Here is a 230686-nt window from a genome sequence, read left to right on the forward strand (position 1 = left end):
CAGTAATGATAGGTGTACATAGTCAGCTTATTTCAATGTTTGATTGGATTTGGCAAGTAATATTGCAAACATTAGGACAAGAGGATGAGACTGTCAGACAAAAGATTATTCAGCTTAATGAAAAAGTAGTTAGAAAGTTTAATGTTGCTTTTTGGAAAGCTACTAAGTATAAGGCTATTGTTGGCTGTGAACTAAATAAAAGCAATCAAGTAGGGAGCATACAAGGAGCTATTCAAGCCATAGAACAAATAGAGAAAGAAATTTTAAAAGGTACTGTCAAAAGAGAACAAACTACTTATTTGGAATGGCCTTTTAATAAGTCGCAAGGTGTCAGCTATAAAATGCAGCTTCAAGTGCTTCAAATGAATCAATAATTAAAATAAGTAGAAAAAAGGAGATACCTCATTCTAAATAGGGAATGAGGTATCTTCTTTTTTAGTGACTTAGTTACAGAAAAGAATGAGAAAGTAGAGTTACAATGATAAGTAATAAAACTAACAACTATTAACAGATTTATAAAATAAAAGGAGCATGTATATGAGTAAAAAAATAGTAATTGTAGGTGGTGTGGCAGGTGGTGCTTCTACTGCTGCGAGACTGAGACGTTTAGACGAAGAAGCAAGCATTATCATGTTTGAAAAAGGAGAGTATATTTCTTTTGCAAACTGTGGTTTACCATATTATATAGGCGGTGTTATTTCAGAAAGAGAACAGCTTCTGTTACAAACAGTTGAGGAGATGTCCCATAAATTTAAGATAGATATTCGTATTTTGTCAGAAGTTATAGCTATTGATCGTGAGCAGAAACAATTAACCATTAAAAATCTAAAAACTGATGAAATTTATTGTGAAAAATATGACAAACTTGTCCTATCTCCAGGGGCAAAGCCAACAGTGCCACCTATCAAAGGACTTTCAGAATGTAAGCAGCTCTTTACCTTACGCAATATTCCAGATACAGATCGTATCAAAGCTTATATAGATAAGGAAAAACCTCAAAAGGCAGTTGTAATTGGGGGTGGCTTCATTGGACTGGAGATGGTAGAAAATTTAAAGCATCAGCACTTAGAGGTAACACTTATTGAAGCAACTCATCAAGTGATGGCTCCTTTAGATATAGAAATGGCCAGTATTATTCATGAACACCTTATAGATCAAGGCATAAACCTTATCTTAAATCAAAGTGTCGAAGCTTTTAGACAAGAAGGTCATCAAGTTGTGTTAAGTAGTGGAGAGGTTATTTCGACAGATATGATTATTATGGCTATAGGGGTAACACCAGAAACGACTATAGCAAAAGCAGCAGGCTTAGAGGTAACAGAAAAAGGTTCTATTATAGTTGATGAACACATGCGCACTTCTGATAAGTCAATTTATGCACTTGGGGATGCTGTCAGCATTAAAGATTTTGTAAGTGGGGAGAAAATGATGATTCCTTTAGCATGGCCAGCTAATAGGCAAGGCAGAGTCGTAGCAGACCATATTTGCGGAAGAGCGTCCAATTATAGAGGAACATTAGGATCAGCGGTTGCTAAGGTCTTTGATTATACAGTAGCTACTACAGGAAACAATGAAAAGATGCTTAAGCATCTAGGGCGTTCTTATGAAGTGGTGCATATTCATCCTAATGCTCATGCAAGCTACTATCCAGGCGCCTTTCCTATTGCTTTTAAAATGTTATTTGATCCTCGAACAGGTGAAATCCTAGGCGCGCAAGGTGTAGGTATGGAAGGGGTAGAAAAGAGAATAGATCTTTTGGCAGTAGCCATTAAAGGCGGTCTCAAGGTCATAGATTTACAAGACATAGAACCTTGTTATGCACCACCTTATAATTCAGCTAAAGATCCTGTTAATATGCTAGGGTATTATGCAGCTAATCTCATGGAGGGATTAGTAGAAAATAGTCAGTGGTATGAGGTAGATGACCTTGTAAGTCAAGGGGCATTTATTTTGGATGTAAGAGAGCCATTTGAATTAGTGACAGGTGTTATTCCGAAGTCTATCAACATACCACTTAGTAATCTTAGACAGCGTATAACAGAACTTCCTAAAGAAAAAGAAATTTATGTAACTTGCCAAGTAGGGCAACGTGGCTATGTAGCCTGCCGTTTATTAATGGCTTTAGGCTATAAATGTAAGAACATTGATGGGGGTATGAAAACCTATCTTGCCGTTCAAAAAGCCAATGAGGCCTTAAGTCGAAAGAAAATAACAAAGATAGAAGCTGAGAAAGGAAGTGAAATAGTAGTGACAGTTAATCAAAAGCAATTAGGTCCCAATGTAACCCTAAATGCCTGTGGTCTTCAGTGCCCAGGACCTATTAGAAAAGTATACGAGCAAGTAAAGCAAATGGAAGAAGGAGAAATCCTAGAAGTAAAAGCAAGTGACCCCGGTTTTACTAAAGATATTGGAGCATGGTGTGATAAAACCCAAAACACATTAATTGAAACCAGTTTCGATGATAAACAAAAAGCCTTTATAGCCTATATTCAAAAAGGGATCAAAGATACAAAAAGGCAACTAATCAATCCAATGCAAACAAGTGAAGGAAAAGAAGGAGCTACCATGGTGGTATTTAGTGGTGACTTAGATAAGGCAATTGCTTCATTTATTATTGCAACAGGAGCAGCTTCCATGGGTAAACCTGTCACCTTATTTTTCACTTTCTGGGGGCTTAATATCTTAAAAAGAAAAAATAAACCTAAGATAAAGAAAGACAAAATAGAAAAACTATTTGATATCATGTTACCTAAGCATACGAATCAGTTAGGTTTGTCTCATATGAATATGGGTGGCATGGGTGCATGGATGATTAAAAAAATCATGAAGAAACATCAAGTAGATGATATAGACACATTGATTAAAAATGCCATAGATATGGGTGTAAAAATAGTAGCTTGTTCTATGAGTATGGAACTCATGGGAATCAAAAAAGAAGAGTTTATAGAAGGTGTAGAGATTGGTGGAGTGGCTTCTTATTTAGGAGCAGCAGAAGATTCAGGACTTAACTTATTTATTTAACAAAAAATAACTTATAAGTGATATAGTCACAGAAGTAGAAGAAAGAAAGTATTATAATAGAGTTAGTTAAAGTAAATGATTTTGACAAAGCTTAAGAATAGTCATATCAATAAATGAAGGAGTGGACTGTATGAGCGTTATTAATATCACAAAAGGAAATTTTGATTTAGAAGTTAAAAAAGCAGATACACCAGTTTTGATTGATTTTTGGGCACCTTGGTGCGGACCTTGTCGTATGCTTTCGCCTATTGTAGATGAGATTGCTAATGAAATGACAGGTATTAAAGTATGCAAGGTAAATATTGATGAACAACCAGAATTAGCAGCAGATTTTAAAGTAGCAAGTATACCAACATTAGCTTTAATCAAGAATGGTCAGCTAGTAGACACAAGTGTTGGTGTAAAGCCAAAACAAATGATATTAAATATGTTAAATAGATAAAATAAGGCCCTTGAGTTGATCTTTGATAAAAGAACAGCTTAAGGGCTTTTATATGGAGGAAACAAAAAATCAAAAATGAAGTAGTATAAATAAGTTGAGAAAAGGAAAGATAAATAAGAATATCTAATAAAATAAGGAGTGACTGATTAATGGCAAATCAAGATACAATTAAATTGCTTAAAGAATGTAATGCTGGTGCTAAGATGGCAGTAACGTCTATTGATGAAGTACTAGAAAGTATTAAAAGTGATTCACTTAAAAAAATATTAGTGGATTCTAAAAAAGCTCATGAAGATTGGGGAGATAAAACGCATGTTTTATTAAGTGAGTATCATGATGAGGAGAAAGAACCTAATCCTATTGCTAAAGTGATGTCTTGGCTTAAAGTTAATGTGAAGCTTATGCAAAATGAATGCGATGCAGAAGTTGCTGATTTAATTACAGATGGCTGTAATATGGGCATAAAGTCCTTATGTAAATATATGAATAAGTATAAAGAAGCAGATCAAGAATCTATTTCTATAGCTAAGCAGTTGGTTACATTAGAAGAAAGTCTTGCAGTGGAGTTGAGACATTTCTTGTAATTTAAATATACCAATTAGATGAAATATTGAAAATAATTATAACAAAAGTGAGAATAATGTGTTAAAATAAGACATAAAATAACTTCTTTAAAATAGGGGGGAGTAGGTGTAATGAAAAGAATAATCCTAATAGGATTATGCATAAGCCTATTATTTGTAGTAGGATGTCAAAAAAAAGCAGTTGAGCCTTATGCGTTGACAAAAGAAGCAAAGGAAGCTCTAAGTGAAGAAGAGCAAACTTTTTATGTAGATTTTGTCAAATCATGCATAGCTGATATTGAAATTATGCGTAATAGTGAATCAACCTATGAAGAAGGTTTAGAAGCGTTACAAACCACTTACAAGATGGTGCCTAGTGGTTGGTCATGGGATAGAATAGATAGTATTACAGATGAAAGTATATCGTTTTTTTTACAAATGATGGATTGTTATATGGGCTGTAGAAATTACACTAATTATGCAGATTGTAAAGATGCTGTAGAAGCTATAGCAGAAAAAATGGCTGATCAGTTTATTAATAAAGAGGATATAAGAGAAGCACTTACGCTTTCAGAAACTAGATTTAAGGAAATTTATGATAGAGGTAAGAAAAATCAGTAAATAAGAAAAGTCCATGAAAATCTCATGGACTTTTTTATGCAATCCATTTTGATTATAAATAAAACAGTGAAAAACGTAATGATACTGTTATTGTAGTAAATAGGGCTTAAAGAAATTTAAGGTTGTCAAATAATCGAAACTCCTATAATATATGAATGAAGCATACAAAATTTGACAGGCTTATTAATTAAAAAATGGAAAAAATAACGAAAATAAAGCTTGAGTTATAGAAGGAGTTTATATATGTTACACGCATTTTCAAGAAGCGAAATGCTTATAGGAGAAGAAGGATTAAAAAAGCTGAAAGAAAGTAAAGTGGCTGTTTTTGGTATAGGTGGTGTAGGTTCATATACAGTAGAAGCCTTAGCTAGAAGTGGTGTGGGTAAATTAGTTTTAATTGATCATGATGAGGTCTGTATAAGTAATATTAACCGACAAGTTCATGCTACTAGTAAGACTGTGGGACAATCAAAAGCGGAGCTTATGAAAGCGAGAGTGTTAGAGATTAATCCAGAAATCGAAGTTGTGGCTCTTAAAGAAATGTATACAGCTGAAACAGCTGAGACACTTTTAGATAAAAGTTATGATTATGTAGTAGATGCCATTGATATGGTGACCTCTAAATTAGATTTAATAGAACGCACGAAAGCAATGGGAATTCCAGTTATAAGTGCTATGGGTGCAGCTAATAAATTAGATCCAACGAAATTGGTAGTAACTGATATTTATAAAACAAGTATGTGTCCACTTGCAAAAGTCATGAGAAGCGAATTAAGAAAAAGAGGCATTAAAAAATTAAAAGTAGTTTATTCTACAGAAGCACCTATTAAACCAGATCAAAGTTTAGTTCATGGTGGTGCAGGTGCAGCAAGAAGACAAACACCAGGTTCTATGGTTTTTGTAACAGCTACATCAGGGCTTATTATAGCAGCTGAGGTAATTAAAGATTTAATTGGTAACAAAATAAATGAATAACATTAAAAAAAGGCACCTTATAAGGTGCCTTTTAACATCTGCGTGAATAAATAGTACTTAGCGATTTAAACGTTTGTTAATATCCGCTTGACGGTCATTAGAAAACTTCATGAAGTCTTTCATAAGATTTTCAAAGCTTTCTGTAGGAGTTTCTTTCTTAGGTGCTTTTGCAGCAGATGGTCTAGAAGAAGACGGTCTAGAAGAAGGTGCTTTAGGTTTCTCTTGTGTTTCTTTAATAGAAAGAGAAATTTTGTTTTTTTCAGTATCAATAGATAAGATTTTAACCTTGACTTGATCTCCTACTTTAACAGCATCATTAATGTTTTCTAAATAACCATGTGTGATGTGAGAGATATGCACAAGTCCTTGGGTTGTTTCATCTAATGAAACAAAAGCTCCAAAAGGTTTGATTCCTGTTACAGTTCCTTCAATAATTTGGCCTACTTGAAATTTTTCCGACATGATAACACTCCTATTAAAATATATAACTTCTACATTATAGCATAGTTTGCCAACGGATGTATACTTATTTAAAAAATATTTCATCAAATTCTTTACTAAAAAGTTAATCCTATACGTTAATAAAGGTAAAAAAATATCGCAAAAGCTATTATCAGAAATGAAATACTATGTTATAATGAAATTTGTCATAAAAATAGTTTAAAAGCAACCTATATGAGAAGAAAAAAGGTGCGAGGGCAATCGCTCTAAAAATAAAGGCTAACAAGAATAATATTTTAGGAGGCAATATATGAACTTATATGCTCTTGTTCGTGATGTAAAAGATTTTCCAAAAGAGGGTATACTTTTTAAAGATATTACCACACTCTTACAAGATGGGGAAGGATTAAGTGAGTCTATTGATCAAATTGCTGCACACTTGGAAAATGTAGAATTTGATAGTGTAGTAGGTCCAGAAGCAAGAGGCTTTATCTTTGGGGTACCTACTGCGTATAAATTAAAAAAAGGCTTTATTCCTGTTAGAAAGCCAGGTAAATTACCTTATCAATGTGTTTCACAAACTTATGATTTAGAATATGGTTCATCTACAATTGAAATGCATATTGATGCTATTCAAAAAGGTCAAAAGGTTGTTATTGTAGATGATTTACTAGCAACTGGTGGTACAACAAAAGCCATGATTGATTTAATTGAAAGAATGGGCGGAGAAGTTGTTAAGATAGTATTCCTTATTGAACTTGAATTCCTTAAAGGTAGAGAGTTGTTAAAAGGATATGAGATTGAATCTATTTTAAAATATTAGGCAATAATAAATAAGCAAAGCCGTGAGCTTTGCTTATTTATTATTTTTTTATATCAAAACTTTCGGGAAAACTGTAAAAATACCGTAACATAAGTAAGTTTATAGATAATGGCATTGAATTTTTAGTTTAATATGTCTATAATATTAAATAATTATAATGACACTACATAAAGGGGGGTTAAAGATGCCGGATGAAATTTATGAAAGACTAATAAAAAAAATACGTTCGTATCACCCTTCTGACAATCTAGAAATGGTGGAAAGAGCTTATCAGCTAGCTAAATCAGCTCATGAATCGCAGCTTAGAAAATCAGGAGAACCCTACATTATTCACCCTTTAGAGGTAGCGTGTAACTTAGCAGACTTAGAATTAGACATCGAATCTATTGTGGCTGGACTTTTACACGATGTAGTTGAGGATACGGACTATACCTTAGAAGATATTGAACGTTTATTTAATAAGGAAGTAGCCCTTTTAGTAGATGGTGTAACTAAATTAGGAAAGATTCAATATTCTGCTCAAAATAAGCAGCTTCAAAAAGAAGAAATCCAAGCTGAGAACTATCGAAAAATGTTTTTGGCTATGGCTCAAGATATTCGTGTCGTACTCATTAAACTTGCTGACCGTTTGCATAATATGCAGACTTTAAAGTTTATGACACCGGCTAAACAAAAAGAAATTGCAGAAGAAACACTTAATATTTATGCGCCTATTGCACATCGTTTGGGAATTTGTAAAATCAAAGCAGATCTTGAAGATTTGTCTTTAAGATATATGGAACCAGAGGTTTACTATGAATTAGCACATCAAATTTCAAGTAAACGCATGGAACGTATTCAATATATCGAGCACATTGTACAGCAGATTAAGGAAAAGGTAAGTGCAGCAGGAATTGAAGCTGTTATTGAAGGCAGACCTAAACATTTCTTCAGTATCTATAAGAAAATTGTTAACAAGAATAAGACCTTAGACCAAATTTATGACCTGTTTGCTGTACGTGCAATTGTCAAAAGTGTTAAGGATTGTTATGGTGTCCTAGGAATTATTCATGAAATGTACACACCTATTCCAGGACGTTTTAAAGATTATATTGCCATGCCTAAACCTAATATGTATCGTTCACTTCACACTACTTTAATGGGAGAAGAAGGAACACCTTTTGAGATGCAAATTCGTACAGAAGAGATGCATCGTACAGCAGAATACGGTATTGCAGCGCACTGGAAATATAAAGAAGGTAAAACGGATCAAGGTACTCAAGATAAGTCAGAAGAAAAGTTAACTTGGCTACGTGAAATTTTAGAGTGGCAAAGAGATATGAGTGATAACCAAGAATTTATGAGTGCTTTAAAAGGTGACTTAGATGTTTATGGTGATCAAGTCTATGTGTTTACACCTTCTGGAGAATTATTAACCTTACCAAAGGGATCTACGCCGATTGATTTTGCTTACCACATTCATAGTGGGGTAGGTAATAAAATGATAGGTGCCAAGGTGAATGGCAAAATCGTCACTATTGACTATGTGCTAAAAAATGGAGACCGCGTAGAAATTTTAACAGCTAGTAATGCTAAAGGCCCTAGCAGGGATTGGCTTAATATTGTTAAAAGTACCCAGGCACGTACTAAAATTAATCAATGGTTCCGTAAACAGTATAAGGATGAAGATATTATCAAAGGCAAGGAACTTCTTGAGATTGCGGCTAAGCAAAGAGGTTATAATTTATCTTATCTAACAGACAATGCTGTGGTAGAGGTCATCTACAGGCGTTATGGGATGAAATCATGGAATGCAATTTGTGCGGCTATTGGTTATGGTAGTATGAAAGAACGCCAAATTATTCAAAAGCTCATTGATGAAACCCTTAAGGTGAAAAAAGAGTTAGTGACACCTGAGCAAGTGATGCAGACCCATAATGAAGTGGTTGAAACAGGACCATCCAGACAAAAGAAGCATTCTAGTGGTATTGTTGTAAAAGGAGTAGGAGACATTGCAGTACGATTTTCTAAATGCTGTGGTCCATTACCAGGAGATGACATTATTGGTTATATCACTAGAGGGCGAGGCGTTTCTATTCATCGCGCCGATTGTGTGAATGTGCTGAATATGCCACCAGAAGAAAAAGAGCGTTTAATTGAAGCCACTTGGTTAGAAGAAAAACAAGCAGCTGAAAAGCGTACTTACGTGACAGAGATTCAAATTACTTGTTTAGATCGCCTAGGTATTATCGTTGATATTTCTAAGATATTAACAGATATGAAATTACCTGTTAAATCTCTAAATGCTAAAACAACTAAAGGCAATGCTGTTTTTAATGTGAAGATAGAAATTCATGATATTTATCAACTTGAGGAGCTAACAAGAAAAATTAATGGCGTAAGAGATGTATTAGAGATTATACGTGTTTCATCTTAAAATAAAATTGAAAAAGGGAAGGTTATTAGGCTATTAAATGGTTTGATAACAGTCCCTTTTTGTACTCTTATTAAAAGCAGTGTAGTGCAGAAAGGAGAACATGAATGAGAGCTGTGGTACAACGTGTGAGTGAAGCATCTGTTCAAGTAGATGGGAAGATAATTGGTGCTATTGATGAAGGGCTTATGGTATTAGTAGCTGTTAGGGCTGAAGACACAGAGTCTGATCTTCAATATGTGATAAAAAAATTAGTAGGACTTAGAATTTTCTCAGATCAAGAAGGAAAAATGAATCTTTCAGTACAAGATATCGGTGGAGAATTACTAATTGTACCTCAATTCACTTTGTATGGTAGTGTTGTTAAAGGGATGAGGCCAAGTTTTATTGCATCTGGAAGTGTAGAAGAGGCAGAAAAGAAATACAATCAATTTATTGAGAAATTAAAACAAGAAAATGTGCCTTTTGAAACAGGCCAGTTTCAAGCAGATATGAAGGTGAGTTTAGTCAATGATGGACCAGTAACGATTTTAATTGATAGTAGTAAGCAGTTTTAAAGAAAAGTTGTAAAAAAGACAAAGATAATAGTATAATGAAGGCGTTTAATAGCGATAGGAGGATTATTTATGATACACAATTTAACTGTAGGCATGCTTCAAGAACATACTTACTTTTATATAGATGAACAAACAAAGCATGGTTTTATTATTGATCCAGGAGCAGAAGCACCTCGTCTTTTGGCTTATATTAAAGAGCGCGGGTATGTGATTGAAAAAATATTACTAACTCATGGGCATGTGGATCATATAGGAGCAGCAGAAGCTATTCGAGAGGCACTTGGGTGTAGTATCATCATTCATCAAGAAGGGAAAAAATATTTAGAAGATGCCAACTGGAATTACTCTAGTCAATTGGGTGAAGCATTTACCTTATCAGCAGATTACTATGTAGAGCATGGGGATGAAATTGCTTTAGACGCAAATAGTGATTTTAAAGTGCGTGTCATTTATGCACCAGGGCATACTGCAGATGGAGTAGCGTATTATTCTGAGAAGGATAGATTAGCTTTTGTTGGAGATATTATTTTTGCAGGATCAGTAGGGCGCTCAGACTTACCAGGAGGTAATAGCAACCGTCTATTGAGCGCTATTCGTGCACAAATCTTTACTTTGCCAGATGAAACCATACTTTACCCTGGACATGGCAATGCCACTACAGTGAAGAAGGAAAAAGAAACAAACCCTGTTTTTAATTTTTTCGATTAATATAAAGGATGAAAAAAGATGATTAATTTACGATGTGAAGGTCATGATGCTGAATATGAAATCAGTAATATCATTAATTTGTTTACACCCTACATTCAGGATGAGTTACAGCTTGAGACGCATTATCAAAAACCAAAAGTCTATGCAAAACTAAAGGATGGGGACCTCTTATTAAATGAAGCGATTTATCCTGTTAAGGAAATAGGAGATCCTTTAGCGGATAAAAAAGCACTGAAACAAGCTTTAAAGAAAGCAGTTTATATGACTTTAACAGATTATACCAATCGTAAGATGCCATGGGGAATTTTAACAGGAATTAGACCAACTAAATTAGTCCATGAATTATTAGAAGAAGGGTTAAATGATGAAGTAATCGATGCACATTTGAAAGCTGAATATTTAGTAAGTGCTAATAAAAGAATACTGATGCGAGAGGTAGCCAAAGAAGAACTGGCTATTTTACGTCAAAATAAACCAGAAGAAATCAGTTTATATATAGGTATTCCTTTTTGTCCAACAAGATGTGTTTATTGTTCCTTTACCGCGTATAGCTTAGAAAAATGTGAAGCTCAAGTAGAGCCTTATTTAGAAGCGCTTTTTAAAGAAATAACTTTTGTGGCTGAAGCAAAAAAAGGAGTGCCTATTCGTAGTTTATATATAGGAGGAGGAACACCCACAAGTTTAAATGAAGACCAGCTTTTACGTTTATTAGAGCATGTTAATAGTAGCTTTGATTTATCAGAGGTAGAAGAATATACGATTGAAGCAGGTAGACCCGATACCATTACGAAGGATAAACTACGTATTATGAAAGAGCAAGGTGTTGGGCGTATTTCTATTAATCCACAAAGTATGAATCAAAAAACATTAGATACGATTGGCAGACGTCATGGAGTAGAAGATATTAAACGTGTTTTTGCTGAGGCTAGAGCCCTAGGACATGATTGTATCAATATGGATATGATTTTAGGTTTACCTGGAGAAACAGTTGCAGATGTAGCTTATACTTTAGATGAACTAGAAAAGCTAGGTCCAGAAAATATAACGGTTCATACCATGGCCATTAAAAGAGCTTCTCGTTTAAAAGAAGAGCTGGTGGCAGGTGAAGAAGCATATGCCTTAACAGAAGGCGAAAAGATTCAGCAAATGCTAGAACTCTGTGAAGAACGTATGGCTCGCATGGGATTGAAACCTTATTATATGTATCGCCAAAAAAATATGTTAGGTAATTTTGAAAATGTGGGTTATGCTGCACCAGGAACTCAATGTGTTTATAACATTGAAATTATGGAAGAAAAAGAAAGTATTATTGCTCTGGGAGCAGGGGCTATTACAAAGATGGTCTATCAAAATGGGGAGCGTATTGACCGTATACCGAATGTGAAAAGTTTAAAGGATTATATTGAACGTATTGATGAAATGATAGAAAGAAAACGAGAAGGTTTTTTGAAATATCGTTAAAAGTAAATAATAGATATAGCAAAAAGAGCATGTCCAAAAAGCGAAAGCCAAAGGACATGCTCTTTTTAGTTGGAAAAGGTAATGAGGGGAGTTACCTTAAAAGAGAGTATTTATTTTGAAAGAAAATAAAGCTTTACAAGTTTAGGGAATAATAAATCTATAAAAGGAAAAACTAAAAAAGAATAAGAATCAAAAATGAAAAGAATAAAATGAGGTGTAGTATGAAAAAACGAGTTATTATTTTAACCTTACTCACTTTAATACTTATTGGAGGGAGTATTACAGCTTATAAATATATAGAGGACCATAAGCAATCAGAAACTACCAATGGTATGTTCGTAGATAGGGGCGATTATCTTGGATATGCAAAAGTGTACCATTTATGTAAGAGCCTATAAACGTAAGACTTTACAAGGTTTAAGTAGTGTGACTATTAAAGATCTAGCCGATGTGGCTGCACCTCCAGAGGTGAAAGCCAAAGTAGATGCTATGCGCATTTTCTTTGTACCAGATACACAGAAAAATGGACGTTATATTGTAACCATTATTGATATCATTAATGCGATTTGGAAAGAATATCCCAAAGCAGATGTGCAAAGTGTAGGAGACCCTGATGTGGTGATTGAATATAGGAAAAAGCCACCTAAGACACATGATGTATGGGAATGGGTAAAAGTAGTAGGGCTATGTCTTATTGTGTTTGCAGGTGCAACAGTAGCTATTATGACGTACAATACAGACACTTCTTTAGGAAAGACCTTTATTATTTTAAATCGTATTTTTACAGGAAGACAAGAAGAACAGCCACTCCTACTGACAATTCCGTATTCTATAGGCATAGCAGCAGGCCTTCTTATTTTCTTTAATCACTTTGGTTTTAAGAAAATTACAGATGATCCTACGCCTATGCAAGTAGAAATTAAGCAGTATGAAAAGAATGTAGAGGATTGTGAAATAGAGAGCATTAGTGATAAGCGAAGAGGAGAACCATAATGAGGGAGATATTAACAATTATCCCTAGGATTTTAGTAGGTATGGGCGCAGGTATTATTATTTCTGGTGGTGTTGTAGCTTTTATTACCATTATAGGGGTTATTCCAATGATGGCACATCGTACCCAAACAGGTCATCATGTCATATGGTATGAAAATGCTATTATACTGGGGGCTATTAGCGGTAGTATTCTTTCAATGTGGGAAACGAGACTATTTTTATGGTCTTGGGTAGTGGTTTTACTTTTATTTGGCTTTGGGATGTTCGTAGGAGGCCTTATTATTGCTTTGGCAGAGGTGCTAGATGTCTTTCCTATTGTGAACAGAAGAGTGAAGGTTAAAAAAGGCATTTCATTATTCGTATTATCTTTAGCTGCAGGTAAACTGATAGGGTCACTACTTTATTGGTTGTACCCTATGTTTTTAGAAATCATACAGTAAAGGAGTAAGTAACGATGGCTAATACAAATCAACTTAAAAGTCAGTATCAAAAAATTATAGATGAACATTCACCTAAAAATAAAGTAGTTGGTAACAGTATAAAAGCTTTTTTGGTAGGAGGTATCATCTGCAGTATCGGACAGCTTTTAATTAATGGTTATATGTTTTTTGGTTTTTCTTTTCAAGAATCTTCTACGTTAACAACAGATTCTCTTATACTAATTAGCGCTATAATGACAGCATTTAATATTTATGATAATGTAGGCAAGTTTGGAGGAGCAGGTGCGCTGATACCTATTACTGGATTTGCTAATTCTATGGTTAGTGCAGCTATGGAATATAAAAAAGAAGGATATGTTTATGGTTTAGGAGCTAAACTTTTTACTATAGCAGGTCCTGTCATTGTATTTGGAACCATTGCTAGTGTTGTAATTGGTATTATTTATTATTTTATCTAGGAGGAGATTATGGGACATATTGGTAAACAGACCATTACATTTAAAGAGCCTCCTGTTATCACTTATGCTTATGCAACAGCGGGGCCAAAAGAAGTACAAGGACCTATGGGAAAATACTTTGACCATCCTTTAGAAGATGAATTACTGGGAGAAGATACTTGGGAAAAAGCAGAAGCTCGTATGGTTCAATTAACGATCCAAGGCTTATTAGATCGGGCAGGTAAAACGCCTGCTGATATTCACTACATCTATGCAGGAGACTTACAAAATCAAGTGATTGCCAGTACCTTTGGTGTTAAAGATTTTAATATTCCTTTCTTTGGATTATATGGAGCTTGCTCAACCATGGGGGAATCTATGACTTTAGCAAGCATGTGTATTGCAGGAGGTATGGCGGACTTAGTTATAGCAGGTACGAGTAGTCATAACTGCGCTGCTGAAAAGCAATTTAGGTTTCCTTTAGAATATGGTGGACAGCGTACAGAAACACAAACATGGACTACGACAGCTAGTGGTTTTGTATTACTTTCTAGGTGCGGAGAAGGTCCTAAGGTAACGAGTGTGACACCTGGGAAAATTGTAGATTTAGGTGTGACAGATACCTTTAATATGGGGGCAGCTATGGCACCAGCTGCCGTTGATACGATTTTAGCTCATTTAGAAGATACCAATCAAACGCCAAATGATTTTGATGCTATTATTACTGGAGACTTAGGTAATTGCGGTTATGATATTGCTATTGACATCGCTGGTAAATTAGGAACAGATTTAAGTGGTGTTCTTCAAGATTGTGGTAAGCTCATGTATGATGATGAAAAGCAAGGAACCAATTGCGGTGGCAGTGGTTGTGGTTGTATTGCTTCTATTTTTACAGGATACTTTTATAAACAGTTAGTAGAGAAAAAACTAAAGAAGATTTTAATTGTACCTACAGGAGCGCTAATGAGTCCAGGTAGTACACAACAAGGAAATACTATACCAGGTATTGCCCATGCTGTATGTATTGAAATGAAATAGGAGGCAAACAAATGGACATTTTTATGGAATACCTCAAGTGCTTTGTAGTAGGTGGTCTTATTTGTTTAATAGGACAGATTTTATTAGACCGTACTCAATTAACAAATGGTAAAATTATGGTGCTTTTCTTGGTAGCAGGAGCCGTTTTACAAGCTATAGGTGTTTATGGACCCATCGTAGAGTTTGCAGGGGCAGGAGCAACAGTACCTATTTCTGGTTTTGGTTATGCCTTGGCCAAAGGAGCAATAGAAGAAGTTAAAAGTAGTGGTATTATGGGTGCCTTTTCAGGAGGCCTAGCAGCAACAGCTTCAGGTATTACAGCAGCTATTGTATTCGGCTATTTGGCAGCGCTACTGGCTAATCCTAAAAGCAAGTCATAAATAATAAGCTCTTAATGAAAGGCTACGTACAACGATAATAGTACGTAGCTTTTTCGCATGCTGTGTTTTATAACATACCAAGAGCTTAATACTATATTTGTATGAGTAGCATTATTCATCATAAGGGAACCACTTATTAGAGGGTTTCAAAGAAGTGTGGCTCTGTGCAACACAAGGAAAGTTGATTACAATAAGACTATCACATAAAAGACATAACGTTATATAATGTTTTGAAAATTTATGTGGCAACCTTATTTTCATATGATGTATAATAAGCTTTAAAGGGTAAAAAGGAGATGAAAACCATGAAAAATGAAATTTTAGAGCTTTTAGAGAATAATAGCAGATTAACTGCTGAGGATATTGCCATTATGATTGGCAAAGAGGTAGATGAAGTGGCCAAGGCGATTAAAGAAATGGAAGATAGTCAAATTATTTGCGGTTATAACACACTTATTAATTGGGATCATACAGATAAAAAAGATATTGTCACAGCACTTATTGAAGTGCGTGTAACCCCTCAAAGAGGTGAAGGGTTCGATAAAGTAGCTGAACGTATTTATAATTATAATGAAGTAAAAGCTGTCTATTTAATGTCAGGTGGTTTTGACTTTACGGTTATTATCGAAGGAAAAACAATGAAAGAAGTTGCCCTTTTTGTTGGTCAAAAGTTAGCACCGTTAGATTCTGTTTTAAGTACAGCCACTCACTTTGTACTTAAAAAATATAAAGATTATGGAGTGATTTTTGAGGAAGGTAAAAAGGACGGAAGGATGATTGTATCGCCATGATAAATTATGATGAATTAATGGTAAAGCGTATTATGGATGTACCCCCATCAGGAATACGTAAATTTTTTGATATTGCAAATGAAATGGGAGATGCTATTTCATTAGGTGTTGGAGAACCTGATTTTGATACACCATGGCATATTCGTGAAGAGGGCATTTATTCTCTAGAAAAAGGGAAGACCTTTTATTCTGCTAATGCAGGTCTTTTAGAATTGCGTGAAGAAATCTGCAACTATATGAAAAGAAGATTTGACTTAAGTTATTGCCCTAAAGATCAGACTTTAGTAACAGTAGGTGGAAGCGAAGCCATTGATTTGGCGCTTCGTATATTAATTAATCCTGGTGACGAGGTGCTTATACCCGAACCATGCTATGTTTCTTATACGCCATGTACAATTTTTGCTGGTGGAACACCTGTGACGATACCTACAAGGGAAGAAAATAACTTTAAATTAACACCAGATGAGTTAAGACAGTATATTACACCACGTACAAAAATACTTATTTTACCATATCCTAATAATCCGACAGGAGCTATTATGGAAAAGGAAGAATTAGAAGCAATTGCTGAAGTATTAAGAGAAACCAATATTATTGTGTTATCAGATGAAATTTATGGAGAACTAACGTATGGTAAAAAGCATGTCTCTATTGCTAGCATTGAAGGTATGTATGAGCGCACCATTTTAATTAGTGGTTTTTCTAAATCTTATGCCATGACAGGCTGGCGTTTAGGATATGCTTTAGGGCCAGTGCCATTGATGAAATTGATGACGAAAATGCACCAATTTGCTATTATGTGTGCGCCAACGACAAGCCAATATGCAGCTATTGAAGCGATGAGAAATGGTGATGATGATGTGGCTATGATGTGTGAGAGCTATAATAAAAGAAGACGTTTAATGGTAGAGCATTTTAGGCAAATGGGATTATCTTGTTTTGAACCAGAAGGTGCTTTTTATGTATTTCCAAGTATTAAGAGAACTGGAATGACTAGTGATGAATTTTGTGAAACACTGTTAAAAGAAGAGAAGGTAGCAGTTGTACCGGGTACTGCATTTGGTACATATGGAGAAGGTTTTATTAGATGTTCATATGCTTATTCAGTTGAAGAGCTAAAAGAAGCCCTTGTGCGTATTGAACGTTTTGTAAGTAAAAGAATCAAATAAGGTACTAAAAAAGACACTCTTACATCTATGTGAAAGTGTCTTTTTTAGTACCTTATTGTGCTGTTTTTTGGCATTCAGGACAAATACCATAAAAATAAAATTGCTCACTAAGAAGCTGATAACCTGTTAATTCTTGAACTTCTTGCTTAATAGGTGCTACTTGCTGAAGTTGCTCAATATCTTCTACTGATTTACAAACTGTACATTGCATGTGGCTATGAGGTGATGTATCAGCATCATAACGGTAACTATCTTCCCCTAAGTTCAACTGTTGCACAAGACCATTTTGTACAAAGGCATCTAATGTCTTATAAACGGTAGCTAAACTCATGGTTGGATGGTCTTCTTGTAAGCTATTATAAATGGTTTCAGCACTAGGATGCACGTTAGTATGACGTAACATTTTAAAGATAGCAAGACGTTGAGGTGTTACTTTAAGGTGATGTGCTTTTAAAATAGCAGTTGATTCTAGCATAAAACTCCTCCTCTTTAATAATTACTATTATCTAAACTAGATTCTATTATAAAGTAAGCTAAAATTCAAGTCTTTCTTTCAAAATTATTTATGAAATAATGCTTATTGCATATCTTTAATCATTTGAATATAATCTAAAGTACTAAATCCATATTTTTCATAGAGCTTTTTAGCTCCCACATTACTGGAACATATTTCTAAACGGAAACGAGCTGTTTGATCTCTATAAGAATCTATTAACCAATTTAAAAATTGGCTACCTAGTTGTTTTCCTCTATATTCTGGTAAAACATAGAACTCTTCTAACTGAGTCACCATGCCACCTGCTTCATTACTCCAATAAAAAGCTAATAAACCATAACCTACGGTTGTTTGTTCTTCTTCAATAATAACAAGCCTTAAAAAAGGTGAGTTTTGAAGGGCTTTCTGAAGGGTAGCTTGTAGCTGCTCATCAGTCATAGCAAAAAGAGTGGCATCGCTATGATAAAAGTCTTTAGACATTTGCATGTAAATGGCTTGATCTTGAGCTTGAATATCGCGAATAAACATAGTTAAGCCTCCTTGTATGATATATATTACTTTAGTATAATCTATTTTAGTAGTGTGTCAAGTAAATAGGGAATAATAGGAAATATAGAGAAGAAACAGATAATAAATCAATAGGCATACTATGAATAAAGAGAGAGATTGGAGTTAATATATGAAAATGATTTTTATTTACTATCCATCTTGTAGCACTTGTAAAAAGGCATTAAAGACATTAAAAGAACATGATGCTATAGTGGAAATAAGGCATATTGTAGAAGACACACCGACAGCAGAGGAGTTAAAGGCGTGGATTATGCAAAGTGGGGAACCATTTACTAAGTTTTTTAATACACATGGTGTACTTTATAAAGAAATGGGATTAAAAGAACGTGTGAAGAATATGAATATAGAAGAAGCAGTAGCATTATTAGCAGGAAATGGCATGCTTATTAAAAGACCATTATTAATCACAGAGGAAAAAGTACTTGTGGGTTTTAAAGAAGACGATTATAAGCAACTATTAAAATAGTTACTAATTTATTAGGGGGATGATCAGATGAAATGGAAATCTAGTTATGCGATAGGTGTTGAAGCAATTGATAAGCAACATGAAAGGTTGTTTGATATTTCGGAGCGTATTGAGGAATTATTTTTATTACCAGGTCACATGGATAAGTTTGATGAGATAGTGGAGATAATAGAAGAGTTAAAAGCATATGTGATCTATCATTTTAATGAAGAACAACAATTAATGGAGAAGATTCAATACCCTAAGTATTTTTCACATTTAGTGGAGCATCAAGATTTTATAGAAAAAATAAATGATTTTGATTTACATGAATTAGATCATGCCCAACAACAACAATTAAGAGAACTTGTGGATTTTATTATGACATGGCTTGTAGAACATGTCCTAGAAAAAGATAATGCTTTTGCAACCTACTGCCGAGAAAAAAATATGTAGAAGAGGTAAATTGTGAAGATTATAGCTGCTATTTTCATGCTAATGGATCATATAGGAATGTTATTTTATCCTACTCAGCCATTATGGCGTGCGTTAGGAAGATTAGCAATGCCTTTATTTGCTTATGGGGTTGCTAGTGGTTTTTGGCATACTTCCTCATTAAAAAATTATATAAAGCGAATGACGGTATTTGCAATTATTTCTCAGTTGCCATTTTTATGGATGTTTCAAGTAGCTTATGGAAGGGCTTTCGGCTTAAATATTGGTTTTACATTTTTAATTGCATTAGGTTGTCTTTGGCTTTTGAAGAGTGCAGAGCAGCAAAGTGAGATTGTGAAAATTGGCAATTATATAATGGTTGGTTTATTACTGATTTTAGCAGAAGGATTAGCGTGTGACTATGGTATGTATGGTGTTGCTGTAGTGATTCTTTTTTATGAGTATAGTTTTAAAAAAGAAAATCAACTAGTGGCATATATTTTATTTGGTTTACTTACCTTAATAGATAGCTTACTCTATAATAGTCCGTTGCAAATTTATGCAGTGTTGTCCATTGTCTTTATTATACTACTAAAGAATAAGCGGTTGAGTAGTTTACGTTATTTCTTTTATTTATTTTATCCGTTGCATATGTTTGTATTAGTGCTTATTAAATTACTATTTTTTTAAAAAAAGCTTTACATTTAGTAAAGCTTTTTTTGCGTCTAAAAACAGTCGATTATTTGTGATTATGTCAGTAATTTAGTTAAATAAGGTATGATATTAAAAAAAAAGCTCATAATAAATCTGTGTACAAAAGACCATAAAGTTAGGTGAGCAGCATGAAGAAGAGAATTAAATCCATCATTCTATTGTTCCTTGTTTTGATTCAAATAACGGCTTTAGGTAGTCCGGTAGATCAAGATAGATCAAAAGGGCAAATAGAATACAAAGTCTTGTATTTAACATTTGATGATGGACCGAGTGAGTATACGGGAAAATTGTTAGATGTTTTGGCTAAGTATCATATGAAAGCTACTTTTTTTATGTTAGATACAGAGATGAAACGTAATCCGGATATGGTAAAACGTATAGTAGCAGAAGGACATGCCGTTGGTGTTCATGGTGTGACTCATGAAAAATCTACTTTTTATTGTGGTACATTAGGACCTTTAAAAGAAATGGATAAAGCAAATGCAACACTAGAACAAATTACAGGAAGCAAGACCAATTTAGCCAGAACGCCTTATGGAAGTAGCCCTTATTTAACTAAGAAGCAAGCAGAAGCATTAGCAGCTCGTGAATATGTGATATGGGACTGGAATATTGATTCTAAAGATTGGTGTTATCGTAATCCTTATAAAACATTTCGGGCCACGACTCAAATGATTCAAAAATCTCAAAAAGAGCCCAAAGTTATTTTGTTCCATGATATTAAGCATGTAGTTGAAACAATGACTCTTTTTTTAGAGTGGATGCAAGAGCATCAATATACATCTAAGCCAATTACTACAGATATTGCTCCAGTTAAACTAAAACAAAAAACAAATTAATAAAGGAGTAGCAAGATGCACGATCAAAAAAGCAAAGCTTTATCAGGAAAGAATAATAAAAGAATAAATAATACCGATACAAGAAACAGTGAAATCACCTTTCCACTAGTGGATGCACAGGAGGTCAATCCTGCGGCAGGTACAAGTACACCTTCTATAGAAGATGTCATTCACGCAAAAGATTGGGTGGACAATGGTAGTCGCTTATAAGGAATAGGAAAATAAAACAAAGTTTTTAAGACAAAAGAGGTCTTAAAAACTTTGTTTTATTTATGAAAAGAGGTTGTGATACTTAGGGGAATACGTTAAAATAAAAGAGTTAACAATGTCAAAAATAAACGAAATGACACCTAAATTGGTGAACAATTTAACCAATAATGGAAAGGAGTATCGGCTCATTTAGTAGTCGATTTTAAAATGGGAATTCATAAACTCAACCAAAAAAAACACCGTTTACTTTCTGATAGATTATTTATTGTGTCCATTGTGGTGGTGGGCATGTTTGTTGTTTTAGTTTATCAGTTTTATACATTACAAATTATAGAACATGCTGCTTATGAAGAGGATTTAAGAGCAAGTGTACAAAGAGAAGTAGAGATACCTGCTATAAGAGGTCTTATTTATGACCGCTATGGCAAACCCTTAGTAAGTAATAAACCGATTTATGTACTTAAAACAGACCCACAAGTTAGTTTGAAAAAAGATGATTATAACCAAATTCTTTTAAATGTGGCTAATTTGCTTGAAGAAAATGAAGATACATATATTGATAATATGCCAATCTCAAAAACGGTACCTTTTACTTTTACAGAAGATGACCAAAGTATTAGGAGTTTTATTACCAATTATGTACCTTATGATAATCAAGAACACAAGGAATTGTTATATACCTATTCTGCACCAGAATTAATGGCTTATTTAAGAGGAGAAAAAGGATATAATCTGGATTCAGAAATTAGTGATGAAGATGCAAGAAAAATTTTAGCAATGCGTTTACAAATCTCACAAACCACTTATCAAAAATATAAAAAGGTAACGCTAGCTAAAAATATTTCAATGGAAACCTTAGCTGCTATTGAGGAGCATCAAGATGATTTCCCAAGTATTATGGCAGAAGTAGAATCTGAGCGTTATTATACAGAGACTTATAGTAAAGCGTTTGGTAATATTTTAGGGTATACCCGTATGATTACTGAAAGTCAGTACAATGACTTAAAAGATAGTGGCTATGAAAAAGATGACTTAGTAGGGCAAGTAGGTATTGAAGGCAGTATGGAGTCCGAGCTTAAAGGAGAAAAAGGAAGTAAACTCATAGAAGTAGACAATGCAGGACGAACTGTATTCACCCTAGAGACGAAAGAAGCTAAAGCTGGAAATGATGTTTATTTAACCTTGGATGCTGATTTGCAATTAGCTACTTATCAGGCTATGGAAAAACGTTTAGCTGAAGGTATTGTAGGTAGATTACAAGGAAAAGAAAAAACCGTTCCTTTAACAGGGAGAGAAATTCTCATTTCCATGGCTAAGAATAACCAACTAGATTTTAATATAATGAAAACCGCTCCACAAAGCCAAATGCAAAGACAACTTTATGATAAAGTAGCAGCAGATTATGAAAAAGCATTAAAGGTCTTAGAAGAAAAAGAAAAAAATCTATCAAAAGAAGAAAAAACGACCTTAACCATTAAGCAGCATTTTGCTAATATGTTAGATAGCGAAGAAATTTTAATTACTGATAGAGAGCTTCTTCTTGCTTTAGGAGAGCAAGAAAGCTTAAAATTAGATGAAGATCAAATGAAACGTATTTGGGATGGTAATATCGGTTCTATAGAAGCTCTTTTAATTGCTGAGCTAGAAAGTGGAGAATTAAAGCCTGATCAAACAGCGATTATGCCATTTAGTGGTTCAGCTGTAGTCGTAGATGTTAATACTGGAGAAGTATTAGCTTTAGTAGGATATCCTTCTTATGATAGTAATGAATTTACACAGAACTTTAATTCTATTTATAGAAAATTACATGACGGTGTAGATGAACGTAATATTGAAATTAATCGTGCTTTAAAAACAGCTAAAGCGCCAGGTTCTACTTTTAAAATGATTGTAGCTGTAGCTGGTTTAGAAGAAGAAGTAGTAACACCTGATACAATGATCTATGATACAGGTGAATATCCAAATGTAGGATTGCCAGCACCTAAATGTTGGATTTATACGAATACTGGTCATGGACATGGTAGTTTAAATATACAAGGGGCTTTAGAGGTGTCTTGTAACTATTATTTCTATGATATTGCTTATCGTTTAGGACTTAAATATGGCGCACCTTATGGAGGAATTGATGCGCTTTCAAAATATGTAGAAATGTTTGGATTAAGCCATACCTCTGGTGTTGAATTAGAAGAAACAGCACCTAATATTTCAAATCCTAAAAATGCAGTTAGCACACAAGCAGCTAGAGCACTTAACTATATTAAAAATATGAAGGATAAGAAAAGTGAAAATAGAGAGAAACTCTTGTCAGAGGTACAAGAGTACTTGGATATTTTCTATACATTAGGTGATAGTAGAGCAACAGACTTAGATGGCAGAATCGATTATTTAACACAAAGTTATATTAAGAAAAGTTTAGATTCTGAATTAGCCATTGTTTTGAGCGAAGATTTATCTACGATTTATGATAAAGTGATTGAAGATATAGGAGATGCCCTGCAAGAAGGTGTAAATGCCATTTCTAAAGAAATTGCTGATGAGGTACTAGCAAGGGATAGTAAAACAAGCTTAAAGTTACGTACTAAAAGTGTGGTACAAGAAACTTTAGAAAGTTATATAGAGGCAGGGACACGTAAGACAATCACTAAAACTTTAGATAAGATGCCACAAGGTGTCTTAGAGCAAGCCTATTATGATGGTTATGCGGCAGCGTATAAGCGTTATGAAGATCAAGAAGATATGAAAGATGTTTGCGCGGAACTAGAAAGACGTATGGCTGCTATTAAAGAAGGGAGCTTTAATGCACAGGAACGTACAGTAAGTAAAGTAATTGATCGTATTTTAAGCGTTTATGTAGATGATTTCTTTAAAGATATTCATATGGAATGGAATGTTTCAGATAATGTACGTACAGCTATTGGTCAGGGAGGGAATACCTTTACACCGGTACAAATGGCACGTTATGTAGCAGGCCTAGCTAATGGACATACGGTTTATGACTTAAAAGTAGTAAGTGGCATTGATGATCACAAGATTACTGGAGATTATACGCAAACACCAGAAAAAGTATTTAATACCCTTAATTTTAAAGAATCTACTTTGACTAATATTTATGAAGGAATGCATAAAGTAGCTACAGGCTCAGCTGGTACAGCGAGAAGTTATTTTACAGACTTTCCTATTCAAGTAGCAGCTAAAACAGGAACAGCTCAAGAAGGAAAATATGAAAATAGCTGGTTTGTTGGTTTTGCACCTTACGATAAGCCGGAGATTGCAGTTGTTACCAGTATGTATGGCGCAGATGGCTTGGGTGGTAGTAATACCCAGCTTGCAAAAGATATTTTTGAAGCTTACTTTAAAATTGGTCAAGAAAAAGAAAAGGTGACATTAGGAAACAAATTTGTACAGTAGAGAAAATGCCTCATAAAGATACATGAAAACGGTCTTTATGAGGCATTCTATTATTTAAGAAAAAATTGTAAAAGGAGTTGAATAATGAGGAACTTAAGACAAATTCTTTTAGAAGAAATCCCTGAGTTTAAAGCAAAAGGTGAAGCTTTTTTAAAGGGCGAGCTTGGCAAAATGGATTTTAAAAAAGTCTCAGGTGGCTTTGGTGTTTATGCTCACCGGGATGGTAAGCATTTTATGATTCGTTTACGCATTTTATCAGGTGTTTTAGGAAAAGAACAATTAGTGGCCATATGCAATTTAGCAGAACGCTATGCAGTTCCTATGATTCATTTGACTACAAGACAAGCTATTCAGTTTCATGAGCTAAGTTTAGATAATGTTTGTAAGGTGATGGAGGAAGGTCTTGAATATAACCTTTACACAAGAGGAGCAGGTGGTAATTATCCTAGAAATGTAGCAATGAGCCCGTTAGCGGGATTAATGAAGGAAGAAGCGTTTGATGTGGTACCTTATGCTATGGCAGCTAATGGGTATTTCCTGAAGCGTATTAATACCTATCATTTACCTAGGAAATTAAAGGTTTCTTTTACCAGTGATAAGGCAGATGGTTCTCAAGCTACAGTACAAGATATGGGATTTGTAGCAACATTAAAAGATAACAAGCCTTATTTCAAGCTTTATCTAGGAGGTGGATTAGGGCGTAATCCAAGAAAAGGTATTCCAGTGGATAGATTACTACCAGCAGAAGAAGCGTTATATGCGCTAGAAGCCATGGTACAGCTCTTTACTCATGAAGGAGATTATGAGCATCATCATAAGGCACGGGTCAGATATATTGCAGATCGTATGGGAGATGAAGCTTTTGTCAACTGCTTTTGGAAATATTTTGAGGCTGCTAAAGTAAAAGGGGGATTAGATTTTTCTCCGGAGATGCCTAAGTACACAAAAGTAGGTAAAAGAGTAGAAATAAATCATATAGCTATTACATCACAAAAGCAAGAAGGTCTTTACAGTTACTATTTTCATCCCTTAGGGGGACAATTAGATTACAGGCTTCTTAGAAAGATTTCTAATCTGATTGAACCAATGACAGATGTTCATGTCAGATTATCCATGGGTGAAGGTTTTTATTTAGTTCATTTAAATGGTGAAGAAGTGCAGCAAGTAGCGGAGGCTTTGGATGCAGATAACTACTTGTTAGGGGTAGAACAAACCAGATCTTGTATAGGTGTTCCTATCTGTCAAATGGGTATATTAGAAAGTCAAAAGGCATTAAGAGCTATAGTAGATTATTTTAAAGCAAAAGGTAATATCAAAGAAAGCTTGCCGCCTATTTATATTTCCGGTTGTCCTAACTCTTGTGGTGTACACCAGATTGCAGGTATTGGTTTAGTGGGTAACAAGAAGAAAATAGATGGTGTATTAACAGGTATTTATGATGTGTATATGAAAGGAAAGTGTACAGTAGGGGAGACTCATTTAGGGGAGTTAATAGGAGAAGTTCAGGAGGACCAATTACCTGCTTTTTTATATGATTTGGCTTCTAAAATAGAAGCTGCTCATCAATCTTTTGACCAATATATGGAGGCAAATAAAGAGGAAGTAGAGCAGTTGTTAAGTAAATAATCATTTAATGGTATGTCAGTAGTTATAGTAATAAAGGATGTTTATTATAAGTAAGTAATAGAAAAGCAAAGAAGTAGTTAGGAACTTCTTTGCTTTTTTGTTACTTAACCTCCTCTTTTAACCCTAAACCAAATAGTATATAATAAAAAAGATAAAGAGCGCGTTAGTAAAGAAGGTATAGGTGAGTAGAATGGAAACAGAAGTAAGAGCTTTTTTTGAAGTATTAACAGAACTAAAAGTAGATGATAAGCTCCAGCAGCTTTTTGAACCCGTAGGGATTAAAAAAGTTGTATTTGAACAAGCTACTGAGCATTTAGAAATTTATTTAAGCAGTAAAGAACTTCTTAATCGTCCTATGCTTTTAAAAATGCAGAGGGCCATTAAAGACCAACTTTTTAAAACCGCGCCCCTCTCTATTACTTTAGTAGAATCTTACGAGTTATCAGAAGCGTATACACCAGCGTATATTGTAGAAGCTTATAAGCAGAATTTACTTTTAGAAATAGAAGAAAAAAGCGAAATGGTTTATGCAATTGTCAAAAATGCCGTTTGGCGTGTAGCCGCCAAGCAGCTTTTTATAGAAATAGATAATAGTTTTGTGGCACGTAAAAAAACAGAGCCCTTAAAGCCTTTTCTAGAAAAGATTTTTATGGAACGCTTTCAGTTGCAATTGGGTGTGCAGTTTGAATATAAAGCTAGTAGTAATCCACTAGCTTATGTAGAGGAAAATCAAAATCAATTAAAACGAGAAGTAACCTCTGTAATGAGCCAAATTCAGCCACTAGAAGAAGAAACAGTAAGAGAAAGCGCTAAGGAAACAGCGGAAGTGAAAGAACAAAAAGAAGTACGTATGACACGTAAAAAGGTACCCCTTGATCCAGATGTTTTTTATGGACGTGAATGTGAAGGTGATTTAACTCCAATTGAAGAATTAGTAGATGAAATTGGAGAAGTCGTTATCCGTGGTAAAGTCTTAAGTATTGATACAAGAGAGATTCGTATGGAAAAAACCATTATTATGTTTGATATAACAGACTTTACAGATACCATAACCGCTAAACTCTTTGTTAAAAATGATGAATTAGGCGATGTATTAGGTAAGCTTAAAAAAGGTGGATTTTATCGTCTTAAAGGAATGGCGCTTTTTGATAAATTTGATAGAGAAATAGGCATTGCTTCTATTAAAGGCATTAAAGCTATTCCTGATTTTACAACCAAACGTATGGATACCAGTGAGGAAAAACGTGTAGAATTACACCTCCATACCATGATGAGTGATATGGATAGTGTAGTCGATATTCATCAGATGATTGACCGTGCCAAAGCATGGGGAATGCCAGCAATTGCCATTACTGATCATGGCTGTCTTCAAGCTTTTCCTATTGCGAATCATTGTGTGTCAAAGGATGAGCCTTTTAAAGTGATTTATGGTGTAGAAGCATACTTTGTAGATGACTTAAAGGAAGTCGTGACGAATTCTAAAAACCAAAGCCTAATGGAGAGTTATGTGGTTTTTGACTTAGAAACCACAGGATTTAGCCCTAAAATGAACCGTATCATAGAAATAGGGGCGGTTAAAGTCGTAGGTGGTCAAATTGTAGATACCTTTAGTGAATTCGTCAATCCTAAAGTGCCTATTCCTTATCAAATTGAGAAATTAACAGGAATCAATGATAGGATGGTTATGGAGGCAGAAACCATAGAAGTGCTATTACCACAATTTTTAGCTTTTTGTGAGGGATGTGTCATGGTAGCCCACAATGCTGACTTTGATATGAGTTTTATAGAAGCAAATGCCAAAGAGCAGGGCCTAGCAGCAGACTTTACAGTAATGGATACGGTAGCACTAGCACGTATTTTAATGCCACACTTAGGTAATTTTAAGTTAAACAACGTGGCCAAGCATTTAGATATTAGCTTAGAAAATCACCATAGAGCGGTAGATGATGCGACAGCTACAGGTGAAATCTTTGTACGCTTTATAGAGATGCTACAGGAAAAAGGTGTTACAACCCTAGATGCTATTAATGATATGGTAGAGATTTCACCAGATTATATTAAGAAGTTACCTACTTATCATGGGGTTATTTTAGTGAAGAATGAAATAGGACGTATTAATCTGAATCGTTTAGTATCAGCATCTCACTTAGATTATTTTAATCGTAGACCACGTATGCCAAAAAGTCTCATTCAAAAGCATAGAGAAGGACTTATTATTGGTTCAGCTTGTGAAGCGGGTGAAATCTTTCAAGCTATTTTAAGAGAAAAAGAAGAAACTGAACTGGCCAGATTAGTAAGCTTTTATGATTATCTTGAAATTCAGCCGATTGGAAATAATAGTTTTATGCTCAGAAGTGATAAATATGCAGCTGAGACAGAAGAAGACTTAAGACAGTATAATAAGCGTGTTGTAGAACTAGGGGAGCACTATAATAAGCCTGTAGTGGCTACTTGTGATGTTCACTTTTTAGACCCAGAAGATGAAATCTATAGGCGTATTATTATGGCAGGCAAAGGCTTTAAAGATGCTGATGATCAGCCACCTGTTTATTTACGTACCACAGAAGAAATGCTAGAAGAATTCAAATATTTAGGAAGTGAGAAAGCGAAAGAAGTGGTTATTACCAATACGCAGCTGATTAATGAACAAATTGAAAAGATTTCTCCAGTGTTGCCTTATAAATGTCCACCAGAAATTCCAGATTCAGATGCTACCCTGACGCAGATTTGTTACGATAAGGCCCATGAGATTTATGGACCAGAATTACATCCAGTTGTAGTAGAGCGATTAGAAAGAGAGCTTAATTCCATTATTTCTAATGGTTTTGCTGTAATGTATATCATTGCTCAAAAATTAGTATGGGATTCTAATGACCATGGTTACCTTGTAGGTTCAAGGGGATCTGTAGGGTCTTCTTTTGCAGCAACGATGTCAGGTATTACAGAGGTTAATCCACTAGCACCACATTATATTTGTCCACAGTGCTACTATGTGGATTTTGAATCCGAAGAAGTACGTGCTTATGCAGGACGTTCAGGATGCGATATGCCAGATGCTACTTGTCCTAAGTGTGGTCATGAACTTTTAAAAGAAGGCCATGATATTCCTTTTGAAACCTTTCTTGGTTTCAAAGGTGATAAAGAGCCAGATATTGACCTTAACTTCTCTGGAGATTACCAAGCGAAAGCCCATAAGTATGTAGAAGTTATCTTTGGAGAGGGGAAAGCCTTTAGAGCAGGAACAATAGGTACGCTAGCAGAAAAAACAGCTTTTGCTTATGTTTATAAGTACTATGAAGAGCGCGATATTCACAAGAGAAGAGCAGAAATGAAGCGTATTGCAGAAGGGTGTACAGGGGTTAAACGTACCACAGGGCAACATCCAGGAGGGATTATTGTAGTACCACATGACCGTGATATTTATGAATTTACAGCTGTGCAGCATCCTGCAAATGATGTAACGACACCGATTATTACCACTCACTTTGAGTATCACTCCATCGACCATAATCTATTAAAACTAGATATTCTAGGCCATGATGATCCTACCATGATTCGTCGCCTTGAGGATTTGACAGGTATAGATGCAAAGACGATTAAGTTAGATGATAAGGACGTTATGTCACTTTTTCATAGTACGACGGCTTTAGGCATTAAGCCAGAAGATATTGGGGGAATTAAGCTAGGTTCTTTAGGAATTCCAGAGTTTGGAACAGACTTTGTTATTCAGATGTTATTAGATGCAAAGCCTCAAAGCTTTTCAGACCTAGTGCGTATTTCTGGGTTATCTCACGGTACAGACGTGTGGCTAGGTAATGCTCAAACCTTGATTGAAGAAGGCAGAGGAACCATTTCGACTGTTATTTGTACCCGTGACGATATTATGACTTATTTAATTAATCAAGGAATGGATAAGGGACTATCCTTTACTATTATGGAAAGTGTACGTAAAGGGAAGGGCTTAAAACCAGAATGGGAAGAAGCTATGCTAGAAAATGGCGTACCTGATTGGTATATTTGGTCTTGTAAAAAAATTAAATATATGTTCCCTAAGGCCCATGCGGCAGCGTATGTTATGATGGCTTGGCGTATTGCTTGGTATAAGATTTTTTATCCACTTGCTTATTACACCGCTTTCTTTAGTATTCGTGCGTCAGCTTTTTCTTATGAGACCATGTGTTTAGGGAAAGAACGTTTAGAATATCATATGAAGGAGCTCATGCTTAAGGGAAAAGAAAATCAATCAGCGAAAGAGCAAGATACTTTAAAGGATATGCGTATTGTTCAAGAGATGTATGCAAGGGGGATTGAGTTTATGCCAATAGATATAACTAGAGCAGATGACAAGAGATTCCAAATTATTGATGGGAAGATTATGCCTTCGTTAAGTTCAATAGATGGTCTAGGAGAAAAAGCAGCAGAAGCTGTAGTAGAAGCAGTTAAAGATGGTCCATTTTTATCCAAAGAAGACTTTAGAAATCGTGCTAAAGTAAGTAAGACAGTGACAGATAAAATGTCAGAACTAGGTATATTAGGTGATTTAACAGAATCTAATCAATTAGATTTATTAAGTGCCATGTCATTTTAAAGGCTTGATCGTTCATGGTGATAGAGATAAAACAGGGAGAATAGAAAAGTGAAAAACAAACAAATTGCGAAGCAGATGATGGTTTGGTTTGTAGGATTAATCGTTATTCAAGTGGGGGTAGCTTTATTTTTAAGTTTAAATTTAGGTTCAGATCCATTTACTTCATTTACACAAGGAGTAGCTAGGGCGCTAACTGTTTCTCCTGGAACAGCTAATAGGTTATTGACGCTTATCTTTTTAGGCGCCCTTTTTCTCTTGGATCGAAAACAAATTAAAATAGGAACTTTTTTATGTATCATAGGTGCAGGTATTGTACTAGATGGTGTTTTAAAGCTATTAAACCCTTTGGCACTTAGTAGCTATTCTCTAAGTATCAAAATAATCATTTTTATGATGGCCTGTGTCATTGTATCTATAGGTTTTCCTATTTTAAAAAGTTCAGAGATAGGTGTGGCGCCTAATGATTTAATTTACTTAGCTTTAGTAAAGCGCTTAAAGAAATCCTATACCATTATTCGCATGAGTGTTGATATCATTTATATGGTATTAGGAATGAGCTTAGGTGGTGTTATCGGTATAGGGACTGTACTATGTATTGCTTTTTTAGGCCCTTTAATGGATTTTTTCTTTCCTAAGATAGACCGCCTTGTAAGTGGCTTTTTAAAGGAGCAAGGTGGAGCAGGTGGGCAAAGCCAAAGTGGACAAATGTGATCATTAAATAAGATAAAATGAAAAGTATCAGTTAAATGATGATAGAAGTAAAAGAAAGTGAGAGACAAGCAATGAAGAAAGAACAGATGCAAGGTGAAATAGAAGCCTTGAACTTTAAAGAAGACACTTATGATTTTGATGGTATGATAAGATTGGCAGATTGTGAAGAAGCAGCTTTGATTTTTACTTTTGAAGATGAGGATGATGGTAAACATTATATGAACCGCTATGAGCTATTAGCAGCTCATATGTCTATAGAGCAAAAGTTAAATAGGATTCATCATTATCTAGAAGAGGATGAAACTCATGGATTATTTGTTTCATTTGCAGTCGTATATGAAGGGCAATTACAGCTATTTAATGGTAGGTCTAAAAAAGGTAAGGAAGTGGATATGGGAGAATTAGAACTAGGTAACCATATGATTTATGGGATGCTTATTAGATATATCGAGGGAGAATATCTATTTGATGAAGTCCTTTATTTTGACGGAGAAAATAAAAGTCATTCTTGGGCAGAACGTGTATTAGATGCAGGAGAACTAACTTTCATGATGAAAGAAATGATTACGGAATTTGAGGATTAACCTATAGAGAAGGAAGAAGAGCATGTCATTTAAAAACTACGGATTAGAAAAAAGCTTATTAAAAGCCGCTACGTTATTAGGCTTTAATAAGCCTACACCAGTGCAAGAACGGGTTATTCCTGAAGTCTTAAGAAAGCAGGATTTAATTGTTCAGTCACAAACAGGAAGTGGAAAAACAGCAGCCTTTGCTATTCCTATTTGTCAGGAAGTCATATGGGAAGAAAATAAACCCCAGGCTTTGGTTTTAACGCCAACAAGAGAACTAGCTATTCAAGTAAAAGAGGATTTTTTTCAGATAGGTCGATTTAAGAGAATTAAAGCAGTAGGCTTGTATGGCAAAGCACCTTTTGAGGTGCAACAAAAAGAATTGAGCCAAAAAACACATGTAGTAGTAGGGACACCTGGACGTGTTTTAGATCATCTAGAAAGAGGTACGTTAGAAGCATCGCATATAAGTTATTTGGTGATTGATGAAGCTGATGAAATGCTACGCATGGGGTTTATTGATCAAGTAGAAAGCATTATAGCGGCGCTTCCTTTGAATCGTGTTACCTTATTATTTTCTGCTACTATGGCACCTCATATCCAGCAGTTGTGTGAAAAGTATCTTAGGACACCTAAAACCATTCATATAACTACTGACTTATCAAAGCCTAATAATATTGAGGAAATTGGAATAGAAACACATGAGCAAACAAAACTAGCGGTACTAGAGGCAGTAACCATTGTGGAAAATCCAGAAAGCTGTATTATTTTTTGTAATCGTAAAGAGCGAGTTGAAATGGTATGGAAGAGACTTAATGATTTGAACTATGGTGTTGGTAAAATACATGGGGATATGGAACAAAAACAACGTTTTGCAGTTATGGAGGATTTTAGGAAAGGGCGATTTCGCTATTTAGTAGCCACAGATGTAGCGGCTAGAGGGATTGATATTGACCATATTACTCATGTCATTAACTTTGATGTACCAGAGCAAGCGGAAAATTATGTGCACCGTATGGGACGTACAGGAAGGGCAGGAAGAAGTGGCAAGGCATTTATATTCATCCAGCCAGAGGATAAAAGAAATCTAGCAGCTATTGAAAGTTATACCATGAGGAAAATTCCTATGCGAACAGCGTATAGAGAAGAGGAAATAGCAAGTGCTAAAAAAGCCTTCGAAGAAAAAATGAAACAACCCTTGCAGTTTAAGGAAACTAAGGGAGAAGTTTTAAATCAAGAAATCATGAAGCTGCATATTAATGCAGGCAAAAAAACTAAAATGCGTCCTGTAGATATCGTGGGAACCTTATGTCATTTACCAGGAATAACAGCAGAGGATATCGGTATTATTAACCTTCAAGATATCTCTACTTATGTAGAAATTTTAAATGGTAAAGGAGAGAAGGTATTTAAACTATTACAAACAACACCTATAAAAGGGAGAATGCGACGCGTAAGTAAAGTAGACTAATAGGTGAAATGAGCCAATCTTTAAGGTTGGCTTTTTTTGTTAAAGTAAATCATAAACTTTAGTGTTTTTTAGCACTATAAAAGGTAGCTACAGTATGATAAAATATAATGAATAATATATAATTTTAAAAATATTATATTTTTAAAAATGACTTTAAAGCACTTATAATAAAAGGAGAAATATAAATGATAGAAGAAAATAATGAGTCAATCTATGTGTCCCCTTATGCCAAAAATACTGGTCGAAAGGTTGAACCAGAAACGGTAGACCCTGTTTATATGGCAGTAAAGACTAACTATACTAGCGAAGACTTTTTATCAGAAGCTTATATTTCAAAAGAAAAGTATGTACAGATGATTAGAAGGTTAGATCGCAAAAAGAATATTATTTTACAAGGGGCACCTGGAGTTGGAAAAACCTTTTTAGCTAAGAGGCTGGCCTACTCCCTCATTGGTAAAAAGGACGATGATCGCGTTGCAATGATTCAATTTCATCAAAATTATGCGTATGAAGACTTTGTTATGGGTTTTAGACCTAATGAAACAGGAGGCTTTAATCTAGAGAAAGGTTTATTTTATACTTTTTGCCAAAAGGCAAAAGATGACATGGAAAATCCTTATTTCTTTATTATTGATGAGATTAATAGAGGAAACTTAAGTAAAATTTTTGGAGAATTACTCCTTTTAATTGAAGCAGATAAAAGAGATAAGAAATTTGCTATAGAAACAACGTATTCAAAAGAACGTTTTTATATCCCAAGTAATTTATTTATTATTGGTTTAATGAATACTGCTGATAGAAGTTTAGCGGTAATGGACTATGCTTTACGTAGACGATTTAGTTTTATTGAAATTGATCCAGCTTTTGGTGGTAATTTTGAAAGGTACATGAAACAGTTTGAACATACAAAGCTTTCGCGTGTGATTCAGGTGATTATGCAAATTAATGAAGCTATTACACAAGATGAATCTTTAGGAAGAGGTTTTCGTATAGGACACAGTTACTTTTCGGATCTTAATAATGGTAGTGATGAAGAACTTTATGAAATTATTGAATGTGAAATTGTTCCGCTTTTAGAAGAATATTGGGGAGAAAATTATGAGAAGTTCTCTACTTATGTAAAGGTATTAAGAGGGGCATTGCAGTATGCATAAAGGAGAAATGCTACAACAAATACCTAATATTAATTTATACCATATGTTGTGTTATAGCTTTCGTGATTTAAATAAAATCACCCCCGAGGCTTTAGGTGAGGAGTCGTTTGATCAAATTGAGGCACTTTTATCAGCTATTTTATTAGAAGGAATCACAAGACAATTTAGAAGGGGACTGTACAAAGAATATGTAGAAGGTGAAGGACTCTTGCAAGTACTGAGAGGTAAAATTGATATTCACGAAACTATACGTCTTAAAACACAGGTGAGTAGACAAGTTTATTGTCACTATGATGAGTTTAGTGTAGATAACGTCTATAATCAAGTGTTAAAAGCTTTATGTCTTTTAATTTTAAAAAGAGGACGTATAGCTTCTCAGCAACGTAAAAACTTTAAAAGACTTCTCATTTCATTTCATGAAGTACAAGATATTTCTTTAGACTGTGTGGCATGGGGAAAATTAAGCTACGAGAAGAACAAATTTCCTTATAAAATGCTAATTCAGATTGGATATATGATTTTTAAAGGAATCCACTTAGATACAAATACCGGTAAAGGTTATTTAGATGAAGTTATTTTTAATCATTTATACAAGCAGTGTATTTATCGTTTCTTTGAAACAGAATGTCATGGTGTAGATGTGAGTTATGAAAAAATAGCGGATGAAGAGGAAGTAGATAGCGATTTGATTTTACTTCGAGAAGGTAAGATTATGCTTGTACATACCTGTTTTTATCCAGAGCTCTTTATTAATCAAAAAGCAACGGAGCATAAGAGTTTCTTATTACAAGAAATGAAGAAAACTTTTTACTCAGTTCGTGAAAATAGTATGAAATCTAAAGAAACAATAAGTGGTTTATTACTATATCCTTCTATAGAATCTACATATATTGAAGAATATATGCTAGATCAACATCAAATTTTTGTAGCGGCTATTGACTTACGAGAACCGATGAGTGCTATTAAAGTACATTTAAAACAAATGAGTCAATTGGCATAAAATCATATAAGCAATCATGGTTTTGGATAGATGTGATATAATCATAGCAAAACTATTAATTGGAGATGATTTCATGAATGAAAAAATCAAGCAGCTCACTCAAATTCTAAGAGATAGTAATAATATAGTATTTTTCGGAGGAGCTGGGGTGTCGACTGCTTCTCAGATCCCTGATTTTAGAAGTGCCAATGGTTTATTTAATGAGCGATTAAATCGTACCTTTACACCAGAACAACTAGTATCTCATACTTTTTTTGTGAAATATCCAGAAGACTTTTATCAATTTTATAAAGACAAGCTGATTTACCCAGAAGCTCAGCCCAATGCATGTCATAAGGCTTTAGTAAAATTAGAGCAAATGGGTAAACTAAAGGCTATTGTTACACAAAATATAGATGGCTTACATCAAATGGCAGGAAGTCAGGTGGTATATGAACTTCATGGCTCTGTTCATAGGAATTACTGCTTAAAATGTGGTGCTTTTTATGATGCGGCTTATCTATTAGAAGCTCCAGGTATTCCAAAGTGCCAAAGGTGCGGAGGAGTGGTAAAGCCTGATGTTGTTTTGTATGAAGAGGGATTAGATGATGAGGTTATCTCAGCAGCAGTAAGTGCTATTGCTATGGCAGAGACTTTGATTATTGGAGGAACCTCTTTAGTGGTTTATCCAGCGGCAGGACTTATTCATTATTTTAAGGGGAAACATCTTATCCTTATTAATAAAAGTACTACCTCTGCAGATGATATAGCAGATCTAGTGATTCATGATGCTATTGATAAAGTATTAGCAGAAGCTGTTTCAAGCTTATAGCTTGCATTGAAAGGAGATAAAGAAAACAAATGATACCAAGAGAAGCTATCAAGGAATTTTGTTTAACACTTCCAGGCGCGTATTTAGATTATCCTTTTGATGAAGAATGGCAAGCTCTAAGAATTCGAGAAAACCATAAAAGCTTTGCTTTTATTTTTAAGCATCAGGGGAAACTGTATGTGAATGTGAAATGTGAGCCGTTAAAAGCACAATTTTTAAGAGAAATGTACTTGCAGATTATACCTGGTTATCATATGAACAAAAAACATTGGAATTCTATTGTGGTAGATGAAGACTTGTCAGAAGGTTTATTGTGGCAACTCATTAAAGAGAGCCATGAGTTAGTTTATCCTAAAAAGAAAGTAAAGAAAAATGAGTAGTTGATAAACCTAAGCTGTTACGAGGTCAATAAATGACCTGTGTAACAGCTTATTTATATTTTGTGAGACTTAAGCTATAAGTAAAAGCGTCGATTGTTCATAAAAGGGGACAAAGGTATGATGAATGTGGTAAAATTTAAATATAATAATAATTTAGTTAATTTAGGGGGCAGAAGATGCAAGACGTATTTATTTCTTACTCTTCAAAAAATAAGATAGAAGCTAATAAAGTATGTGAGCAACTAGAAAAAAGAGGTATTTCTTGTTGGATGGCACCACGAAATATTCAACCAGGCAAAGAATGGGGAGAACAAATTATTAGAGGGATTGAAACTAGCCGCGTTTTAGTATTAATTTTTTCCGCGGCTTCTAACGAATCTCCGCAAGTATTAAGAGAAGTAGAAAGGGCGGTTAGTAAACGTTTAAAGATTATTAATTTTAGAATTGAAAATGTTAGTCCATCTGACTCAATGGAATACTTTTTATCAGCTAATCATTGGCTTAATGCTTTTGATGGAAATAGAGAGACCCATATTGAAAGTTTAAGTATCACAATTAAAGGTTTGTTAGAAGAACAGCTGTTGCCACAACAAGCTCATCCTATTGTATCTAAAGGATTAGGAAAGCATACCGTTTATAAAAAGGGATTGAAATTTTTAGCAGTTGGATTAATAGGTATGATACTTATCATTATTGCGTATAATTTGAATGCTATTCGAGTGGCCATGGTAAAGGAGCCTCAAGTAGAGGCCTTGGTAGAAAAGCAACAGGACAAAGCATTAAAAACACCTACAGCTCATGTGCAGGCTTCTAATCAGCCATTAGAAACGCCTCTAGGAGAAGCTCAAGTTACCCCGGCACCAGTGGAGACTTTGGTCCCCACTGAGAAGAATAATGAGCAGGGAAATACGCAAAATCAAATAGCTATGGTTACTCAGGAACCAGATAATCAAGAAAAGGTAACACCTACAACACAAGCGGAGCCAGTTCAATCGTTAGATATAGAGGTAGGTAGTAAAGTTACTTTTGGGGTCTATCATAATGAGCCAATCGAGTGGCTTGTGATTCATAAGGACAGTAAGGGGAACCCGTTATTATTATCTGAGAAAATATTGACATTAAAGGCTTTTGATGGTGCAGAAAGTGGGAATTATAACAAGGCTAGTAATGGAACCATTTTCGATGGTAAAAAAGAAAAAGAAGCACCTGGTCAAAATTATACAAAGGAAGAATTAAGACAAATGAAAGGGAGCAATGACTGGGCAAATTCTAACTTACGTACATGGTTAAATAGTGGTGGAAAAACAGTAAGTTATAAAGGACAAGGGCCAGCTGCTAATGCATTTTTAGATGGTGCTAATGCTTATGATAAGACTTATGGCTTTCTTTATGAGTTTACAAAAGAAGAACAGGCCTTAATTCAAACAACCTCTTACAAAAATATATTAGGAACCTTGGAGCAAGGCAGGAAAACTGGGGGAAAAGAACTTTTTCACTTTGAACGCGTCAGTATAGAAGATTGCTTGTTAAATAGTAGTAAAGCTTACTATGAAACATTAAGTGATAAAGTGTTTTTATTATCTTTAGAAGAAGTAGAAGGCTATCTATATACTCAGGGTATTCCCATTAAAACGAATCCTACAGAAGAAGCCATTGAAAAGGATCAATCAGGTTGGTATAAGGATATAAAAAGTCAAACAGGTGGTTATCATATGTGGTGGCTTAGGACACCAGCAGGAGAGAGTAGTAGTTTAGTATGTACAGTAGGACCTTCAGGTGAAGTGATTTATACAGAGTATGCAGCACAAGCAGGAGTGGGGATTAGACCAGCACTTTACTTAGAAGCCAGTCATTGTACTTTAGAAGATGGAAAGATTATAAAAGCTAAATAAAAATTTGAAATGAAAGAAAAGAGGTAATTTCGAGCTAAAATAGTACATACTATAGATAAGAAACAAAGGAGGGGTTACTATGAAGCACAAAACCAAGCTCTATCTCAAAAGGAGTATTTTGATACTCGTATTAATGATAGTTACCCTAGCTTTTTATCATGGCTTAGTGATTCGCCACTATGTGTTTGAAACCTCTAAACTTGATTCTGAAACAAAATTACGTCTTGTTACTTTAGCAGACTTGCATAGTCATATTTATGGGCATCAGCAGCAGGATTTAATTGATAAAATTAAAAAAGCAAAGCCAGATATTATTGTAATGGTAGGAGATATGATAGATGATGAAGCCCCTATTACAGGAATGGAATTACTTTTAGAGGGACTTCAAGGAGTGGCTCCTATGTACTATGTAACAGGAAATCATGAATATTGGTCTGGACAGATCAAGGAAATTAAAGCATTTATGCGGAACTATCAGGTCACTGTTTTAGAGCGAGAATATAAGGTCCTTCATGTAAAAGGGAACAAGGTTATTTTAGCAGGATTAGATGATGTGGCAGGGTTTGAGGAGGAAAGTATATGGGAAATAGAAGCAAAGATGGCTTTTAAAGAACTAGAGCATGAAGAAGGCTATAAGATTCTTTTAAGCCATAGGCCAGATTTGGTAGGTGTTTACAAGGAACTACCTTTTGACCTTGTGATTGCAGGGCATACCCACGGGGGTATTATTCGCATACCTTATTTTAGTAATGGTTTTTTTGCTGCTAACCAAAAGCTTTTTCCAGATTATGTAGGTGGCTTATATAAAGAAGAGGGATTCAACTTAGTTGTAAGTAGAGGTTTATCCGCTGAGGTCATCCCTCCTCGTTTATTTAATCCACCAGAAATTACATTAATTGAATTAATAGGGGAATAATAATACAATAATTACAACTATTTAGATAGTTTGCTTTGACCTTACTATTATTTTGACGTATAATGGAATTACGTAGTAGAGGGAGAAATGAGGGGGAATAGAGATGGACGAAGAACAAGAATTTGGTAAAAGTAAATTAGGCAACTTCTATTTGGTTAAGGTTTTTAAGTCACTAGGCTTAATGCATATTATTGTCTTTACAATGATGATTTTATGTGATGTTATTGTATTATTACCCGCACATATCAAATGGTCAGTTGATATGTTGACTAAGCTCATTAACCTTTTAAGTGGTGGTAATGAGGATTATAAAGCCTTTTTTTGGGCATTTTTAGTAGCTACTTTAGTGACATTAGTAGTTGTTTGGATTGTGAGTAAGCTATTAGCTTTTAGAAAAAGTAAGAAACAACATACAACGTATTCATTAACCCAAGAACAATAGTTCTTGGGTTTTTATACAATAAAAGAAAAGTTGATGAAACATAAAAATATGTTATAATAAAAAATATTTATTTTGAAGCATCCTATAAGGAGATACTATTTTAATAGATTTCACTAATAGTGATGAGCCAAGCCTGATATATTTCTGCGTTGAGCAGTCATATAAATTTATGATACGCTGCATTATTTATAAGCGGCAGTAAGGAGAAAAAAATGAATACAACAAAAAAGACTACACAATTTACAAGGCTGGCATTACTAGCAGCCCTATTGGTGGTACTTGGATGCACCCCTCTTGGATTTATATCCATTCCCCCAATATCCATCACTTTAATGCATATTCCTGTTATTATTGGTTCGCTTATGTTAGGAGCAACCTATGGTGGTGTTTTAGGTTTAGTTTTTGGCTTAGTGAGTATGCTTAAAGCAGCTACTTCACCTAATCCAGCAGATCTAGTTTTTTCACCTTTTGCAAGTGGAATGCCACTAGCTTCCCTTGTTATGTGTATTGGACCTCGAGTGATTTTAGGTATATTGCCAGCTATTTTAAATAAACTGTTATTTAAGGTTTTGAAGAAGCAGGCTATTAACTTCACTATTAGTGCATGCATTTCAACAGCTGTACATACCATTCTTGTATTAGGATGCTTAAGTTTATTTTTTAAAGCCATACCAGTACAGGAGATTTTTATGTATATTATTGGGGTTAATGGTGTATTAGAAATGGTGGCAGCTGGTGTATTGGCTACAGGTGTTTGTGTGCCACTTAAGAAAAATCATGTGATATAAAGTAGGGTGTGAATGATGAAAGTTATTGAATTAACGGAAATAGAAAATATTAAAATAGGTCATGCAGATAATCAAGTAGCTGCTACTGGTTGCACTGTCATTATTTGTGAGCAAGGAGCTCCAACAGGTATAGATATACGCGGCGGAGGACCTGCTTCAAGAGAAACCCAGCTTCTTAATCCTTTAGCAGCTTGTGATAAAATTCATGCAGTGCTTTTAAGTGGTGGTAGTGCTTTTGGCTTAGATGCTGCAGGTGGCGTGATGAGCTACTTAGAAGACAGGGGGATTGGTTTTGATGTAGGTGTAACTAAGGTACCTTTAGTAAGTACTTCCTGCTTATTTGATCTTCAAGTAGGGGATACTCAGGCAAGACCTGATGTAGAAATGGGCTATGCAGCATGCCTTGCAGCCGAGTTAAATGAGCCTAGAGAAGGTAATGTAGGTGCTGGAACTGGTGCTACAGTAGGTAAATATAAAGGGGTTTCTGGTATGATGAAATCTGGTATAGGCATGTATGCCGTGGAGCTAGGAGACTTAAAAGTAGGTGCTTTGGTGGCTGTGAATGCCTTGGGCGATGTGAAGGATGAGGTATCCGGGGCTATTTTAGCAGGTTTATTAAATGAAGAGCAAACCGCCTTTTTAAATACAGAAGAAATGCTTTATAAAGAAGCTACCCAGCAGAAAAACTTATTCACAGGGAATACGACTTTAGGAGTCATTATAACGAATGGAGCCTTTAATAAGGTGCAAATGACTAAGATTGCAGCTATGGCTCAAAATGGCTTAGCAAAAACCATTTGTCCAGTGCATACCACAGCCGATGGTGATAGTGTTTATGCAATGTCAGTAGGTGAAGTAGCCGCAGATATAAATGTAGTAGGCACATTAGCAGCCAAAGTAATGGCGAAAGCTATTAATAGAGCCGTTTTAATGGCTGAACCAGCTTACGGTTTAAAAGTAGCCGCAGATTTTATGATTAACTCAAAATAGATGTTTTTGTGGAAATGAATATGAAATAATCAAAAGAGCTCCCTCAATAAGGACAAAGTAAAATCCTGATTGGGGAACTCTTTTGATTTGATAATGCATTAGTCAACACGTCTTACTGTAAATCCATTTTCATTTAACACTTTAACTAGTTTTTGGACATTTTCAGCTTCAACTCGAATAATAAGTTCTTTTAAATGCATGACTTCAGGATCGAGTTGAACAATACTGATGATATTCCCTTTTTCTCTAGCAATGAGTTCGGTAAGCTTGGCTAAGCGGCCTTTAACATCAGGGGTGGTAATAGCTAACCTGGTATAACCTATACCCAAAGCATTTTTAAAAGTAGCAAAAACAGCTTTATGTGTCACAATACCAGCAAAATGACCAGCTTCATCTACAACGGGGATGAATTGAATATTGCGATTGCAAAGAAGTTTAATAGGTTCTTCTACTAAATCTTCAGAGGATAAGCATTGAATTTTAGTTTTCATAAAATCAGATATAGGACGTTTTAAAAAAGTGGCCTTATCTTCTTCACTATTAAAATATTCTTCTAGGATATAGCGTTTAGAAATAATACCTACAAACTGTTTACCATCCACCACAGGTAAAGAAAGAAGGGCTTTTGAATCAATGACTTCTAGTGCTTCTTTAGCGGTATGTGTCATCCTCAAAGTGGTTAAATCACTTACAGGAATCATGATATTCTTAATTAACATAATTATCACCTCTTTATGTTTATTATACTATTGTTTAAAGATAAATACCAATAAAATTTACAGATAAATTTCTGTTTGAAGTGAAACAACTTAAAAAAGTAAAATAAATATTTATCTTGATTTTTATCTAGTAAAATAAATAAAAGTCAAGATAAATATTTAAAATAAAGGATAAGGGAATAAATATTGACAGTTAGATGCAAACATAGCATAATGAGTTGACTTAGGTCAAAAATCTGAGACGAAAAATGCTAAGAAAGAGGCGGTAAGATGAGTAGGTTTTTTAATGGTCAAGAGGTAGAGCTCCTAGCACCAGCAGGAAACTTTGAAATTTTTAAGGAAGTCATTCAAACCGGTGCAGATGCCGTTTATTTTGGTGGCAAGAACTTTAATATGCGTATGCATCGTAAAGATTTTAATTTTACACAGGAAGAAATAAGACAGGCCGTGGAAATGGCCCATGCTTTAAATAAGAAGGTCTATATTACAGTTAACAATTTATTAAGTCAAGAGGATCTTAAGCATATAGAAGATTATTTGGTCTTTCTAAACGAAGTGGGACCAGATGCACTTATTGTGCAAGATGTTTGCTTAATAGAGAAAATAAAAGAGATGAAGCTTGATTTAACTATTCATGCATCAGTTATGATGAATGTTCACAATTTACCTATGATTAAAACCCTAAGAAATCTAGGTGTAACGAGAATAGTAGCGTCTAGAGAAATGTCTCTAGCTCAAATTAAGGCCCTACATGTTCAAACAGATATGGAATTTGAATATTTTGTTCATGGTGACATGTGTATTGCCCATGGGGCACAATGTACTTATTCAGGGATGATTTTTGGACAAAGTAGTAACAGAGGACGTTGCATGAAGCCTTGTCGTTGGGGGTACAAAGCCATAAAAGACAACAAGCTTTATGATACAACTTATCCTTTAGCGGTAAAAGATATGGCCATGTATAGCCATATTCCTGAATTAATTGATGCAGGCGTTGTTTCCTTTAAAATAGAGGGACGTATGCGTAGTATGGATTACTTAGCAACCATTATTAAGGCTTATAGTGAAGCCATAGATCGTTATATACAAGACCCCATTGATTACAACCGAGAACAGGATTTAGCACAGCTAAAAGCAAATCGTAATAGAGATTTATCAACAGCTTATGCTTTTGGTAAGCCAGGACTTCAAAATATTAATAGACGTTATGAAGGAACTGGTAAATTCTACAGCACAGGTAAAGTGTTTAGCCAGCCAGTAGAAGAAATCGAAATGAAAGAGGAACGTTTGCAGGTTATTAGAGAAGTTTTAACAGGAAACCAAGCAATAACTAAAGGACCTGAACTGACGATTCGTGTTAATGATTATGAGAGTGCAGTATTAGCACTGAGCTTAGGTGTAGAACATATTTACTTAGCAGGAGATACGTATGAGCCAAGTAAACCTTTTTCAGTAGCACAAATAAAGGACCTTACGACACGTAAAACAGGTAGTAAAATTTATTTGGCTTTACCACGTATGATGTACGAAGAAGATTTTAAAGTGTATCATCATTATTTAAGTCAAGACTTGGGATTAGATGGCCTTTTAATAACGGAGCTTGGTGCTATTGGTGAGTATAAACATTTAGGACTTGAGCTAATAGGGGATTTCTCATTAAATGTATATAATGCAGAGATGGCTAAATTTTACCAGCATCAAGGCTTAGGTCGTATAACTTTATCTATTGAATCACCCCTTTATAATACAAGAGACTTTTTAGCGGCAAGCAGCATGCCAGTAGAAGTCATTGTTCATGGTAGACCGGCTGTGATGTATATGGAACATGATTTATATGATAATACAAAAGCTTTAGCAGGAGCTGAATTAGATGAAACTCATTATAAAAAAGGCATTTTATACCTAATAGATGATAAGGGGTACGAACATCCTATTTATCGTGATTGTAAAGGTAGAAATCATATGTTATTAACCAAAGAATTAGCTTACCTACCCTTTATAGAGGCGCTTTATAAAGCAGGAGCTACGTATTTCCGTATAGAAGGTGCTAGTTATAACTGTGAGGAGTTAGAACACATCATTAGGCTTTATCAAGCCGCACAAAAAGCAATTGTTCAAAAAGAGGAAATGCCACAGTTTATAAGAGGAGAAAAGGGTTATACATTAGGTGCATTGCAATTTGACTAGGAGGAAAATAAAATGGATTCATTAAAGGAGCAAGTGATTGAAAATAAACAAAATTATTTGTGTCCACCTAGCTGGAATCATTTTTACAAAGAGCCACCAGTAATCGTAAAAGGTGAGATGCAGTATTTATATGATGATACGGGCAAAAAGTATTTAGACTTTTTTTCAGGTGTTTCGGTAATGAACTGTGGTCATTGTAATCCGGAAATTATTGAACCAGCTATTGCTCAAATGCGTACATTACAGCACACTAGTATTATTTATTTAACAGAGCAAATGGGAGAATTAGCAAGACGCTTAAGTGGACTTTTACCAGGTGATATATGTCGTTCTTTTTTCTGCTGTACAGGTTCTGAAGCTAACGAAACAGCTTTATTAATGACTAGACTTTATACAGGGAAAAAAGAGTTTATTGCTATAAAAAATGGTCTCCATGGGCGAACACATTTAACCATGAGTACTACGGCGATACCTATGTGGCGAAGTGATCCTTATTTATCTGATGCCGTTCATTTTGCAGAAAATACATTTATTTATGGTGAAGACATAGAAACAGCAGCTAAGAAGTCTTTAGAAAGTATTAGAAAAATCATTGAGATGAGAGGCAAAGATAATATTGCAGCACTTATTATGGAACCTATTCAAGGTAATGGTGGGATTATTACACCACCACCTCACTATTTTAAGGCACTTAAAGCACTTTTAGAAGCCAATGATATTTTACTTATTATAGATGAAGTGCAAACTGGCTTTGCACGTACAGGAAAGCTTTTTGCTATTTCACATTATGAGGTGGTACCAGATATTTTAACAGTAGCTAAAGCACTAGGTAATGGTATGCCTATATCAGCAGCTTGCACCAATGAAAAGATTGCTATGGCCTTTAATAAACCATCCGCTTCTACTTTAGGAGGTAATCCGGTTTGTAGTACCACGGCTTTAGCAGTGCTAGATTATATTGAAAAATATGACTTATGTCAGCGTGCAGAAACCTTAGGAAAACAATTGATGCAGGGACTAAAACAACTTCAAGAAAAGTATCCTATTTTAGCAGATGTAAGAGGTATGGGACTTATGGTAGGCGTAGAAGTACGTCACTTAAATGGAATGGCAGCACCAGAACTGGTAGATGATATATTAGAAGCTTTAAAAGAATGTGGCATTATTTTAGGTAAAAATGGCTTAGAAAGAAATGTCTTAGCCTTTCAGCCACCATTAGTGATTACGCCAGAGAATGTCAAGGATTTATTAGATGCATTAGATAGCATTTTAGCTGGAATAGCAATAAATAAAGCCGCTTTATACAACGACTAGAGAAGTGGGGACAAATAATGAGTTATAAAAATTTACAAAGCTTTATTAAAAAGCTAGAGGAAGAAGGACAACTTGTAAGAGTTAAAAAAGAAGTAGATTCTTATTTGGAAATTACGGAGATTACGGACCGTGTTTCTAAGGCTTATGGGCCTGCTTTACTATTTGAAAAAGTAAAAGGCTCTCCTTACCCTGTACTTATTAATGCCATGGGAACTTATGAGCGTATGAGTATGGCGTTAAGTGCTAAAAACTTTAAGACTTTAGAAGAAGATTTAGCAAGATTTCTGGATATGACCAATTACATGGGCATTATGAACTTAGCTAAATCAGCACCACGTTTAAGCCGGCTGGCTTCTGTTTTTCCAATTAAGCTCCCTACCAAAGGAAGCTGTCAAGAAGTGATTGAAACCGAGCCGGATTTAACAAAATTGCCAGTGCTTCATTGTTGGCCTCAAGATGGCGGACCCTTTTTTACCTTGCCATTGGTCATTACAAAAGACCCAGAAACAGGTGTGCAAAATATGGGCATGTATCGTATGCAAGTGTTTGATAAGAATACCACAGGGATACACTGGCATTGGCATAAAGATGGTCGTGAAATTTATGAAAGCTATAAAAAGCGTGGAGGTAAGATGCCGGTATCAGTGGTTTTGGGAGGTGACCCAGCCATTACTTATGCAGCAACAGCACCTCTGCCTAAAATGATAGATGAGATGATGTTTGCAGGGTATCTTAGAAAAATGCCAGTTAAAATGGTAAAATCCATTACCAGTGATATTTATGTGCCAGCTGAAGCTGAGTTTGTCATTGAAGGTTATGTAGACGTTAATGAACAGCCAAGAAGAGAAGGACCATTTGGTGATCATACGGGTTATTATTCCTTAGAAGATGATTATCCAGTTTTTCATGTGACTTGTATTACCCATAAGAAAAACCCCGTTTATCCAGCGACTATTGTAGGGCAACCACCTATGGAAGATTGCTATATAGGAAAAGCAACAGAGCGTTTGTTTTTACCATTGCTTCGTATGATCAGTCCAGAAGTAGTGGACATGGATTTTCCGTTAGAAGGTGTTTTTCATGGCTGTGTCATTATGTCTATTAAAAAACGTTTTCCAGCACATGCTAAAAAAGTGATGAATACCGCATGGGGAATGGGACAAATGATGTATACCAAAATGGTCATTGTAGTAGATGAGGATATCAAACCAAGTGACTATGAAGCCGTAGCAAGTTGTATTCTTAAGAATACAAGGCCAAAGCTAGATATGATCTTTTCACCAGGGCCACTAGATGCACTGGATCATGCATCGCCAATGTCTCATTACGGCTATCGTTTAGGTGTTGATGCTACTCGTAAATGGCCATCTGAAGGTTGCACAAGTTCATGGCATGAAAAAGAGCCAGTTAAAGCATGCGTCCCATTTGACCTAGCTGATTTTAAAGAGGTGATTCAAGAAGGAGCAGTTTTAACAAATGGTATTTTAAAAGGGTATACTGTAGTAGCTATTCATAAAACCGATGGCAGCGCAGCTAAAGGCCTGACAGAAGCCTTTTTAAAAGCGCCAAAGGTAGAATCTAAGGTTCTCATTTTAGTAGATGCGGATATTCCAGTAGATAAAGTATCCATTGTATGTTGGAAACTCTTTAATAATATTGATGCCAAACGAGATATAACGGTACAAGAAATAGCTACAGATGATGTAAGAGTGGTAATTGATGCGACTAAAAAACTAGCTTCAGAAGGACATGAACGTATCTGGCCAGATGATATTGTTATGAGTGAGGCCGTTAAAACATATGTAACAAATAATTGGGAGGCCTATAAAATTGATAAAAATCATTAAAAAAATAAAGAATAAAGTCAATGATTATGCCACATTAGTGATGTTTTCACACACTATTTTTTCATTATCTTTTGCACTTATTGCCATGTTATTAGCTGCAGAAGGCTTACCTTCGCTTGATACTATGTTTTGGATTTTGGTAGCCTTTATGGGGGCTAGAACAGGTGCTAATGCCATTAATAGAGTCATTGATGCAGAAATAGATGCTAAAAATGCTAGAACAGCTAATAGACAAATCCCTAGTGGACTTATGAATAAAAAGGAAGTTATTATTTTTACGATGATTTGTTTTATGGTGATGGTATTAGGCGCATTACAGCTGAATACTTTATGTTTCATCCTATCACCATTAGCTATTTTCTTAATGACCATTTATTCATATACCAAACGTTTTACATGGGCTTGCCATCTAGTATTAGGTATTACTTCTGCAGCAGCACCTGTAGGAGCATGGCTTGCAGTGACTGGAAAAATCAGTTTACTACCTCTACTGATGGGGGCTGCTAATACTTTATGGGTAGCTGGTTTTGACGTTATTTATGGTGCGCAAGATTATGAGTTTGATAAAGCTCATGGTATTCATTCTATTCCAGCACGATTTGGTGTGAGAAAAGCTTTAATGATTGCCAGAGTATTTCATGCTTTGGCTTGGGTTATACTAGTGGCAATAGGACTAATGAGTAAGCAATTAAATGTTATTTATGAAATAGGGATGCTTGTTATTGGTATTTTATTTATCATTGAACACAAGCTGGTATCACCAGATAATCTTACGAATGTTAAAATTGCCTCTTACCAGATTAATCAAGTTATTAGCATTGTATTTCTTATATGCGGCGTACTAGCTACAGTATTATAAGATCATTCATTTGATAATAAAGGAGCGTATATGAAAAGAATTGTGGTAGGTATAACAGGTGCTAGTGGTAGTATTTATGCTAAAAGATTAATTGAAGAACTACTAAGGTTAGATTTGGAGATTCATGTGATTGCGACTGCTACAGCTGAAAAAGTATTTGCTTATGAGCTAGACTTAGAGTTTAAGTCTTATATGGAAAAGCTTAGAAAGCAGTACCATCAGCTTATTTTAGAAGAAAACGATAATTTGTTTGCAGGAATTGCTAGTGGTTCTTATGGCTTTGATGCCATGATTGTAATGCCTTGTTCTATGGGAACTTTAGGTGAGATAGCTTATGGTCTATCTAAAAATCTTCTGGTACGTGCGGCAGATGTAGCACTTAAGGAAAAAAGACCACTTATTTTAGTACCAAGAGAGACCCCTTTAAATGCTATTCATTTAGAAAATATGTTAAAACTAGCTAAGATGGATGTTAGTATTTTACCAGCCATGCCAGGTTTTTATCACAAACCCAAATCTTTAGAAGAAGCTATAGATTTTGTAGTAGGTAAAGTGCTAGATCATTTAGGAATCCATCATCAGCTATTTCAAAAATGGACAGATCATTAACCCACAATAGATAACGACTTGATGAAAGGAAAGAGAATGAAGATGAAAAAGAAATTAAGTGTATTATTATGTTTCATAGTAAGTGTAGTCATGGTAGGATGTAATGCAAAAGCGCCCATTCCAGAAGCCAGTCCATCACCATCAGAAGCAGGAGCTGAAAAAGAAAGTCTTTCTTTAGGACTTATTAGTTCGATTTCAGCACTACCCATTATTATGGCAGAGGAGAAGGGGTATTTTGAGGAAGCAGGAGTAGATGTAAAGTTAGAATTTTTTAAAGCTGCTAAAGATCGTGATGCAGCGCTTCAAGCAGGCCAAATTGATGGGGTTATTTGTGATCAGATTGCCATTGCTATTTATCAAAATGCAGGGATTGATATGAAAATTACTGGCATGACAGATGGCGAGTTTGTCTTAGTAGCAGGTGCCAATAGTGGTATTAATCAAGTAGCTGATTTAGTGGGTAAAAAAGTGGCTATTTCAGAAAACACAGTCATTGAATATACATTAGACCAACTATTAGATAAATATGATGTGTCTGAAGCAGCAGTAGAAAAAGTAGCTATTCCAGCAATGCCAACAAGACTTGAAATGCTTAATAATGGAGAAATAGATGCTGCCATTATGCCAAGTCCTTTTTCTGATACAGCCATTGCAAATGGTGGTAAAATGATTGAAAAGGTAGATGTGGATAGTGGTATGTACCCTTCTGTTACAGCATTTAAGCAATCTGTTATTGATGAAAAAACAAATGCTATTAAAGCCTTTTATACAGCTTACAATAAGGGTGTCGATTACATTAATACAACAGATGTAAAAGCTTACGAAGATGTGATTATTACAACCATTGGTTATCCAGAAGAGATGCGAGGTAATATTATTGCACCTGTATTTAGAAAAAATCAATTACCTCCTTTAGAGGAAGTAGAAGATGTATTTGATTGGTGTGAAGATAAGGGACTTTTAACAATTGCGCTTGAACCAGCAGATGCAGTAAGTGACATTGGTGTTATTCAGTAATAGCAACTAGTAAAGAGGTGTTGTACTTAGTTAGTGCAATGCCTCTTTTAGTGTGATGTTTAGAGATAATCTCATGTTAAAATAAAGAATTAAAGAGAGGTGAATACAACATGATTGAGGTAAGGGATTTAGTAGTGAAATATAAAAACAATAAAATTTTTGAAAGGGCATTAGGACCGATTGATTTAACACTAGACCCAGGAGAGATTATTGCCATTATAGGTCCTTCGGGATGTGGAAAGTCTACTTTTATTAAAGCGTTAGCAGGCATAACACCTTATGAAGGAAGTCTTTTAATGAAGGGAGAAAGCTTTAATTATCAAAAGCAGCGCATTGGCTATATTCCTCAAGGTTATGGTCTTTTACCTTGGAAAACAGTATATGAAAATTGTACTTTACCATTTCGCATTAAAAAGATGAAACTGACAGAAGAAAGAAAAGCGCATCTTGAAGAAGTATTAGAGACTTTAGAGCTTAAGCAGTTAACGAAACGGTATCCAAGTGCTTTGAGTGGTGGACAGCGTCAAAGAGTAGCCCTTGCTAGAGCTTTTGCTTTTTCACCAGAATTATTATTAATGGATGAACCTTTTTCAGCTTTAGATGCCATTATGAAAGAAGAGGCAGAAGAAATCTTTTTGAAAGTTTGGAGAGTGCATCATTGTACGACTTTAATCGTAACACATAGTATCGAAGAAGCACTTTATATGGGAAATAAGATTCTTGTCATGCATCAAAATGGAACAGTAAATGCTATATGGGAAAACCCTCTTTTTGCAGATGCACATTTTAGAGAAAGAGAAGAATTTAAAGTGCTTTATCATCAAATTAAAGAACAAATTAAAAGGGGGAGAAGCTGATGAAGCAAAAGAAAGGTTTATTATTTTTACAAGGTTTCTTATTCTTTAATCTTATATGGTATTTGGGAGCCATTTGGTTAAAAACACCAGCTTTACCAGTGCCGACAAAAGTCTATGGCTATTTACCACAAATTATAGGGGGGCCTATGCTAGAACATATAGGGGCAAGTCTTCAAAGAATTTTTTGGGGGCTATTGATTTCTACGTTAATAGGCGTAATGATTGGGCTATTAATGGGTACTTCACCTGTTATTAACCGTCTTTTAAATCCGTTAATCTATTTTACTTATCCTATTCCTAAAACTGCATTACTCCCTATTCTAATGATTTTGTTTGGTTTAGGAGATCATTCAAAGATTACGCTTATTGTGCTGATTACAGTTTTTCAGGTCATTGTAGCAGTAAGAGGGAGTGTTCAGCAGATTGATGCAGGCCTTTATCATAGCATGAGAAGTTTAGGAGCGAGTAAAGGGCAAATGTTTTACCATGTCACTTTACCAGCAGTACTTCCTGATATTTTAACGCATCTTAGGTTATCAGTAGGGACTACTTTATCTGTTTTATTTTTTGCTGAAAACTACGGAACACAGCATGGGTTAGGTTATTATATCCAAGATAGTTGGAGTCGAATGAATTATTTAGCTATGTATGGTGGTATCTTAATATTAGGTTTATTAGGATTTATGCTATTTATTATGATTGATGGGGTAGAACAATGGTGGTGCAAAAAATAAAATGATGTATTTTAATAATTGATTAGCTAAAAACGACCAATTAAGCTAAAAAATGACCGTTTATGCCTAAAAGCTTGAAAAGTTCATATTAGAAATGGTATTTTAATAAAGAGGTAGATTAAAAAAAATCATAAGTGACTAAATAATTATAAGAAAAAATGAAACTGGGGAGACGATATGAGCACAAGAATAGGTATTGAACAAATACAGGTGGGGATGGTTATAGATAAACCTATTTATAAACATAATGGTGTTTTACTTATTCCAAGACAAACTACGATAACACCAAGGGTTCAGCAATTACTAAAAGAGTATTTAGTAGAGTATATAGATATTGAAGAAAAAGCAGCGATGCCTATAGCAACCTCGACTGAAGCTATTAAAGAGACGGAAGCCTTTAAAGTATTCGATCAAGGGATGTTAGCTACTACAGAAAATCTAAAAAGCACACTATCTCATGTAGCTCATACAGACGAAGCACTTGATGTACAAACATTAGTTGCAGAAGTTGATAACTTGTTTAAAAAAGCAGATAATAATATCCAGTTATTGGATATGATGTATTGTATGCGCAGTTATGATGATTTAACCTATACACATAGTGTCAATGTGGCATTAATGTGTCATATTATGGGAAGATGGTTAGGATTAAGTGAAGAGGATATGCAAGTTTTGAGCTTATGCGGGCTATTACATGATGTTGGTAAGGTGGATATTCCGCAAGAAATAATTACAAAACCTGGAAGGCTTACAAAAGAAGAATTTGATGTGATTAAAGAGCATCCTGTAAAAGGCTATAAGATATTAGAAAAGCAAGCTATTGACGAACGTATTAAAGCAGCAGCCTGTATGCATCATGAGAAATGTGATGGGACAGGATATCCTAAAGGATTAAAAGGTGAACAAATCGATGATTTTGCAAAGATTGTAACCATTATAGATGTATACGATGCAATGACAGCTAATCGTATTTATAGAAAAGGAATGTGTCCATTTAAAGTTGTAGAAGCACTTATAGATGAAGGATTTGAAAAATATGATCCCAAATATTTACTTTTATTTCTAGAGCGTATAACTGAAACCTATATTAATAAACCTGTTAGATTAAGTAATGGGCAAGAGGGTAACATTGTAATGATTAATAAAAATGATTTATCACATCCTATTATTCAAATAGGAAATGAGTATATCAATTTATCTATCCATAAACAGATTACTATAGAAGCCATTTTATAAGATTTGTATAAAATAAGCAGACTTAAAATGAAGTCTGCTTATTTTATATGCCATTCATACGAAATTGTTTTGGCGTAACACCTTTATACTTTTTGAAAGTCTTAATCAGGTGGCTACAATCAGAAAAGCCAGTTTCTTGGCTAATAAAGGCTAAGTCGAAATCAGTGAAACGTAATAAGTCCTCTGCTTTACAAACACGAATAAAGGCTATGTATTCTTTACAAGATTGTCCATAGAGTACTTTAAATTGTTTAGCAAAATGAGAATAGCTCATATGACATTGTTTAGCTAGGTCTTCCACTTTTAAAGGTTCACTAGAGTGAGCGTCAATATATTCAGTAATGGTATCAATAGAGTCATAGGTATTGTTTTTGGTAAGGACAAGGTCTGTATTAAAGTCATTCTTGCGCCAAAAACGTGCAATGGCAATCAGTAAAGAAGTAAGCTTTGCATAAATAAGTAAATCATAACCAAAGTCTTTAGTCTGAGTTTCATGAATGCAAGTTAGAAAAATTTCCTTCATCGGAAAGCTTTTTAACTGTTCAGCAGAAAAGAAGACACAAGTATGAACATCTGTTTTAGCAGCTTGAAAAATAGAAGCTAAATCTGGGCCAAAAGTAGAGGAAGGTTGAAGCTTATGAATATCGAACTTTAAAACACCATACTTTAAAGGCGAAGGTGTAGTAGCAGAAATAGCATGAATCATTTTGGGATGGAATAAAATAAGGTCACCAGATTCTAATACATAAGTATGCTGCTCACAATTAATGAGGGCAGTACCTTCTAGTATAAAAATCATTTCCATAAAGTAATGCCAGTGGGCGCGAATAGGTAAAACATCTTTAGCCGCATCAAATAAAAAAGCTTCATACCAAGTGTAACGTTTATCATTGAACTCAAATAAGTAATGCATGTTTGACTCCTAAAAATAGATTTGTACAATTTTAATATGAGATTATTATATAGTCTGCTTATCATAAAATCTATAATAAGAGAAAAGGGTAAAAGGAGACAGAAGATGGAATTTATTAAAGGTATAACATTTGCACCTTTTGCGGCTCAAGGGAGTTTTGCAAATGAGAAGGCAAAACAAAGTTTAAAAAGTTTACAAGAAAGAACAGGTGCTAATTTTATTATTTTAGTGCCTAATGGCCTTCAAGATACAGCGCAGTCAGAGGTGATTGATTTTAAGTCTAAGGCTAATGTATCAGATGAAGAATTAAGAGAGATGATTCGTTTTGCAAAATCATTGGGTCTTAAAGTGGCTTTAAAGCCTACAACCAATTGTAAAAATGGTACTTGGAGAGCACACATTAATTTCTTTGATAAAGATGTTCATTGTGAACCTAAATGGCATAATTGGTTTAAGTCTTATACAGATTTTCAGGTACATTATGCATGTATTGCACAAGAAGAAGGCTGTGAGATGATGATTGCAGGCTGTGAAATGGTCATGAGTGAGAGAAGAGCAGACGAGTGGCGTAAGCTTATTGATGACATTAAGCAGGTTTATCATGGCCTTGTATCCTATAACACGGATAAATATCAAGAAGATAACGTGACTTGGTGGGATGCAGTAGATGTTATCTCTTCTAGTGGGTACTACCCTCTTGAAGATTGGGAAAAGGAATTAGATCGTATTGAAAAGGTAGTAAAACATTTCCAAAAACCATTTTTCTTTGCAGAAGCAGGTTGTATGTCTACGGCTCATTCTTCAGAAGTCCCTAATGATTGGGGAAAAACAGGAGAAGTAGCTTTAGAAGAACAAGCAGCTTGGTATGAAGCTATGTTTAAAGCTTGCTCAAAACGCTCTTGGGTATCTGGTTTTGCTATGTGGGATTGGCCATGGAAGCAATATGATTTAAAAGAAGCAGCAAAAGACAAAGGCTATGCGTTATATGGAAAACCAGCTGAACAGGTTATAAAAAAATATTATAGTCGTTAGTAAGTACTAGACATAAAAGAAAGTTGTACATAAGGACAGAAAGCATAAAATCATGCTTTCTGTCCAACTTATTACAGAAAAAATGGCTTGTAAGATAAATAGAAAAATAAGATTGAATAGCCTAGAAAAATAAGGTAAAATAAAGCTAATATTAAGGGGGTGTAGCTCATCTGGGAGAGCGCTTGAATGGCATTCAAGAGGTAAGGGGTTCAAGTCCCCTCATCTCCATTAATAAAAACATCTACAGGCTCTATTTAGAGGGTTACTTCTAGATAGAGTGTTTTTATTGTGTGACGTATCAAATACATATAGGAGAATATGATATGAAAGACTTAACAAAAGGAAATCCAGGAAAGCTTATCTTACAGTTTGCTATTCCTATTTTTATTGGTAATTTAGTGCAGCTTTTTTATAGTTTGGTAGATATAAGAATTGTAGGAGAGATTTTAGGAGAACAAGCATTAGCGGCAGTGGGTGCTACCAGTACACTTAATAATTTAATCATTGGCTTTTTAATTGGTCTAACCAATGGATTTGCTATTATTGTAGCAAGAGATTTTGGAGCAGGAGATTTTGAGGCACTTAGAAAAAGCGTAGCAGGTACATTAAGTTTAGGGATGATCACCGCTATTATTTTAACCATAGTTAGTGTAGGTTTATTGGAACCCATTTTAAGATTGCTTAATATGAAAGATGAACTCATGTTACAAGGTATTCTTTACATAAGAGTTATTTTATTAGGAATGATGGCTGCCATGCTTTATAATGTTTGTGCCAGTGTACTTCGTGCTATAGGCGATGCCATTACACCACTTTATTTTCTTGTGTTATCTGCATTAATGAATATAGGGCTTGACTACTTGTTAGTAGGGCCTATGAATCAAGGCGTGGCAGGAGCAGCTTATGCTACGGTTATTTCACAGAGTATAGCTGCCATCTTATGTTTTATTTATATAGTGAAACGCTATCCAATGCTTCATTTAAGGTGGAGTGATTTTAGGCCTCAAAAATCACGTATGGTACTATTATTAAAATCGGGATTATCCATGGGGATGATGCAGTCTTTAGTTTCACTTGGAACCGTAGCCCTGCAAAGTGCTATTAATACTTTCAGTACCAATATCATTGTAGCTCATACGGGTGCCCGTAAAATTACAGAAATGTTAATGTTGCCTTTTAGTGTGTTAGGCATGACTATAGCAACCTATTGTGGGCAAAATAGAGGGGCAGGAGAAATCCAGCGTATCAAAATAGGTATAAAACAGGTTATTTTAGCAGCATGGGGCTGGTGTGTGGTGGTTATTATCATCAGCTATACTTTATCGCCTTTACTGATTCAAATGGTAACAGCAAGTAAAGAAGTTGAGGTGATAGAAACAGCCACTCTTTACTTGCGAGTAGATACATTACTTTATTTTGTAACTGCTATGATTGCAGTTTTTCGAAATGCACTTCAAGGGTTAGGAGATCATACAACACCTATTTTCTCAAGTTTTATTGAACTTATCGGAAAAGTACTTGTTGTTATTTTGCTAGTACCTTCTCTAGGCTATATGGGTATTATTGTAGCTGAACCTATTGTATGGGTATTAATGGTAATCCCTCTAATTATTCAATTAGTCAGACATCCTTTATTTAAAGAAAACGTTAACCTTAAAGAAAATAGTAAAATAATGTAAATTAAAAGAGCCTTGTTGCAAGGCTCTTTTTTAATTTTTATAATAAAAGAGATAGATATAGGGGCTAAAAGGAGTAGTCTAATGAACAAGAAACAAAAATTAGCGTATTGCTTGATTATTATAATGATTATAAGTCTAGTACCTCATTTCTCTCGTGGGGCTTCTTGGAACCGTATTAATAAGGTCATAACGGTTATGGAGCAGGAAGTTATTTCTGCAGAAGATGCGCCAGAATTGATTATTGACTTAGTAGATGAGTTAGAAGTAGGCGATTTATTTTATTTACAACTTTCAGGAGCTAAATGGTTAGATGAGCCATACATAAGTACGTTAATAGGTGCAGCATCAGAAGCATCGCTAGAAACAAAATTGATAGGTAGTATGTTGCAGATTAAGATTCAAGGAGCCAGGCTAGAAAGAGGAACAAGTATACGAATTCCTATGGCCCTTCAAATGGTGGATGAAATAAGTTTTGTAGAAATTATAAGTAATAATACAGCTGTGACATCAGGGAGATATCATGTTGCAACAGCTATGAATTATAGAGGAAAAGTGAGTACTCATCAAATACCAACAGCAGTAAAAGAAGGTGAAATGGCAGATCTATGGATTGAAGAGCCTTTTTCTAAAGCCTTTTCAAAGGCAATGAATCAAGGGAAACAAGGGGTTATTGAACTTCAGTTAAGTCATCAAGGTTTTTCATTTGATATAAATACGAGTACACCTCAGCTTATAGGAATAAAGGGCTTCGAGGGGATTAATAGTGGAGCTGATGCCATTAAGCAGATAGACGGACAGACTCTAGAAGTCCTTTTACCCGATATAAGCCAGGCTAAATATACAGGAGGTTTCATTTTATCAGGTATTAAGATTATAGAAGAAAATCATAATAACTTTCAAGGAAAGCTAGCAGTAAAAGCTAAAGGAGACCTTATTCAAGAAGCTACTGTAGATGTACTAGAGATAATGGATTACACAGTTGACTTAGAAGTGAAGAGTAAAAAGGTATACTCCGGAACAAAGCAAGAAGTTCAGTTTGCTTTAGTAGAAAAAGTAGCAGATTCTTTGGTGAAAGAGAGAGTAACTTATTTTGAATTTGGAAATGGTGTGAGTTTAGAAACGAATACTCAAGGCAAGGTAGAAGTGACTATGAATGGAGAGGTAATGGTATGCGAACCTATAAAAAAAGGAAACCTAGTTATAGGTTTTGAAGTACAGCAATTACCAAAGGAAGCGAGTCGTTATGATTTTCAGGTGACATTAATGATACCTCATGGCACACAAGGAAATATCGAACTTGTAGTAGAAGGAAGATCGCTTATAAAAACACTAACAGCCAAGGTATTAGCAGTTAACACACCTTTTCAGGTAGAAGTAGAACCTTTTGAGGTTCGTATAGGCTTTAAAGATCAGGTGGGTGGTAAAATTGAAATCCAAGAATTAGCGCCGGAAGAAATAGCTCAAGGTAAAACTATTATATTACAGTTTGAAGAAAGTAGGATGAAATTTACAAAGCTACCACAAATCACGGTAACAGAAGGAGATATACGTTTAGGAACGCCGGTATGGCAATCTAATAGACTAGAGATACCTATTGTTAGACGATCCAATGAGGCTTCTATTATTACAATAAGTCACTTTACCTTAACAGCAGACCAAACCATTGCTTCAGGAAATTATAAGTTACAAATAGGGGGAACTGGTTTTTCTGAATTAGCCACAGATCAAAGCCTAGATGCTATTTGGCAAGGAGATTTTCTTAAAGTAGCAGAGGAAAATGAAGTTATACCTACACCACCGCCAGTCATGGTAACACCTATAAAATTTACTATTGGTAAGAGTCATTATACAATAGGAAGTACTAATAAATCTATGGATGCCACACCCTATATCTCTAATGGTAGAACTATGCTACCTATCAAGTATGTAGCGGATGCGATAGGTATTGGAGGAGAGTGCATTTTATGGCATCCTACTACTAAAACAGTAACTATTAAAGCTAACCAAACCATTACATTACAGCTAGGAAGCAAAATAATGAAAATAGATGGTAAGACTTATACCATGTCAGCCCCTCCAGAAGCTAAAAATGGACGTACTTTTGTACCCGTTGCAGAGATTACACGGGCTTTAGCTATACAAACAGTGTGGGAAAGTAGTACAAAATCCGTTATTTTTTATATTTATGATTAAGTCTTTTTTTATTTTAAACAAAGGTATAAAATAAAAAGTAGCAATATCATAATTTTTAGTTGAATATAAATAAGATTGTATGACATGGTATCCTGATAATATAACGAGGTTATACTACGTATAGAAAGAGGTGATGGTATGAATCATAATGCAAAAGCCACCTTTGCAGGTGGATGTTTTTGGTGTATGGTAAAGCCTTTTGATGAATGGCCTGGGATAAAAGCCATCCAAGTAGGGTATACAGGAGGACATCAACCTCATCCTACTTATGAAGAAGTATGCTCTAAACAAACGGGGCATGTTGAGGCTGTAGAAATTATTTATGATGAAGAGAAGATAAGCTATGAGGAATTACTAGAAATCTTTTTTAGAAGCATTGACCCTACTGATCCAGACGGACAATTTGGAGATAGAGGAGAGACGTATCATACAGCTATTTTTTACCATGATGAAATGCAAAAAGCTTTGGCACAAAGCTATATTGATAAGCTAGAAGCTAGTGGTTGGTTTAATAAGCCTATTGCAGTGCCTATCAAGCCGGCTATGGCTTTTTATCCTGCGGAAGAGGAGCATCAAGATTATTATAAGAAGAATCCTTTTAGATATGGACTTTATTATAAGGGATCAGGTAGGAAGCGTTTTCTTGAAGAAAATAATTATCGTCCTTCTTTAAGTAAGGAGGAGCTACGAAAGCAATTATCCACTATCCAGTATCAGGTGACACAAGAGCAAGGCACTGAGCCACCTTTTCAAAATGAATACTTTAATCATTTCGAAGAAGGAATTTATGTAGATGTAGTAAGTGGAAAGCCTTTATTTAGTTCAAAAGATAAATTTGACTCAGGTTGTGGCTGGCCTGCCTTTGCAAAGCCCATCATAGAAAGTGCGGTATATGATAAAGGGGATACGAGTCATGGCATGAACAGAATAGAAGTAAGGAGTACTTCAGCTAACTCTCATTTAGGACATGTGTTTGAAGATGGTCCTGTAGAATTAGGTGGATTACGTTATTGTATTAATTCTGCAGCACTACGCTTTATTCCAAAGTCTAAAATGGATGAGGAAGGCTACGGTAACTATAAGGATTTACTATAATTTAAAGCGGATAATGGAATATAGAGAGTAAGAAAGAAGGGATTTTAACGATGAATCAATGGTTAAAATCCCTTCTTTCTATATCTAAATAAAATAATTAAAAAGTAAAATTATTTACATTATTTATTAATAAATTGTAAAAAATAAAATGATTATAGTATAATGTAGTAAAAATGAGAAATAGGGGGAAGGATAGTGACCTTATCTATGCTACAAGAAGGGAAAGTAATGACTTCTACCTTGGGCATTTCCTATCGTATCTTAAAGTTATTAGGAAGTGGAGGACAAGGAGAAGTTTATGAGGTGACGGCTGGAAATAAGCATTATGCTTTAAAGTGGTATCATCCTCATATGGCCACACCTAAGCAGGAAGAGACGCTAGTACGTCTTGTACATAATGGTAAACCGGATGAACGTTTTTTATGGCCCATGGATTTTATTAAAACAAGTGAGACCTTTGGTTATATTATGGCGTTAAGGCCTAATGTTTATAAAAGTATTGTTGATTTAATGAAACGTAAAGCTGAACCTACTTTTAAAGCATTATGTAGGGCAGGATATGAGCTAGCTGATTGTTTTCAAAAGCTACATTCCTTAGGGTATAGCTACTGTGATATTTCTTTTGGAAATGCTTTTATAAGACCAGATACAGGGGAGGTATTAGTATGTGACAATGATAATGTTGTGATTAATGGTGCCAGTGCAGATAGTGTACAGGGGACTTTAGGGTTTATGGCACCAGAGATTGTAAGAGGTGAAAAAGGGCCTACGACAGAAACAGATTTATTTTCATTAGCTGTTTTGTTATTTTATATGTTTATGTTACATCACCCTTTAGAAGGTGCAACAGAAGCTAGTATTAAATGTTTAGATATAAGAGCTAAGGAAGTACTTTATGGGCAAAAACCAGTTTTTATCTGGGATCCTACAGATTTATCTAATAGGCCTATTGCAGGTTACCAAGATAATGCCATTATTTATTGGCGCTTATATCCTGATTTTATTAAAGACCTTTTTATAGTGGCTTTTACAGAAGGAATACATACGCCAAGTAAACGAATCGTAGAGAATCAGTGGAAACGTGGGTTTAAGCGTTTAGAAGACAGCATTGTTCACTGCCTTCATTGTGGCGCTGAAAATTTTTATGAAGACAAAAGCCATTTAGGAGTGAGCCCTATTTGTTGGTGTTGTGATCAAATAGTAGAAGCAGGTGCTGTATTACTTTTAGGACAAAGAGCTATTGTATTAAACCCTGAAACGATTATTTATGCACACCATTTTTATCAGGATTTTGACTTTGATACGGAAATAGCGAGAGTAATTAGGCATCCACAGGATCCTAATAAATGGGGTGTTCAAAATAGAAGTACTAAAAGCTGGCAGGTAACGACTTTAGAGGGTAGTAGCAGAGTCGTAGCACCAGGTAAAAGTATGACACTATTAACAGGGACGGTTATTGATTTCGGTATAAGCAATACATTAGGTTTTATCAAATAAAAGTATGTCAAAATAGATTAAGAAATAAGGGAGAGGAGGATTTAGTGAAAGTTATTTCACTAAAAAGGAGAATATGATAGAAGGTTTAAAAAGACCAGGTGGAGAAATGGCAGCTAGGCCATTACATTTTATATGGTTAGTCGATTGCTCTGGCTCTATGATGGGAGAAAAAATACAATCACTTAATTATGCGATTAAACAAACTATTCCTGATATGAGAGCTGCCGCTGAGGAGAATCCGAATGCTCAGCTTTATATAAGAGCCATTACCTTTTCAGAAGGTGCTAAGTGGCATATTGCATCACCCACACCAGTACAAGATTTTGAGTGGATAGATGTAGAGGCAGGAGGATTAACAGATTTAGGTAAAGCATTAGAATTAGTAGCTGGTCAATTAGAAATGCCACCTATGCCGGAGCGTGCATTACCACCAGTACTTGTATTACTATCAGATGGACAGCCTACAGATACTTATGAAGCAGCTCTTAATCAACTTTTAAGTTTACCTTGGGGAAAGAAAGCTGTGAAATTAGCCATTGCCATTGGTAATGATGCAGATAAAGAAGTACTTGCACGTTTTGTAGATCAACCAGAAATGCCCGTTTTAGAAGCTAATAATCCAAGTGCATTAATCAAATACATTAAGTGGGCATCTACCGTGACGAAACAAGTTTCTAGTCCTCATAGTCAGATAGCTAAAAATACTTTTGCTACAAGTATGCCTATAGATTTAGCTACCTTACCTACAGTAACTACTGATGATGCTTTAGATGTTTGGTAGAGCCTATGAGATGGGAGATGATTAAAGGGTGTGTGACAGGGGCATCTCATATCATAAAACAGATGCCTTGCCAAGATGCCATTAAAACTAACTTTTTTTCACCTAACAGCTTTGTTTGTGCTATAGCAGATGGACATGGGAGTAGTGCCTGTCCTTATAGTGATGAAGGGGCTGAAATAGCAGTATCAGTAGCCCTTGCCGTTATAGAAATACTTATATGGCAAAATGATGAATCTTCCTTATACAGTTTATTACAAAGTATTAAGGAAGTACAATTACCTAGGGCAATTGAGAAAGAGTGGAAAGAACAAATACAGTATCATCACCAACAGAAAGAAAGAGGGGATTATCCTAAAGCAGAACAAATGTGGAAGCTTTATGGTAGTACCCTTATTATTTTATGGGTGATGCCAGACTTTGTTTTTGCTTTGCAGATAGGAGATGGCGATTTATTACAAGTAGATGAAAAAGGTGAAACGAAACGTCTTATTCTAGCAGAGCAGCAATATGGAATAGAAACTTATTCTTTGTGCCAGAAAGAATGCTGGCGTTATTTTAAACACAAACTAATCCCTATTGCTACTCATCAATCACCTTGTTTGTTTCTAATGAGTACAGATGGGTATGCCAATAGTTTTACTAGTGAAAAGGATTTCTTAAGAATTGGAAAAGACTATTTAGAACTACTGAAACATTATGATAGTACTTTGTTAGAGGAAAAACTGCCGGTTTGGTTAAATGAAGCATCAAGTAAGGGAAGTGGGGATGATATTACTTTAGCTGTTATTTATCAAAATCCTATGAGGGGGGAGGAACATGCAAAAACAAATCATTAATCAATTATTAATATTAAAAAAAACTTATGGAGAAGAGCTTTTTAATCAGCCTAAAAGGCTATTAGCTTTTATAAAAGATTACTTTCCTTTTGAAAAAACGCAGCATTATCTTTTAGCACAAAGCATGGCATTTGGTATTTATAAGCGCTTAAGTCAGTGTGATACGAAGCAGTATTTATTAGAAAGACATGAATGTATTCGCATCCTTCATGAAGAGGGAATGATGGATCGTTCTCTAGCAGAAGCGGCAGTAGAGTTGTGGATGGGTTTTATTAAAAAGGAAAAGGGTAATGATACAGTTTTTAGTCAAGATAAATTATTAGGTGAAAAGTTAGGTGAAGCAGCAAGTATCATTAACACGCGTGAAGAACCACATTTGTCTGATAGTTTAAGTACCATTTTACACAAAGCACACAGTTATTATAATGGAGAAGGGGTACAAAGAAATAGTAAGGAAGCCATTAAATGGTATGAGAAAGCTGCAGCTATGGGGCACGTAGAAGCGATGTTAGTTCTAGGAAATATTTATTATATGGGACAAGGCATTTTAAAAGATGATGAAACAGCTTTTAAATGGTATACCAAGGCAGCTGATTTAGGAAGTGCAGCAGCCATGAATTATATAGGAAATATGTATTATGAAGGTAAAGGTATAGAAAAAAATTTAGAAAAGGCTATTCTTTTTTATGAAAAAGCAGCTTGTCAGGGGCATTATACAGCCATGTTTAATATGGGGTATATTTACTATGAAGCGCATATGAAGGGATGGGATGAACCCTTTGAAGTTTATTTAAAAGCAGCATTAGAAGGTGACATAGAAGCCATTAACCATGTAGCTTATAGCTATCACACAGGAAGTGATATAGAGCAAAATTATGAAGAAGCCTTCAAATGGTATCAAATAGCAGCTGCTAAAGATCAACCCTCAGCTATGATTTGGTTAGCTTATTTATATCTGAATGGGCAAGGTGCCCCAAAAGACTACCTTAAGGCCTCGTATTGGTGTGAAAAAGCAATAAAAATGTATGAATAGTTTGTAAAATATTGATTTTTATTAAGGATGAGTTTATACTTACTTTATTAATTTATTACTTTATCATAGTAAAGTGAGGGGAAGCAATGAAGAATTATGCACTGCATATACCAGAGGGTGTAAAGGATTATACAGGAGAAGAAGCAGCTTTAAAAGGGAAAATTCAAGATCAAGTCAAAAAGGTTTTTGAAGGTTATAGTTACCATTGGGTAGAAACACCTACCTTTGAATACTTAAATGTTTTTACAACCGAAAAAGCAGGGTTTCAATCTCCTAGTCTTTATAAATTTGTGAATAGACAAGGTGAAATGTTGGCACTTCGTAGTGATATGACCAGGGCTATAGCAAGAGTCATTGGGATGCAAAAAGCAGAAAGTATGATGCCAAAGCGATATGCTTACATGACCAATAGTTTTAGATATCCTGAACGCTATCAAGGAAAGCTTCATGAGTTTACACAAGCAGGGGTAGAACTGATTGGTAAAAATAGTATAGAAGCGGATGCAGAAGTCATTAAGTTAGCCATTACTGCTTTAAAGAAAGTAGGTGTAACAGACTTTACTGTTCACATTGGTAGTAGTCAATTTTTAAAATGTACTTTAAGTGATTTAGGTTTAGGAGAAGAAGCAGTTGAGAAGGTTTATGAAGCTATCGATCAAAAGAATGCTGTACTACTTAAAGATGTCTTGCAGGAGGCTATTAAAGATGAAGAAACATTAGCTTTATTATTGGAGCTTATTGAGTGTGCAGGTCATATTGACTTACTTCGTAGTGTAAAGAAAAAAATGAATAGCCCTCAAGCAGTCAAAGCTTTAGATGAAATGGAGCAGCTCTATGAACTGCTAGAGGATTACGGTGTAAGTGAATCTATTTTATTTAATTTCAGCTTATTATCTTATGGTAATTATTATACAGGTATGATGTTTCAAGTGTTCACACCTTATATTGGAACAGCTATTGTAGAAGGTGGACGTTATGACCATCTGCTTGAAGAGTTTGGAAAAGATTTGCCAGCGGTAGGGTTTGGTATGCATATGAACGCTATTTTGCAGCGCCTGATTAAGCAAAAACCTCTTACACCACTATATAGTAAATGTACGTTAGTAGTAGCTAATAAACAAACAAGAAAGATTTGTTATGAAGTCAGTGATCATCATCGTGAAAGTGGCATGGTGATAGAAAATAGTTTTACAGATAACATTGAAGAAGCAAAGGCTTATGCTAAAGCAGTTGGTATGGGTGGCATACTTCATTACAAAGATTACAATAAAGTAGATGTGTATAACTTAGCAGAAGGCACTGTTCAGGAAGCAACTATTAACGAACTCTATAGAGTGGAGAATGAGAGGGGGTAATTACATGAATCAAATTACTTTTGCCCTTGCAAAAGGGAGATTAGCAGAAAAAGCAATGGATGTATTAAAGGAATTAGGTATTAGCTGCAAAGAGATGGAAGAAGAAAGCCGCAAACTTTTATTTACAAGTGATGATGGTCGGTATCGTTTCTTTTTATCCAAGGCATCTGATGTACCTACCTATGTAGATCATGGTGTAGCAGATATAGGCATTGTAGGAAAAGACACGATATTAGAAGAAAATAGAGCTGTTTATGAAGTGATTGATTTAGGCTTTGGGGCTTGTAAAATGGCAGTAGCAGGTAAGCCAGAGAAAAAGGCACTTCTAGAAAGTGGTGGTCTCATTCGTGTTGCCACAAAGTATCCTTCTATTGCTAAGCGCTATTTTGAAAAAACTAATAGGCCAGTAGAAATTATTAAACTTCATGGCTCAGTAGAGCTAGGACCTATTGTAGGTTTATCAGATGTGATTGTTGATATTGTAGAGAGTGGTAAAACTTTGGTAGAGAATGGCTTGGTTGTATTAGAAGATATCGAACCTTTATCAGCACGCTGTATTGTGAATACGGCTAGTTTAAAAGTAAAGCATAGTGAGATAAGGCGTCTATTAAATGATATTGAAAAGAAAATGGAGGAGCGCAAATGATTCAAATCATAGAAACCATAGAAGCAAAAGAAGCTTTTTTGAAGAAACTTGAAGTAAGAGGCAATATGGATACAGGGGAATATGCTTTAGCTGCTAAAAAAATAGTAGATCGTGTACGTAGTGAAAAAGATGCTGCTCTTTTCGAATATACAGCCATGTGGGACTGCCCAGAGATTCATGCAGGTAATGTCAAGGTAAGTGTAGAAGATATGAAAGCTGCTTATGATACCTTAGAGTCGGAGCTTCAAGAAGCCATTACACTTTCAGCAGCGCGTATTGAAAGCTTCCATCAAAAGCAAAAACAAAACACATGGATTGATGTGAAAGAAAATGGTGAAATATTAGGCCAACGCGTCACACCTCTAGAAAAAGTAGGCGTATATGTACCAGGAGGTAAGGCAGCTTATCCTTCTTCTGTATTAATGAATGTGATTCCTGCAAAGGTAGCTGGCGTAGAGCGTATTGTGATGGTAACACCAGCTTCTAAGGATGGTCAGTTAACTAAGGAAGTGTTAGCAGCTGCTTATATTGCAGGGGTGACAGAAGTTTATAAAATTGGAGGGGCACAAGCCATAGCCGCCCTCGCTTTTGGAACTGAGACGATTCCAAAGGTGGACAAAATAGTAGGGCCAGGCAATATTTATGTGACTTTAGCCAAAAGAGAAGTATTTGGTTATGTGAATATTGATTCGATCGCAGGACCTAGTGAAATTTTAATCGTGGCTGATGAAAGTGCTAACCCTACCTTCGTAGCAGCAGACTTATTATCACAAGCAGAGCATGATCAGCTAGCTTCAGCAGTGCTTATTACAACTAGCAAGGCATTAGCAGAAAAAGTACAAAAAGAAGTGGCACGCTTTTATGAAATCATGCCACGCCAAGAGATTTTAAGTGCTTCTTTAGCAAACTATTGTGCCATTGTGATTGAGCCTAGTATGGAAAGTGCCTGTGAACTTGCCAATGCCATTGCACCAGAACACCTAGAACTAGCAGTAACGGCACCTTTTGAAGTTTTAACACGTATTAAAAATGCAGGGGCTATTTTCTTAGGCCATTATACACCAGAACCAGTAGGTGATTATATGGCAGGTCCTAATCATGTTTTACCTACTAATGGTACTGCTAGATTTTTCTCACCTTTAGGGGTAGATGATTTTATTAAAAAAAGCAGTATTTTATCTTTTACAAAAGAAGCCTTAATGCCGATTGGAAAATCAATTGTACGTTTTGCAGAAAGTGAAAGATTATTTGCTCATGCATTATCAGTTCAAGTTCGTTTAGATGAGGAAGTGAAATAATGGTTAAATTTTTAAGAGAACGTTTTGCTACTATGGCACCTTATCATTCAGCTTATTTGACAGAAGGGGTTATTTTGAATTCTAATGAAAGTCCTTATAGCGTACCAGAAGAGTTAGTGACTTATATGAAAGAACGTGTAGGGGATTTATTAGTGAATCGTTACCCCGATACAGATAGCTTAGAATTAGCAAATGCAGTGGCAAAAGTCTATGATGTAAAGATAGAAAATGTGGTATGTGGTGTAGGGTCAGATGAACTCATTGACTGTATATTAGGGAGTACTTTAGAAGATGGTGACAAGGTATTGATGCCTTATCCCTCCTTTAGTATGTATAGTCAGTTTACTCAGCTCAATAGTGGGCAAATGATTAAAGTACCTTTGAAATCAGATTTTACATATGATGTGACGGCTATTAAAGAAGTGGTATGCAAGGAGCAGCCTAAAGTCATTTTTCTTTGCAATCCTAACAATCCAACGGGCTGTATTTTTACTAGAGATGAAATAAGAAGTATTTTAGAAGTAGCAAAAGGGCTTGTAGTGGTAGATGAAGCTTATGCTGAGTTTAGTGAAAAAGAAATTTCGATGATTCCTTATGTGAATGATTATGACAATCTTATCGTTTTAAAAACCTTTTCTAAAGCTTATGCCTTAGCTGGGGCCAGAGTGGGGTATGGCATTGCTTGTGAAGCTGTGATTAACCTGATTAACACAGTTAGACCACCTTATAATGTGAATATTTTCTCGCAAGCTATAGGAACATGGGCTATAGAGCACCGTGACATCTTTTTAGAAAATGCAAGGCGCATTGTAGATAATAGAAAGATGTTAGAACAAGGACTAAGGAATTTAGGACTTAAGCCTTATCCATCAGAAGCTAACTTTATATGGCTGACTTTACCAGAGGGTGTTTTTGAAGCCTTAGAAGAAAAACATATTTATATTCGTAAGATGAAGATAGATGGCAGCATTTATTATCGTATTAATGCTGGAACACCAGAAGAGAATAATAAACTTTTAGAAGCGCTTAAAGTACTCGTATAATGATGGACGATGACTTAAAAGGAGACGATGAAGTACATTTTATTAATGACTTAACACGTAGACTGTTTATGATATTAAGCACATACGGGGGGAAATAATGGAGAATATCATCATACGTCAAATGCAAGCTGATGAAGCCAAAGCAGTTCATAAGATTGGTAAAAAAGCTTTTACTGGGCTAGAAAGCTTATGGGTAGCAAAACCAAAACAGGCCTTAGTTGCTGTAAAAGATGGAAAAATTGCAGGGGCTATTCTATACAAATTTATAAAAGCTGGTGGCAGAAAAATTGGCTATGTAGATTATGCTTTTGTAGACCGTGATTATCACAATCAAGGAATTGGGAATGTGCTTTATAAAGGTGCTACCGAGTATTTATGGGAGCAGGGATGTGACGCACTGACTGCACTGGTGAAGGATGATAATGTAGGGTCTTGGGGGTTATTCGAAAAAAATGGTTTTGCTAGAACAAGTTTTGTGAACCTTGCTAAGCAATTTGGATTTTTAGGTGCACTAAAACAATATTTTACTACCCCATTTTGTTTTGCTATTGGTATGGATTATTATGTGGCAACAAAAAATCAGGAAAATGTAGTTAGTACGCCTAATAGCATTAAACAGCTTTTAGCCTTCTTTTTAATCAATGCCTTGTTGTTTAGTGTTACCTCGCTACGTGGGTTAAAATATGACATAACAATTTTGGTTGTCTATCTTATGCTATTGCTATTGACTACGACTACAGAATTTATAGGTACTAGATGCTCATCAGAGCGTCATTGGACATTTAGGCTTACTAGTGGGGGGACTTTAACTTGTGTTTTCGTTAATATTGGGTCACTGTTTCCGATGATTGGTAACTGGTATCCTGAGCGTTATGAAAGAACGAAAGCTTTTAGAAAAGCAATGGGAATGACTGCTTTGGTAAGCTGGATAGCTTTACTTATTCTAACAGCGTTCTTAGTTTTTAGTAGGAGTCAGGGTATGATTGCTTCTGCTGCCAAGCAAGTGGGCATCTATTTATTGATTTATCGTATGATCCCTATTTATCCGTTTGAGTCTTTCGGTAGCAAAAGAGTTTATGATTGGAATAAAGGGATTTATGTCGTGATGGCACTTGCTACATTAGTAGTGATTATTTGCTCTTCTATTTGAATATAAGAAGGCATCGACTTAATGCAAATCACCTAAATGGTACAGGATGTTAGCAAGTTCCTTGTGGTTTAAATAAGATTTTAGTAAAAGGAGGCAAAATATGAGAAGTGCCCAGATTAAAAGAGATACAGCAGAAACGAAGATTACGCTCAGCTTAAATATTGATGGAGAAGGAAAAACAGACATCCATACAGGGATTGGCTTCTTTGATCATATGCTTACTCACATAGGGAAGCATTCTTTAAGTGATTTAAAGGTAAATGCAATAGGAGACATCGAAATTGATTGTCATCATACGGTAGAAGATACAGGGATTGTACTAGGGCAGGCTTTTAAAGCAGCACTTGGAAATAAGGAAGGGATTAACCGTTATGGTCATGCCATTGTACCTATGGATGAAGCATTAGTACTTTGTGCCGTGGACCTTTCAGGAAGACCTTATGTGGATGTAGACACACCCTTTACCATTGATCGTTTAGGGGATTTTGATACAGAAATGGTAGAAGAATTTTTTAGAGCAGTGGCTGTTCATGCAGGCATTAACTTGCACATTCAAGTAATAAGAGGTAAAAACAATCATCATATCATAGAAGGCATGTGCAAAGCCTTTGCTAAAGCTATGTTAGATGCTATGAGCTTTAATCCTCGTATTAAAGGAGTGCCTTCTACCAAAGGCATGTTGGAGGTGTAGAATGACTATAGCAATTATTGATTATGGCATGGGTAATCTAAAGAGTGTTAAAAAGGCTTTTGCCGCCTTGGATTTTAACGCAGAAATTACAGCGGATCCAGAAATGATTTTAAAAGCAGATAAGGTAGTTTTACCAGGGGTAGGAGCCTTTAGAGATGCTATTGCAGAACTAAATATCAGTGGTTTAGCCGAGGCTACTAAAGAAGTGGTGAAAAAAGGGACTCCATTACTGGGCATTTGCCTTGGTATGCAGCTTTTATTTGACAAAAGCTATGAATATGGTACCTATGAAGGGCTAGGTCTATTACCAGGAGAAATCGTGAAAATGACAGCCGAAGAAATGAGAGATGAAAAAGGAGAAAGCTTAAAAATTCCTCACATGGGTTGGAATAATCTAGAGCTTGTAAAAAAAGACCCCTTATTTACAGGTTTAGAACAAGGCAGTAGTGTTTACTTTGTTCATTCCTATTATTTGGAAACTCCTGCTGATGTAGTAAGTGCTTATACAACCTATGGTAAACGTATAGCTGTGGCAGCTCAAAAAGAGAATATCTTTGCTACTCAGTTTCACCCAGAAAAAAGCGGCCTAGTAGGACTTCAAATACTGAAGAATTTCGGAGGAATGAAAGCATGAAACTTTACCCAGCAATTGATTTAAAAGATGGCAATTGTGTCAGATTACTTCAAGGCGATTATAATGAAGTTACAATATACGGTAATAGCCCAGCTGAAATGGCGAAGAAATGGGAAAGTCTAGGGGGAGATTATTTACATATCGTAGACTTAGATGGGGCTAAAGAAGGAAAAGGCATCAATGAAAAAGCTGTTCGTGATATTGTAGCAGCAGTTGAGATTCCTATTGAATTAGGTGGGGGGATTCGCACCATAGAAGATATTAAATGCCAATTAGATAGAGGTGTAGATCGGGTTATTTTAGGAAGTGCTGCTATTAAAAATAAAGCACTTGTTAAAGAAGCTATTGAGACTTTTGGTCCTGACAAAATTGTAGTGGGGGTAGATGCCAAAGGTGGTAAAGTAGCGATTGAAGGCTGGTTAGAAGTAACGGATACCACTGCGCTCGGCTTTTGTAAGGAACTAGAGGCTATGGGTGTTAAAACAGTGATTTACACCGATATTGCAAAGGATGGTATGATGCAAGGCCCTAATGTGGAAGAAACAGCTAAGCTAGTTGAAGCAACCCATTTAGACATTATTGCTTCAGGTGGTGTATCTAGTATCGAAGATTTAGAAAAATTAGAGGCCATTCATGTGCATGGGGCTATTATTGGGAAGGCTTTATACATTGGAGCCATTGATTTAGAAGAAGCAGTAAGACGTTTTAAATAGGCAGCCATCTTTACTAAGTTATGGTGTTATAATTCAAACCTTAGTGCATGCTGATGAGACTTCTAGGTGAATCAAGATTTCCTATAGGCATAGTAAAAAGAGCCCAATGATCCGATAAATCATTAGGCCCTTTTTACTTGTTCCAGCTATTCGTTAGTAGCTTTTACATACGGATACCAATAGCCTACAAAAGGGCATAGGTGTAGCTCCTCAGTACACCCTGTACTTTAGAGGCTAAAGAGATCTGTTATAAAAGCTTAAACGAAGAGTGAGGAGCTCTTATCGTCTTAGCCGGTGCACCCTTGTGATAGGAAACTAAGGCTTTAAGACTCTGGTTTAAAACTTTATTTGGTAATGCTACGTATAAAAACATTTAAAACAACTTATAAGTGGCGCCTTCCTTGCAGCGCACCAGTGAACATCTTCCTTAAGTCCAGAGGTACCTATAACAATAGATTGAGACTTGGCTGACCCGGTCAGTTCCTCAGGTTGAAGCTGTGGTAATTATGCCGTGGGAAGTTATTTATTCTGTTTTTACACTTATATATATGTAGTCAAGCAGCCGAATCCCTAAAAGACACTAAAATATTTTGAAATTATTTTTAATTAACTTGACAATAGTATATAATATGATTGAGTAGTTCACATTTCTCTAGAGTTCAGAGGGGTTTATAAAGGTGAAGATATAGAGGGTTATTACATTATTAAAATAGAGGAGGAAGAAGAGATGCTAAGTAAACGTATTATTCCTTGCCTTGATGTAAAATCAGGAAGAGTGGTTAAAGGTGTTAACTTTGTCAATCTCATAGATGCAGGTGATCCAGTAAAGGTAGCCAAGGCCTATAGTGATGCAGGGGCAGACGAAGTTGTTTTTCTAGATATAACGGCTTCTTCTGATGAAAGAAATATTATTTTAGATGTAGTGGAAAGAACAGCTGAGGAAGTCTTTATTCCTCTGACAGTAGGTGGAGGTATTAGAAATTTAGAAGATATTCGTAATATTTTAAATGCTGGTGCAGATAAGATTTCTATGAATTCCGCGGCTATTAAGGATCCGGATTTAATTAATCAGGGAGCTGAACGATTTGGTAATCAATGTATTGTAGTAGCTATTGATGCCAAAAGAGTGGATTGGGGTAGTGGCTTTGAGGTTTACATACATGGCGGCCGTATTCCAACTGGCATTGATGCTGTAGAATGGGCCAAAGAAGCAGAAAGAAGAGGGGCTGGAGAAATCCTTTTGACCAGTATGGATTGCGATGGCACTAAAGCAGGATATGATTTAGACTTAACAAGGGCTATTAGTGAAGCCGTAGGAATTCCTGTGATTGCTTCAGGTGGGGCAGGTACCATGGCACATTTTCTAGAAGCTTTTGAGGAAGGAAAAGCAGATGCAGCTTTAGCTGCTTCGTTATTTCATTTTAAAGAATTAGAGATTAATGACTTAAAACACTATTTGCAGGAGAAAGGCATACCAGTGAGATTATAAGAAATGGTATGACTATTATGGGAGGTTGACATGAATAAAGAAGAACTTTTAAAAGCCGTTAAATATGATGAAAAAGGTTTAGTACCTGTGATTGCACAAGATTATCATTCCAAAAAGGTGAGAATGATGGCTTATATGAATGAAGAAGCTTTGCTTAAAACCCTAGAAACAGGGAAGGTACATTACTTTAGCCGTAGTCGTCAGGCACTTTGGTTAAAAGGAGAAACTTCTTCTCACTATCAGTACTTAAAACAAATCAGTGTTGATTGCGATGGAGATACCCTTTTACTTCAAATTGAGCAAGCAGGAGGTATTTCTTGTCACACAGGTAACTCAAGTTGCTTTTATAGAGAACTAACTGAAGAAGTGGTGGAAGCTGAGCGTGAAGCAGTTACCTTAAAAAGTGATGATTCTATGCTGGGAGAACTTTATAGCACCATTATGCAGCGTAAAGAGCATCCCAAGGAAGGGTCTTATACCAACTACTTATTAGATAAAGGACTTAATAAAATCCTAAAAAAAGTGGGAGAAGAGTGCACAGAGGTCATTATTGCAGCAAAAGATGAAGATAATAAAGAACTCACTTTTGAAATTGCAGATTTAATGTACCATTTAACAGTTATGATGGCACAAAAAGGCTTAACTTGGGAAGAAGTTAGTGTAGAATTAGCTCAAAGAAAATAACAGGAAATAGGGTATGAAATGTATAGAAATTTCATACCCTATTTTTATGCAAAGAATAGTAAAAGTATGCTTATTGGAGCAGAAAGCAAGAAAATGACCTAAAGATGCAATGAATGAAGCTTAATGATAGGATTAATATATGGTATAATAAGGAAAACTAAGTGTAAACATAAGGAGAACATCATGAATAAGCCTAAAGTATGTATATTTTTTACAGGTGGAACGATTTCAATGACTGTAGATGAGGAAATAGGTGCGGCTATTCCTACCTTATCTGGAGAGCAAATTCTTTCCATGGTTTCCAATATTGATAAGTTAGCAGATATTGAGGTGGTGAATTTTAGTGAAATTCCAGGACCTCATATGACTTTTGATAAACTATTAGAACTGAAAAAGCTCATTACAGCTAAGCTAGATGAAGAAGCTATTAGTGGTGTCATTGTTACTCATGGTACAGATAGCTTAGAAGAAACAGCTTACTTTTTAGATTTAACAATCCATCATGAAAAACCTATTGTCGTCGTAGGTGCCATGAGAAATAGCTCAGAACTGGGTTATGACGGCTCCAGTAATTTGGCCGCTGCTGTTTGTACAGCAGTTTCAGAAAAAGCACGTCATTTAGGGGTATTAGTTGTGCTTAATAACGAGGTTAATTCAGCAGCAGAGGTCACTAAAACCAATACGTTATCTCTCAACACCTTCCAATCACCTTATGGTCCACTTGGAATTATTGATACCAATGACCTTATTTTATATAGAGACTTAGCTTTTAGACAACACATTGATACAGATAGTGTGGAGAGAAGAGTTGATCTTATTAAAACCGTATTAGATATGGATGATCGCCTTGTGAGAAGTGCCGTGGATTTAGGTGCAGTAGGCATTGTAATAGAAGCTATGGGAAGAGGAAATGTACCTCTTAAAGTACTAGAAGGTATACGTTATGCCATTAGCAAAGGAGTCATCGTTGTTATTGTGTCGAGATGTCAGTCAGGGCGTGTGTTAGAAAGCTATGGCTACGAAGGTGGTGGCAAAGAACTCTCTGATATGGGTGTTATTATGGGAAGTGATATGAGGGGACAAAAAGCGAGGTTAAAGTTGATGTTGGCTTTAACAAAAACGCAAGATGTTACTTTAATTCGTGAATTATTTAAAGAGAAGAATTATATTCTTTCGTAATAGATAGGTTAATAGCAAAGTTATCTTAAAAGAGGCTATCATGCGGCATAAGTTCTATATTTTATAGGATTTATGCCGCATTATTTTTGGAGATGGCTCGAAATAAAATCGAATTTTGTATTTTATCAGCAAATAATATAGTGTTAAAATTTCAATAATGTATTAGTAATTTATTGAAAATGTTATATAATAAGAAATGATAAACATAGAGAATATATTATAAGTAGAGTTAAAGAACAAAAGGAGTAGTATATGAACAGAAAGCTAAATTTGGGGATAGATGTTGGATCAACAACTATCAAGCTTGTTTATTTAAATGAACAAGATGAAATAGTTTATTCTAAATATGAAAGGCACTTTTCGGATGTAAAAACCACATTAGAAAGGCTATTAAAAGAAAGTTTTATAGCCTTAGGTAGTGTACAGGTAAAGATTGTTAGTACAGGTTCAGGTGCTATGGAAATAGCTTCTCTTCTAAAACTCAAATTTGTACAGGAAGTTATTGCGTGTACCAAAGCTGTAGAAACCTATATAGAAGATGTTAATGTAGCTATTGAATTAGGGGGTGAAGATGGAAAGATTACCTATTTTGAGAGTAGTTTAGAACAGCGTATGAATAGTAGTTGTGCTGGTGGTACAGGTGCTTTTATTGATCAAATGGCTACGCTTTTAGAAACAGATGCTATGGGGCTCAATGAAATGGCAAAATCCTATCATGTGATTTACCCAATAGCTGCAAGGTGTGGTGTTTTTGCGAAGACAGATGTTCAACCTCTTATCAACGAAGGTGTAGCCAAAGAAGATATTGCTACTTCTATTTTTCAAGCTGTTGTTAATCAAACCATTAGTGTTTTAGCTTGTGGAAAGCCTATTAAAGGGAAAGTGGCATTTTTAGGTGGACCATTACACTTTTTATCAGAGCTTAGAAAACGTTTCGTTGAAACACTAAAACTCACAGAGGATGAAGTTGTTGTGCCTGAGAAACCAGAGCTTTTTGTAGCTATAGGTGCAGCTTTACTTGCTAATAAAGAAGAGGCTATAGATTTAGAAATGCTTATAAAAGACTTGCATCATATGAGTAGTGATACAGGAATCAGGCAAACGCTAGAGCCTCTTTTTAAATCAGAACAAGAGATTATAGCCTTTAGAGAGAGACACCAAAAGTGGCAAGTGAAAAAAGGAGACCTTTCATCCTATAAAGGAGAAGCTTTTTTAGGAATAGATGCAGGCTCTACTACAACGAAGATAGCACTGATTGGGTCAGATAATGAGCTTTTATATTCTTTTTATGGTAGTAATAAAGGAGACCCACTTAAATTAGTTAAAGAACAATTAATGGTTTTATACGATAGCTTACCAGAACAAGTACATATTGAGTCTTCCTGTGTGACAGGATATGGGGAGGCACTTATTCAAAATACTTTTAAAGTTACTCATGGAGAAGTAGAGACCATTGCCCATTATAGAGGTGCTAAAGCATTTTCTAATCAAGTTAGTTTCATCTTAGATATTGGTGGACAAGATATGAAGTGCATTAAGATTAGAGATGGTGTTGTACAATCTGTTATTTTAAACGAGGCTTGTTCTTCTGGTTGTGGCTCATTTATTGAAATGTTAAGTACTTCCTTAGGGATTAGTGTTGAAGATTTTAGTGAAAAAGCATTATTAGCGAACAAACCAGTAGATCTTGGTACACGTTGTACAGTATTTATGAATTCTAAAGTAAAAGAAGCACAAAAAGAAGGCGCAGCAATCGGCGATATTTCGGCAGGCCTTTCTTATTCTGTTATTAAGAATGCTTTATATAAGGTAATTAAGTTACGTACAGCTGAAGATATACAAGGTGATGTGGTTGTACAAGGAGGGACATTCTATAATGAGGCCGTATTAAGAGCGATGGAATTAACCTTAGGACGTGAGGTTGTAAGGCCTGATATCTGTGGATTAATGGGCGCTTATGGTGCAGCACTTCTAGCAAAAGAAAGAAAGTCAGAAGCACCTCATCAGCTTTTAAATAAAGAAGCATTACTTCATTTAGAAATAAAGAAAACGCCTACACGCTGTAAAGGGTGCGAAAATAAATGTCTTCTTACAGTCAATACGTTAAATGATGGTAGAAAATTTATTTATGGTAATCGTTGCGAAAAACCATTAGGTCATGTAACAAGCAAAAAAGAGTTGCCTAATTTATTTAACTATAAATATGAGCGCTTATTTGCTTATGAGTCATTAAGTACGGAGATGGCAACAAGAGGAACTGTAGGTTTGCCACGTGTGCTTAATTTATATGAAAATTATCCATTTTGGCATACCTTCTTTACTAAGCTTGGGTTTAAAGTACAACTTTCATCTAGGTCAAGTAAAAAGATTTATGAAAAAGGAATCTCAACGATTCCATCAGAATCAGTTTGTTATCCGGGAAAATTAACTCATGGGCATATTGTAGACTTAATTGAGCAAGGGGTTTCATTTATCTTTTATCCTTGTATTCCCTATGAGAAAAAAGAAGACCAAACAGCAGATAACCATTATAACTGTCCAATAGTAACGTCTTATCCAGAAGTGATTAAAAATAATATGGATGAGTTAAAAGAAGCCAATGTATTATTCATGCATCCATTTTTAAACTTAGATTCACCTCAAGGTGTGCTTAAGCAAATGACTAAAGCTATGGAAAGTTTTGAGATTCCTAAAAAGGAAATGGCAGCAGCTATAAAAGCAGCTTATGATGAGCAAGAAGCTTTTAGAAAGGATATAGCTGATAAAGGTGATGAAACACTTGCTTTTATAAAGGAAAAAGGACTACAGGGAATAGTAGTAAGCGGGAGACCTTATCACTTAGACCCAGAAATTAATCATGGCCTTACAGAACTCATTACAGCAGAAGGATTAGTTGTTTTAACAGAGGATTCAGTAGCACATTTAGCTGAAATAGAGAGACCTATTCGTGTGTTAGATCAATGGGCCTATCATAATCGCCTTTATAGAGCAGCGCATTTTGTATGTACTAGAGATGATTTAGAGCTTATGCAAGTGACTTCTTTCGGCTGTGGATTAGATGCAGTAACAGCTGATCAAGTTCAAGAAATTTTAGAGGGCTCAGGTAAAATCTATACACTTATTAAAATTGACGAAGGTGCTAATTTAGGCGCTATTAAAATTCGTATACGTTCTTTAAAAGCTGCAATTGCTGAACGTAAAAAGCTAGCAGAGAAGGTAGTCATCCCTGTTAGTGATGAAAGGATTATCTTTACTAAAGAAATGAGAAAAGACCATACTATTCTGGTACCACAAATGGCACCCATACAGTTTCAGTTTTTAGAAGCTGCCTTTAATAGTAGTGGGTATCAGGTTAAAGTATTAGAAAAAGTGTGCCCACAAGATGTAGAAGAGGGTCTTAAATATGTTAATAATGATGCCTGCTATCCTGCAATCATTGTTATTGGTCAGATGCTAAGAGCACTCAAAAGTGGTGCAGTAGACCCACATCATACTTCCCTTATTATTACGCAAACAGGTGGTGGATGTCGCGCTTCTAACTACATTAGTTTCTTAAGAAAGGCTTTAAAGGATAGTGGACTAAGCTATGTACCCGTTATTTCTTTGAGTGCACAAGGTTTAGAGGCTCATCCTGGTGTTAAATTGACTTTGGGACTTGCTAATAAAGCTGTTATGGGCATCTTATATGGCGATTTACTCATGCGTGTTTTATATCGCGTAAGGCCATATGAAGCTGTACCAGGCTCTGCTAATGCCTTGTATGAAAAATGGTGTCGTATAGGAAAAGAAAATGTAGCTACAGGTAACCAGCAACACTTTAAGAAGAATGTTGAACAATTAATTCATGAATTTGATACATTGCCTTTGACGGATGTAAAGAAACCAAGAGTTGGTTTAGTAGGAGAGATTTTAGTTAAGTTCCATCCTTATGCTAATAATGAAGTGGTGGAAACCATCGAAGCAGAAGGTGGAGAAGCCGTCATGCCAGATCTTTTAGATTTCTTCTATTATTGTGCGTACAATAGTAAATTTAAATATAATGAACTGAGTAAGCCTATCCAGGGATTAATAGGGGCAGAGGCGCTTATGTACTATTTGGATCATAAGCGAAAACCTATAGTAAAAGCACTAGAGAAGAGTCAGCGATTTACCGCTCCCCATAGTATAGAACATTTAGCACAGATTGCTAGTAAAGTCATGTCTCTTGGACATCAAATGGGGGAAGGTTGGTTTTTAACAGGGGAAATTATTAGTTTAATAGAAGATGGTGCTAATAATGTGGTGTGTATGCAACCTTTTGGTTGCCTACCTAATCATGTAACAGGAAAAGGGATGGTAAAAGAACTGAGACGTGTTTATCCATTATCCAATGTGGTAACAGTAGATTATGATCCAGGAGCTTCTCATGTCAATCAACTTAATCGCATTAAGTTAATGATGGCAACTGCTTTTAAAAACCTTTCAAAAGTATAACTTACATAGAACAGACCTTGCATAACAGGTCTGTTTTTTGTATTTTTAATAAACTCCTCGCTCTTAGTCATATTATAAAACAAGCTTGTATATATATGATAATAAAGACTTGATGATGAGATAGGGAGGAAACAATGGAGAACAAGTATTATAACCAAGATATAGAGCACATTTATAAAGAGCACCATGTAGATTCTAGTCAGGGGTTATCCCCGAAAGAAGCAGAAAAGCGATTAGAGATGTATGGTCCTAACCTTTTTACTAAAGCGAAGGAGAAAAGTTTACTTCAAGAAATAAAAGAGACACTTACTCAGCAACTCATTGTTATCTTACTTATTGCTGCAGCCATTAGCCTTTTGATTAAAGAATATCATGATGCCATAGGCATTTGCTTTGCAGTACTTTTAAGCACTACGATAGGCTTATTAACTGAAAGTAGATCTAAAAAAGCAGCAGAAGCCCTTAATCGCATGACAGAAGATATACAGGTTAAGGTGCTACGTTCAGGAGAAAAAATACTCATACATAAAAGTGAAATCATTCCTGGAGATATTATCTTTTTGGAAGCAGGAGATCAAGTTCCTGCTGATGGTAGACTTATATCGTGTAATGATTTAAAGGTAAGGGAAGACATGCTTACAGGCGAGTCTGATGATGTTAAGAAGAAGTTAGGCGTTATTAAGCAAGAAGAATTAACACTAGAAGGTAAAACGATTTATCAAGATCCTATTCCAGCAAAACAGTATAATATGCTTTTTGGAGGGACGCTAATTGCTTCAGGACAAGCCAAGATGATTGTTACAGCTACAGGTGATGAAACAGAAATGGGATATATTGCAAAAGCATTAGGAAGCAAAGAAGAAAGTACACCTCTAGAAATTAAAATGGATCATTTAGCTCAGTCCATTTCCAAAGTCTCTACCGCAGTAGCAGGTATGTTATTTGTTTATATGATTGTTCAAATTATTGAGGGGTGTAAATTAGCTTTAGATTTTAGCAGTACCCATCAGTTTTTAAGTTCGCTTAGTCCACTTGTGAGCAGTTTTCCAGAGATGAAAACAGCATTTGTGGTATGCGTCGCATTAATTGTAGCAGCAGTACCTGAAGGACTACCGACTATGATTAATATTACCTTAGCCATTACCATGAAACAAATGGCTAAAATTAATGTATTGGTAAGAAAAAAAGAAGCGTGTGAGACAATTGGTTCAGTGAGCGTGATTTGCAGTGATAAAACAGGAACATTAACTCAAAATAAAATGAAAGTGGCTAAGCTGTATTTGGAAGGAAGCTTTAAAAATGAGGCTGAATTAAAGCGTCATCCAGATTTTGTAAGAAACTGTATGATTAATAGTACGGCAGACTTACAGGTGCATGGAAAAGAAGTGAAATACATAGGAAGCGCTACAGAGTGCGCTTTACTACTTTTATGTGAGCAGTATGATTATGCACGTACGAGACTAGGAAGTGAGGTTGTCAAGCAAGTTCCATTTAACTCACAAAATAAATATATGCTTACCATAGCAAAAGAAGAAAATAATTATGAAATTTTTTCAAAGGGTGCACCTGAAATTATATTAAATCAATGTGGTTTTGAAAAAACAGAAGGACAGCTTAAACCATTAACGAATGAACGTAAGAAGCAGATTTTAAAAGAAATTGAGGCATTACAAGTACAGGCTATGCGTGTTTTAGCTTTTGCAGGTCATCGTATGGCAACGAGTTATAATGTGCTTGGGCGAGAAGAATGGAAAGAAACATTAGTATTTGAGGGCTTTGTAGGCATTCAGGATCCTCTTAGACCAGGCGTGAAGGAAGCAATAGAAACAGCAGCAGGTGCAGGGATTGAAACAAAAATGTTAACAGGTGATAATTTGCAGACTGCTATTGCCATAGGCGAAGAAATCGGATTAGTAGGACATGGCAAAAAAGCTGTAGAAGCAAGTTATATTGATGCCTTAAGTGATAAGGATTTAGAAAAAGAAATACGACATATTGCCATTGTAGCTAGATCTAAGCCAGATACCAAAATGCGTATTGTACAGGCTCTTCAAAAAAATGGAGAGGTTGTAGCTGTAACAGGAGATGGGATTAATGATGCCCCAGCTTTAACTAAAGCGGATGTGGGTATTGCAATGGGCATTGCTGGTACAGAAGTCAGTAAAAATGCAGCAGATATTATTTTAACAGATGATAGCTTTAGTACGATTGTAGAGGCTATCAAGTGGGGAAGAGGCATCTATAATAATTTTCAACGCTTTATTCAATTTCAGCTAACGGTAAATATTATTGCCTTTCTTATTGCTATTATAAGTCAAATCATGGGGTATGATATGCCTTTTACGACCATTCATCTTTTATGGATTAATATTATTATGGATGGACCTCCGGCATTGGCATTAGGGCTTGAGCCTATTAGAAGCGCAGTTATGAAAAGACGACCTATTAAAAGAGAAGCCCCCATTATTAATCGATTTATGCTACGAACGATTATCATTAATAGTACCTTTATTACAGCCCTTCTTTTCTTGCAAATAAGATATAACTTTTTAGGTGCACAAAGCATTGTCAATGGTAATGCTAGTGAAGTTCAGACTGTTCTATTTAGTTTATTTGCATTTAGTGTGTTATTTAATGCATTTAACTGTAGAGAATTTGGAACAGGTAGTATTTTTCCTAATTTATTTAAGAACCAATTAGCTTTACAAATTATATTACTAACAGCGGGGCTGCAGATTGTAATGATTCAATATTGTGGTGCATTTTTTAATGCTATTCCGTTATCTAAAGAAATGTGGTTAAAAATCATTGGTTGTGGTGCACTCGTTGTTATTGCCAATGAACTTATAAAACAAGCACTTAGAATGTTAAAACGATCGGCTAAAAGTGCAGTCAAGCAGGTTAAAAAAGTCGGTATGAGAAGTCGAAAAGGACTTTCTTAGTTAAAAATAAAATGGCTAAAGTACCCCAAAAGGAATTTTAGCCATTTTTACATGAAGTCAATTTGATATGAACTAGTATCATTCACCATGCTCTGCTAGGAAGCGTGTAGCAGCATCATCATCTTCTAAATCTTCTTCGATAATAGGTTGTTCTTTAATGGCAGGGAAATAACCTGCTTGCTCAAGAATACTACTTAATTGCATGGCAGTTAATACACCTTGCTCAGGTGTTTTAAGATGGGTAAAAGCTTTTTGAATATAAGTGTTAAAATTATCATGAGACATCACAAAAGGTATATTACTAATGAAATACTGCATGCGGCATTTACGCTCTAATGTAGGAAGTGCAAATAGCTTAGAACGAAGGTCATTTATGAACACTTCAATAATCATAGATACGTCAGTACTATAATTAGATTTCTTTACGGTAGTAAATCCAAAAATCTGATCAATAGACATAGAGAGATAAGATTGCATTAAATTGAAGAAAGGATTTACTTGAGCAGTAGTACTTACTTTTTGCATCTCTTGTTTCAGTTCTTTTGTTAAATTCTCTAAACGCTCTTTAAGTGTAGGAAGAAGAACTTCTGATTCGCTTTCTTTAAGAAAAACAGATTTTAAAGAGTAATAAAGGTCAGAAAAACTTACATGCATATCAGTAATGTCAGTAAAATCTAATTGATCAAATAAAAGTAGATTACTTAAGGTACAAATGGTTTTATGCATATGATGAAGCATATCAATAAGGGTTTCTATTGTTTCGTTTAATAAATTAGCTTCTTCAAATAAATCTGTGAGATCATTTAAGATAGCAAGGTTATCTAAGGATTCAACAAGATCTGAAAAATGTTGACCATATTGAGGACAATCTGTACCATCGAAAAGCTGTTTTAAAATAGAAACCAGGTGACTAGCTGCTTCAGGTGTATCTTGAATAGCAATATGCGTGATGCTTTTTTTACAATAAGCTAAATAATTATCTTTAGTTAGTTTAATTGGAATATAAGGTAAAAGTTCACTGGCCTTTTTTTGAATACTAGTTTCCTTATTTTCATTGAAAACATAATGGGTACAATCTAATGCTAATTTTTCATAATCAATTTGTGTAGAGTCAATATCGGTAAGGCCTAATTCTTCCAAATAATCTTTAGTTAAGGAAAAAGCTTGTTGTTTGAGTGTCACGATATGAGTAAGTTCCCTTTGATAAGCAATTAAACAGCGAAATTTTTGTTCTAGAGTAGCACGATAATCTAAAAGCTCTGTAGCACAAGTTTCTTTACTTGAAGAACCTGCCGATAACAGAGTGGGTAATGAAAGAAAAATTTCTTTTAAGCTTTCTTGAAGATGAAAAGTCTCTTCATCAAAATAAATAGTCGAAAAGTACAAAGAATTATTGAGTAAATCTATTTGTGCTTGAATATATTCACTATAGGAATAGGAAATAACTGTAAATAATTGGTCGTTATGTTGGTGCATTATAAGACTCCTTTCTTAATCTGTATCATTAGGATATACAATTTTATGAAATAAGACAAGCTTGTATCTGTAATTGATGTAAGAAACTGGCTTGAAAGATTGAAAAATTTTAAAAAATATATTAAAATCAAATAAAGAGGTGAGAAGATGGGAAATGATAATGTATTAATGGAAAAACAATTTGAGTTATTAGAACAAGGCACCTTAGCTACACCACATAGTATACTTGGTCCACATTTGCTTAATCAAGGAGAAAAACAGATTATACGTGTATTTTGCCCAGGGGCAAAACAAATAGTAGTAGTAGATTTAAAGGATGAGAAAAATTATCCGCTTTACTTTAAGGGGTATCAGGGACTTTTTGAAGGCGTTATAGAAGATAAGCAAGAAAAATTTTTATATAAACTCATATGTGAAGATGATGAGGGGCACACATGGAGTTATATAGATCCTTATCAATTTGATTCTACTTTTACTGAAGATGATCTTTATTTATTTGGAATAGGAAAAGACTACGAGGTTTATGATAAACTGGGCGCACATTTTATAAAAGTGAATGGCGTAGAGGGGGTTAGATTTGCATTATGGGCACCTCATGCTAAGCGTGTCAGTGTGATAGGAGATTTTAATAATTGGGATGGTAGAAGACATCCAATGAGACAGATTGCCAATCAAGGTATTTGGGAACTTTTTGTTCCAGGGCTTGCTGAAGGGGATTTTTATAAATTTGAACTGCGTACTAAAACAGGGGAACTATTATATAAAACAGATCCTTATGCCAATTATTATGAAGTTAGACCTAATAATGCAGCGGTTGTTTATGATATGAGAAAATATAAGTGGAAAGATACGAAATGGATGAATGCTAGGACTAAAAAAGCACCTTATAAAGAAGCGATATCCATTTACGAAGTACATATTGGTTCATGGAAGAAACACGATAATGGAGAATTCTATACCTATCGTGAAGCAGCAGATGAACTTGCTCGTTATGTGAAAGAAATGGGTTATACACATGTTGAATTAATGGGAATTGTAGAACATCCTTTTGATGGGTCATGGGGATACCAAGTAACAGGCTATTTTGCGCCAACCAGTAGGTACGGTTCACCAGATGATTTTAGATACTTTGTAGAAACGATGCACAAGAATAATATTGGTGTTTTATTAGATTGGGTACCAGCACACTTTCCAAAAGATGCATTTGCCTTAGAAAAATTTGATGGTGAAGCCCTATATGAAAAAGCAAATGAGAAAGAAGCATGGCATCCACACTGGGGAACACTTATTTTTGATTATGGAAAACCACAAGTGTCACTCTTTTTAATTGGCAGTGCTCTTTCTTGGTTAGAACGTTATCATATAGATGGACTTCGAGTAGATGCTGTTGCTTCGATGTTATATTTAGATTATGGAAGAGAAGGGGATTTTATTCCAAATCAATATGGAGGCAAGGAAAATTTAGAAGCTATTGCTTTTTTAAAGCAGCTCAATGAGGTAGCTTATTCAAAAGTGCCAGGTATTATGATGATTGCAGAGGAATCTACAGCTTGGCCAAAAGTATCGTATGCAGTATCTGAAGGTGGACTTGGCTTTGGATTTAAGTGGAATATGGGATGGATGAATGACTTTTTGAGTTACATGAAGACGCCTCCAGCTGATCGTACAAGAGAACATGGCAAGATTACCTTTAGTTTGATGTATGCTTTTAGTGAAAATTTTATTCAAGTCTTATCGCACGATGAAGTTGTTCATGGTAAAGCGTCTATGATTTATAAGATGCCAGGAGAAAGGCTTGAAAAATTTGCTCACTTAAGAGTGGCATATGGTTATATGTATGCACATCCTGGGAAAAAGATGTTATTTATGGGAGACGAATTTGCACAAACTAAAGAATGGAATGAAGCGGTTGCTTTAGATTGGGATTTATTAAATGATAAAGAACATCAAGGCATTTCAGCGTGGGTGAAAGCACTTAATAAGCTATATACATCTGAGAAGGCTTTATGGGAAACTGGCAATGGCTATGAGAATTTTGAATGGATTGACTGTGAAAATAGAGAACAGAGTATTATTTCTTTCCTACGAAGAAATGTAGAAACAGGGGAAGAACTTGTAGTGGTTATTAACTTTAAAACAGCAAGTTACACAGACTATCGAATAGGGGTACCTACACTGGCAAATTACGAGGAACTATTAAGTAGTGATGCAGCACTTTATGGTGGTAGTAACGCGCTTAATGGCGTGGTAAAAGCTACAGAAACAGGATGGCATGGTAGACCCTATAGTATAGAAATCACTATACCGCCACTTAGTATGATGGTATTTAAGGCAAAGAAAAAATCAGTAAAGAAGAATACTAAATCAGTGAAATCAGCTACAGATAAAGATATGAAAGAGGTAGCTACAGAAGTAGTCGCAAATGCAATACCGGCTAAAAAAACAATTAAATCAAAGAAGGACAAAGAAATAGAAAAAGCAGTAGTGCTACCAAAGACTAAAGAAACAAAGACTAAAGATGCAAAAGCCAAAGAAACTAAGTCTAAAGAAACAAAAACCAAGGATACAAAAACTAAAGTAACAAAAAGTAAGGAAACAGAAACAAAAGTAAAGCAGCAAGCTTCTAATAAGACTGAGGAAATAATCGTCAAAGAAAAGGCTTCTCCTTTAGTAAGTACAGAAGAAAAGAAAATAGCTGGTAAAACAAAGAAAAATGTAAGTAAAGCTAAAAAGTAAAGAAGTATCTATGATTAGGAGACAAGTACGCAAAGAAACGCATACTTGTCTTTTTTGTGAAAAGGAAGTTAGATTTTTATAAAACCTGCATATTTTTAGTGTATACTAATAAAGAGATTAATCATAAACATAGTGGAGGACCATATGAATAAGAGACTAAGAACTTTAATTTTTGTAATCATTGCCCTACTTTTAGCCGGGATGTTTATCATACAATTTATAATGCCTAAAAGTAGCTATGTAGAAGAGGCTATTACTGATACGACGCTTATTAATGAATTAGATACTAGTGCACAAGCAGCACTTAAGAAGTATTTTGACATTGAAGTAAGCGAAACAGAAGATTGGACAAAAGGAGCGGTGCGTAATCGTGCTAAAGAAGATAGTGGCTTAGAAAATATATTATCATTAACAGCTAAAGATGAATCAGAAAATAAAGTAGAAGGTGATTTGGAGTTCTACGGGATTATTATGGAGGAAGCTACTAAAGAGATAAGAGGAATGATTTATCAGTATGTAACAGAAGCGCCAGTTTTAGAATTGACAGATGAAGAAGTACAAGCTCGTTGTGAAGCATTTCTAAAGGACAAGGGATTAGTAGCTGAAGATGTACCTATTACAGTAGATGCTATTCAATCAGATGAGAAGACACCAGAGCTTAAGATGTTAAGTATGAAGGCGGGAAATCTAGCTTATGCAGTTGCTTATAATTTACAGATAGATAAGGTGATGTATTTTGAATATGTACCTATGCAAGAATAAAATGTTTAAAAAATAGTAAAGTAGTCTACACTTTCAATAAAAAGGAAGGGTGACTATGCAATTAGTATGTCAAGGAATAGCGAATCATACACATTCAAGATGTTTTTATTTTTATGAATATAGAAATTTAAAGTGGATTTTAAAATGTCAAAAGCAAGTGAGTAAGCAAGATGAATTATATGAGTTGCTAACAGTATCTCATGAGCCTATAGATTATGCTATTATTGATTTGAATAGAGTCTATAGGAATACATTCTATGCGTATTCACAGGCTACTATTATTATTATTCCACCTACAGCTGTGTGGCAGTTTTTTAGTAAGCTATGGTTAGTGGGTCAAGAACTATATGTAGAACTGGCTACAACTATTGAAGAAGAGCTGGAGGTCATGCATGGGTATGAATATAATTACGCATTTTTAAAGAATTTATATGAAATGAGTAGCAAAGAAATGGCTGAAGCTTATTATGAACAATGGCAATTAGAGGTTTCATTAACTGACCACTCGATGCAACGTTTTATAAGAACCATGGAGGTTTTTAAAGCTGAAATTTTTAATTATTTTATTTTTAAACAAATATTAGATAATCCTATTCCAATTTTAAAATAATATAGCGTGCTATCACTAAGAAGATAGCACGCTATATTGTTATTCAAAAGAACTATTAAAAGATTTAAAAGATCTCATGTAAAATTATTGCAACCAATCAGTGGCGCTTTTTATATGAGCTGTAACCGCTTTTTCACTTGGTCCCCCTTTTACTTGACGTTCATTGACGCAAGTCTTTAGAGAAATAGCCTCGTAGATGTCTTCATCAAAAATAGGGTGGATCATTTGATAGGTTTCAAGAGGAAGTTCCTCCAAAGTGGTATGTGTAGTAACACAATGCAGAACAAGCTTACCGATTACTTCATGTGCATCTCTAAAAGCGAGACCTTTTTTAACTAAATAGTCGGCCGCATCAGTAGCGTTAGTAAATCCTCCGGAAGCAGCAGTGTACATATTAGTTTTACAAACTCTCATGGTTTTAATCATTTGTGTAAAAATAGGAAGGCACATTTTAAGTGTATCAATACTATCGAATAAGCGTTCTTTATCCTCTTGCATATCTTTGTTATAAGCAAGAGGAAGTCCTTTCATAGTCGTTAATAAACTCATTAGATTACCATATACACGGCCTGTTTTGCCGCGAACTAATTCTGCTATATCTGGATTTTTCTTTTGAGGCATAATAGAGCTCCCTGTACTATAAGCATCATCTAGCTCAATGAAATGAAATTCATGGCTACTCCATAAAATAATCTCTTCACTAAAACGGCTAAGGTGCATCATTAAAGTAGAAAGTGTATAAAGTAAATCAAGACAGAAATCACGATCTGAAACACCATCTATACTATTTTCGCAGATACCATTAAAATCTAAGCTTTTAGCAACTGCATCTCGATCTAAAGGATAAGTAGTAGTAGCTAGGGCACCACTACCTAAAGGTAGAAAATTAGTATTTTCATAAGTGAATTCTAAACGTTTAAAATCACGTTTAAACATTTCAAAGTAAGCCATAAGGTGATGAGCAAAAGTAATAGGTTGTGCACGCTGTAAATGAGTATAGCCCGGCATAATGGTATTTGTATGCTCTTTTGCTAGTGTAATGACTGTTTGCATTAATTCCTTAAGCATCACTTTTAAAGTGATAATCTCATCACGAGTGTAGAGTCTTACATCAAGTGCTACTTGGTCATTACGACTGCGTCCAGTATGCATTTTTTTAGCTACATCACCAATACGGCTAATAAGTAAAGCTTCGATGTTCATATGAATATCTTCCATTTTTTCGTTAAAAGTAATGTCACCTTTTTCAATATCCTCTAAAAGTGAATTTAATCCGTTAATAATGGCGTCGCTTTCTGCCATGGAAATAATATTTTGAGCACCTAACATAGCTACATGTGCAATACTACCGATAATATCTTGCTTATATAATCTTTGGTCAAAAGAAATCGAAGAGTTAAAGTGATCAGTAAGTTGATCGGTTTCTTTGGCAAATCTGCCACCCCATAATTTCATAGTAATCCTCCTTGAGTTGAATAATTAAATAATGGTAAAACAAGAGAGTGTTACAAAACTAGGAAAATAATTAGTTTTGAACACTCCTTGGCTTGTTAGATATAGATTAATTATTTGTGATTTTCAGCAGCTTTAAGGGCACGTACACGAAGTGGTAAGCCATAAAGTCTGATAAATCCATCAGCATCTTTATGATTATAAAGGTCACCAGTAGTGAAGCTAGCAAGTGCCTCGCTATAAAGAGAAAATGGAGAAGAAGAGCCTTGTGGAATAACATTACCTTTATAGAGTTTTAACTTAACTTCTCCTGTTACAACCTGCTGTGTACTCGTAACAAAAGCCTGAAGTGCTTCACGAAGAGGTGTAAACCATTTACCATTATAAATTAAATCAGCAAATTCAAGAGCAATTTCTTGTTTATAACGATAGGTTTCACGATCTAATGTAAGGTGTTCTAATTCCTCATGAGCTTTATAAAGAATAGTACCACCAGGAGTTTCATAAACACCACGAGATTTCATACCTACAACACGGTTTTCTACAATGTCTTCGATACCAATACCATTAGCACCACCTAACTCATTTAATTTTTCAAGAAGTGCAGATGGTTCCATAGCTTCTCCGTTTAAATGAGTTGGAATACCTTGGTTAAAGGTTAAGGTAATAGTAGTTGCTTTATCAGGTGCTTGTTCAGGAGATACGCCTAATTTAAGAAGTGTTTCATAGTTTGGTGCATTCCATGGATCCTCTAATTCAAGACCTTCGTGAGAAATATGCCACATGTTACGGTCACGGCTATAACTATCTTCCTTTTTCATCGGAACAGGCAAGCCACGTTTTTCAAGGTATTCGATTTCTTCTTCACGAGAAGAAATATCCCAAATACGCCAAGGCGCAATTACTTTTAAATGAGGTGCAAGTGCAGCAATACCTAATTCGAAACGAATTTGGTCATTACCTTTACCTGTACAACCATGGCAAATAGCTACAGCCCCTTCTTTAAGGGCAACATTAACGAGAGTTTTAGCAATAACAGCACGAGCAATAGAAGTACCAAGGTAATATTTAGATTCATAAATAGCACCAGATTGAATCATAGGAAATACATATTCTCTCATAAACTCATCTTTTACGTTCTCAACATAAACCTTACTTACACCCATTGAAAGTGCTCTTTCTTCAAGGCCTTCTAATTCAGCATCTTGACCTACATTTATACATACAGCAATAACATCATAATCGTAATTTTCTTTAAGCCATGGAATGATAACTGAAGTATCTAAACCACCTGAATAGGCTAAAACAACTTTTTCTTTCATGGTTAATCCCCCTTTAATGATTCTATATATATTAGAATATATGTATAATTATACATTTATAAAAACTTATTTCAAGAGTTTTTATAAAAAAATATATTATTGTTTTATATTATATAATAGTTTTAGGAAAACAAACAGAGAAATGGTGTAAATTAGATGAGAATAATAAAATAATTTATAAGAATAACACATTAGTAGACTAATATAGAGAGTATAGAAAAAAAGGATGATCTATAGTATAATAAGAATAACTAAATATTTATTCAAGGAGGACATAATAGCATGTCAGGTTTTTTTGATTTAGATGCCCCTATATGGGCTTGGATGAATGAAGTAGCAGATGTGATTATTTTATCGCTGTTGTGGTGGATTTGTTCATGTGGCATTATTACAATAGGAGCTTCAACAACAGCTGTTTTTTATGTATTAGGCAAAAAGGTAAGAAAAGAACAAACTTATGTAGTTGCAGATTTTTTTAAGAGCTTTAAGCAAAACTTTAAACAAAGTATTCCTTTAACGATAGTGTATGTAGTGGCAGCTACAAGTTGTATACTTTATGGTATTTTAGTTATTGATGGTATACTTAATCCAGAACATTCCAGTATGTTAAAGTTTGTGATTCCTTTAGCAATCCTTATTGTTTTTGAGTTTTTAAATTACAGTACTTATTTATGGGCGGTACTTTCAAGATTTGATATGAAAACCAGAGTGCTTTGTAAAACCTCATTTGTTATGACACATAAACATTTATTAACTACTTTACTTAATACAGCTTTATATGGTTTAGCAGTTGTTCTTATTTTAAGATTCCCATTTTTAATTGTAGTGGCACCAGGACTTATTATATTAGGACAATCCTTCTTGATGCAAAATTTGTTTTCACATTATATTACATCGGATGAAGAGACGCCATCGACTGAGGCATAAAATAAAATATAAGGTGATATAAAAATAGACTATATTTGCTTTCAGATAGTGAGGCAAATATAGTCTATTTTTATAGAAAGATGTTTAAATTATTTTCATATAAGTAAGCTATACTATATTTATAGAAAAAGAGGTGAAGAAATGGTTATTGATTTTATATTAAATATGATTTTAGTAATAGGTCTTGTAAGCTTATTTAATTTAACACGCTATATATTAAAAGTAAGAAAGGTAGTTAAAAAATACAAGGATAATCCAAATGTTGAGGGGATTACTATTGTAAATGGTGAAATTAAAATTATTGAAAAAAATCAAATGCAAAAAGATCAAGCTACGCAGCTCCTTAAAGAAGAGTTGGTTATAGATCCAATTTGTCATAAAGAAATAGAAAAGTCACAGGCTTATCGCATTGTGAAACAAGGAAAAGAATATTTTTTCTGTTCATGGGAATGTAGAGAACAATTTTTAAAACAAAAAGAAGGTATATAGTGTACCTTCTTTTGCTATTTAGTAGAGAGTAAGCATTGTAGGTAATCTTCATTTAAACGGACCAAAGAACGTGGTATAATAAATAAAAAATGATAAGGTAGGGATTGCTATGAATGCAGAAATAATTGCTGTAGGTGATGAGGTTGTTAAAGGATATACAATAAATACAAATGCTAGTTATATTGCTAAACAACTTCAAACCATAGGGATAATACCAGATTATCATACAGCAGTAAGAGACCAGGCAGCGGCTATTAAAGAGGCTATTAATACGGCAATAGTGCGGAGTAAGTATATTATTGTGACTGGTGGATTGGGGCCAACAAAAGATGATTTAACAAAAGAGGCAGTTTGCGAAGCATTAGGCCTACCTCTTTGCATAAGAGTGAATGTATTAGAAGAAATAAAGGCTTACTTCAAAGAAATGAATCAAATAATGCCTAGTATTAATGAAAAGCAAGCAGCTTTTCCAGAAGAAGCTTATATTTTAAAAAATAATTATGGAACTGCACCCGGATGTATTATTGAATATAATGAAGCTATTATTATATTACTTCCAGGTCCACCATATGAGATGCAACCTATGCTAGAAAATGAAGTTATACCTTATTTAAAGCAAAAGAGAGCATTTTATAATGAAACATTAGATATTAAATTATTTGGTCTAGGAGAAAGTGAAGTAGCTACCCAGTTGCAAGGTATGCTTGGTGAATTTGAGTGGGGAAGTATAGCTACTTATGTAGGAGAATATGAGATCATCGTACGTATCAATATACAAAGTGGAAATTTAGAGAAGGCAAAAGAACAGCTTCAACAAAAGAAAAAAGAAGTGGAGGAACGTTTAGGGGGTTTTATAATCGGATATAATAAAGACAGACTTGAAGAAATTATCGTAAGATTCTTGTTAAAAAATAAAAAAACCATAGCTACAGTAGAGTCTTGTACAGGAGGGCTGTTAGCAGGAACATTGATTAATTGTGGTGGTGTATCGGCTTGCTTTAATGAAGGTATTGTTACTTATAGTAATACAGCTAAAATGAAGTATGTAGATGTAAAGGAGGCGACGCTTCAATCTGTTGGCGCCGTTAGTTACCAAACAGCTAGGGAAATGGCAGAAGGTGTTAGAAAGTGTAGTGGAGCTGATATAGGTTTATCTACCACTGGTATTGCAGGTCCTGACGGTGGAACCCCAGAAAAGCCAGTGGGATTAGTTTATATAGGTATTGCTACAGAAGCAAAAACAGATGTATATGAATTGCATTTAAAAGGATCAAGGAGAACGATAAGAGAAAAAACAGTTAAAAATATCTTATTTCAACTTTATAAACTTTTTAAGTAAATTTTCCTTGCTATCAAGACAAAGTTTAGGTATAATGATTACAGAACAAATGTTCGATATATAATGAGGTGATAAGAATGAATGATGAATCAAAAAAGGCATTAGATGCAGCCATTTCGCAAATACAAAAACAATTTGGTAAAGGTTCTATTATGAAATTGGGAGAAGCGACAGATACAAATGTGCATACCTTCCCAACAGGTTCTCTGAGCTTAGATATTGCACTTGGAGTAGGTGGCCTGCCAAAAGGAAGAATTGTGGAGGTTTATGGCCCAGAATCTTCAGGTAAAACAACTGTTACTTTGCATATGATTGCCGAAGTCCAGAAACAAGGTGGAATTGCGGCGTTTATTGATGCGGAACATGCTTTAGACCCATCTTATGCAGCTAAGTTAGGCGTTAATATTGATGAACTTTATATTTCACAACCGGATAATGGTGAACAAGCTCTTGAAATTGCAGAAACTATGGTGCGTTCTGGAGCAATTGATATTATTGTAGTAGACTCTGTTGCTGCGTTGGTTCCAAGAGCTGAAATAGAAGGTGATATGGGTGATTCTCATATGGGCTTACAAGCAAGATTAATGTCTCAAGCACTAAGAAAATTAACAGGTGTTATTAATAAATCAAAATGTACTGTCATTTTCATCAACCAACTTCGTGAAAAAGTTGGTGTTATGTTTGGTAGTAATGAAACAACTACTGGTGGCCGTGCGCTTAAATTTTACGCATCTATTCGTCTAGATGTTCGTAAGATTGAAACTTTAAAACAAAGTAATGAGTTTATTGGAAGTCGTACACGTGTTAAAGTTGTAAAAAATAAAGTAGCACCACCTTTCCAACAAGCTGAATTTGATATTATGTACGGTGAGGGGATTTCAAAAGAAGGAGATGTACTTGATTTAGCAACTAATATCGATATTGTTAATAAAAGCGGTGCATGGTACTCTTACGGCGATTTACGTTTAGGCCAAGGAAGAGAGAATGCTAAAATTTATATCAAAGAGCATCCTGAACTTTTACTTGAGATAGAAAATAAAGTAAGAAGTCATTATGGGATTAGTGCGCTAGATGAAACTGCTCATGAAACAAAAGACGAAATGAATGATAAAATTTTAATGGTGGATGAAGAGGAATAAAATAGTAAAAATCGAAAGGTAGCGTATAGCTACCTTTTTGATTTTTTGACTTAAATTAAAGAATTTAAATTTTATGTATAAATATATATGAAAAGTGATAAAAACACCGTATTTTCAATAGGTAATGCTTGACAGCATTTTTAAAAAGTTATACAATTATGATGTTATTTGCACATTGATAATACTTGGGAGGTGGTAGATATAGAACAAATAGGCTTAATAATAGGAATTATTGTAGTCATCATTATTGTTGGAATAATAGCCTTTTTTAGTGGCGCTTCTTATAGAAAACACATAGCGGAAGCACAAATTGGAACAGCAGAAGAAAAATCAAGAAAAATTATAGATGACGCTATCAAAGCAGGGGAAGCTAAAAAAAGAGAAGTATTATTAGAAGCAAAAGAAGAAAACATTCGTGTCAAAAATGAATTAGATAAAGAAGTACGCGAAAGAAGAAATGAATTGCAACAAATGGAGAAAAGATTACTCCATAAAGAAGAGAATATTGATAGAAAAACAGTAACACTTGAACAAAAAGAAGAACAATTACAAAGAAAAATTGATAAAGCTGATAAGACGAGGGAAGAAGCGGAAGCTTTACACCAAAAACAGTTAGAAGAACTTGAACGTATTTCAGGTTTGACCTTAACAGAAGCAAAACAATATCTTTTAAGAACCATTGAAGAAGATGTAAGACATGAATCTGCTATAATGATTAAAGAGATAGAAGCAAAAACTAAATTGGAAGCAGATAAAAAAGCAAAAGAAATTATCACTAATGCTATCCAAAAGTGCGCTGTAGATCATGTAGTAGATACAACGGTATCTGTTGTACCATTACCAAATGATGAAATGAAGGGCCGTATCATTGGGCGTGAGGGAAGAAATATTAGAACATTAGAGACACTTACTGGTATAGATCTCATTATAGATGATACACCTGAGGCAGTTATCTTATCGGGCTTTGACCCAATACGCCGTGAAGTAGCGCGTATTGCCTTAGAAAAGTTAATTGTGGATGGACGAATTCATCCAGCTCGTATTGAAGAAATGGTTGAAAAAGCTAAAAAAGAAGTAGAAGTACTTATTCGAGAAGAAGGAGAAGCTGCTACTTTTGAAACGGGTGTACATGGCTTACATCCAGAGCTTATTCGTTTATTAGGTAAAATGAAATTTAGAACAAGCTACGGTCAAAATGTATTACGTCATTCAATAGAGGTTTCTAATTTGGCGGGATTAATGGCTAGTGAGCTTGGATTAGATGTACGTTTAGCTAAAAGAGCAGGATTACTTCATGACATTGGTAAATCTGTAGATTATGAAGTAGAGGGTTCTCATGTAAGTATAGGTGTTAATTTATGCCGTAAGTATGGAGAAAATGCAACTGTTATTAATGCTGTAGAAGCACATCATGGAGATGTAGATCCGGAAACAGCAATTGCTGTTATTGTACAAGCTGCAGACACGATTTCAGCGGCAAGACCAGGGGCACGACGTGAAACCTTAGAAACTTATATTAAACGTTTACAGAAACTTGAGGAAATTGCAACTTCCTTTAAAGGTGTTGAAAAATCTTATGCTATTCAAGCAGGTAGAGAAGTAAGAATTATGGTAACGCCAGAGGAAGTAGATGATAATGGTCTAATACTTCTTGCGAGAGACGTTACTAAACGTATTGAAAATGATTTGGAATATCCAGGTCAAATTAAAGTAAGTATCATTCGTGAAACTCGTGCAACTGAATATGCTAAATAGTAAATAGCGATGCTTGGCATCGCTATTTTTATGTGTTAAAATAGTGATAAATTTATGTATTAAATCGAACGAAAACTTATATATATCACTAAACGTTCGAATAATACATTGCTATTTGAGGTAATAATACGTATAATAAAGATAATAAATTAATCATGAAAGGAAATACACATGAGAAATTCATATAAAAGTCCATTAGAGGGTAGATATGCAAGTAAGGAAATGCTTTACTTATTTTCCGAGGAAAAGAAATTTAAAACTTGGAGAAAGTTATGGGTTACTTTAGCTGAAACTGAACATGAGCTTGGCTTAAATGTGACAAAGGAGCAGGTCGAAGAACTTAAGAAATTTAGTGAAGATATTAATTATGAAGTAGCAGAAGAATGGGAAAAGAAAGTGCGTCATGATGTCATGGCTCATGTACACGCCTATGGAGAACAAGCTACTTTGGCGATGCCAATTATACACTTGGGTGCTACTAGCTGTTATGTTGGGGATAATACTGATTTAATCATTATGTATGAAGCGCTTGAAGTGATTAAGAAAAAAGTTGTTAATGTCATGGACAAATTAGCAAAATTTGCGATAGATTACAAAGATTTGCCTACTTTAGGATTTACACATTTACAACCTGCTCAGCTTACGACAGTGGGAAAAAGAGCAACTTTATGGCTGCAAGATTTATGGCTAGATTTAGAAGAAATTAATCATTTACTCGAACAAAGAAGACTTAGGGGTGCTAAAGGTACTACAGGTACTCAAGCTACTTTCTTAAATTTGTTTGATGGAGACTATGAAAAGGTTAAATTATTAGATCAAACAGTTGCTGAAAAGCTAGGTTATACTTCTGTTTATCCAGTAACAGGACAAACTTATACTAGAAAGTTTGATTCACTTGTGTTAAATGTATTAAGCCAAGTGGCTCAATCTGCTTATAAATTTAGTAATGATATTAGAATACTTCAACACCTTAAAGAAATAGAAGAGCCTTTTGAAAAGAATCAAATAGGATCATCAGCTATGGCGTATAAACGTAATCCGATGCGTACAGAACGTATTTCTTCGTTAGCACGTTATGTTATATGTGATACATTAAATCCAGCTATTACAGCTTCAACACAGTGGTTTGAAAGAACACTTGATGATAGTGCAAATAAGAGAATTGCTGTTTCTGAAGCGTTTTTAGCAGTAGATGCGATATTAGAGATCTACATGAATGTAGCAGATGGATTAGTGGTTTATCCAAAAGTAATCGAGAAACATATTAATGATGAATTACCATTTATGGCAACTGAGGTTATTTTGATGGAGGGTGTAAAACGTGGAGGAGATCGTCAAGAACTTCATGAACGTATTCGCGTTTTATCTATGGAGGCAGCAGCAGAGGTTAAGCAGAATGGGAAAAGTAATGATTTAATTGAACGCATTTTAAAGGATGATACTTTCAAGATGTCAGAGTCAGAGTTGAAAGCTATATTGAAACCAGAAAACTTCATTGGCTGTGCAGCAATGCAAGTTGTAGATTTTATTAATGAAGTGATTAAGCCTATATTAGAAGAAAATAAAGCTTTATTAGGTGCAGAAGGTCATGTACGTGTATAAACATAAAGAGATGAGTTTATTAAGCTCATCTCTTTATGTTTTTATGAAAAATTTATAGATAGGATGCGATAGGTATATATAGCCCTTAGGTATACGCTTAGGATTTTAGGTATAAATAGAAAGCTTGTATCATAGATTGTTTTATATGATGGTGATGGGAGAGGTGGAAAGTGAATGGGGATTATTTGTTAAAAGGACGATTATCAGTACTGAAAGAGATGGGGGGCGTTTTGATATTAGTATTAGCAGTTTTTGCTAGTGTTTGGTATGCCTTTTGGATTGAAGGGAAAAATACCCAAACATTTGAAGTTTTATATACATGGCTTACACAAGATTACATGAGTATGAATCTGATGAGCTTTGGTTATATAGTAATAAAATACCTAAAGAAGGTGTTTTTAATATGGCTATTTGGTTGGTTTGGACTTACTGTCCCTTTGAGTTGGATTCTTTTGTTTAGTATGATCTTTTCATATGGGTTTACAACAACTGCATTAATATTGCTTTTTGGAGGTAGAGGCATAATGATTGGGATGTTTTCTTATGGCGTACAAGCAATATTGGCAGTGAGTGTAGGAATAGAAATTTTAAAAAGAAGTATGGATTTAATAGGTGGTGCAAGAGGGCAAGTGAAAAAGCAGTATGTCAAGTTACTCATTTCGATTTTGCTTGTATCGGGAATAATGGCATCATTAGACTTAGGGATAATGAATAATGTGAAAATTCTTATAAAATAGACCTTGGTGGTCTATTTTTTATAGTTAAAATGATACAAGAATAGACACAAATGAACTAAAAAGAGTTTAAAAAATACTTGAACTAAAAGAAATGCATAAAATATAGAGTAATATATGACAATTAAGTGTTTCTAAGGGAGAAGCTTGTTAATATTTATTGCTTTATAACGAATATAATTATATAATTGGTATTATATTAATACATTTGTGCAATTTTGTTTTTAGGTTAACTATTTAATTTAGACTAAAAAGGGGGAAGATGATGAACATTTTTTCTGATATAGATTTAATGAATACAGCAATAAGTGCAACAATGCTTAGAAAAAGTATCATAAGTGAGAATATTAGTAATGTGGACACGCCTGGATATAAAAGGAAAGATGTCAGATTTGAAACTATCTTAGAAAAGGAAATCAAAAAAGGGGGAACAGCCGGATTAAACTTAAAAGATATTGAGCCGGAAATATATACAGATTATGCGAATTCTTCTTATAGGTTAGATGGTAATAATGTGGATATTGACGTAGAAATGGCAGAAGAAGCTAAGGTGAGTGCTAGGTATAATGCTTTAGTAACAAGGGTAAATAGTCAGCTGGGACGTTTCTCTACAGTGCTACAAAATCTAAAATAACAAGGAGGAAAAGGGATGGGTTTTTTTGATTCTATGGATACAGCAGCTAGTGGACTTACAGCGCAACGCTTAAGATTAGACATTATTTCTCAAAATATGGCTAATGTAAATACAACACGTACTGCAGAGGGTGGTCCATATAAAAGAAAAACAGTGATTTTTGAGCAAATGCAAAATGAAAATAGTTTTTCTAGTATATTAAATAAAAAGAAGCAAAGCGGTGTAAATGGCGTTAGGGTGGCAAGGATTGTTGAAGATGAGAGTCAGGGGGCATTGGTGTATAATCCTACTCATCCTGATGCAAATGCACAGGGATATGTTGAGATGCCTAATGTCAATACAGTTGATGAGATGGTTAATATGATTTCTGCAAGTAGATCATATGAAGCCAATGTGACTTCATTCAATACGATGAAATCGATGTTTGCCAAAGCGTTAGAGATTGGCAAATAATTCTGGGAGGAAAGAATATGATAGCAGCAGTTCAAGGCATACAGCTTAATCAGCAATTAATGAATAAAATTCAAGATGAGAAAAAACTTACAGGGAATGAAAGTTTTACATATGCATTAGATGCAGCAAAAGAATTAATACAAGCTAACAAGGCAGCAGAAACAGAAACTAAAAATTTAACTAATGATTTTATTACAGGTGCTAATGATGATATTGCTAGTTTATTAATTGCTCAAGAAAAATCCGGGATATTATTACAATATACGTTACAGGTGAGAAATGGTTTATTAAGTGCTTACAAAGAAATTATGAACCTATCTGTTTAATCTCAGATTGAAATAAAGTGAGGTGAATAATTTGCAACAGACGATTGAACAGATATCGAATCAAATTACAGAGAAATTAAATAATTTAACTAAAAAGCAAAAAATACAAATTGGAATAGGTGTTTTAGCACTTATCATTGCAATCACAGCAGTTGTATTGTTGACTAGGCCCAAGATGAAAAACCTCTTTTCAGAGAATTTGGATTCTAAGTCTATTGGGCAAGTGGCTACTGTTTTAAATGAAAATGGTATTAAGTATAAATTAATTAATGATAGTACCAATATACAAGTACAGGAAAATCAATATGAGCAGGCGTTAATGTATACTGCTATGTCAGATGTGCCAGAAAGTGGAATGACTTTTGAACAGGTGATTAATAATACAATGTCCACAACACAGACTGAGATGACAGCTAAAAACAATGAATATAAAAAACAACAATTGGAGAGAACGTTACGTTCAATGGAGGGGATTGAAAATGCTCGCGTTGAACTGGTTATTCCAGAACAGAAAAATGCATACCTTCAGTCACAAGTAGAAAGTAGAGCGAGTATATTTCTGACATTAAGTAAGACGCTTACAACTAAACAATGTGAAGGTATTGCAACATATATTTCCTCTAGTGTAGCCAATTTAGATAAAAAGAATATTGTAGTTATAGATTCACAAGGTAATACATTATATTCTGGTAGTGAAGAAAGTCAATTAGGCCTTAATAAGCAACAGGAAATAAAGTTATTAGCAGAACAAGATGTTACTCAGAAGGTATCTAATCTACTAGGAAATATGTATGATGATGTACGCGTAAGTCCTAATTTGATTCTAGATTTTGATCAATATCAAGAATCTAGTCAAAAGTATCAAACCCAAGGAGAAGATGAAAGTAGAGGGGTTATACAACAAGAAACTCAAGCTTCTAGTTCGACTAAGAACAATCAAACAGGAGCAGAACCAGGTACCACGACAAATGGAGGAGATATTCCAACTTACCAAACGAATAATGGTACAAGTGGTGAAAGCAAGGAGACGCAAAAAGATATTACTTATGCACCTGATAAGACAGAGTCTGTATATGTAAAAAATCCTGGGAATGTTGATTTGGAAAAATCCTCTTTGTCTGTTAATTTGTTTAAAAATAAAATTTATAGAGAAGAGGAAGTTAAGCCAACATTAACAGGAATGACTTGGAGTGAATTTAAAGTAAGCAACCGTGAGCAACGTACACTTGCTGTAGATGAATCTATTGTTAATTCAGTTAAGAGTGCTACAGGTATAGATAATGTTGTTGTCAATGCCTATGAAAATCCTATTTTCTTAGATCAAGAAGTTTATCAAATTGATTACAAAGACTATTTACCTTTAGTATTCCTGGTGCTGGCATTGCTTCTAATTGCGTTTGTAGTACTTCGATTTAGAAAACATGAAGAAATCGTTGAAGTAGAACCAGAACTTGAAGTGGAAGAAATGCTGAAGGCAGCTAAGGAACAAGTAGAACTTGAAGAAATTGAACTAAAAGAAACATTAGAGACAAAACGTCAAATTGATAAGTTCGTAGATGAAAAACCAGAGGCTGTAGCAAACTTACTTCGTAATTGGCTGACAGAGGAAGATTGGGAGTGATGACATGGTGAAGGAACAATTTTCAAGTAAACAAAAAGCTGCGATGTTATTAATTGCTTTAGGACCAGAAAAGTCTGCTAGTATCTTCAAATATTTAAAAGAAGAAGAAATAGAACAACTTACTTTAGAAATAGCTAGTATTAAAGCTGTATCACCTAAAGTGAAGGAAGAAGTGCTTCAAGAGTTCTATGAAATGTGCTTAGCTCAAGAATATATTGCTGAAGGTGGTATTGGCTATGCAAGACAACTTTTAGAAAAAGCTTTGGGTTCAGATAAAGCAGTAGAGGTTATTAATAAACTTACTGTATCATTGCAAGTACGCCCATTTGAATTTGCTAGAAAGACGGAAGCATCACAGTTGGTTAATTTTATCCAAAATGAGCATCCACAGACTATAGCACTTATTTTATCCTACTTAAAACCAAGTCAATCAGCAGAAATCATCAGAGCGTTACCACCAGAGATGCAAGCTGATACTGCACGTAGAATTGCACTGATGGATAGAGCTTCGCCAGATGTTATTAATCAGATTGAAAGAGAGTTTGAAAAACGCTTATCTACATTAGTATCTGAGGATTATACAAGTATTGGTGGTGTTGATTCAATTGTAGATATTATCAATCAAGTGGATCGTACAACTGAAAAGAATATTATGGAAAATCTTGAAATTGAAGATCCAGAATTAGCAGAAATTATCAAGAAACGTATGTTTGTATTTGAAGATATTACGACGCTTGATCCAAAATCTATCCAACGCGTACTTAGAGAAGTGGACAATCATCAGTTAGCTATTGCGCTTAAAGGTGCAGGAGATAGTGTTAAAGAAGTTATTATGTCTAATGTCTCTAAACGTCTTGCGGCGATGATTGAAGAAGATCTTGAATATATGGGACCAAAGCGTGTTAAAGAAGTTGAAGATGCTCAACAAAAAATCGTTAATGTTATTCGTAAATTAGAAGATGCGGGTGAGATTGTAATTTCACGTGGAGCAGGAGATGAGGTCGTTGTCTAGTATTATAAAGGGTGAAAGAATAAGAACACAAAGTATTATAGATTTTTCTACTAGGCAGATAGATGTGCTTGCAGAAGAAGATTACATAAATGAAACTATAGAACAATCAAGTTTTGATGAAAAAGAACAATTAGAAAGTATTCAAGAAAAGCAACTAAAGGAAATACAGGAACTTATTGATGCTAAACTAGAAGAAGCAGACAATCAAGTGAGGCAGATGCTTTCAGAAGCAATACAAAAATCACAAGCAATAGAGGAAGAAGCAAAGCAATTAAAAACACATATGTTATTTGAAATGACAAAAGAAAAAGAAGAAGTATTAGAAGAAGCTCGAAAGCAAGCAGAACATATTCTAGCAAATGCTCATAAAGAAAAAGAAGAGCTGATTATGAGTACAGAAGGGGAGCTAGTAGAAACCCTTATTACACTCCTTAATCATATTATTAGCGAAGAAATGAATTATCAAGTTGACTGGGTAAAGTATTTAGTTAGAAAGATGCTAAGTAAAGAAGAGATTTTAGGAAAAGTCAAGGTAATTATTTCACCTATTTTATATGCAAGGTTGTCAGAAAAGGAAATCGATGCAATTAAAGGAATTAGAAAAGATTTAGAAATAGAAACAAGAGACAATCTTAATGAAACCACTTGTATGATTGAATTCAATCAAGGAAGTATTGTGTATGATATCTCGCAAGGACTTGAGCGTGTTATTAATGATACAAGAATCTTAATGAATGCAAAGTAGGGGATAATATGATTGATTTTAAAAGGTATGAACAGGTTACAAAAAGCCAGCTGTGGACCTATAAAGGTAGAGTAACGAGAGTGGTTGGAATGAGTATTGAAACCTTGGGTCCAATAGCTAACATAGGAGATATTTGTTATATTCAACCCAGAGGAAAAAAAGAACTAGTCACTGCTGAAGTAGTGGGATTTAAGGACGAGTACTTATTATTAATGCCATTAGGTAATCTAGAGGGTATTGGTCCTGGGTGTGAAGTATTAGCTTATGGTGATAAACTGAGTGTAAAAGTAGATGAGAGTTTATTAGGAAAAGTAGTAGATTGGCGTGCAAAACCTATTAATGGTGATGAACTGCACTGCATGTATCAAGTGCCTATTGATAATACAGCACCTAATCCACTTACAAGAAATCGTATCACTATCCCACTACAGTTAGGTGTACGTGCTATTGATGGCATGTTAACTGTAGGAAAGGGACAAAGGATAGGGATATTTGCAGGTAGTGGAGTAGGAAAAAGTACGTTAATGGGTATGATTGCAAGGAATGCTTTGTCCGATATAAATATTATAGCCCTGATAGGAGAACGAGGTAGAGAGGTAAGAGAGTTTATCGAAAATGACTTGCAAGCAGAAGGTCTTAAGCGATCTATAGTAGTTGTAGCTACTTCCGATCAACCTGCACTCATGCGCCTTAAGGCAGCCATGACAGCAACAGCTTTAGCAGAATATTTTAGAGCTCAAGGAAAAGATGTACTTCTTATGATGGATTCTCTCACAAGGTTTTCAATGGCACAGAGGGAAATAGGCCTTGCTATTGGAGAACCACCTGTTTCTAGAGGTTATACGCCATCAGTTTTTGCACAGATGCCAAAGCTTCTAGAAAGGGCAGGTAATTCAGATAAAGGAAGTATTACAGGTATGTATACTGTTCTAGTTGATGGAGATGACTTTAATGAGCCTATTACAGATACAGCGAGAGGCATACTAGATGGGCATATCGTATTATCTAGAAAATTAGCTAATAAGGGACATTATCCAGCAATAGATGTACTAGCTAGTATATCCAGGGTTATGAGCAATATTGTTTCAGACCAACATAAAACTTATGCTAGAGAGATAAAAAAACATATGGCTGTATATAAGGAAGCAGAAGACTTAATTAATGTAGGGGCCTATAATAAGGGAAGTAGTGAGGAAATTGATGCAGCTATTGACAAGATGAAATTCATCAATGAGTTCCTATGTCAATCAGTAGGTGAAAAGGTTGAGTTTGAAAATACTTTACATCATATGCAGGAAATAATTAGTTAGGGTGTGAATATGTTTAAGTATAAATTGGAACCTATTTTAGCTTTAAAAGAAAAGCTAGAAGAAAGCAAAAAGAGAGAATTAGGGCTAGCACATCAATGTCATGAAAAAGCAAAAGCTGAAAAAGAAGTATTGGTGAAGCAAAGAGAAATGGCATATAAAGAAGCAAAAATTCAATCTCATGAAAAAGTAAATATCATACAATTAAGGCAGCTTAATTATTATTCCAATTATATGAAGGAAGCTATTCATTCTAAAAATGAGGAAATTGACTTAGCGGCAAAAAAAGTAGAGCAACGGCGAGAAGAACTAGTAGAAGCCGTCAAAGAACGAAAAATACTAGAGAATTTGAAAGAGCTTCAGTTAGAAGATTATAAAGAAGAAGAAAAGCGAAAAGAAAATAACGTAGTAGATGAAATAGTTACTTACAAATACAGAGCGAATCAAAAGGAGTGAGGATAGATGGGACAAGAAACAAAAGAGAAGAAAATACAAGAAGTAAATAATGATATCCCTCCTTTTAAACCTAAAAAACGTAAAAAGAAAAAATGGTTATTTATAGGCCTTATCTTCATTATTCTAGTAGCAGCTGGTTTTATTTTTAGAAAACCATTGATAAATTTTCTAAGGACTATTCCAGTAGTTGGTAAGCTTGTTCCGAGTACAGCAGACAGTGAGTCAGCCTTATCAAAGGAGGAACTTCTTGTTCAGTATGAAAAGCAGAAACAAGACATACTTACTTTAGAAGAAAAAATAAATCTACTTGAAGAAACCAATAAGGATTTGCAGACACGCAATGTGACATTAAAAGAATATGAAAATAAGTATGAGGATTTTCTTAAGCAAAAAGAAGCATGGGATCAATCAATAGCAGAAAATAATCCAGAATTGTTCATTGAACAATTTGAAAAAATATATCCAGAAACAGCAGCAGAGTTATATAAGACATTAAAAGGTGAAGCTATTAATACAAAAGAACAGCAATCATTAGCTAAAGCGGTAGGAGAAATGGATGAAGATCAAGCTGCAAAGGCATTAGAAGTACTTCTAACGACAGATTCCGAATTGGTTCAGACAATCATGAAGGAGATGAAGGATGAGAAAAAATCTCTTATTTTGAGTAGCATGACTTCAGAAGGTGCAGCAACAGTAATAAAGCTTATTTCACCAGAAATAAATAATCAGCAGAACTAGGAAAGGAGGAAAAATATGGGGCAAATTGGTTTAGGTACTATATTTATGAATGCGCAAGTTGCTAATGTGGATACAAATTACACATCTTCTAGAAAGGCGATAGAACCATCAAAGGAGCGCTCATTTAGTAAGGAATTAGATAAGGCGAAAACCTCACAATTAGGAAATCAAGATAAAAATGAAACTGATAAGATAAAAGATGATAAAGGGAATGAAGTTGTACAAAAAACAAAAGATGAGGTTACAAAATCAGAACCGGTTAATAAGGAAAAGGTAGAATCAAAACCAGAAGATGAACTAGAAAACAGCAAAGATAAAGGTGAAATTGATGAAAAGATCCTTTCGTTATTAAGTCAAGTATTAAATGTTACTACCGATCAGTTAAAAGAATTACTTAATCAAATGGGATATGCGCCATCTGACTTGCTTAAACAAGAGATGTTTGGAAAATTTGTCAGTGAAGTTTACACTCAAATAAAAGGTGAAAATCTACTTATGGTGGAAGACGGCGTTAAGGACATTAGTCAATTATTTGATCAGTTACAAGTGATGTGCAGTGAAACAAAGATTGAAGGAACACCTTTAGATCTACAAAAACAGATGGATGTGAAAACAAATATAGAAAAGACCGAACAATCATTAACTACTATTCAAAGTCTTTATGAGGTAGAAGATGAAAACGATATTGAAGTTACTCAGAAAACGCAAGTTCAAAGCGTCGTTCAGAATATGAATACGAAAACAGTAACTCAGCTTCAAACACCGGAAGAACAGTCTAATGTGTTAAATAATAGTGTATTAAATGAGCCTGGTAAAGTAGATTTAGGTATAGTTGTACCGATACAGAATTTTTCTTCAACAGTCTATTCTCAATTATGGCAGCCTGAAGGAACTGGTACATCTCAACAAGTAGCTCAGACGCCACAATTAATAGAAACGGATATCATTGATCAAATAGACTTTAAGACGTTAGGAATGACTAAAGAAATTCATTTGCAGCTTTCACCTAAAGAATTAGGAGAATTGAGTATAAAACTTATAGAGGAAAATAGCAATATTGTAGCACAAATAAAGGTTGACAATGAAAAAGCAAAAGCATTTTTAATCAATGAAATGAACAGCTTGAAAACTGCTTTAGAAGAACGAGGACTCACGGTTACAGATGTTAGAGTTGATATTAAGCAAGATACACATCAATCTCAGATGGAACAAGAAAAGCAAAAATCAAGCAAAAGAATTCAAGAGATTATAGCAAAACATATGGAAGCATTTGAAGAAGAGGAAGAAATAAGACCTGAAAAAATAAGTGATTCAGAAGTTGATTACATGGTATAAGGGGTGAGTAAATGTCAACAACGATTTCAAAAACAGCAGCTTTAAATAGTGATTATTTGAAAGTAACAGAAGAAGTTAAGGAGCAATCTGAATTAGATAAAGATGCTTTTATTAATTTGTTAGTTACACAAATGAAATATCAAGATCCTCTTGATCCCGTAGATAACTCAGAAATGTTAGCGCAATTAGCTCAATTCACTGCACTTGAGCAGATGATGAATGTAGCACAAGCCTCACAAAAACAATTGGCTAATGGCATGATAGGTAAGTATGTTGAATATCTTTATAAAGATTCAGAAACAGGCACCTCTGAATACCTAGTAGGTAAAGTTGATTATGTGAAGGTATCAGGTGATACCCCAGTTCTTGGTATTGGTGATGTAGAAGTAAATCTTGAAGATGTTTATCAAGTTTACGATAGCAGTAATATTCAAGCTAATACGACAGCATTTGAATTATTAGGTAAAACAGTTCAAGGGTTAGTTGAAGAAACCAAAACAGATGGTACCAAAGAAAGTATCATTATTGAAGGTGAAGTATTAGGCATTGAAATGAAAAATGGTAGTCCATATATGGTTATTGGAACAGGTAAAGAAAAAGTATCCATTGACTTTAATAAAATACAAAACATAGTGGATAAACCAAGTATTACAGGAAAAACAGTAACTGGAACCTATACTGACAGCGAAGGTAAAGTTCAAACTATTACTGGAACAGCTGAGTACATACGTATTGAAAAAGCAGGTACTTTTGTTTATGTTAGAGGAGAAAAAGAAGGTCAGTTTGTTAACTTTAATCATATTACATTAGTAGAAGATAAGTAATAGGACAAAATGAGGAGGTAGATTAATATGATGAGATCAATGTTTTCTGCGGTATCTGGACTTAGGGTACACCAGACAAGAATGGATGTAATAGGAAATAATATAGCCAATGTTAATACTATAGGTTATAAATCACAACGTGTCACTTTCAATGATGTGTTTTCGCAAACACTATCAAGTGCTAGTGCTGCAAGTGATGAAACCGGTAGAGGTGGACGTAATCCTATGCAAGTAGGTTTAGGTGTAAATGTCTCTTCTATTGATATGTTAATGACTCAAGGTGCTGCACAGCGTACAGATAACCCATTTGACTTAATGATTAATGGAGATGGCTTTATAGTTGTAGGAGATACAAATGGCACTTATTTTACCAGAGCAGGTGCTTTAAGAGCCGATGTGGATGGTAATTTAATTATTGCTAATGGAATGAAAGTAAAGGGTTGGACAGCACAACTTAATGAAGAAACGAATAAGTATGAAATTGTTAAAGGAGAGGCTGGCTCTATTAATTTAGCTGATCCTAATTTTGTAAGTTCTAAACCAAAGGTAACAGATAAGTTACAGTTATCAGGTAATCTTCCATCTACTTCTACAAAAGAAGAAACAACCTTTCGTTTTTATGATAGTTTAGGAAATTATTATTCACTAGCAACTACCTTAACACCATCAACGGATAAGGTAGATGGCTATTCTGTATGGGAAATGAAGTTGGGTGATATTAAAGATGCAAATGGAAATAAGTTAAACGGGACACTTTCACCTGATACAGCAGTTAAACTTTATTTTGATACAAATGGTAAACTAGCTAGTGTGGGCGATGCAACTAGTGGTGCCACATCCATAGATCTTGAGATAGAAAATACTGATAAGACATCAACCTTTGCAGAAAAAATATCAATTGATTTTTCTTCTATGACTCAATATGCTTCAGCATCTACGATTGACCCTAAAACCATCAATGGTAACGCTGCTGGTAAGATGATAGGTTATGAGATAGGTGGCGATGGCGTGATTACAGCTTCTTATGATAATGGGGATATGAGAATACTTGCTCAAGTTGTAGTGGCTAAGTTTGATAATCCAGAAGGACTTGAGAAGGTAGGAGATAATCTTTATAAAGTAACGCCTAACTCTGGAGAATTTGATGGTGTGGGGACAGTAGGAACCTTTAATACAGGTGTTCTTGAAATGTCCAATGTAGATCTTTCAAGTGAGTTTACAGATATGATTGTTACTCAAAGAGGGTTCCAAGCCAACTCAAGAATTATATCTGTTTCAGATGAAATGCTTCAAGAACTAACAAATCTTAAACGTTAATGTATAGGAGAAGCTTATGATTAAACTTTCAAAATTAAACAATCAGGAGTTTGCTGTTAACTCTGATTTAATTGAAACAATAGAGCAGACGCCTGATACAGTTATAACAATGACAACAGGTAATAAATATGTAGTAAAAGAAACGCAAGAAGAAATTATTAGGCGTATTATTCAATATAAGCGGAAAATATACCTTGTAAATGAAGGGGAGGAATAAGTAAGTGGATATTTCTACAATAATAGGTTTGGTATCGGGAATAGTATTTGTTCTCATATCAATCGTTTTAGGTGACGGAAGAATAATGCTTTTTATTGATTATCCATCAATACTTATTGTTTTTGGTGGTATTATTTCAGCTCTATTTGTGTCATATCCCATTCCTAAATTGTTGGAAGGCCTAAAAACAGGGAAGCATGTATTTTCCAAACAGGAAATAGATCCAACAGAGGTTATTTCAAAAATCAATGAATTAGCTTTGTCTGCTAGAAAAGAAGGCTTATTAGCTTTAGAAGAAATTGCTCAAGGAATGGATGATCCCTTTTTACAGAAAGGTATTTTGCTAATTGTAGATGGTACAGATGCTGAATTATTGAGAAGTATCCTGGAAACAGAAATTGCCTTTGTTGAAAATAGGCATAAAGACAATCAAAAGTTTTGGGATTCAATAGCAGAATTAGGGCCTGCTTGGGGTATGATTGGTACACTTATTGGACTTATTATTATGCTAGACAACTTGAATGATCCATCTACTCTAGGGCCTAAAATGGCAGTAGCACTGGTTACGACTTTCTATGGTTCTATGATTGCCAACTTAGTAGCTACACCAATATCTAATAAATTGAGCTTAAGAAGTAATGATGAAATTTTACATAAGCAAGTTATGGTAGAGGGTTTACTGTCTATTCAGGCGGGAGAGAATCCACGTGTTATTGAAGAAAAACTTAAAGCATTTTTATCACCTGGTACACGTAGGGTATTTGATGTTAAAAATAAAGACGAATAGGTGGTGAAGCATTTTGAAGAAGAGAGAAGACCAACCTAAAAAAGGTGCACCTGCTTATATGAATACCTATGGTGATATGATGACTTTATTACTGACTTTCTTTGTTCTTTTATTTGCAATGTCAACAGTAGATGCTGAAAAATTTGAAGCATTGGCATCTTCATTCCATGCATCTGTCAGCATTTTTGATGGTGGTCAAACGATTCGCATAGATAATAATGTGTTAGAAAATGGTATGTCTCAATTTCCAGTAAAGGAAACACAATTTTCTATAGAGCAAGCCTATCAAGAAGCGCAAGAAACAACAAAAGCAGAGCAAGATATTAAAGCTTATGTAAAAGCAAAGGAAATAGATGATAAAATCACTGTGCAAAAAAGTGGAGATATGATAGTCATTCGTTTTGCAGATATCTTGTTATTTGATACAGGAAAAGCAGATATTAAACCAGGAGCTATTCCTAATTTAAATCTAATTGGTGAAAAACTTAGAGAGTACATTGACCAAGGTTATCATTTACGTGTAGAAGGTCATACAGATAACCAACCTATACATACGGCACAATTTCCAAGTAACTGGGAACTTTCTAGTGCAAGGGCAATTGCAGTAATGAGGTTTTATCTAGAGGAGATGGATTTTAATCCATCTAAGATATCAGCAGAAGGAATGGGTGAATATCATCCTATAAGTTCAAATGCCACAAGTGAAGAACGAGCTCAAAATAGGCGTGTAGAAATCAAACTCAGTAAATCAACATCTTAAAATGAGGGGAGATTAGACATTGGAAAGTAAATTTAAGCTTTTTGTGATTATAGCTATTGTAGTGTTAGGGATTTCTATTGCTGGTAGTACATTTTTTGTATTAAAGCAAATGAATGAGTCCTCTAATGGGCAAACTGCTGCTACAGAAAAGGAATTAAAGCTTACAGAAGTTTCCATGGGTGATGCGATTATGACTAACATTGCTATGGGAGAAGATGCAGTGCAACATTTTGCTAAAATAAAAATTAGCTTAGGAGTAGATGCAAGTGATAAAAAAGCTTATGAAGCTTTTACAAATGCAGTGACTAACCAAGCTGCTAGTATGAGAAATGAGCTTATAGCAGTCATTGGAGAGCAAACCTACACCATGTTAAAAGCAAATGATGGTAAAGCGAAGCTAGCAGATGAAATAGTAGCAAGACTTAATAAATTGTTGAGTACAGATATTATTTATGATGTGTATTATGAAGAATACTTTGTGCAATAAGTATTATTTAAAGGAGGTGACATAGGGTGAGTGAAGTACTGTCACAAAGTGAAATTGACGAGCTTTTTAAAGCACTCAATACTGGCGAAATCAATGTCAATGAGATGCAGGAAGCTAATGAACAAAAGGGCGTTAAATCATATGATTTTGCAAGACCCTCTAAGTTCTCAAAAGAGCAACTTCGAACTTTAGAAATTATTTTCGAAAGCTACGGAAGGGCTATTTCCACCTATTTATCTGGACACCTCAGGACAATGGTATCAGCAGAAGTTATGAATGCAGAAGCTGTTACCTATTCAGAGTTCTCTAATGCACTGATTAACCCTGTTATTTTAGCAGTTACAGATTTTAGGCCATTAAAAGGTTCTATCCTTCTAGAGCTTTCCCCTAATATGGGTTATACCATTATTGACCGTGTACTAGGAGGAAGTGGAAGCGGCCTTGAAACGATTAGAGAATTTACAGATATTGAACGTGTTATTTTGGAAAAGATATTTATTCAGTTTGTTCAGCTTTTAGCTGAACCTTGGCAAAATGTCGTGGAACTTGATCCGATGCTTGAAAAAATAGAAACTAATTCACAAGTTGTACAAATTATATCACCTAATGAAATCATAGCCCTTGTTACACTTAATATAAAAATAGGAAATGTAGCTGGTATGATGAATATATGTATACCACATTTGGTAATAGAGTCCATTATGGACAAATTAAATACTAAGTTTTGGTTTGCACAGAAAGAGCAAGAATTAGGACCATCTTATCATGAGTATATTGAAAAGATGATTGAAAGGTCTAGAATACCTATAAAAGCAATCTTAGGTAAGACACATATTACTGTGCGTGAGTTCTTGGAGCTGTCACGTTCAGACATTGTAAAGCTTGATAAGGACATTGATTCTGGATTAGATATTTATGTTGGAAATATATTAAAATTCACAGGTTCACCAGGTGAATATAAAAATAAAGTAGCTATAAAAATTAATCATGTTATACAGAGGGAGGATGAGTAATGGTAGCCGAAATGCTTTCACAGGAGGAAATAAATGCACTGTTAGGCAATATGAATGCTGATACCACTAGTGATAACAGTGCATTACAAGAAGACTATAGCATGCAAAGTAGTGGCACAGTTACGTTAAGCCCAGAAGAAACAGATGCATTAGGTGAAATAGGTAATATATGTATGGGTACAGCTGCAACGACCTTGTTTACGCTTCTGAATCATAAAGTACTTATTACAACACCAAAAGTTGAAGCTCTAACTTGGGAACAATTTATAAACACAATTACAGACGACTTAACAGCTGTTTCTGTAGACTATACAGAGGGATTTCGTGGCTCTAATTTAATGATTTTAAAAGACCATGATGTGAAAATTATCGCTGATTTAATGATGGGTGGAACAGGGGCCTATGCAGAGGGGCCTGTAACTGATTTACATCTTAGTGCTATTGCAGAATCTATGAATCAAATGATAGGTTCGTCTTCTACATCAATGGCGCAAATATTTAACAAAAAAATTGATATTAGTCCACCACAAGCACTTAAAATGGAAGCTAACTTAGAGGATATTTTTGGCCCTAAAGGAGACATTGTAAAAATATCTTTTAGATTACAAATCGAGGAGAATATTATTGATAGTGAATTAATGCAGGTATTGCCTATTCAATTTGCTAAAGAGCTCATTGCAGGACTTTTAAATCAAGAACAAATAGCAACTGAAGAAGTAGCAGCTCCTCAGCCAATAGAAAATAAATCAGAAGTATCATCCTCAGTAGTACAAACGGCTACTCAGCCTACTATGGTTCAGCCAGAGCCTAAACTACCACCAATAATGGAGCAACCATATATGACAAATGATCCTAATTATTATGGTGAAACCTATCACAAATCTGTTAATAACATAAGGGCGGATGTAGATGTTCAGACGCCACAATTTCAATCATTTGATAATCGTCCAAAAGTTTATCCAAAAGAAAATATGGATCTCTTAATGGATGTTTCATTAGAAGTTTCAGTTGAACTTGGTCGTACATCAAGAAAGATTAAAGAAATACTTGAATTTGGACCAGGAAGTATCATCGAACTTAATCGTTTAGTGGGAGAACCTGTTGATGTACTTGTTAACGGTAAGTTTGTTGCAACGGGAGAAGTTGTTGTAATTGATGAAAACTTTGGAATAAGAATCACAGATATTATTAATCCGGAAGATAGAATATAGGAGAGGTGTATAAAATGGCTAAAAGGGTATTGATTGTAGACGATGCAGCATTTATGCGTATGATGATTAAGGATATCTTAAGCAAAAATGGGTATGAAGTAGCTGGAGAAGCAGAAAACGGTTTAAGAGCAGTAGAGAAGTATAAAGAATTAACACCAGATTTAGTACTGATGGATATCACAATGCCAGAAATGAATGGTATCGATGCAGTAAAAAATATTAAAGCTTTAGATCCAGGAGCTAAGATTGTTATGTGCTCTGCTATGGGGCAACAAGCTATGGTTATTGAATCTATTCAAGCAGGAGCAAGAGACTTTATTGTTAAACCTTTCCAAGCAGATCGTGTTTTAGAAGCTGTTAGAAAGGTTGTTGGTTAAAACACAGAAGCCAGTATTAGTGGTAGCCTATTTTAGGTATACCACTAATACTATATACAAATAATATAAAATTGAATGGTGATAATATGATAAAAGATATGCTCGAATTAGTGTTGTTAATTCTGATTTTTGCAGGGATTTTAGCACTGACCTATTTTGTTACAAAAAAAATGGCAACCTTTAATAAGAGGATGGCTTTCAATAAAAATATGGAAGTGATAGAAGTACTTCAATTGATGCAAGGGCAATATTTGTATATTGTAAAGGTAGGAAATGAGTATCATTTAATAGGAAGTACTCAAAAAGGAAGCATCTGTTATTGTACATCACTTAAGGAAGAACAGTTGAATTTAGAACAAGTGATTACAAAATCTTTTGGGGAGCAACTTAGTCATTTGATGAAAGGTAAACAGGTAGATGAACATGAAGATAAATAAATCCATTCTAAGAAATATAATATGTTTTGCAATTATTTTATTTTATGTTGGGTGTTTATATACCGATACTCAGGCTTCTACAGTACAGGTACCTAATATTACTGTTAACTTAGGTGGAGAGTCACAAGCAGAAAATACGAGTGCTTCTTTACAAATGATTTTTATCATTACTATTATTTCACTGGCACCATCTATTTTAATAATGATGACCTCGTTTTTAAGGATTATTATTGCACTTCACTTTGTAAGATCTGCAATTGGAACACAAACGATGCCACCCAATCAAATTTTAGTTGGTCTAGCGCTATTTTTAACGTTTTTCGTTATGAGCCCTGTTTTTATGCAAATTAAAACAAATGCAATAGATCCTTTGGAAAAGCAACAAATTACTCAGGAACAGGCTATTGAACGAGGTATAGAACCCCTAAAAGAATTTATGCTGAAACAAACAAGAGATGAAGATATTACTTTATTTATGGATTTAGCCCATTTAGAACCCTATACAGAGGGGACTGATCTTGTAAAAGAGATGCCTTTATATGTTATTGTTCCAGCTTTTATTATTAGTGAACTCCGAGCTGGGTTTATTATAGGATTTTTAGTTTACATACCGTTTATCATTATTGACATGGTTGTATCAGCAGTGCTTATGTCAATGGGGATGATGATGTTACCACCGGCTATGATTTCATTGCCTTTTAAGGTTCTGCTTTTTATTTTGGTCGATGGGTGGAATTTGTTTATTGGACAACTTATACAGACGTTTAATTAAGGAGGAAAGGATATGGAACAAATTGTTTTGGACTATATGAGAGAAGCATTAATGATGATTGTTAAAGTATCACTTCCGATCTTGTTAACCGGACTTGTTGTAGGGCTGATTATCAGTATATTTCAAACTGCTACATCTATACAAGAACAGACGTTGGCATTTATTCCGAAAATAATAGCTGTATTTTTAGCTATTATTATATTTGGGTCATGGATCATTAATATGCTTACAGTATATACTGTAAGGCTTTTTAATAGCTTTAATACACTGTTATAAGGAAGGATGCTATGGAAGATCTAGTCTATTTATATGCACATGTAGACGTGCTACTTATTATTTTTTGTAGAATTATAGCGGCTGTATTATTTTTGCCAATTATTGAGGAAAGTAGAATACCTAAATTGGCAATCTCAGGATTATGTTTATGTTTAGCGATGACAGTTTTTATGGTTACAGATTTGGATCAGGTTTATTATGAGCCAACACTCATTAGTTATACCATACTATTAGTAAAGGAAATACTTATAGGCTTGATTATTGGGTTTATACTAAAGATTTATTTTCAGATTTACCAGTTCATAGGCAGTTTATGGAGTACACAAGGAGGGTTGGGAATGAGTATGGCCTTAGACCCTGTAGGAGGTGTACAAACTCCTATAATAGGTCGTTTTTATAATTTATGCTTGTGTGCTATTTTTGTACTAAGTGGAGGGTATCATTGGTTCATTAAAACATTAATAGATACCTTTACATTAATTCCAATTAACAAAGGGGTCTTTGGTACTCATCTTGTAACAGGCATAATAGATACCGTAGGGAACTATTTATTAATTTCATTTAAACTAGCAATGCCAGTGCTGGGGCTTTTAATATTAATTGATTTTGGCCTAGGCATTTTGGCTAGAACTGTACCTCAAATGAATATGTTTGTTATTGGTATTCCATTAAAGGTTATCGTTTTATTTGCACTACTTATTGCTACAGTTGGTTTAGTACCTAGATTTAATACGATTATTATTGATAACATGGTCAATACTATCATGAATTTAATACAAGGAATGAGGCCATTATGATTGAAACAAAGTATCGCTTAGATCTGCAATTCTTTTCAGCAGAAAGTGAAGGAAGAACAGAAAAAGCAACGCCTAAAAAGAAAGAAGATGCTAGAAAAAAAGGGCAGGTTGCAAAAAGTGCTGAATTAAATACAGCTGTTTTAATCGTTGGTTTTTGTGCAGTAAGCTTGTTACTGGGAGGATATATGCTTTCAGGTATTCAAACAAGTATCATAACGAGCATGAATCGGCTCAGTGAAGTTTTTAATGCAGTGACTTCTAATTATATGCTTGTCGTTTTTAGAAGTGCCATATTTGATATTTTATGGATTTGTTTGCCATTATGGATTTGCCTATTTATTATTGGATTTATAGTGAGTTATATACAAGTAGGATACAAAGTAAGCTTTGAACCTATGAAAGTTAAGTTTAGTAAAATGAATCCAATCAACGGCATTAAAAGAATGGTTTCAAAAGATATGATTGTTAGCTTGATTTTATCTGCGGCAAAAGTTATTGTACTAGGAGCTATAGTTTATAATATTATTTTATCTAAGATTCCTATTTTCATGCGATTCTATGAATTAACAATCGAACAAATTTTGAATACGATAGCCATGACAGTTGTTCAAATTGGTTTTTTTGTAGGAGGAGCTTTTCTGATGTTAGCTGTCCTAGATTATGTCTATCAACGCTATAAGCATGCAGATAGTATTAAAATGACAAAGCAAGAGATAAAAGAAGAATATAAAAATGCAGAAGGAGACCCTCAGATTAAATCTAAAATTAAGCAGAAAATGAGGGAAGGCTCAATGCGGCGTATGATGCAAGCTATTCCTGAGGCAGATGTTATTATTACTAATCCTACGCACTTTGCAATAGCGATTAAGTATGATGAATCAAAAGGTACGGCTCCTATAGTAGTGGCCAAAGGCGTTGATTATGTTGCACAAAAGATAAAAGAGAAAGCAAAAGAGCATCATATTGAAATTGTTGAAAATAAACCTTTAGCTAGAGCACTTTACTATACTGTAGATTTGAATAAGGAAATCCCTCCAGAGCTATATGGAGCAGTAGCAGAAGTTTTAGCATTTATATATAACTTACAACATAAAAAGATGAATAGGGGGAGCTAATTGTGAAGTTTAAAACAGGTGATATAGTATTAGGGCTTTTTGTGGTAGGGCTCATTTTTTTAATTATCATTCCATTACCACCTACTATCTTAAGTTTACTATTAATCATCAATATTTCTATATCAACGATCATATTAATGAGTGCACTTTTTTCAAAAGAACCATTAGATATATCGTTATTTCCTACACTACTATTACTTACAACGTTATTTCGATTAGGTCTTAACCTATCAAGTACAAGAATGATTTTAAGAGATGGTTATGCAGGCGAAGTTGTTCAAGCATTCGGTGAGTTCGTTGCAGGTGGAGATATTGTTATTGGATGTATTATGTTCATTATTATTACCATTGTTAATATGCAGGTTATTACCAAAGGATCTGAGCGTGTAGCAGAGGTAACAGCAAGATTTACCTTAGATGCTATGCCTGGTAAACAAATGGCAATAGATGCTGATTTAAACACAGGCTTTATTGATGAAGCAGAAGCAAAAAAAAGAAGAAAGAAGATTCAAGATGAAGCAGCTTTCTTTGGTTCTATGGATGGTGCAGCAAAATTCGTTAAGAATGATGCAATGGTGGGTATTTTAATTACATTTGTTAATGTTATCGGTGGTATGATTATTGGGGTTGCAATGGGGGGATTAGAATTCTCAGATGCCCTCCAAAAATATACGATAGTAACCATAGGTGATGGTTTAGTAAGTGCCATTCCTTCATTGCTCATTTCTACAGCTACAGGTATTTTAGTAACTAAGACATCTACAGAACAAGAGATGAGTACCACATTAACGAAGCAATTACTTTCGTCTCCACTGGTATTAATTATTGTAGGTATTACTATCACTGTTTTAGGCGTATTCACGCCTATGGGAGTAGTCGTAACATTACCTATTGCAGCAGTTTGGTTCTTCATTGCATCAAGGCTGAATAAACAGCAAAAAATTGCTGAAGTAGAGTCAGAAATAGATACAGAAGATGAAGCTGCAGAAGAAATTCGTAAACCTGAAAATGTCATTTCGTTATTACAGGTAGATCCTATTGAATTAGAATTTGGATATGGTATTATCCCACTTGCAGATGTTCATCAGGGGGGAGATCTTTTAGACCGCGTTGTTATGATTAGAAGACAGATAGCGTTAGAATTAGGGAGCATTGTTCCTATCGTACGTTTAAGAGATAATATTCAATTAGCTCCGAATGCCTATAGTATCAAAATTAAAGGTGTAGAAGTGGCAAAAGGAGAGATTTTGTTCGATCACTATATGGCAATGAATCCAGGCTATGTTGAAGAGGAAATTGATGGTATTGCCACAACAGAACCAGCCTTTGGACTTCCAGCGTTATGGATTACTGAGATGCAAAGAGAAAAAGCAGAGGTGAAAGGATATACAGTAGTAGATTGTCCATCCATTATTGCAACACATTTAACAGAGGTTATTAAGCGTCATTTACATGAGCTACTTAGTAGGCAAGATGTACAAACACTTATTAATAATGTGGCAGAGACACATCCAACCTTAATTAGTGAATTAACACCAAAACTACTTAGCGTTGGAGATATTCAAAAGGTACTAGGTAACTTATTAAAAGAGGGCATTTCTATTAGAGATTTAGTAACAATATGTGAAGTATTAGCAGATTATGCAACAAGTGTACGCGATACAGATGTATTAACTGAATATGTAAGACAAGGACTAGCAAGAGCTATTTCAAGGAAATTATTTACACTGCCAACAAACCAAGTGATTACACTCGATCCAACTGTTGAGCAGCAGATTATGTCTAGTGTACAACACACAGAGCAAGGTGCATATGTTGCATTAGATCCTAAAGTAGTTCAAAATCTAATGAATCAATTGAAAAGAGAAGTGAATAAATTAACTTCTGTAGGATTACAACCTATTATTTTGACTTCACCTATTGTGAGAATTTATTTTAAGCATTTGACTGAACAGTATATGCCAGATTTAATTGTTATTTCATACAACGAAATTGAACAAGATGTAGAGATTCAGTCAATAGGGATGGTGAGCATTGCATGAGAATACTTAAATTAAAAGGAAAGTCAGAGGAAAAAATACTAAAAGAAATAGAAAAAGAATATGGTAACCAGGCTGTTATACTGAGTACACAGCAAGAAGAACAGAGCGGACTCACAAAGTGGTTTAAAACGCCAAAAACAATTATTACTATTGCAGTAAAAGATGAAGATGAATTAGAACAAGATAAAAAGGCAATAGAAGAAATACCAAGAGGTAACTTAGTAGCAGAATCAAATGAGAAATTAAAAGAGGAATCTTATGAAGTATTATTGGGCCTAAAAGACCAATTAAATCAGTTGCAAAGAGAGATTGGTACCATAAAACAAGTACAGTTAGAAGATAAGAAGGACTCTGATAATGATACATTAGAAGCTGACAATAAATGGCTGAATTATTTGAAAGCAAAATTAGTCCAATTAGGATTAAAAGAAGAGATTTGTACTCAATACTTAGAAGGAATGAGTGATGAATCTCCAGAAGAAATGATTCGTAAGATTTATTCAGAACTAGAGAAATCACTACGTGAAAAAGAAGAAAAGGATCTGGCACAGATTATTTTCTTCATTGGATCCACAGGTGTAGGAAAAACAACTACATTAGCTAAGCTAACAGCAAAATATGTATTAGAAGAGCATAAGAAAGTAGTTTTGTTTACAGCAGATACGTATAGAATTGCTGCTGTTGAACAGCTAAAAACTTATGCAGATATTTTAGGCGTAGAAATAGAAGTTATTTATAATGAAGCAGAGTTGCCACAGTACATAGAAAAGTGGAAGCATATGGATTATATACTCATAGATACAGCTGGGCGTTCGCATAAGAATGAGGAACAAGTAAAAGAGCTTAAAGCCTTGATGAAAAATGTAGAAAAAAAACAAGTGTTTTTAGTATTAAATGCGAGTACAGCAGCAAAAGATGTAGTAGCCATTGTAAATACTTATGAGAAGGCAGAATCAGAATTTGATTTAATCATTACAAAGCTTGATGAAACAGACGAAATAGGTAACGTTGTTAATATTGGTTATTATGCTAAAAAGCCAATCATGTATTTAACGAACGGTCAAAATGTACCGGCTGATATAAAAATATTTAATAAAGACGAGTATATAACAGATTTGTTAGGGAGAATAAGTAATGAATGATCAAGCTGAAGCACTTAGACAAATGGTAGGAATAAATGAAGTAAATAAGTTTGCACAGCAAGAGGATATGAGGATTATAACAGTTGCAAGTGGCAAGGGTGGCGTTGGAAAAAGTAATTTTAGTGTCAATCTCGGACTGGCTATGCAAGTACTGGGGCAAAAACCAATTATCTTAGATGCAGATTTTGGGCTAGCTAATGTGGAAATTATTTTAGGTGAGAGGCCAAAGTTTAATTTGTCGCATCTTATTAAAGGACAATGTCATATTTATGATCTAGTAACAACGAGTAAATATGGACTTCCTTTTATTTCTGGTGGCTCAGGTATAAAAGATATGAATTTTTTACCTACTTATCAAATTGATAAAATTAGTTCACAATTAGCTGAACTAAGCAGCTTAACAAATATGCTCATTATAGATACTGGAGCAGGCATTAATGATATTGTCGTTAAGTTTTGCAAATTAGCTCATGAAGTTTATATTATTGTAACGCCAGAACCGACTTCTATAACAGATGGTTATGCATTAATAAAAACATTAATTGGCCAATTTGATTTAGATACTACTATTAAAGTTATTGTCAATAAAGCTATGTCCCAAGAAGAAGCGCATGAAGTATTTCATAAACTTTATTATGTAACAGAGCACTTTTTAAAACGTCCTATCCAATATGGAGGATTTGTTCCATATGATGAACAATTATTTAGGTCTGTTAAAGAACAGGTCCCAGTATTTGAATATAATCGTCAAGCAAAGTCTAGTATGGCGTATTATCAAATAGGAAGAATCATTTTAGGAGATAAATCTAAGCAAACGATTAAAAAGGAAAATTGGGTAAGTCGATTTAAAAAAATATTTAGTCATTAAAAATACTCATATTAAAAGAGAATACATAAAAATAAACAACTAAAGTAGATATAGTATAAGTATACTTGAGATTATAGGAGATTAGATAAATGAGTCAGATAAGTAGAAATGCTGCAACCATAGAAGAGCAACAATATGAGTATATTATTGCTATGGGAATATCAACAGGTGGACCCAAACTATTAAGTCAAATTATACCTACTCTAGAACAGAATTTATCTGCAACCTATTTAATTGTACAACATATGCCACAAGGATTTACTAAAAATCTAGCGGCTAGATTAAATAGTTTAAGTGCATTAGAAGTAAAAGAAGCCGAACATGAGGAAGTCTTAAAAAGAGGTACGGTTTATATAGCACCTGGAGGAAAGCAACTTAAGATTATTAATGGATTAAGACCGCAAATTAATATTACAGATGACCTTCCTTATAAAGGGCATAAGCCTTCTGTAAACATTATGATGAGTTCTTTAGCAGGGTTAAAAAGTTGCAGTAAAAAAATGATTGCTGTCATTATGACAGGAATGGGTTCAGATGGGTTGGAAGGCGTAAGTGATTTAAAACGAACATATCCGTGTGAAGTGATTGCTCAAGATCAGGCTTCATCTACGGTTTATGGTATGCCTAAAGCTATAGCAAATGCTGGTTTGGCAGATTATATTGCATCTGCAGAGAATATTACACAAATAATAAAAAGAATAGTGGGGGATAATCATGGACGTTAGTCAATACTTACAAATATTTATTGAAGAATCAAAAGATAATTTACAAACTCTAAATGAAAATCTACTTAATCTAGAAAACAATCCTGATGATATAGAAACTTTAAATGCTATTTTTAGAGTTGCACATACACTCAAAGGTATGGCAGGAACTATGGGGTTTGTAAAGATGCAAAAATTGACCCATACAGTAGAAAATGTATTATCCGAAATTAGAGCGGGTAAGCTTGCTGTTAATTCTAGTATAGTAGATACTCTTTTTCAAAGTTTAGATGCATTAGAAAATTATGTAGAAGAGATAACTAATACTTCAAATGAAGGCAATGAAGATTATGCCGAACTAGTAAAAGCCCTAGGAAGAATTATAGAGAATGAAGATAAATCACCAACTGCCACTGTACATACACAGGCTAGCGAGGAAGTTAAAGAAAAGGCAGAGAATCCTAGCGATCAAACATTAATGGACTTACCTGAATCACAACAATTAGTAAAGAATAATGCATTAAGCATGGGAATGAATGTTTTTCAAGTAGAGATAGAATTATCTGCAAATTGTGTTTTAAAGTCAGCGAGAGCATTTGTTATTTTTACAGATCTTGAGCGATTAGGAGAGATTATACATTGTGTACCAAGTACGCAAGATATAGAAGACGAAAAATTTGAAAGTCAATTTTCTGTTGTATTTGTTACAAAAGAAACTAAGCAAAAAATAGAAGAAACTATTTTAGGCGTTTCAGAAGTAGAAAAAGTAGTTGTTAATGCATTTGCTTCAGAAGAGAATTTTCAATCTAACGTACAACAAGAACAATCAGAAGAGCATACTTCCTCCTCACAAACCCAAGAGAATAATTCAGCACAGAACGCAAAACAACAAGTATCAAGTAAAACAGTAAGAGTTAATATTGATCGTTTAGATACATTGATGAATTTAGTAAGTGAACTTATTATAGTTAAAACTCAGTTAGAGGGGTTAAATGTAAAAGAAAATGAAACGAGCAATAATTATAATGATTCAGTTGAGTACCTAGAACGTATTACAACTAGTTTGCATGATGCAGTTATGAAAGTAAGAATGGTTCCAGTAGAAACAGTGTTTAATCGCTTCCCACGTATGATTCGTGATGTTTCTAGAAAGCTTGGAAAAGAAATAGAACTTGTTATGTCAGGTGAAGAAACAGAACTTGATAGAACTGTAATTGATGAAATCGGTGATCCACTTATTCACTTACTTCGAAATGCAGCCGACCATGGTTTGGAAACAACAGAAGAACGTATGAGTATAGGAAAACCTAGAAAAGGAACCATTAAGTTGCAAGCCTACCAAGATGGCAATAGTGTAGTAATAGAAGTTGAAGATGATGGTAAGGGTATTAATATTAACAAAATTAAAAATAAAGCCATCGAAAAAGGTAGTGTTACGAAAGAAGAAGCAGCTACGATGACTGAACATGAAGCGATAGAACTCCTTTTTAGACCAAGCTTTAGCATGGCTGAAAAAATCTCTGATTTATCAGGAAGGGGAGTAGGCCTAGACGTAGTTAAAAGTAAGATTACTTCACTTGGTGGACACGTAGAGGTACAAACAGAACTTGGTAAAGGAAGCAAATTTATTGTTAGATTACCGCTAACACTGGCTATTATTCAAGCACTAATGATTAGTATTGGTGATGAAAAGTATGCTATTCCATTAAGTAATATTCAAAATATTGAAGATGTAAGAAAAGAAGATATTAAGCTTGTCCAAAAGCAAGAAGTGATTGTTGTAAGAGATGAAATCATTCCAATCATACGTTTACGTAGCGTATTAGGATTACCAGAAGAAGTAGATAAAGACTTAATGATGGGTGTCATTGTGAAGAAGGGTGAGAAACAAGTTGGCTTTATTATTGATTCATTAATTGGTCAACAGGAAATTGTTATTAAATCATTAGGTAAATATTTAAGCGGAATAGATATTATTGCAGGAGCTACTATACTAGGAAATGGTGAAGTTGCACTTATTTTAGATGTTAATTCGCTTATATAGGAGGAAAAGAAAATGGAGCATATTAGTGAGACAATACAACAATTTATTGTATTTAAGTTAGACACGCAATTATTTGGAATTGATATTCAGAACGTGCAAATTATTGAAAAGATGAAATCTATTATGCGTGTGCCTAAAGTTCCTGCTTGTGTAAAAGGCGTTATGAATTTAAGAGGAGAGATTATTCCTGTTATAAGTTTAAGAGAGCAATTTGAATTAGAACATTTAGATTATACAGATAAGACAAGAATTGTTATTGTAAAATTGGAAGATGCAATGGTAGGTATTATAGTTGATGAAGTGAAAGAAGTCATTGAAATAGCAAATGATCAAATTGAAGCGGTACAAAATATACAAGGTAAAATGAAAACAAGTCATATACTAGGCGTTGGAAAGGTTGAGGAAAATATTGTAACTTTACTCAACTTATCTAATATAATAGATGAAGCCTTTGAAAACGAGGAATTAAGATAGGAGGATTACCTTGGGGACTCGCAATTATCAAGATATTACAAGCGAAGAGATGGATATGCTACGTGAAGCGGGAAATATTGCTTCAGGCAATGCTATGACATCTTTAGGACAGCTTATTGGTTGTACATTAGATATGAATGTCGCTAGAGTGAGAATAGAAAATATTCAGGAGCTAGCAGATGTCTTAGGTGATGCAGAAGAGGTCATTGCTGGGATGATTATTAATGTATATGGAGACATTAATGCCATGTTACTTTTAGCATTAGAGCCTGAAAGTGCTACTAAAATAGTAAATATGATGCTAGATAAAAAAATGCAGGATTTAAATGAATTAGACGAATTAGGACATTCGGTATTATGTGAAACTGGTAATATTTTAGCAGGTTCTTATCTTAGTGCCCTTAATACATTTACAGGATTAGAGTTAGATGTATCTATACCTCAAATGTCTATTGATATGGCAGGGGCTATATTAAGTTACCCTGCTATTGAATTTGTTAGAAATGATAATACCATGTTATTCATTGAAACTGCCTTTAGAGATGTTAATGGTATATTAAGTGGTACATATATACTTATCATTGATAATGAAGCTTACAATAAAGTCATAGATGCATTAGGTGTGTACATATGAGTAGCGAAGCCAATATTATAAAAGTAGGTATGGCGGATTTGAATACAGGTAAAGATCCGGATATATTAACAACATTAGGACTAGGTTCATGTGTAGGAATTGCATTATATGATGCAACTATAAAAATTGGCGGCTTAGCACATATTATGCTTCCAGATAGTACGCAGATTAAAAATAATAGTAATATAGCGAAATTTGCAGATACAGCTATTGAGGCACTTATTAATAAATTAGTAGAGCAAGGGGCAAGAAAAAGTAGGTTAGTTGCTAAGATTGCTGGAGGAGCTCATATGTTTGAGTTTAAAAATATGGATGATATGATGCGTATTGGCACACGTAATGTCAATGCCGTCATACAAATATTAGAAAGCAATAATATTCCAATTTTAAGCCAAGATACAGGGAGCAATTATGGAAGAACAGTAGAACTTTATACAAGTACAGGAATCTTTCGTGTTAAGACAATTGGTCATGGCATCAAAGAAATATAGGAGTAATAATGGGGGTTCTTGCATGGAAAAAAAGGATATGAATGCTGTCTGGGCAGAATATGTAAGTACAAGAGATGCAGCACTTAAAAGTAGTTTGATAGAACATTATGTCTATCTTGTTAAGTTAGTTGCTGGAAGATTAGGCATATATCTTAATCAATACGTAGATAGCGATGATCTTGTCGGTTATGGTGTACTAGGCCTGATTGATGCTGTGGATAAGTTTGACCCAGGGAAAAATGTTAAATTTGAAACATATGCTTCTCTAAGAATTAGAGGAGCTATATTAGATGCTATAAGGAAATTAGACTGGGTACCAAGGACACTTAGGAAAAAACAAAAAGATATTGATAAAGCGTATATTGAGCTAGAAGGAAGATTAGGAAGGCAACCATTGGATGAAGAGGTGGCTGACTTTTTAGAAATTAACATTGAGGAATATAATGAACTTTTAAAAGAAGTGAATATTTCTAGCTTAATATCTATAGATGAATATATGTATCAATTTGAATCTGTTAAGGATCCTAGTGCACCTATTCCAGAGAATTACATTGAGGATACTGAAGTAAAAGAAATGTTGGCTGAGTTTATTGATAGCTTACCAGAAAGAGAGAAAAAGGTTATATTCTTGTACTATTATGAAGAGTTAACATTAAAGGAAATTAGCCATGTACTAGAAGTATCAGAGTCTAGAGTGTCTCAATTACATACGAAAGCAGTTTCTAGATTACGAGCGTATATGCAAAAACACCATTTTGTAGTACCTTTATAAAATAGCAGATATAAGGAGTGAAACTATGCTGCGTCCTATAGATACACAAACTATTTATCAGCAATCTCAAGAAATTTCAAACAGGCAACAAGCTCATAGGCAAGGAGAAGAGATGCAACAGATGCAGTTTGCACATCTTCTGCAGAAAGAAACTAAAGAGAAAAGAGAAGTTGTTAAGGAAGTTCAGCATGATGAAAAAATAGATAATGAACTCAATAAAAAGAAAAAGGGACAGCATAACGAAGAGGAAAAAAGAAACAATAAGAGTAAAAAGAAGGAAAATAAAGAAGCGATAAAAGAGCAAACAACACATTTTGATGCCAGAATTTAAAAGGAGAAAAAATGAGTATAACAATAGATACAATGCCTATTATATGTTTGTTGTGGATTGTTGTGGGGGTCGTTTTTATTATTATTAGTGTGATTCGTTTAGCCAATCATCAAGAATCAGATAATCACTATGTTACTTTGAATAAAGAACAAGGACAGCAAACTAATGATTTGGAAGAATTATTTAGCTATTTTCTAGAAGAAGAAGAAAAGAAGAATCAAGGATTTCGTGACTTATTAGTTAATATTTTAAGAAAACAAACAGATTTAGAGGCAGACCACCTGCAACAATCTACTAAAGAACACCAGAAACGGCAGATGACAAATGAAAAACTTTATGATGAGATTGTTAAACACTATGAGAATGGTGAAAGTATAGAAATGATTGCCAAAAATCTGAAGAAAGGTGTAGGAGAAGTGAAACTTATTCTTTCACTTTATAATATGAGATAAACATATGAAACAAATAAAAATGACATATTGGTTATTAGGATTTGGTTGTGGCATCATTTTATCTGGCATTGTGGGAACTATTTGCACCTTAAATGTTCAAGAATACAAAATAAGTGTGAGTAGTACAGAGGAGTTAGAGCCAATAGAAACAAATAATCAAGATGAGGAAATAAAACCAGACAATGAAAAAGTAGAAGAATATAAAACAGAAAAATATAAAGATGAAATTCAAGTATCAAATCAAGATTCGTCGGAGACAGATAGATTAGAAGTGAATGCACAAATACCTGAAGAAATACCCGAAGAAATAGAAATATATATTCCGTCTATGTCTAATGCAACAGAAATTGCAGGTATTTTAGAAGATGCGGGAATTATAGATGATTCAAAAGCTTTTATTAATTTTCTTAAACAAAATAAAAAGACGACAAAGTTAAAGCATGGGAAGATAACTTTTCCTAAAATAGTAACTTATGAGGAAATTTTATCAATACTTCTAAATAACTAAATAAAATGTTTATAAAACGATTGAACTTGTTGTACAAGTATGATATAATCATTCAGAAAAACGCACGTATATAGATGTACTTGTGGGGTGCTAATATAGTCCACAAGTATTTAATATGTACGGAGGAAAAAACCAGGAGGTATTACAATGAGTGTAATTTCAATGAAACAATTATTAGAAGCAGGTGTACATTTTGGTCACCAAACAAGAAGATGGAATCCAAAAATGAAAGAATACATCTTCACAGAAAGAAATGGTATCTACATTATCGACTTACAAAAAACAGCTAAAAAAGTTGACGAAGCATACAATGTTATTCGTGAAGCTGCAGCTGAAGGCGGTAAGGTATTATTCGTAGGAACTAAAAAACAAGCTCAAGAATCAATTAAATCTGAAGCAGAAAGAAGTGGTATGTACTACGTAAACAATAGATGGTTAGGTGGTATGCTTACAAACTTCTCTACAATTAAAAGCCGTGTTGCTAGACTTAAACAATTAGAGACAATGGAACAAGACGGTACATTCGAAGTACTTCCTAAAAAAGAAGTAATTGAACTTCGTAAAGAAATGGATAAACTTGAAAAAAATCTTGGTGGTATCAAAGAAATGAAAGAACTTCCAAGCCTTATGTTCGTAGTTGATCCACGCAAAGAAAGAATTGCTATTCAAGAAGCTCATATTTTAGGGATTCCAGTAGTAGCTATCGTAGATACAAACTGTGATCCAGAAGAAGTAGACTACGTAATTCCAGGTAATGATGATGCTATTCGTGCCGTAAAATTAATCGTTGCTAAAATGGCTGATGCTATTATTGAAGCAAACCAAGGTGAAATTTTTGAAGCATCTACAGAAGCAGTAGTAGAAGCTACTGAAGAAGTAATCGCTGAATAATTATATAATTTGGAGGGAACAAAAATGGCAATTACAGCTGCTATGGTAAAAGAATTACGTGAAAGAACACAAGCAGGTATGATGGACTGCAAAAAAGCATTAAACGAAGTAAACGGTGACATGGAAAAAGCTATCGAATACTTACGTGAAAATGGTTTAGCTAAAGCTGCTAAAAAAGCTGACCGTATTGCTGCAGAAGGTCTTGTAAAAGAAGCGATTTCTGCAGATGGTAAAACAGCTGCTATCGTAGAAGTTAACTCTGAAACAGACTTCGTTGCTAAAAATGATCAATTCGTATCATTTGTTAACGAAGTAGCACAAATTGTTTTAAATAACGATGTTGCAGATGTTGAAGCATTAAAAGCTCTTGCTTGGCCATCAGATGCATCTAAAACTGTTGGTGATGTATTAACAGAAAAAGTTGCTACAATCGGTGAAAACTTAACAATTCGTCGTTTCCAAAAAATTTCTACAGATGGTACACTTGCTGCATATACACATGGTGGTGGTAAAATCGTAGTAGTAGTTGAAGTAGCGGCTGAAGGTGAAAAAGCTCATGAAGTAGCAAGAAATGTAGCAATGCAAGTTGCTGCTGTTAATCCAGAGTTTGTTTCTGTTGATCAAGTATCAGAAGAAAAGAAAGCTCATGAAAAAGAAATTTTAATGCATCAAGCACTTAATGAAAATCCAGGGAAATCAGAAAATATCATTGAAAAAATGGTTATTGGTAGACTTAATAAACAACTTAAAGAAATCTGCTTACTTGAACAAGAATATGTTAAAGACCCAGACTTCACAGTTGGTAAATATGTTGCAGCTGAACTTGGTAGTGCAGATGCAGTAAAAACATTTGTTCGTTTTGAAACTGGTGAAGGAATCGAGAAAAAAGAAGAGAACTTTGCTGAAGAAGTTGCAAAACAAATTCAAGGTTAATAAAAATGGGGGCACAAGAGTGCCCCTTTTTTATGGGCATAAAGTTAAAAATACATCTAGAAATAAATAACTATTTATGATAGAGTAGTGGTAGCAGGAGGAAATGACGATGAAATATAAACGTGTCTTAGTAAAATTAAGTGGTGAAGCCTTAGCTGGAGAACAAGGAAGAGGCTTTGATCATGAAATCATTGCAGGAGTTGTTAAACAACTTGGAGTACTTATTAGCAATGGTATAGAGGTAGCTGTTGTTATTGGTGGAGGAAACTTCTGGAGAGGACGAACTTCAGGAGATATGGATCGCACTAAAGCTGATCAAATAGGAATGTTAGCAACAGTCATGAATGCTATTTATGTGGCAGATGTGTGTCGTAGCCAAGGATTAAAAGCTAGTGTACAAACACCATTTGAAATAGGTAGTATGACAGAATTATTTTCTAAGGATCAAGCCATTTCGGATTTAGAAGCAGGTAAAATTGTTTTCTTTGCAGGTGGAACAGGCCATCCATTCTTTTCAACTGATACAGGTGCTGCTTTAAGAGGTTGTGAGATTGAAGTAGATACATTATTATTTGCTAAAAATATTGATGGTGTTTATGATAGTGATCCTAAGACAAATCCGAATGCTAAGAAATATGATCGTCTTTCATGTCAAGAAATGTTAAAGCGAGACTTAAAAGCAATTGATACAACTGCAGCCGCTTTATGCATTGAACAAAAGTTACCTATTGTTGTTTTTGATTTAGGTGCGGAGCAAAGTATTGTTAAAGTAGCTAATGGAGATAAAATGGGTACAACCATTTATATAGAAGGGTAGATTATAAGGAGGATATTTAATGAAGCAAGAGTTAAACAAATGTCAAGAAAAAATGAATAAATCACTAGGTGCATTTGCTGATGAATTAGCAACTATTCGTGCAGGTAGAGCTAATCCACACGTATTAGATCGCCTTACTGTAGATTATTACGGTGTTGCTACACCAGTACAGCAAGTAGGAAATATTACAGTACCTGAAGCTCGTGTTTTACAAATTCAACCTTGGGAAGGTACTTTATTAAAAGCAATTGAAAAAGCTATTAATGAGTCAGATTTAGGTATCAATCCTACTAATGATGGAAAAGTTATTCGTCTTGTATTTCCAGAACTTACAGAAGAACGTCGTAAGGATTTAACTAAGGATATTAAGAAAAAAGGCGAAAACTCTAAAATTGCCATTAGGAACATCAGACGTGATGCACTTGAAACCTTTAAAAAGATGGAAAAAGCTAATGAAATGACAAAAGATGAAGTGGAAGTAGCAGAAAAAGAAGTACAAAAATTAACAGATAAATTTGTTGGTGAAATTGATGCATTAGTGGATAAGAAGAGTAAAGAAATTTTATCTGTATAAGGGCCTATTAAACACCCAAATGAATGCTAATAAGAATTGCTCCTCTTGATAAGAGGAGCTTTTTAGTATAGGAGGAATCAGGCATGTCAAATAGAAAAATACCTGAGCATATTGCAGTTATTATGGATGGTAATGGTAGATGGGCTAAAGAAAGAGGTTTGCCAAGAAATGAAGGACATAGAAGAGGGACGAAGACATTAGAAAGTATTATTAAACATGCTGAGAAGATAGGTGTCAAATACTTAACAGTCTATGCGTTTTCAACTGAAAATTGGAAGAGACCTGAGGAAGAAGTTGCTGGACTAATGAACTTGTTTGAAAGATATTTAGACAATCATATTAAGAAAGCAAGTGGAGATATGAATCGTTTTAGAGCTATAGGGGATTTAGAAGCAACGGTTATTCCTAAGCGTATTAAAGAAAAAGTGATTCAGTTAGAAGAAATGACAAAGGATAAAACGGGCATTTGTTTTAATATGGCTTTTAACTATGGTGGAAGAGATGAAATTGTAAGAGCTTGTAAGAAAATAGCTGAACAAGTGAAGCAGAATAAATTAGATATAGCTGACATTAATGAAGTTTGCTTTGAAGATTATCTAGATACAAAAGGAATGCCAGAACCAGATTTATTGATTCGAACTAGTGGTGAAATGAGAACAAGTAATTTTTTGCCATGGCAATTAAGCTATACTGAATTTTATTTTGCATCATGCTTATGGCCCGATTTTAATACAAAGGAACTAGATAAGGCTATAGATGCTTTTAATGAAAGACAAAGAAGATTTGGAAAAAGCGAATAGGAGGAAGTGACGTGCTTACAAGAATTATCACAGCTGTTTTAGGAATTCCCCTTGTTATAATTGTATTATTACTAGGTGGTACATGGTTAAAAGTAGCAATGCTAGTCGTAAGTGGTATTGCTTTATATGAGATGTACCATGTAATGAGAGAGAACTATAAGCCTATTAAGTGGTTAGGATATAGTGTAATTGGTATGTACTATCTTTTTTTTGAGTGGGTACAAAATTACTTTCTTATTTTTATAGGTTTGATAGTTGTATTGCTTCTAACAGTAATGGTTATAAAATATCCTAAGTATTCTATAATAGATGTAGCACTCACTCTTTTTCCAGTACTTTATACGAGTTTATTATTTAGCTTTATTGCCTTAATTCGAGATATAGAGTATGGCATGTTTTGGGTTTGGCTTATTCCTATTAGCTCATGGGGATCTGATACATGTGCCTATTTTACAGGCATTACAATCGGCAAACATAAATTAGCGCCTCAGTTAAGTCCTAAAAAAACTATAGAAGGTAGTATAGGAGGGGTATTAGGAGCCGGTGTTATAGGGTATATTTATACAATGATTTATACTTCATATAGTTCAGCAGAGCTAAGAGGATATATGGTTTTAGTAGTAATAGCGGTGATCTTAAGTGCGATATTATCTCAAATAGGTGATTTAGCTGCATCTGCCATTAAGCGTTATTTTAAAGAGAAGGATTTTGGATATCTCTTGCCAGGACATGGTGGTATACTAGATCGATTCGATAGCTTGTTATTTGTTGCACCTGCTATTTATACAGCGGTATTAGTTGCTGAAAACATCATGAGATAGGAGTAAAAAATGCAAAAGAAAATAGTTATTTTAGGCTCTACAGGGTCTATTGGAACACAAACCTTAGATGTAGTAGGAAGAAATAAGGATATACAAGTAGTGGGTTTAGCAGCTTATAGTAATATAGACTTACTTGAAGAGCAAATTATTGCCTTTAAACCGCAAGTAGTATGTGTAATGCTTCCGGAAAAGGCGACTTTATTAGAAGAGCGCTTAAAAGTAAAGCAGATTCATACAGAAGTTATAAGTGGAGAGGAAGGGTTAGTAACATTAGCCACTTTAGAATCTGCAGATATGATTGTTACAGCTGTGGTAGGAATGATTGGGTTACTCCCCACTTTAGCAGCCATTAAAGCAGGCAAAACAATTGCTTTAGCTAATAAGGAAACGCTGGTTACTGCAGGAGAATTGGTGATGCGTTCAGCTAAAGAAAATAAAGTAGACATTTTACCAGTAGATAGTGAGCACTCTGCTATATTTCAGGCCCTTAGAGGTAATGAGCATAAGAGTGTGTCAAAATTAATTCTAACAGCGTCTGGAGGGCCCTTTAGGACTTATACAAAAGAGCAGTTAGAGCAAGTGACAGTAGAAGCGGCACTTAAACACCCTAATTGGGCAATGGGGAGTAAAATTACCATTGATTCAGCATCTTTAATGAATAAGGGGCTAGAGGTGATAGAAGCAAGATATTTATTTGATGTAGAGCCAAGTCAAATTGATGTTATTGTACACAAAGAAAGTATTGTTCATTCTATGGTAGAATATATCGACGGTTCTACAATTGCACAGTTAGGACAGCCTGATATGAGGCATCCTATCGCTTATGCATTGTATTATCCAGAGCGTACTGATGCATCCTATATTAAGTCACTGGATTTCGCCAGTATTGGAACATTAAGTTTTGAGGCGCCTAAGAAGAATTTATTCCCTTGTTTGCAATTTGCGTATGATGCATTAGAAATAGGAGGAACGATGCCAGCTGTTTTAAATGCAGCTAATGAGGTGGTAGTGGCTAGTTTTTTAAATAAGCAGATAAGATTTTTAGATATTCCTAAAATTATACATATGGTGATGGAAAAGCACATATGTATAAATAGGCCAACCTTAGAAGATATACTAGGGTGTGATGAATGGGCTAGGGAATATAGTAGAAAGAAGGTGACTGAACTTTGATAAAAGTCATTATGATTATATTAATGTTTGCCTGTATTGTTATTGTTCATGAGTGGGGACACTACATTACTGCTAAAAAATGTGGGGTTTTGGTTCATGAATTCGCAGTTGGAATGGGGCCTATATTATGGTCAACAAAAAAAGGTGAAACGGTTTACTCCATAAGATTACTTCCTATTGGTGGATTTTGCAGTATGGAAGAAGAAGTAGGAGAGTCTGTAAATCCTAGAGCAATGGCTGCTAAAAAACCTTGGCAAAAGTTACTGATTGTTAGTGCTGGTGCTATTATGAATTTTGTATTAGCTTGTGTCCTTTTAAGTATTGTAGTGGGTTACCAAGGATATGGAAGTAATGAAATAGCTTCTTTAGAGGCTGATATGCCAGCAGTACAAGCAGGGCTAAAGGTAGGGGATCAAATTATTGCTATTGATGGTCATAAAGTAGAGCGTTTATCTGACATATCTAAGGTTTTAGAAAAAGAAGAAAAAGCATATACACTTACTGTAAAACGAGGAAGTGAAACATTTACGACACCTATTACTTCTAAATGGATGCCTAAAGAAGAACGTTCACGTTTGGGATTTTCACCTACTTTTATTCATTTTAATATATGGGAAAACATTAAAAGCGGTGTTATTTGGGCTTGCTTAATCATAGCTCAGGTGTGGAAGGCATTTGTTGATCTTTTCACGGGTGCTGTAGGCATGAATCAATTATCAGGTATTGTAGGCGTTGTGAATCAGAGCGCAGAGATATGGGATACGAGTATGCAAAGTGGTGGTTTAAGTATAGCTATTTTAAATATGATGACTATAGCAGCAGCATTATCAGCTAATCTTGCAGTAGTCAACTTATTCCCATTACCAGCTTTAGATGGAGGACGTATTGTATTTGTGCTAGTAGAAATGCTGAGAGGTAAACCAGTTCCTCCTGAAAAAGAAGGAGCAGTTCATTTTATTGGATTTGTTTTATTGATGATTTTAACAGTTGTACTTATTTATAATGATTTTATGAGGATAAGCTTATGATATTAAATACAAGAGAAAATACACGCCCTGTACACGTTAAGGATATCGTTATTGGTGGCGGTAATCCTATTGTGATTCAGTCCATGACTAATACGAAAACTCAAGACGTAGAAAGTACAGTGGCTCAAATTTTAGAATTAGAAGAAGCAGGCTGTGAAATGGTTCGTGTAGCTGTTCCTCATGAAGAAGCAGCAAGAGCTATTGAAACTATAGTAAAACGTATTCATATTCCATTAGTAGCAGATATTCATTTTGATTATCGTCTTGCTTTAATGGCTATAGAAAATGGTATTAATAAATTACGAATTAATCCTGGAAATATAGGAAATGAAGAAAAAGTAAAAGCTGTAGTTGAGAAAGCCAAGGCTTATCACATTCCAATAAGGATAGGCGTTAACTCTGGATCTATTAGTAAGGCTAATTTAGAGAAATACGGTGGTGTTAATGCTGAGTCTATGGTAGAAAGTGCCAGTGAGCATATTCGTATTCTGGAAGCGTTAGACTTTAAGGATATTATTGTATCGCTAAAAGCTTCAAATGTACCATTGGCAATAGAAACTTATACAACTTTTGCAGAGCGCTATAACTACCCACTTCATGTAGGGATAACTGAGGCAGGAACACTGTATAAAGGAACTATTAAATCTTCAGTAGGCTTAGGTGCTATTTTATCTAGAGGTATAGGAGATACTATAAGGGTTTCTTTATCAGATGATCCGCTAAAAGAAATTGAATGTGCACAAAATGTGCTTCAATCACTAGGCCTAGGTCAGTATGGTGTTGAAATTATTTCTTGCCCTACTTGTGGAAGAACAGAAGTGGCGTTAATAGAACTTGCTAATCGTGTAGAAAAAGCTACAAAGCATATTAAGAAGCCACTTAAAATAGCTGTTATGGGATGCGTTGTTAACGGACCTGGAGAAGCGAGAGAAGCTGATATAGGGATTGCTGGTGGAAAAGGTGAAGGCCTTATTTTTAAAAAAGGACAGATATTAAAGAAGGTCAAGGAAGATGAATTATTTGATGCTTTTATGGCAGAAGTTAATCAAATGTAAGCTTTTTAAGTTTATCATACATGAGGGTTGATTTTTCAGTCAAAAGCTGATATAATTTAGTCATTATAATCATGAACGTGTGAGAAAGAGTGGGTTTTTACCCACTCTTTCGTATTGTTTAGATGTATATATAATTGAGTTTATGCAAAACTATAGGGTATGAGAGGATGAGAGTATGAATAAAAAAGAACTTATTGAAGTAATAGAAGGATACCTAGATCCAATACTCGCTGAGCTACATTATGAACTGGTTGATGTAGAATATGTAAAAGAGGGACCAAACTATTATTTAAGAATCTATATTGATAAAGAAGGTGGCATCACTATCCAAGATTGTCAGCTTACTAGTCGTGCTATAGAGAAGGTACTAGATGAAAAAGATCCTATTAAAGATCCTTATGTATTAGAGGTAAGTTCTCCAGGACTTGACCGTGTTTTAAAAAAGGATAAGGAATTTGAGAGATTTAAAGGGCGTTTAGTAGATGTAAAACTTTATGAAGCTATTAACAAACAAAAGCATTTTACAGGTGAGTTAATTAAAAAGACCGAAGATAAGCTATACATTGACGATGAAGGAACTAATCTTGAATTTGAAATGAAAAATGTAGCTGTTGTAAGACTAGCTATTACCTTTTAGAAGATAAGGAAAAATTTGGAGGAGGATAAAAATGAATCAAGAGTTCATTATGGCAATTGATCAAATTGCAAAATCAAAAGGAATTAATAAGGAAAAATTAATCGATGCCATTAAACAATCCATTGAAGTAGCTTGTAAAAAGCATTTTGGTATCAGCACCAATGGTAAACAAAACATCAAAATTAATATTGATGAGAAAACAGGAGATGTTAAAGTATTTGCTGCAAAAACAGTGGTGCCAGACGAAGAAGTGACAAACGAGTTATTAGAAGTTGGTATTACAGAAGCACAAAATTTAAATAGACTTGTACAATTAGATGACATTATTGACATTGAAATTACACCAAGAAATTTTGGACGTATTGCAGCACAAAATGCTAAGCAAGTTGTTATTCAAAAGATTAAAGAAGCAGAACGCCAAATGGTGTATGAAGAATACAGTGTAAAATTAAATGATATTGTTAAAGGTAAAGTTTTAAGAAGAGAAAAGAATGGTTATATTGTTCAACTTGATTTTACAGAAGCATCTCTCCCATCTACGGAAGCTATGCCAAATGATAATTTTGATGAACAAATGGAAATGAATGATGGCATAGGCGCTTATAAAGCCTTTTATTTATTAAACGTAAAAGACTTTAATAAAAATGAGAATAAACTAGATGGTAAATCTAAAAATGCAGGTGCACAAGTTATTGTATCTCGGACTCACCCAGAATTAGTTAAACGCTTATTTGAACAAGAAGTGGTAGAAATCAAAGATGGGACTGTAGTGATTAAAAGCATTGCAAGAGAAGCAGGTTCTCGTACAAAAATAGCTGTTTATTCGAATGATCCGTTAGTAGATCCAGTTGGGGCTTGTGTTGGAGAAAAAGGTAAACGTATTAATAATATTGTTCAAGAACTTAACGGTGAAAAGATAGATGTTGTTCATTGGAGTGAAGATCCAAAAGAATTTATCAGAGAAGCACTAAGTCCTGCTAAAGTCATTGATGTAGAGTTAGAAGAAACTGAAGGGGAAAGAAATGCTAAAGTCATTGTACCTTCACATATTTTAACATTAGCTATTGGTAAGGGCGGACAAAATGTACGTTTAGCAGCAAAACTTTGCGGTTTTAAGATTGACATTAAAAGTGTAGAAGTTAATGAAGAAGTAGAGGAATAGGCCTATGAAACAAAGAAAAATTCCTTTACGTAAATGTACGGGTTGTAATGAAATGAAAAACAAAAAAGAAATGATTCGTATTGTAAGAGATCAAGAAGGTAACTTTTCTTTAGACTTTCATGGGAAGAAACCAGGTAGAGGCGCATATATCTGCCCAAATAAAGCCTGCCTAATGCAAGCAGAAAAAAATAAAGGTCTAGAGCGTTCTTTTAAAATGGCAGTAGATAAAAGTATTTATGAACAACTTAGAAAAGAGTTTGATAATTATGATGGAGAATAGAATTTATCAAATGATTGCCTTGTGTCAAAAAGCAAGACAATTAGTTGCTGGTGAATTTGCTGCAAAACAAGCTGTTTTAGAACAAGAAGCTAAACTTGTTATTATAGCAGAAGATGCATCTCATAATACAAAAAAACTTTTTAATGATAAAAGTGGTTATAGAAACATTTCTTGTAAGGAATGGGGAACAAAAGAAAAATTAGGAAGTATACTTGGAAAAGAACCCCGTGCAGTTATTGCGATTGTTGATGAAAATTTCGCAAAGAAGATCGACGAGATGATAAGTAAGAGTCAATAACATTTGGAGGTAGATATATGTCTAAGATAAGAGTATATGAAGTAGCCAAACAATTAGAACTTACAAGTAAGGAAATCATGGATAAACTAAAGGAATATGGTTTTGAAGTACATAGCCATATGAGTACTTTAGAAGATGAAGAAGCTGAATTAATTATTAATTATTATAAAGAAGTGAGTGAAAAAGCAGCCCCAGAAGTAGAGCATAATGAAACTGCAGACCAAGTTATACAAACTGAGGTAGCAGCAACAGAGGAAATAATTAAAACTGAGGGCAAGAAAAGTAAAAAGAATAAGAAAGGCGTAAAAGAAAATAAAAATATGAATAATCAACCAAAAAATGAACCGGAAAATATAACAGATGAAATTAAAGTAATTCAATTACCAGTACGTATCTCAATCAAGGATTTTGCAGCAGAATTGAGCGTACCTTCTACTGAAATTATAAAAAAATTGATGAAGAGAGGTACTATTGCTACAATCAATCAAGAAATTGATTATGCGTTAGCTGCTGAACTTGCAGAAGAATATGATATTATTGTAGAGCCAGAAGAAGAAAAAGATGTTATGGAAGAAGTCTTTGGAGAAGTCATTGATGATGAAAAAGACTTAGAAAAACGCCCTCCAGTTGTAGTTGTTATGGGACACGTTGACCATGGTAAAACATCATTATTAGATGCTATTCGTTCAACTCATGTAACATCAGGAGAAGCAGGTGGTATTACACAGCATATCGGTGCATCTTCTATTAGTTTAAATGGTGAAAAAATCACTTTCTTAGACACACCAGGACATGAGGCTTTCACTGCAATGCGTATGAGAGGCGCACAAGTAACAGATATTGCTATTTTAGTAGTCGCAGCTGATGATGGGGTAATGCCTCAAACGATTGAAGCGATTAATCATGCTAGAGCAGCTAATGTACAAATTATTGTAGCAATGAATAAAATTGATAAACCAGGAGCAAATCCAGATCGTGTTAAACAAGAACTATCTGATCAAGGCTTACTTGTAGAAGATTGGGGTGGCGATGTTATTTGTGTACCTGTGTCTGCACTTAAGCACCAAGGCATCGACAACTTATTAGAAATGGTACTTCTTGTAGCAGAAATGGGTGATCTTAAAGCCAATCCAAGACGTAAGGCACGTGGTACGATTATTGAAGCTCAACTCGATAAAGGAAGAGGGCCAGTAGCAACCGTTCTTGTACAAAGTGGAACACTTCAAATTGGCGATCCAATTGTAGCAGGTGCTGCGTATGGACGTGTAAGAGCTATGGTTGACAGTAAAGGTAAATCAGTGAAAAAAGCAGGTCCATCAATGCCAGTTGAAATTTTAGGTTTATCTGAGGTACCAATAGGTGGAGATATGTTCTATGTAGCTAATAGTGATAAACAAGCACGTCAAGTAGCTGAACGTATTAAAGCACAAGGCCGTGTACAAATGATTGGTCAAACACCAAATAAAGTTTCTTTAGATGATCTCTTTACTCAAATTCAAGAAGGGAAAATGAAAGAACTTAATATTATCATTAAAGCAGATGTTCAAGGCTCTGTAGAAGCAGTGCGTCAAAGCTTAGAAAAATTAAGCAACGAAGAAGTAAGAATTAGAACAATCCATGGCGGGGTAGGAACGATTACAGAATCAGATGTTCAATTAGCATCTGCATCAGGGGCTATTATTATCGGATTTAATGTACGTCCAGAAGCTGCTACAAAAGCTTATGCTGATCGTGAAGAAGTAGATGTAAGATTATATCGTGTTATTTATAATGCCATAGATGATATTAAAGCTGCGATGAAGGGAATGCTTGATCCAGAGTTTGTTGAAAAAGTAATTGGTCATGCTGAAATTCGTCAAACCTTTAAGGTGTCTGGTGTTGGTACTATTGGTGGGGCTTATGTAACAGATGGTAAAATGGTAAGAAATGCGGGAGTACGTATTGTGCGTGATGGTATTGTTGTTTATGAAGGACATCTTGCCTCCCTTAAACGATTCAAAGATGATGCTAAAGAAGTAGCAACTAACTATGAATGTGGTGTTATGTTTGAAAAATACAATGATATTAAAGAAGGTGACACTGTAGAAGCCTTCATTATGGAAGAGGTTCCTAGATAAATCTCCTCAAAAGGATGTGGATAAAATGGCTAGTCAAAGATTAACTAGAATAAATGAAGAAATGCGTAGAGAAATTGCAGAAATAGTTCGTAGCGATATTAAAGATCCAGGAGTTCAAGATGCAATGATTAGTGTTATTGCAGTAGAAACAACAAATGATTTAAAGACTGCAAAAGTTTTCATTAGTGTACTTCAAGATAATAAAAAAGAGGCAGCATTAGCTGCTTTAACAAAAGCACAAGGTTATATACGTAAAGAAATTGCTAGACGTATTAATTTAAGAAATACTCCTGAACTTTTATTTAGATTAGATGAATCTATCGAACGTGGCATGCAAATGTCAAAGATGATTGCAGATGTTATGAAAGATAACAACAAATAATAAAATAAAGTTAAGAAACTATAGTTACTAAAAGAGTAAGTATTCTAATGATTGAGATAAGGTAATGATAGTTATTAGTGTAGAAATGGCCACTTTATGTGGCCTTCTTCATGGGCATATTACAGCTGAATACGAAAGGCTTTACATGATAGAAAGTGAGAAAGTAGGAATAAGAATGCTAAATGGAATAATTAATATTTATAAGAAAAAAGGTTTTACTTCTCATGATGTAGTAGCTAAAGCTAGAGGTATTTTAAGAGAAAGAAAGATTGGTCATACAGGAACATTAGATCCAGATGCAGAAGGCGTGTTACCATTGTGTATAGGTATGGCTACCAAAGTTGTTCCTTATCTTTCTGATGCCAATAAATGTTATGAAGCAGAAGTTGTTTTGGGAACGACAACAACCACAGAAGATGCCTCTGGAGAAGTGTTAGAACACAAAGAAGTGACAGCTACTAAGGAAATGATTACGGAAGTAGTGAATTCGTTTATAGGTAGCTATATACAGACACCACCTATGTATTCTGCGATTAAAGTAAATGGTGTACGACTTTATGAGCTTGCTAGAAAAGGAATAGTTGTTGAAAGACCGAGTAGAGAAGTAACAATCTATGGATGCGATATTATTGAGTGGATAGATGAGAAACGCTTCAAGATAAGAGTGAGCTGCTCAAAAGGTACTTATATACGCACTTTGTGTACCGATATTGGACGTCAATTAGGCTGCGGTGCGCATATGGGTACATTACTTAGAATACAAGTAGGCCAATTTAAATTAGAAGACAGTATTACTTTAGAACAACTTGAAGCATATAAAGATAATCTAGAACATTATATAGTAGGCATTGAAGAGTTGTTTGCAATGTATCCTGTAGCTCATATTACTAAAATGAGTGAGAAACTTTTATTTAACGGTAATGCTCTAAGAAAAAGAGATATAGAGAATTTTAATGATAGTTTTATGACTACTTTAATACGTGTAGCAGATACTTCTAATCGATTTGTAGCTCTTTATAAATGGGATTTGGATAAATCGTGTTTTAAAGTAGAAAGAATGTTTTATAATGCATAAATGAAGCACCCTCATACATGTACAACATGCAGGGGGTGTTTTGTTCAACTTACCCCTTTGATGAACGTAAAAATCATGGTATAGTTATAGGGAGTAAATGAATCAAATCATGATAAGAGGTGTAGGGATGCAGTATATTTATGGAACTGCTGATATTATGAGACAGGAGGACTGTGTAGTAGTTTTAGGGAATTTCGATGGTGTACATAAAGGGCATCAAAGATTATTTCAGGTTGCGAAGGACCGAGCTAAAGCAAATGGACTAAGAACAGTCGTGTTTTCGTTTTACCCACACCCAACATGGGTGATTGGAGATAATCGAAAAGCACTTATAATGTCTAGGCGAGATAAAAAACAGGTAATTGGTGAAATGGGAATAGACGAACTAATAGAGTATCCTTTCACGAGAACTTTTGCGGCTATTTCTCCAGAGACCTTCTTTGTAGATATATTAATGAAAAGACTGAAAGCAAAGATACTTGTAGTAGGTAGTAATTATTATTTTGGCAAAGGGAAAACAGGTAATCCTAAGTATTTAAGGCAATTAGGAGAAAAATATAATATAGAGGTATGCATTGTAGATGCAGTAAAGATAGGTGGCAGTATGATATCAAGTTCTTCTATAAGAAAACTTATTTTAGAAGGGAATATAGAAAAGGCCAATGAGATGTTAGGACATCCATATATGATAGTAGGCAATGTGGTGCAAGGAAAACAACTAGGACGTACAATAGGATTTCCTACGATTAATCTCATTGCTGACCCAGATCGTGTGTATCCACCTAATGGTGTTTATGCTACTGTTGTAAGGGTATATAGTAAGACTTATAGGGGCATGACTAATATAGGGGTTAACCCGACTGTATCGGGTCAAAGAAAAATGATAGAAACACATATTTTTAATTATGATGCAGATATTTATGGTGAAGCTGTAGAAGTTTATTTTTATCACTATGTTCGTCCCGAACAAAAGTTTAAAGATATCAACGCTTTAAAAGCACAAATTCAGCAAGATAAATGGCATGTCCAAGAATTTTTCGCAAATCCAATAAACTTATTTGCAAATGACAAGTAGATATGCTATACTATTCAAGGTTATATACCTTTACTCAGAGTTGGGACGCTCCGACCCATTCTTGGTAAACGGCATAAATTAAATTTATTAGGAGGTCAATCAAATGACTAAAGAACGTAAACAAGAAATTATGGCAAAATATGCTAGAGGTACAAATGATACTGGTTCTCCAGAAGTACAAATTGCTTTATTAACAGAGAGAATCAATCACTTAACAGATCACTTAAGAACTCATCAAAAAGATCACCACTCTCGTCGTGGATTATTAATGATGGTTGGTAAAAGAAGAGGTCTTCTTGACTACCTTATTAAAACAGATATCGAAAGATACCGTTCAATCATCGCTGATCTTGGAATTAGAAAATAATAAAAAGTGGGCGGATTATTCCGCCCTTTTTTAACATTTAAGGAATAAAATGGTTAAGAAGAGGAATGATGTATTTTGTGCAATGTTATAATCTGTTTCATGAGAGACGGCTTATAAGATTGCGCAACATTGCTTTCTCTTCTTAATTTGATGAGTTTTAAAATGTAACAAATGAAATCATATTTGGAGAGGAGCAATACAAATGGTAAAAAAATATTCAACCCAATTAGCTGGAAGAGAACTTTCAGTAGAAATTGGAAAAGTAGCAGGCCTTGCGAATGGTTCAGCAACAGTAAGATATGGTGACACGATGATTTTAGCAACAGTTGTTGCAGCAGATGCACCTAAAGAGGGCATTGATTTCTTCCCTTTAAGTGTTAACTATGAAGAAAAATTCTATTCTGTAGGTAGATTACCAGGTGGTTATATTAAACGTGAGTCTAGACCTTCAGAAAAAGCTATTTTAACATCAAGAGTTATTGATAGACCAATGCGTCCATTATTTCCTAAAGATTATCGTAATGATGTTGTGATTACAACAACTGTACTATCTGTAGATCAAGACTGTAGTCCAGAAGTAACAGCTATGATTGCAGCATCTTTAGTAGTAGATATATCTGATATTCCTTTTGCAGGTCCAGTAGGTTCTGTACAAGTGGGATTGGTAGATGGTAATCTTGTATTTAACCCAAATCAAGAAGAACGCCAAAAATCAGACTTAGCTCTTACGGTTTCTTCAACTAAAGATAAAGTCATGATGATTGAAGCAGGTGCCAATGAAGTACCTGAAGATATAATGTTTGATGCCATTATGAAGGGCCATGAGTTTAATCAACAGGTAGTTCAGTTTATTGAAGCGATTAAGGAAGACTGTGGAAAAGCTAAAAATGAGGATTATATTAAATTTGGTGTACCAGCTGAGATTTATAATGAAATAGTTTCTCATATTGGCGATAAACAAATGGAAGAAGCAGTTTTCACTGATGATAAACAAGTAAGAGAAGTACAACTGAAGGCATTAAAAGAGAAGGTTATTGCAGCTTTAACTGAAGCTGGTAAAGAAGAGGATTTAGTTTATCTAGAAGAAGCTTTCTACCAATTTGAAAAGAAAACAGTTAGACGTATGATTTTAAAAGAGTCAAAGCGTCCAGATGGTCGTGCATTAGATGAAATCAGACCACTTGCAGCAGAGGTAGATTTAGTGCCACGTGTTCATGGTACAGGTTTATTCACTAGAGGCCAAACACAAGTGCTTACTGTAACAACTTTAGCAACTTTATCTGAAATGCAGACTTTAGATGGATTAGATGAATTAGAAATTTCTAAACGTTACATGCATCACTATAACTTCCCACCTTATTCAGTAGGAGAAGCAAGAGCACCACGTGCTCCAGGACGTCGTGAAATTGGACATGGTGCTTTAGCAGAACGTGCATTAGTGCCTGTATTACCAACTGAACAAGAATTCCCATATGCTATTCGTACTGTATCAGAAGTACTTAGCTCAAATGGATCAACTTCACAAGCAAGTATCTGCGGTTCAACTTTATCATTAATGGCTGCAGGTGTACCTATTAAAGCACCAGTTGCTGGTATTTCAGTAGGACTTGTAACAGGAGAAACAGCTGATGATTTCGTACTTCTTACAGACATTCAAGGATTAGAAGATTTCTTTGGAGACATGGACTTTAAAGTAGGTGGTACACACAAAGGGATTACAGCTATTCAAATGGATATGAAGATCAAAGGTCTTACACCTGAAATTATTAAAGGTGCCTTAGAAAATACAAAAAAAGCAAGATTTTATATTTTAGATGAAATCATGTTAAAAGCAATTCCAGCAGTAAGAGATCATTTATCTCCTTATGCACCAGTTATTACACAAATCACTATTGATCCAGAAAAGATTAGTGAAGTAATTGGACCAAAAGGTAAAATGATTAATCGTATTATTGAAGAAACAGGCGTTAAGATTGATATTGAAGACGATGGACGTGTCTTTATTTGTGGTTCAGATGCTGATAAAGCACAAAAAGCAATTCAAATGATCGAAGGTATTGCTAAGCCAATCGAAGAAGGGCAAGAATTTGATGGTAAGGTTATGCGTCTCATGAATTTTGGTGCTTTTGTAGAATTAGTGCCAGGTAAAGAAGGACTTGTTCATATTTCTCAATTAGCTCATGAACGTGTAGCAAAAGTAGAAGATGTAGTAGCTGTTGGTGATTCTATTAAAGTAAAGGTAATCGAAATCGATAAACAGGGTCGTATTAATTTATCTCACAAGGTACTTCTTCCAAAGCCAGAAAAGGAAAAAGAATAAAAAATAAAAGGGAGGGAAACCTCCCTTTTATTTTTTAGAGATTATTATCAATAAATGGAGGAAACTATGAAGTCTCAAGTATCAGCTTTATTTAAGGCCATTTTATTAGTCGGATGGTTTATGCTTGCTTCTACAATGGTAAGCATAGGAGTAGAACTATTTACTGGAAATCCAGCAAATTATCAGATGGTTATAACAGAGCATAGATATGCTATTAGTTTAGCAAGTCAGATCCTTTGTTTCATAGGGCTTGTTATTTTTACGGCAAATCAGCCGGTTATTAAGCAAGAGAAACAAGAGATTCATATTAAATTAATCCTACGTTATGTTATAATGGGATTAGGAGCTTGGCTCATGTGTATTATTGTAACACAAGTACTCATTCCCTTTTTTCCAGAATATGAAGCAATTAGTGAACTTTTTAGTAAGAATGAGATTATTTTAAGATTTATTGTTTTAGTCATCATGGCACCCTTTTTAGAAGAGTATTTATTTAGAGGGAAAATGCAAGCTTACTTAAAAGAAGGATTTGGAGCAACTTTTGCTATTGTTATTCAAGCTATTTTGTTTGGAAGCTTACATCAATTAGGTTTACAAAAGATATATAGTACTTTTATGGGACTAGTGTTCGGAATAGTAACAGAAAAGGAAGAAAATTTCTTGTCTACTTTTATCATGCATATGGTTATTAATTTCATTGGTTGGTATGTGGGTAGTTTTGTGGGTCGTATTTTATAGGAGATAAATGTTATTCAGTTGAAGATTGGTTATAATATACAAGGAGAAACAAGTATTATTTTTCTAAAAGAGGGGGAAGGTGAAAATGGATATTAAAGAATTAGACCGGTTAGCAAAAGAAAATGCACCCATGCCTAATGGGTTAGCTATGCATGAGCAGTGTTACTATATTTCTTCACGAGGCCTATATCAGCAATATGCAGCAAAAGCCATTAGCCTTTCACAAGCTAAACTAGAAAAGAAGCAAGTGATAGAACAATATCAAAAAGGTCAGGAACAATGGCAATTATTTATAGGTCTATTTGAGGTGCAAAATAAGCTTCAACAATTGAAAGAAGAAGAGTTTAATAGTGTATTAGAATTTGAGATATTAGAGTGTATCAATCAGTTGTTATAGATCTAGTATCTAGTTATAAAGGAAAGACAATCAGATATTCTGAGCATTACGCTTTGGAAGGGACAAAATTAAACCATCACTTGAAGTGATGGTTTAATTTTGAGTATCTCATTATAAATGATATTTTAACGTAATTCACTTTTTTCATTACAAAATGAATCACAGAGTTTCATAAATCTTATCAGCTTCTAGGTTATTTTCTGACAAGATGGTATCTTCCCCTTAAGAGAACTCCTTTTTATCATCTAAGTACTATTCCATTGTCTGCATCTAAAATAAGGACTTCATTTTCCGTTAATTGATTGATAAAGGTACCACAGCCAACAATGCATGGAATGTTATATTCCCTTGCCAAAATAGCTGCATGACAGAGCCTACCACCTTGCTCGGTAATGATGCCAGATATCTTATGAATAGCGATCATAAAATCTGGTGTGGTCATTCTTGAGGCAATAATACATCCTGAGTAAATGTTTTTTAAGTCTTCCATATCTTCTATAATAGCAACGTGTGCTTTAACACATCCGCTTACAACACTAAGACCAGATGTGACAAATTGGCTAGCATCAGATTCGTGTTTAATACTATTTCCTGTAATCTGTCTTCTGCCATCTAGGATTTCTCTCATTAGAGGACTCCAAGCTTGCAACTCTTGATGATTAGAAAGATTTTTTTCAAGTCTTGTGTGTAATTCGAAAACCATTCGATCAAAAGACATAATTAAATCTCTTGTAGATAAACCTAGTTGTTTATGGTTCATTACGATATCAAAATATCGTTGCTTATACTCTGGAATATAGGGTTTGAACTGATCTAATAGAATAGTTACCTCAATTATATGTTGAGTCATTTTAGCTTTAGCATCTTCTAACGCTCTATTATTTTGAAAAAATGCTATGCTTGTATAAGCTTGGTCTAATTTTTCTTTGATTTCTTGGCTATTAGTTTGTAAAAGTTTTCGTACAGTATTCATTCAATCCTCCTGGTTAATAAGAGGGTTACCGTCTAGCTAGCCCCCTCTGTGTAGTTGGTTGTATAAGAATAATCATTGAAGCACTCATCTGCATCATCCTTCCGTTGTTATATTTATTAGATAGTAGCACAATGATATAAAATAAACAATACTATGTTTAGTTAAGAAAAAATCAAACCAGTGATTATCTTCTCTGTAATTGTTGTAAGGTGACTTTAGCTTTTATTACATAATTAACTAGCGATTTACTACTAATACTTATTACTTTTATCCATTACTATTATCTAATAGACTTGAAAACGTTATCCATTACTGTTATAGTAAGAAATATTGACTAATGAACTTGAAAGGATTGACTACCAATAGATGAAGAAGAATAAAATTCAAAAAACCAAGTGGAAAGCGGGAAATATGGTTTATCCGATTCCAGCTGCCATGGTAAGCTGCGGGGATAGTGAAAGAGCTAATATTGTAACTGTAGGTTGGACAGGTACCATTTGTACTAATCCTCCTATGACCTATATTTCTTTAAGGCCGTCTCGCTTTTCCTATGATCTTATTAAAACAAGTGGGTATTTTGTCATTAACCTTACCACTAAAAGCCTTGTGCGAGCTACAGATTTTTGTGGTGTAAAAAGTGGAAGAGACATAGATAAATTTCAAGCTATGGACCTGACGGTAATAAGAGATGAGGACACAGGTTGCCCCATGATAGGGGAAAGTCCTGTAAGCATTGTTTGTAAAACAAAAGAAATCAGAGAATTGGGTTCGCATCATATGTTCATTGCAGATGTGATGAATGTTTATATTGATGAAAAATATTTAGATGAAAAGGGAAAATTTCATTTAAATGCAACAGATTTAATTGCTTATTCTCATGGAAGCTATTTAAGCTTAGGTGAAGAATTAGGAAGCTTTGGTTATTCTATTTGTAAGACGAAAAAGAAGGATATTAAAATACAAAAAGGATCTAAAAGTTTCCAAGCTAATAAAATAAAGGATGAATCAACTGATAATCATAAAAACAGAAATAAAAGCCAGCAAAAAGCTAAGAAAAAGTATAAGGCGGAGAGTAATACGAAAAAAGTTGAAACCTTAAAGAATACTTTCTCAAAAAAGACTGTTACTCGTCAGAAAAAGAAAAACTAGGATAGTAGAAGTTGATGATAAGGCGTTCTCTATTCGTTTATGAACAGAGGCAGAATAATAAAAACAAAGAAATAGGAGTGAATAAATACGAAATTTATTCACTCCTATTTCTTTGTTTGAGATGTACTTAATTTCCTTATTAAAAAGATAAAAAAGAACTGCCATCAATAGATAATAAAAAGTGTATAGGATAAGTTTCTGAAGCATTTCCAATTAGATAAAGTGTATAAATGCGAGCAACTTTTAAAGAGCAATTTTTTAATTCACAGAAAGAATGAGTTTGATTATGAGACAAAGCAGTTATGCTATAGGTACTAGGAGTAAAAGAAAGATAATGGGAGCTTTGATGGGGAGAAATCTTTTTAAAAGTCGGAGTTTGTTCAGAAAATTGAACATTGACTAAGTCTGATAAATCACAAAAAGTACCTAGACGTAATAAACAATGTCCTTCAGGAATGGGACGCTTAGCATCGTTAATCAAATAAAGACCAGGACCTGATGTTTTAAAATCAGTGGTAATAATAAGGGTATAAATTTTTTCATTACTTATCCAAATAGAACGTGTGCATAAAATATCAGTTTGCTCATGTACAGTAATGTAGATCTGGTGTTCTCCTCTTGTAAGAGGTTCATAATAACTAAAGTCTTCATAAAGCAAGTCTTTTATATAAAGTACATCGTCTAAATAAACATCCAGACTCATTGGACTTGGAAAGGCATGAAAACAACGTAAAAAAGCCTCAGAGGTGTCCATTTTCTTTTTCATAACAGTGCCTCATTATTCATATTCTATTATAGTATATGTAAAGCGTTAAAAATCATGTTATTTACCTAGTAGAAGGTGTATACGTTAATTTGTGATAGAAAAATCATGTGAATTAGAGAAAATAACTAATTATTTTAGAAATAATTAGAAAATGATGTTCATATTAACAAATATATTATAAAATAGAGATATCATTACATGGAATCTTCAGGGAGGTTATAGATGAACAAACAGAAACTGATGCAGCTTTTAAAAAATGATGAGGGATTTAAATTAGATTTTAAATTGAAATTAAGTTTAGAATTAGATTCAGAAAAAAAAGAGTTTGTAAAAGATGTAATTGCTATAGCAAATACACCAGGTGGTAGAGGCTATATTGTATTTGGGGTAGAAGATTCCACAAGACAAATAATAGGATTAGAAGCTATTCCTGAGCATATTGAAGAACGTATTCAACAAGTAATTGCTAATAGGGCAACACCACCTGTTCCTGTACGATTTGATACGATAGAAGTTGAAGGTAAGGTGCTGGGGGTTGTTACCATTTTTAAAAGTATGCAAGTACCTCATCAAATGCTTCAAACAGGTGCTTTTTATATAAGGAGGGGGTCTACAACAGATAAAGCTGGAAGGCATGAAGTGGCTAATATGCTGCAACAATATGGCATGTTAAGTTTTGAAAATGTACCTTGTAGAGGAAGTAGTTTAAAGGATTTAGATGAAAAAGCTTTATGTATGAAATGGGGTAACCCTTCGGATAATAATCCTGAGCAGCTTTTATTACTTAGTTCATTAGGTATTATTGCAACGGATTATGAAAGGGAAGCTTATTATCCTACCTATGGTGGCCTATTGTTATTTGGAAAGCATCCACAAGATTTTATACCACAAGCCATTGTAGAAGTGAGTTGTAATAATCAAATAATAGGAATAGATGGTAACATTTTAGAGATGCTAAAAACATTTCGAGAACAGGTAAGTAAGCTTTTACCTGAAGCTTATCCGATATCTGGTTTAGTAGAAGTACTTACAAATGCGATTATACATAGAAATTATTGGAATAATGCACAATATATTCAGGTTGTTATTAATAAAGACTATGTTAGAGTAACAAACCCAATGAGTCATGAAGTTTATGAAGGAAGACAGCAACGTTGGCGTGTTAATCCTTGGCTTTATTCAAGGCTACTTATTATGAGTCAAAGACAAGATAACTTTCATCTTGGCATAGGACTTGAGAAAACCAAGGAGCTTTTTAAAGCGGCTGGAGGGATTAAAATCGAATCCAAACGTTTAGAAGGTGTTTTTGAAGTAACTTTACCAGGAACAGCAGTTTATTAAAAGGGGGAACTATTATGCAATTAGAAGAAGTAAAACGCATATTAAATGCAAAATTGTGGATTGGAGAAGAACAACTTTCCAGTGAAGTTTATACAGCTTGTGGTTGTGATCTGATGAGTGATGTTTTAGCTTTTGCAAAAGAAAAGGTTTTATTATTAACCGGACTTGTTAATTTACAAGTGATTCGTACAGCTGAAATGCTAGATATTAAAGCAATTGTTTTTGTAAGAGGTAAATCACCTAGTGAAGATATGATTGCATTAGCCGAGGAAAAGGGGATGACTATTTTTTCAACAGAAGAACCACTTTATATGGCTTGTGGTAAATTATATGAAGCTGGTTTAACGGGTAAAGGAGACGCATAGTATGAAATTACATTACCAGGTAGATGGGGAAGATTTTTTAAGAGCAGGAGAGGCTTCAGCGTCACTCAAACGAACCTTAAAACAACTGGGAATGGATGCAGCTATTATTAGAAAAATTGCAATTGCTATGTATGAAGCAGAAATGAATATGGTGATTCATGCTAATGGAGGTGATATAGAGGCAGAGGTTTGTGCTGATTATGTTGCTGTTAGTTTGAAAGATGTAGGCCCAGGTATACCGGATATTGATAAGGCCATGCAAGCAGGCTATTCAACTGCGTCGCATCAAATAAGAGAATTAGGATTTGGTGCAGGGATGGGGCTTCCGAATATGAAGAAATACAGTGATGACTTGCATATCGAATCTAAAGTAGGAGTAGGAACAACTGTAACCATTAAAGTCTTTTTAAAGTAATAATGAATGAGAAAGGAGGAAAAGCGCTTATGTATACCCATTCAGTAACAATAGAAAAAGAGAAATGCATTGGTTGTACAGATTGCATTAAGCGCTGTCCAACGGAGGCTATTAGGGTGAGGGGCTCAAAAGCTGAAATCATAGAAGAGCGTTGTATTGACTGTGGTAATTGTATAAGAATTTGTAGAAATGGTGCTAAAAAAGCAGTCATGGATGAATGGGAGCTGCTTGATAAGTATACTTATCGAGTAGCTCTCCCCGCACCTTCTTTATATGCTCAGTTTCCAGCAGCAAAAGATATTAATGAGATATTAGAAGCACTTTATCGCATAGGTTTCACAGATTGTTTTGAAGTAGCTTTTGCAGCAGAAATGATTACACAAAGAACATATGATTATCTAGAAAAGGCAACACACTTACCAGTCATTTCATCATCTTGTCCGGCTATTGTAAGATTGATTCAAAGACGCTTTCCATCGTTATTACCCCATTTGTTACCGCTTATGTCACCTATGGAGTTAGCAGCGCGTTATGTGAAGAAACAATATGCAGAAAGAGGTATTGAAGAGGAGCAAGTAGGTGTGTTTTTTATTTCACCTTGTCCAGCTAAAGCAACTGAAATTCATCGTCCAAAAGGATTTTCTAGGTCTTATGTAGATGGTGTTTTATCTATGCAAGCACTATATAAAAAAATTAAGCCTAATTTAAAACATTTTGAAGGCAAAAATCTACATCGCAAAAGTAGTTATATTGGCCTCATGTGGGCCATGAGAACAGGAAGCCTAGATCAACATCGTATAAAAAGTCATGTTTCTGTAGATGGTATGGAAAATGTGATTGAGATTTTAGAAAAGGTAGAAGATGGCACTTTAACGAATGTAAGCTATATTGAAGCTCTTGGATGTACAGGTGGATGTTTAGGTGGTGTTTTAACCGTTGAAAATGCATTTGTAAGCTGTAATACACTTAAAAAATGGATCGATGAGGAAAGTACGGAGCAAATTGTAAAACACTCAGATGTTTGGAAAGCATTGAAAGAAGAAGCTTGTTATTTTGAAAAAAGTATTACACCAAGGCCGGTTTTTACACTAGACAGTGATATGGAGAAAGCAATTGCAAAGATGGAAGGGATAGAAGAACTCTATAGCCGTTTGCCACAAATAGATTGTGGAGCTTGTGGGGCACCTACTTGTAGATGTTTTGCAGAAGATGTTATTAAACAAAAAGCAAAGATTGAAGAATGTGTCTTTATGCTAAGAGAAAAGATTAAAGATTTATCTAATCAAATGCATGCATTAACACAAATAAATGTTCCAACAGAAAAAGGAAAAAGAAAAAAGGAGGAGATCAAATGACAGTAGGAGAACTCAAAGCAGCTTTAAATTTAAAATTAGTAGCAGGAGAAAGTGGCTTATCACGTGAAGTAAAAGATGGCTATACAGGGGATTTATTAAGTTTTGTTATTGCACATGCGAAAGAAGATGATGTATGGATTACTGTACAAGGACATATGAATACGCTAGCAGTAGCTGTTATGGTAGGTATATCAGCTATTATTTTGGCAGAGGGTGTAGAGATTGATGAAGCTGTAAAGTTAAGAGCAAACCAAGAAAAAATACCTGTATTTACCTCAGAAAGTAATAGCTTTACATTAGCCAATCAAATTGCAAAGCTATTGTAAAGGAGGTCAGTATGTCACTGATATATGATTTTCATATTCATACTGCCGTTTCTCCGTGTGCTGATATAACCATGACACCCAATAATATCGTGAATATGAGTATACTTAAAGGTTTACAAGCTATTGCGATTACAGATCACCAAACAACTGCGAACTGTGAGGCTGTTATGAAGGTTGGAAGAGAAAAAGGGTTATTGGTTATACCGGGCATTGAAATCGAATGCATGGAAGAGTTCCATTTAATTGCTTTGTTTGCTAATTTAAAAGAAGCAGAGGATATAGGGCGGTGGATTAATGAAGGACTTCCTAAAATTAATAACCGAAAAGATTTATTTGGTCCACAGCTTATATTAAATGAAGAAGATGATATTGTAGGAGAATTAGAACAGTTACTTTTAACGGCTACTCAAATAACCGTATCAGATATAGTAAAAGAAGTGAGACGAAAAAATGGTGTCATTTATCCAGCGCATATTGACCGAAATAGCTATAGCATTTTATCTAACTTAGGAGCTGTACCAGAAGAATTAAATTTTAATATACTGGAGATTTCACGAAAAGCATCCTTTAAAGAATATGAAAATATGTATAATAGATGCACAATTATTCAATCGTCTGATGCACATTATTTATCAGATATTGCTGAAAACGGAAGGGTTTTACCAAATTCAAATCATGAATTGATTCATCTGGTCCACCAATTAAATAATAATAACTAAATAAAATGATAATAACATACAAAAACTGACATAAAATTCATTGAAAGTATACAACATTACTGAAAGTTCAGAATTTGTTGATTGACTTTAATTATACTTTGTGGTATTTTCATAAAGTAATTACCTATTTTGTATCATTTTTGTTATTTTTTTAACAAAAATGATAGAACCTATGGAATAAGGAGGATATATTATGGCATGTGAAAGTTGCAATAATAAGCTAACCCAGAGTTTATATGCTGAGTTAGAACAGTTCATTAATGAGCTACCTGAAAAAAAGGGGGCACTTATTGCAGTATTACATAAGGCACAAGGTTTATTTGGCTATTTACCTAAAGAAGTTCAAATGTTTGTAGGTGAAAAGCTCAATATTCCTGTTTCACAAGTCTATGGCGTAGTAAGTTTTTATTCCTTTTTCACCATGACACCAAAAGGAAAATACCCTATATCTGTTTGCCTCGGAACTGCTTGTTACGTACGTGGTGCAGATAAAGTATTGGATGCTTTCAAAAAAGAATTGGGTATTGAAGTAGGACAAACAACAGCTGATGGCAGATTCTCATTAGATGCACTCAGATGTGTAGGCGCATGTGGTCTTGCACCCGTTGTGCTTATTGGGGAAAAAGTATATGGCCGTATTGGCTCAGCAGAAGAAGTGAAGAAAATCCTAAGTGAATATGATGAAGCGTAAGGAGGAAAGCTATGCCAAAAATAATGTCTTTAGACGAATTACAAGCTTTAAGAGATAGTGTTAAAAATAAAATAGATTTAAGAGAAAAGGGCGATCACGTAGATCAGATGATTGTTATCCGTGTTGCAATGGCAACCTGCGGAATAGCAGCAGGTGCAAGAGATATTATGAATTATTTTTCAGAAGAAGTACGCGCACGTGGGCTTAATAATATTGTTCTTACACAAAGTGGTTGTATGGGCTATTGTTATGCAGAGCCTACAGTAGAAATCACTATTCCAGGAAAGGAACCTGTTGTTTATGGTGATGTTAACAAAGCACGTGCAGCAGAAATATTAGAAAAACATATTATTGGTGGGGAAATGATAGAGGGCATCATACCTGTTGCTCATAAATCACTAGACGAATAAAGGAAGGAGGCCCTAGAATGTCTAAGTATACAATGCATATTTTAGTGTGTGGTGGAACAGGATGTCTGTCCTCACAATCAAATGAAATCGTGGATCAACTTATTGCTCATATTGAAGAAGTAGGAATGAGTGAAGAAGTACAGGTGTTAAAAACAGGATGTTTTGGATTTTGTGAAAAAGGTCCAATAGTGAAAATACTTCCAGACAACACCTTTTATGTACAAGTAAAACCAGAAGATGCAGAGGAAATTGTTAAAGAGCACATTGTTAAAGGAAGAAAAGTACCACGTTTACTTTATGAAGATCCTACAACAGAAGAACATGTTTCTGACTCTAAACATATGGATTTCTATAAGAAACAAATGCGTGTTGCACTGCGTAACTGTGGATTTATAGATCCTGATAATATTGAAGAATACATAGCAAGAGATGGTTATGCCGCTTTAGCTAAAGTTTTAACCATGACACAAGAAGAAGTTATTAATGAAGTAAAAGCTTCAGGACTTCGTGGCCGTGGGGGCGGTGGTTTCCCAACGGGACTCAAATGGGAGTTTGCTTATAAGAATAAAGCAGATCAAAAATATGTTGTTTGTAATGCCGATGAAGGAGACCCAGGCGCATTTATGGACCGTTCTATTTTAGAAGGAGATCCCAATTCTATTGTAGAAGCTATGGCTATTTGTGGTTATGCAATCGGTGCAACTAAAGGCCTTGTGTATATTCGTGCAGAATACCCATTAGCTATTAAACGCTTAGAGTCAGCTATTCATTCAGCAAGGGAATATGGTTTATTAGGCGATAACATTATGGGTAGTGACTTCTGTTTTGATATTGACATTCGTTTTGGTGCAGGTGCTTTCGTATGTGGTGAAGAAACAGCACTTATTCACTCTATGGAAGGTATGCGTGGAGAACCTACTACTAAACCTCCATTTCCAGCAGCAAGTGGTTACTGGGGTAAACCTACTAATGTTAATAACGTTGAAACCTTTGCTAATATTCCAGTTATCATTTTAAAAGGAGCAGAATGGTTTAGTAAGATTGGTACAGAAAAATCTAAAGGTACAAAAGTATTTGCTTTAGCTGGTAAAATCAATAATGTTGGTTTAATTGAAGTACCTATGGGTATTACTTTAAGAGAAGTCATTTATGATATTGGTGGTGGTATTAAAAACGGCAAGCAATTTAAAGCTGTTCAAACAGGTGGTCCTTCTGGCGGTTGCTTAACAGTAAAAGACCTTGATACCCCAATCGATTTTGATAACTTAATTGCAAAAGGCTCTATGATGGGTTCTGGTGGTATGATTGTTCTGGACGAGGATGACTGTATGCCTGCTGTGGCTAAATTCTATCTTGAATTTACAGCAGAAGAGTCTTGTGGTAAATGTACACCATGCCGTATAGGAACTAAACGCCTTTTAGAAATATTAGAGAAAATTACAGCTGGTAAAGGAAGCGAAGAAGATTTAAAAGTATTGAAGGAATTAAGCGAAGTGATTAAAGATACTGCACTTTGCGGATTAGGTCAAACTGCACCAAACCCTGTTCTTTCTACACTTACAACCTTTGAAGATGAGTATTTAGCGCATATTTATGACCATAAATGTCCAGCAGGACAATGCACTGCATTACTACAATATCATATTACAGAGCAATGTAAAGGATGTACAGCTTGCGCTAGAGTTTGTCCAGTAGGGGCCATTTCAGGAACAGTAAAAGCATTACATACGATTGAACAGGAAAAATGTATTAAATGTGGCGCTTGTATGGATAAATGTAAATTTGCAGCAATCGTAAGAGAATAGGGAAAGGAGAGAGAAAACATGTCAGAAATGAAAATTACAATAGATGACACACAGGTGATGGTTTCTCCAGGTACAACTATTTTAGAGGCAGCTAAAAAAATTGGTGTACAAATTCCAACACTTTGTCATTTAGATTTGCATGATACAAAAATGGTAAATCAAGCAGCTTCTTGTAGAATTTGTGTAGTGGAAGTAGAAGGTCGTAGAAACTTAGCACCTGCGTGTGCAACGCCAGTAACGGATGGAATGGTAGTTAATACACGTTCTATTAAAGTACTTAATGCGAGAAGAATGGTACTTGAACTTTTATTATCAGACCATCCTAAAGATTGCTTGATATGTGAAAAGTCAGGAAACTGTGAACTTCAAGATTTAGCGATTACTTTTGGTATCCGTGAATTAACTGTCGGGAAAGATGGCGCACAATCTACCTACAGAAAAGACGTTAGTGAAGCCATTGTTAGAGATATGGACAAATGTATTATGTGTAGACGCTGTGAAACCATGTGTAATAAAGTACAATCTGTAGGGGCTCTATCAGGTATTAATAGAGGGTTTGATGCTGTTGTTGCAACAGCTTTTGAAGTAGATTTAGCAGATTCTGTATGTACGCATTGTGGGCAATGCGTAGCTGTTTGTCCAACAGGTGCGCTTTCTGAAAAAGAACATATCTGGAATGTTGTAAGACAATTAGCAGATCCAGGAAAAGTAGTTGTTGTACAGACAGCTCCAGCTGTAAGAGCAGCTTTAGGTGAAGAATTTGGTATGGCACCTGGTACATTAGTAACAGGTAAAATGGTAGCCGCACTTAGAAAATTAGGTTTTAATTATGTGTTTGATACAGATTTTGCTGCTGACGCAACCATTATGGAGGAAGGTGCAGAACTTGTAGATCGTCTTACAAGATTTCAAAATGGAGACCCAACTGTAAAATTACCAATTTTAACAAGTTGCTGTCCTGCATGGGTAAACTTTTTTGAAAGCCAATTCCCAGATCTTTTAGATATTCCTTCAAGTGCAAAATCTCCTCAACAAATGTTTGGTGCGATTGCAAAATCCTATTTTGCACAAAAGATGAATATTGATCCTAAAAACATGGTAGTTGTATCCGTTATGCCATGTTTGGCTAAAAAGTATGAAGCTTCAAGGCCAGAATTTAATAGAGAAGTAGATATTTCTATTTCTACTAGAGAACTTGCGCATTTAATTAAAAAAGCCAATATTGACTTTAACAATCTTCCTGAGGAAGATTTTGATCATCCACTAGGAGAATCTACAGGAGCAAGTGTTATTTTTGGAACAACAGGTGGGGTAATCGAAGCAGCTGTACGTACAGCTTATGAAGTTATTACTGGAGAAACCCTAGGTAAAGTTGATTTTGAAGAATTAAGAGGTTTTGAAGGCATTAGAAGTGCTACTGTGAAAGTAGGCGACTTGGATTTAAATATTGGTATTGCCCATGGTCTTGGTAATGCAAGATTACTTTTAGAAGAAATTAGAGGTGGCAATCCAAACAATTATCATGCCATTGAAATTATGGCATGTCCTGGCGGTTGTATTGGTGGTGGAGGGCAACCTTATCATCATGGAAATAGTGAGATTTTAAAACAACGTCAAGCAGCCATTTATGAAGAAGATAGAAATAAAGCGATTCGTAAATCACATGAAAATCCTTATATCAAAGAAATGTATGCCAATTATTTTGGAAAACCAATGAGTCATAAGGCACATGAATTACTTCACACCTATTATGAGCCTAAAGAAAAAATATAAGTAATAAAAACAGATTAACAGAAGATTGGCGCTGTTAATCTGTTTTTTATTGGGCCGTAATAATCAGATTTATAGTTGAGGTATATGCAAAGAGTAGAATATTTTACTAGCTATTAAAGGGCAGAGATGAAAGTCTAAAAGTGGTTAAAAGTGAATTGACAAAAAAATAACAATAAGATATATTTTAATTAAAGATATTGTATAAAGCAGATAAAATAATGGTGCAAGAAGGGCTTTGAGATTCTACTAGGAGATGAGAACATGTGGATTATAGATTTTTTTAAATCGAATTGTAAAAACTGCTATGCGTGTGTAAGAGCTTGTCCTGTTAATGCCATTCAAGTACAAGCAGAACAAGCTAAGATTGTTAAAGAACGTTGTATTGGATGTGGCAAATGCTTGAAGGTATGTCCGAAAAATGCAAAGCATGTCCAATCTGAACTAGAGAAGGTAAAGACTTATTTAAAACAAGAAGGAAAAGTAGTAGCTTCAGTGGCCCCTAGTTTTGCAGCTCTTTTTGACAAAGGTAGTGAAAAGTTACCAGCAGCATTAAAAAAGCTAGGATTTGATGTGGTAGAGGAAACAGTGGTAGGAGCAGAATTAGTAACGGAGGTATATGAAGCCTATAGTAAGATGCCAGGGGATCAGTGTTATATGACAAGTTGTTGTCCTACGGTTAATGCACTTATTCAAAAGCATTATCCTGAAGTAATACCTTTTTTAATACCGGTGGTTTCTCCAGCGGCTTGTCATGGAAAAATGATTAAACGTCATTATGGAAAAGAAACAAAAGTTGTTTTTATAGGTCCTTGCTTATCTAAAAAAATAGAAGGCATTGAAGAAGAATCCATTGATGCGGTGTTAACCTTTGAAGAATTATTAGAGTGGATTAAAGAAGAAAAAATAGATTGGGAAAATCTCCAGACGATGCCTTTTGATGCCACAGAGGAGAGACAACGTCGCTATCCTATAGTAGGAGGAATGACACACACGATTAAAGATCAGTCCTTACCTCGAAAGATTATCCAAATAGATGGAGTTGATGAGTGTATAGATATGATGCCACATATTATGAAGGGTGCATTTAAAAATACGCTTATTGAGATTCATGGTTGTAGACAAAGTTGCATCTCTGGAGCAGGTATGCCTCAGGATGGTGTTAATATATATGAAAGAAGAGAACGTATTAAGAAATATGCAGAAGGACAAAGTATAGAGGTACCGCCGGAAGAAGAAAAGACAATAACAGATTCGATTAATTTACATAAGGAATTTCATAATTTAAAACATCAATTAAAGATTCCTAGTGAAGAAGAAATTGAGAGTATTTTAAATAGTATTGGCAAAGAAACGAAACTAGATGAGCTTAATTGTGGCTCTTGTGGTTATAAAACCTGCCGTGACAAAGCCATTGCGGTATTTAATGACATGGCTGAACCTAATATGTGTCTGCCTTTCATGAGGCAAAAAGCAGAAACCTTAACGAATATTATTTTTGAAGCCACACCTAATTTGATTATTATGGTGAATGAAGCATTAGAGGTCATAGAAATTAATCCAGCTGCTAGAAAATTTTTTGACTTGTCAAAGGATATAAGTAATAGATTGCCAGTCAGTGCACTAATGGATGAAGAGAGCTTTAAAGAAGTAAGACGTATGAAAAAAAGTATATTGAATCAAAAAATCTTTTTACATGGCATAGATGCTACAGTGGTACAAAGTATTATCTGGAGTGATTACCATGCGATTATGGTGTGGATTGCTAATGATGTAACCTATGATGAAAAGAAAAATAAGCAGCTACAGAATATGAAAATTGAAGCCATTGATATGGCACAACAAGTTATTAATAAACAAATGACAGTTGCACAAGAAATTGCAAGCTTATTAGGTGAAACAACAGCAGAAACGAAAGTAACATTAACTAAGCTCAAACAACTTATTCAAGAGGAAGAGGCTATGAAACGATGAAATTTTTTATGGATTTTGCAGCAGGTAGCTTAAATAAATATGGAGAAGAGCTTTGTGGCGATAAAGTAGAGTTTATCAGTGAAGCAGATGGCTTCATTGCTGTTTTATCAGATGGGTTAGGAAGCGGTGTGAAAGCTAATATTTTAGCAACACTAACGTCTAAAATTGCCATCACCATGTTAAAAGAGGGTTTACCAATTGAAGACGTAGTTGATACTATTATTCATACACTTCCGATCTGTTCAGTAAGAAAACTAGCTTATTCCACGTTTACGATTATTAAAGTTAATCAAGAAGGTATGGTATATATTGTTGAATTTGATAATCCCAGTATCTTTTTTATGCGAGAAGGTAAAATACAATCGCTTGAGAAAGAGACAAGGGAAATTAATGGACGTATCATCCATGAAAGTCATTTTAAATTACAGCAAAAGGATACACTTGTCTTTGTTAGTGATGGTGTAATTCATGCCGGTGTAGGGATGGTACTTAATTTAGGTTGGAGTTGGAAAGAAGTTGCCCAATATTTACAAAGTTTAGGCGTAGAGGATTTACCTGCTAAAAAAATTACAAGCTTACTACTAGGAGTATGTGAAGATCTTTATATTGAGAAGCCAGGAGATGATACGACTGTAGCAACTATCAAGGTGACGGAACCTAAATTAGCAACTTTATTTTCTGGACCACCCTGTGATAAAAATCAAGATAGTATCGTAGTAGAAGAACTCATGCAAACAAAAGGTAAAAAGATTGTATGTGGCGGAACAGCAGCAAATATTGTTTCAAGAGAGTTAGGAAGAGAAGTAACGACTAGCTTTAATATTATTGATCCACGTATTCCACCTATTGGACATATTAAAGGCATTGATCTTGTGACAGAAGGTGTTCTCACCATTCAAGGCGCTGTAGAAAAACTAGAGCAAGTGAAGGTGAGTAAGGATTTAGACTTTTTATATCAAGAAGATGGAGCCTCTTTACTTGCTAGAATGCTCTTTGAAGAATGTACCCATTTAAAAATTCTGATAGGAAGAGCCATTAATCCAGCTCATCAAAATCCAGATTTCCCTAATGCGTTAAGCATTAAGCTTAATATTTTACATAGATTAGAAGAAGTATTAACAAGCTTAGGAAAAATAGTATCTGTTATTTATTACTAATAAAAGATAACAATAAGGTTAATTAGTCAATAACGCATCTCATTAAAAGATAGCTCTTTTTAAGAACTATCTTTTTTATTTATCTAGAAAAAGGGAAAATGTGAAAGCTAAGGTTATTATCACTTCAAAAATTTGAATGACAGTTGTCTGAGAATAGATGAAATGATTCTATAGAACAAGTAAACGACTATTTAATGATTGAAAAATAACAATTATCTGATATAATGGAAAAAGATGGTAAAAGGAGGGCGAAGGATGAGGAAATGGGTGAGTTTAATAGCTATATTAACCATAAGTGGCATACCATTGCAAGCAGAAGGAATACAGCAACCAGTCAATGAAATAACGGCTGAAGTATCTCAGAATAAGGAAGTAATAACTTATTTATCAAGGCAACTATTTAATACGATTTTAGAAGAACAGCATTTATCTTATTTAATGACACAAACAGAAAATCAAGAGATATCTTTAAAAGAAGCAGCATATGCCTTGTGTCAAATGCTCAATGAAGCAGGCATTTATTTGCCGGAATCAGAAGGAATAAGTGATCCCTACATTGGCAAGCTAGTACTGTTAGGGATTTGGCAGGAATCAGAGCTTAATGGGGAAAGTTTAATGACAAGTGAAGTATGGGAAAGAACCTACGAGAGGGTATTGTACTACCAGGAAAGTCAACAAGCTTTTACTAGGGTAGATACTAAAAAAGAGAAAACAATGATGGCGTATCGTCAAAAGACGGCAACTAGCGCTTCTTATGAAGAAATAGAAATAGGCAAGTTAACACTAAGCAATCAAGTATTAGCTTATGGGGCTTATACTTATCCACTATATATTTTTGCAAATACAAGTTATATTGATTTAAATACCTTGGAGGCTTTAGGATTCACTTTTGAAAAACAGCCACAGGGTGATGTACTAAGCTTTACCCAGGGAAAAGAACGAGCTAATGAGCCTGTGAAAGAAAAAAGCATAGCTGTAAGTCTATCAAAAGAAAAAATTTATTATAGCACCTTAAAAACTTATGCTTTGAAAAGCGAGCATGGTTTATTTATTCCTTTACGCATTTTAGAAATGGAATTTAATTTAAAATATGATACGGCTATAATAGGTTTAGAAGTAGCTACGAAGAAAGCAAGCTATTTAAGTTATCAAGAGGGTCTTTTACATAATAGCAGTGGACAGCCTATAGAAGTGGTTACTACCAGTTATTATTGGGATGGAGAAAAAATCATACAAGAAATGAAAAGGCAACATCTAGAAGTTGGACAAAGTATAGAAAATCCTAGTGCTTGTTATGTATTAAGAGGTGCCTATTATTTAAATACTTTGGTAAACTTAGTGGAAACTCAAGGTGAAAGCTATCAAGATCAAAAGTTATATGGACAGCAGATGGAGAGTATTTTAAAGGCCTATGAAAAAGCAAGGTTAGCTGAAATAAAAAAGCGGGAAGAAAAAAAACAAGAGGACAATAAACAATCAGAGAAAATCACCAACCAGGAGGTATTTCCGCCAGCACCTGTATATGCAACTTTGAAAGTGGACGCCAAAGGATTAAAAAAAGGTGAACAAGTTGAAATTTACAGAGAAGATAATGGGGGCTATACAGTAATAACTCAGGAAGGAAAAAAAGTGACGATTCCTAGAAGCAAACTGATTATTCCATATGATCAAAAGGTAACAGCGGCACCAGCTTCTAAAGTACAAATTGAAACATACATTAATACGCAAAATATAGCTAGTGATACTGAATACCTAGTATGGACAGATTTATATAGGCAAACAACTTATATTTTAAAAGGAAGTAAAAATGAATGGCTGCTTGTAAAACGCATGATTTGTTCCACAGGAAAAAATCTAACACCTACCCCAAGAGGCTTTTTTACTTTGAAAAATAAGGTACCTTCTTTTGGGCAGGAAAAAGGCTATAGTTGTAAAAATGCTTATGGGTTTATTGGTTCTACCTATTTATATCATTCCATTTTATATGATAAAACAGGAAGTTATATTATATCGGGCAAAAAGGAATTAGGACAAAAAGCTTCACATGGATGTATTCGCTTATTGCCAGAAGATAGTTTGTGGCTTTATACCAACATGCCAAAAGGAACAAAGGTATGGATTAATTAAAAGTTCATTGTTAAAGAAAATTGAAACTTAGTTTGAAAAACGCATAATCTACATAGGACTATATCATAATAGTAAGAGTTATTAATGTTTGGAATAGTAAAGTATTATATGATATAATAAAGCCACATCTAAAGGAGGAAGAATATGTCAGACACAAAAGTAACACTAAAAAAAGAGTATAAAAATACATGGGATACTTATTCTAAGGAAGATTTAGAAAAGCTTTTTGCATATGCAGAGCGCTATAGAAAATTTATTTCTGATAATAAAACAGAAAGAGAATGTATTAGAGATCTAGTTAAAAAAGCAGAGGCAGCGGGTTATCAAGATATACAAGAATTGATAAAAGCAGATAAAAGATTAGTAAGTGGCGACAAAGTTTATGCTAATTATAAAGACAAGACCCTTATTTTGTTTTGTGTAGGTGAAAAACCATTAACAGAAGGACTTAATCTTTTAGGAGCACATTTAGACTCACCGCGTTTAGATTTAAAACCTAATCCACTTTATGAAGATACTGATTTTGCTATGTTAAAAACACACTATTACGGTGGTGTTAAAAAATATCAATGGGTTGCTATGCCTTTAGCTATCCACGGTGTGGTTGCTAAAAAAGATGGTAGTATCGTCAATCTTAATATCGGAGAAGATGAAACAGATCCTGTAGTAGGTATTTCAGACCTGCTTATTCACTTGGCTGGAGAGCAAATGCAAAAGAAACTTAGTGAAGCTATTAAAGGAGAAGATTTAAATATTTGTTTAGGAAGCATTCCTTTAGCAGGAGAAGAAAAAGATAAAGTTAAAGCTAATATCTTAAAGCTACTTTATGAAAAATATGGTATAGTTGAGGAAGACCTTGTGTCAGCTGAGATTGAGATTGTTCCAGCAGGAGCAGCAAGAGATTATGGACTTGACCGCAGTATGATTATAGGGTATGGTCAAGATGACCGTGTTTGTGGTTATGCTTCTTTTGAAGCACAACTAGAAGTAGAAAAACCTGTGAAAACAACAGCTACTGTTCTTGTAGATAAAGAAGAAATTGGTAGTGTAGGTGCCTCAGGTATGCAATCTCACTTCTTTGAAAATATGGTAGCAGAACTACTTAATTTAACCGGCGAATACTCTAGTTTACTTTTAAAGAGAACATTAGCCAATTCAAAAATGCTTTCTTCTGACGTGACAGCAGGTTATGATCCTAACTATGCAAGTGTATTAGAAAAAAATAATGCTGCCTACTTTGGTAAAGGTGTTGTTTTCATGAAATATACAGGTTCAAGAGGAAAATCAGGTTCTAACGAAGCTAATGCAGAGTTTGTAGCAGAGCTACGCCGTATAATGGAAGAAAACCAAGTAAGTTGGCAAACAGCAGAACTTGGTCGTATTGACCTTGGTGGTGGTGGTACAATCGCCTATATCCTTGCTCATTATGGTATGGATGTGATTGATTGTGGTGTACCAGTTCACAGTATGCATGCACCATGGGAAATTACAAGTAAAGCTGATTTATATGAAATGAGAAAAGCTTATGTAGCTTTCCTTAAAAATGCATAAAGGAGATAGAAGATGGAAAATAAAAGTCCAATCGTAACGATTACTATGGATGATGATAGTCAAATCATCTTAGAACTTTACCCAGAGGTAGCACCAGAGTCTGTTAAAAACTTTATTTCTCTTGTAGAAAAAGGTTTTTACAATGGACTAACATTCCACCGTATTATCCCAGGATTTATGATTCAAGGTGGATGTCCTGAAGGAACAGGTACAGGTGGACCTGGTTACCGTATTAAAGGTGAATTCGCACAAAATGGTGTGAAAAATGATTTAAAACATGCGCGTGGTGTACTTTCTATGGCCCGTAGTATGATGCCAGATTCAGCTGGGTCACAATTCTTTATTATGCATGCAGATGCACCTCATTTAGATGGACAATATGCTGCATTTGGTAAAGTGACTGAAGGAATGGATACAGTAGATTATATCGCTAATGTTGGTACAGACTTTAGTGATAGACCTGTTGTACCAGTAAGAATGAAAACAGTAACAGTGGATACAAAGGGTGAAACTTACGAGGCACCTAACAAGCTTTAAAAAGTATAGAAGCCAAATAAATGGACACAATGAAAAAGAGTTGTTGGTAAATATTTGATGGCTATGCTATAATAAAACAAGTAATTATTCCTAAGGAGGAACTATAAAATGGAAGATAACAAAAACTGTGGATGTGGCTGTGGCTGCGGACATGAAGAAGAAAATACAAGCGGATGTGGCTGTGGTCACGATCATGATGAAGAAGAAACACTCATCTATGTTACTTTTGAAGACGAAGATCAAGAAGTAGCTTGCAGTGTACTTAGTATTTTTGAATGTGACGGTAGAGAATATATTGCCCTTGCACCAAAAGAAGAAGTAGAAAATGCGGATGAAGCAGAAGTTCTTTTCTATCGTTTTTCAGAAGATGGAGACGATGTTCAACTTGATGATATTGAAACAGATGAAGAATGGGATAAAGTAGCATCAGTATTTGATGAAGAATTCTTCGGACCATTTGATGACGAAGAAGAATAAGAAACAGGGCGCTGGCCCTGTTTTTTATTGCTATTTCCTAATGGATAGTGAGAGGGAGAAATAATGAAGTTCACATCATGTTTTCGTTAGGGCCATAATGACCTGCAACATCTCTAAGATCGTTTAAGTCTTGAATAATAGCATAAAAAAGGAAGAAAACATACATACTTATAAAAAATAAAATAAGGAAGTGAACCAATGAAAAAGGTGATTTTATTTTTGATAGGTATAGTGGTTGCTGGTGGACTTTTTTATGGGCTTCAAGGAAGCAGTAAGGACCAAAGAGAGGCAAGGATAACGCTTCACCCGATAGCAACAGTGACATTAGGCAATGGACAACAATTTAAAGTAGAACTTTATCCTGAAGAAGCGCCTAATACAGTTAATAACTTTATTGCACTTGTAAAAGGAAATTATTATGGTGACTTAACGTTCAATAAAATTTTACCAGATTATTTACTGCAAACAGGTGATAAAATAGGGGATGGGACAGGATTTCCGGGTTATTTTATTCGAAGTGAATGTAGTGACAATGGTTATAAGAATGATGTACCTTTAGATGAAGGCGTTGTTTGTATGTCCCGCGGACAAAAGTATAATACGGAAGGGTCGCAATTTTTTATTTTATTAAGTCCTAGAAAGGATTTAGAAGGGACTTATGCAGCCTTTGGGAAAGTCATTGAAGGATTAGACTGCTTAAAAGAAATGAGTAAAATGGCACCAAATGAGTTGATGCAACGAGAAGAAGGACTCCAAGTAAGTCGTATAGAAGTGAATACCTTTGGAAAATATTATGGAGAGCCACAAGTACTTTCATTAGCTGAAGTACGTGAGCTAAAATAAATGATTTCAGAGTACACTCAAAGAGTAGGGTATTATTTAAATCTTGACAATAGGTCAGCTTTTATTTACAGTTATAAGATGAGATTATGTATATAGGTGATTAAAATGAGAGAAAAAACATATGACAACCAAAGCATATCTGCACTTAAAGGTGCAGATCGTGTTAGATTACGTCCGGGTGTTATTTTTGGTTCAGATGGTATAGAGGGGTGTCAACATTCTGTATTTGAGATTCTAGCAAACTCTATCGATGAATTTAAAGAAGGCTATGGACATACTATTAAGGTGACCTTGCACGCTGATCATTCTATCACAATTGAGGATTTTGGTAGAGGTATTCCTGTTGATTATAATGAAGCAGAAGCACGTTATAACTGGGAACTTGTTTTTTGCGAGCTTTATGCAGGGGGAAAATATAATAATAATGAAGGCGACAACTATGAATTTAGTTTAGGTCTTAACGGACTTGGTAGTTGTGCAACACAGTATAGTTCGGAATTCATGGATGTAGAAGTGAAACGCGACGGTTATATTTATAATCTTCACTTTGAAAAAGGTGAAAATATTGGGGGACTTAGAAAAACAAAAGCGGAGTATAAGCAAACGGGTAGTAAAATTCATTGGAAACCCGATCACGATGTTTTTACAGATGTGAATGTTTCTTCTGAGTATTTTTATGATGTCTTAAAAAGACAAGCAGTTGTTAATAAAAATCTGGAATTCATTTTTACAGATGAAATAAGTAATGAAAAACATGTCTACCTTTATGAAGATGGTATCTTAGGCTATGCAAAAGAAGTTGCTGAAGAGAAGAATTTTACAGACGTGGTTTTTACAGAGCAAGAAACAAAGGGAAAAGACCGTGAAGATAGACCTGAATATAAATTAAAGTTCCAAGTTGCTTTTTGTTTTTGTAACGAGAAAAATATGCTTGAGTACTATCATAACTCAAGTTATTTAGAGTACGGTGGTTCACCAGATAAGGCGATTAAGAATGCTTTTGTTTATGCCATTGATCAATATCTTAAAAACGAAAATCTTTATAATAAAGATGAAAAGAAAATTACTTTTGTAGATATACAAGATAGCCTTATATTGATCTCTAATTCATTCTCAACGGTAACTAGCTATGAAAATCAAACGAAAAAAGCAATTACTAATAAATTTATACAAGAAGCCATTCAGGAATACTTAAAGGAATTCCTTTATATTTATTTCATTGAGAATAAAGATGCCGCTATGCTTATTGCCAAGCAAGTACTTGTGAATAAACGTAGCCGTGAAAAAGCTGAACGTACACGTATTAATGTGCGTAAACAGTTAAGTGGTAGTATCGATATAGGTAATCGTATTAAAAAGTTCGTGGATTGTCGTACAAAAGATGTAACAAGACGAGAACTTTATATTGTAGAAGGGGATTCGGCTTTAGGTTCTTGTAAGTTAGGAAGAGATTCAGAGTTCCAAGGTATTATGCCAGTAAGAGGGAAAATTCTTAACTGCTTAAAAGCAGATTATGATAAAATTTTTAAAAGTGATATTATCATAGATTTATTGAAGGTTTTAGGCTGTGGTATTGAAATTACTTCTAAACACAATAAAGACCTTCATACCTTTGAGCTTGATAATTTACGTTGGAATAAAGTCATTATTTGTACAGATGCCGATGTAGACGGTTATCAAATTCGTACCTTGATTTTAACGATGCTCTATGCTTTAGTACCTACTTTAATTAAAGAAGGACGTGTTTTTATTGCAGAAACACCACTTTATGAAATTAATACGAAGGATAAAGTTTATTTTGCTTATTCAGAATATGAAAAAACAGAAATTCTAAGCAAGATTAAAACGAAATATACCATTCAACGTTCCAAAGGACTAGGTGAAAATGATCCTGATATGATGTGGGAAACAACCATGTGTCCTGAAAGTCGTCGTTTAATCCAAGTCATGCCAGAAAATATGGAAGACACTCAAACGATGTTTGATGTCCTTTTGGGAGATGATTTAAAAGGACGTAAGCAGTTTATAGCAGATGAAGGTTATCGCTATTTAGACTTAGCGGATATGAGTTAAAAGAAAGGATGACGCGTAGTGGACCAATTTGTTATCAAGCAAAATATCACGGAAACATTAGAAAGTAATTATATGCCTTATGCCATGAGTGTTATCGTGTCTAGGGCATTACCAGAAATCGATGGCTTTAAGCCTTCCCATCGTAAATTACTTTATACGATGTATAAAATGAATTTAATAAAAGGCTTACGTACGAAATCAGCTAATATTGTAGGACAAACGATGAAGCTCAATCCTCACGGTGATGGGGCTATTTATGAAACTATGGTACGTTTAACAAAAGGCTACAGTGCTTTAATAACACCTTTTGTAGACTCTAAAGGTAACTTTGGTAAAGTTTACTCTAGAGATATGGCTTATGCTGCAGCCCGTTATACTGAAGCTAAACTCAGTGAGATTTGCACAGAGGTGTTTAATGACATTGAAGAGGATGCAGTAGACTTCGTAGATAACTATGATGGAACATTGAAGGAGCCTGTTCTACTTCCAACACGTTTTCCTAACATTTTAGTGAATCCTAATCAAGGGATAGCTGTTGGAATGGCTAGTAACTTTTGTTCTTTTAATTTAAAAGAAGTCTGTAATGCAACGATTGCTTACCTTAAAAATGAAGATGCTGATGTACTTGAACATATTATAGCACCTGATTTTCCCACAGGTGGACAGATTATTTTAGATGAAACTGAAATGAGAGAGGTACTAGAAACCGGTAAGGGAAGCTTTAAGGTACGTGCTAAATATCATTATATTAAAAAAGAAAATTGTATTGAGATTATAGAGATTCCTTATACCACAACAGTAGAAGCAATCATTGATAAAATTGAAGAACTCGTTAAAGCTGGGAAAATTAAAGAAATCACTGATGTAAGAGATGAGACGGATTTATCTGGGCTAAAATTAACGATTGATTTAAAGCGTAGTACAGATCCTGAAATGTTGATGCAAAAGCTCTTTAAGTCAACGCCACTAGAAGATAGCTTTAGCTGTAATTTTAACTTATTGATTAATGGGATGCCTAAAGTATTAGGCTTTAAAGAAATTATTAAAGAGTGGTGCGAATTTAGACAACAATGTGTTGTACGTAAGTATCGTTTTGCTATTGAAAAAATGGAGAAGCGTTATCATCTTTTAATAGGTCTTAAGCAAATTCTTTTAGATATTGATAAAGCTATTGAGATTGTTCGCCATACAGAAAAAGAAAAAGATGTTGTACCACGCTTAATGGCGCATTTTGAAATTAGTGAAATGCAGGCTGATTACGTAGCAGAGATCAAATTACGTCACTTAAATAAACAGTATATTCTAGAAACCTTAAAGGAATTAGATGAGTTAGAAAAGAAAATTGCTGAGTTAAAAGATATTATTGAAAACCCAAAAAAAGTTAAAAAAGTGATTAGTGATGAACTTAAGGTCATTCAAAAGAAATTTGGAACTGAACGCCAAACAGAAGTGATTAAGCATACAGAAGTTGTGAAAGTGAAGCATGAAGAGCTTATTGAAGATTATAATGTGAAGCTATTTTTTACAGATCATCAATACTTAAAGAAAATCACACTAGTTTCTTTAAGAAGTAGTGGTGAACAAAAGCTAAAAGAAGATGATACGATTATTCAAGAAATAGAGGCGAGTAATCGTAGTGATCTCTTACTCTTTACCAATAAAAGTAATGTTTATAAATTAAAGCTCCACGAAATAGAAGATACAAAAGCTAGCCAATTTGGCGTGTACTTACCTAATTTATTGGATCTTGAAGAGGGTGAACAAATTTTAGCGATTCACAGTACAACAGATTACACGGGCTATATAGCTTTTGGATTTAGTACAGGTAAAGTAGCTAAAGTACCGGTAGCTGCCTATGAAACCAAGACGAATCGTAAAAAACTCATCAAAGCTTTTTATGGTAAATCACCTTGCGTGGGCATTGCTTTTGTGGAAGAAGAAGACATACTTCTTTTAACAAGAGAAGATGATAAAGTAGGCGTTGTACCTGTAGTACTTTTAGAAGAAAAACAAAAACGTGATGCTAATGGTGTTCAAGCCTTAAGCATTACTAAGAAGATTGGTATGAAGAAACTTGTAAAAGCAAGTGAACTCACAGAAGAAATGATAGCGCGATTAGCAAAAGAATTGCCAGCAACTGCTAAATCACTAGAGAACAAATAGAAAATCTATCATTAATAGATAAAGTTATTCATGAAGATGAAATGAGGGGAATTGAATGAGAGCAAGTGTAAAAGCTGCAAAACGTATAATTATTAAAATAGGTACATCGTCTTTAACCCATGAAAATGGGAAAGTTAACTTAGATAAAATGGAAAAGCTAGCACGTGTTTTAACAGATTTAAATAACTCCGGAAAAGAAATCGTTTTAGTTTCTTCAGGAGCTATTGGCGCTGGAATGCAGCGTATTGGTCGCAATAAAAGACCAGAAGACTTACCTTTAAAACAAGCTACAGCAGCCATTGGACAAGCTATCTTGATGAAAATGTATCAAAAGTTCTTTGATGAATATAATCAAGTCATTGCACAAATACTACTGACAAAAGATGTTATTGAAGACCCTATTAAAAGTAACAATGCTAAAAATACATTTGAAACGTTATTGGATTTAGGTGTCATCCCTATTATTAATGAAAATGACTGTATATCTACAGCTCAAATTGAAGGTTATCGTTTTGGAGATAATGATACCTTATCAGCTACAGTTGCAGAGCTCATTCATGCGGACCTTTTAATTTTACTTACAGATATTGAGGGACTATATACTGCTAATCCTAAAGAGGATGCAGAGGCTACGCTTATTCCACAGGTGGATGATATTACTGAGGATGTCAAAGCATTGGCTGGAGGTTCAGGTTCTCATCTAGGAACAGGTGGCATGATTACTAAAATTATAGCAGCTGAAATAGCGAAGGCTTGTGGTACTGAAACGATTGTGGCTTCTGGTGAAGAAATAGAAATCTTAAGAGAGATACTACGTGGTGAAGCCATAGGAACGTGGTTTACTGCTTAATGAAGAAAGGAATTAAATCTATGGAGATGGATGAATTAATTAAGGAAATTAATGCCCTAGCTCATAAAAAGAAAAAAGAAGGCTTAACAGCTGAAGAACAGATTAGACAAGATCACTTACGTCAGCAATATTTAGCCATTTTTAGAGGTAATTTTAAAAGTCAATTAGAGCATACAAAGATTAAAACGCCAGATGGCAAATTACATCCTTTAAAATATATGCCAAGTGATAAAAAACCTCATTAGTAGCAAAAAGAAATAAGATGAAAAATAGCGATGGGCACGTATCCCATCGCTATTTTACGCCTAAGCACTTGAAGAAACGTAATTGCTAATTAAGGTATTGTAGTATACAATAATAGAGGAAGAAGTATGAATAAGAAATAAAGAATGAAAAATAAAGAGGTATTATCCAGAAAATAAAAGTAGAGAACCTACATAGATAAGGAAAAGGAGTAACCCATGATCACCTATTTAGTTGGAACCTTAGAGCATATTGGGGAGAATACATTAGTTATAGAAGTTTATGGCGTGGGCTACGAAGTATTTTGTAGTAGTCGTACTTTAAGTGAATTAAATGGCACCCGTGAAAAAGTGAAAATATATATTCATGAGCATATTAAAGAAGATGGTCATGACCTATATGGCTTTTACCATATGGAAGATAGAGAATTATTTAGAAAGCTCATTAGTGTGAGTGGTATTGGGCCTAAAGGTGGTATGCAAGTTTTCAATACTTATAGCAGCCAAGAAGTCATAGAGATTATTTTAAATCAGGATAGTAAGGCGCTAAGTAAAGTGAGTGGTATTGGGCCTAAAACAGCACAGCGTATTATTTTAGAGCTCAAAGATAGTATTGGTAAATTATTTGTACCAGATTTAAGCTTACTTGAAACAGGATTAAAGGATGAATCGGCCAAAGCAGAAGCTATAGAAGCGCTTGAGGCTTTAGGTTATGCCGCTCAAGAAGCGAGAAAAGCGGTAGAAGCTATTTATGATTATAAAGCAAATAGTGAAGAACTTATTAAAAAAGCTTTAAGCTTATTAGGAATGTAAAGGGGGATGAAACGTGGAAAAACGCATCATGTCTAGTGATTTACAACTAGAAGATAACGAGATAGAGAGTAATATTAGACCCCTTACCTTAAGTGATTATATAGGACAAACGGCTATTAAAGAAAACATTAAGATTTTTATCGAAGCTGCTAAGCAGCGGGGGGAAGCTTTAGACCATGTACTCCTTTATGGACCTCCAGGACTTGGTAAAACGACTATGGCGGGTGTAATTGCTAGTGAGATGGGCGTTAAGTTTAAAGTAACCTCGGGTCCTGCTATCGAAAAGCCAGGAGATATTGCTGCTATTTTAAATAATTTGCAGCATGGAGACATTTTGTTTATTGATGAAATTCATCGTATGAGCCGCCATGTTGAGGAAGTCCTTTATTCAGCTATGGAGGATTATTGTATTGATATTGTAGTAGGCAAAGGACCAGCAGCAAAGTCAATTCGTTTAACCTTGCCTAAGTTTACCTTAATTGGCGCTACCACAAGAGCAGGGATGCTGAGCTCACCACTACGTGACCGCTTTGGTATTATTCAGAGATTAGAGTATTATACCATGCAAGAATTAGGGTGTATTCTTAAGCGTACAGCTGCCATATTGCAAACACCTATTACAGAGGAGGCGGCTTTAGAGTTAGCTAAATGTAGTCGTGGCACACCTAGGGTAGCCAATAGGTTATTAAAACGTGTAAGAGACATTGCACTCATTAAATACGACAATCATATCGATGAGGAAGTATGTACCAAAGCATTAGAATTACTTAGTATTGACCGTAATGGTCTTGATGATATTGACAGACGTATTATTCAGGCAATTGCTTTGCAGTTTAAAGGAGGACCTGTAGGATTAGATACTTTAGCAGCGGCTATTGGTGAAGAAAGAGATACCTTAGAGGATGTTTATGAACCATATCTCATTCAACAAGGGTATATGCAGCGTACACCAAGAGGCCGTATGTTAGCACCAAAAGCGTATGAAACCTTTGAGTTAAAAACCTTATAGTATTTTTTGATAGGTTATGCTATAATTGGGACAAGAATAATTGCATGTAATGGGGTGAAATGCATGTCAAAAAACAAAGTAGAAGTGGTGATTGGTGGACTCATTTATGCCCTTCAAGGTGAAGAGTCTGAGGAACACATGCAAAAAGTGGCTAAGCTCATTAATGAAAAGACACATGAGGTGCAGTCAGTATATCATAAACAACGCGTTAATCCTGGACGTATGAATATGTTGGTGACGCTTAATATAGCAGATGAGTGTGTGAAAAGTAAACAAGAATTAGAACGTTATATGGCTGAATTAGAGAAATGCAATCGGGAGAACCTAGCTCTAAAAGATAAGGTGAAAGAACTAACTTTAGAGTTAACAGAAAGTAAGCAGCAATTAGCTGCTACAGAACAATTTAAGAAAAAAGAACATACAAACAGGGGGAGATAAAACTTCCCCTGTTGTGCTTATAGAAAAGGAGAACCAAGTTGAAGAAAGCAGAACTACTAGCACCTGTAGGTAAAATGGAAAATGCTATAGCAGCTATAGAAAATGGAGCAGATGCCTTATTTGTTGGAGGCAAAGGCTTTAATGCAAGACAAGCAGCAGATAATTTTACTACAGATGAACTACAAGACATCGTAAACTATGCAAAGCTAAGAGGAGTCCGTGTTTATGTAACGGTTAATATTTTAGTGAAACAAAAAGAAATGAAAGAGTTATTTGATTACCTCACTTATTTAGAAGAAGTAGGGGTTCATGCCATTATTATTCAGGATTTAGGGATAGCACATATGGTGAAGCGCTATTTTCCCCAATTACGTATGCATGCTAGTACTCAAATGTCAGCTCATAGTATAGAAGATGTCTTGTTTTTAAAATCTCTTGGATTTAAACGTGTGGTTTTAGCTAGAGAACTGCAGCTTCAAGAAATTCAGGAGATTATTAAGACTTGTGATATAGAAGTAGAGACCTTTGTTCATGGAGCTTTGTGTTATAGCTATTCAGGACAGTGCTTAATGAGTAGCTTAATAGGAGGAAGAAGTGGCAATAGAGGTCGATGTGCACAACCTTGCCGCATGAAGTATACTTTGAAAGAAGATGGTAATGCTTTAACAAAAGAGAGTTACTTGCTCAGTTTAAAAGATATATGTAGTGTTGAGTTTTTACCACAGCTTTTGGAAGCAGGCATTCATTCGTTTAAGATTGAAGGACGTATGAAGTCACCTGAATATGTGGCTTCTGTTGTAGGTACCTATCGTAAATATATGGACTTAGCCCTTAGAAATGAAGTTTATGAGGTAACTGAGGCAGATATGGAAATCATGAAAGGTGTCTTTAATCGAGGAGGATTTTCAAAAGGTTATTATTATAATCGTGGGAATGCAAAAATGCTTACACCTAATAGTCCAAGGCATATAGGGATTAAAGCAGGAAAAGTGACTTATTTTGCACCTAAAACAGGAATGGCTACTATCAGTTTGGAAAGGGATTTACACCCAGGAGATGGACTTGAGATTATTAGAAAAGGTAAAGAAAGTGTAGGAACAGGTATTACAAAAGACTGCAGCGCAGGAAGTCAAATTAAATGTCATTTTGACTATTATGTAGAACCTGGCAGTGAGGTTTATCTGACTAAAAATCATCAGCTCCTTAAACAGCTAAAAGCAACTTATCAAAGGCCACAAAAGAAATTGCCTATTCATTTGAGTATTATAGGCCATATAGGTGAGCCTTTAGAAGTCCATTTGAATTGTGAGAATCATCGAGTGGTTTACAAAGGAGACGTATTACAAATAGCAGAAAATAATCCTGTAACCAAAGAGCAAGCCTTAAAGCAACTTACTAAATTAGGAAGTACTTCTTTTTTTGTAGAGGAAGTATCAATCCAGTGGCCAGAAGATGCTTATATAGGGATCAGTCAATTAAATCATATAAGAAGAGAAGGTATTAATCAGCTGGAAGCAGCGTTACTTAGTCATGAAGTTAATCATCCCTATAAGGCTTATGAAGAGATATCTAGAAAAGCAGCCATAGTCCCCATAGCTATCTGCCATGTAACGAGTCTAGAACAGTTAGAAGCTTGCTTACAGGTAGAAGAAGTGACAGCAATTTACTGGGAATGGCATTATGATGATGTGACAAGTAGAATAGCCTTAGAGCGCTGTAAGGCTTATGGGAAGGCTTTTTACTTGAATTTGCCAGCTATTATGAAAGATACGAGTCATAAAGCTTATAATCAAGTCATTAAAGCTTGGGCAGAGTCAGACATAGAAGGCTATGTCGTGCGAAACATGGGCGAATATGAGGTCGTTAATGGATTGGGAAAAGCAGTTATTATTGATTATAATATGAATGTGGCTAATAACGAAACGATTGCTTTATGGCAAGAGAGAGGTACTACACGTGTAACCGTTTCAGTAGAGTTAGTAGGAGAAGAACTAGACGGTCTTATTGGTGATAAAGAAAAGATTGTTTATGGTACATTGCCGATGATGACATCCGCTCAATGTGTCCTAAGAGGAACACCACAGTGCCAAAAAGGAGTAAAAGAAAAACATTTATTTGAAATCGAAGATCGTAAGCAAACTTCTTGGCGTATTCAAACAGACTGCAAGGCTTGTTATATGCAAATACTAAGCTATGAGCCATTAGTCATAAAAAATAGTGAGGTTCAAAGACTAAAGCAAAGTTTTAGTATACGCTTACAATTTACTAATGAAACGGTGGAGGAAACAAAAGCTGTATTAGCAGCATATTTTGGAACTGGAACTAAGGAGCCATTAAAAGGCACAGGATTTAAAACAGTTCTTTAAGGAGGGAACATTTTGGGGTACTTTAATTTAATGATATTACTGAGTCGCTATATTTTTGCTGGCTTTGGTATTTTGTTTATGCTAGTAGCCTTTAGTTTTATGAAACCCTTTGTCAATTATTCGTTAGGAACAAGAAAAGAGAAAAATAAATTCCTATCTCTTTGTTTATATTGCTTTCATTTAGCTGGAGTAAGTATACTTATGGGTAAACAAACTGACTCTGCTATGAAAATTGCCATTGGGATTAATGGAGTAGTGGTACTGGTTTTATTCATTATATGTTTATGGATTTTACGGTTAATGAAAAGATATCATGAACTGGTATTATGGCAGCTCATGTTCCTTTTAATAGATATCGGATTTTTGATACTAGAGCGCCTAGATCATGAGATTGCTACCAAGCAAATAGCAGCTTATATAATAGGAGTAGTTATTGCACTCATTTTTCCAAGTTTATTTTCCATTGTGATTAAACCTAATAATAAATATATTTATCTAGGTGTACTGGGAATCACAATGTTCTTACCCTTTGTGGCCGGTACGAAAATATTAGGTGCAACGAATTGGGTGAGTATTGGAGGATTTTCTTTTCAACCTTCAGAAATTGGAAAGGTTGCATTAGTTCTCTTTTTAGCATCAACTTTAAGTGATGGTGAACGGCAAAAGCAAGGTTATCGAGGGTTAATCTTTCCGGGGCTAGTGGTATTAGGGTCGTTAGGCTGTTTAGTGCTTCAGAAAGATTTAGGAGCAGTACTTTTGTATTATCTGACGAGTTTAATGATGTTATTTGTAGCAACACAAAGCTTTTTACTCCCTGGCATTGGCCTTTTAGCAGGAGGGCTAGGGAGCGTGGTGGCTTATTTCTTGTTTGGTCATGTCAGAGTGCGTGTAGCAGCTTGGCTCAATCCTTGGGCAGATATCACTGGTAATGGCTATCAAGTAGTACAAGGTTTATTTGCTATGGGTACTTGGGGATGGCTAGGCAGTGGTTTAACACGAGGTAATCCGGGGAAAATTCCTTATGCCGTATCAGATTATATATTTGCAGCAGCTTGTGAGGAGTTTGGAAATATCATAGGTGTTGTCATTTTATTTGCTTATTTAGGCATTATTTTACTTTGCTTGCAAGTAGCTTTTCGTTATAGTCATGCTTTTTACCGACTTGTTATCATTGGAATTGCCACTATTTTCACCATGCAAACCTTTATTATTATAGGGGGTGTACTTAAGTTGATTCCACTTACAGGGATCACCACACCTTTTATGAGTGCAGGAGGTAGTTCAATGGTGGTAAGTATGGGTATGATTGGGTTAATTACCTACTTCTCCTATAAAGGACGAATGAATGAAAGTAAGGAGGAGATAAAGGATGAACAAGCGTAAAAATAAAGATAAGAATAAAAATACAAATGAAGATAAAAGAATGAAACAAGGCAAAAAAAATAATCAAGATAGAAAAATGATTTACACCATAGCAGCAATTTTTATTATGCTATTTGCGCTGCTTATTGGTTATATGGTATATTTTACAATTTTTAAACAAAAACAGATGGCTGTTCATCCCCAAAATACCAGGTTAAATAGTTTGGAATCTGAAGTGATAAGGGGAAATATTTATGATACGACAACTAAAGAATTATTAGCAACAACGACAGAGGATGGTGAACGCTATTATCCTTATAAAAGCCTGTATGCCCATCCTATTGGCTATGCACAAAGTGGTAAAACAGGCGTTGAGGCACTAGCAAATCAGCAATTACTTTATCCAAGTTATGATATTATCTCGCTTTTTAAAGCAGCCTTTATGAATAAGAAATTTGAAGGAAGAGATGTCGTACTTACTTTAGATCACCGCTACCAAGAAGCAGTAGCAAGAGGCATGGAGGGCAAAAGGGGAGGTGTTGTTGTCATGGAAGCTACAACAGGAAAAATTCGTGCCATGTATAGTACACCTCATTTTGATCCCAATAAAATAGTAGAAAACTGGTCCAAGCTTAATACAGATACGGAAGATACACCTTTAGTGAATCGTGCAACAAAAGGACTATACCCACCAGGATCTATTTTCAAGATTGTAACTACCTTAGCGTATATGCAAACACATCCAGGGGAAACGTTAGATTTTACCCATGATTGTACAGGAAGTATTAGTGGAACTGATTATACCATTAAGTGTTATAACCAAGCAGTACATGGTAAGTTGGGTTTAACAGAAGCTTTTGCAAAGTCTTGTAATACCTATTTTATTGCATTAGCAGAAAGTTTGCCAGCAGGTGCTTTAAAAGCAGCAGCAGAGTCGGTTGGCTATAATGGGCCTTTAAATTTTGATATGGATTATTCAATGAGCCGTTTTAGTTTAAATGAAAAAGGCAGCACGTTAGCTACTAGTCAAGATAAAGCAGGAGCTACGAATACTTCAGATGTGATTAGCTCAGATTTTGAAAAAGCAGCTACTGCTATTGGACAAGGAAAAACGCTAACATCGCCTCTTCATATGGCAATATTGGCATCTGCTATTATCAATGATGGTGTAAGTATGAAACCTTATTTAATTGAGTATTCTATGACTAAAACAGGTACTATAAAGCTTAATAATAGACCTAAACAAACAGGCGCACTAATGACAGAGGAGCAGGCTAAAATGCTACAAGAGCTTATGGAAAATGTAGTGGACCATGGAACAGCTGTTTCCCTACCTGAAAAAGGACTTATTGTTGGAGGAAAAACAGGAACAGCTCAAAATGAAACAGAAGATGATCATTCTTGGTTTATGGGATATGCCAAAGACCCTAATGGTAATAAAGCACCTATTGCCTTTGCTGTTGTTGTAGAAGGTGGAGGTAAAGGAGCACAAGCTTTAAAAGTATGTGACCAGATTTTACAAGCTTATCGTAATAGTGAAGAATGAAAAACAGGTGTTATTGCTAAAAACAATAACACCTGTTTTTTAAAAATAAATTGGTAAAAAATAGCATATCATGAAAAAATGGCCAGATCATAAACGGATATGCTATAATGAAATGACATAATATTACAGATACTATACATAGACAGCTAGGAGAACATGGTATGAACAAGAAAATGACAAGTCTTTTACTAGGGATGACAATGGCTTTTAGTATGCCGATACAATCTACTATATATGCCGAGGAAGTAAATGCAGTCCAGCAAGAAGATAAGGAGATAAAAGAAGATAATGAAATAAAAGAAGAAGCAGATACAGTGCAAGAAGATCATGTTAAACAGGAAGAGGAAAGCAGCAAAGAATCTATGATAGATGAAGAAGAGCAGGTACAAGAGGAATCTACTTCTGCTTCTGATATAGGTGAGACATTTCATGTCAATGAGGATGAAACTATATCTAAGCTCATCATGACCATTGGAAAAAAACAAGCTATATTAGATGGAACAACTTATACATTGCAAACGGCACCGAAGATTATTAAAGAAAGAACTTATTTACCCCTGCGCTTTGTAGCTGAAAATATATTGAAAGCACAAGTGGACTTTAATCATTCGCAGAAACAGATCGTTATTCATAAAGTGGGAATGCGTGTTATATTAGAAGTAGGCAAAAATACAGCTATTGTTAATGGTGAAAAAGTTGATTTAGATGGTGCACCAGTCATTGAGGCAAGTACGACTTTAGTACCACTTAGGTTTTTAGGTGAGACCTTTGGTTTACAAGTAGATTATCATCATACTCAAAAGCAAGTGATACTGAGTAAAAAGCAAGAAATAACCACATCTAATAAAGCGCCTACAGCACATTTTAGTTTTAAAAAGGAAAGTTACTCAGAAGGTGAAACCATAGAACTGATAGAAGATAGTTATGATGAAGATGGTGATCGGATTGTAGCTAGAAATTGGGAATTAAGCGGTAAAGGTAGTAGCCAAGATGTGAGTAGCTTACTTAAAAATCTTAAAGAAGGTACTTATGAACTCACATTAAAAGTAAAGGATGAAAAAGGGTTGTGGAGTAGTGCTTATGCACAAAGCTTAGTTATTATACCGAATAAGCCACCTGTTATAACGACTTTTAGCACACAAAAAACTAGCTATGCTCAAGGGGAAGCTTTAAGTTTTGATTATACTTATGACAATGAAGAAGGGGAAGGTATTTCTAAGGAAAGATGGACTTATCGTAGTGTAAATGAAGCATCTAATCAAGCTGTTATTACAAAGCCATATGCCTTCTTTGCTCCTGGTGAGTATATCGTTACGCTGGAGCTTACAGATATAGCTGGTAAAGTAAGTGAAGAGATGCAAACAACTGTACATATTACAAAAGAAATAAGGCAAACAGAATGGGCTTATCATTTTACTCAAGGTAAAATAGGAGATACTATTGATAATTATCAAGGAATTAACTACAGAAATTATAAGACAGCAACCATTAAAAGTCAGTTGCAAAATAAAGATACTTTATGGATGAGTGATTCGCCAGAGGTTGTAACGACAAATGGTATTTTATATAAAGGTGATTTTACTGGTGAAGGAAGAGTGCTTTTACACCATATTAATGGGTTTAATGAAAATGTAGCTTCCGAAAAACGTTTTGTTTTAGTTGCAGAAAATAATGAAGAAGAGCCTATTACCATACGTATTAGCCAAGAGGTAATAAAAGGACCAGTAGAAGATGTACTTTACTTAGGCCAGCAGGTACTGTATGATTATTGGAAAAGTAACTCATCAAGAACCATTACACTTGCCCCGGGGCAAAAAGTAGCTTTATATGATTCAAAAAATAAGACTTGGCTTAAGGAACAATGTATTTCAGGAATTATGAATTTAGAGACTAATGGTACAGTTCAATTAACAACCGCTGTTATGGATAGAACAGATGATCTAAATCAATTAGATACATTGCCTCTTTTAGATAAGAGTATTCACGTAAGAGGTACCTTTGAAGGAACTGTACGTTATTATGATTTAGATATAGAAAAAGGTAAATCAACACAAATTGTATTAGGTGAAACACCAGAAGAATGGGTATCAGGAGCTGATGCAATTACAGGAGAATGGATTCAAAATAAAGGAAACTTTGGTGTGACTTATAGACTTACCTTAACGGCTCAGGAAGATACAGGGATTATTTTAAATCCAAGGGCTGATGTTTTTAGAGGTGCAATTAAATGGGTAGATACAGACACTTACCTGGCGCCAAATGCAGGATATTTTATGGGACAAAACAAAAAAGCAGTTTTACTAGGTGTTATTAAAAAAGGAGAAACAAGAGTACTTGAGTATATGTTACCAAATGGCTCTTCTGCACCGGTACTGCTTGGATTTATTCCAAAAAGCCAGTGGTAATTAAAAGTCCTACAGGTAAACTGTTCATAGGCTGAAGAATGGAAAGGAGATTATCATGAATCAAGAGATGAAAGCTTTAGCTAAAAAAGTAATCACAAAAGATGATTTTGAATATGAGGTTTGTAGACAAGGCTGGAATAGAGGAATAGAACAGTATCCTTTAGCTATTGTTTATTGCCAAAAGGAAGAGGAAATACAAGCAACCATTGCTTATGCCAAAAATCATCATTATGATTTGCGTATTCGTTCAGGGGGACATCACTATGAGGGATATTCTAATGGAAATGAGGTTATAGTCATTGATGTCAGTGAAATGAACGCTATTGAAGTCAATGAAAATAGGCAAACGGTGACGATTCAAGGTGGTGTTAGAAATGAAGCCTTGTATAAGGCTTTAGGAGAAAAAGGCTATCCTTTTCCAGGGGGAGGTTGTCCGACTGTAGGAGTAGCAGGATTAACACTTGGTGGAGGCTGGGGCTATTCAGCTAGGTTTTTAGGACTAGCAGCAGATTCACTTTTAGAATTAGAATTAGTAGATGCTTATGGAAAAATACTTGTAGCCAATGAAAAGGTAAATCCAGAATTATTTTGGGCATGTAAAGGTGCAGGTGGAGGGCAGTTTGGTGTAGTTACCAAGCTTGTTTATAAGCTCCCAGCAAAGGTAGACATAGCGACTTGGATTTATTTAGACTTTCCTAATAGTACACTAGTAGAAAAAAAGCAAATCATAGCCACTTGGCAAGAAACCTTTGAAACCTTGGATTCGCGTTTGAATTTAAAAATGAGCATTTATCATTCGGATGAAAGAGGCAAGGGTATCTTTATGACGGGTATTTGTTATGGAGATGCTTCATTGGCGCATGAATTATTAATGCCATTTAAGAGTATAGCATGTTCTATGGTTTTAAAATTAGAAGAGGCATCTATTTTAAAAGTGAATCAAATCATTCAAGATAGTCATCCACCTTATGAAAAGTATAAATCCAATGGGCGTTTTTTAATGAGGCGTTTACAAGACGAAGAAATAGAAGCGTTGATTAATTTGGTAGAGGTAAAACCTGAAGGCGCTTATTACGCCGCACTTTCGTTCTATGGTATGGGAGGCAAAATAGCACAGGTGCCTAAAGAAAAGGCAGCCTTTTATTATCGTGATGCAAAAGCTATTATTGGCTTACAAGCTGTCTGGGAAGATCAAGAAGCAGCACCTGTTAATAGAAAGTGGGTACTTAATCAGCTGGAACAAGTAGGAGGTTATACAGAAGGTGCTTTTGTGAATTTTCCACTAGCAGAAATAGCTGATTATGAAACAGCTTATTTTGGCACTCATACTAACCAGCTTAGAAAGATCAAGGAAAAGTATGACCCAGAAAATTGCTTTTCTTTTCCTCAAAGGATTAGAAAATAGTCACAGTAGAAAGGAAGTATCCTTTGCAACAAAAGGTGCTTTGAGTTACACTACTAAGACAGTAGAATAAAACAACATGGAGGTCAATTAATGATTCATAAAATAGGTAAAATAACAATATATGTGAATAATCAAGAAGAGGCTAAACGATTTTGGTGTGACCAATTAGAGTTTGTTGTAACTTTTGAACAGCAAATGGGCCCAGAACTTAAATGGATAGAGGTAGCGCCTAGAATAGGGGCAGAGACAACTTTTGTACTTTATGATAAGAAGGCGATGTTAGCTCAAAAAGCAGATGCTAATGTGAGCCATCCTAGCATTATTTTAAGTACGACAGATATAGCTACTGCTTATGAAAAAATGAAAAGCAAAGGTGTTGAAGTAGGTCCATTAATGCAAATGCCTTATGGAAGTATGTTTTCTTTCAAGGACATAGAAGGCAATACTTATCTACTAAGAGAAGACAAGTAACTGGCTTTAGTAAATAAGGTAAGATGAGGTCCATATCTTTATATAATAAAATAATACAAAAAAATGCAACCTTGCGATTGATGCAAGGTTGCATTTTTTGATCCAGCCACCTATGAATAACTTTTCCATGCTTACCAAGCCTCCGAAAGGGCGTCATATGGCTCCTCAGCACATAATACTTCTTTATGGCTGCAAGGTAAGTAGATAAAAGTTAAACCAAGGAGTGAGGAGCTCTTAATAGTCTTAGCCGGTGCACCCTTATGTATGAGGAAGCTAAGGCTTTAAGACTCTAGTTTAAGACTTTCTTTAGATATAAAAGATGTAAAAGCTTTTTTGACAACTTATAGGATGGCGCCTCCCGTACAGCGCACAAGTGAACCTTTTCCTTAGAGCCAGAGGTACCTATAACAATAGATTGAGACTTGGTCGACCCGGTCAGTTCCTCAGGTTAATGCTGTGGTGATTTGCCGTGGGAAGTTATTTGATTTACCTTTACTCTTATATATATGTTAGGAGAAAAACAATTCCCTAATAAAAAGTTAAAGATTTATTTATAAGCTCGTAAGATACAGGAGATTTAACTATACTAACAAGAATAAAAATCAGGCAACGTTTTCACTTGAGTTTTTTAAGAAGACCTAAAAGTAATAATTTATTTGAATATTTTAAAAACAAAGTCTATAATTTATATAAGATATATTCTTGTAAATATAGGGGGGCTATATGAAAGATAGAATCAAGTATTTTATTAATAAATTTATTTACTTTGTGGGTTTGACATGTATAGTATTTGCGATTGGATATGCAATTTTTTATGCATCAAATAGTTTTATAGCTGGATTTAAAGATGGATACAATGCCTCTGCAGGAATGATCGATTAATTTAGATTATTAATCAAGGAGCATTTTAGGAGAAGATTAAAGCTTTATCATAGACTTCAAGGGTAACCATGGATGTGTAGATATCTAGGTTATCTGTTTTTGATGCACCACAGATAATCTGTACTTATTAATAAGCTAAACAACAAGAATTCATACTAGTGATGATAGTAGTTAGTGTTTATTTAGGGGTAGAGGGGGTAAAACTATTAGCCCTCTATGTATACGGTGAATATTAACGCCAAATAATTTTCTTATTTTGTCCAAAGACACGTTGAAACTGTAGTGAGGAAACTATTTGGCAAAAGTAAATTAATGAAGTATAAAATAGTATTCTTATACTACATGTAAAATAAAACACACCTGACTCAAAATCAGGTGTGTTTTATTTGGTATCGTAATTAACAATACCGCTGGCCGGACTCGAACCGGCATGTATTTCTACGCCTGATTTTGAGTCAGGTGCGTCTGCCATTTCGCCACAGCGGCTTAAGTCATTATGTTAAGCAATGACAAAAATTATATTACCATATTTTACTCATGCTGACAAGAGACTTTATAAGACTTTTTTAGAAACAGTATTAGGGGAAGTACTAGTTATAATAAAAACATTGTATCATTTCTGATTATCCTTTAGAATAAGTAGGAAGTTATAGGATTAATGAAAGGGGGAATTGCAGCGTGAAAAATATGAATGAAGAACAGCTTATTAAAGTAGCTGCTAAAGGTGATATGGAAGCCTTTGAAATGCTTATTGGCCAATATGAAAAGAAAATCTATGCTTTATGCTTGCACCTTTTGAAGGACCCTGAAGAAGCCTATGATGCAGCACAAGAAGTATGTATTAAAGTATGGAGACAAATTGCCAATTTTGAAGGACAAGCCAAATTCAGTACTTGGCTTTATCGTATAGGAACAAATCAATGTCTAGATTTAATAAGAAAAAATAAAAAGAGAAGTCAAGATATTTCACTTTTTCAAAAAGATGAAGCTAGTGAAGAAGAATGGATGATCGAGTCACCCAAGCAAGAAGAAGGTGTAGAAGAAAAAGTAGAAAAAAAGGCCTTACAAGAAGTTGTTCAATTGGGTCTAAAGGAATTAAAAGAAGATTATCAGGTCATTATTACGTTAAGAGATATAGAAGAACATTCTTATGAGGAAATAGCAGAAGTATTAGAGATTTCCTTAGGTACAGTAAAATCTAGATTAGCTAGAGCAAGGCAAGCATTAAAAAAAGTTTTACAGCAAAATAAGGAACCGTACCAATCATTTTTTCGTCATATCAAATAGGAAGGGAGTGTGCGGCATGAATTGTGATGAATGTAAGGAAAAATTATCGCTTTATATAGATGGAATGCTAAGTGAAGAAGAAGAAAAAGCTATAGTGGCACACCTTGACCTATGTGAGACGTGCCATGAGGAGTATAAAACATTAACAGGAATAATAAGCTTACTTAAATCATCTAAAGAAGTTGAGTTACCAAAAGGTTTTCACGAAAATTTAATAAGACGTATGAAACAGGAACAAAAAGTAATACCTATTAAAACGAAGCGTTTTAAATGGGAATATCCAGCTGGTTTAGTAGCTACATTATTAGTAGGATTTATGGCATTTGGAGGTCACTTTACAGGAAATAAAAGTAGTGCAACTTCTGAAGCGCCTATGACTGCTTATAGTATGCCAGAAAGTACAGAGGAAAGTGCCGCAGAAGACATGGCAAGAGGCATTGAAAAGCAAGCAGCACCGGCTGAAGCTGCGCCTTCAGTAGTTTCTAATGAAGCAAGCAGTGGTATTCAAGAAGAAGAAAAGAGCCTTAAATCAGCTGCACTTGATGGTCAAGCAGACTCAGTGGTATGGGAAGCTACGATTAAAGATAAACCTGCTTTTTTGAAGGCAATAGAAGAGTATCTAAAAGCACAGCAATTAACTTATACGGAGGAAGAGGGTTATTTGCTTATTACAAGTACAGGTGATTATACAGCACTTTGGGAGTGGATACAGGTACAAACTGAAGTGAAACAGATTATCATTACTCATGATACAGGTAGCGATTTAAAGCTAATCTATCATGAATAAAGTCATACAAGTAAAAAGCTACAAAATATCAGAGCAATAGACTTGACAGTTAAGAGGCTTTTTGATAAATTTAACATAAAGTAGATACCAATTATTACAATGAAAAAGAGGAGTAGTAAAAATAAGAGCTTTAGCGAGATTGGGAGAGTGGAAGCCAATTGTTTCTGTTTTTATGAAGGGCGCTTTGGAGTGATAACTTTGAAAGAGGAATGCGTAAGCATTCAATAAGGGTGGAACCGCGGAAGATAACCTTTCGTCCCTTGCTTAAGGGATGGAAGGTTTTTTATATTGTCCATTCCTAGATTGAATCATTTAAGGAGGTAAATGTCATGGTAGAAAAAAACATGCAACAAATTGTAGCAGTAGCAAAATCAAGAGGTTTTGTTTATCCAGGTTCTGAAATTTATGGAGGACTTGCTAATACTTGGGATTATGGCCCACTAGGTGTTGAATTTAAAAATAATGTTAAAAAAGCATGGTGGAAGAAGTTTATTCAAGAAAGCCCATATAATGTAGGGGTAGATTGTGCACTTCTTATGAATCCACAAGTATGGGTGGCTTCAGGTCATGTTGGTGGATTTAATGATCCTCTTATGGACTGCAAAGCTTGTAAAGAGCGTTTTAGAGCAGATAAAATTATTGAAGATTATCTTGACGAACAAGGTACACCAGAAGTAGTGGATGGTTGGTCAAATGAACAAATGCAGAACTTCATTAAAGAAAAAGCTATTAAATGTCCAAGTTGTGGTGCGCATGACTTCACAGATATACGTCAATTTAACCTAATGTTTAAGACATTCCAAGGTGTAACAGAAGACTCTAAAAATGTGGTTTACTTAAGACCAGAGACAGCACAAGGAATCTTTGTTAACTTTAAAAATGTTCAAAGAACTAGCCGTAAAAAAGTACCATTTGGTATTGGCCAAGTTGGTAAATCTTTTAGAAATGAAATTACACCAGGTAACTTTATTTTTAGAACAAGAGAATTTGAACAAATGGAACTGGAATTCTTCTGTAAGCCAGGTACAGAACTTGAATGGTTTGATTACTGGAGAAGCTACTGTAAAAACTTCCTTCTTAGCCTTGGTGTAGATGAAAACAATATGAGACTTCGTGATCACTCAGCAGAAGAACTTTCTCACTATAGTAATGCCACAACAGATATTGAATTTAAATTCCCATTTGGTTGGGGAGAACTTTGGGGTATTGCAAGCCGTACAGACTTTGACCTTAAACAACATCAAGAACACTCAAAACAAGATATGACTTACTTTGACCCAACAACAAATGAAAAGTATTTACCATATGTTATTGAGCCATCTCTTGGGGCAGATCGTGTAACACTTGCATTTTTATGTGAAGCGTATGATGAAGAAACATTAGAAGATGGTGATACAAGAACGATCTTTAGATTCCATCCTGCACTCGCGCCAGTTAAAGCAGCAGTATTACCACTATCTAAGAAACTTTCTGAGGATGCCGTTAAAGTATTTGATATTCTTGCAAAAGAATTCAATGTGGAATTTGACGAAGCAGGTTCAATTGGTAAACGTTATAGAAGACAAGATGAGATTGGTACACCTTTCTGTATTACCTTTGACTTTGATTCTTTGGAGGATCAAAAAGTAACAGTACGTGATCGTGACTCTATGGCTCAAGAACGTATAGCTATTGAGGATTTAGTAGAATATATCCGTGAAAGAATGGCATTTTAATTAAAAATAATGAATAACGATAGAGAACTTATGGGCAAGACTTATAGGTTCTCTATTTTTTTATCAGAAAAACAGATCTCTCCTATATGACAAAGCATCATAGTCGAATCGTTCACTTTGATGTAATTAGGTTTTTGATTTTTTATTATCTTGTGCAATTTGTGTATAAATAATTAAAGCAAAAAGAAGAAAAATAAGACAAACCATGGCATTTCTTAAGTTGAATGAGGTTTGTTTTATAAGTTCTTTTAAATAGAAATTGTGAGATACTAAAGAAATAAGTAAATAATTCACAAAAGCTTTAGCTGATAGTAATGAAAAAATTATTAGAAAAATATAAAAATAAATATATAACATAAAATACTTTATTCAATACAGAATGTTGTGTTATAATGAACGAGAAATAAGAAATACAAGCGAGTATGATTCCGCCAAGTCAACTAAAGCTTGAAGTTTTTTATGACGCATAAAATTTAGGAGGGAAACAAATGAGTCAACAATGGGTTTATATGTTTCAAGAAGGAGAAGCAGGTAATAAGAATCTATTAGGAGGAAAAGGTGCTAACCTTGCAGAGATGACACAGCTTGGATTGCCTATTCCACATGGTTTTATAGTAACAACTGAAGCATGTACAGAGTATTATGCAAACGGTGGTTCTCTTACAGATGCTATTATGGTTCAAATCAAAGAGGCGCTTGCTAAACTTGAAGATTTAGCTGGTAAGAAATTTGGAGACACAGAGAATCCATTACTTGTATCAGTACGTTCAGGTGCGCGTGTATCAATGCCTGGTATGATGGACACTGTTCTTAACTTGGGTCTTAATGATGTGGCAGTAGAAGGTCTTGCAAAGAAAACAGGAAATACAAGATTTGCATATGACTCTTATCGCCGTTTTATTCAAATGTTCTCAGATGTTGTTATGGAAATTCCAAAACCTCGTTTTGAAAAAATCATAGATAGAATGAAAGAAGAAAAAGGTGTTCAAATGGACACTGAGCTTAATGCAGACGACCTTAAAGAAATGGTTGTTCGTTTCAAAGCACTTTACAAAGAAGAAAAAGGTGTGGAATTCCCACAAGAACCAGAACATCAATTGATGGAAGCTATTAAAGCAGTATTCCGTTCTTGGATGAATCCTCGTGCTATTGTTTACAGAAGAATGAATGATTACCCATCTGATTGGGGTACAGCAGTAAACGTACAAATGATGGTATTTGGTAATATGGGTAACACATCTGGTACAGGTGTTGCTTTCACAAGAAACCCTTCTACAGGTGAAAATAAAATTTATGGTGAATACCTCATTAATGCACAAGGTGAAGACGTTGTTGCTGGTATTCGTACACCAAACCCAATTACACAACTTGAACAAGATATGCCAGATGTATATCAAGAGTTCACAGAGATTTATACTAAGCTTGAAAATCATTATCGTGATATGCAAGATATGGAATTCACAGTTGAAGAAGGCAAATTGTTCTTCCTTCAAACACGTAATGGTAAAAGAACAGCTGGGGCTGCTCTAAAAATTGCAGTTGATTTAGTTGCAGAAGGCAAGATTACAGAAGAAACAGCTGTTTGCCGTGTAGAACCAAAACAACTTGATCAATTACTTCACCCTAACTTTGATCCAAAAGCACTTAAAGCTGCAACAGTAATCGGTAGTGCGCTTCCAGCATCTCCAGGAGCAGCAGCAGGTAAAGTTTATTTCACAGCAGAAGATGCTAAGAATGCAGCAGCAGCTGGTGAAAGAGTTATCTTAGTTCGTCTTGAAACATCTCCAGAAGATATTGAGGGTATGGCAGCAGCTCGTGGTATCTTAACTGTACGTGGCGGTATGACTTCACATGCAGCAGTAGTTGCTCGTGGTATGGGTACATGCTGTGTATCTGGATGTGGTGAGATTAAAATTGATGAAGAAGCTAAAACCTTTACATTAGGTGGCAATACATATAAAGAAGGGGATTATATCTCTTTAGATGGTTCAACAGGTAATATCTATGGTGAAGATGTAGCAACTATTGAACCAGAAATCACAGGTGATTTTGAAACACTTATGGCTTGGGCAGATAAAGCAAGAGTACTTAAAGTACGTACAAATGCTGACACACCAAGAGATGCAAGAAATGCTGTTAAATTTGGTGCAGAAGGTATCGGTCTTTGCCGTACAGAGCATATGTTCTTTGAAGAAGATCGTATTATGAAGATTCGTAAAATGATTGTATCTAAAACAGAAGCAGAAAGAAGAGAAGCACTTAAAGGTCTTCTTCCACTTCAAAGAGGTGACTTTGCAGGTATTTATGAGGCAATGGAAGGTAGACCAGTAACCATCCGTCTTCTTGATCCACCACTTCATGAATTCGTTCCACATACAGATGAGGATATTGCAGATCTTGCAAAAGAAATGGGTCTTACATTTGAAGACCTTAAAGCAACTGTAGAAGGACTTCATGAATTCAACCCAATGATGGGTCACCGTGGTTGTCGTCTTGCTGTTTCTTATCCAGAAATTGCAGAAATGCAAGCACGCGCTATCATTGAAGCTGCTGTACAAGTGAAACAAGAGAAGGGATATGATGTTGTACCAGAAATCATGATTCCACTTGTAGGTGAAAAGAAAGAACTTAAATTTGTTAAAGATATCGTTGTTAAAACAGCAGATGAAGTTATCAAAGAAGCTGGTATCGAAATGGAATACCATGTAGGTACAATGATTGAAATCCCACGTGCTGCACTTACAGCAGATGCTATTGCTGAAGAAGCTGAATTCTTCTCATTTGGTACAAATGACTTAACTCAAATGACATTTGGTTTCTCTCGTGATGATGCTGGTAAATTCTTAGATGATTACTATGGAAAAGGTATTTATGAAAGCGATCCATTTGCTAGACTTGATCAAACAGGTGTAGGTCAATTGGTACAAATGGCAGCTGAAAAAGGTCGCAAGACACGTCCAAATATTAAGCTTGGTATTTGTGGTGAACATGGTGGTGACCCATCATCAGTTGAATTCTGCCATAAGGTAGGACTTAACTATGTATCTTGTTCTCCATTCCGTGTACCAATTGCAAGACTTGCTGCAGCACAAGCAGCTATTAAAAATCGTTAATTCATTTCGAGCAAAAATCATATAGCACAGAGAGAGGAAGCTACTTTAAAGTAGCTTCTTCTTTTTGTGTAGTAAAGAAATGGATTTACTATTGAGAAAAAGTATTTAAATGTGTTACAGTGAAATAAATCAAAATACTATAAAATGACACAAAGGAGCCTTTAGATAATGACAAAAGAGACATTCACCTTTCCATCTGCTAATGGGAAAAACCAAATTTATGTCAAGTTATGGAAACCAGAAAAAGAACCTATTAAAGGTATATTACAAATTTCTCATGGTATGATTGAGCATATTGAACGTTATGATGAATTTGCGTTTTTTTTAGCTAGCAGAGGTTTTTTGGTAGTGGGAAATGATCATATGGGGCATGGTCAATCTGTTAGTAATTCAGAAGAATGGGGTTATTTTGCTAAAGAAGATAGCAGCAAGAAAGTAGTAGAAGACCTACATGCTTTAACGTTAAAGATGAAATCTAAATATCCAGGAGTGAAATATTTTGTTTTAGGCCATAGCATGGGTTCCTTTATGATTAGGCGCTACTTAATGACTTATGGTAAAGAAGTTGATGGAGCTATTATTATGGGAACAGGTATGCAACCCTTTATGAAGTTAGTCTTAGGAAAATTAATTTTAAAAGTTGTTAAAATGTTTTATGGAGAAAAGCATCGTAGTGTTTTCTTAGAACAAGTCATGTTTGGAAGCTATAATAAACGATTTAGTACAAATAAAAAAGGAAAAGAGTGGCTTACTCGAGATGAAAAAGAGGTTCAGTGCTATAGGAATGACCCGGCTTGTTCCTTTTTGTTCACAATTAATGGAATAGAAACCTTATTATCTACCTTGAGTTTTATCCAAGCAAAAGAAAATATACAATGCTTTCCCAAAGAGATTCCTATACTTATGGTATCAGGAAGTGAGGATCCCGTAGGTAATTATGGGAAGGGTATTAAAAAGGTGTTTGAAACTTATCAGCAGCATGGGGTGAAAAACATCGTACTCAAATTATATGATGGTGCTAGACATGAACCACTTAATGAAACGAATAGGTATGAGGTTTATGAAATGATATATACTTATTTAAATAAGTGGTAAAAGGTATTGCTTTTTAAGAAAGTGCCTCATATAATCTTTATTAATCCATAAAAACCAAACAAAGGCGTACTTGGAAGCAGGTGGGTCTTTGTTTGATTTTAACAAAAATTATTTAAAAAAAAGGAAATACGTATAAAGTGTCGTATTTAATAAGTATATGGGGTGATGAGAATGTGTTACAGAGAGCAACAAGAAAAGTTTGAATGTATGCAGCTTAGTGAATTTGCGACAAAAAGCATGTTATCAAGAGGAAGAGAGCGCTTAGAAGAAGAGTGTGAGGTTAGAACGCTTTTTCAAAGAGACCGCGATCGCATTTTGCATTCTAAAGCTTTTAGACGATTAGCTCATAAGACACAGGTGTTTATTTCGCCAGAAGGTGATCATTATCGCACACGTCTTACCCATACCTTGGAAGTTTCTCAAATCGCAAGAACCATCGCAAGAGCACTCAAATTAAATGAAGATCTAACAGAGGCTATTGCACTAGGGCATGACTTAGGACATACGCCATTTGGACATACAGGGGAGCATAGTTTACAAAAACTAACTGGAGGTGACTTTTCGCATAATAAGCATAGCTTACGTGTTGTAGAAGTGTTAGAAAATAATGGAAAAGGTCTGAACTTGACTTTTGAAGTAAAAGATGGTATTTTAAATCACCCAACCAGTGGTAAACCAGCGACCTTAGAAGGTAAAGTTGTCCAAATTTCAGATAAAATTGCATACATCAATCATGATATAGATGATGCGCTCAGAGGGAAGGTACTTAGGCAGGAAGACTTGCCTATTGCATATACTTCTATTTTAGGCAATACATCAAGTGAAAGAATTAGTACTTTAATTACCGACATTATTAAAGAAAGTGCGGGAAAAAACATAGTAGCTATGAGTTTAGAAATCAAAGAAGCATTTTCTAAACTACGTCAATTCCTTTTTCAAAATGTTTATATAGGTTCTTCAGCTAAAGAGCAGGAAGATAAAGCGAAACATATTGTGACAGAGCTATATGAGTATTATATTAGTGATTTAGAAAAGTTACCTATGTCATACATAGAAAGGCTTAAAATGGGGGATTCTGAAAAGCAAATAGTATGTGATTACATTGCCGGTATGACGGACCGATTTGCTATTCATGCTTATATGGACTTGTTTTTCCCAAAATCATGGAATATTTACTAATCTTAAACTTTAGAAAGGAAGGAGAATAGATGAGGTATCCAGAGCATGTAATTGAAGAAGTACGAGAAAAAAGTGATATTGTCTCTATTATCTCCGAATACACAGCACTTACTAAAAAAGGACACTCCTATACAGGGTTATGTCCTTTTCATAGTGAAAAGACACCTTCATTTTCTGTAAGTGAAGATAAACAGCTTTATTATTGTTTTGGTTGTGGTGCAGGAGGAAATGTCATTACATTTCTTATGCAAAAAGAAAGTATGACTTTTATAGAAACCATTAAGTATTTGGCAGAAAGAGAAAATATTAAGTTAGATGAAACTTATTTATCTGAAGAAGAAGTGGAAAAGAACAAAAAAAGGCAGCATCTTTTAGAAATTTTAAAAGAAAGTGCTCGTTTTTTCCATTATCAATTAAGACAAGAACAACATAAAAGTGCATTAACTTATTTAACGGATAGAGGTTTATCCTTGGAAACCATCAAGCAATTTGGTTTAGGGTATGCTTCACCACAATTTAACGAGCTTTATGAATATTTAAAGCAAAAAGGTTATTCAGATGAGCTTTTGTTGGAGTCTGGATTATTTTTAAGTAGTAAAAATAGTCAGATGCCGTATGATCGTTTTGCTGACCGTATTATTTTCCCAATTTTTGATTTGAGCAAAAAAGTCATTGCTTTTGGTGGACGTGTTTTAGACGGTAGCTTACCTAAATATTTAAACTCGCCGGAGAACCTACTTTTTAATAAAAGTAGGGTATTATATGGCCTTCATTTAGCCAAGACATCTTCTAGTTCATATTTTATCTTGGTAGAGGGGTATATGGATGTTATTGCCATGCATCAAGCTGGCTTTAATCAAACCATAGCGTCCCTAGGAACAGCTTTTACACCAGGGCATGCAAAGCTTATCAAGCGTCATGTTAAAGAGGTAGTCATTTTATATGATAGCGATGGTGCAGGGCAAAAAGCAGCTTTAAGAGCTATTCCTATTTTAAGAAATGAAGGGATTAAGGTCAAGGTACTTCAATTAAAAGAAGGAAAAGATCCCGATGAATTTTTAAAGACTCATGGCTATGAAGCTATGAAGAAGCTTATAGAAGAAGCACCTGTAGACATATGGTTTCAAGTACTTCATGTTGAAAAAAAGTATCAGCTTAGTAATCCAGAAGAAAAGGTGAAGTTTTTACAAGAGATAGCCACTATTTTGGCAGAATCAAGTAGCAGTATTGAACAAGCCATATATATTGGAGAAATTTGTAGTAAATATCAAATAGATGAAGCAGCTTTTAAAGCAGAAATGAACCAGCACCAAGGGCAAATATTAAAAAGGGTGAGGGAAAAAGCAAAAGAACCGCCTTCAATGATGCAAAAACAGCAACTTTTTAATAATGAAGTTATTTTTTTAGCTACGTTATATCATTATCCACAGCTAGGTAGGCATATTCTAAAATATATTAAACCTGAGATGTTTCAAGAGGAGCTCTTATATGACCTAGCAAAGGCCATTATGGAGAACTTAGAGATGGGAGATGAAGTAGATTTAAATTACTTTACAACTAAGTATCCAGAAGTAAATGAACAAAACATTATTTCTCATGTACTTATTTATAAAGACCAGCGTTACGAGGATATGGAAATCTTACAAAAGATGATGACGGAAAATGTCAAACGTCTTAATAAAACGTATATTGAAAAGCGTTTAAAACAAACAACAGATATAAAAGAAGTACAAAATCTACTATTTCAAAAAAAGGAACTTGACAAATTGAATATTGATTATATAAATGGTTAGAATAGTAGACAGGAGAAAGGATTGATAATAGTGAAAGATGTGGCAGAACAGAAACTAGCTTTTAAGGCAAAGTTAGACCAGCTTATAAACATTGCAAAAGACAAAAAAGGAATGCTTGACCAAGAAGATATCAACGATGTATTTTCAGACATGGATCTGGAACCTAGTAAAATAGAACAAATATATGAATATCTAGAAGCACAAAATATTGATGTCATTGGCAATTTAAATGACGCAGAAATAGATGATGTTGATATTGATTTAAGTAACTTACCTGATGGCATCAGTATAGATGACCCTGTTCGTATGTACCTTAAAGAAATCGGAAAAGTCCCTCTCCTTTCAGCAGAACAAGAAATTATCTTAGCACAAAGAATGCAAGATGGTGATCAAGAAGCTAAAAAGAAATTAGCAGAAGCCAACTTAAGATTGGTAGTGAGTATTGCAAAACGTTATGTAGGTCGTGGTATGCTTTTCTTAGACCTTATTCAAGAAGGAAATTTAGGTCTTATTAAAGCGGTAGAAAAATTTGATTATACAAAAGGTTTTAAATTTAGTACTTATGCAACTTGGTGGATTCGTCAAGCTATTACAAGAGCTATTGCTGATCAAGCACGTACTATTCGTATTCCGGTGCATATGGTAGAAACAATTAATAAACTCATGCGTGTATCAAGACAACTATTGCAAGAACTAGGTCGAGATCCTCAACCTGAGGAAATTGCAAAGCGCATGGATATGCCAGTTTCTAAAGTACGTGAGATTATGAAGATTTCGCAAGAACCAGTTTCTTTAGAAACACCTATTGGTGAAGAGGAAGATAGCCACTTAGGCGACTTTATTCCTGATGAGGATATACCGGTGCCAGCAGAAGCAGCGGCCTTTACTTTATTAAAAGAACAATTAATCGAAGTATTAGATACGTTGACAGAAAGAGAACAAAAAGTACTTCGCTTACGATTTGGATTAGATGACGGGCGTGCAAGAACGCTTGAAGAAGTTGGTAAAGAATTTAGCGTAACAAGAGAACGTATTCGTCAAATTGAAGCTAAGGCATTAAGAAAACTTCGTCATCCAAGTAGAAGTAAGAAATTAAAAGATTATCTCGAATAAAACTTAAAAAGTAGAAGTTGCTTAGTCAACTTCTCTTTTCTTATTAAAAATTAAAATGTAAAAGATTTGAAGAGGTGTTACAGTGCAATTATCAACGCGTTTATCAGCTTTAGTGCAATATGTTCCACAAGGGAGCAGAGTTATAGATGTAGGAACAGACCATGCCTATATACCTATTTATTTAATTAAAAATAATAGGGCGGTAAGCTGTTTAGCTACAGACATTAATGCAGGCCCATTAAAAAAAGCGGCTCATAATATAAAACAACATCATATTCATCAAATTCGTTTAAAGCAAACTAATGGGTTAGAAGGTGTTTGTGAAGAAGATGGTGATGTGATTATGATTTCTGGTATGGGTGGTTATCTCATTATCGATATTTTAGAACGAGCTAAGAAACTTGTAAGTGGTATAAGAAAGCTGATACTTCAACCCCAACAGGATATTGATGAGGTGAGAAGATATTTACATCAGATAGGTTTTCGTATAGAAGATGAAGATTTTGTAATTGATGATGATAAGTATTATACTGTTATTGTGGCTGTTCCAGGAAATGAACATTATGCGCATACATATGAGTATGTCTATGGAAAATGCTTAATTGAAAAAGGTTTGCCTGTGTTTAAAGAATGGCTTGTTAAGAAGGAAGAAAAGCTAGAAGAAATTAGTGCGGCGCTTCAAGATAAAGAATCAGAGAGTGTTGTTAAACGTAAGCAAGAATTAGCTAAGGAATTAGCAATGCATCGGGAGGTGATGGCATGCCTATTTTAAAAGAAATAATAATTACTTTGGAAAAGTTGGCACCAATAGAATTAGCAGAGTCTTGGGATGCAGTAGGGTTAATGCTAGGAAGCGGGCAGCAAGAAATTAGTAAGGTTTTATGTGCACTTGACTTAAATGAAGAAGTAGTAGAAGAGGCCATTCAGATTCAGGCAGATTGTATTATCACTCATCATCCATTTTTTTTTAAACCATTGAAGTCTGTTGATTTAGATTCTAAAACAGGTAAAATAATTGCTAAGCTGATTAAGGCCAATATAGCAGTTTATGCCATGCATACGAACTATGATATAGCTGAAGGTGGATTAAATGATTATTTATGTGCAGGCTTAGGATTAAAGGAAGTTGAAGTTCTTCAAATGACAAAGCAAGAGAAGTTATGTAAGTGTCAAGTTTATGTACCGATTACCCATGCAGAAAGGGTAAGAGAAGTTATTGTGAACTATAATCAGTGTAAGATTGGTGATTATTTAGGATGCACGTTTATGGCCAACGGAGAAGGGACCTTTATACCATTAGAGGAAGCTCATCCTTATATAGGAACATCTGGAAGCTTAGAGAAGGTTCAGGAATGTGTTATTAGCTTTATGGTTGAGGCTAGTGAGGTTTCTAATTTGATGGAGCATATTCAAGAGATACACCCCTACGAAGAAGTAGCTTTTGATGTATTTGAGCTCAAACATATCACTAAAGAATATGGTATAGGCCGCGTAGGGGTATTACCACAAACCTTAAGTTTAGAAGCTTTTATAACTAACATTAAGCAATTTTTTAATTTGTCCTATGTACGTGTTACAAAAGTAAAGGAAGAACCAGTTATTAAGCGTGTTGCCATTTGCTCTGGTAGTGGTTCTGAATACATTTCAGTAGCAGCTAGGAAAGCGGATGTTTATATTACAGGAGATTTGAAATTTCATGAGGCACAAATGGCATATCATTTAGGTATTCCAGTCATTGATGTGGGACATTATGCTTCGGAAAATAACGCACTAAAGCCTATTGGTGATTGTATTATGAAACAATTTCCTAAATGTGAGGTTGTTTATTCTAAGGTAGATGGAGAAATGCTATTTATAAGATAGGGGGAATAAAGAATGAGTGAAATGGTCCGTGTTTTATTTAAAGATGGTAAAGAGATACAAGTGGAAAAAGGAACAACATTTGAAGAACTAGCTGAAAAAGTAAAGGGGCAGGGAGAATATCCTATTATGTTGGCTGAAACTGAAAATAGCTATAAAGAGCTAGCTTCACCTATTTTACACGACTTATCTGCTGTGCGTTTTATATACTTAAATGAAAAAGATGGGATGCGCGTTTATCAACGTAGTGCAACCTTTTTACTTGTAGCAGCTGCAAAGCGTATTTTTCCAGGTCGTCATATTATTGTCAATCATCATATAGCAGGGGGATACTTTTGTGAATTTAAAGATGATGGCTTATGTAGCAACGAAAATATCCAAAAGCTTGAAGAAATGATGTGGCAGATGGTAAGAGAAGAGTTGCCTATAAGAAAGGAAGTCTTAAGTGTAGAACAAGCAATGGAGCTTTTTGAGGCAGAAGGAATGTTAGACAAAAAGGAACTGTTTAAATATAGAAGGACTTCTACCGTTAATATCTATAGACTAGATGAGGCAAAAGATTATTTTTATGGCTATATGCTTACTAATACAAAAGCTATTCAACTTTTTAAGCTTATTCCTTATGCCCATGGCTTTATTTTACAATTTCCAGATGAAAAAGACCCCAGTCATTTAAAGACTTTTGTACCTCAACCTAAGTTGTCTAATATCTTTAGAGAGTCAGAGAGATGGGCACGGATTTTAGGAGTAGATACGGTAAGTGCACTTAATAACGTGATTGCAAAAGGTGAAATAGACGAACTTATTAAGATTTCAGAGGCACTTCATGAAAAGAGAATTGCAGAAATAGCGGATCAAATTGTGGAGAAAAAGCATATCAAGCTTGTTCTTATCGCAGGGCCTTCATCTTCTGGAAAAACGACTAGTGCAAAAAGATTAGGTATACAGCTCAAGGTAAATGGTATGAAGCCACATGTTGTGTCCATTGATGACTATTTTGTAGATAGAGAACATACGCCAAGAGATGAAAAAGGTGATTATGATTTTGAAGCCTTAGAAGCAATTGATATTCAGCTATTTAATGAGCATATGAAAGCGCTGATTGAAGGCAAAGAAGTAGAGGTCCCTACTTTTAACTTTGTAACAGGTAAAAGAGAATACAAAGGGAATAAGATTAAATTAACGCCAGATGAAATACTTATCGTAGAAGGGATTCATGGACTTAATGAGAAATTAAGCTATGCTATTCCAGCTGAAAATAAATTTAAAATTTATGTGAGTTGTTTAACACAGCTTAATATTGATGAGCATAATCGCATTCCTACTACAGATACAAGATTAATTAGACGTATGGTAAGGGATAATCAATATCGTGGTATTGACCCAGAAAAAACTTTAGCCATTTGGGCTTCTGTAAGACGTGGAGAAAATAAAAATATTTTCCCTTTTCAGGAAGAAGCAGATGCTATGCTGAATACAGTGCTAATTTATGAATTAGCAGTTCTTAAATCAAAAGCAGAGCCTTTACTTTTTAGAATTACACGTCAATCACCTTATTATGCAGAGGCTAAGCGTATGTTAAAGTTCTTAGAATATTTTTTACCAATGGATACTTCTGAGATTCCAAGCAACTCACTTATTAGAGAATTCTTGGGAGGAAGTTCCTTCCAATAACATCAAAAAAAGTAATCGATGTTAATTGACAAGAAAAAGGAAGTAGTGTAAAATAAACAAGTTGTTAAGTAAGTCAGACAGTCGCACGCACATGGCCGAAAGGTAGTGCTTGAGGAACGTCCGGGCTCCACAGAGCAAGGTGCTGGGTAATACCCAGTGGAGGCGACTCTAAGGAAAGTGCAACAGAAATAAACCACCTATCACTTGATAGGAAAGGGTGGAAAGGCGAGGTAAGAGCTCACCGTCCCTTAGGTGACTAAGGGAGCCATGTAAACCCCACCTGGAGCAAGACCGTATAGAAAGACGTTAATAGCTGCTCGCTAGTCTTTGGGTAGGTCGCTAGAGCTTATAGGTAACTATAGGCGTAGATAGATGACTGTTTGATACAGAACCCGGCTTATAGACTTGGTTAACAACCTTATATGAATATGAAGAGAACATGCTTGGGAAGAATGAGCTTGTTCTCTTTTTTGGTGTATAAAAGAATAATTCATTCTCTAAGGAGAGGGATGAATGACCAAGGGAATGATTAAAGTGAAAATGATTTTTGTAATTAGTGAACAATCAAATAACGCATTTAATACAAAAAATTAATAATTAAGTAATTTATATAATTTTTTTGTAAATATTCATTAAATATAAAATTGACTATTATAGGCAATTATCATAGAATTATAATAAGCAAACAAGATGAATAAGGGGTGAAGGGTAAAATGTCTATGAATTTAATCATTGCCGATACGAATCAAGATTACGTGGAAAGATTAAAGGATTATATTCTAAATAAGTATCAAGACCAATATATCATTGAACTTATTTACGATAAATACCAGCTTAAAGAGAGGATAAAACAGGGAAAGTGCCAGGTTGTATTATTAACACCAAATTTATATGACCCAGAAATGAATATAAAAAATATTGAGTTACCTATTATTTTAGTTGATGAAGAGGCACCTTTACCTTATCCAGATAAATTTAAAAGATCAATTAACAAGTATACGCGTATCACATCTTTGATGCTTTATGTTGAAGAAGAATACGAGGAAATGGAGAGGAATAAACCTATTATATATGGTGTATATTCACCTGCAGGTGGTGTTGGAAAAACAACGATTGCTTTATCTGCAGCTATTGCTTATGCGCAAGCTGGTAAGAAGGTACTATACTTTAATCTTGAGGACTTAGATAGCACGCCGATGTTTTTTGAAAAAGCTGAGGTGCCACCTATGGAAGTCTTACTAAACTTAGCTAAAGATTCATATGAACAAATGTTAGCTAAGAGAATTGGACAAGATAAGCGTACTGGTGTGATGTATTTTACAAGAGAAGTACAAACGCTAGATCCTTATGCAATTAGTGCAGAGGAAGTAAGTCGCATTGTTGAGACACTTATTGAAAGTGGTATGGCTAATATTGTTATTATTGACTTGAGTACAGAACTTAATTTCCTTAATCGTCAAGTATTTGAAATGGCAGATTATTTAATGATGGTTGTTAACCAAAACACCCAATCAACTTATAAAACAAACTGCTTTATGGCACAAGATGAACTTATAGAACCAATAAGAAATAAGATTAAATTTGTTATTAATCAAGGTAAGGAATTCAATATTAATCAAGATGTTGAAGTGATTGCACGGATTGATAAGCTTTATGCAACCAATCCTTTAGGATTATGTGAGTATATCGCACAAAATCATTTTTTGAGTCTTCATGGCTTAAATGAGCAGTAAGGTATTCAGATCAAAGGAGGGATGCATGAAATGAAAGATAATAGTGTTTTTTTTAGGATTAATAAAATAGAAGGTAAGTCATTTTTATCATTTGATTTAGATACAATGAAGAAGTATGACCAGATTGCGTGTGGCGCCTTGAAGTTAGAAACACCTGACTTTATCATGCCGGTGCTGTTTGAGAAGGGTCCAGGCATTATAACACTTCGCTATTCAGTTCCAGAGAATTATGTGGCTTTAGAAGAGTTTACTGGCAGCCTTATGATTGAAGATGTTTTAAAATTGTATCAATGGACGATGTACAGTTTAGAAGAGTGTGGAGATTGGTATTTAAAGCCAGAGGCTTTTTGTTTTGATACAAGTCATGTATATATAAGTGAAAAACATGAACGTTTAGTTTTTGCATACATACCAGATGACCGTACACAGTTGGATGTTCAGGGCATAAAATCTATTTTTATTAGTTTGCTTGAGAAGTGCAATGAAACAAGCGGTGGCAATATTCAACTTCAACTTTATAAATATTTCTACAAGCCTAAATTCTCTTTAGAAGAGTTTCGAAAAATGGTAGATAAATTTAACGAAGATGTCATGCATAAGCAGCAAGCGGCTCCAGCTGTAGAAGTGAAAAAGGTAGTAGAGCCAACTACACCGCCAGTGGTGACTAAAGAAACGAAAGTAGCGCCTACACCAGCAGTGAAACCTGCAGAAGAGGTTCCAGAGAAGCCAATAGAAAAAGTAGTATTGGTAGAAAAGGAAGAGCCAGTTGAAACTTATAGTGCAAAAACTTCTAAACCGGTAGAGGTGGAAGAAGCCAATCTACGATCAGTTTATGCAGCTCAGCCTAATCGTTCACAGCTATCACAAGAAGAAATAGAGGAAATGGTTAAATCTATTTATAGTTCTAAACCGTTAGAGCCTGTTGAAAAGAAGGTGGCAGAGGAAGCTTCTGTTTATGGTACAAAGGGTAGTAGCATAGCAAGAAACAATAGTTTTAATGAAGAGGAAGACGAAGAAGAATCATTTTATAGTTCAAAATCTAAGGAGGCAATGAGTGGATCATCACCTAAGAAGAAGAACTTATTTGATAACGTATTTAGTACGCCAACGAAAAATACACGCACTAGTAATAGCTCTACAGAAAGAAGAAGAGGGCCTGTTCTTAAGTCCATTAGCACCCATACCCGATATGATTTACCTAAAGTTATTCCTTTAGATTTTGAAGATGACCAGTTTATTATAGGACGTGCAACACGAACAGGAGAAGAAACAGGAGCACATTATGAATTTGGTGCTGAAATTACACCTATTAGCCGTATGCATGCTGAAATTCAAAGACAAGATGATTTATATTATTTAAAAGATTTGGGTTCAAGCAATGGTACTTTTTTAAATGGAACAAAAATTGAACCTAATAAAGCTTATCAGATTGAAGAAGGAGACAAGATTGCTTTTGCAATTGCTTTTTCAAAAAATAGTATTGAATATATGTTTGTAGAATAAAATAATAGGCATCTATGAGATGCCTATTATTTTATTTACTTTGTATATTTTGCCCTTCAATCATAAGGGTTTGTGTTGGAAATGCAATAGAAATGTCAAGACTATCACAAATAGCAATAAGTTCCAAATTAACAACTTCTTTAATAGCTAGATAGCTAGGGTAGTCAGTCTTTAAAACATAGTAAATGATTTGAATGTTTAATGCATAGTCCCCAAAGTTTTCGAAAGCAACAAGAGAAGTATCAGCTTCAATATCGGGGTGGGTTTCTAAATAATTTTTGATCTTTGTGATACAGGTTTTAAGTTGAGTAGTGGAAGTGGCATAAGCTACACCTAAATCAAATTTAACACGCCTTTTACTCATGCGACTCCAATTAGTAATATTAGCATTACCTATAGTGGCATTTGGAATAACAACTAATCCTTGAGTAAAAGTACGAATACGTGTACTACGAAAACTAATGTCTTCAACGATACCTTCAATAGTACCTAATTCGACCCAATCACCAATAACAAAGGGCTTATCTAAAAGTAAAATCATACCTGAAAAAATGTTGGCAATGGAATCTTTTGAGATAATAGCAACAGCAGCACCACCTATTCCAACACCAGTAATAATGGTTGAAAGATTAGGTACTAAAGTAATTAAAATAAGAATAACACCAATAGTTACCGTAATAAAGCGAATAATACGTGCCATATAACGAATAAATAAAGTATTATCAATTAAAGCAACGCGCATATTAAAGTTACTAAATAACTGTTCATAGATATGTTCAAGATCGTAAATAGCCCAAGTTATGATCCCTATAATAATCACACTATAATACTTAGTTAATGTAGCTTTGGAAATAATACTAATTGGAATCGTTAATTCTCCTAAAATAAACGATTGTTCTGAAGGTGTTTGGTAATAAATAAACGGTGAAATAGCGAGAGCCATGTATATACCTGTAAATAGAAACAGATAATTAAAAGGTTTTTGCAAACAATCAAAAAGAACAATGTCTAATCGTTTTTGTTTAAACTGAATCTTGGATAAAAATTTAATAACCAGTTTGCTTAAAATGCGTTTAGCAATAATAAAAATGAATAAGACTAAAGCAGCACCTATAAGTCTTATATAAAAGGGATCTTTAATAAGTGTAGTAAATAAATTCATTGTGTAACCTTTCTAGATATATTGATACTTATATTTTACGTATTATTATACAATGATATTGTAATAAATAAAAGCTATTTCTAGGCAAAATACAAGAGAATATGGTATAATATAACAAGTTCAAGTCAATAGTATTAACAGTAAAAGAATAAGGAAAAGGCGTAATCAATGAGAATTTCAAAGGAATTATGGGTTGAAGATGGCGTTAAGTGGACAACTTGGAAGAAGAATCAGTTAGTAAAAAGAAATAAATATAAAGGAAGTGTTTATTTAGTATGCAGTTCACCTTGTGATCACTGGTTATTTGAAGTGATTGAAGCAAAGCATTTAACGAAACGATATGAGGCGTGCTACGTTATAGGGATTATGCAGACAAGAGAAGGTGCTATTAGGTATATAGCAAGCCTTATAGATAATATTTATAACAAGCAGATTATGAGTTATGAGGTATTAACCACATAAGAAAGAGGTGCATAATGGGCATGATATGGTTAATAATAAAAATAATCCTATGGACTGTACTTGCATGCATGAGTGTGTTTGTTTTCTTATGTATACTTGCATTAGTAGCTCCTGTTCGTTATGAAGCTTATCTTGAAAAATACGATCAGTTAAATTACGATGTAAAGGTAAGGTATTTAAGAGGCGTTAAGGGACATTTTTATTTACAAGATGGTATCAAATATCAGGAAATAAAAGCATTTGGTAAAAGACTTTATTTTGAGAAAGAAGAGCTATCTTTAAAAGAGCAGGAAGTAGCTGTAATACCTAAAGTAGTTCATCCCACAACAAAATATGAGCAAGACCACGTAAAGGATCAGCTAAAAGATGATCAAGTAGATGTACAAAAACAAATGACAAAAAAGCAACAAGCTACTTATAAGACCGTTTCTTCTATAAAAGAAAGTAAAGGTACAGGAAAAACAGTACAAGCATCTCGCATGGCATTTGAAGAATCAGATCAAAAAGAAAACCATACTGACTCAAATATAGGCTTAATAAGAGAAATAGTTTCTCTTCCTTATTTTTGGAAGCTATTAAAAAGTATTTGTAAATTATTAAAAGACATTACTATTTATATTGGGCCTAAGGAGTGGTCTTTTGAACTCGTTGTAGGAAAAGAAGAACCAGCAGAAACGGGCGAGCTTATGGCGAAGCTTATTATGCTTTATCCGTGGTATTATCAGCATGGTATTATAAAAGGGAATTATGAAACGCCAGGTATATGGGGAGGCTTTTTGGCAGAAGGGAAGTTCTGTATAGGTGGCATTTTAAAGCGTATCATAGCGTTTTTATGGTATAAACCAGTAAGGGAATCTATAAAATTGATATTAAGAAAGAGAAAGGAAGAAGAAGATGGAGAGTAAAGTAAATCAAGAATTAAATGGGTTAATGGAACAGTTAGAAAATTTTATTACGACTAAAACAGTAGTGGGTGAGCCTATTCATATTGATAATACCATATTAGTTCCTTTAATAGATGTGAGTTTTGCTGCAGCATCAGGTTCTACTGCTAGTAATAAATATACAGAGCGTCGTAAAGAAAGAGAAAAGAGAGTAGAGGGAGGAACAGGAGCAGGAGCAGGTGGTTTAGGTGCTAAAGTAACACCTAGTGCCATGCTTGTTATTCAAAACGGAACTACTCAATTAATTAATATACGTAATCAAGATAGTATTACTAAGTTAATTGATATGATTCCTGGTTTAGTAGCAAAAGTGCCTGATTTAATTGCAAAATTTACTGGTGAAGAAGCTACAAAGGTTATGGATGCAAATAGTGATCACTATCATGATTTAGAAAAAGAAAAATAAGCGAGTAATCAATAGCAGAAAAGGGAACTTGGTCATCAAACCAATGTCATTAAGTTAAGATGACGAAAAAAGATCTCTATACCAATCAAATGGTATAGAGATCTTTTTTTGAAAAAGTAGTTGACAAGACAAAGAAAATGTGTGGCCGCTCTCACTACTGATTGAATAAAGAGGTAGTGAGAGCGGCCCTTGTAATTAAAGGAAACTTAGTTACAAGGAGGACACATATGAAACCCAAACAAATTAAAAAGCTTTTAGTAGATGAAATCCAAAAGTTAGCTGACAATCCGCAAGATTATTGTACCAATCCAGGTAGTGATTTTTTACGCAAAAGAAAATTGCCCATGAATAAAATTTTAGCTGGAATTATTGGAATGGGAAGTGGGAGCCTTACAAACGAATTATTAGATCTATTTGGTGCATCTGCAGATACACCCACTTCTTCTGCGTTTGTTCAGCAGAGGAAAAAGATAAAGCCCGAAGCGTTTAAGAAGATATTTGACGGCTTTTCAAGTAAACTTATAGATAACTTTAATGAAGATATGCCCATACTTGCTGTTGATGGGTCTGATGTACAGATTCCTACCAATCCTGATGATTTAAATTCATTTCATTCTGGAAAAGATGGAAGAAAATCATATAATCTTCTGCATATAAATGCGTTGTATAATATAAATTATTCTATTTATCATGATGTGATAATACAAAAATCTAAAGAAAAGAATGAACATAACGCTCTACAAGAAATGGTTGATCGTTCTGAAATTCCTAAAGCACTCGTGATAGCTGATAGAGGTTATGAATCTTTCAACAGCATGGCTCACATTCAAGAAAAAGGATGGTTCTTTCTTATTCGTGTCAAAGATGGAATTAATGGTATAAAGAATGGATTGGATTTACCCAAAACAGACTGTTTTGATATTGATATTTCTTTAAAACTTACAAGAAAGAAAACGAATGCAGTCAAAGAACTTTTCAAAGACAAAAATCATTATCGAAGTGTTTCTTCAGCCCAACCGTTTGATTATTTACCACTTAAAAACAAGAAATCTGAACCTGCTAAATTCTATGAATTACACTTCCGAATAGTGAGATTTCCTATTTCAGAAACTTCCTATGAAACAATAGTTACAAATCTAAATAGTGAAAAGTATCCTCCTGATGAGGTAAAAAAACTGTATGCTTCTCGTTGGGGGATTGAAACATCTTTTCGAGATTTGAAATATACGATTGGAATGTTAGATTTTCATTCAAAAAAGGTGATGTGTATCCAACAAGAAATCTATGCACATATGATAATGTATAACTTTGCAGAAATGATTACCTCCCACGTAGTCATTGAAAAAAAGCAAAGAAAGCATACATATAAAGCAAATTTCTCAGTTGCAGTGCATATGTGTAGGTTATTCTATCATGGAAAAGCAACATCACCTGATGTAGAAGCCATAATTGCAAAAAATCTCATTCCTATAAGACCTGATAGGCATAGGGAACGAAACTTAATTGTTAAGATTTTTCATGGCTTCCTTTATAGAGTAGCATAAATCTTTGTAAAAGAATATAAATTTTGAGGCAGATGCAAATCTGTCTATTTGTGGTACCTGGAAATAGAAAAAGAAGCTGAAGAAATAAATCTTCAACTTCTTTTCCTAGGGATGCGTTTCTATCACAATGTTAACTTAATGACATTGGTCATCAAACCTAGTTCCCTTTTTGCTTCTGATTTAATGCTATAAGAACTATACATTAAATCTAAATAATATGATGTCTCCATCTTGTACTACGTATTCTTTTCCTTCAAGGCGTACGAGACCTTTTTCTTTAGCGGCGGTGTAGGAACCACAAGCAACTAAATCATCAAAGTTAACAATTTCTGCACGAATAAAACCACGCTCAAAGTCTGAGTGGATTTTTCCAGCAGCACCAGGGGCTTTGGTTCCAACAGTAATTGTCCAAGCACGTACTTCTTGTGGACCAGCAGTTAAGTAGCTAATTAAACCAAGTAATTTATAGCTAGCTGCAACAAGGCGGTCAAAGCCAGTAGACTCAAGCCCTAAATCTTGTAAAAATACTTGTTTTTCTTCATCATCTAATTCTGAAAGCTCTTGTTCAATGCTAGCACAAATAACGAAAGTTTCAGAACCCTCTGCAGAAGAAAAGTCTTTTACGCGTTTAACATAGTCATTTTCAACACCACCAATTAAATCTTCTTCAGAAATATTAGCGGCATAAAGCATAGGTTTAGCGGTAATAAGACCTAATGAACCAATAAAGGCATCTTTGTCAGCATCCTCACCTAAAAGTGTGCGTGCAGCTTTGCCAGATTCTAAAGTACTATAGATTTCTTGTAAAATAGCAACTTCTGCAGCTATTGTTTTATCGGTTTTGGCAACTTTTGCAGATTTGGCAATTCTTCTTTCTAAGACTTCCATATCAGCAAAAGCAAGTTCTAAATTAATAGTTTCAATATCACGAATAGGATCTACGGTCTTATCAACATGAACAATATTATCATCTTCAAAACAACGCACAACTTGTACAATAGCATCCACTTCTCTGATATGAGAAAGGAATTGATTTCCTAATCCTTCACCTTTGCTAGCGCCCTTAATAAGCCCAGCGATATCTACGAATTCGATAGCTGCAGGTAAGACGCGTTGTGAATTATACATGTTTTTTAATACTTCTAATCTTTTATCAGGTACAGCTACAACCCCTACGTTAGGTTCGATTGTACAAAATGGGTAGTTAGCAGATTCTGCACCTGCTTTAGTTAATGCATTAAATAGTGTACTTTTTCCTACGTTAGGTAGTCCAACTATTCCAAGTTTCATATGTTTCATCCTTCCTCAAACTCAGTTATCCTCACCTCTTTGATCAAGAGGAATCTGTGAAATAAATAGAGTGATATGTTTTATCATGTATAGTTTATCGCATAATAAATAAAACTGCAATAAAATGCAGTTTTATTTACGATGACAGCAACTTTTACTTAGGAAAAAACCTAATAAAATGCCAAAAAAGAATAGAGTAGATGGAAGTGAGAGGATAGAACGTAAAGAACAATCGTCTTGTCCTTCTTTTTGTCTAGCTACAACACGATAATGTGGGAATTGGGATGTCATGGGTAGATTCTCCTTTAAATTAAGTTTAATGCTAGTATGAATAAAATGAAATAGAATTATACCTCGTTTACAGGATTGATGAAATCTCCTATAATAAGTCCTAGAAGGAGGCGTATTATGGAAATACCAAATATTTATTTCCCTCATTTGGGACTATCATTTCATTTATCAGCAGAGGCTTTTAGCGTTTTTGGTATAACGGTTTATTGGTACGGCATTATTTTAACCACAGGTATTATTTTAGGTACACTTTTGGCCGTCTATATTGCTAAGAAGGAAAGAATAAATCCAGAAATCATAACGGATTTTGTATTATATGATATCCTTTTTGCACTTTTAGGTGCTAGAATTTATTTTGTAGCATTTAAGTGGGATTATTATAAGGAAAACTTAGGAGAAATTTTTAATATTAGACAAGGTGGGATTGCTATTTATGGTGCCATTATTGCGTCTATTCTTGTTGCTATTATTTACACAGGATATAAGAAGATTAAGTTCTTCCAATTTGCCGATATTGCCACCTATGGCTTGATTTTGGGTCAAGCGATTGGAAGGTATGGTAATTTTGTGAATAAAGAAGCTTTTGGTGGTTATACGAACAATCCTTTAGCTATGGCTATTTTAAAATCAGAAGCAAAACCGCCTCTTTCAGATGAAGTACTTAATCATATTGTACGATTTGAGACTTTTGGAACTGCCGAATATATTCAAGTACATCCTACATTTTTCTATGAATCAACTTGGAATTTCATTTTGCTTATCCTATTGTTATTTTATAGAAAGCATAAAAAGTGTAATGGAGAAATCTTTTGTTTATATTTAATTGGCTACGGAATAGGACGATTTTGGATAGAAGGATTACGTACGGACCAGTTATTACTACACCTTACTGGGATTCCAGTTTCTCAAATTGTTGCCATATCATCCATAATTTTGGGAATAATTGGAATAATCATGTGTCGAAAATCATTCGTTAAACAATAAAATAGAATTAATTATCCAAAAAAAGAGAATAATTGTTGTTTTCTTCCAGAAACTATATTATAATACCTTATATAGATAAAAAAGGTTTTATTTTTGTTTTTTTTGTTTAAGGGGGATTAATATGAATGAAGTGAAAAAGAGCATTACATTTATGCAAAATAATTTAAACAAGCTCTTGCATACTGCTGGTCCAACTGGATGTAAAACACCGGGAATTTACTCACTAAGTATTAAATTAGATAAAGAAATTGTTAAGTATTATAAATCATTAAGTCATCACTAGTAAAAAAGGGCTAACCCTATGGGGCAATGTCATTAAGTTAACATTGTGATAGAAACGCATCCCTAGGAAAAGAAGTTGAAGATTTATTTCTTCAGCTTCTTTTTCTATTTCCAGGTACCACAAATAGACAGATTTGCATCTGCCTCAAAATTTATATTCTTTTACAAAAATTTATGCTACTCTATAAAGGAAGCCATGAAAAATCTTAACAATTAAGTTTCGTTCCCTATGCCTATCAGGTCTTATAGGAATGAGATTTTTTGCAATTATGGCTTCTACATCAGGTGATGTTGCTTTTCCATGATAGAATAACCTACACATATGCACTGCAACTGAGAAATTTGCTTTATATGTATGCTTTCTTTGCTTTTTTTCAATGACTACGTGGGAGGTAATCATTTCTGCAAAGTTATACATTATCATATGTGCATAGATTTCTTGTTGGATACACATCACCTTTTTTGAATGAAAATCTAACATTCCAATCGTATATTTCAAATCTCGAAAAGATGTTTCAATCCCCCAACGAGAAGCATACAGTTTTTTTACCTCATCAGGAGGATACTTTTCACTATTTAGATTTGTAACTATTGTTTCATAGGAAGTTTCTGAAATAGGAAATCTCACTATTCGGAAGTGTAATTCATAGAATTTAGCAGGTTCAGATTTCTTGTTTTTAAGTGGTAAATAATCAAACGGTTGGGCTGAAGAAACACTTCGATAATGATTTTTGTCTTTGAAAAGTTCTTTGACTGCATTCGTTTTCTTTCTTGTAAGTTTTAAAGAAATATCAATATCAAAACAGTCTGTTTTGGGTAAATCCAATCCATTCTTTATATCATTAATTCCATCTTTGACACGAATAAGAAAGAACCATCCTTTTTCTTGAATGTGAGCCATGCTGTTGAAAGATTCATAACCTCTATCAGCTATCACGAGTGCTTTAGGAATTTCAGAACGATCAACCATTTCTTGTAGAGCGTTATGTTCATTCTTTTCTTTAGATTTTTGTATTATCACATCATGATAAATAGAATAATTTATATTATACAACGCATTTATATGCAGAAGATTATATGATTTTCTTCCATCTTTTCCAGAATGAAATGAATTTAAATCATCAGGATTGGTAGGAATCTGTACATCAGACCCATCAACAGCAAGTATGGGCATATCTTCATTAAAGTTATCTATAAGTTTACTTGAAAAGCCGTCAAATATCTTCTTAAACGCTTCGGGCTTTATCTTTTTCCTCTGCTGAACAAACGCAGAAGAAGTGGGTGTATCTGCAGATGCACCAAATAGATCTAATAATTCGTTTGTAAGGCTCCCACTTCCCATTCCAATAATTCCAGCTAAAATTTTATTCATGGGCAATTTTCTTTTGCGTAAAAAATCACTACCTGGATTGGTACAATAATCTTGCGGATTGTCAGCTAACTTTTGGATTTCATCTACTAAAAGCTTTTTAATTTGTTTGGGTTTCATATGTGTCCTCCTTGTAACTAAGTTTCCTTTAATTACAAGGGCCGCTCTCACTACCTCTTTATTCAATCAGTAGTGAGAGCGGCCACACATTTTCTTTGTCTTGTCAACTACTTTTTCAAAAAAAGATCTCTATACCATTTGATTGGTATAGAGATCTTTTTTCGTCATCTTAACTTAATGACATTGCCCTATGGGGTTAGCCCTTTTTGTGTGCCATAAACTTGAGAGAGATTTGCTATTTAATAAAAAGTTAATGATTTATTAAGATTTGACTTGAAATTTTCATGAAAACAGCCTAAAATATAAGAAAATGGGTGTAAGTGGTGAGAAGTGGGGGGAAGTGGTGAATGTTTATAGGTGAATATAAGCATAGTCTTGATGAAAAAGGCAGAGTTATCGTTCCTTCTAAATATAGAGAAAAGCTAGGAGAATGTTTTATCCTAACGAAAGGACTTGATGGATGCTTATTTATTTATCCCCTCTCTGAATGGATGCTTTTTGAGCAAAAGCTGAAAGGGTTACCACTTACTAATTTAAATGCAAGAAAGTTTGTTCGTTTCTTTTTATCAGGGGCAGTGGAGTGTACGACGGATAAGCAAGGCAGAATTTTGATTCCAACTCATTTAAGAGTATATTCTGAGATTGAAAAAGACATAGTATTTATTGGAATGAGTAATCGAATTGAAGTATGGAGTAATAGTAAATGGGAAGCTTATAATAATGAAAGTTTGGATGTAGAATTACTAGCTGAGCAAATGGAAGAGTTAGGAATATAAAGGTGATAAAATGAAATTTGAACATGTATCTGTATTATTAAATGAATGTATTGAAGGTTTGGCCATTAAGCCTAATGGGACGTATGTAGATGGTACATTAGGTGGGGCTGGACATGCCAGAGTAGTATGTAGCTATTTAACAGAAGAAGGGCATTTTATTGGAATTGACCAAGATAAAAATGCTTTAGCAGTTTCTACCGAAAGGCTAAAGGATGCAAAGCCTAAAGTTTCAATTGTTAATAGCAATTTTGAAAAAGTAGCAGAGGTGTTAGAAGTATTAGGAATAGAAGGAGTGGATGGAATGCTTATTGATTTAGGTGTTTCTTCACATCAATTGGATGAACCTTCTAGAGGCTTTTCTTATATGCATGATGCACCACTTGATATGCGTATGGATCAAGATGGGGCTTATACAGCGTACGAAGTTGTTAATGATATGGCAGAAGAAGAGCTGTTTCGTATTATTAAAGAATATGGAGAAGAAAAATGGGCTAAAAGAATTGCTCAATTCATTGTAGAAGAAAGAAAACAAAAGCCTATTGAAACAACCTATGAATTAGTAGAAGTGATTAAAAAGGCAATTCCTCAAGGGGCAAGGAAGGATGGGCCACATCCTGCTAAGCGTACTTTTCAAGCTATACGTATTGCAGTCAATAGAGAGCTAGAAATTATTGAACCTACTATTAAGGCGATAGTGGATAAGCTCAATAGTGGAGGAAGACTTTGCATTATTACTTTTCACTCCTTAGAAGACAGAATTGTAAAGCATGCTTTTAGAAACTTGGAAAACCCTTGTACTTGTGCACCACATATTCCAATATGTGTATGTGGGAAAAAACCACTTGTAAAGGTAATAACAAGAAAACCAATTTTACCTTCAGATGAGGAGATAGAAATAAATCCACGTTCTCGAAGTGCTAAATTAAGAATTATAGAGAAGTTATAATTGGAGGGGTGAAGTATGGCAAAGGAGTTTAAGAAGGGGTATAATTATCAGTATGATAGTACAGCGCGGGCTTATGAACAGCCGATTATTAGTCCTGTACCAAGTACTGAGCCATTAAAACGTCCAAGAAAAGCTCAAAAGAAAAAATTAGATATTGCTTTTGGTATGCAACTTTCTTTTTGTGGTGTTGTTTTATTTACAAGTGCCTTTCTTTATATTAATAGTTATGCTTCGCTTCGCGCCAAACAAGGTCAACTGATTGAATTAAAAAATAATATGATAGCAGTAAAAAGTGCTATTAGTGAAACACAAGCGACGATATCAGAAAAGCTTAACTTAGATTATATACGTGAACGTGCAGCAAATGAACTTGGTATGAGAGAGCCTTTACCACATCAAATCGTTTATATTGAGTTACCAGAAGAGAGTTATACCTCATACGAGAAGTAAAGAAGTAGGTAGAAAGATGAAAAAACGGACAAGAGCAAAGAAAAAGCATAACCTAGTGACTAGAAAACACCTGAACAGGCGTATTGTTATTTTGAATATATGCTTCTTTGGTGTTTTTTTATTTCTAGGTTGGCAAGTAACAAGTATTAAAATCTTTAAAGGGGAAGAATATACCAAGGGTGCTTTAAGTAATATGACCAGAAGTGAATCTATTATAGCAGCTCAGCGTGGTGATATTGTAGATCGAAATCATAAGACATTGGCTACAAGTGTTTTGGCGTATAATGTTATTTTAAGCCCTAAAGATATTCTAACGCTTAAAGAAGAACAACAAGAAAAATTATATGCTACATTAGCTAAACAGGTAGACAAAACAGTCGATGAAATAAGAAACATCGTTAATGAAAGACCTAATTCAAAATATTATATTCTAGCTAAAAGAATATCTACTGAAAAAGCAGAGCCTCTTAAAGGTTTGGGAGGAGTAGCATTAGATAGAACTTATGTAAGAAAGTATCCAGCAGGTGAGTTGGCTGCACAAGTATTAGGCTATTTTAATAAAAATGAAGAAGGAAAATACGGTATAGAACAACAGTATGAATCCTATTTGGCAGGTAAGCCAGGTAGAGAATTTTCACAGATGGAAGGTTCTAAAATTATCACAAGACAATTACAAGATGCAGAAGCGGGAAGTACGATTACCTTAACTTTGGATGAAGTGATTCAACAATATGTAACCACAACTATGGAAGAATATATTGAGCAGTATAATCCCATTAATGCATCTGCAATCATAATGAATCCTAATACAGGTGAGGTTTATAGTATGTATTCCTATCCTAGTTATAATCCGAATACATATAATGATTTAAGTGAACAATTAGGAGCCAGTACTTGGAAAGGGTTGTCTTTAGATAAACAAACAGAAAAGCTTTTAGAGGCGTGGAAAAATCATACCATGCAATATATGTATGAACCCGGTTCTACTATGAAACCCATTATTATGGCAATGGCATTAGAAGAAGGTGTTATTAAAGGGGATGAAACCTACAATTGTCCAGGATATAAGGTTGTAGCAGATACAAGAATTAGCTGTTGGAAAACTGGTGGACATGGTGTACAAACTCTGGAAGAGGTAATAGCCAACTCTTGTAATGTGGGAATGATGGAGCTTACTAGCGGTATGGATAATGATGTTTTCTTAGAGTATATTAAGCGCTTTGGTTTTGGCGAGGAGACAGGTATTGAGTTAGCTGGAGAAGAAGTTGGCTTACTAGGCAAGAAATTAAATGTTGTGGATAAAGCAACTTATTCAATGGGGCAAAACCTGACAGTTACGCCGTTGCAACTTATTACAGCTTTTTCAGCAGTCGTTAATGGTGGGTATCTTATGGAACCCTATGTAGTTTCTAATATTATAAATGAAGACGGTGAAGAACTTCTTAATCAGAAAAAGGCAGTACGTCGTCCGGTTATTTCTTCTGAGATTTCTACTCTTGTGACGAGCTATTTGAAAAAGGTAGTAGAGGATGGAACTGGTACAGCAGCGGCTATTTCAGGGTATGATATTGGTGGGAAAACAGGAACTGGTGAAAAGCGGGTGAATGTTGACGGCAAGTTAGAGCGTCCAGAAGATGAATATGTTGTTTCCTTTATTGGAGCTGCACCTATCAGTAAACCTGAAGTTGTAGGATTAGTTGTTTTTGATGGTTTACCTGATAAAACAGGTGCTCCTTCAGCTGCTTTTAAAGAAATGATGGAAAATATTTTACCTTATTTAGATATTGAGCTGAATGTTAGCGCTGAGAATGCAGCAAGTACAGTAAGTGTAGTACCTGATGTTTCCAATAAAAATATTTATGAAGCGGTAGAGATTCTTAAGCAAAATGAGTTAGACTATGAGTTTGTTGGTGTAGGTAGTGAGGTTATAGATCAAGCACCAAAGGCTCAGTCTTTATGGAATAAAGGTGGAAGTGTAAAACTTTATTTAAAAACTAACCAAATGGATCAAATAGAAGAGGTTCCAGATTTGATAGGAAAAACAATAGAAGAAGCACAGACATTAGTAGAAGGTAAATTTGTAATTGAAGGTACTATCTCAGGAAGTATATCGAGTCAAATGCCAAAAGCTGGTACAAAAATAGAAAAAAATAATAAGATTATCGTAAAAACAACTGAATAATGGCATAATGCCTCCTCCTTTAAAATACACTTTAGGTAAGACAACTTTTAAAGGAGGAGTTTTTCTATGCAAAATGATGTTTCTCTTGCTTTAAAGAGAAGAATGCTGATTATAATGCTTTGCTTTACATTAGGTCTTTTAGGAATGGGTATGCGCTTAGCTTATGTACAAGTTATAGAAGGAAAAAAACTTCAAGAACTAGCAGATGAACAGCAAACGAGAAATAGAGCCATTACTCCCACTAGAGGAAATATTTATGACCGGAATTTAAATGTACTTGCAAAAAGTGCTTCAGTTGCTACTATTGGTGTAGTACATGCACAAATTACGGAACCAGAACGTGTTGCAAAAGTATTATCTGAGCATTTGAATATGGACTACGATGAAGTTTATAAGAAGGTGACAAAGCGAGTAGCTTTCATGCGTATTGCTACAAAGGTAGAAAAAAGTTTGGCAGATGAAATTCGTAGCCTGAATTTATCAGGTGTGAAAGTAGATGAAGATTCAAAACGCTATTATCCTTACCATACATTAGCTTCGCAGACATTAGGGTTTGTAGGAAAAGATAATCAAGGCATTATTGGGTTAGAGGTCAAGTATGATAGTTATCTGAAGGGTATTCCAGGAAAAATCTTAATGGAAACCAATGGTAAGGGTGAGAGAAGAGAGGAAGAAGTTGAGGTAAGGATTAATCCGGAAAATGGCAATCACCTTGTAACAACCCTAGATTTAACTTTGCAAGAGTATGCTGAACAAGCTATAGAAAAAGCTGTGGAGATGAAAGGAGCTAAAAGAGGGGCTATTATTATGTTGAATCCCCAAAATGGAGAAATTTATGCATTAGCTACAAAACCAGACTTTGACCTTAATGCACCTTTTACCATTAACAATGAAGCTATAGCGAATAATTGGGATTTATACTCATCAAAAGAAAAGCAAGAATTCTTAAATCAAATGTGGAGAAACTTCACCATTAATGATACCTATGAACCAGGATCTACCTTTAAAATTTTTACTTCAGCCATGGGACTTGAAGAGAATGTGGTAAGCGAGAATAGTCAATTTAACTGTTCAGGAAGTAAAGTAGTAGCTGGAAGAACCATCAAATGCTGGCGTAGTCCACGTTCTCACGGCGCCGAGAATTTTGTGCAGGGGGTTCAAAATTCATGCAATCCAGTTTTTATGGAGGTGGCAGAACGTGTTGGTGCTAGTAAATTTTACGACTATATGATAAAATTTGGCTTCAAATCCAAGACAAACATCGATTTGCCTGGGGAAGCAGTAGGAATCTTACATAATAAAAGTAATATTGGACCTGTAGAATTAGCAACCATGTCTTTTGGGCAATCTTTTCAAATTACACCTATGCAACTTTTATCTGCAGGTGCAGCAGCTGTTAATGGTGGTTATAAAGTAACGCCACATTTTGGTAAAGAGATTGTTAATGATAGGGGGGAAGTATTGACAACCTTTGAATATGCTAAAGGTGAACAAATTATCTCGAGTGAAACAAGTGAGCGCCTAAAAAAGATCCTAGAGAGCGTTGTTTCTGAAGGAGGAGGTAAGAAAGCTTATATTCCTGGTTATCGTATAGGGGGGAAAACTGCTACTTCACAAAAATTACCCCGTGGTTCAGGAAAATATACAGCCTCTTTTCTGGCTTTTGCGCCAGCTGAAAATCCAGTGGTAATGACACTGGTGATTATTGATGAGCCCCAAGGTACTTATTATGGTGGAACTATTGCAGGACCTGTTATGAAAGAAGTTTTATCTAATGCGCTTCCTTATTTAGGGGTTGAACCAACTTATTCAGAGACAGAACAGAAGTTGGATGAAGTTCAGAAAGTAATGGTACCTTCTTTTGTGGGAATAAAAGTTACAGAAGCAAAAAGCCTAGCGGAAAAGCAAGGAGTTGCGATTCGAATTGAAGGAGAAGGAAGTCAAATTGTTAATCAATTTCCTTTAGAAGGAGAGGTCATTAACAAAACGACGAAAATTATTCTTTATACAGACTAGATGACTTTTTTATCTGAATGAGTCGTGCTATAATAACTAGGAAATGAATAAGGAGGGTTACCATGGAACTAAGTAAACTATTAACGGGACTAAATTATGTATGTGTAAAAGGTAACGAATATCAGGAAGTTGACCATATGATTTATGATTCACGTATCAAGACAAATGCGGGATTATTTATTGCTATAGAGGGATTTAAAACCGATGGCCATCAATTTATTGAGGCGGCCATTGCAAATGGTGCAAAAGCTATTTTAGTACAAAAAGATGTAGAGATAAAAGAAGATGTTACAATCATTAAGGTGGAGGATACAAGGCTAGCTATGGCATTAGTAGCGAATAATGCCTATGGACATCCATCAAAGCAATTTGAACTTGTAGGTGTAACAGGAACTAATGGTAAAACAAGTATTACCTTTTTATTAGGACAGATTCTAGAAGCTTATCATAAAAAAATAGGAATTATTGGAACGATTGAAAATCGTATAGGAAGTCAAATTTTAAAAGCTGAGCGTACAACACCAGAATCTTTAGATTTACAAGCTTTATTTAAAAAGATGGTAGAAAGTCAAGTAGACACAACTTTAATGGAAGTTTCTTCACATGCTTTAGCATTAAGTCGTGTAGCAGGTTCTGATTTTAAAGTGGGTATATTTACGAATCTTACTCAAGATCATTTAGATTTTCATCAAACGATGGAAAATTATGCTGCAGCTAAAGCAAAGCTTTTTACTATGTGTGAAACAGGTATTGTTAATAAAGATAGTGATTATATAAACGAAATTATTAAAGGTGCTACATGTAATCTTGTAACGTATGCCATTGACAAGGATGCAGATTACAAAGCAACAAATGTAATAATAACTGCTGCAGGTGTAGAATATACTTTAGTGTGTGACCAGGGAACCTTTAAGGTTGATGTGCCTATTCCAGGTAAATTTACTGTTTATAATACATTAGCAGTTATTGCAGCAGCTCGTGCATTAGAAATTCCAATGACACATATTCTTGCAACGTTAAAAATAGCAAAAGGTGTTCCTGGCAGGGTGCAAGCTTTTAAATCTATCAAAGGTTATAGTGTATTAGTTGATTATGCGCATACACCCGATGGCTTAGAAAATGTTTTATCAACTATAAAAGAATTTGCACAAGGTCATATTATCACAGTATTTGGCTGTGGGGGAGATCGTGATAAAACAAAGAGGCCAATTATGGGAAAAATTGCTGCCACTTATTCCGATCATGTTTTTATTACCTCTGATAATCCAAGAACTGAAGATCCGCTTCTGATCTTAGACGAAGTAGAAGTGGGTGTTAAGGCAATAACAGATAATTATGTTAAAGTTGAAGATCGTAAGGCTGCTATTGAAATGGCATTAAGTGAAGCAAAAGCTGAAGATGTTGTACTGATTGCAGGCAAAGGTCATGAAAATTATCAAATTTTAAAAGATAGAATTATCCACTTTGATGATAGTGAAATTGTTAATGCGTATCTACAGGGGGAAATAGAATGAAATTAGATATACAAGACATTATATCAGCTGTAGGAGGCAAATGTATTCAAGAAGGTTTAATAAAACAACCTATTGAGGTGATTACAACTGACTCAAGAAGTCAGGTGACAAATGGTTTATTTATACCACTGAAAGGTGATCGCTTTGATGGACATGAGTTTATTAAAAGTGTATACGAAAAAGGAGTAATTGCCACCTTAACTATGGAGGATAAAGTGATTGACCCCCGTTTATGGACTATTAAGGTAGAGGATACGAGACAAGCGTTACTAGCTCTAGGACATTATTATAGAAATCAATTTACAGTACCAGTTGTAGGAATTACAGGTAGTGTAGGAAAAACAAGTACAAAAGAGATGGTTGCGGCTGTTTTAAGTGGCAAGTGGCATGTGCATAAGACGGATGGTAATTTCAATAATGAAATAGGTTTGCCACTTACCTTATTTAAAATGGATGCTTCACATGAAGCTGCTGTTATCGAAATGGGAATGAATCATTTTGGCGAAATTCATCGATTGAGTTTAGCAGCAGCACCAGAAGTGGCAGTTATTACTAATGTGGGAACCTCACATATTGAAAATCTTGGAAGTAGAGAAGGTATCTTAAAAGCAAAGCTTGAAATATTAGATGGTTTGATGCCAGGGGGCTTATTAGTACTTAATGGTGATAATGACCTTTTAAGTACAGTGGGTGAATTACCTTTTAATAAGGTGACTTACGGTTTAAATACAAGTAATGATTATTATGCAGAGGCTATTGCCAATGAAGGAGAATACACTACTGCAATAGTGACAACACCGCAGTATAAGTGCAACATACGTATTAAGGCATTAGGAGAACATATGGTATATAATACACTGGCTGCTATTGCTGTCGCCCAATATTTAGGTTTAAGTAAAGCTGAAATTCAAAAGGGATTAGAAAGCTATGCACCAGCAAAAATGCGTATGCATCTTGAAACTTATGATAATCAAATAACAGTTATTGATGATACTTATAATGCTAGTCCTGACTCTATGGAGGCGGCCCTTAAGGTACTTAAAGATTATGATACAAAGGGAAGAAAAATAGCAGTGTTAGGTGATATGTTTGAAATGGGAGAATTTGCCCCAGAACTTCACAAAAAGGTAGGAGCATTTGCTGCTGAAATAGGGATTGACAGAGTTTATGCAGTAGGGACTCTGGCAGAATATATTTTTATGGGTGCTAAAGAACAAGAAGGTGCACCAACATTTTATTATCCAACGAAAGAAGCGTTTATTGAAGTAATGCAAAGGGAACTTCAAGCAGAAGATACCGTTTTATTTAAGGCATCTAGAGGGATGCATTTTGAAGAAATGCTAGAAGCAGTAAGAAAGGTGAAGTGAGATGAAAAATGAAGCATTATATGCGGTTTTAATTGCATTCTTTTTAAATATTGTAATGAGCCCCTTTGTAATACCATTATTACAAAAATTAAAATTTGGGCAAAATGTAAGAACCGATGGACCTAATTCTCACCTTAAAAAGTCAGGGACCCCAACAATGGGTGGTATTATCATATTGGCTAGCCTTGTTTTAACAAGCTTATTATTTATCGTTAATAATAAAGAGGTTCAAACTATTTTATTTGTAACTTTAGGTTTTGGTATTATTGGATTTATAGATGACTATATTAAGGTTGTAAAAAAGCGTTCTTTAGGTTTAACAGCTATGCAAAAAATCATAGGACAATTGATTGTAACTTGTATTTTTGCTTATTTACTAGCGAATTATGTGGGGTTAGGCACTAGCATTATTCTACCATTCACAGGCGGAAGTGAGTGGGATATGGGTGTTTTATATTGGCCATTTTTAGTAGTAGGTGTACTGGGGCTAGTTAATGCAGTTAATTTAACAGATGGTTTAGATGGCTTAGCTTCAGGAGTAACTGTTTTAGTTGCTACTTATTTTGCAGCTATTGCATGGGGAATTCAAAGTAATGTCGTACCTATTGCAGCAGCGGCAGTAGGAAGTTTACTGGGCTTTTTATTATTCAATAGCTATCCTGCTAAAGTATTTATGGGGGATACAGGATCTCTTGCATTAGGTGGTTTTGTGGTTGCTACCGCTTTTGTTATGAAAATGCCGTTGTTTATTTTAATAGTAGGATTTATTTATGTAGTAGAAAATATTTCTGTTATTTTACAAGTGGCATATTTCAAAAAAACAAAAAAACGTTTGTTTAGAATGGCACCTATTCACCATCATTTTGAATTAGGAGGATGGCCAGAGACAAAGGTTGTAACAGTTTTTTCTGTTATTACTGCCATTATGTGTTTAATTGGGCTTATTGCCTTATAGGGAGGAAAGTAACGTGGAAATCATGGGAAAAAATGTTTTAGTAGTGGGTAATGCCAGAAGTGGTATTGGTGCTGCTAAGTTAGCACATCAAAAAGGTGCGACGGTTTGTATTTATGATGGTAAACCTTATGAATCATGGCAAGAAGAAGCTAAACAAACCATTAATGAGCTTAAATCACAAGGAATAATGTATACATTAGGAGAAATGCCTGATGTTAAAGCATTTGACCTTGTGGTGATGAGCCCAGGGATTTCTCCGGAGATTGAAGTAGTTCAGCTAGCTAAACAGCTAGGAAAAAAGATTACAGGAGAATTTGAATTTGCTTCATGGTACTGCAAGGCTCCCATTATTGCTATTACAGGAACAAATGGTAAAACAACGACAACCACTTTAGTAGGAGAAATTATGAAGAAATACAATCCGTCTACTTATGTGGTGGGAAACATAGGAAGGGCTTTTAGTGAAGAAGTGCTCCAAATACCTGAAAATGGCATTGTGGTAGCAGAAGTAAGCAGTTTTCAACTAGAAACAGCTGATACCTTCCATCCATTTATCAGTGCATTACTTAACATTACACCCGATCATTTAAATAGACATCATACAATGGAAAATTATTGTGCTTGTAAATATAATATTTTTAAAAATCAACCAGAGGAAGGATATAGTCTTTTAAACACTAAAGATTACTATTATGAAGAAGCAAAAAAACAGGTAAAAGCAAGGTGTATGAGTTTTTCTCTTCAAGAAATACCTGATTGTGGTGCGTATGTACAAGCTGGCACCTTATATGAAAATGTTCATGGAACGGCTCATGCAATTTGTAAAATAGAAGACTTGCATATTAAGGGCACTCATAATGTAGAAAATGCTTTAGCAGCTATAGCTATGGCTGCCGCCTTTGGTGTACCTGGAAATTTAATTAGAGAAGTATTAACAACATTTAAAGGTGTAGAGCACCGTACAGAATATGTATTGACAAAGAGGGGTGTAGATTTCTTTAATGATTCTAAAGCAACAAACACAGATGCAGCTATTGCAGGGCTAGTAGGTTTAAGTAGCTTAAACAAACCTATTCGTTTGATTGCTGGGGGAATGGATAAACAAACAAGTTTTAAAGACTGGATTAAACACTTTAACGGTTTAGTAGAGAAAGTTTATATTATTGGTGAAACAAAACAGCAAATTGTAAAGGAATGTCTAGAAGAAGGCTTTACACAGGTAGCTACTTTCGAAACTTTGGAGGACGCTATCAAAGCAGCTTATAATGATAGTAAGGCGAATGAATGTATCCTCCTATCGCCAGCATGTGCAAGTTGGGATATGTTTGAAAGCTATGAAAAAAGAGGAGAGCTCTTTAAAGAAACTGTAATGCAATTGGAAGGGTGAGATGATGGAAACAATTAGGTCAACTAACCTTACTAAAAGAAGAAAAAGGCAAGAACAAAGTACACCAGATTTTGTGTTAATGGCTATTATTTTAATCATTGTAGCTTTTGGTGTTGTAATGGTGTATAGTGCGAGCTTCAATTATTGTACAGGCAAAGGGTGGGCACCTACTAAATTAGCTATTAAACAGCTTGGATTGGGGGCTGTAGGGATCATAGCGATGTTATGGATTAGCTTTAAGTTTGATTATCATATCTGTACAAATCGTAATTTAGTACGCCTTTTTTACTGGGGAAGTATTCTCTTGGCAGCTAGTGTAAAGGTGATTGGTATTGAAGCTAATGGTGCAAAACGTTGGATTCAAATAGGAGGTATACAAATCCAACCATCTGAGTTTGTTAAATTAGCAGTTGTCCTTATGCTGACTTCCTTTATTATTAGAAATAAGAGGGATATGAATCGGCCCATTAACATATTAAAGGGCTGGTTACTTGTACTTATTCCAACAGGTGTAGTAGTTGTATTAGGAACAAATCTAAGCTCTGGACTCGTTATTGGTGGTATTGGAGCAGTTATTATGTTTTCTTGTACAGGCAAGGTGAGATACTATTTATTATTGATAGCATTAGGTGTGGGGCTGATTTTTGGTGTGCGTTACTTGGCTTCTGTAACACCAAAAGGTGAAGATCCTAATTTCCCTATTATCAATAAAATCTTACCAGGCTATCGTTTGGATAGAATTAGAGTATGGGAAGATCCTTGGACAGATCCTACGGAAGATGGGTATCAACCGATACAAGCATTATTAGCAGTAGGATCCGGGGGGTTATTTGGAGTAGGCCTAGGTTCAGGTGTACAAAAGTTAGGCTTTTTACCGGAACCCTATAATGATATTATTTTTGCTGTTATTTGTGAAGAATTAGGGTTAGTGGGGGCACTTCTCTTAATGTTAGGTTATGCTGTTATTGTTATACGAGGAATGGCTATAGCCATGCGGGCACCAGATTTTTCTGGTTCTTTAATGGCAATTGGGATTACTAGTATGATTGGGATTCAAGCAATTATTAATGTAGCTGTTAATACGAATACATTGCCTACTACAGGTATGCAGTTACCACTTGTAAGTTATGGAGGGACAGCTTTAGTAGTACTTTTAGCAACATTGGGACTTCTACTTAATATTTCTAGAAGTGCCGATATTGAAAAGCTGCAAAAGTAATAAGTCACATATTTCTACTTCTTGGAATAATATGGTTTTATAGAAGCTTACCTATTTCAGGAGGTGCTCTTAAATGAGTAAGTATGTTATTCATGGAGGTAAGCGTCTAGAAGGTGAACTGTGTATAGATGGCAGTAAAAATGCAGTTCTTCCTATTATTGCAGCGACTTTACTAAGTGGGAATATAACTTATCTTCAACATTGTCCTAGGATATTAGATGTGGAGATCATGATAGAAATATTGAAGCAATTAGGTTGTAAAGTAGAATGGGAACAAGAGAACTTGATGATTCATACAAGTACTTTGCAGAACTGTGACATTAGTGAAGAATTAGTCAAAAAAATGCGTTCGTCCATTATTTTACTAGGAGCCCTAATAGGAAGATGCGGGGAAGCCCGTATTAGTCAACCAGGTGGTTGTCAGTTAGGTGCAAGACCTATTGATTTACATCTTAGTGCATTAAAGCAAATGGGAGTTCATATTACAGAGCAGCAAGATACAATTATTTGTAAAAGTTCAAACCTTCACGGCGCTGAGATTTCTCTTGCTTTACCGAGTGTAGGAGCTACAGAAAATATTATGTTAGCTGCTACGCTTGCACAAGGCAATACGACGATTTATAATGCAGCTAAAGAACCAGAAATTGTTGATTTACAAGATTTTCTTGTGGCTTGTGGTGCCAATATTACTGGAGCTGGGACAGAAATGATTAAGATTCAAGGGGTAAAAAAATTAGGTGGTGTTAACTACCGTGTTATTCCAGATCGTATCATAGCAGGTACGTATTTGGTGGCGGCAGCGATCACCAGAGGAAATATTACCCTAAAAGACATACGCATTGAACATTTAGATACAATTATTAAAAAGTTAGAGGAAGTAGGGTGCCATATTAAGGTGAGCAGTAAAGAAGTAAGTTTAATGGCACCTACTCATTTAAAGGGTATAGAATTAATCACTGAGCCTTATCCAGGTTATCCGACAGATATGCAATCGCAAATGATGGCACTCCTTTGTACTTGTGAGTCGCCAAGTAGAATTAAAGAAAATTTATTTGAAGCACGTTTTAAACCAGCTTATGAATTAATGAAGATGGGTGCTAAAATTCATGTGGAAGACAATGAGGCTTATATTATGCCTACACATTTGATGGGAGCAAAGGTTAATGCTACTGATTTAAGAGGAGGGGCTGCGCTTGTTTTAGCGGGCCTAGCTGCAGAAGGTTATAGCATTGTAAATCAAATCCACTATATCAAAAGAGGCTATCAAAATATAGTAACTGATTTAAGCTCTCTAGGTGCACAGATACAAGAGAAGGAGTAGTTACAGTTGAAAAAGGAACAACAAAAGAAGAAAAGAAAACTGTATATAGGCATCATAATAGGGCTAATATTGCTCCTATTTTTTATGATGCCTATTTTTTATATTAATGAGATACAAGTTAAGAACAATCATTTCTATACAGCTGAAGATATTATACAAACAGCAGGTATTCAAAAAAAGCATTTTTTTGATTTATCTTTTAATGAAGCAAAGAAGCAGCTCTTAGAATTGCCATATATAAAAGAGGTAAAACTTAATTATATTTTTCCTGGTAAATTGGAAATAGATGTTGTAGAAAAGTCACCATTTGCATATGTTGAGTTTTCGGGAAATTATATTTGTTTAAATGAAAATGGACAGGTTATTGAGCAAAGTCCTAAAATGTATCATGAACTTCCGATTATTCAGGGATTAAAGTTTGAAAGTTTCAAAATAGGAGAAGTACTACCTATCCAGAATAATGAAGAGTGGCTTTGTGCAACAGAAGTTATACGTTATCTAGAAAAGCATCAGTATATAAAAGAAGTGAGTAAAATTGATGTATACAACCTAGAAGAAATTCACTTGTATGTTGATAAGTTAAATGTTATAATGGGTGATATAAGTGATTTTGACAAAAAAATCGAAGTACTTATCAAGGTTCATGCAGAGTATAATATGGGTATTTTAGATTTAAGCACTTTTGCAAAAAGAGGTGAAGCTTTTTTAAATCCCATTACATAGAAAAGATAAGGCTAAAAATAAATAAAGATACTTCAGATAAAGGGGGAGACTACTTTGCTCGAAATATGGGAAAATGAATTACAAGGTGCTCAAATAAAAGTTATTGGTGTAGGTGGTGGCGGTAATAACGCTGTAGATAGAATGATTGAAAAAGGTCTTGAAGGTGTTGAATTTATTACTGTTAATACAGATCATCAAGCACTGGCTAGATCAGGTGCACCAGCCAAAATTCAGATTGGTGAAAAAATGACACGTGGACTTGGAGCAGGCGCTAATCCAGAAATTGGTACAAAATCAGCAGAGGAAAGTCGTGAGGAGATACTAACAGCTATTAAAGGCGCAGATATGTTATTTATCACAGCCGGAATGGGCGGTGGTACAGGTACAGGTGCAGCACCAGTTATTGCGAGTATTGCAAAAGAAGAAGGTATTTTAACAGTTGGTGTAGTGACTAAGCCATTTAGTTTTGAAGGTCGCAAAAGAATGATTAATGCAGAGAAAGGTATTGCAGAGCTTAAGCAAAATGTAGATACTTTAGTTGTTATTCCAAATGATAAAATTTTACAAGTTATTGATAAGAAGACAACGATGGTGGATGCATTCAGTAAAGCTGATGATGTATTACAACAAGGTGTACAGGGGATTACAGATTTAATTTCAAACCCAGGTATTATTAATCTTGATTTTGCAGACGTACGTACAATTATGAATAATAAAGGTGTAGCCCATATGGGTATTGGACGCGCAACAGGCGAAAATCGTGCAGAAGAAGCTGTTAAATATGCAATTAGTAGTCCTTTACTAGATACAAGCATTGATGGTGCACGTTGTGTACTTGTTAATATGTGTGGTGGTGAGTCTTTAGGACTGATGGAAGCTAATGTAGGTATGGGGCTTATTAGAGAAGCTGTTGATCCAGATGCTGAAATTATTTTTGGTACATCTATTAATGAAAATCTTGGTGAAGAAATTATTATTACAGTTATTGCTACAGACTTTCAAAATCATGATGTAAGTCTTAATACATTCAAACCAGTTCAAGCAACAAAAGAAGAAACGCCAGTACAAACGCAAAAAGCAACTACAGCTCATGTAGAGGAAACAAAGTTTACACCGATTAAAGATATTCAAGTGGAAATTCCTCAATTCTTAAGAAGAAATCGATAAAAACATTCAAAAAAGATACGATATTGTCGTATCTTTTTTTTTATTCACTCTAGAGTTTTTACAAAATTTGTAAGCCTTATCCTTTAAAATGAGAATGTCTAAGGAAAAAGCTATAGATGAGGTGTACATATGTATGTTGTTTACATGGATGTTTTATTTTGTATTAATTTTATTATGGATACAATTATATTCTGGATTGTGTCCATGCTTATTAATCAGCCTGTTAAGGTAAAAAGGATGATAGCAGGAGGCCTATTTGCAGCTATTTTGTACTGTATGTTAATCGTAGTCCCGTTTTTGCAGTATGTACCTTATAGCATTTATTCATTTTTTATTCCTGTTTTTCCTATTCTTTATATTTTTAGACCTATTCATATCAAACAATTGTTTATATATTATTTATTATCAATGTTAGTAGCTGCATTGTTAGGAGGAACTACTTTTAGTTTATGGTATATGTTGGGCTATGATAGTAGAGCTATTAGTGAACTCAATATATTCATGCTTATAGGTATAGGCGTAACAATGGGTTTCACTTTTTATACATCTTTTTATTATATAAGAAGGCGTTTTATTTTACCTACTTTTGAATATCAACTTCAATTCATTCAAAAAGATAGGAAAGTTATGTTAAGGGCATTACTAGATACAGGAAACTGTTTATACACACCAATTACGCATCGACCGGTTATCGTAGTTGAATATGATATGGTTAAAGGGCTTTTCACAGAAGAAGAGCAGAAGTTTTTCGAAAGGTTTTCAGATCATTTAGTAGAGTTAGAGCAACTTGATGATAATATAATTAAACATCTTATTCCGTTTAATAGTATAGGGTGTGAATCCGGTATGATTTTAGGCGTAGAAATTGATGAAATGATTCTTGAAAAAATGTCTACACAAAGGCATTTTAATAAATGCATTATTGGCATAGCACAAATGCCTCTTTTCAATGATCA

214 protein-coding genes, 2 tRNA genes, 1 other RNA gene and 1 other annotated feature (2 of these 218 only partly in view) are annotated in these 230686 nt (G+C 34.7%); of the genes, 203 read left to right on the forward strand and 14 right to left on the reverse strand.

From position 1 onward, the window contains the following. The 6 genes from QTL86_RS04565 to QTL86_RS04590 all read left to right on the forward strand — a co-directional run. Positions 1-374: the 3' portion of a hypothetical protein gene (locus QTL86_RS04565; protein ID WP_410496646.1), read on the forward strand. The gene continues 469 nt to the left of window position 1, outside the view; 374 of the gene's 843 nt are visible here — the last part of the coding sequence; its start codon lies beyond the left edge, outside the window; it ends in the stop codon at positions 372-374. A 163-nt stretch (positions 375-537) separates the two neighbouring features. Further along, positions 538-3021, forward strand: a complete 2484-nt coding sequence (locus QTL86_RS04570; protein WP_410496647.1) for a CoA-disulfide reductase — start codon at positions 538-540, stop codon at positions 3019-3021. Between the two features lie 130 nt (positions 3022-3151). Further along, positions 3152-3463 carry a thioredoxin gene (gene trxA / locus QTL86_RS04575; RefSeq protein WP_410496648.1) on the forward strand — a complete coding sequence of 104 codons (312 nt, stop codon included), beginning with the start codon at positions 3152-3154 and terminating at the stop codon, positions 3461-3463. Between the two features lie 149 nt (positions 3464-3612). After that, positions 3613-4047 (forward strand): hypothetical protein, encoded by a 435-nt coding sequence (locus tag QTL86_RS04580; protein ID WP_127066971.1) that lies wholly within the window; start codon positions 3613-3615, stop codon positions 4045-4047. A gap of 111 nt (positions 4048-4158) precedes the next feature. Further along, positions 4159-4647 (forward strand): hypothetical protein, encoded by a 489-nt coding sequence (locus QTL86_RS04585; protein ID WP_013657547.1) that lies wholly within the window; start codon positions 4159-4161, stop codon positions 4645-4647. A 243-nt stretch (positions 4648-4890) separates the two neighbouring features. Next, positions 4891-5622: a ThiF family adenylyltransferase gene (locus QTL86_RS04590; protein ID WP_127066970.1), complete on the forward strand. Its 732-nt coding sequence runs from the start codon at positions 4891-4893 to the stop codon at positions 5620-5622. Between the two features lie 57 nt (positions 5623-5679). Here the strand turns inward: QTL86_RS04590 and QTL86_RS04595 are convergent, their stop codons facing one another. Then, positions 5680-6084, reverse strand: coding sequence for a CvfD/Ygs/GSP13 family RNA-binding post-transcriptional regulator (locus QTL86_RS04595; RefSeq protein WP_013657545.1), 405 nt, complete (start codon positions 6082-6084; stop codon positions 5680-5682). 289 nt (positions 6085-6373) lie between these two features. On the opposite strand from QTL86_RS04595, the gene QTL86_RS04600 reads away from it, so the two are divergent. From QTL86_RS04600 to QTL86_RS04660, 13 genes are all read left to right on the forward strand, one after another. After that, the gene (locus tag QTL86_RS04600) at positions 6374-6886 is read left to right on the forward strand and encodes an adenine phosphoribosyltransferase (RefSeq protein ID WP_013657544.1); all 513 of its coding nucleotides are present in this window, start codon (positions 6374-6376) and stop codon (positions 6884-6886) included. Between the two features lie 184 nt (positions 6887-7070). Next, entirely contained in the window at positions 7071-9302 is a 2232-nt protein-coding gene (locus QTL86_RS04605; RefSeq protein ID WP_013657543.1) for a RelA/SpoT family protein, read from the forward strand. A gap of 104 nt (positions 9303-9406) precedes the next feature. Further along, positions 9407-9856, forward strand: coding sequence for a D-aminoacyl-tRNA deacylase (gene dtd / locus QTL86_RS04610; RefSeq protein ID WP_013657542.1), 450 nt, complete (start codon positions 9407-9409; stop codon positions 9854-9856). A gap of 69 nt (positions 9857-9925) precedes the next feature. Beyond that, entirely contained in the window at positions 9926-10564 is a 639-nt protein-coding gene (locus tag QTL86_RS04615) for an MBL fold metallo-hydrolase (RefSeq protein ID WP_410496649.1), read from the forward strand. A gap of 18 nt (positions 10565-10582) precedes the next feature. Beyond that, positions 10583-12025, forward strand: a complete 1443-nt coding sequence (hemZ, locus tag QTL86_RS04620; protein ID WP_410496650.1) for a coproporphyrinogen dehydrogenase HemZ — start codon at positions 10583-10585, stop codon at positions 12023-12025. A gap of 221 nt (positions 12026-12246) precedes the next feature. After that, complete coding sequence (locus tag QTL86_RS04625; RefSeq protein WP_013657539.1) at positions 12247-12423, forward strand: hypothetical protein; 177 nt, start codon at positions 12247-12249, stop codon at positions 12421-12423. Next, a complete protein-coding gene (locus QTL86_RS04630; RefSeq protein WP_410497292.1) occupies positions 12389-13018 on the forward strand; it encodes a stage V sporulation protein AA in 630 nt (209 codons plus the stop codon). Before QTL86_RS04625 ends, QTL86_RS04630 begins: the two co-directional genes overlap by 35 nt. Next, positions 13018-13458 (forward strand): stage V sporulation protein AB, encoded by a 441-nt coding sequence (locus QTL86_RS04635; RefSeq protein ID WP_127066964.1) that lies wholly within the window; start codon positions 13018-13020, stop codon positions 13456-13458. The genes QTL86_RS04630 and QTL86_RS04635 overlap by 1 nt, the downstream gene beginning before the upstream one ends. Positions 13459-13472: 14 nt before the next feature. After that, positions 13473-13916, forward strand: coding sequence for a stage V sporulation protein AC (gene spoVAC, locus QTL86_RS04640; protein WP_410496651.1), 444 nt, complete (start codon positions 13473-13475; stop codon positions 13914-13916). A 9-nt stretch (positions 13917-13925) separates the two neighbouring features. After that, on the forward strand, positions 13926-14933 hold the full coding sequence (spoVAD, locus tag QTL86_RS04645; protein WP_410496652.1) for a stage V sporulation protein AD: 1008 nt from the start codon (positions 13926-13928) through the stop codon (positions 14931-14933). A gap of 11 nt (positions 14934-14944) precedes the next feature. Next, positions 14945-15313: a stage V sporulation protein AE gene (spoVAE, locus tag QTL86_RS04650; protein ID WP_013657534.1), complete on the forward strand. Its 369-nt coding sequence runs from the start codon at positions 14945-14947 to the stop codon at positions 15311-15313. 305 nt (positions 15314-15618) lie between these two features. Beyond that, positions 15619-16104 carry an Lrp/AsnC family transcriptional regulator gene (locus QTL86_RS04655; RefSeq protein ID WP_410496653.1) on the forward strand — a complete coding sequence of 162 codons (486 nt, stop codon included), beginning with the start codon at positions 15619-15621 and terminating at the stop codon, positions 16102-16104. Next, positions 16101-17273: an aminotransferase class I/II-fold pyridoxal phosphate-dependent enzyme gene (locus QTL86_RS04660; RefSeq protein WP_127066960.1), complete on the forward strand. Its 1173-nt coding sequence runs from the start codon at positions 16101-16103 to the stop codon at positions 17271-17273. Before QTL86_RS04655 ends, QTL86_RS04660 begins: the two co-directional genes overlap by 4 nt. A gap of 52 nt (positions 17274-17325) precedes the next feature. Here QTL86_RS04660 and QTL86_RS04665 read toward each other — a convergent pair whose 3' ends face one another. Further along, positions 17326-17748, reverse strand: a complete 423-nt coding sequence (locus tag QTL86_RS04665; protein ID WP_013657531.1) for a Fur family transcriptional regulator — start codon at positions 17746-17748, stop codon at positions 17326-17328. Between the two features lie 102 nt (positions 17749-17850). Further along, positions 17851-18297 (reverse strand): GNAT family N-acetyltransferase, encoded by a 447-nt coding sequence (locus QTL86_RS04670; protein ID WP_410496654.1) that lies wholly within the window; start codon positions 18295-18297, stop codon positions 17851-17853. Between the two features lie 151 nt (positions 18298-18448). On the opposite strand from QTL86_RS04670, the gene QTL86_RS04675 reads away from it, so the two are divergent. The 20 genes from QTL86_RS04675 to QTL86_RS04770 all read left to right on the forward strand — a co-directional run bounded on the left by QTL86_RS04675 (position 18449) and on the right by QTL86_RS04770 (position 41728). After that, the gene (locus tag QTL86_RS04675; RefSeq protein ID WP_127066958.1) at positions 18449-18805 is read left to right on the forward strand and encodes an arsenate reductase family protein; all 357 of its coding nucleotides are present in this window, start codon (positions 18449-18451) and stop codon (positions 18803-18805) included. A gap of 27 nt (positions 18806-18832) precedes the next feature. Next, on the forward strand, positions 18833-19240 hold the full coding sequence (locus tag QTL86_RS04680) for a bacteriohemerythrin (RefSeq protein ID WP_410496655.1): 408 nt from the start codon (positions 18833-18835) through the stop codon (positions 19238-19240). Positions 19241-19252: 12 nt separating this feature from the next. Next, entirely contained in the window at positions 19253-19909 is a 657-nt protein-coding gene (locus tag QTL86_RS04685) for a TraX family protein (RefSeq protein WP_410496656.1), read from the forward strand. Positions 19910-20061: 152 nt separating this feature from the next. After that, positions 20062-20772, forward strand: coding sequence for a polysaccharide deacetylase family protein (locus tag QTL86_RS04690; protein ID WP_410496658.1), 711 nt, complete (start codon positions 20062-20064; stop codon positions 20770-20772). Positions 20773-20787: 15 nt separating this feature from the next. After that, complete coding sequence (locus QTL86_RS04695; RefSeq protein ID WP_013657525.1) at positions 20788-20982, forward strand: CDIF630_02480 family spore surface protein; 195 nt, start codon at positions 20788-20790, stop codon at positions 20980-20982. Between the two features lie 288 nt (positions 20983-21270). Then, the gene (locus QTL86_RS04700; RefSeq protein ID WP_410496659.1) at positions 21271-24390 is read left to right on the forward strand and encodes a penicillin-binding transpeptidase domain-containing protein; all 3120 of its coding nucleotides are present in this window, start codon (positions 21271-21273) and stop codon (positions 24388-24390) included. An 84-nt stretch (positions 24391-24474) separates the two neighbouring features. Continuing rightward, entirely contained in the window at positions 24475-26016 is a 1542-nt protein-coding gene (locus tag QTL86_RS04705) for a nitrite/sulfite reductase (RefSeq protein WP_410496660.1), read from the forward strand. 181 nt (positions 26017-26197) lie between these two features. Further along, positions 26198-30604 carry a PolC-type DNA polymerase III gene (locus tag QTL86_RS04710; protein WP_410496661.1) on the forward strand — a complete coding sequence of 1469 codons (4407 nt, stop codon included), beginning with the start codon at positions 26198-26200 and terminating at the stop codon, positions 30602-30604. A 48-nt stretch (positions 30605-30652) separates the two neighbouring features. Then, complete coding sequence (locus tag QTL86_RS04715) at positions 30653-31315, forward strand: YczE/YyaS/YitT family protein (protein ID WP_410496662.1); 663 nt, start codon at positions 30653-30655, stop codon at positions 31313-31315. A 38-nt stretch (positions 31316-31353) separates the two neighbouring features. Next, on the forward strand, positions 31354-31899 hold the full coding sequence (locus QTL86_RS04720) for a hypothetical protein (protein WP_410496663.1): 546 nt from the start codon (positions 31354-31356) through the stop codon (positions 31897-31899). A gap of 22 nt (positions 31900-31921) precedes the next feature. Next, positions 31922-33355 (forward strand): DEAD/DEAH box helicase, encoded by a 1434-nt coding sequence (locus QTL86_RS04725; protein WP_410496664.1) that lies wholly within the window; start codon positions 31922-31924, stop codon positions 33353-33355. Between the two features lie 185 nt (positions 33356-33540). Then, positions 33541-34509 carry an AAA family ATPase gene (locus QTL86_RS04730; protein WP_410496665.1) on the forward strand — a complete coding sequence of 323 codons (969 nt, stop codon included), beginning with the start codon at positions 33541-33543 and terminating at the stop codon, positions 34507-34509. Next, positions 34502-35509 (forward strand): McrC family protein, encoded by a 1008-nt coding sequence (locus QTL86_RS04735; RefSeq protein ID WP_410496666.1) that lies wholly within the window; start codon positions 34502-34504, stop codon positions 35507-35509. The genes QTL86_RS04730 and QTL86_RS04735 overlap by 8 nt, the downstream gene beginning before the upstream one ends. 73 nt (positions 35510-35582) lie before the next feature. After that, the gene (locus tag QTL86_RS04740; RefSeq protein WP_410496667.1) at positions 35583-36320 is read left to right on the forward strand and encodes an NAD-dependent protein deacylase; all 738 of its coding nucleotides are present in this window, start codon (positions 35583-35585) and stop codon (positions 36318-36320) included. Positions 36321-36349: 29 nt separating this feature from the next. Then, a complete protein-coding gene (locus tag QTL86_RS04745; protein ID WP_013657515.1) occupies positions 36350-36700 on the forward strand; it encodes an MmcQ/YjbR family DNA-binding protein in 351 nt (116 codons plus the stop codon). A gap of 176 nt (positions 36701-36876) precedes the next feature. Beyond that, on the forward strand, positions 36877-38592 hold the full coding sequence (locus tag QTL86_RS04750; RefSeq protein ID WP_410496668.1) for a TIR domain-containing protein: 1716 nt from the start codon (positions 36877-36879) through the stop codon (positions 38590-38592). 79 nt (positions 38593-38671) lie between these two features. Further along, the gene (locus tag QTL86_RS04755) at positions 38672-39508 is read left to right on the forward strand and encodes a metallophosphoesterase (RefSeq protein ID WP_410496669.1); all 837 of its coding nucleotides are present in this window, start codon (positions 38672-38674) and stop codon (positions 39506-39508) included. A gap of 103 nt (positions 39509-39611) precedes the next feature. Further along, positions 39612-39950: a hypothetical protein gene (locus QTL86_RS04760; RefSeq protein WP_013657512.1), complete on the forward strand. Its 339-nt coding sequence runs from the start codon at positions 39612-39614 to the stop codon at positions 39948-39950. Between the two features lie 212 nt (positions 39951-40162). Continuing rightward, positions 40163-40738: an ECF transporter S component gene (locus QTL86_RS04765; RefSeq protein WP_410496670.1), complete on the forward strand. Its 576-nt coding sequence runs from the start codon at positions 40163-40165 to the stop codon at positions 40736-40738. Positions 40739-40753: 15 nt separating this feature from the next. Further along, a complete protein-coding gene (locus QTL86_RS04770; protein ID WP_013657510.1) occupies positions 40754-41728 on the forward strand; it encodes a P1 family peptidase in 975 nt (324 codons plus the stop codon). A gap of 98 nt (positions 41729-41826) precedes the next feature. On the opposite strand, the gene QTL86_RS04775 is transcribed toward QTL86_RS04770, so the two are convergent. Beyond that, positions 41827-42447 (reverse strand): CBS domain-containing protein, encoded by a 621-nt coding sequence (locus QTL86_RS04775; RefSeq protein ID WP_013657509.1) that lies wholly within the window; start codon positions 42445-42447, stop codon positions 41827-41829. 270 nt (positions 42448-42717) lie between these two features. Between QTL86_RS04775 and QTL86_RS04780 the strand changes: the two genes are divergently transcribed. From QTL86_RS04780 to QTL86_RS04820, 9 genes are all read left to right on the forward strand, one after another. Further along, on the forward strand, positions 42718-44634 hold the full coding sequence (locus QTL86_RS04780; protein ID WP_410496671.1) for a peptidase U32 family protein: 1917 nt from the start codon (positions 42718-42720) through the stop codon (positions 44632-44634). A gap of 12 nt (positions 44635-44646) precedes the next feature. Further along, positions 44647-45948 (forward strand): aspartate aminotransferase family protein, encoded by a 1302-nt coding sequence (locus QTL86_RS04785; RefSeq protein WP_410496672.1) that lies wholly within the window; start codon positions 44647-44649, stop codon positions 45946-45948. A gap of 17 nt (positions 45949-45965) precedes the next feature. Next, on the forward strand, positions 45966-47795 hold the full coding sequence (locus QTL86_RS04790; RefSeq protein ID WP_410496673.1) for a menaquinone biosynthesis decarboxylase: 1830 nt from the start codon (positions 45966-45968) through the stop codon (positions 47793-47795). Beyond that, positions 47779-48654 (forward strand): UbiA-like polyprenyltransferase, encoded by an 876-nt coding sequence (locus tag QTL86_RS04795; protein ID WP_207669745.1) that lies wholly within the window; start codon positions 47779-47781, stop codon positions 48652-48654. The genes QTL86_RS04790 and QTL86_RS04795 overlap by 17 nt, the downstream gene beginning before the upstream one ends. Before the next feature lie 30 nt (positions 48655-48684). Next, entirely contained in the window at positions 48685-49263 is a 579-nt protein-coding gene (locus QTL86_RS04800; protein ID WP_410496674.1) for a UbiX family flavin prenyltransferase, read from the forward strand. 42 nt (positions 49264-49305) lie between these two features. Beyond that, complete coding sequence (locus QTL86_RS04805) at positions 49306-50280, forward strand: ABC transporter substrate-binding protein (protein ID WP_410496675.1); 975 nt, start codon at positions 49306-49308, stop codon at positions 50278-50280. Positions 50281-50390: 110 nt separating this feature from the next. Further along, positions 50391-51137: an ABC transporter ATP-binding protein gene (locus tag QTL86_RS04810; protein ID WP_410496676.1), complete on the forward strand. Its 747-nt coding sequence runs from the start codon at positions 50391-50393 to the stop codon at positions 51135-51137. Beyond that, on the forward strand, positions 51137-51871 hold the full coding sequence (locus QTL86_RS04815) for an ABC transporter permease (protein ID WP_127066936.1): 735 nt from the start codon (positions 51137-51139) through the stop codon (positions 51869-51871). The genes QTL86_RS04810 and QTL86_RS04815 overlap by 1 nt, the downstream gene beginning before the upstream one ends. 177 nt (positions 51872-52048) lie before the next feature. Next, positions 52049-53107: an HD-GYP domain-containing protein gene (locus QTL86_RS04820; protein WP_410496678.1), complete on the forward strand. Its 1059-nt coding sequence runs from the start codon at positions 52049-52051 to the stop codon at positions 53105-53107. A 43-nt stretch (positions 53108-53150) separates the two neighbouring features. Here QTL86_RS04820 and QTL86_RS04825 read toward each other — a convergent pair whose 3' ends face one another. Further along, entirely contained in the window at positions 53151-54020 is an 870-nt protein-coding gene (locus QTL86_RS04825; RefSeq protein WP_127066934.1) for an AraC family transcriptional regulator, read from the reverse strand. 105 nt (positions 54021-54125) lie between these two features. Between QTL86_RS04825 and QTL86_RS04830 the strand changes: the two genes are divergently transcribed. From QTL86_RS04830 to QTL86_RS04935, 22 genes are all read left to right on the forward strand, one after another. After that, positions 54126-55052: a glycoside hydrolase family 113 gene (locus QTL86_RS04830; protein WP_410496679.1), complete on the forward strand. Its 927-nt coding sequence runs from the start codon at positions 54126-54128 to the stop codon at positions 55050-55052. 155 nt (positions 55053-55207) lie between these two features. Beyond that, positions 55208-55280: transfer RNA gene (locus tag QTL86_RS04835), tRNA-Ala, on the forward strand. A gap of 95 nt (positions 55281-55375) precedes the next feature. After that, positions 55376-56731 (forward strand): MATE family efflux transporter, encoded by a 1356-nt coding sequence (locus tag QTL86_RS04840; RefSeq protein ID WP_410496680.1) that lies wholly within the window; start codon positions 55376-55378, stop codon positions 56729-56731. A gap of 81 nt (positions 56732-56812) precedes the next feature. Continuing rightward, positions 56813-58924, forward strand: a complete 2112-nt coding sequence (locus QTL86_RS04845) for a copper amine oxidase N-terminal domain-containing protein (protein ID WP_410496681.1) — start codon at positions 56813-56815, stop codon at positions 58922-58924. Between the two features lie 138 nt (positions 58925-59062). After that, on the forward strand, positions 59063-60019 hold the full coding sequence (gene msrB / locus QTL86_RS04850; RefSeq protein WP_013657495.1) for a peptide-methionine (R)-S-oxide reductase MsrB: 957 nt from the start codon (positions 59063-59065) through the stop codon (positions 60017-60019). A 195-nt stretch (positions 60020-60214) separates the two neighbouring features. Then, a complete protein-coding gene (locus tag QTL86_RS04855; protein ID WP_410496683.1) occupies positions 60215-61516 on the forward strand; it encodes a protein kinase domain-containing protein in 1302 nt (433 codons plus the stop codon). A 73-nt stretch (positions 61517-61589) separates the two neighbouring features. After that, a complete protein-coding gene (locus QTL86_RS04860) occupies positions 61590-62297 on the forward strand; it encodes a vWA domain-containing protein (protein WP_013657493.1) in 708 nt (235 codons plus the stop codon). A gap of 5 nt (positions 62298-62302) precedes the next feature. Further along, positions 62303-63133: a PP2C family serine/threonine-protein phosphatase gene (locus QTL86_RS04865; protein WP_410496685.1), complete on the forward strand. Its 831-nt coding sequence runs from the start codon at positions 62303-62305 to the stop codon at positions 63131-63133. Beyond that, entirely contained in the window at positions 63114-64166 is a 1053-nt protein-coding gene (locus QTL86_RS04870) for a tetratricopeptide repeat protein (RefSeq protein WP_410496687.1), read from the forward strand. The genes QTL86_RS04865 and QTL86_RS04870 overlap by 20 nt, the downstream gene beginning before the upstream one ends. 86 nt (positions 64167-64252) lie before the next feature. Next, positions 64253-65521, forward strand: coding sequence for an ATP phosphoribosyltransferase regulatory subunit (gene hisZ, locus QTL86_RS04875; protein WP_410496689.1), 1269 nt, complete (start codon positions 64253-64255; stop codon positions 65519-65521). Positions 65522-65525: 4 nt separating this feature from the next. Continuing rightward, entirely contained in the window at positions 65526-66167 is a 642-nt protein-coding gene (gene hisG, locus QTL86_RS04880) for an ATP phosphoribosyltransferase (RefSeq protein WP_410496691.1), read from the forward strand. After that, positions 66164-67465 carry a histidinol dehydrogenase gene (hisD, locus tag QTL86_RS04885; RefSeq protein ID WP_410496692.1) on the forward strand — a complete coding sequence of 434 codons (1302 nt, stop codon included), beginning with the start codon at positions 66164-66166 and terminating at the stop codon, positions 67463-67465. The genes hisG and hisD overlap by 4 nt, the downstream gene beginning before the upstream one ends. Next, on the forward strand, positions 67465-68508 hold the full coding sequence (hisC, locus tag QTL86_RS04890) for a histidinol-phosphate transaminase (RefSeq protein ID WP_410496693.1): 1044 nt from the start codon (positions 67465-67467) through the stop codon (positions 68506-68508). The genes hisD and hisC overlap by 1 nt, the downstream gene beginning before the upstream one ends. A 97-nt stretch (positions 68509-68605) precedes the next feature. Further along, positions 68606-69658 (forward strand): GNAT family N-acetyltransferase, encoded by a 1053-nt coding sequence (locus tag QTL86_RS04895; protein WP_410496694.1) that lies wholly within the window; start codon positions 68606-68608, stop codon positions 69656-69658. Positions 69659-69758: 100 nt separating this feature from the next. After that, positions 69759-70349 (forward strand): imidazoleglycerol-phosphate dehydratase HisB, encoded by a 591-nt coding sequence (gene hisB, locus QTL86_RS04900; protein ID WP_127066923.1) that lies wholly within the window; start codon positions 69759-69761, stop codon positions 70347-70349. A 1-nt stretch (position 70350) separates the two neighbouring features. Then, positions 70351-70983 carry an imidazole glycerol phosphate synthase subunit HisH gene (hisH, locus tag QTL86_RS04905; RefSeq protein WP_127066922.1) on the forward strand — a complete coding sequence of 211 codons (633 nt, stop codon included), beginning with the start codon at positions 70351-70353 and terminating at the stop codon, positions 70981-70983. Beyond that, on the forward strand, positions 70980-71696 hold the full coding sequence (hisA, locus tag QTL86_RS04910) for a 1-(5-phosphoribosyl)-5-[(5-phosphoribosylamino)methylideneamino]imidazole-4-carboxamide isomerase (protein WP_410496695.1): 717 nt from the start codon (positions 70980-70982) through the stop codon (positions 71694-71696). The genes hisH and hisA overlap by 4 nt, the downstream gene beginning before the upstream one ends. A gap of 727 nt (positions 71697-72423) precedes the next feature. After that, the gene (gene hisF / locus QTL86_RS04915; RefSeq protein ID WP_127066916.1) at positions 72424-73185 is read left to right on the forward strand and encodes an imidazole glycerol phosphate synthase subunit HisF; all 762 of its coding nucleotides are present in this window, start codon (positions 72424-72426) and stop codon (positions 73183-73185) included. Positions 73186-73215: 30 nt separating this feature from the next. Then, positions 73216-73869 carry a bifunctional phosphoribosyl-AMP cyclohydrolase/phosphoribosyl-ATP diphosphatase HisIE gene (hisIE, locus tag QTL86_RS04920; protein WP_127066915.1) on the forward strand — a complete coding sequence of 218 codons (654 nt, stop codon included), beginning with the start codon at positions 73216-73218 and terminating at the stop codon, positions 73867-73869. 183 nt (positions 73870-74052) lie between these two features. Further along, entirely contained in the window at positions 74053-75048 is a 996-nt protein-coding gene (locus QTL86_RS04925) for an asparaginase (protein WP_410496696.1), read from the forward strand. A 252-nt stretch (positions 75049-75300) separates the two neighbouring features. Beyond that, the gene (locus QTL86_RS04930; RefSeq protein WP_410496697.1) at positions 75301-79521 is read left to right on the forward strand and encodes an acyl-CoA dehydratase activase-related protein; all 4221 of its coding nucleotides are present in this window, start codon (positions 75301-75303) and stop codon (positions 79519-79521) included. A 134-nt stretch (positions 79522-79655) separates the two neighbouring features. Further along, entirely contained in the window at positions 79656-82463 is a 2808-nt protein-coding gene (locus QTL86_RS04935; protein ID WP_410496698.1) for a calcium-translocating P-type ATPase, PMCA-type, read from the forward strand. Positions 82464-82541: 78 nt separating this feature from the next. On the opposite strand, the gene QTL86_RS04940 is transcribed toward QTL86_RS04935, so the two are convergent. Next, the gene (locus QTL86_RS04940; protein ID WP_410496699.1) at positions 82542-83939 is read right to left on the reverse strand and encodes a hypothetical protein; all 1398 of its coding nucleotides are present in this window, start codon (positions 83937-83939) and stop codon (positions 82542-82544) included. Positions 83940-84086: 147 nt separating this feature from the next. On the opposite strand from QTL86_RS04940, the gene glgB reads away from it, so the two are divergent. From glgB to QTL86_RS04955, 3 genes are all read left to right on the forward strand, one after another. Beyond that, positions 84087-86675: a 1,4-alpha-glucan branching protein GlgB gene (glgB, locus tag QTL86_RS04945; RefSeq protein WP_410496700.1), complete on the forward strand. Its 2589-nt coding sequence runs from the start codon at positions 84087-84089 to the stop codon at positions 86673-86675. Positions 86676-86819: 144 nt separating this feature from the next. Continuing rightward, positions 86820-87437, forward strand: a complete 618-nt coding sequence (locus QTL86_RS04950) for a hypothetical protein (RefSeq protein WP_013657474.1) — start codon at positions 86820-86822, stop codon at positions 87435-87437. Positions 87438-87492: 55 nt separating this feature from the next. After that, entirely contained in the window at positions 87493-88047 is a 555-nt protein-coding gene (locus tag QTL86_RS04955) for a hypothetical protein (RefSeq protein WP_127066908.1), read from the forward strand. 84 nt (positions 88048-88131) lie between these two features. Here QTL86_RS04955 and argH read toward each other — a convergent pair whose 3' ends face one another. Both argH and QTL86_RS04965 read right to left on the reverse strand, forming a co-directional pair. Continuing rightward, on the reverse strand, positions 88132-89502 hold the full coding sequence (gene argH / locus QTL86_RS04960; RefSeq protein WP_127066907.1) for an argininosuccinate lyase: 1371 nt from the start codon (positions 89500-89502) through the stop codon (positions 88132-88134). Between the two features lie 110 nt (positions 89503-89612). Beyond that, positions 89613-90821: an argininosuccinate synthase gene (locus QTL86_RS04965; protein ID WP_013657471.1), complete on the reverse strand. Its 1209-nt coding sequence runs from the start codon at positions 90819-90821 to the stop codon at positions 89613-89615. Positions 90822-91103: 282 nt separating this feature from the next. Here QTL86_RS04965 and QTL86_RS04970 point away from each other — a divergent pair, with 282 nt between their 5' ends. From QTL86_RS04970 to QTL86_RS05285, 64 genes are all read left to right on the forward strand, one after another. After that, positions 91104-91748 (forward strand): YesL family protein, encoded by a 645-nt coding sequence (locus QTL86_RS04970; protein ID WP_013657470.1) that lies wholly within the window; start codon positions 91104-91106, stop codon positions 91746-91748. Positions 91749-91889: 141 nt separating this feature from the next. Next, positions 91890-92237 (forward strand): YHS domain-containing protein, encoded by a 348-nt coding sequence (locus tag QTL86_RS04975; protein WP_013657469.1) that lies wholly within the window; start codon positions 91890-91892, stop codon positions 92235-92237. Between the two features lie 109 nt (positions 92238-92346). After that, entirely contained in the window at positions 92347-93576 is a 1230-nt protein-coding gene (locus QTL86_RS04980) for a competence/damage-inducible protein A (protein WP_127066906.1), read from the forward strand. Positions 93577-93653: 77 nt separating this feature from the next. Continuing rightward, a complete protein-coding gene (recA, locus tag QTL86_RS04985) occupies positions 93654-94715 on the forward strand; it encodes a recombinase RecA (RefSeq protein WP_127066905.1) in 1062 nt (353 codons plus the stop codon). A gap of 168 nt (positions 94716-94883) precedes the next feature. Continuing rightward, the gene (rny, locus tag QTL86_RS04990; RefSeq protein ID WP_013657465.1) at positions 94884-96470 is read left to right on the forward strand and encodes a ribonuclease Y; all 1587 of its coding nucleotides are present in this window, start codon (positions 94884-94886) and stop codon (positions 96468-96470) included. Positions 96471-96641: 171 nt separating this feature from the next. Further along, positions 96642-98072 carry an adenylosuccinate lyase gene (gene purB / locus QTL86_RS04995; protein ID WP_127066904.1) on the forward strand — a complete coding sequence of 477 codons (1431 nt, stop codon included), beginning with the start codon at positions 96642-96644 and terminating at the stop codon, positions 98070-98072. Positions 98073-98242: 170 nt separating this feature from the next. Then, a complete protein-coding gene (locus QTL86_RS05000) occupies positions 98243-98809 on the forward strand; it encodes a hypothetical protein (RefSeq protein WP_127066903.1) in 567 nt (188 codons plus the stop codon). Between the two features lie 262 nt (positions 98810-99071). Further along, the gene (gene flgB, locus QTL86_RS05005) at positions 99072-99440 is read left to right on the forward strand and encodes a flagellar basal body rod protein FlgB (protein WP_207669743.1); all 369 of its coding nucleotides are present in this window, start codon (positions 99072-99074) and stop codon (positions 99438-99440) included. A gap of 15 nt (positions 99441-99455) precedes the next feature. Further along, the gene (flgC, locus tag QTL86_RS05010; protein WP_410496701.1) at positions 99456-99893 is read left to right on the forward strand and encodes a flagellar basal body rod protein FlgC; all 438 of its coding nucleotides are present in this window, start codon (positions 99456-99458) and stop codon (positions 99891-99893) included. 17 nt (positions 99894-99910) lie between these two features. Beyond that, positions 99911-100219, forward strand: coding sequence for a flagellar hook-basal body complex protein FliE (locus tag QTL86_RS05015; protein WP_127066900.1), 309 nt, complete (start codon positions 99911-99913; stop codon positions 100217-100219). A gap of 31 nt (positions 100220-100250) precedes the next feature. Continuing rightward, the gene (gene fliF / locus QTL86_RS05020; protein WP_410496702.1) at positions 100251-101840 is read left to right on the forward strand and encodes a flagellar basal-body MS-ring/collar protein FliF; all 1590 of its coding nucleotides are present in this window, start codon (positions 100251-100253) and stop codon (positions 101838-101840) included. A gap of 4 nt (positions 101841-101844) precedes the next feature. After that, positions 101845-102852 carry a flagellar motor switch protein FliG gene (gene fliG, locus QTL86_RS05025; RefSeq protein ID WP_013657458.1) on the forward strand — a complete coding sequence of 336 codons (1008 nt, stop codon included), beginning with the start codon at positions 101845-101847 and terminating at the stop codon, positions 102850-102852. After that, positions 102845-103597, forward strand: a complete 753-nt coding sequence (locus tag QTL86_RS05030) for a hypothetical protein (protein WP_410496703.1) — start codon at positions 102845-102847, stop codon at positions 103595-103597. The genes fliG and QTL86_RS05030 overlap by 8 nt, the downstream gene beginning before the upstream one ends. An 8-nt stretch (positions 103598-103605) precedes the next feature. Then, the gene (gene fliI / locus QTL86_RS05035; RefSeq protein WP_410496704.1) at positions 103606-104907 is read left to right on the forward strand and encodes a flagellar protein export ATPase FliI; all 1302 of its coding nucleotides are present in this window, start codon (positions 103606-103608) and stop codon (positions 104905-104907) included. 9 nt (positions 104908-104916) lie between these two features. Next, a complete protein-coding gene (fliJ, locus tag QTL86_RS05040; protein ID WP_410496705.1) occupies positions 104917-105360 on the forward strand; it encodes a flagellar export protein FliJ in 444 nt (147 codons plus the stop codon). A 6-nt stretch (positions 105361-105366) separates the two neighbouring features. Then, complete coding sequence (locus tag QTL86_RS05045) at positions 105367-106098, forward strand: hypothetical protein (RefSeq protein WP_410496706.1); 732 nt, start codon at positions 105367-105369, stop codon at positions 106096-106098. A gap of 15 nt (positions 106099-106113) precedes the next feature. Next, a complete protein-coding gene (locus tag QTL86_RS05050; RefSeq protein WP_410496707.1) occupies positions 106114-107433 on the forward strand; it encodes a flagellar hook-length control protein FliK in 1320 nt (439 codons plus the stop codon). 11 nt (positions 107434-107444) lie between these two features. After that, the gene (locus QTL86_RS05055; RefSeq protein WP_410496708.1) at positions 107445-108257 is read left to right on the forward strand and encodes a flagellar hook assembly protein FlgD; all 813 of its coding nucleotides are present in this window, start codon (positions 107445-107447) and stop codon (positions 108255-108257) included. 27 nt (positions 108258-108284) lie between these two features. Beyond that, positions 108285-109574: a flagellar hook protein FlgE gene (locus QTL86_RS05060; RefSeq protein WP_127066892.1), complete on the forward strand. Its 1290-nt coding sequence runs from the start codon at positions 108285-108287 to the stop codon at positions 109572-109574. A 16-nt stretch (positions 109575-109590) separates the two neighbouring features. Next, the gene (locus QTL86_RS05065; RefSeq protein ID WP_013657450.1) at positions 109591-109791 is read left to right on the forward strand and encodes a flagellar FlbD family protein; all 201 of its coding nucleotides are present in this window, start codon (positions 109591-109593) and stop codon (positions 109789-109791) included. A 4-nt stretch (positions 109792-109795) separates the two neighbouring features. Beyond that, the gene (locus tag QTL86_RS05070) at positions 109796-110578 is read left to right on the forward strand and encodes a motility protein A (protein WP_127066891.1); all 783 of its coding nucleotides are present in this window, start codon (positions 109796-109798) and stop codon (positions 110576-110578) included. Between the two features lie 13 nt (positions 110579-110591). After that, positions 110592-111338, forward strand: coding sequence for a flagellar motor protein MotB (locus QTL86_RS05075; RefSeq protein ID WP_013657448.1), 747 nt, complete (start codon positions 110592-110594; stop codon positions 111336-111338). Positions 111339-111357: 19 nt separating this feature from the next. Continuing rightward, positions 111358-111825, forward strand: coding sequence for a flagellar basal body-associated protein FliL (gene fliL / locus QTL86_RS05080; RefSeq protein ID WP_127066890.1), 468 nt, complete (start codon positions 111358-111360; stop codon positions 111823-111825). Between the two features lie 26 nt (positions 111826-111851). Then, positions 111852-112838: a flagellar motor switch protein FliM gene (fliM, locus tag QTL86_RS05085; RefSeq protein ID WP_127066889.1), complete on the forward strand. Its 987-nt coding sequence runs from the start codon at positions 111852-111854 to the stop codon at positions 112836-112838. Beyond that, entirely contained in the window at positions 112838-114049 is a 1212-nt protein-coding gene (gene fliY / locus QTL86_RS05090; RefSeq protein ID WP_127066888.1) for a flagellar motor switch phosphatase FliY, read from the forward strand. The genes fliM and fliY overlap by 1 nt, the downstream gene beginning before the upstream one ends. Before the next feature lie 14 nt (positions 114050-114063). Continuing rightward, positions 114064-114426: a response regulator gene (locus tag QTL86_RS05095; protein ID WP_013657444.1), complete on the forward strand. Its 363-nt coding sequence runs from the start codon at positions 114064-114066 to the stop codon at positions 114424-114426. Between the two features lie 98 nt (positions 114427-114524). Next, on the forward strand, positions 114525-114863 hold the full coding sequence (locus QTL86_RS05100; RefSeq protein WP_162145080.1) for a flagellar biosynthetic protein FliO: 339 nt from the start codon (positions 114525-114527) through the stop codon (positions 114861-114863). Further along, the gene (fliP, locus tag QTL86_RS05105) at positions 114850-115635 is read left to right on the forward strand and encodes a flagellar type III secretion system pore protein FliP (RefSeq protein ID WP_127066887.1); all 786 of its coding nucleotides are present in this window, start codon (positions 114850-114852) and stop codon (positions 115633-115635) included. The genes QTL86_RS05100 and fliP overlap by 14 nt, the downstream gene beginning before the upstream one ends. Positions 115636-115647: 12 nt before the next feature. Continuing rightward, positions 115648-115911, forward strand: a complete 264-nt coding sequence (gene fliQ / locus QTL86_RS05110) for a flagellar biosynthesis protein FliQ (RefSeq protein ID WP_127066886.1) — start codon at positions 115648-115650, stop codon at positions 115909-115911. An 11-nt stretch (positions 115912-115922) separates the two neighbouring features. After that, positions 115923-116708, forward strand: coding sequence for a flagellar biosynthetic protein FliR (gene fliR, locus QTL86_RS05115; RefSeq protein WP_127066885.1), 786 nt, complete (start codon positions 115923-115925; stop codon positions 116706-116708). Next, positions 116705-117823, forward strand: a complete 1119-nt coding sequence (gene flhB / locus QTL86_RS05120) for a flagellar biosynthesis protein FlhB (RefSeq protein ID WP_127066884.1) — start codon at positions 116705-116707, stop codon at positions 117821-117823. The genes fliR and flhB overlap by 4 nt, the downstream gene beginning before the upstream one ends. A 2-nt stretch (positions 117824-117825) precedes the next feature. Next, positions 117826-119865, forward strand: a complete 2040-nt coding sequence (gene flhA / locus QTL86_RS05125; protein WP_127066883.1) for a flagellar biosynthesis protein FlhA — start codon at positions 117826-117828, stop codon at positions 119863-119865. Beyond that, positions 119862-121007, forward strand: coding sequence for a flagellar biosynthesis protein FlhF (flhF, locus tag QTL86_RS05130; RefSeq protein ID WP_127066882.1), 1146 nt, complete (start codon positions 119862-119864; stop codon positions 121005-121007). The genes flhA and flhF overlap by 4 nt, the downstream gene beginning before the upstream one ends. Beyond that, positions 121000-121875, forward strand: coding sequence for a MinD/ParA family protein (locus tag QTL86_RS05135; protein WP_127066881.1), 876 nt, complete (start codon positions 121000-121002; stop codon positions 121873-121875). The genes flhF and QTL86_RS05135 overlap by 8 nt, the downstream gene beginning before the upstream one ends. 89 nt (positions 121876-121964) lie before the next feature. Next, positions 121965-122600 carry a CheB methylesterase domain-containing protein gene (locus tag QTL86_RS05140; protein ID WP_410496710.1) on the forward strand — a complete coding sequence of 212 codons (636 nt, stop codon included), beginning with the start codon at positions 121965-121967 and terminating at the stop codon, positions 122598-122600. After that, on the forward strand, positions 122590-124623 hold the full coding sequence (locus QTL86_RS05145; protein WP_127066880.1) for a chemotaxis protein CheA: 2034 nt from the start codon (positions 122590-122592) through the stop codon (positions 124621-124623). The genes QTL86_RS05140 and QTL86_RS05145 overlap by 11 nt, the downstream gene beginning before the upstream one ends. Before the next feature lie 12 nt (positions 124624-124635). Beyond that, entirely contained in the window at positions 124636-125097 is a 462-nt protein-coding gene (locus tag QTL86_RS05150; RefSeq protein ID WP_127066879.1) for a chemotaxis protein CheW, read from the forward strand. A 10-nt stretch (positions 125098-125107) separates the two neighbouring features. Beyond that, the gene (locus tag QTL86_RS05155) at positions 125108-125731 is read left to right on the forward strand and encodes a chemotaxis protein CheC (RefSeq protein ID WP_013657432.1); all 624 of its coding nucleotides are present in this window, start codon (positions 125108-125110) and stop codon (positions 125729-125731) included. Further along, entirely contained in the window at positions 125728-126222 is a 495-nt protein-coding gene (locus QTL86_RS05160; protein WP_013657431.1) for a chemotaxis protein CheD, read from the forward strand. The genes QTL86_RS05155 and QTL86_RS05160 overlap by 4 nt, the downstream gene beginning before the upstream one ends. Positions 126223-126244: 22 nt before the next feature. Beyond that, entirely contained in the window at positions 126245-126994 is a 750-nt protein-coding gene (locus QTL86_RS05165) for a FliA/WhiG family RNA polymerase sigma factor (protein WP_410496711.1), read from the forward strand. 25 nt (positions 126995-127019) lie between these two features. Further along, positions 127020-127325, forward strand: a complete 306-nt coding sequence (locus QTL86_RS05170) for a hypothetical protein (protein WP_127066877.1) — start codon at positions 127020-127022, stop codon at positions 127323-127325. An 11-nt stretch (positions 127326-127336) separates the two neighbouring features. Next, entirely contained in the window at positions 127337-127777 is a 441-nt protein-coding gene (locus QTL86_RS05175; RefSeq protein ID WP_013657428.1) for a DUF6115 domain-containing protein, read from the forward strand. A 4-nt stretch (positions 127778-127781) separates the two neighbouring features. Continuing rightward, positions 127782-128285 carry a hypothetical protein gene (locus QTL86_RS05180; protein WP_127066876.1) on the forward strand — a complete coding sequence of 168 codons (504 nt, stop codon included), beginning with the start codon at positions 127782-127784 and terminating at the stop codon, positions 128283-128285. A 147-nt stretch (positions 128286-128432) separates the two neighbouring features. Continuing rightward, positions 128433-129176, forward strand: coding sequence for a 30S ribosomal protein S2 (rpsB, locus tag QTL86_RS05185; protein WP_013657426.1), 744 nt, complete (start codon positions 128433-128435; stop codon positions 129174-129176). A 24-nt stretch (positions 129177-129200) separates the two neighbouring features. Continuing rightward, positions 129201-130109 carry a translation elongation factor Ts gene (tsf, locus tag QTL86_RS05190; RefSeq protein WP_013657425.1) on the forward strand — a complete coding sequence of 303 codons (909 nt, stop codon included), beginning with the start codon at positions 129201-129203 and terminating at the stop codon, positions 130107-130109. A 109-nt stretch (positions 130110-130218) separates the two neighbouring features. After that, entirely contained in the window at positions 130219-130926 is a 708-nt protein-coding gene (gene pyrH / locus QTL86_RS05195; RefSeq protein WP_127066875.1) for a UMP kinase, read from the forward strand. Between the two features lie 19 nt (positions 130927-130945). Beyond that, positions 130946-131500: a ribosome recycling factor gene (frr, locus tag QTL86_RS05200; RefSeq protein ID WP_013657423.1), complete on the forward strand. Its 555-nt coding sequence runs from the start codon at positions 130946-130948 to the stop codon at positions 131498-131500. Positions 131501-131583: 83 nt separating this feature from the next. Beyond that, the gene (locus QTL86_RS05205; RefSeq protein WP_013657422.1) at positions 131584-132300 is read left to right on the forward strand and encodes an isoprenyl transferase; all 717 of its coding nucleotides are present in this window, start codon (positions 131584-131586) and stop codon (positions 132298-132300) included. A gap of 11 nt (positions 132301-132311) precedes the next feature. Continuing rightward, positions 132312-133121 carry a phosphatidate cytidylyltransferase gene (locus QTL86_RS05210; protein ID WP_013657421.1) on the forward strand — a complete coding sequence of 270 codons (810 nt, stop codon included), beginning with the start codon at positions 132312-132314 and terminating at the stop codon, positions 133119-133121. A gap of 9 nt (positions 133122-133130) precedes the next feature. Beyond that, positions 133131-134294, forward strand: a complete 1164-nt coding sequence (locus QTL86_RS05215; protein ID WP_127066874.1) for a 1-deoxy-D-xylulose-5-phosphate reductoisomerase — start codon at positions 133131-133133, stop codon at positions 134292-134294. Continuing rightward, the gene (locus QTL86_RS05220; RefSeq protein ID WP_127066873.1) at positions 134291-135322 is read left to right on the forward strand and encodes a M50 family metallopeptidase; all 1032 of its coding nucleotides are present in this window, start codon (positions 134291-134293) and stop codon (positions 135320-135322) included. Before QTL86_RS05215 ends, QTL86_RS05220 begins: the two co-directional genes overlap by 4 nt. Next, positions 135319-136377, forward strand: a complete 1059-nt coding sequence (gene ispG, locus QTL86_RS05225; protein ID WP_410496712.1) for a flavodoxin-dependent (E)-4-hydroxy-3-methylbut-2-enyl-diphosphate synthase — start codon at positions 135319-135321, stop codon at positions 136375-136377. Before QTL86_RS05220 ends, ispG begins: the two co-directional genes overlap by 4 nt. Positions 136378-136552: 175 nt before the next feature. Then, the gene (gene rimP / locus QTL86_RS05230; protein ID WP_013657417.1) at positions 136553-137014 is read left to right on the forward strand and encodes a ribosome maturation factor RimP; all 462 of its coding nucleotides are present in this window, start codon (positions 136553-136555) and stop codon (positions 137012-137014) included. A gap of 31 nt (positions 137015-137045) precedes the next feature. Beyond that, positions 137046-138176 carry a transcription termination factor NusA gene (gene nusA / locus QTL86_RS05235; protein ID WP_127066871.1) on the forward strand — a complete coding sequence of 377 codons (1131 nt, stop codon included), beginning with the start codon at positions 137046-137048 and terminating at the stop codon, positions 138174-138176. Positions 138177-138180: 4 nt separating this feature from the next. Beyond that, positions 138181-138456 (forward strand): RNase P modulator RnpM, encoded by a 276-nt coding sequence (gene rnpM / locus QTL86_RS05240; protein ID WP_410496713.1) that lies wholly within the window; start codon positions 138181-138183, stop codon positions 138454-138456. Next, complete coding sequence (locus tag QTL86_RS05245) at positions 138443-138754, forward strand: L7Ae/L30e/S12e/Gadd45 family ribosomal protein (protein WP_013657414.1); 312 nt, start codon at positions 138443-138445, stop codon at positions 138752-138754. Before rnpM ends, QTL86_RS05245 begins: the two co-directional genes overlap by 14 nt. Before the next feature lie 17 nt (positions 138755-138771). Continuing rightward, positions 138772-140871: a translation initiation factor IF-2 gene (gene infB, locus QTL86_RS05250; RefSeq protein ID WP_127066870.1), complete on the forward strand. Its 2100-nt coding sequence runs from the start codon at positions 138772-138774 to the stop codon at positions 140869-140871. A gap of 25 nt (positions 140872-140896) precedes the next feature. After that, positions 140897-141253 (forward strand): 30S ribosome-binding factor RbfA, encoded by a 357-nt coding sequence (rbfA, locus tag QTL86_RS05255; RefSeq protein ID WP_013657412.1) that lies wholly within the window; start codon positions 140897-140899, stop codon positions 141251-141253. 64 nt (positions 141254-141317) lie between these two features. Beyond that, positions 141318-142328, forward strand: a complete 1011-nt coding sequence (gene truB, locus QTL86_RS05260) for a tRNA pseudouridine(55) synthase TruB (protein ID WP_410496715.1) — start codon at positions 141318-141320, stop codon at positions 142326-142328. A 97-nt stretch (positions 142329-142425) separates the two neighbouring features. Continuing rightward, positions 142426-143403, forward strand: a complete 978-nt coding sequence (locus tag QTL86_RS05265) for a bifunctional riboflavin kinase/FAD synthetase (RefSeq protein WP_013657410.1) — start codon at positions 142426-142428, stop codon at positions 143401-143403. 103 nt (positions 143404-143506) lie between these two features. Next, a complete protein-coding gene (gene rpsO, locus QTL86_RS05270; RefSeq protein WP_013657409.1) occupies positions 143507-143770 on the forward strand; it encodes a 30S ribosomal protein S15 in 264 nt (87 codons plus the stop codon). Positions 143771-143972: 202 nt separating this feature from the next. Next, positions 143973-146090, forward strand: coding sequence for a polyribonucleotide nucleotidyltransferase (locus QTL86_RS05275; protein ID WP_127066867.1), 2118 nt, complete (start codon positions 143973-143975; stop codon positions 146088-146090). A 66-nt stretch (positions 146091-146156) separates the two neighbouring features. Further along, entirely contained in the window at positions 146157-146828 is a 672-nt protein-coding gene (locus tag QTL86_RS05280) for a CPBP family intramembrane glutamic endopeptidase (protein ID WP_190283340.1), read from the forward strand. Positions 146829-146913: 85 nt separating this feature from the next. Next, the gene (locus QTL86_RS05285) at positions 146914-147225 is read left to right on the forward strand and encodes a hypothetical protein (protein WP_013657406.1); all 312 of its coding nucleotides are present in this window, start codon (positions 146914-146916) and stop codon (positions 147223-147225) included. Between the two features lie 241 nt (positions 147226-147466). On the opposite strand, the gene QTL86_RS05290 is transcribed toward QTL86_RS05285, so the two are convergent. Next, on the reverse strand, positions 147467-148198 hold the full coding sequence (locus QTL86_RS05290) for a PEP-utilizing enzyme (RefSeq protein WP_127066865.1): 732 nt from the start codon (positions 148196-148198) through the stop codon (positions 147467-147469). 366 nt (positions 148199-148564) lie between these two features. Between QTL86_RS05290 and QTL86_RS05295 the strand changes: the two genes are divergently transcribed. Then, positions 148565-149347: a flavin reductase family protein gene (locus QTL86_RS05295; protein ID WP_410496716.1), complete on the forward strand. Its 783-nt coding sequence runs from the start codon at positions 148565-148567 to the stop codon at positions 149345-149347. Positions 149348-149486: 139 nt separating this feature from the next. Here the strand turns inward: QTL86_RS05295 and QTL86_RS05300 are convergent, their stop codons facing one another. Beyond that, on the reverse strand, positions 149487-150113 hold the full coding sequence (locus tag QTL86_RS05300) for a DUF4397 domain-containing protein (protein ID WP_127066863.1): 627 nt from the start codon (positions 150111-150113) through the stop codon (positions 149487-149489). A 222-nt stretch (positions 150114-150335) separates the two neighbouring features. On the opposite strand from QTL86_RS05300, the gene QTL86_RS05305 reads away from it, so the two are divergent. The 31 genes from QTL86_RS05305 to QTL86_RS05455 all read left to right on the forward strand — a co-directional run bounded on the left by QTL86_RS05305 (position 150336) and on the right by QTL86_RS05455 (position 186001). Beyond that, entirely contained in the window at positions 150336-151454 is a 1119-nt protein-coding gene (locus QTL86_RS05305) for a helix-turn-helix domain-containing protein (RefSeq protein ID WP_410496717.1), read from the forward strand. Positions 151455-151468: 14 nt separating this feature from the next. Further along, positions 151469-151819, forward strand: coding sequence for a hypothetical protein (locus QTL86_RS05310; protein ID WP_013657401.1), 351 nt, complete (start codon positions 151469-151471; stop codon positions 151817-151819). Position 151820: 1 nt separating this feature from the next. After that, positions 151821-152234: an ATP-binding protein gene (locus tag QTL86_RS05315; protein ID WP_127066861.1), complete on the forward strand. Its 414-nt coding sequence runs from the start codon at positions 151821-151823 to the stop codon at positions 152232-152234. A gap of 2 nt (positions 152235-152236) precedes the next feature. Next, complete coding sequence (locus QTL86_RS05320; protein WP_127066860.1) at positions 152237-153589, forward strand: [Fe-Fe] hydrogenase large subunit C-terminal domain-containing protein; 1353 nt, start codon at positions 152237-152239, stop codon at positions 153587-153589. Beyond that, on the forward strand, positions 153586-153915 hold the full coding sequence (locus QTL86_RS05325) for a DRTGG domain-containing protein (RefSeq protein ID WP_041712989.1): 330 nt from the start codon (positions 153586-153588) through the stop codon (positions 153913-153915). The genes QTL86_RS05320 and QTL86_RS05325 overlap by 4 nt, the downstream gene beginning before the upstream one ends. Before the next feature lie 11 nt (positions 153916-153926). Then, positions 153927-154634: a PHP domain-containing protein gene (locus tag QTL86_RS05330; protein WP_410496718.1), complete on the forward strand. Its 708-nt coding sequence runs from the start codon at positions 153927-153929 to the stop codon at positions 154632-154634. Between the two features lie 193 nt (positions 154635-154827). Beyond that, on the forward strand, positions 154828-155325 hold the full coding sequence (locus QTL86_RS05335; protein WP_013657397.1) for a complex I 24 kDa subunit family protein: 498 nt from the start codon (positions 154828-154830) through the stop codon (positions 155323-155325). 11 nt (positions 155326-155336) lie between these two features. Further along, entirely contained in the window at positions 155337-155735 is a 399-nt protein-coding gene (locus QTL86_RS05340; protein ID WP_013657396.1) for a (2Fe-2S) ferredoxin domain-containing protein, read from the forward strand. A gap of 17 nt (positions 155736-155752) precedes the next feature. After that, positions 155753-157540 (forward strand): NADH-ubiquinone oxidoreductase-F iron-sulfur binding region domain-containing protein, encoded by a 1788-nt coding sequence (locus tag QTL86_RS05345; protein WP_410496719.1) that lies wholly within the window; start codon positions 155753-155755, stop codon positions 157538-157540. 18 nt (positions 157541-157558) lie between these two features. Continuing rightward, positions 157559-159313 carry an NADH-dependent [FeFe] hydrogenase, group A6 gene (locus QTL86_RS05350; protein ID WP_410496720.1) on the forward strand — a complete coding sequence of 585 codons (1755 nt, stop codon included), beginning with the start codon at positions 157559-157561 and terminating at the stop codon, positions 159311-159313. A 261-nt stretch (positions 159314-159574) separates the two neighbouring features. Continuing rightward, entirely contained in the window at positions 159575-161284 is a 1710-nt protein-coding gene (locus QTL86_RS05355; protein WP_410496721.1) for a [Fe-Fe] hydrogenase large subunit C-terminal domain-containing protein, read from the forward strand. Further along, entirely contained in the window at positions 161281-162441 is a 1161-nt protein-coding gene (locus QTL86_RS05360) for a SpoIIE family protein phosphatase (RefSeq protein WP_127066855.1), read from the forward strand. The genes QTL86_RS05355 and QTL86_RS05360 overlap by 4 nt, the downstream gene beginning before the upstream one ends. A gap of 255 nt (positions 162442-162696) precedes the next feature. Next, positions 162697-164568: a L,D-transpeptidase family protein gene (locus QTL86_RS05365; protein ID WP_410496722.1), complete on the forward strand. Its 1872-nt coding sequence runs from the start codon at positions 162697-162699 to the stop codon at positions 164566-164568. A 144-nt stretch (positions 164569-164712) separates the two neighbouring features. Continuing rightward, positions 164713-166119: an aminopeptidase gene (locus QTL86_RS05370; protein ID WP_127066853.1), complete on the forward strand. Its 1407-nt coding sequence runs from the start codon at positions 164713-164715 to the stop codon at positions 166117-166119. A 12-nt stretch (positions 166120-166131) separates the two neighbouring features. Beyond that, positions 166132-166656, forward strand: coding sequence for a peptidylprolyl isomerase (locus QTL86_RS05375; protein ID WP_127066852.1), 525 nt, complete (start codon positions 166132-166134; stop codon positions 166654-166656). A gap of 108 nt (positions 166657-166764) precedes the next feature. Continuing rightward, on the forward strand, positions 166765-167133 hold the full coding sequence (locus QTL86_RS05380; RefSeq protein WP_013657387.1) for a DUF1292 domain-containing protein: 369 nt from the start codon (positions 166765-166767) through the stop codon (positions 167131-167133). Between the two features lie 198 nt (positions 167134-167331). After that, positions 167332-167976: a peptidylprolyl isomerase gene (locus QTL86_RS05385; RefSeq protein ID WP_127066851.1), complete on the forward strand. Its 645-nt coding sequence runs from the start codon at positions 167332-167334 to the stop codon at positions 167974-167976. A gap of 105 nt (positions 167977-168081) precedes the next feature. Continuing rightward, positions 168082-170049, forward strand: a complete 1968-nt coding sequence (locus QTL86_RS05390; protein WP_127066850.1) for a type IIA DNA topoisomerase subunit B — start codon at positions 168082-168084, stop codon at positions 170047-170049. A gap of 18 nt (positions 170050-170067) precedes the next feature. Beyond that, on the forward strand, positions 170068-172212 hold the full coding sequence (locus tag QTL86_RS05395) for a DNA topoisomerase (ATP-hydrolyzing) subunit A (RefSeq protein WP_013657384.1): 2145 nt from the start codon (positions 170068-170070) through the stop codon (positions 172210-172212). A gap of 55 nt (positions 172213-172267) precedes the next feature. Continuing rightward, positions 172268-173062: a glutamate 5-kinase gene (gene proB, locus QTL86_RS05400; RefSeq protein ID WP_013657383.1), complete on the forward strand. Its 795-nt coding sequence runs from the start codon at positions 172268-172270 to the stop codon at positions 173060-173062. Continuing rightward, positions 173062-173307, forward strand: coding sequence for a DUF896 domain-containing protein (locus QTL86_RS05405; RefSeq protein ID WP_013657382.1), 246 nt, complete (start codon positions 173062-173064; stop codon positions 173305-173307). The genes proB and QTL86_RS05405 overlap by 1 nt, the downstream gene beginning before the upstream one ends. Before the next feature lie 216 nt (positions 173308-173523). Continuing rightward, positions 173524-174117 carry a Holliday junction branch migration protein RuvA gene (ruvA, locus tag QTL86_RS05410; protein ID WP_013657381.1) on the forward strand — a complete coding sequence of 198 codons (594 nt, stop codon included), beginning with the start codon at positions 173524-173526 and terminating at the stop codon, positions 174115-174117. A gap of 13 nt (positions 174118-174130) precedes the next feature. Continuing rightward, the gene (gene ruvB, locus QTL86_RS05415) at positions 174131-175126 is read left to right on the forward strand and encodes a Holliday junction branch migration DNA helicase RuvB (protein ID WP_013657380.1); all 996 of its coding nucleotides are present in this window, start codon (positions 174131-174133) and stop codon (positions 175124-175126) included. Between the two features lie 63 nt (positions 175127-175189). Next, positions 175190-175564 carry a cell division protein ZapA gene (locus tag QTL86_RS05420; RefSeq protein ID WP_410496723.1) on the forward strand — a complete coding sequence of 125 codons (375 nt, stop codon included), beginning with the start codon at positions 175190-175192 and terminating at the stop codon, positions 175562-175564. Between the two features lie 38 nt (positions 175565-175602). After that, positions 175603-177930 (forward strand): DUF3656 domain-containing U32 family peptidase, encoded by a 2328-nt coding sequence (locus QTL86_RS05425; RefSeq protein ID WP_410496724.1) that lies wholly within the window; start codon positions 175603-175605, stop codon positions 177928-177930. A gap of 12 nt (positions 177931-177942) precedes the next feature. Further along, positions 177943-179313, forward strand: coding sequence for an FtsW/RodA/SpoVE family cell cycle protein (locus tag QTL86_RS05430; protein ID WP_410496725.1), 1371 nt, complete (start codon positions 177943-177945; stop codon positions 179311-179313). Beyond that, the gene (locus QTL86_RS05435) at positions 179300-180838 is read left to right on the forward strand and encodes a penicillin-binding transpeptidase domain-containing protein (RefSeq protein WP_013657376.1); all 1539 of its coding nucleotides are present in this window, start codon (positions 179300-179302) and stop codon (positions 180836-180838) included. The genes QTL86_RS05430 and QTL86_RS05435 overlap by 14 nt, the downstream gene beginning before the upstream one ends. A 161-nt stretch (positions 180839-180999) precedes the next feature. Next, complete coding sequence (locus tag QTL86_RS05440; protein ID WP_410496726.1) at positions 181000-183243, forward strand: copper amine oxidase N-terminal domain-containing protein; 2244 nt, start codon at positions 181000-181002, stop codon at positions 183241-183243. A 55-nt stretch (positions 183244-183298) separates the two neighbouring features. Next, entirely contained in the window at positions 183299-184648 is a 1350-nt protein-coding gene (locus QTL86_RS05445) for an FAD-binding oxidoreductase (protein ID WP_410496727.1), read from the forward strand. A gap of 90 nt (positions 184649-184738) precedes the next feature. Next, entirely contained in the window at positions 184739-185119 is a 381-nt protein-coding gene (locus QTL86_RS05450; protein WP_013657373.1) for a VOC family protein, read from the forward strand. Between the two features lie 723 nt (positions 185120-185842). After that, positions 185843-186001 (forward strand): hypothetical protein, encoded by a 159-nt coding sequence (locus tag QTL86_RS05455; protein ID WP_013657372.1) that lies wholly within the window; start codon positions 185843-185845, stop codon positions 185999-186001. Between the two features lie 405 nt (positions 186002-186406). Here QTL86_RS05455 and QTL86_RS05460 read toward each other — a convergent pair. Beyond that, positions 186407-186487: transfer RNA gene (locus tag QTL86_RS05460), tRNA-Leu, on the reverse strand. 201 nt (positions 186488-186688) lie between these two features. Between QTL86_RS05460 and QTL86_RS05465 the strand changes: the two genes are divergently transcribed. From QTL86_RS05465 to QTL86_RS05530, 14 genes are all read left to right on the forward strand, one after another. Continuing rightward, on the forward strand, positions 186689-187288 hold the full coding sequence (locus tag QTL86_RS05465) for an RNA polymerase sigma factor (RefSeq protein WP_041713721.1): 600 nt from the start codon (positions 186689-186691) through the stop codon (positions 187286-187288). A 16-nt stretch (positions 187289-187304) separates the two neighbouring features. Then, complete coding sequence (locus QTL86_RS05470; protein ID WP_127066845.1) at positions 187305-188075, forward strand: anti-sigma factor family protein; 771 nt, start codon at positions 187305-187307, stop codon at positions 188073-188075. Positions 188076-188165: 90 nt separating this feature from the next. Further along, positions 188166-188339 (forward strand) — a binding site (T-box leader). Between the two features lie 65 nt (positions 188340-188404). Further along, positions 188405-189790, forward strand: coding sequence for a glycine--tRNA ligase (locus QTL86_RS05475; RefSeq protein WP_013657361.1), 1386 nt, complete (start codon positions 188405-188407; stop codon positions 189788-189790). Positions 189791-190278: 488 nt separating this feature from the next. Further along, positions 190279-192903: a pyruvate, phosphate dikinase gene (gene ppdK, locus QTL86_RS05480; RefSeq protein WP_127066844.1), complete on the forward strand. Its 2625-nt coding sequence runs from the start codon at positions 190279-190281 to the stop codon at positions 192901-192903. Positions 192904-193071: 168 nt separating this feature from the next. Next, a complete protein-coding gene (locus QTL86_RS05485) occupies positions 193072-193998 on the forward strand; it encodes an alpha/beta fold hydrolase (protein WP_410496728.1) in 927 nt (308 codons plus the stop codon). A gap of 171 nt (positions 193999-194169) precedes the next feature. After that, on the forward strand, positions 194170-195177 hold the full coding sequence (locus QTL86_RS05490) for a deoxyguanosinetriphosphate triphosphohydrolase (RefSeq protein ID WP_410496729.1): 1008 nt from the start codon (positions 194170-194172) through the stop codon (positions 195175-195177). 29 nt (positions 195178-195206) lie between these two features. Continuing rightward, positions 195207-196970: a DNA primase gene (gene dnaG / locus QTL86_RS05495; RefSeq protein ID WP_013657356.1), complete on the forward strand. Its 1764-nt coding sequence runs from the start codon at positions 195207-195209 to the stop codon at positions 196968-196970. Between the two features lie 39 nt (positions 196971-197009). Then, a complete protein-coding gene (gene rpoD, locus QTL86_RS05500; RefSeq protein WP_041713720.1) occupies positions 197010-198083 on the forward strand; it encodes an RNA polymerase sigma factor RpoD in 1074 nt (357 codons plus the stop codon). A gap of 82 nt (positions 198084-198165) precedes the next feature. Continuing rightward, positions 198166-198855 (forward strand): tRNA (adenine(22)-N(1))-methyltransferase, encoded by a 690-nt coding sequence (locus QTL86_RS05505; protein WP_013657354.1) that lies wholly within the window; start codon positions 198166-198168, stop codon positions 198853-198855. Further along, entirely contained in the window at positions 198843-199946 is a 1104-nt protein-coding gene (locus tag QTL86_RS05510) for a Nif3-like dinuclear metal center hexameric protein (protein WP_127066840.1), read from the forward strand. Before QTL86_RS05505 ends, QTL86_RS05510 begins: the two co-directional genes overlap by 13 nt. A gap of 12 nt (positions 199947-199958) precedes the next feature. Next, entirely contained in the window at positions 199959-201617 is a 1659-nt protein-coding gene (locus QTL86_RS05515; RefSeq protein ID WP_127066839.1) for a nucleoside kinase, read from the forward strand. A 65-nt stretch (positions 201618-201682) separates the two neighbouring features. After that, positions 201683-202033, forward strand: an RNA gene (gene rnpB, locus QTL86_RS05520) — RNase P RNA component class A. Between the two features lie 297 nt (positions 202034-202330). Continuing rightward, complete coding sequence (locus tag QTL86_RS05525) at positions 202331-203350, forward strand: AAA family ATPase (RefSeq protein ID WP_127066838.1); 1020 nt, start codon at positions 202331-202333, stop codon at positions 203348-203350. Between the two features lie 30 nt (positions 203351-203380). Next, positions 203381-204853 (forward strand): FHA domain-containing protein, encoded by a 1473-nt coding sequence (locus QTL86_RS05530; RefSeq protein WP_410496730.1) that lies wholly within the window; start codon positions 203381-203383, stop codon positions 204851-204853. Between the two features lie 31 nt (positions 204854-204884). Here the strand turns inward: QTL86_RS05530 and QTL86_RS05535 are convergent, their stop codons facing one another. Next, a complete protein-coding gene (locus QTL86_RS05535) occupies positions 204885-206015 on the reverse strand; it encodes a mechanosensitive ion channel family protein (protein ID WP_127066836.1) in 1131 nt (376 codons plus the stop codon). Between the two features lie 168 nt (positions 206016-206183). Here QTL86_RS05535 and QTL86_RS05540 point away from each other — a divergent pair, with 168 nt between their 5' ends. The 4 genes from QTL86_RS05540 to QTL86_RS05555 all read left to right on the forward strand — a co-directional run bounded on the left by QTL86_RS05540 (position 206184) and on the right by QTL86_RS05555 (position 209371). Further along, on the forward strand, positions 206184-206477 hold the full coding sequence (locus QTL86_RS05540) for a hypothetical protein (RefSeq protein ID WP_013657348.1): 294 nt from the start codon (positions 206184-206186) through the stop codon (positions 206475-206477). Between the two features lie 14 nt (positions 206478-206491). After that, positions 206492-207382: a hypothetical protein gene (locus tag QTL86_RS05545; protein WP_127066835.1), complete on the forward strand. Its 891-nt coding sequence runs from the start codon at positions 206492-206494 to the stop codon at positions 207380-207382. Then, positions 207372-207827, forward strand: coding sequence for a GerW family sporulation protein (locus tag QTL86_RS05550; protein WP_013657346.1), 456 nt, complete (start codon positions 207372-207374; stop codon positions 207825-207827). The genes QTL86_RS05545 and QTL86_RS05550 overlap by 11 nt, the downstream gene beginning before the upstream one ends. Positions 207828-208054: 227 nt before the next feature. Then, entirely contained in the window at positions 208055-209371 is a 1317-nt protein-coding gene (locus QTL86_RS05555) for an IS4 family transposase (protein ID WP_127065015.1), read from the forward strand. A gap of 195 nt (positions 209372-209566) precedes the next feature. Here QTL86_RS05555 and ychF read toward each other — a convergent pair whose 3' ends face one another. After that, the gene (gene ychF / locus QTL86_RS05560) at positions 209567-210661 is read right to left on the reverse strand and encodes a redox-regulated ATPase YchF (RefSeq protein ID WP_127066834.1); all 1095 of its coding nucleotides are present in this window, start codon (positions 210659-210661) and stop codon (positions 209567-209569) included. Positions 210662-211069: 408 nt separating this feature from the next. Between ychF and lgt the strand changes: the two genes are divergently transcribed. Further along, a complete protein-coding gene (gene lgt / locus QTL86_RS05565; RefSeq protein WP_127066833.1) occupies positions 211070-211936 on the forward strand; it encodes a prolipoprotein diacylglyceryl transferase in 867 nt (288 codons plus the stop codon). A gap of 121 nt (positions 211937-212057) precedes the next feature. Then, positions 212058-212219, forward strand: coding sequence for a hypothetical protein (locus tag QTL86_RS05570; RefSeq protein WP_013657342.1), 162 nt, complete (start codon positions 212058-212060; stop codon positions 212217-212219). Positions 212220-212390: 171 nt separating this feature from the next. On the opposite strand, the gene QTL86_RS05575 is transcribed toward QTL86_RS05570, so the two are convergent. Next, complete coding sequence (locus QTL86_RS05575) at positions 212391-213707, reverse strand: IS4 family transposase (RefSeq protein ID WP_410496731.1); 1317 nt, start codon at positions 213705-213707, stop codon at positions 212391-212393. A gap of 347 nt (positions 213708-214054) precedes the next feature. Between QTL86_RS05575 and mraZ the strand changes: the two genes are divergently transcribed. The 14 genes from mraZ to QTL86_RS05645 all read left to right on the forward strand — a co-directional run. After that, entirely contained in the window at positions 214055-214483 is a 429-nt protein-coding gene (gene mraZ / locus QTL86_RS05580; protein ID WP_013657341.1) for a division/cell wall cluster transcriptional repressor MraZ, read from the forward strand. Between the two features lie 10 nt (positions 214484-214493). Next, positions 214494-215429, forward strand: a complete 936-nt coding sequence (rsmH, locus tag QTL86_RS05585) for a 16S rRNA (cytosine(1402)-N(4))-methyltransferase RsmH (protein ID WP_410496732.1) — start codon at positions 214494-214496, stop codon at positions 215427-215429. Between the two features lie 15 nt (positions 215430-215444). Then, positions 215445-215879 (forward strand): hypothetical protein, encoded by a 435-nt coding sequence (locus QTL86_RS05590; protein ID WP_127066831.1) that lies wholly within the window; start codon positions 215445-215447, stop codon positions 215877-215879. A gap of 16 nt (positions 215880-215895) precedes the next feature. Further along, a complete protein-coding gene (locus QTL86_RS05595) occupies positions 215896-218061 on the forward strand; it encodes a penicillin-binding transpeptidase domain-containing protein (RefSeq protein WP_410496733.1) in 2166 nt (721 codons plus the stop codon). Between the two features lie 66 nt (positions 218062-218127). Beyond that, positions 218128-220077 carry a penicillin-binding transpeptidase domain-containing protein gene (locus QTL86_RS05600; RefSeq protein ID WP_127066829.1) on the forward strand — a complete coding sequence of 650 codons (1950 nt, stop codon included), beginning with the start codon at positions 218128-218130 and terminating at the stop codon, positions 220075-220077. A gap of 62 nt (positions 220078-220139) precedes the next feature. Continuing rightward, entirely contained in the window at positions 220140-221591 is a 1452-nt protein-coding gene (locus QTL86_RS05605; RefSeq protein WP_410496734.1) for a UDP-N-acetylmuramoyl-L-alanyl-D-glutamate--2,6-diaminopimelate ligase, read from the forward strand. Continuing rightward, positions 221588-222958, forward strand: coding sequence for a UDP-N-acetylmuramoyl-tripeptide--D-alanyl-D-alanine ligase (locus QTL86_RS05610; RefSeq protein WP_127066828.1), 1371 nt, complete (start codon positions 221588-221590; stop codon positions 222956-222958). The genes QTL86_RS05605 and QTL86_RS05610 overlap by 4 nt, the downstream gene beginning before the upstream one ends. 1 nt (position 222959) lies before the next feature. Beyond that, complete coding sequence (gene mraY, locus QTL86_RS05615) at positions 222960-223913, forward strand: phospho-N-acetylmuramoyl-pentapeptide-transferase (RefSeq protein WP_013657334.1); 954 nt, start codon at positions 222960-222962, stop codon at positions 223911-223913. Positions 223914-223935: 22 nt separating this feature from the next. Next, positions 223936-225300, forward strand: coding sequence for a UDP-N-acetylmuramoyl-L-alanine--D-glutamate ligase (murD, locus tag QTL86_RS05620; protein WP_410497293.1), 1365 nt, complete (start codon positions 223936-223938; stop codon positions 225298-225300). A 4-nt stretch (positions 225301-225304) separates the two neighbouring features. After that, positions 225305-226519, forward strand: a complete 1215-nt coding sequence (locus tag QTL86_RS05625; RefSeq protein WP_127066826.1) for an FtsW/RodA/SpoVE family cell cycle protein — start codon at positions 225305-225307, stop codon at positions 226517-226519. A 73-nt stretch (positions 226520-226592) separates the two neighbouring features. Continuing rightward, positions 226593-227840 carry a UDP-N-acetylglucosamine 1-carboxyvinyltransferase gene (gene murA / locus QTL86_RS05630; protein ID WP_127066825.1) on the forward strand — a complete coding sequence of 416 codons (1248 nt, stop codon included), beginning with the start codon at positions 226593-226595 and terminating at the stop codon, positions 227838-227840. A 6-nt stretch (positions 227841-227846) separates the two neighbouring features. Then, positions 227847-228563: a cell division protein FtsQ/DivIB gene (locus QTL86_RS05635; RefSeq protein WP_127066824.1), complete on the forward strand. Its 717-nt coding sequence runs from the start codon at positions 227847-227849 to the stop codon at positions 228561-228563. A gap of 54 nt (positions 228564-228617) precedes the next feature. After that, positions 228618-229730 carry a cell division protein FtsZ gene (ftsZ, locus tag QTL86_RS05640; protein ID WP_013657329.1) on the forward strand — a complete coding sequence of 371 codons (1113 nt, stop codon included), beginning with the start codon at positions 228618-228620 and terminating at the stop codon, positions 229728-229730. Positions 229731-229859: 129 nt separating this feature from the next. Further along, on the forward strand, positions 229860-230686 hold the 5' portion of the coding sequence (locus QTL86_RS05645; protein WP_410496735.1) for a sigma-E processing peptidase SpoIIGA. 52 nt of this gene lie beyond the right edge of the window; 827 of the gene's 879 nt are visible here — the first part of the coding sequence; its start codon is at positions 229860-229862; its stop codon lies beyond the right edge, outside the window.

This window comes from Cellulosilyticum sp. ST5 (assembly GCF_046529625.1).
Classification (GTDB): domain Bacteria; phylum Bacillota; class Clostridia; order Lachnospirales; family Cellulosilyticaceae; genus Cellulosilyticum; species Cellulosilyticum lentocellum.

Bases quoted from the DNA above. Each gene is read 5' to 3' on its own strand.
- QTL86_RS04570 (WP_410496647.1), top strand. From the start codon at position 538: ATGAGTAAAAAAATAGTAATTGTAGGTGGTGTGGCAGGTGGTGCTTCT.
- trxA (WP_410496648.1), top strand. From the start codon at position 3,152: ATGAGCGTTATTAATATCACAAAAGGAAATTTTGATTTAGAAGTTAAA.
- QTL86_RS04580 (WP_127066971.1), top strand. From the start codon at position 3,613: ATGGCAAATCAAGATACAATTAAATTGCTTAAAGAATGTAATGCTGGT.
- QTL86_RS04585 (WP_013657547.1), top strand. From the start codon at position 4,159: ATGAAAAGAATAATCCTAATAGGATTATGCATAAGCCTATTATTTGTA.
- QTL86_RS04590 (WP_127066970.1), top strand. From the start codon at position 4,891: ATGTTACACGCATTTTCAAGAAGCGAAATGCTTATAGGAGAAGAAGGA.
- QTL86_RS04595 (WP_013657545.1), bottom strand. From the start codon at position 6,084: ATGTCGGAAAAATTTCAAGTAGGCCAAATTATTGAAGGAACTGTAACA.
- QTL86_RS04600 (WP_013657544.1), top strand. From the start codon at position 6,374: ATGAACTTATATGCTCTTGTTCGTGATGTAAAAGATTTTCCAAAAGAG.
- QTL86_RS04605 (WP_013657543.1), top strand. From the start codon at position 7,071: ATGCCGGATGAAATTTATGAAAGACTAATAAAAAAAATACGTTCGTAT.
- dtd (WP_013657542.1), top strand. From the start codon at position 9,407: ATGAGAGCTGTGGTACAACGTGTGAGTGAAGCATCTGTTCAAGTAGAT.
- QTL86_RS04615 (WP_410496649.1), top strand. From the start codon at position 9,926: ATGATACACAATTTAACTGTAGGCATGCTTCAAGAACATACTTACTTT.
- hemZ (WP_410496650.1), top strand. From the start codon at position 10,583: ATGATTAATTTACGATGTGAAGGTCATGATGCTGAATATGAAATCAGT.
- QTL86_RS04625 (WP_013657539.1), top strand. From the start codon at position 12,247: ATGAAAAAACGAGTTATTATTTTAACCTTACTCACTTTAATACTTATT.
- QTL86_RS04630 (WP_410497292.1), top strand. From the start codon at position 12,389: ATGCAAAAGTGTACCATTTATGTAAGAGCCTATAAACGTAAGACTTTA.
- QTL86_RS04635 (WP_127066964.1), top strand. From the start codon at position 13,018: ATGAGGGAGATATTAACAATTATCCCTAGGATTTTAGTAGGTATGGGC.
- spoVAC (WP_410496651.1), top strand. From the start codon at position 13,473: ATGGCTAATACAAATCAACTTAAAAGTCAGTATCAAAAAATTATAGAT.
- spoVAD (WP_410496652.1), top strand. From the start codon at position 13,926: ATGGGACATATTGGTAAACAGACCATTACATTTAAAGAGCCTCCTGTT.
- spoVAE (WP_013657534.1), top strand. From the start codon at position 14,945: ATGGACATTTTTATGGAATACCTCAAGTGCTTTGTAGTAGGTGGTCTT.
- QTL86_RS04655 (WP_410496653.1), top strand. From the start codon at position 15,619: ATGAAAAATGAAATTTTAGAGCTTTTAGAGAATAATAGCAGATTAACT.
- QTL86_RS04660 (WP_127066960.1), top strand. From the start codon at position 16,101: ATGATAAATTATGATGAATTAATGGTAAAGCGTATTATGGATGTACCC.
- QTL86_RS04665 (WP_013657531.1), bottom strand. From the start codon at position 17,748: ATGCTAGAATCAACTGCTATTTTAAAAGCACATCACCTTAAAGTAACA.
- QTL86_RS04670 (WP_410496654.1), bottom strand. From the start codon at position 18,297: ATGTTTATTCGCGATATTCAAGCTCAAGATCAAGCCATTTACATGCAA.
- QTL86_RS04675 (WP_127066958.1), top strand. From the start codon at position 18,449: ATGAAAATGATTTTTATTTACTATCCATCTTGTAGCACTTGTAAAAAG.
- QTL86_RS04680 (WP_410496655.1), top strand. From the start codon at position 18,833: ATGAAATGGAAATCTAGTTATGCGATAGGTGTTGAAGCAATTGATAAG.
- QTL86_RS04690 (WP_410496658.1), top strand. From the start codon at position 20,062: ATGAAGAAGAGAATTAAATCCATCATTCTATTGTTCCTTGTTTTGATT.
- QTL86_RS04695 (WP_013657525.1), top strand. From the start codon at position 20,788: ATGCACGATCAAAAAAGCAAAGCTTTATCAGGAAAGAATAATAAAAGA.
- QTL86_RS04700 (WP_410496659.1), top strand. From the start codon at position 21,271: ATGTTTGTTGTTTTAGTTTATCAGTTTTATACATTACAAATTATAGAA.
- QTL86_RS04705 (WP_410496660.1), top strand. From the start codon at position 24,475: ATGAGGAACTTAAGACAAATTCTTTTAGAAGAAATCCCTGAGTTTAAA.
- QTL86_RS04720 (WP_410496663.1), top strand. From the start codon at position 31,354: ATGATAGAAGTAAAAGAAAGTGAGAGACAAGCAATGAAGAAAGAACAG.
- QTL86_RS04725 (WP_410496664.1), top strand. From the start codon at position 31,922: ATGTCATTTAAAAACTACGGATTAGAAAAAAGCTTATTAAAAGCCGCT.
- QTL86_RS04730 (WP_410496665.1), top strand. From the start codon at position 33,541: ATGATAGAAGAAAATAATGAGTCAATCTATGTGTCCCCTTATGCCAAA.
- QTL86_RS04735 (WP_410496666.1), top strand. From the start codon at position 34,502: ATGCATAAAGGAGAAATGCTACAACAAATACCTAATATTAATTTATAC.
- QTL86_RS04740 (WP_410496667.1), top strand. From the start codon at position 35,583: ATGAATGAAAAAATCAAGCAGCTCACTCAAATTCTAAGAGATAGTAAT.
- QTL86_RS04745 (WP_013657515.1), top strand. From the start codon at position 36,350: ATGATACCAAGAGAAGCTATCAAGGAATTTTGTTTAACACTTCCAGGC.
- QTL86_RS04750 (WP_410496668.1), top strand. From the start codon at position 36,877: ATGCAAGACGTATTTATTTCTTACTCTTCAAAAAATAAGATAGAAGCT.
- QTL86_RS04755 (WP_410496669.1), top strand. From the start codon at position 38,672: ATGAAGCACAAAACCAAGCTCTATCTCAAAAGGAGTATTTTGATACTC.
- QTL86_RS04760 (WP_013657512.1), top strand. From the start codon at position 39,612: ATGGACGAAGAACAAGAATTTGGTAAAAGTAAATTAGGCAACTTCTAT.
- QTL86_RS04765 (WP_410496670.1), top strand. From the start codon at position 40,163: ATGAATACAACAAAAAAGACTACACAATTTACAAGGCTGGCATTACTA.
- QTL86_RS04770 (WP_013657510.1), top strand. From the start codon at position 40,754: ATGAAAGTTATTGAATTAACGGAAATAGAAAATATTAAAATAGGTCAT.
- QTL86_RS04775 (WP_013657509.1), bottom strand. From the start codon at position 42,447: ATGTTAATTAAGAATATCATGATTCCTGTAAGTGATTTAACCACTTTG.
- QTL86_RS04780 (WP_410496671.1), top strand. From the start codon at position 42,718: ATGAGTAGGTTTTTTAATGGTCAAGAGGTAGAGCTCCTAGCACCAGCA.
- QTL86_RS04785 (WP_410496672.1), top strand. From the start codon at position 44,647: ATGGATTCATTAAAGGAGCAAGTGATTGAAAATAAACAAAATTATTTG.
- QTL86_RS04790 (WP_410496673.1), top strand. From the start codon at position 45,966: ATGAGTTATAAAAATTTACAAAGCTTTATTAAAAAGCTAGAGGAAGAA.
- QTL86_RS04800 (WP_410496674.1), top strand. From the start codon at position 48,685: ATGAAAAGAATTGTGGTAGGTATAACAGGTGCTAGTGGTAGTATTTAT.
- QTL86_RS04805 (WP_410496675.1), top strand. From the start codon at position 49,306: ATGAAAAAGAAATTAAGTGTATTATTATGTTTCATAGTAAGTGTAGTC.
- QTL86_RS04810 (WP_410496676.1), top strand. From the start codon at position 50,391: ATGATTGAGGTAAGGGATTTAGTAGTGAAATATAAAAACAATAAAATT.
- QTL86_RS04815 (WP_127066936.1), top strand. From the start codon at position 51,137: ATGAAGCAAAAGAAAGGTTTATTATTTTTACAAGGTTTCTTATTCTTT.
- QTL86_RS04820 (WP_410496678.1), top strand. From the start codon at position 52,049: ATGAGCACAAGAATAGGTATTGAACAAATACAGGTGGGGATGGTTATA.
- QTL86_RS04825 (WP_127066934.1), bottom strand. From the start codon at position 54,020: ATGCATTACTTATTTGAGTTCAATGATAAACGTTACACTTGGTATGAA.
- QTL86_RS04830 (WP_410496679.1), top strand. From the start codon at position 54,126: ATGGAATTTATTAAAGGTATAACATTTGCACCTTTTGCGGCTCAAGGG.
- QTL86_RS04840 (WP_410496680.1), top strand. From the start codon at position 55,376: ATGAAAGACTTAACAAAAGGAAATCCAGGAAAGCTTATCTTACAGTTT.
- QTL86_RS04845 (WP_410496681.1), top strand. From the start codon at position 56,813: ATGAACAAGAAACAAAAATTAGCGTATTGCTTGATTATTATAATGATT.
- msrB (WP_013657495.1), top strand. From the start codon at position 59,063: ATGAATCATAATGCAAAAGCCACCTTTGCAGGTGGATGTTTTTGGTGT.
- QTL86_RS04860 (WP_013657493.1), top strand. From the start codon at position 61,590: ATGATAGAAGGTTTAAAAAGACCAGGTGGAGAAATGGCAGCTAGGCCA.
- QTL86_RS04865 (WP_410496685.1), top strand. From the start codon at position 62,303: ATGAGATGGGAGATGATTAAAGGGTGTGTGACAGGGGCATCTCATATC.
- QTL86_RS04870 (WP_410496687.1), top strand. From the start codon at position 63,114: ATGCAAAAACAAATCATTAATCAATTATTAATATTAAAAAAAACTTAT.
- hisZ (WP_410496689.1), top strand. From the start codon at position 64,253: ATGAAGAATTATGCACTGCATATACCAGAGGGTGTAAAGGATTATACA.
- hisG (WP_410496691.1), top strand. From the start codon at position 65,526: ATGAATCAAATTACTTTTGCCCTTGCAAAAGGGAGATTAGCAGAAAAA.
- hisD (WP_410496692.1), top strand. From the start codon at position 66,164: ATGATTCAAATCATAGAAACCATAGAAGCAAAAGAAGCTTTTTTGAAG.
- hisC (WP_410496693.1), top strand. From the start codon at position 67,465: ATGGTTAAATTTTTAAGAGAACGTTTTGCTACTATGGCACCTTATCAT.
- QTL86_RS04895 (WP_410496694.1), top strand. From the start codon at position 68,606: ATGGAGAATATCATCATACGTCAAATGCAAGCTGATGAAGCCAAAGCA.
- hisB (WP_127066923.1), top strand. From the start codon at position 69,759: ATGAGAAGTGCCCAGATTAAAAGAGATACAGCAGAAACGAAGATTACG.
- hisH (WP_127066922.1), top strand. From the start codon at position 70,351: ATGACTATAGCAATTATTGATTATGGCATGGGTAATCTAAAGAGTGTT.
- hisA (WP_410496695.1), top strand. From the start codon at position 70,980: ATGAAACTTTACCCAGCAATTGATTTAAAAGATGGCAATTGTGTCAGA.
- hisF (WP_127066916.1), top strand. From the start codon at position 72,424: ATGCTAAGTAAACGTATTATTCCTTGCCTTGATGTAAAATCAGGAAGA.
- hisIE (WP_127066915.1), top strand. From the start codon at position 73,216: ATGAATAAAGAAGAACTTTTAAAAGCCGTTAAATATGATGAAAAAGGT.
- QTL86_RS04925 (WP_410496696.1), top strand. From the start codon at position 74,053: ATGAATAAGCCTAAAGTATGTATATTTTTTACAGGTGGAACGATTTCA.
- QTL86_RS04930 (WP_410496697.1), top strand. From the start codon at position 75,301: ATGAACAGAAAGCTAAATTTGGGGATAGATGTTGGATCAACAACTATC.
- QTL86_RS04935 (WP_410496698.1), top strand. From the start codon at position 79,656: ATGGAGAACAAGTATTATAACCAAGATATAGAGCACATTTATAAAGAG.
- QTL86_RS04940 (WP_410496699.1), bottom strand. From the start codon at position 83,939: ATGCACCAACATAACGACCAATTATTTACAGTTATTTCCTATTCCTAT.
- glgB (WP_410496700.1), top strand. From the start codon at position 84,087: ATGGGAAATGATAATGTATTAATGGAAAAACAATTTGAGTTATTAGAA.
- QTL86_RS04950 (WP_013657474.1), top strand. From the start codon at position 86,820: ATGAATAAGAGACTAAGAACTTTAATTTTTGTAATCATTGCCCTACTT.
- QTL86_RS04955 (WP_127066908.1), top strand. From the start codon at position 87,493: ATGCAATTAGTATGTCAAGGAATAGCGAATCATACACATTCAAGATGT.
- argH (WP_127066907.1), bottom strand. From the start codon at position 89,502: ATGAAATTATGGGGTGGCAGATTTGCCAAAGAAACCGATCAACTTACT.
- QTL86_RS04965 (WP_013657471.1), bottom strand. From the start codon at position 90,821: ATGAAAGAAAAAGTTGTTTTAGCCTATTCAGGTGGTTTAGATACTTCA.
- QTL86_RS04970 (WP_013657470.1), top strand. From the start codon at position 91,104: ATGTCAGGTTTTTTTGATTTAGATGCCCCTATATGGGCTTGGATGAAT.
- QTL86_RS04975 (WP_013657469.1), top strand. From the start codon at position 91,890: ATGGTTATTGATTTTATATTAAATATGATTTTAGTAATAGGTCTTGTA.
- QTL86_RS04980 (WP_127066906.1), top strand. From the start codon at position 92,347: ATGAATGCAGAAATAATTGCTGTAGGTGATGAGGTTGTTAAAGGATAT.
- recA (WP_127066905.1), top strand. From the start codon at position 93,654: ATGAATGATGAATCAAAAAAGGCATTAGATGCAGCCATTTCGCAAATA.
- purB (WP_127066904.1), top strand. From the start codon at position 96,642: ATGAGAAATTCATATAAAAGTCCATTAGAGGGTAGATATGCAAGTAAG.
- flgB (WP_207669743.1), top strand. From the start codon at position 99,072: ATGAACATTTTTTCTGATATAGATTTAATGAATACAGCAATAAGTGCA.
- flgC (WP_410496701.1), top strand. From the start codon at position 99,456: ATGGGTTTTTTTGATTCTATGGATACAGCAGCTAGTGGACTTACAGCG.
- QTL86_RS05015 (WP_127066900.1), top strand. From the start codon at position 99,911: ATGATAGCAGCAGTTCAAGGCATACAGCTTAATCAGCAATTAATGAAT.
- fliG (WP_013657458.1), top strand. From the start codon at position 101,845: ATGGTGAAGGAACAATTTTCAAGTAAACAAAAAGCTGCGATGTTATTA.
- fliI (WP_410496704.1), top strand. From the start codon at position 103,606: ATGATTGATTTTAAAAGGTATGAACAGGTTACAAAAAGCCAGCTGTGG.
- fliJ (WP_410496705.1), top strand. From the start codon at position 104,917: ATGTTTAAGTATAAATTGGAACCTATTTTAGCTTTAAAAGAAAAGCTA.
- QTL86_RS05045 (WP_410496706.1), top strand. From the start codon at position 105,367: ATGGGACAAGAAACAAAAGAGAAGAAAATACAAGAAGTAAATAATGAT.
- QTL86_RS05050 (WP_410496707.1), top strand. From the start codon at position 106,114: ATGGGGCAAATTGGTTTAGGTACTATATTTATGAATGCGCAAGTTGCT.
- QTL86_RS05055 (WP_410496708.1), top strand. From the start codon at position 107,445: ATGTCAACAACGATTTCAAAAACAGCAGCTTTAAATAGTGATTATTTG.
- QTL86_RS05060 (WP_127066892.1), top strand. From the start codon at position 108,285: ATGATGAGATCAATGTTTTCTGCGGTATCTGGACTTAGGGTACACCAG.
- QTL86_RS05065 (WP_013657450.1), top strand. From the start codon at position 109,591: ATGATTAAACTTTCAAAATTAAACAATCAGGAGTTTGCTGTTAACTCT.
- fliY (WP_127066888.1), top strand. From the start codon at position 112,838: ATGGTAGCCGAAATGCTTTCACAGGAGGAAATAAATGCACTGTTAGGC.
- QTL86_RS05095 (WP_013657444.1), top strand. From the start codon at position 114,064: ATGGCTAAAAGGGTATTGATTGTAGACGATGCAGCATTTATGCGTATG.
- QTL86_RS05100 (WP_162145080.1), top strand. From the start codon at position 114,525: ATGCTCGAATTAGTGTTGTTAATTCTGATTTTTGCAGGGATTTTAGCA.
- fliP (WP_127066887.1), top strand. From the start codon at position 114,850: ATGAAGATAAATAAATCCATTCTAAGAAATATAATATGTTTTGCAATT.
- fliQ (WP_127066886.1), top strand. From the start codon at position 115,648: ATGGAACAAATTGTTTTGGACTATATGAGAGAAGCATTAATGATGATT.
- fliR (WP_127066885.1), top strand. From the start codon at position 115,923: ATGGAAGATCTAGTCTATTTATATGCACATGTAGACGTGCTACTTATT.
- flhB (WP_127066884.1), top strand. From the start codon at position 116,705: ATGATTGAAACAAAGTATCGCTTAGATCTGCAATTCTTTTCAGCAGAA.
- flhF (WP_127066882.1), top strand. From the start codon at position 119,862: ATGAGAATACTTAAATTAAAAGGAAAGTCAGAGGAAAAAATACTAAAA.
- QTL86_RS05135 (WP_127066881.1), top strand. From the start codon at position 121,000: ATGAATGATCAAGCTGAAGCACTTAGACAAATGGTAGGAATAAATGAA.
- QTL86_RS05140 (WP_410496710.1), top strand. From the start codon at position 121,965: ATGAGTCAGATAAGTAGAAATGCTGCAACCATAGAAGAGCAACAATAT.
- QTL86_RS05145 (WP_127066880.1), top strand. From the start codon at position 122,590: ATGGACGTTAGTCAATACTTACAAATATTTATTGAAGAATCAAAAGAT.
- QTL86_RS05150 (WP_127066879.1), top strand. From the start codon at position 124,636: ATGGAGCATATTAGTGAGACAATACAACAATTTATTGTATTTAAGTTA.
- QTL86_RS05160 (WP_013657431.1), top strand. From the start codon at position 125,728: ATGAGTAGCGAAGCCAATATTATAAAAGTAGGTATGGCGGATTTGAAT.
- QTL86_RS05165 (WP_410496711.1), top strand. From the start codon at position 126,245: ATGGAAAAAAAGGATATGAATGCTGTCTGGGCAGAATATGTAAGTACA.
- QTL86_RS05170 (WP_127066877.1), top strand. From the start codon at position 127,020: ATGCTGCGTCCTATAGATACACAAACTATTTATCAGCAATCTCAAGAA.
- QTL86_RS05175 (WP_013657428.1), top strand. From the start codon at position 127,337: ATGAGTATAACAATAGATACAATGCCTATTATATGTTTGTTGTGGATT.
- QTL86_RS05180 (WP_127066876.1), top strand. From the start codon at position 127,782: ATGAAACAAATAAAAATGACATATTGGTTATTAGGATTTGGTTGTGGC.
- rpsB (WP_013657426.1), top strand. From the start codon at position 128,433: ATGAGTGTAATTTCAATGAAACAATTATTAGAAGCAGGTGTACATTTT.
- tsf (WP_013657425.1), top strand. From the start codon at position 129,201: ATGGCAATTACAGCTGCTATGGTAAAAGAATTACGTGAAAGAACACAA.
- pyrH (WP_127066875.1), top strand. From the start codon at position 130,219: ATGAAATATAAACGTGTCTTAGTAAAATTAAGTGGTGAAGCCTTAGCT.
- frr (WP_013657423.1), top strand. From the start codon at position 130,946: ATGAAGCAAGAGTTAAACAAATGTCAAGAAAAAATGAATAAATCACTA.
- QTL86_RS05205 (WP_013657422.1), top strand. From the start codon at position 131,584: ATGTCAAATAGAAAAATACCTGAGCATATTGCAGTTATTATGGATGGT.
- QTL86_RS05215 (WP_127066874.1), top strand. From the start codon at position 133,131: ATGCAAAAGAAAATAGTTATTTTAGGCTCTACAGGGTCTATTGGAACA.
- ispG (WP_410496712.1), top strand. From the start codon at position 135,319: ATGATATTAAATACAAGAGAAAATACACGCCCTGTACACGTTAAGGAT.
- rimP (WP_013657417.1), top strand. From the start codon at position 136,553: ATGAATAAAAAAGAACTTATTGAAGTAATAGAAGGATACCTAGATCCA.
- nusA (WP_127066871.1), top strand. From the start codon at position 137,046: ATGAATCAAGAGTTCATTATGGCAATTGATCAAATTGCAAAATCAAAA.
- rnpM (WP_410496713.1), top strand. From the start codon at position 138,181: ATGAAACAAAGAAAAATTCCTTTACGTAAATGTACGGGTTGTAATGAA.
- QTL86_RS05245 (WP_013657414.1), top strand. From the start codon at position 138,443: ATGATGGAGAATAGAATTTATCAAATGATTGCCTTGTGTCAAAAAGCA.
- infB (WP_127066870.1), top strand. From the start codon at position 138,772: ATGTCTAAGATAAGAGTATATGAAGTAGCCAAACAATTAGAACTTACA.
- rbfA (WP_013657412.1), top strand. From the start codon at position 140,897: ATGGCTAGTCAAAGATTAACTAGAATAAATGAAGAAATGCGTAGAGAA.
- truB (WP_410496715.1), top strand. From the start codon at position 141,318: ATGATAGTTATTAGTGTAGAAATGGCCACTTTATGTGGCCTTCTTCAT.
- QTL86_RS05265 (WP_013657410.1), top strand. From the start codon at position 142,426: ATGAATCAAATCATGATAAGAGGTGTAGGGATGCAGTATATTTATGGA.
- rpsO (WP_013657409.1), top strand. From the start codon at position 143,507: ATGACTAAAGAACGTAAACAAGAAATTATGGCAAAATATGCTAGAGGT.
- QTL86_RS05275 (WP_127066867.1), top strand. From the start codon at position 143,973: ATGGTAAAAAAATATTCAACCCAATTAGCTGGAAGAGAACTTTCAGTA.
- QTL86_RS05280 (WP_190283340.1), top strand. From the start codon at position 146,157: ATGAAGTCTCAAGTATCAGCTTTATTTAAGGCCATTTTATTAGTCGGA.
- QTL86_RS05285 (WP_013657406.1), top strand. From the start codon at position 146,914: ATGGATATTAAAGAATTAGACCGGTTAGCAAAAGAAAATGCACCCATG.
- QTL86_RS05290 (WP_127066865.1), bottom strand. From the start codon at position 148,198: ATGAATACTGTACGAAAACTTTTACAAACTAATAGCCAAGAAATCAAA.
- QTL86_RS05295 (WP_410496716.1), top strand. From the start codon at position 148,565: ATGAAGAAGAATAAAATTCAAAAAACCAAGTGGAAAGCGGGAAATATG.
- QTL86_RS05300 (WP_127066863.1), bottom strand. From the start codon at position 150,113: ATGAAAAAGAAAATGGACACCTCTGAGGCTTTTTTACGTTGTTTTCAT.
- QTL86_RS05305 (WP_410496717.1), top strand. From the start codon at position 150,336: ATGAACAAACAGAAACTGATGCAGCTTTTAAAAAATGATGAGGGATTT.
- QTL86_RS05310 (WP_013657401.1), top strand. From the start codon at position 151,469: ATGCAATTAGAAGAAGTAAAACGCATATTAAATGCAAAATTGTGGATT.
- QTL86_RS05315 (WP_127066861.1), top strand. From the start codon at position 151,821: ATGAAATTACATTACCAGGTAGATGGGGAAGATTTTTTAAGAGCAGGA.
- QTL86_RS05320 (WP_127066860.1), top strand. From the start codon at position 152,237: ATGAATGAGAAAGGAGGAAAAGCGCTTATGTATACCCATTCAGTAACA.
- QTL86_RS05325 (WP_041712989.1), top strand. From the start codon at position 153,586: ATGACAGTAGGAGAACTCAAAGCAGCTTTAAATTTAAAATTAGTAGCA.
- QTL86_RS05330 (WP_410496718.1), top strand. From the start codon at position 153,927: ATGTCACTGATATATGATTTTCATATTCATACTGCCGTTTCTCCGTGT.
- QTL86_RS05335 (WP_013657397.1), top strand. From the start codon at position 154,828: ATGGCATGTGAAAGTTGCAATAATAAGCTAACCCAGAGTTTATATGCT.
- QTL86_RS05340 (WP_013657396.1), top strand. From the start codon at position 155,337: ATGCCAAAAATAATGTCTTTAGACGAATTACAAGCTTTAAGAGATAGT.
- QTL86_RS05345 (WP_410496719.1), top strand. From the start codon at position 155,753: ATGTCTAAGTATACAATGCATATTTTAGTGTGTGGTGGAACAGGATGT.
- QTL86_RS05350 (WP_410496720.1), top strand. From the start codon at position 157,559: ATGTCAGAAATGAAAATTACAATAGATGACACACAGGTGATGGTTTCT.
- QTL86_RS05355 (WP_410496721.1), top strand. From the start codon at position 159,575: ATGTGGATTATAGATTTTTTTAAATCGAATTGTAAAAACTGCTATGCG.
- QTL86_RS05360 (WP_127066855.1), top strand. From the start codon at position 161,281: ATGAAATTTTTTATGGATTTTGCAGCAGGTAGCTTAAATAAATATGGA.
- QTL86_RS05365 (WP_410496722.1), top strand. From the start codon at position 162,697: ATGAGGAAATGGGTGAGTTTAATAGCTATATTAACCATAAGTGGCATA.
- QTL86_RS05370 (WP_127066853.1), top strand. From the start codon at position 164,713: ATGTCAGACACAAAAGTAACACTAAAAAAAGAGTATAAAAATACATGG.
- QTL86_RS05375 (WP_127066852.1), top strand. From the start codon at position 166,132: ATGGAAAATAAAAGTCCAATCGTAACGATTACTATGGATGATGATAGT.
- QTL86_RS05380 (WP_013657387.1), top strand. From the start codon at position 166,765: ATGGAAGATAACAAAAACTGTGGATGTGGCTGTGGCTGCGGACATGAA.
- QTL86_RS05385 (WP_127066851.1), top strand. From the start codon at position 167,332: ATGAAAAAGGTGATTTTATTTTTGATAGGTATAGTGGTTGCTGGTGGA.
- QTL86_RS05390 (WP_127066850.1), top strand. From the start codon at position 168,082: ATGAGAGAAAAAACATATGACAACCAAAGCATATCTGCACTTAAAGGT.
- proB (WP_013657383.1), top strand. From the start codon at position 172,268: ATGAGAGCAAGTGTAAAAGCTGCAAAACGTATAATTATTAAAATAGGT.
- QTL86_RS05405 (WP_013657382.1), top strand. From the start codon at position 173,062: ATGAAGAAAGGAATTAAATCTATGGAGATGGATGAATTAATTAAGGAA.
- ruvA (WP_013657381.1), top strand. From the start codon at position 173,524: ATGATCACCTATTTAGTTGGAACCTTAGAGCATATTGGGGAGAATACA.
- QTL86_RS05420 (WP_410496723.1), top strand. From the start codon at position 175,190: ATGTCAAAAAACAAAGTAGAAGTGGTGATTGGTGGACTCATTTATGCC.
- QTL86_RS05435 (WP_013657376.1), top strand. From the start codon at position 179,300: ATGAACAAGCGTAAAAATAAAGATAAGAATAAAAATACAAATGAAGAT.
- QTL86_RS05440 (WP_410496726.1), top strand. From the start codon at position 181,000: ATGAACAAGAAAATGACAAGTCTTTTACTAGGGATGACAATGGCTTTT.
- QTL86_RS05445 (WP_410496727.1), top strand. From the start codon at position 183,299: ATGAATCAAGAGATGAAAGCTTTAGCTAAAAAAGTAATCACAAAAGAT.
- QTL86_RS05450 (WP_013657373.1), top strand. From the start codon at position 184,739: ATGATTCATAAAATAGGTAAAATAACAATATATGTGAATAATCAAGAA.
- QTL86_RS05455 (WP_013657372.1), top strand. From the start codon at position 185,843: ATGAAAGATAGAATCAAGTATTTTATTAATAAATTTATTTACTTTGTG.
- QTL86_RS05465 (WP_041713721.1), top strand. From the start codon at position 186,689: ATGAATGAAGAACAGCTTATTAAAGTAGCTGCTAAAGGTGATATGGAA.
- QTL86_RS05470 (WP_127066845.1), top strand. From the start codon at position 187,305: ATGAATTGTGATGAATGTAAGGAAAAATTATCGCTTTATATAGATGGA.
- QTL86_RS05475 (WP_013657361.1), top strand. From the start codon at position 188,405: ATGGTAGAAAAAAACATGCAACAAATTGTAGCAGTAGCAAAATCAAGA.
- ppdK (WP_127066844.1), top strand. From the start codon at position 190,279: ATGAGTCAACAATGGGTTTATATGTTTCAAGAAGGAGAAGCAGGTAAT.
- QTL86_RS05485 (WP_410496728.1), top strand. From the start codon at position 193,072: ATGACAAAAGAGACATTCACCTTTCCATCTGCTAATGGGAAAAACCAA.
- QTL86_RS05490 (WP_410496729.1), top strand. From the start codon at position 194,170: ATGTGTTACAGAGAGCAACAAGAAAAGTTTGAATGTATGCAGCTTAGT.
- dnaG (WP_013657356.1), top strand. From the start codon at position 195,207: ATGAGGTATCCAGAGCATGTAATTGAAGAAGTACGAGAAAAAAGTGAT.
- QTL86_RS05510 (WP_127066840.1), top strand. From the start codon at position 198,843: ATGCCTATTTTAAAAGAAATAATAATTACTTTGGAAAAGTTGGCACCA.
- QTL86_RS05515 (WP_127066839.1), top strand. From the start codon at position 199,959: ATGAGTGAAATGGTCCGTGTTTTATTTAAAGATGGTAAAGAGATACAA.
- QTL86_RS05525 (WP_127066838.1), top strand. From the start codon at position 202,331: ATGTCTATGAATTTAATCATTGCCGATACGAATCAAGATTACGTGGAA.
- QTL86_RS05530 (WP_410496730.1), top strand. From the start codon at position 203,381: ATGAAAGATAATAGTGTTTTTTTTAGGATTAATAAAATAGAAGGTAAG.
- QTL86_RS05535 (WP_127066836.1), bottom strand. From the start codon at position 206,015: ATGAATTTATTTACTACACTTATTAAAGATCCCTTTTATATAAGACTT.
- QTL86_RS05540 (WP_013657348.1), top strand. From the start codon at position 206,184: ATGAGAATTTCAAAGGAATTATGGGTTGAAGATGGCGTTAAGTGGACA.
- QTL86_RS05545 (WP_127066835.1), top strand. From the start codon at position 206,492: ATGGGCATGATATGGTTAATAATAAAAATAATCCTATGGACTGTACTT.
- QTL86_RS05550 (WP_013657346.1), top strand. From the start codon at position 207,372: ATGGAGAGTAAAGTAAATCAAGAATTAAATGGGTTAATGGAACAGTTA.
- QTL86_RS05555 (WP_127065015.1), top strand. From the start codon at position 208,055: ATGAAACCCAAACAAATTAAAAAGCTTTTAGTAGATGAAATCCAAAAG.
- ychF (WP_127066834.1), bottom strand. From the start codon at position 210,661: ATGAAACTTGGAATAGTTGGACTACCTAACGTAGGAAAAAGTACACTA.
- lgt (WP_127066833.1), top strand. From the start codon at position 211,070: ATGGAAATACCAAATATTTATTTCCCTCATTTGGGACTATCATTTCAT.
- QTL86_RS05570 (WP_013657342.1), top strand. From the start codon at position 212,058: ATGAATGAAGTGAAAAAGAGCATTACATTTATGCAAAATAATTTAAAC.
- QTL86_RS05575 (WP_410496731.1), bottom strand. From the start codon at position 213,707: ATGAAACCCAAACAAATTAAAAAGCTTTTAGTAGATGAAATCCAAAAG.
- mraZ (WP_013657341.1), top strand. From the start codon at position 214,055: ATGTTTATAGGTGAATATAAGCATAGTCTTGATGAAAAAGGCAGAGTT.
- rsmH (WP_410496732.1), top strand. From the start codon at position 214,494: ATGAAATTTGAACATGTATCTGTATTATTAAATGAATGTATTGAAGGT.
- QTL86_RS05590 (WP_127066831.1), top strand. From the start codon at position 215,445: ATGGCAAAGGAGTTTAAGAAGGGGTATAATTATCAGTATGATAGTACA.
- QTL86_RS05595 (WP_410496733.1), top strand. From the start codon at position 215,896: ATGAAAAAACGGACAAGAGCAAAGAAAAAGCATAACCTAGTGACTAGA.
- QTL86_RS05600 (WP_127066829.1), top strand. From the start codon at position 218,128: ATGCAAAATGATGTTTCTCTTGCTTTAAAGAGAAGAATGCTGATTATA.
- QTL86_RS05605 (WP_410496734.1), top strand. From the start codon at position 220,140: ATGGAACTAAGTAAACTATTAACGGGACTAAATTATGTATGTGTAAAA.
- QTL86_RS05610 (WP_127066828.1), top strand. From the start codon at position 221,588: ATGAAATTAGATATACAAGACATTATATCAGCTGTAGGAGGCAAATGT.
- mraY (WP_013657334.1), top strand. From the start codon at position 222,960: ATGAAAAATGAAGCATTATATGCGGTTTTAATTGCATTCTTTTTAAAT.
- murD (WP_410497293.1), top strand. From the start codon at position 223,936: ATGGGAAAAAATGTTTTAGTAGTGGGTAATGCCAGAAGTGGTATTGGT.
- QTL86_RS05625 (WP_127066826.1), top strand. From the start codon at position 225,305: ATGGAAACAATTAGGTCAACTAACCTTACTAAAAGAAGAAAAAGGCAA.
- murA (WP_127066825.1), top strand. From the start codon at position 226,593: ATGAGTAAGTATGTTATTCATGGAGGTAAGCGTCTAGAAGGTGAACTG.